Source organism: Paenibacillus sp. NRS-1760, from assembly GCF_050467785.1.
Lineage (GTDB): Bacteria > Bacillota > Bacilli > Paenibacillales > Paenibacillaceae > Pristimantibacillus.
On record NZ_JBITPK010000009.1, the window covers coordinates 1 to 230,686 of the forward strand.

193 protein-coding genes, 4 tRNA genes, 1 pseudogene and 1 riboswitch (1 of these 199 cut by a window edge) are annotated in these 230,686 nt (G+C 44.2%); of the genes and pseudogenes, 161 read left to right on the plus strand and 37 right to left on the minus strand.

Translation table 11 applies throughout. The features are described 5' to 3' along the window. The first annotated feature begins 126 nt into the window (after nt 1-126). The 5 genes from ACIFSR_RS09810 (at nt 127) to ACIFSR_RS09830 (ending at nt 1,185) form a co-directional block, all read left to right on the plus strand. Nucleotides 127-203, plus strand: a tRNA-Met gene (locus tag ACIFSR_RS09810). A gap of 40 nt (nt 204-243) precedes the next feature. Further along, nucleotides 244-320, plus strand: a tRNA-Asp gene (locus ACIFSR_RS09815). Between the two features lie 30 nt (nt 321-350). Next, nucleotides 351-425 (plus strand) — tRNA-Gln (locus ACIFSR_RS09820). A 7-nt stretch (nt 426-432) separates the two neighbouring features. Further along, nucleotides 433-507 (plus strand) — tRNA-Gly (locus ACIFSR_RS09825). Between the two features lie 81 nt (nt 508-588). Next, on the plus strand, nt 589-1,185 hold the full coding sequence (locus tag ACIFSR_RS09830) for an AAA family ATPase (RefSeq protein ID WP_339207118.1): 597 nt from the start codon (nt 589-591) through the stop codon (nt 1,183-1,185). Nucleotides 1,186-1,223: 38 nt separating this feature from the next. On the opposite strand, the gene ACIFSR_RS09835 is transcribed toward ACIFSR_RS09830, so the two are convergent. Continuing rightward, nucleotides 1,224-2,606, minus strand: coding sequence for a DUF5808 domain-containing protein (locus ACIFSR_RS09835; RefSeq protein WP_430057108.1), 1,383 nt, complete (start codon nt 2,604-2,606; stop codon nt 1,224-1,226). Between the two features lie 10 nt (nt 2,607-2,616). Continuing rightward, nucleotides 2,617-3,012, minus strand: coding sequence for a GntR family transcriptional regulator (locus ACIFSR_RS09840; protein ID WP_339207122.1), 396 nt, complete (start codon nt 3,010-3,012; stop codon nt 2,617-2,619). A gap of 196 nt (nt 3,013-3,208) precedes the next feature. On the opposite strand from ACIFSR_RS09840, the gene ACIFSR_RS09845 reads away from it, so the two are divergent. From ACIFSR_RS09845 to ACIFSR_RS09895, 11 genes are all read left to right on the plus strand, one after another. Further along, entirely contained in the window at nt 3,209-4,204 is a 996-nt protein-coding gene (locus ACIFSR_RS09845) for a Gfo/Idh/MocA family protein (protein WP_430057112.1), read from the plus strand. A gap of 153 nt (nt 4,205-4,357) precedes the next feature. After that, complete coding sequence (locus tag ACIFSR_RS09850) at nt 4,358-5,122, plus strand: NUDIX domain-containing protein (RefSeq protein ID WP_430057115.1); 765 nt, start codon at nt 4,358-4,360, stop codon at nt 5,120-5,122. A gap of 23 nt (nt 5,123-5,145) precedes the next feature. Then, nucleotides 5,146-5,955, plus strand: coding sequence for a ribose-phosphate pyrophosphokinase (locus tag ACIFSR_RS09855; RefSeq protein ID WP_430057117.1), 810 nt, complete (start codon nt 5,146-5,148; stop codon nt 5,953-5,955). Nucleotide 5,956: 1 nt separating this feature from the next. Next, nucleotides 5,957-7,441 carry a nicotinate phosphoribosyltransferase gene (locus tag ACIFSR_RS09860; RefSeq protein WP_430057119.1) on the plus strand — a complete coding sequence of 495 codons (1,485 nt, stop codon included), beginning with the start codon at nt 5,957-5,959 and terminating at the stop codon, nt 7,439-7,441. Between the two features lie 333 nt (nt 7,442-7,774). Continuing rightward, on the plus strand, nt 7,775-9,193 hold the full coding sequence (locus ACIFSR_RS09865) for an RtcB family protein (RefSeq protein WP_430057122.1): 1,419 nt from the start codon (nt 7,775-7,777) through the stop codon (nt 9,191-9,193). Nucleotides 9,194-9,396: 203 nt separating this feature from the next. Next, a complete protein-coding gene (locus tag ACIFSR_RS09870) occupies nt 9,397-10,242 on the plus strand; it encodes a nucleotidyltransferase domain-containing protein (RefSeq protein WP_430057125.1) in 846 nt (281 codons plus the stop codon). A gap of 40 nt (nt 10,243-10,282) precedes the next feature. Continuing rightward, nucleotides 10,283-11,548 carry a methyltransferase domain-containing protein gene (locus ACIFSR_RS09875; protein ID WP_430057128.1) on the plus strand — a complete coding sequence of 422 codons (1,266 nt, stop codon included), beginning with the start codon at nt 10,283-10,285 and terminating at the stop codon, nt 11,546-11,548. A 5-nt stretch (nt 11,549-11,553) separates the two neighbouring features. Then, nucleotides 11,554-14,139, plus strand: coding sequence for a metallophosphoesterase (locus ACIFSR_RS09880; RefSeq protein WP_430057130.1), 2,586 nt, complete (start codon nt 11,554-11,556; stop codon nt 14,137-14,139). Between the two features lie 116 nt (nt 14,140-14,255). Further along, nucleotides 14,256-14,341, plus strand: a riboswitch (cyclic di-GMP riboswitch). A gap of 84 nt (nt 14,342-14,425) precedes the next feature. Continuing rightward, the gene (locus tag ACIFSR_RS09885) at nt 14,426-17,338 is read left to right on the plus strand and encodes an EAL domain-containing protein (RefSeq protein WP_430057133.1); all 2,913 of its coding nucleotides are present in this window, start codon (nt 14,426-14,428) and stop codon (nt 17,336-17,338) included. Between the two features lie 135 nt (nt 17,339-17,473). Beyond that, the gene (gene speD / locus ACIFSR_RS09890; protein WP_430057136.1) at nt 17,474-18,283 is read left to right on the plus strand and encodes an adenosylmethionine decarboxylase; all 810 of its coding nucleotides are present in this window, start codon (nt 17,474-17,476) and stop codon (nt 18,281-18,283) included. 7 nt (nt 18,284-18,290) lie between these two features. After that, on the plus strand, nt 18,291-19,160 hold the full coding sequence (locus ACIFSR_RS09895; RefSeq protein WP_339207137.1) for an SDR family oxidoreductase: 870 nt from the start codon (nt 18,291-18,293) through the stop codon (nt 19,158-19,160). 8 nt (nt 19,161-19,168) lie between these two features. Here the strand turns inward: ACIFSR_RS09895 and ACIFSR_RS09900 are convergent, their stop codons facing one another. Continuing rightward, nucleotides 19,169-20,053, minus strand: a complete 885-nt coding sequence (locus ACIFSR_RS09900) for an SDR family oxidoreductase (RefSeq protein WP_430057140.1) — start codon at nt 20,051-20,053, stop codon at nt 19,169-19,171. 128 nt (nt 20,054-20,181) lie between these two features. Here ACIFSR_RS09900 and ACIFSR_RS09905 point away from each other — a divergent pair, with 128 nt between their 5' ends. After that, nucleotides 20,182-21,138 carry a helix-turn-helix transcriptional regulator gene (locus ACIFSR_RS09905; protein ID WP_430057143.1) on the plus strand — a complete coding sequence of 319 codons (957 nt, stop codon included), beginning with the start codon at nt 20,182-20,184 and terminating at the stop codon, nt 21,136-21,138. Nucleotides 21,139-21,360: 222 nt separating this feature from the next. Here the strand turns inward: ACIFSR_RS09905 and ACIFSR_RS09910 are convergent, their stop codons facing one another. Further along, on the minus strand, nt 21,361-23,364 hold the full coding sequence (locus tag ACIFSR_RS09910; RefSeq protein WP_430057146.1) for a serine hydrolase: 2,004 nt from the start codon (nt 23,362-23,364) through the stop codon (nt 21,361-21,363). A 244-nt stretch (nt 23,365-23,608) separates the two neighbouring features. Here ACIFSR_RS09910 and ACIFSR_RS09915 point away from each other — a divergent pair, with 244 nt between their 5' ends. Together ACIFSR_RS09915 and ACIFSR_RS09920 are read left to right on the plus strand one after the other, a co-directional pair. Continuing rightward, nucleotides 23,609-24,205 carry a sensor domain-containing protein gene (locus tag ACIFSR_RS09915; RefSeq protein ID WP_339207144.1) on the plus strand — a complete coding sequence of 199 codons (597 nt, stop codon included), beginning with the start codon at nt 23,609-23,611 and terminating at the stop codon, nt 24,203-24,205. Between the two features lie 75 nt (nt 24,206-24,280). Further along, nucleotides 24,281-26,101 carry a response regulator gene (locus tag ACIFSR_RS09920; RefSeq protein ID WP_430057148.1) on the plus strand — a complete coding sequence of 607 codons (1,821 nt, stop codon included), beginning with the start codon at nt 24,281-24,283 and terminating at the stop codon, nt 26,099-26,101. Between the two features lie 521 nt (nt 26,102-26,622). Here ACIFSR_RS09920 and ACIFSR_RS09925 read toward each other — a convergent pair. Together ACIFSR_RS09925 and ACIFSR_RS09930 are read right to left on the minus strand one after the other, a co-directional pair. Then, nucleotides 26,623-27,435, minus strand: coding sequence for an ABC transporter permease subunit (locus ACIFSR_RS09925; protein WP_430057150.1), 813 nt, complete (start codon nt 27,433-27,435; stop codon nt 26,623-26,625). Further along, entirely contained in the window at nt 27,435-28,322 is an 888-nt protein-coding gene (locus ACIFSR_RS09930; RefSeq protein WP_339207147.1) for an ABC transporter ATP-binding protein, read from the minus strand. The genes ACIFSR_RS09925 and ACIFSR_RS09930 overlap by 1 nt, the downstream gene beginning before the upstream one ends. A gap of 156 nt (nt 28,323-28,478) precedes the next feature. Between ACIFSR_RS09930 and ACIFSR_RS09935 the strand changes: the two genes are divergently transcribed. The 7 genes from ACIFSR_RS09935 to ACIFSR_RS09965 all read left to right on the plus strand — a co-directional run bounded on the left by ACIFSR_RS09935 (nt 28,479) and on the right by ACIFSR_RS09965 (nt 36,389). Then, complete coding sequence (locus tag ACIFSR_RS09935) at nt 28,479-29,084, plus strand: TetR/AcrR family transcriptional regulator (RefSeq protein ID WP_339207148.1); 606 nt, start codon at nt 28,479-28,481, stop codon at nt 29,082-29,084. A gap of 96 nt (nt 29,085-29,180) precedes the next feature. Then, the gene (locus ACIFSR_RS09940) at nt 29,181-30,413 is read left to right on the plus strand and encodes an aminopeptidase (RefSeq protein ID WP_339207151.1); all 1,233 of its coding nucleotides are present in this window, start codon (nt 29,181-29,183) and stop codon (nt 30,411-30,413) included. Nucleotides 30,414-30,659: 246 nt separating this feature from the next. Beyond that, nucleotides 30,660-31,715 carry a fatty acid desaturase gene (locus tag ACIFSR_RS09945; RefSeq protein WP_339207152.1) on the plus strand — a complete coding sequence of 352 codons (1,056 nt, stop codon included), beginning with the start codon at nt 30,660-30,662 and terminating at the stop codon, nt 31,713-31,715. A 155-nt stretch (nt 31,716-31,870) separates the two neighbouring features. Beyond that, on the plus strand, nt 31,871-32,989 hold the full coding sequence (locus tag ACIFSR_RS09950) for a sensor histidine kinase (protein WP_339207154.1): 1,119 nt from the start codon (nt 31,871-31,873) through the stop codon (nt 32,987-32,989). A 31-nt stretch (nt 32,990-33,020) separates the two neighbouring features. After that, on the plus strand, nt 33,021-33,620 hold the full coding sequence (locus tag ACIFSR_RS09955) for a response regulator transcription factor (protein ID WP_339207155.1): 600 nt from the start codon (nt 33,021-33,023) through the stop codon (nt 33,618-33,620). A gap of 138 nt (nt 33,621-33,758) precedes the next feature. Next, on the plus strand, nt 33,759-35,201 hold the full coding sequence (locus ACIFSR_RS09960; RefSeq protein WP_430057154.1) for a nicotinate phosphoribosyltransferase: 1,443 nt from the start codon (nt 33,759-33,761) through the stop codon (nt 35,199-35,201). A gap of 165 nt (nt 35,202-35,366) precedes the next feature. After that, nucleotides 35,367-36,389 carry an S-layer homology domain-containing protein gene (locus tag ACIFSR_RS09965; protein ID WP_430057156.1) on the plus strand — a complete coding sequence of 341 codons (1,023 nt, stop codon included), beginning with the start codon at nt 35,367-35,369 and terminating at the stop codon, nt 36,387-36,389. Nucleotides 36,390-36,438: 49 nt separating this feature from the next. Here the strand turns inward: ACIFSR_RS09965 and ACIFSR_RS09970 are convergent, their stop codons facing one another. The 3 genes from ACIFSR_RS09970 to ACIFSR_RS09980 form a co-directional block, all read right to left on the minus strand. After that, a complete protein-coding gene (locus ACIFSR_RS09970) occupies nt 36,439-37,317 on the minus strand; it encodes a tetratricopeptide repeat protein (RefSeq protein WP_430057158.1) in 879 nt (292 codons plus the stop codon). A 27-nt stretch (nt 37,318-37,344) separates the two neighbouring features. After that, nucleotides 37,345-38,310, minus strand: coding sequence for an ATP-binding protein (locus tag ACIFSR_RS09975; RefSeq protein WP_339207162.1), 966 nt, complete (start codon nt 38,308-38,310; stop codon nt 37,345-37,347). A gap of 799 nt (nt 38,311-39,109) precedes the next feature. Further along, a complete protein-coding gene (locus tag ACIFSR_RS09980) occupies nt 39,110-39,859 on the minus strand; it encodes a DNA-binding response regulator (protein ID WP_430057160.1) in 750 nt (249 codons plus the stop codon). 294 nt (nt 39,860-40,153) lie between these two features. Here ACIFSR_RS09980 and ACIFSR_RS09985 point away from each other — a divergent pair, with 294 nt between their 5' ends. The 6 genes from ACIFSR_RS09985 (at nt 40,154) to ACIFSR_RS10010 (ending at nt 46,151) form a co-directional block, all read left to right on the plus strand. Next, on the plus strand, nt 40,154-41,065 hold the full coding sequence (locus ACIFSR_RS09985) for a Gfo/Idh/MocA family protein (RefSeq protein WP_430057162.1): 912 nt from the start codon (nt 40,154-40,156) through the stop codon (nt 41,063-41,065). A gap of 14 nt (nt 41,066-41,079) precedes the next feature. Further along, nucleotides 41,080-41,874, plus strand: a complete 795-nt coding sequence (locus tag ACIFSR_RS09990; RefSeq protein WP_339207166.1) for an alpha/beta hydrolase — start codon at nt 41,080-41,082, stop codon at nt 41,872-41,874. A 215-nt stretch (nt 41,875-42,089) separates the two neighbouring features. Continuing rightward, nucleotides 42,090-42,458 carry a GntR family transcriptional regulator gene (locus ACIFSR_RS09995; RefSeq protein ID WP_339207167.1) on the plus strand — a complete coding sequence of 123 codons (369 nt, stop codon included), beginning with the start codon at nt 42,090-42,092 and terminating at the stop codon, nt 42,456-42,458. Further along, nucleotides 42,455-43,333 carry an ABC transporter ATP-binding protein gene (locus tag ACIFSR_RS10000; RefSeq protein ID WP_339207169.1) on the plus strand — a complete coding sequence of 293 codons (879 nt, stop codon included), beginning with the start codon at nt 42,455-42,457 and terminating at the stop codon, nt 43,331-43,333. The genes ACIFSR_RS09995 and ACIFSR_RS10000 overlap by 4 nt, the downstream gene beginning before the upstream one ends. Further along, nucleotides 43,333-44,079 (plus strand): hypothetical protein, encoded by a 747-nt coding sequence (locus tag ACIFSR_RS10005; protein WP_339207171.1) that lies wholly within the window; start codon nt 43,333-43,335, stop codon nt 44,077-44,079. The genes ACIFSR_RS10000 and ACIFSR_RS10005 overlap by 1 nt, the downstream gene beginning before the upstream one ends. 152 nt (nt 44,080-44,231) lie before the next feature. After that, the gene (locus tag ACIFSR_RS10010) at nt 44,232-46,151 is read left to right on the plus strand and encodes an ATP-binding protein (RefSeq protein WP_430057166.1); all 1,920 of its coding nucleotides are present in this window, start codon (nt 44,232-44,234) and stop codon (nt 46,149-46,151) included. A 41-nt stretch (nt 46,152-46,192) separates the two neighbouring features. Here the strand turns inward: ACIFSR_RS10010 and ACIFSR_RS10015 are convergent, their stop codons facing one another. Both ACIFSR_RS10015 and ACIFSR_RS10020 read right to left on the minus strand, forming a co-directional pair. Then, on the minus strand, nt 46,193-46,438 hold the full coding sequence (locus ACIFSR_RS10015) for an NHLP leader peptide family RiPP precursor (RefSeq protein ID WP_339207174.1): 246 nt from the start codon (nt 46,436-46,438) through the stop codon (nt 46,193-46,195). A gap of 115 nt (nt 46,439-46,553) precedes the next feature. Next, on the minus strand, nt 46,554-47,486 hold the full coding sequence (locus tag ACIFSR_RS10020) for a hypothetical protein (RefSeq protein WP_430057169.1): 933 nt from the start codon (nt 47,484-47,486) through the stop codon (nt 46,554-46,556). A gap of 373 nt (nt 47,487-47,859) precedes the next feature. Here ACIFSR_RS10020 and ACIFSR_RS10025 point away from each other — a divergent pair, with 373 nt between their 5' ends. The 15 genes from ACIFSR_RS10025 (at nt 47,860) to trhA (ending at nt 64,935) form a co-directional block, all read left to right on the plus strand. Then, nucleotides 47,860-48,429, plus strand: coding sequence for a hypothetical protein (locus tag ACIFSR_RS10025; RefSeq protein ID WP_076269627.1), 570 nt, complete (start codon nt 47,860-47,862; stop codon nt 48,427-48,429). Between the two features lie 85 nt (nt 48,430-48,514). Continuing rightward, on the plus strand, nt 48,515-49,597 hold the full coding sequence (locus ACIFSR_RS10030; RefSeq protein WP_430057171.1) for a Gfo/Idh/MocA family protein: 1,083 nt from the start codon (nt 48,515-48,517) through the stop codon (nt 49,595-49,597). Between the two features lie 239 nt (nt 49,598-49,836). Then, on the plus strand, nt 49,837-51,288 hold the full coding sequence (locus ACIFSR_RS10035; protein ID WP_430057173.1) for a polysaccharide deacetylase family protein: 1,452 nt from the start codon (nt 49,837-49,839) through the stop codon (nt 51,286-51,288). Between the two features lie 27 nt (nt 51,289-51,315). After that, nucleotides 51,316-52,629: a nucleotide sugar dehydrogenase gene (locus ACIFSR_RS10040; RefSeq protein ID WP_339207181.1), complete on the plus strand. Its 1,314-nt coding sequence runs from the start codon at nt 51,316-51,318 to the stop codon at nt 52,627-52,629. Nucleotides 52,630-52,650: 21 nt separating this feature from the next. Further along, a complete protein-coding gene (locus tag ACIFSR_RS10045) occupies nt 52,651-54,522 on the plus strand; it encodes a glycosyltransferase family 2 protein (protein WP_179089864.1) in 1,872 nt (623 codons plus the stop codon). Between the two features lie 38 nt (nt 54,523-54,560). After that, entirely contained in the window at nt 54,561-56,222 is a 1,662-nt protein-coding gene (locus ACIFSR_RS10050) for a polysaccharide deacetylase family protein (RefSeq protein WP_430057175.1), read from the plus strand. A gap of 37 nt (nt 56,223-56,259) precedes the next feature. Beyond that, the gene (locus ACIFSR_RS10055) at nt 56,260-57,354 is read left to right on the plus strand and encodes a glycosyl hydrolase family 18 protein (protein ID WP_430057176.1); all 1,095 of its coding nucleotides are present in this window, start codon (nt 56,260-56,262) and stop codon (nt 57,352-57,354) included. Between the two features lie 139 nt (nt 57,355-57,493). Beyond that, nucleotides 57,494-58,357 (plus strand): iron uptake system protein EfeO, encoded by an 864-nt coding sequence (efeO, locus tag ACIFSR_RS10060; RefSeq protein WP_430057374.1) that lies wholly within the window; start codon nt 57,494-57,496, stop codon nt 58,355-58,357. 4 nt (nt 58,358-58,361) lie between these two features. Then, nucleotides 58,362-59,669 (plus strand): iron uptake transporter deferrochelatase/peroxidase subunit, encoded by a 1,308-nt coding sequence (gene efeB / locus ACIFSR_RS10065; protein ID WP_430057177.1) that lies wholly within the window; start codon nt 58,362-58,364, stop codon nt 59,667-59,669. A gap of 66 nt (nt 59,670-59,735) precedes the next feature. Beyond that, on the plus strand, nt 59,736-61,547 hold the full coding sequence (locus tag ACIFSR_RS10070) for an FTR1 family iron permease (protein WP_430057179.1): 1,812 nt from the start codon (nt 59,736-59,738) through the stop codon (nt 61,545-61,547). A gap of 186 nt (nt 61,548-61,733) precedes the next feature. Further along, a complete protein-coding gene (locus tag ACIFSR_RS10075; protein WP_430057181.1) occupies nt 61,734-62,063 on the plus strand; it encodes a LapA family protein in 330 nt (109 codons plus the stop codon). Between the two features lie 27 nt (nt 62,064-62,090). Continuing rightward, complete coding sequence (locus ACIFSR_RS10080; protein ID WP_339207193.1) at nt 62,091-63,008, plus strand: TRM11 family SAM-dependent methyltransferase; 918 nt, start codon at nt 62,091-62,093, stop codon at nt 63,006-63,008. A 32-nt stretch (nt 63,009-63,040) separates the two neighbouring features. Then, the gene (locus ACIFSR_RS10085; protein ID WP_179089865.1) at nt 63,041-63,244 is read left to right on the plus strand and encodes a hypothetical protein; all 204 of its coding nucleotides are present in this window, start codon (nt 63,041-63,043) and stop codon (nt 63,242-63,244) included. Between the two features lie 274 nt (nt 63,245-63,518). Then, entirely contained in the window at nt 63,519-64,214 is a 696-nt protein-coding gene (locus ACIFSR_RS10090; protein ID WP_339207195.1) for a lipase family protein, read from the plus strand. A 73-nt stretch (nt 64,215-64,287) separates the two neighbouring features. Beyond that, complete coding sequence (gene trhA / locus ACIFSR_RS10095) at nt 64,288-64,935, plus strand: PAQR family membrane homeostasis protein TrhA (RefSeq protein ID WP_076269640.1); 648 nt, start codon at nt 64,288-64,290, stop codon at nt 64,933-64,935. 100 nt (nt 64,936-65,035) lie between these two features. Here the strand turns inward: trhA and ACIFSR_RS10100 are convergent, their stop codons facing one another. Then, a complete protein-coding gene (locus ACIFSR_RS10100; protein WP_430057183.1) occupies nt 65,036-65,851 on the minus strand; it encodes a lipase family protein in 816 nt (271 codons plus the stop codon). A gap of 150 nt (nt 65,852-66,001) precedes the next feature. Here ACIFSR_RS10100 and ACIFSR_RS10105 point away from each other — a divergent pair, with 150 nt between their 5' ends. Next, nucleotides 66,002-66,970 (plus strand): Gfo/Idh/MocA family protein, encoded by a 969-nt coding sequence (locus ACIFSR_RS10105; RefSeq protein ID WP_339207198.1) that lies wholly within the window; start codon nt 66,002-66,004, stop codon nt 66,968-66,970. Between the two features lie 72 nt (nt 66,971-67,042). On the opposite strand, the gene ACIFSR_RS10110 is transcribed toward ACIFSR_RS10105, so the two are convergent. Further along, nucleotides 67,043-68,233: a magnesium transporter CorA family protein gene (locus tag ACIFSR_RS10110; RefSeq protein ID WP_430057185.1), complete on the minus strand. Its 1,191-nt coding sequence runs from the start codon at nt 68,231-68,233 to the stop codon at nt 67,043-67,045. A gap of 193 nt (nt 68,234-68,426) precedes the next feature. On the opposite strand from ACIFSR_RS10110, the gene ACIFSR_RS10115 reads away from it, so the two are divergent. Continuing rightward, a complete protein-coding gene (locus ACIFSR_RS10115; protein ID WP_076269644.1) occupies nt 68,427-68,981 on the plus strand; it encodes a general stress protein in 555 nt (184 codons plus the stop codon). 149 nt (nt 68,982-69,130) lie between these two features. Here the strand turns inward: ACIFSR_RS10115 and ACIFSR_RS10120 are convergent, their stop codons facing one another. Both ACIFSR_RS10120 and ACIFSR_RS10125 read right to left on the minus strand, forming a co-directional pair. Continuing rightward, entirely contained in the window at nt 69,131-70,360 is a 1,230-nt protein-coding gene (locus ACIFSR_RS10120; protein ID WP_430057187.1) for an NAD(P)/FAD-dependent oxidoreductase, read from the minus strand. A 101-nt stretch (nt 70,361-70,461) separates the two neighbouring features. Continuing rightward, nucleotides 70,462-71,331 carry an AraC family ligand binding domain-containing protein gene (locus ACIFSR_RS10125; RefSeq protein WP_430057189.1) on the minus strand — a complete coding sequence of 290 codons (870 nt, stop codon included), beginning with the start codon at nt 71,329-71,331 and terminating at the stop codon, nt 70,462-70,464. A gap of 205 nt (nt 71,332-71,536) precedes the next feature. Between ACIFSR_RS10125 and ACIFSR_RS10130 the strand changes: the two genes are divergently transcribed. From ACIFSR_RS10130 to ACIFSR_RS10145, 4 genes are all read left to right on the plus strand, one after another. Further along, a complete protein-coding gene (locus tag ACIFSR_RS10130; RefSeq protein ID WP_430057190.1) occupies nt 71,537-72,709 on the plus strand; it encodes a galactokinase in 1,173 nt (390 codons plus the stop codon). Between the two features lie 43 nt (nt 72,710-72,752). Further along, nucleotides 72,753-73,739, plus strand: coding sequence for a UDP-glucose 4-epimerase GalE (gene galE / locus ACIFSR_RS10135; RefSeq protein ID WP_339207206.1), 987 nt, complete (start codon nt 72,753-72,755; stop codon nt 73,737-73,739). A 33-nt stretch (nt 73,740-73,772) separates the two neighbouring features. Further along, nucleotides 73,773-75,362: a UDP-glucose--hexose-1-phosphate uridylyltransferase gene (locus tag ACIFSR_RS10140; RefSeq protein ID WP_430057192.1), complete on the plus strand. Its 1,590-nt coding sequence runs from the start codon at nt 73,773-73,775 to the stop codon at nt 75,360-75,362. Nucleotides 75,363-75,583: 221 nt separating this feature from the next. Continuing rightward, a complete protein-coding gene (locus ACIFSR_RS10145; protein WP_076269650.1) occupies nt 75,584-76,036 on the plus strand; it encodes a hypothetical protein in 453 nt (150 codons plus the stop codon). Nucleotides 76,037-76,151: 115 nt separating this feature from the next. On the opposite strand, the gene ACIFSR_RS10150 is transcribed toward ACIFSR_RS10145, so the two are convergent. Next, nucleotides 76,152-76,379, minus strand: a complete 228-nt coding sequence (locus ACIFSR_RS10150) for a DUF1128 domain-containing protein (protein WP_076269651.1) — start codon at nt 76,377-76,379, stop codon at nt 76,152-76,154. A 110-nt stretch (nt 76,380-76,489) separates the two neighbouring features. Between ACIFSR_RS10150 and yyaC the strand changes: the two genes are divergently transcribed. The 20 genes from yyaC (at nt 76,490) to ACIFSR_RS10250 (ending at nt 97,403) form a co-directional block, all read left to right on the plus strand. Further along, nucleotides 76,490-77,110: a spore protease YyaC gene (gene yyaC / locus ACIFSR_RS10155; RefSeq protein ID WP_430057194.1), complete on the plus strand. Its 621-nt coding sequence runs from the start codon at nt 76,490-76,492 to the stop codon at nt 77,108-77,110. A gap of 14 nt (nt 77,111-77,124) precedes the next feature. Further along, nucleotides 77,125-77,988 (plus strand): alpha/beta fold hydrolase, encoded by an 864-nt coding sequence (locus tag ACIFSR_RS10160; protein WP_339207211.1) that lies wholly within the window; start codon nt 77,125-77,127, stop codon nt 77,986-77,988. A 21-nt stretch (nt 77,989-78,009) separates the two neighbouring features. Then, entirely contained in the window at nt 78,010-78,672 is a 663-nt protein-coding gene (locus ACIFSR_RS10165) for a DUF6483 family protein (RefSeq protein ID WP_430057196.1), read from the plus strand. Between the two features lie 53 nt (nt 78,673-78,725). Beyond that, complete coding sequence (locus tag ACIFSR_RS10170; RefSeq protein ID WP_430057197.1) at nt 78,726-79,913, plus strand: class I SAM-dependent methyltransferase; 1,188 nt, start codon at nt 78,726-78,728, stop codon at nt 79,911-79,913. Nucleotides 79,914-80,037: 124 nt separating this feature from the next. Beyond that, nucleotides 80,038-81,714 carry a histidine kinase N-terminal 7TM domain-containing diguanylate cyclase gene (locus tag ACIFSR_RS10175; protein WP_339209513.1) on the plus strand — a complete coding sequence of 559 codons (1,677 nt, stop codon included), beginning with the start codon at nt 80,038-80,040 and terminating at the stop codon, nt 81,712-81,714. A gap of 121 nt (nt 81,715-81,835) precedes the next feature. After that, the gene (locus ACIFSR_RS10180; protein WP_076269655.1) at nt 81,836-82,918 is read left to right on the plus strand and encodes an HD-GYP domain-containing protein; all 1,083 of its coding nucleotides are present in this window, start codon (nt 81,836-81,838) and stop codon (nt 82,916-82,918) included. A gap of 201 nt (nt 82,919-83,119) precedes the next feature. After that, entirely contained in the window at nt 83,120-83,989 is an 870-nt protein-coding gene (locus ACIFSR_RS10185) for a YitT family protein (protein WP_076269656.1), read from the plus strand. Nucleotides 83,990-84,063: 74 nt separating this feature from the next. Beyond that, nucleotides 84,064-85,167: a thiamine-phosphate kinase gene (thiL, locus tag ACIFSR_RS10190; protein WP_430057376.1), complete on the plus strand. Its 1,104-nt coding sequence runs from the start codon at nt 84,064-84,066 to the stop codon at nt 85,165-85,167. A 13-nt stretch (nt 85,168-85,180) separates the two neighbouring features. Then, entirely contained in the window at nt 85,181-85,669 is a 489-nt protein-coding gene (tsaE, locus tag ACIFSR_RS10195; RefSeq protein WP_339207219.1) for a tRNA (adenosine(37)-N6)-threonylcarbamoyltransferase complex ATPase subunit type 1 TsaE, read from the plus strand. Then, nucleotides 85,666-86,484: a tRNA (adenosine(37)-N6)-threonylcarbamoyltransferase complex dimerization subunit type 1 TsaB gene (gene tsaB, locus ACIFSR_RS10200; protein ID WP_430057200.1), complete on the plus strand. Its 819-nt coding sequence runs from the start codon at nt 85,666-85,668 to the stop codon at nt 86,482-86,484. The genes tsaE and tsaB overlap by 4 nt, the downstream gene beginning before the upstream one ends. Continuing rightward, complete coding sequence (gene rimI, locus ACIFSR_RS10205) at nt 86,481-86,969, plus strand: ribosomal protein S18-alanine N-acetyltransferase (RefSeq protein WP_339207222.1); 489 nt, start codon at nt 86,481-86,483, stop codon at nt 86,967-86,969. The genes tsaB and rimI overlap by 4 nt, the downstream gene beginning before the upstream one ends. A 38-nt stretch (nt 86,970-87,007) precedes the next feature. Continuing rightward, nucleotides 87,008-88,051: a tRNA (adenosine(37)-N6)-threonylcarbamoyltransferase complex transferase subunit TsaD gene (gene tsaD / locus ACIFSR_RS10210; RefSeq protein WP_430057378.1), complete on the plus strand. Its 1,044-nt coding sequence runs from the start codon at nt 87,008-87,010 to the stop codon at nt 88,049-88,051. A gap of 963 nt (nt 88,052-89,014) precedes the next feature. Then, entirely contained in the window at nt 89,015-90,580 is a 1,566-nt protein-coding gene (locus tag ACIFSR_RS10215) for a 2-isopropylmalate synthase (protein WP_430057202.1), read from the plus strand. A gap of 104 nt (nt 90,581-90,684) precedes the next feature. Further along, nucleotides 90,685-91,497, plus strand: coding sequence for a class I SAM-dependent methyltransferase (locus ACIFSR_RS10220; RefSeq protein ID WP_430057204.1), 813 nt, complete (start codon nt 90,685-90,687; stop codon nt 91,495-91,497). 536 nt (nt 91,498-92,033) lie between these two features. Continuing rightward, entirely contained in the window at nt 92,034-92,777 is a 744-nt protein-coding gene (locus tag ACIFSR_RS10225) for an ABC transporter ATP-binding protein (protein ID WP_076269663.1), read from the plus strand. 63 nt (nt 92,778-92,840) lie between these two features. After that, nucleotides 92,841-93,068, plus strand: a complete 228-nt coding sequence (locus ACIFSR_RS10230) for a hypothetical protein (RefSeq protein ID WP_076269664.1) — start codon at nt 92,841-92,843, stop codon at nt 93,066-93,068. Nucleotides 93,069-93,116: 48 nt separating this feature from the next. Beyond that, on the plus strand, nt 93,117-94,046 hold the full coding sequence (locus ACIFSR_RS10235) for a polyprenyl synthetase family protein (protein WP_430057206.1): 930 nt from the start codon (nt 93,117-93,119) through the stop codon (nt 94,044-94,046). Nucleotides 94,047-94,175: 129 nt separating this feature from the next. After that, nucleotides 94,176-94,346: a competence pheromone ComX gene (locus tag ACIFSR_RS10240; RefSeq protein ID WP_339207229.1), complete on the plus strand. Its 171-nt coding sequence runs from the start codon at nt 94,176-94,178 to the stop codon at nt 94,344-94,346. Nucleotides 94,347-94,378: 32 nt separating this feature from the next. Next, a complete protein-coding gene (locus ACIFSR_RS10245) occupies nt 94,379-96,775 on the plus strand; it encodes an ATP-binding protein (protein WP_339207230.1) in 2,397 nt (798 codons plus the stop codon). Then, nucleotides 96,753-97,403, plus strand: a complete 651-nt coding sequence (locus ACIFSR_RS10250) for a response regulator (protein ID WP_430057207.1) — start codon at nt 96,753-96,755, stop codon at nt 97,401-97,403. Before ACIFSR_RS10245 ends, ACIFSR_RS10250 begins: the two co-directional genes overlap by 23 nt. 112 nt (nt 97,404-97,515) lie before the next feature. Here the strand turns inward: ACIFSR_RS10250 and ACIFSR_RS10255 are convergent, their stop codons facing one another. After that, on the minus strand, nt 97,516-99,450 hold the full coding sequence (locus ACIFSR_RS10255; protein ID WP_339207234.1) for an ABC-F family ATP-binding cassette domain-containing protein: 1,935 nt from the start codon (nt 99,448-99,450) through the stop codon (nt 97,516-97,518). Between the two features lie 154 nt (nt 99,451-99,604). Between ACIFSR_RS10255 and ACIFSR_RS10260 the strand changes: the two genes are divergently transcribed. The 14 genes from ACIFSR_RS10260 (at nt 99,605) to ACIFSR_RS10325 (ending at nt 113,215) form a co-directional block, all read left to right on the plus strand. Further along, on the plus strand, nt 99,605-100,204 hold the full coding sequence (locus ACIFSR_RS10260) for a 5-formyltetrahydrofolate cyclo-ligase (RefSeq protein ID WP_430057208.1): 600 nt from the start codon (nt 99,605-99,607) through the stop codon (nt 100,202-100,204). Nucleotides 100,205-100,286: 82 nt separating this feature from the next. Beyond that, nucleotides 100,287-100,766: a cyclic pyranopterin monophosphate synthase MoaC gene (gene moaC, locus ACIFSR_RS10265; protein ID WP_430057210.1), complete on the plus strand. Its 480-nt coding sequence runs from the start codon at nt 100,287-100,289 to the stop codon at nt 100,764-100,766. Nucleotides 100,767-100,793: 27 nt separating this feature from the next. Continuing rightward, nucleotides 100,794-101,288 (plus strand): MogA/MoaB family molybdenum cofactor biosynthesis protein, encoded by a 495-nt coding sequence (locus ACIFSR_RS10270; RefSeq protein WP_054026672.1) that lies wholly within the window; start codon nt 100,794-100,796, stop codon nt 101,286-101,288. Beyond that, nucleotides 101,285-102,340, plus strand: coding sequence for a molybdopterin-binding protein (locus ACIFSR_RS10275; RefSeq protein WP_430057212.1), 1,056 nt, complete (start codon nt 101,285-101,287; stop codon nt 102,338-102,340). The genes ACIFSR_RS10270 and ACIFSR_RS10275 overlap by 4 nt, the downstream gene beginning before the upstream one ends. A gap of 54 nt (nt 102,341-102,394) precedes the next feature. Next, entirely contained in the window at nt 102,395-102,640 is a 246-nt protein-coding gene (gene tatA / locus ACIFSR_RS10280) for a twin-arginine translocase TatA/TatE family subunit (RefSeq protein WP_339207243.1), read from the plus strand. A 128-nt stretch (nt 102,641-102,768) separates the two neighbouring features. Beyond that, a complete protein-coding gene (tatC, locus tag ACIFSR_RS10285; protein WP_076269790.1) occupies nt 102,769-103,521 on the plus strand; it encodes a twin-arginine translocase subunit TatC in 753 nt (250 codons plus the stop codon). A gap of 203 nt (nt 103,522-103,724) precedes the next feature. Continuing rightward, on the plus strand, nt 103,725-104,891 hold the full coding sequence (locus ACIFSR_RS10290; RefSeq protein ID WP_339207245.1) for a YhgE/Pip domain-containing protein: 1,167 nt from the start codon (nt 103,725-103,727) through the stop codon (nt 104,889-104,891). Between the two features lie 69 nt (nt 104,892-104,960). After that, on the plus strand, nt 104,961-105,554 hold the full coding sequence (locus ACIFSR_RS10295) for a TetR/AcrR family transcriptional regulator (protein ID WP_339207246.1): 594 nt from the start codon (nt 104,961-104,963) through the stop codon (nt 105,552-105,554). Nucleotides 105,555-105,742: 188 nt separating this feature from the next. Further along, on the plus strand, nt 105,743-107,578 hold the full coding sequence (locus ACIFSR_RS10300; RefSeq protein ID WP_430057213.1) for a hypothetical protein: 1,836 nt from the start codon (nt 105,743-105,745) through the stop codon (nt 107,576-107,578). Between the two features lie 32 nt (nt 107,579-107,610). Next, the gene (locus ACIFSR_RS10305; protein WP_430057215.1) at nt 107,611-108,741 is read left to right on the plus strand and encodes a glycoside hydrolase family 88 protein; all 1,131 of its coding nucleotides are present in this window, start codon (nt 107,611-107,613) and stop codon (nt 108,739-108,741) included. A gap of 16 nt (nt 108,742-108,757) precedes the next feature. Continuing rightward, nucleotides 108,758-109,975, plus strand: a complete 1,218-nt coding sequence (locus ACIFSR_RS10310) for a DUF2264 domain-containing protein (RefSeq protein ID WP_430057216.1) — start codon at nt 108,758-108,760, stop codon at nt 109,973-109,975. Between the two features lie 313 nt (nt 109,976-110,288). Further along, the gene (groES, locus tag ACIFSR_RS10315) at nt 110,289-110,570 is read left to right on the plus strand and encodes a co-chaperone GroES (RefSeq protein ID WP_054026679.1); all 282 of its coding nucleotides are present in this window, start codon (nt 110,289-110,291) and stop codon (nt 110,568-110,570) included. 78 nt (nt 110,571-110,648) lie between these two features. Then, complete coding sequence (groL, locus tag ACIFSR_RS10320; RefSeq protein WP_076269676.1) at nt 110,649-112,283, plus strand: chaperonin GroEL; 1,635 nt, start codon at nt 110,649-110,651, stop codon at nt 112,281-112,283. 317 nt (nt 112,284-112,600) lie between these two features. Beyond that, the gene (locus ACIFSR_RS10325) at nt 112,601-113,215 is read left to right on the plus strand and encodes an undecaprenyl-diphosphatase (protein ID WP_430057218.1); all 615 of its coding nucleotides are present in this window, start codon (nt 112,601-112,603) and stop codon (nt 113,213-113,215) included. 178 nt (nt 113,216-113,393) lie between these two features. On the opposite strand, the gene ACIFSR_RS10330 is transcribed toward ACIFSR_RS10325, so the two are convergent. After that, entirely contained in the window at nt 113,394-114,371 is a 978-nt protein-coding gene (locus tag ACIFSR_RS10330; protein WP_430057220.1) for a tRNA dihydrouridine synthase, read from the minus strand. A 209-nt stretch (nt 114,372-114,580) separates the two neighbouring features. On the opposite strand from ACIFSR_RS10330, the gene ACIFSR_RS10335 reads away from it, so the two are divergent. Further along, nucleotides 114,581-115,024, plus strand: a complete 444-nt coding sequence (locus ACIFSR_RS10335) for a hypothetical protein (RefSeq protein ID WP_430057222.1) — start codon at nt 114,581-114,583, stop codon at nt 115,022-115,024. 330 nt (nt 115,025-115,354) lie between these two features. Here ACIFSR_RS10335 and ACIFSR_RS10340 read toward each other — a convergent pair whose 3' ends face one another. Beyond that, a complete protein-coding gene (locus ACIFSR_RS10340; protein ID WP_430057224.1) occupies nt 115,355-116,212 on the minus strand; it encodes an AraC family transcriptional regulator in 858 nt (285 codons plus the stop codon). Nucleotides 116,213-116,369: 157 nt separating this feature from the next. Between ACIFSR_RS10340 and ACIFSR_RS10345 the strand changes: the two genes are divergently transcribed. The 10 genes from ACIFSR_RS10345 to ACIFSR_RS10390 all read left to right on the plus strand — a co-directional run bounded on the left by ACIFSR_RS10345 (nt 116,370) and on the right by ACIFSR_RS10390 (nt 133,057). Beyond that, nucleotides 116,370-117,329, plus strand: a complete 960-nt coding sequence (locus tag ACIFSR_RS10345) for an acetylxylan esterase (protein ID WP_430057225.1) — start codon at nt 116,370-116,372, stop codon at nt 117,327-117,329. Between the two features lie 52 nt (nt 117,330-117,381). Next, complete coding sequence (locus ACIFSR_RS10350) at nt 117,382-118,230, plus strand: sugar phosphate isomerase/epimerase family protein (protein WP_430057227.1); 849 nt, start codon at nt 117,382-117,384, stop codon at nt 118,228-118,230. A 93-nt stretch (nt 118,231-118,323) separates the two neighbouring features. Then, nucleotides 118,324-120,096 (plus strand): sensor histidine kinase, encoded by a 1,773-nt coding sequence (locus ACIFSR_RS10355; protein WP_430057228.1) that lies wholly within the window; start codon nt 118,324-118,326, stop codon nt 120,094-120,096. Next, complete coding sequence (locus ACIFSR_RS10360; RefSeq protein WP_430057229.1) at nt 120,089-121,528, plus strand: response regulator transcription factor; 1,440 nt, start codon at nt 120,089-120,091, stop codon at nt 121,526-121,528. Before ACIFSR_RS10355 ends, ACIFSR_RS10360 begins: the two co-directional genes overlap by 8 nt. A 257-nt stretch (nt 121,529-121,785) precedes the next feature. Continuing rightward, nucleotides 121,786-122,736 carry an ABC transporter permease gene (locus ACIFSR_RS10365; protein ID WP_430057231.1) on the plus strand — a complete coding sequence of 317 codons (951 nt, stop codon included), beginning with the start codon at nt 121,786-121,788 and terminating at the stop codon, nt 122,734-122,736. Between the two features lie 26 nt (nt 122,737-122,762). Beyond that, nucleotides 122,763-123,656 carry a carbohydrate ABC transporter permease gene (locus ACIFSR_RS10370; protein ID WP_430057233.1) on the plus strand — a complete coding sequence of 298 codons (894 nt, stop codon included), beginning with the start codon at nt 122,763-122,765 and terminating at the stop codon, nt 123,654-123,656. Between the two features lie 64 nt (nt 123,657-123,720). Then, nucleotides 123,721-125,352, plus strand: coding sequence for an extracellular solute-binding protein (locus ACIFSR_RS10375; RefSeq protein WP_430057235.1), 1,632 nt, complete (start codon nt 123,721-123,723; stop codon nt 125,350-125,352). Between the two features lie 116 nt (nt 125,353-125,468). After that, nucleotides 125,469-126,494, plus strand: a complete 1,026-nt coding sequence (locus ACIFSR_RS10380; protein ID WP_430057236.1) for a zinc-binding dehydrogenase — start codon at nt 125,469-125,471, stop codon at nt 126,492-126,494. A gap of 38 nt (nt 126,495-126,532) precedes the next feature. Further along, the gene (locus ACIFSR_RS10385) at nt 126,533-127,594 is read left to right on the plus strand and encodes a Gfo/Idh/MocA family protein (RefSeq protein WP_430057238.1); all 1,062 of its coding nucleotides are present in this window, start codon (nt 126,533-126,535) and stop codon (nt 127,592-127,594) included. Between the two features lie 78 nt (nt 127,595-127,672). Further along, the gene (locus tag ACIFSR_RS10390) at nt 127,673-133,057 is read left to right on the plus strand and encodes an S-layer homology domain-containing protein (RefSeq protein ID WP_430057239.1); all 5,385 of its coding nucleotides are present in this window, start codon (nt 127,673-127,675) and stop codon (nt 133,055-133,057) included. 80 nt (nt 133,058-133,137) lie between these two features. Here the strand turns inward: ACIFSR_RS10390 and ACIFSR_RS10395 are convergent. Continuing rightward, nucleotides 133,138-134,281, minus strand: a pseudogene (locus ACIFSR_RS10395) (IS3 family transposase). A 537-nt stretch (nt 134,282-134,818) separates the two neighbouring features. On the opposite strand from ACIFSR_RS10395, the gene ACIFSR_RS10400 reads away from it, so the two are divergent. From ACIFSR_RS10400 to ACIFSR_RS10415, 4 genes are all read left to right on the plus strand, one after another. Continuing rightward, the gene (locus tag ACIFSR_RS10400) at nt 134,819-135,016 is read left to right on the plus strand and encodes a hypothetical protein (RefSeq protein WP_430057241.1); all 198 of its coding nucleotides are present in this window, start codon (nt 134,819-134,821) and stop codon (nt 135,014-135,016) included. After that, nucleotides 135,013-136,206 (plus strand): winged helix-turn-helix domain-containing protein, encoded by a 1,194-nt coding sequence (locus ACIFSR_RS10405; protein ID WP_430057243.1) that lies wholly within the window; start codon nt 135,013-135,015, stop codon nt 136,204-136,206. The genes ACIFSR_RS10400 and ACIFSR_RS10405 overlap by 4 nt, the downstream gene beginning before the upstream one ends. 1,858 nt (nt 136,207-138,064) lie before the next feature. Beyond that, nucleotides 138,065-139,150, plus strand: coding sequence for a ribosome small subunit-dependent GTPase A (gene rsgA, locus ACIFSR_RS10410; protein WP_430057244.1), 1,086 nt, complete (start codon nt 138,065-138,067; stop codon nt 139,148-139,150). Nucleotides 139,151-139,413: 263 nt separating this feature from the next. After that, a complete protein-coding gene (locus tag ACIFSR_RS10415) occupies nt 139,414-140,868 on the plus strand; it encodes a DHA2 family efflux MFS transporter permease subunit (protein ID WP_339209518.1) in 1,455 nt (484 codons plus the stop codon). Between the two features lie 106 nt (nt 140,869-140,974). Here ACIFSR_RS10415 and ACIFSR_RS10420 read toward each other — a convergent pair whose 3' ends face one another. Next, nucleotides 140,975-141,883, minus strand: a complete 909-nt coding sequence (locus ACIFSR_RS10420) for a DMT family transporter (protein ID WP_430057246.1) — start codon at nt 141,881-141,883, stop codon at nt 140,975-140,977. A 151-nt stretch (nt 141,884-142,034) separates the two neighbouring features. Here ACIFSR_RS10420 and ACIFSR_RS10425 point away from each other — a divergent pair, with 151 nt between their 5' ends. Beyond that, on the plus strand, nt 142,035-143,447 hold the full coding sequence (locus tag ACIFSR_RS10425; protein ID WP_430057247.1) for a PLP-dependent aminotransferase family protein: 1,413 nt from the start codon (nt 142,035-142,037) through the stop codon (nt 143,445-143,447). Between the two features lie 89 nt (nt 143,448-143,536). After that, nucleotides 143,537-145,855: a glycoside hydrolase gene (locus ACIFSR_RS10430; RefSeq protein WP_430057249.1), complete on the plus strand. Its 2,319-nt coding sequence runs from the start codon at nt 143,537-143,539 to the stop codon at nt 145,853-145,855. A 14-nt stretch (nt 145,856-145,869) separates the two neighbouring features. On the opposite strand, the gene ACIFSR_RS10435 is transcribed toward ACIFSR_RS10430, so the two are convergent. After that, nucleotides 145,870-146,595 (minus strand): hypothetical protein, encoded by a 726-nt coding sequence (locus tag ACIFSR_RS10435; RefSeq protein ID WP_430057251.1) that lies wholly within the window; start codon nt 146,593-146,595, stop codon nt 145,870-145,872. A 533-nt stretch (nt 146,596-147,128) separates the two neighbouring features. Between ACIFSR_RS10435 and ACIFSR_RS10440 the strand changes: the two genes are divergently transcribed. Genes ACIFSR_RS10440 through ACIFSR_RS10450 form a run of 3 tightly spaced genes read left to right on the plus strand, consistent with a single transcriptional unit; the run spans nt 147,129 to nt 149,419 of the window. Beyond that, nucleotides 147,129-147,992, plus strand: a complete 864-nt coding sequence (locus ACIFSR_RS10440; protein WP_430057380.1) for a multicopper oxidase domain-containing protein — start codon at nt 147,129-147,131, stop codon at nt 147,990-147,992. A gap of 18 nt (nt 147,993-148,010) precedes the next feature. Continuing rightward, a complete protein-coding gene (locus ACIFSR_RS10445) occupies nt 148,011-149,210 on the plus strand; it encodes a ZIP family metal transporter (RefSeq protein WP_430057253.1) in 1,200 nt (399 codons plus the stop codon). Nucleotides 149,211-149,236: 26 nt separating this feature from the next. After that, the gene (locus ACIFSR_RS10450) at nt 149,237-149,419 is read left to right on the plus strand and encodes a twin-arginine translocase TatA/TatE family subunit (protein WP_430057255.1); all 183 of its coding nucleotides are present in this window, start codon (nt 149,237-149,239) and stop codon (nt 149,417-149,419) included. Nucleotides 149,420-149,479: 60 nt separating this feature from the next. Here ACIFSR_RS10450 and ACIFSR_RS10455 read toward each other — a convergent pair whose 3' ends face one another. Further along, nucleotides 149,480-151,612: a heavy metal translocating P-type ATPase gene (locus ACIFSR_RS10455; RefSeq protein ID WP_430057256.1), complete on the minus strand. Its 2,133-nt coding sequence runs from the start codon at nt 151,610-151,612 to the stop codon at nt 149,480-149,482. Nucleotides 151,613-152,017: 405 nt separating this feature from the next. Between ACIFSR_RS10455 and ACIFSR_RS10460 the strand changes: the two genes are divergently transcribed. The 7 genes from ACIFSR_RS10460 (at nt 152,018) to ACIFSR_RS10490 (ending at nt 163,920) form a co-directional block, all read left to right on the plus strand. Further along, nucleotides 152,018-154,210, plus strand: a complete 2,193-nt coding sequence (locus ACIFSR_RS10460; protein WP_430057258.1) for a family 2 glycosyl transferase — start codon at nt 152,018-152,020, stop codon at nt 154,208-154,210. A gap of 25 nt (nt 154,211-154,235) precedes the next feature. Next, the gene (locus tag ACIFSR_RS10465) at nt 154,236-157,394 is read left to right on the plus strand and encodes a hypothetical protein (RefSeq protein ID WP_430057259.1); all 3,159 of its coding nucleotides are present in this window, start codon (nt 154,236-154,238) and stop codon (nt 157,392-157,394) included. Further along, nucleotides 157,391-158,440 (plus strand): HEAT repeat domain-containing protein, encoded by a 1,050-nt coding sequence (locus ACIFSR_RS10470; RefSeq protein ID WP_430057260.1) that lies wholly within the window; start codon nt 157,391-157,393, stop codon nt 158,438-158,440. The genes ACIFSR_RS10465 and ACIFSR_RS10470 overlap by 4 nt, the downstream gene beginning before the upstream one ends. 36 nt (nt 158,441-158,476) lie before the next feature. Then, nucleotides 158,477-159,907: a glycosyltransferase family 2 protein gene (locus ACIFSR_RS10475; RefSeq protein ID WP_430057262.1), complete on the plus strand. Its 1,431-nt coding sequence runs from the start codon at nt 158,477-158,479 to the stop codon at nt 159,905-159,907. A gap of 501 nt (nt 159,908-160,408) precedes the next feature. Beyond that, nucleotides 160,409-161,338, plus strand: coding sequence for an ABC transporter permease (locus ACIFSR_RS10480; RefSeq protein ID WP_430057381.1), 930 nt, complete (start codon nt 160,409-160,411; stop codon nt 161,336-161,338). Between the two features lie 18 nt (nt 161,339-161,356). Next, nucleotides 161,357-162,265, plus strand: coding sequence for a carbohydrate ABC transporter permease (locus ACIFSR_RS10485; RefSeq protein ID WP_430057264.1), 909 nt, complete (start codon nt 161,357-161,359; stop codon nt 162,263-162,265). Nucleotides 162,266-162,306: 41 nt separating this feature from the next. Further along, nucleotides 162,307-163,920 (plus strand): extracellular solute-binding protein, encoded by a 1,614-nt coding sequence (locus tag ACIFSR_RS10490; protein WP_339207296.1) that lies wholly within the window; start codon nt 162,307-162,309, stop codon nt 163,918-163,920. Between the two features lie 84 nt (nt 163,921-164,004). Here ACIFSR_RS10490 and ACIFSR_RS10495 read toward each other — a convergent pair whose 3' ends face one another. Further along, entirely contained in the window at nt 164,005-166,305 is a 2,301-nt protein-coding gene (locus tag ACIFSR_RS10495; RefSeq protein ID WP_430057265.1) for a helix-turn-helix domain-containing protein, read from the minus strand. A gap of 135 nt (nt 166,306-166,440) precedes the next feature. Here ACIFSR_RS10495 and ACIFSR_RS10500 point away from each other — a divergent pair, with 135 nt between their 5' ends. The 6 genes from ACIFSR_RS10500 to ACIFSR_RS10525 are packed head-to-tail and all read left to right on the plus strand — an operon-like array spanning nt 166,441 to nt 174,810. Continuing rightward, nucleotides 166,441-167,826, plus strand: a complete 1,386-nt coding sequence (locus tag ACIFSR_RS10500; RefSeq protein WP_339207298.1) for an alpha-L-fucosidase — start codon at nt 166,441-166,443, stop codon at nt 167,824-167,826. 19 nt (nt 167,827-167,845) lie between these two features. Continuing rightward, a complete protein-coding gene (locus ACIFSR_RS10505) occupies nt 167,846-169,132 on the plus strand; it encodes an alpha-L-fucosidase (RefSeq protein ID WP_430057267.1) in 1,287 nt (428 codons plus the stop codon). A 33-nt stretch (nt 169,133-169,165) separates the two neighbouring features. After that, complete coding sequence (locus ACIFSR_RS10510) at nt 169,166-170,044, plus strand: sugar phosphate isomerase/epimerase family protein (RefSeq protein ID WP_339207303.1); 879 nt, start codon at nt 169,166-169,168, stop codon at nt 170,042-170,044. A 51-nt stretch (nt 170,045-170,095) separates the two neighbouring features. Beyond that, nucleotides 170,096-171,121 (plus strand): carbohydrate-binding family 9-like protein, encoded by a 1,026-nt coding sequence (locus tag ACIFSR_RS10515; RefSeq protein WP_430057268.1) that lies wholly within the window; start codon nt 170,096-170,098, stop codon nt 171,119-171,121. 6 nt (nt 171,122-171,127) lie between these two features. Beyond that, entirely contained in the window at nt 171,128-173,773 is a 2,646-nt protein-coding gene (locus ACIFSR_RS10520) for a transglutaminase domain-containing protein (protein WP_430057270.1), read from the plus strand. Next, complete coding sequence (locus ACIFSR_RS10525) at nt 173,773-174,810, plus strand: glycoside hydrolase family 18 protein (protein WP_430057272.1); 1,038 nt, start codon at nt 173,773-173,775, stop codon at nt 174,808-174,810. Before ACIFSR_RS10520 ends, ACIFSR_RS10525 begins: the two co-directional genes overlap by 1 nt. A gap of 523 nt (nt 174,811-175,333) precedes the next feature. On the opposite strand, the gene ACIFSR_RS10530 is transcribed toward ACIFSR_RS10525, so the two are convergent. The 4 genes from ACIFSR_RS10530 to ACIFSR_RS10545 form a co-directional block, all read right to left on the minus strand. Next, nucleotides 175,334-176,239 carry a DNA ligase gene (locus ACIFSR_RS10530; protein WP_430057274.1) on the minus strand — a complete coding sequence of 302 codons (906 nt, stop codon included), beginning with the start codon at nt 176,237-176,239 and terminating at the stop codon, nt 175,334-175,336. Beyond that, nucleotides 176,239-177,072 carry a Ku protein gene (locus ACIFSR_RS10535; protein ID WP_430057276.1) on the minus strand — a complete coding sequence of 278 codons (834 nt, stop codon included), beginning with the start codon at nt 177,070-177,072 and terminating at the stop codon, nt 176,239-176,241. The genes ACIFSR_RS10530 and ACIFSR_RS10535 overlap by 1 nt, the downstream gene beginning before the upstream one ends. A 144-nt stretch (nt 177,073-177,216) precedes the next feature. Further along, nucleotides 177,217-177,525, minus strand: a complete 309-nt coding sequence (locus tag ACIFSR_RS10540; RefSeq protein ID WP_339207312.1) for a hypothetical protein — start codon at nt 177,523-177,525, stop codon at nt 177,217-177,219. A gap of 150 nt (nt 177,526-177,675) precedes the next feature. Then, nucleotides 177,676-177,918: a hypothetical protein gene (locus tag ACIFSR_RS10545; protein WP_339207313.1), complete on the minus strand. Its 243-nt coding sequence runs from the start codon at nt 177,916-177,918 to the stop codon at nt 177,676-177,678. Nucleotides 177,919-178,024: 106 nt separating this feature from the next. Between ACIFSR_RS10545 and ACIFSR_RS10550 the strand changes: the two genes are divergently transcribed. The 10 genes from ACIFSR_RS10550 to ACIFSR_RS10595 all read left to right on the plus strand — a co-directional run bounded on the left by ACIFSR_RS10550 (nt 178,025) and on the right by ACIFSR_RS10595 (nt 194,281). Then, nucleotides 178,025-179,944 (plus strand): sensor histidine kinase, encoded by a 1,920-nt coding sequence (locus ACIFSR_RS10550; protein ID WP_430057279.1) that lies wholly within the window; start codon nt 178,025-178,027, stop codon nt 179,942-179,944. Continuing rightward, nucleotides 179,937-181,457, plus strand: a complete 1,521-nt coding sequence (locus ACIFSR_RS10555; RefSeq protein ID WP_430057280.1) for a response regulator — start codon at nt 179,937-179,939, stop codon at nt 181,455-181,457. Before ACIFSR_RS10550 ends, ACIFSR_RS10555 begins: the two co-directional genes overlap by 8 nt. A 195-nt stretch (nt 181,458-181,652) precedes the next feature. Further along, complete coding sequence (locus ACIFSR_RS10560; RefSeq protein WP_076269713.1) at nt 181,653-183,119, plus strand: ABC transporter substrate-binding protein; 1,467 nt, start codon at nt 181,653-181,655, stop codon at nt 183,117-183,119. Nucleotides 183,120-183,199: 80 nt separating this feature from the next. Beyond that, a complete protein-coding gene (locus ACIFSR_RS10565) occupies nt 183,200-184,138 on the plus strand; it encodes an ABC transporter permease (RefSeq protein WP_179089866.1) in 939 nt (312 codons plus the stop codon). A gap of 50 nt (nt 184,139-184,188) precedes the next feature. Beyond that, nucleotides 184,189-185,103, plus strand: coding sequence for a carbohydrate ABC transporter permease (locus ACIFSR_RS10570; protein ID WP_076269714.1), 915 nt, complete (start codon nt 184,189-184,191; stop codon nt 185,101-185,103). A 32-nt stretch (nt 185,104-185,135) separates the two neighbouring features. Beyond that, nucleotides 185,136-186,455: a glycoside hydrolase family 125 protein gene (locus tag ACIFSR_RS10575; protein WP_430057281.1), complete on the plus strand. Its 1,320-nt coding sequence runs from the start codon at nt 185,136-185,138 to the stop codon at nt 186,453-186,455. Beyond that, on the plus strand, nt 186,452-189,583 hold the full coding sequence (locus ACIFSR_RS10580) for a beta-galactosidase (protein WP_430057283.1): 3,132 nt from the start codon (nt 186,452-186,454) through the stop codon (nt 189,581-189,583). Before ACIFSR_RS10575 ends, ACIFSR_RS10580 begins: the two co-directional genes overlap by 4 nt. A gap of 20 nt (nt 189,584-189,603) precedes the next feature. Then, complete coding sequence (locus ACIFSR_RS10585) at nt 189,604-192,342, plus strand: alpha-mannosidase (RefSeq protein ID WP_430057383.1); 2,739 nt, start codon at nt 189,604-189,606, stop codon at nt 192,340-192,342. Between the two features lie 251 nt (nt 192,343-192,593). Next, nucleotides 192,594-192,833 carry a YolD-like family protein gene (locus ACIFSR_RS10590; RefSeq protein ID WP_076269718.1) on the plus strand — a complete coding sequence of 80 codons (240 nt, stop codon included), beginning with the start codon at nt 192,594-192,596 and terminating at the stop codon, nt 192,831-192,833. A gap of 215 nt (nt 192,834-193,048) precedes the next feature. Beyond that, on the plus strand, nt 193,049-194,281 hold the full coding sequence (locus ACIFSR_RS10595) for an aminopeptidase (protein WP_339207321.1): 1,233 nt from the start codon (nt 193,049-193,051) through the stop codon (nt 194,279-194,281). A gap of 252 nt (nt 194,282-194,533) precedes the next feature. Here ACIFSR_RS10595 and ACIFSR_RS10600 read toward each other — a convergent pair whose 3' ends face one another. Both ACIFSR_RS10600 and ACIFSR_RS10605 read right to left on the minus strand, forming a co-directional pair. Further along, nucleotides 194,534-194,944: an ImmA/IrrE family metallo-endopeptidase gene (locus ACIFSR_RS10600; RefSeq protein WP_054026730.1), complete on the minus strand. Its 411-nt coding sequence runs from the start codon at nt 194,942-194,944 to the stop codon at nt 194,534-194,536. An 8-nt stretch (nt 194,945-194,952) separates the two neighbouring features. Continuing rightward, nucleotides 194,953-195,378 (minus strand): helix-turn-helix domain-containing protein, encoded by a 426-nt coding sequence (locus tag ACIFSR_RS10605; protein WP_076269721.1) that lies wholly within the window; start codon nt 195,376-195,378, stop codon nt 194,953-194,955. A gap of 256 nt (nt 195,379-195,634) precedes the next feature. On the opposite strand from ACIFSR_RS10605, the gene ACIFSR_RS10610 reads away from it, so the two are divergent. The 21 genes from ACIFSR_RS10610 to ACIFSR_RS10710 all read left to right on the plus strand — a co-directional run bounded on the left by ACIFSR_RS10610 (nt 195,635) and on the right by ACIFSR_RS10710 (nt 211,557). Beyond that, on the plus strand, nt 195,635-196,255 hold the full coding sequence (locus ACIFSR_RS10610) for an ECF-type sigma factor (protein ID WP_430057285.1): 621 nt from the start codon (nt 195,635-195,637) through the stop codon (nt 196,253-196,255). Nucleotides 196,256-196,433: 178 nt separating this feature from the next. Then, nucleotides 196,434-196,622 carry a hypothetical protein gene (locus ACIFSR_RS10615; RefSeq protein ID WP_339207325.1) on the plus strand — a complete coding sequence of 63 codons (189 nt, stop codon included), beginning with the start codon at nt 196,434-196,436 and terminating at the stop codon, nt 196,620-196,622. Nucleotides 196,623-196,625: 3 nt separating this feature from the next. Continuing rightward, on the plus strand, nt 196,626-197,942 hold the full coding sequence (locus ACIFSR_RS10620) for a phage tail sheath family protein (RefSeq protein ID WP_430057287.1): 1,317 nt from the start codon (nt 196,626-196,628) through the stop codon (nt 197,940-197,942). A 1-nt stretch (nt 197,943) separates the two neighbouring features. After that, the gene (locus ACIFSR_RS10625; protein ID WP_076269725.1) at nt 197,944-198,402 is read left to right on the plus strand and encodes a phage tail tube protein; all 459 of its coding nucleotides are present in this window, start codon (nt 197,944-197,946) and stop codon (nt 198,400-198,402) included. Nucleotides 198,403-198,434: 32 nt separating this feature from the next. After that, nucleotides 198,435-198,857 (plus strand): phage tail assembly chaperone, encoded by a 423-nt coding sequence (locus ACIFSR_RS10630; RefSeq protein ID WP_339207329.1) that lies wholly within the window; start codon nt 198,435-198,437, stop codon nt 198,855-198,857. A 229-nt stretch (nt 198,858-199,086) separates the two neighbouring features. Continuing rightward, complete coding sequence (locus ACIFSR_RS10635) at nt 199,087-201,231, plus strand: hypothetical protein (protein ID WP_430057289.1); 2,145 nt, start codon at nt 199,087-199,089, stop codon at nt 201,229-201,231. After that, on the plus strand, nt 201,228-201,893 hold the full coding sequence (locus ACIFSR_RS10640; RefSeq protein ID WP_430057291.1) for a LysM peptidoglycan-binding domain-containing protein: 666 nt from the start codon (nt 201,228-201,230) through the stop codon (nt 201,891-201,893). The genes ACIFSR_RS10635 and ACIFSR_RS10640 overlap by 4 nt, the downstream gene beginning before the upstream one ends. A 4-nt stretch (nt 201,894-201,897) precedes the next feature. After that, complete coding sequence (locus tag ACIFSR_RS10645) at nt 201,898-202,866, plus strand: XkdQ/YqbQ family protein (protein ID WP_430057293.1); 969 nt, start codon at nt 201,898-201,900, stop codon at nt 202,864-202,866. Beyond that, entirely contained in the window at nt 202,866-203,168 is a 303-nt protein-coding gene (locus ACIFSR_RS10650) for a DUF2577 domain-containing protein (protein WP_339207336.1), read from the plus strand. The genes ACIFSR_RS10645 and ACIFSR_RS10650 overlap by 1 nt, the downstream gene beginning before the upstream one ends. Continuing rightward, a complete protein-coding gene (locus tag ACIFSR_RS10655; protein ID WP_076269731.1) occupies nt 203,165-203,566 on the plus strand; it encodes a DUF2634 domain-containing protein in 402 nt (133 codons plus the stop codon). Before ACIFSR_RS10650 ends, ACIFSR_RS10655 begins: the two co-directional genes overlap by 4 nt. Further along, nucleotides 203,559-204,596 carry a baseplate J/gp47 family protein gene (locus tag ACIFSR_RS10660; RefSeq protein ID WP_430057295.1) on the plus strand — a complete coding sequence of 346 codons (1,038 nt, stop codon included), beginning with the start codon at nt 203,559-203,561 and terminating at the stop codon, nt 204,594-204,596. Before ACIFSR_RS10655 ends, ACIFSR_RS10660 begins: the two co-directional genes overlap by 8 nt. A gap of 3 nt (nt 204,597-204,599) precedes the next feature. Beyond that, nucleotides 204,600-205,013: a phosphoglucomutase gene (locus ACIFSR_RS10665; RefSeq protein WP_339207340.1), complete on the plus strand. Its 414-nt coding sequence runs from the start codon at nt 204,600-204,602 to the stop codon at nt 205,011-205,013. Beyond that, on the plus strand, nt 205,014-206,036 hold the full coding sequence (locus tag ACIFSR_RS10670) for a DUF2793 domain-containing protein (protein WP_430057297.1): 1,023 nt from the start codon (nt 205,014-205,016) through the stop codon (nt 206,034-206,036). It abuts the gene before it with no gap. A 12-nt stretch (nt 206,037-206,048) separates the two neighbouring features. Continuing rightward, entirely contained in the window at nt 206,049-206,543 is a 495-nt protein-coding gene (locus ACIFSR_RS10675) for a tail fiber protein (RefSeq protein ID WP_430057299.1), read from the plus strand. A gap of 3 nt (nt 206,544-206,546) precedes the next feature. Continuing rightward, the gene (locus ACIFSR_RS10680) at nt 206,547-207,164 is read left to right on the plus strand and encodes a putative phage tail protein (RefSeq protein ID WP_430057301.1); all 618 of its coding nucleotides are present in this window, start codon (nt 206,547-206,549) and stop codon (nt 207,162-207,164) included. Between the two features lie 4 nt (nt 207,165-207,168). Continuing rightward, on the plus strand, nt 207,169-208,908 hold the full coding sequence (locus ACIFSR_RS10685; protein ID WP_430057303.1) for a pyocin knob domain-containing protein: 1,740 nt from the start codon (nt 207,169-207,171) through the stop codon (nt 208,906-208,908). Nucleotides 208,909-208,920: 12 nt separating this feature from the next. Next, the gene (locus tag ACIFSR_RS10690; RefSeq protein ID WP_430057304.1) at nt 208,921-209,295 is read left to right on the plus strand and encodes a hypothetical protein; all 375 of its coding nucleotides are present in this window, start codon (nt 208,921-208,923) and stop codon (nt 209,293-209,295) included. Further along, nucleotides 209,292-209,435, plus strand: a complete 144-nt coding sequence (locus ACIFSR_RS10695; protein ID WP_430057305.1) for a CD1375 family protein — start codon at nt 209,292-209,294, stop codon at nt 209,433-209,435. The genes ACIFSR_RS10690 and ACIFSR_RS10695 overlap by 4 nt, the downstream gene beginning before the upstream one ends. Nucleotides 209,436-209,491: 56 nt before the next feature. Continuing rightward, the gene (locus ACIFSR_RS10700) at nt 209,492-209,629 is read left to right on the plus strand and encodes a CD1375 family protein (protein WP_430057306.1); all 138 of its coding nucleotides are present in this window, start codon (nt 209,492-209,494) and stop codon (nt 209,627-209,629) included. A 703-nt stretch (nt 209,630-210,332) separates the two neighbouring features. Continuing rightward, nucleotides 210,333-210,878, plus strand: coding sequence for a phage holin family protein (locus ACIFSR_RS10705; protein WP_430057308.1), 546 nt, complete (start codon nt 210,333-210,335; stop codon nt 210,876-210,878). Then, a complete protein-coding gene (locus ACIFSR_RS10710; protein ID WP_430057310.1) occupies nt 210,871-211,557 on the plus strand; it encodes a peptidoglycan recognition protein family protein in 687 nt (228 codons plus the stop codon). The genes ACIFSR_RS10705 and ACIFSR_RS10710 overlap by 8 nt, the downstream gene beginning before the upstream one ends. 40 nt (nt 211,558-211,597) lie before the next feature. Here ACIFSR_RS10710 and ACIFSR_RS10715 read toward each other — a convergent pair whose 3' ends face one another. Then, on the minus strand, nt 211,598-211,975 hold the full coding sequence (locus ACIFSR_RS10715; RefSeq protein WP_339207353.1) for a PH domain-containing protein: 378 nt from the start codon (nt 211,973-211,975) through the stop codon (nt 211,598-211,600). A 180-nt stretch (nt 211,976-212,155) separates the two neighbouring features. Between ACIFSR_RS10715 and ACIFSR_RS10720 the strand changes: the two genes are divergently transcribed. Continuing rightward, entirely contained in the window at nt 212,156-212,317 is a 162-nt protein-coding gene (locus tag ACIFSR_RS10720; RefSeq protein WP_179089868.1) for a sporulation protein YjcZ, read from the plus strand. Between the two features lie 138 nt (nt 212,318-212,455). Here ACIFSR_RS10720 and ACIFSR_RS10725 read toward each other — a convergent pair whose 3' ends face one another. After that, nucleotides 212,456-215,701 carry a LamG-like jellyroll fold domain-containing protein gene (locus ACIFSR_RS10725; protein ID WP_430057312.1) on the minus strand — a complete coding sequence of 1,082 codons (3,246 nt, stop codon included), beginning with the start codon at nt 215,699-215,701 and terminating at the stop codon, nt 212,456-212,458. Between the two features lie 297 nt (nt 215,702-215,998). After that, nucleotides 215,999-216,784: an HAD family hydrolase gene (locus ACIFSR_RS10730; protein WP_430057314.1), complete on the minus strand. Its 786-nt coding sequence runs from the start codon at nt 216,782-216,784 to the stop codon at nt 215,999-216,001. Between the two features lie 260 nt (nt 216,785-217,044). Between ACIFSR_RS10730 and ACIFSR_RS10735 the strand changes: the two genes are divergently transcribed. From ACIFSR_RS10735 to ACIFSR_RS10775, 9 genes are all read left to right on the plus strand, one after another. After that, nucleotides 217,045-218,112 carry an ABC transporter ATP-binding protein gene (locus ACIFSR_RS10735; RefSeq protein WP_430057315.1) on the plus strand — a complete coding sequence of 356 codons (1,068 nt, stop codon included), beginning with the start codon at nt 217,045-217,047 and terminating at the stop codon, nt 218,110-218,112. Between the two features lie 3 nt (nt 218,113-218,115). Further along, nucleotides 218,116-219,852: a putative 2-aminoethylphosphonate ABC transporter permease subunit gene (locus ACIFSR_RS10740; protein ID WP_430057317.1), complete on the plus strand. Its 1,737-nt coding sequence runs from the start codon at nt 218,116-218,118 to the stop codon at nt 219,850-219,852. 63 nt (nt 219,853-219,915) lie between these two features. Then, nucleotides 219,916-220,713: a phosphonoacetaldehyde hydrolase gene (gene phnX / locus ACIFSR_RS10745; protein ID WP_430057318.1), complete on the plus strand. Its 798-nt coding sequence runs from the start codon at nt 219,916-219,918 to the stop codon at nt 220,711-220,713. Further along, entirely contained in the window at nt 220,710-221,852 is a 1,143-nt protein-coding gene (gene phnW / locus ACIFSR_RS10750) for a 2-aminoethylphosphonate--pyruvate transaminase (RefSeq protein WP_430057320.1), read from the plus strand. Before phnX ends, phnW begins: the two co-directional genes overlap by 4 nt. Nucleotides 221,853-221,865: 13 nt before the next feature. Next, the gene (locus ACIFSR_RS10755) at nt 221,866-223,053 is read left to right on the plus strand and encodes a saccharopine dehydrogenase family protein (protein WP_430057321.1); all 1,188 of its coding nucleotides are present in this window, start codon (nt 221,866-221,868) and stop codon (nt 223,051-223,053) included. A gap of 55 nt (nt 223,054-223,108) precedes the next feature. Next, nucleotides 223,109-223,894 carry a DeoR/GlpR family DNA-binding transcription regulator gene (locus tag ACIFSR_RS10760; RefSeq protein ID WP_339207366.1) on the plus strand — a complete coding sequence of 262 codons (786 nt, stop codon included), beginning with the start codon at nt 223,109-223,111 and terminating at the stop codon, nt 223,892-223,894. Nucleotides 223,895-224,103: 209 nt separating this feature from the next. Then, nucleotides 224,104-225,216, plus strand: a complete 1,113-nt coding sequence (locus ACIFSR_RS10765; protein WP_430057322.1) for a putative 2-aminoethylphosphonate ABC transporter substrate-binding protein — start codon at nt 224,104-224,106, stop codon at nt 225,214-225,216. A 112-nt stretch (nt 225,217-225,328) separates the two neighbouring features. Beyond that, nucleotides 225,329-226,390, plus strand: coding sequence for an S-layer homology domain-containing protein (locus tag ACIFSR_RS10770; RefSeq protein ID WP_430057323.1), 1,062 nt, complete (start codon nt 225,329-225,331; stop codon nt 226,388-226,390). 150 nt (nt 226,391-226,540) lie between these two features. After that, the gene (locus ACIFSR_RS10775; protein WP_179089870.1) at nt 226,541-226,708 is read left to right on the plus strand and encodes a hypothetical protein; all 168 of its coding nucleotides are present in this window, start codon (nt 226,541-226,543) and stop codon (nt 226,706-226,708) included. 102 nt (nt 226,709-226,810) lie between these two features. Here the strand turns inward: ACIFSR_RS10775 and ACIFSR_RS10780 are convergent, their stop codons facing one another. The 4 genes in view from ACIFSR_RS10780 to ACIFSR_RS10795 are tightly spaced (at most 43 nt apart) and all read right to left on the minus strand, a layout consistent with a single transcriptional unit that may run on beyond the window. Next, entirely contained in the window at nt 226,811-227,275 is a 465-nt protein-coding gene (locus ACIFSR_RS10780) for a RidA family protein (RefSeq protein ID WP_339207370.1), read from the minus strand. 43 nt (nt 227,276-227,318) lie between these two features. Then, nucleotides 227,319-228,923, minus strand: coding sequence for an N-acyl-D-amino-acid deacylase family protein (locus ACIFSR_RS10785; protein WP_339207371.1), 1,605 nt, complete (start codon nt 228,921-228,923; stop codon nt 227,319-227,321). Between the two features lie 22 nt (nt 228,924-228,945). Continuing rightward, nucleotides 228,946-230,085 (minus strand): alanine racemase, encoded by a 1,140-nt coding sequence (locus ACIFSR_RS10790; protein ID WP_430057325.1) that lies wholly within the window; start codon nt 230,083-230,085, stop codon nt 228,946-228,948. Beyond that, nucleotides 230,082-230,686, minus strand: the 3' portion of a protein-coding gene (locus ACIFSR_RS10795) for a helix-turn-helix transcriptional regulator (RefSeq protein WP_076269800.1). 55 nt of this gene lie beyond the right edge of the window; only the last 605 of its 660 coding nucleotides appear in the window; its start codon lies beyond the right edge, outside the window — the gene reads right to left on this strand; the stop codon is at nt 230,082-230,084. The genes ACIFSR_RS10790 and ACIFSR_RS10795 overlap by 4 nt, the downstream gene beginning before the upstream one ends.

The following is a 230,686-nucleotide window of genomic DNA, read 5'->3' on the forward strand; positions in this document are numbered from 1 at the left end:
ACATCCAGTAGACAGCAGCATTAAGGCTTCAGCAAGCCTACCTTTCGTATCCAGTTTTCAGGGCGCAACTTGCTAATGCGTGCATTAGTGATCGTTCTGTAAATGAATAGCTTTAGTAGTAAATGACGCGGGGTGGAGCAGCCCGGTAGCTCGTCGGGCTCATAACCCGAAGGCCGCAGGTTCAAATCCTGCCCCCGCAACCAAACCAAGGTTTCACTTTCGGATTTATCCGAGCTTACATACGGAGCTGTGGTGTAGTGGCCCAACATGCCTGCCTGTCACGCAGGAGACCGCGGGTTCGAATCCCGTCAGCTCCGCCACTTTTACAAGAAGAGTAACAAAATATATGTTGGGGATTAGCCAAGCGGTAAGGCAACGGACTTTGACTCCGTCATTCTCAGGTTCGATCCCTGAATCCCCAGCCATTTATATGCGGAAGTGGCTCAGCGGTAGAGCATCGCCTTGCCAAGGCGAGGGTCGCGGGTTCGATTCCCGTCTTCCGCTCCAATTTTACACATCCAAAACATCTTGCAATGCAGGGTGTTTTTTTGTTATGAATAAGACATTAATAATGATGAGGGGTTCGCGATGCGCAAATTAGTATTTTTTGTAGGCGGTGCAGGAGCAGGCAAGACGACATTAGCGAAAGCGCTGGCGAAGAGGCGCAGTGTGGCCATTATTGATATGGATACGGTGCTTAGGCCGGCAGCCGTTGCGCTTATGACGCTTGCAGGACTTGATCCGAATGACCGAGATTCAAGTTTCTATAAGAAACTGTGCCGCGATTTAGGCTATCGCATTACGATGGATGCTGCACTTGAGAATATTGCTAATGACGGCGATATATTTGTAATCGGGCCCTTCACGAAAGAAACAGAGACCCCTGACTGGATTGAGCAGGAGCTCTTCGCAATCGGGGCCTCTTTATCAGACGTTGAGGTAAAGGTCGTATTCGTTTATCTCCGTGACGACAAGGTGCATTATGAACGAATTGTGCAAAGGGGATCTATACTCGATCAGTATAAGCTGGACAACTGGAGCGAGTTTAGTCCATCTTTAGTGAGGAGAGAGCTGAAATGGAACATTCCAGCATCCTCAGTGCTTTATTTTGACAACTCCACGCCTCTGAACGAGCAGTCTTTAGCATCTCTGGATCAATTTGTGTATGGTGGAGACGCGTTCTAACAGCACGAACATAACAACAGTTGAGTACCGTATGAGCATTAAAGCTTACTAGCCGTTAGTTGTTCGAAAAGCTCCTTCGTTCTGGCGGCGTCTTTCTCATTAAAAATAACGGTTAAGCCGTCAAGCTGCATGGTAATGTACGGCGGTGAGTTTTTAAATACATATAGCTTGGCAGCACCCAGCTTCTCTAAGGAAAAGTTGCCACGGGCATATTCCGCTGTCGCTGTGCCATTTGTTCTAAATCCGCTTGGGAGCGTCTCTTCAAGCGTAATTCCCTTAACGTCACTTAAATTAAAGCTGTAATCATATAAAGGGTAATCGATGGACACGATGCCGTCCTCTTTAATAGTTAGAGTAGGAGCCGTATTGTCAGATTGCACAATAAAAGCAGTCAAAGGAATGACGATTACAAGGACAAGCACGATGCCGCCGTATTGAATCCATTTTCCTGCCCGGGTTGCCATATTGACCGTTGTTCCAATCCCAACACGTTTAGGAACCATGATCGTTTGATCATCCGGGTTGTAGTAAGTAGAGCCATTAATCCAGTAGTGGTCGTCATCGGCTACAATACTTTGGCCGTCTGTTTCGGCAAGGCTTTCTTCAACCGCCTGTATCTTGTTATGTACAAAAAAGATGCTGCACAGCGGCAAGAGGGATACCATGACAATACCAATCATCCACTGCGTAAAGCTCAGCGAGCTCCCCTGTGTTAAAATCATATAGGCAACAAAAGCATTAATGCTCTCAAAAACAGCAAGGCTAGGCCAAAGCATGGACCAATAACGACGTGCTGCGCGGTTAATAGCGGCGTTGATGTCGTGGTTTTTGCTGTATACCTTCGTCTTCATTTTGCCAAAGGCAGTGTAAATGACGAATAAGATCGCTGTCATCGCGAGTGAGGCAATGCCGGTCATTTTTAAGAGAACGTCGCTTTTAAACAAGGAAACAATAATAGGGACGACAGATAAAAGTGCGGGAATTAGGAACCAATAGGGAGAAACAAGCATCGATTTTTTGAGCTGCGTTACTTTGGTATCGATACGGATCACTCGTTTTTCTCCGACAAACCATTGTTTATCCCGTTTGAGCGCAGCGGCTTTATGATGGATTTTGTTGAAAGGAAGCTTGGATGTATACAAAAAAATTGCAAACCAAAGCAGCATGTAAGTAAAGGCTAACGAAAAGTATTTATCGAGCAGGAAAAAAGGCACTAAAGTTATTAACGTAATGCCAGCATACACAAAATATGATTTTTTATATTTTTCTTGAAGCTGCTTCATTTCTGCATCCTCGAAGGCATGTGCAGGAAACGTAACGCCAAACAATATATGATTGCTTGGTACGGCTTGCTTCAAAAACATAACAAGAATAGTGATGTAGGCAATAGCTGCTGGAACGATTAAAATAATATTGTTCATGAAAGGTCTCCTATTCTGGCAGGGGATGATTTTTGCTCATTGCGGCTTTAAAGATGTTCGAGCAAATGTGCATAAATTGTTCTTGCTCGATACCTTTAAGACTAGCCTCAGAAATAACAAGCTTTAATTCATACTCCAACTTTTGGCTAAAATCAGCTTGCTTGCTCCATTCGGTGCGTACCTTGGCCCCATGACGGCGATCAATAGATATGTATCCCTCGTTTTTGAGAAGGGCATAGGCTTTGTTCACGGTCATGGCATTTACCCCTAAATCATCAGCGAGCTGTCTTACCGTTGGCAATTTCTCCCCATAATTGAGTCCGCCTACGCCAATTCCGATGACAATTTGGTTGCGGAGCTGGACGTAGATCGGTATATCACTGTTGTAGTCGAGCGTCATAATCATCGGATCACCCCTAGCAATAAAGTATCATTTGTATTAGAGATGTTAATACAGATTATACAAAATGTCAAAATGCAGCTGAATCATTTGGACAGGCAGTCCTTGGCATGGCTATAATAAACAGAAGAAGATTTTCCACATTTCATAAAAATATAACAAGCGATTAGCCAATAAATCTATTTTTCAAGGAGAGACGATTATGATCAGATTCGGCGTTATCGGTACAAACTGGATTACGGAGTCATTTATTTCTGCGGCGAGCGAGGTTGAAGATTTCAAACTAGCTGCTGTCTATTCGCGTTCGATAGAAACAGCGAGTACATTTGCGGAGAAACATAGTATTGCTGCTACATTTACGGATATCGAAGAGATGGCGGCAAGTGGACAAATTGATGCGGTATACATTGCTAGTCCAAACTCATTTCATGCCGCTCATGCGATTGCTTGTATGAAGCATGGCATTCATGTGCTCTGCGAGAAGCCGATCGCTTCGAATGCGCATGAGCTGCGCCAGATGATTGCGGCTGCGAAGGAAAACGGCGTGCTGCTCATGGAGGCGTTAAAGTCGACGATGCTGCCAGGGTTTAAGGCTGTTCAAGACAACATCGACAAGCTTGGAACGATACGGCGTTATTTTGCGAGCTATTGCCAGTATTCGTCTAGGTACGATGCCTATAAGGCGGGTACGGTGCTTAATGCTTTTAACCCTGTATTCTCAAACGGGGCGCTTATGGATCTTGGCATTTATTGCGTCTACCCGCTTGTAGCCTTATTTGGCAAGCCGGATGTGATTAAAGCGACTGGTGTCATGCTGGATTCTGGCGTGGATGGGGAAGGAAGCATCGTTCTTCAGTATGAGAGCATGGATGCGGTCATCATGTATTCCAAAATTACACATTCATCGCTGCCATCGGAGATTCAAGGGGAGAACGGCAGCATCGTAATCGACAAGATTAGTGAAATAGGGAAGGTTGAAATCCAATACCGCAACGGAACAAGCGAAGATATTTCGCAGCCTTCAAATAGCAAGTCGATGTACTATGAAGCGAAGGAATTTATCGAGCTGATTAAAGCTGGCCGTACGGAGTCATCCATTAACACGTTTGCAAATTCACTCGTTACGCTGGAGATTATGGATGAGGCAAGAAAGCAGATTGGACTCGTCTACCCTGCCGATGCTATAGAAACGAAATAATATAACAGGAGCGGCGTGCAGCCGCTTCTTTTTTTATATACTTATCCGTGACTAATTGCCTATTTTTCACAGCAGCCGTTGACAAAGGAATTCAATAATGTCATTATGATAATATCAAATTGAATAAATGATATGGATCGGAGTGCAGCAGCAATGGTCGAAAATGAATCCAATTACGCAGCAGATCATTACCGATCACCTGATGGCGCTCCAGCAGATATCGTCATCTTTACGATCGTAACGACTGAAAGGCAAACGCCTAAGAAGGCGCTGCCTACGAGGGAGCTGCAGGTGCTGCTGATTAAGCGGAATATATGGCCCTTCGAAGGGCAGTGGGCGCTGCCAGGCGGCTTTACGATGGAAAATGAGACGGTATATGACTGTGCTATACGCGAGCTGCAAGAAGAGACAGCGGTTGAGGACGTGCATATTGAATATTTTAACGTGTATAGCACGCCTGGCCGTGATCCAAGGGGCTGGATTATCTCGCATGCTTTTCTAGCGCTCGTTAATGAATGTACACTTGAACAAAGGGTTGCGGCTGTAGATGCATCGGATGTGCAATTGTTTACAGTCGAAGAAGCGCTTCAAATGGATTTGGCGTTTGACCATAAGCAAATCTTGACCGACGCGCTGCAAGAGATTCGCAAGAAAATGCTGACTACGAAGATAGCGAAGGAGTTTCTGCCAGAGGAGTTTACGCTAAGTGAGCTTTATCAGGTAATAAAAACGGTTGTTCCTGACTTTGAGGAGAAAAATTTCATTCGCAAATTGACGTCAACGAAAAGCCGCAGCACGATTATTGAAGAGGCGACGGATACAAATGGAAATCCGAAGCAATCCAATCAATATTCGCAGCGAGCAGCGCAGTTGTACCTTTTTACAAAGGAAGAGCCAAGATTGTCTATTTATAGCTGAACGCTTACGAGGAGAGTGATGTCATGCTGAAGTTTAATGGAGTAGAGCTTGGGTTAAAACAGTTTCCAAATGGGGAGACGCTCATAAACGGCGATGAAATTCTTACGCATATGGCGGAATTCAATACGATCGTATGGAAATATGAGAATGATGGCGATCTGGTTAAGCTAATGTTCATCAAGAGCTACCTGGATGATCGACGCGTTAAATGTACGTTGACCATCTATTATTTGCCTTACAGCCGAATGGATCGAGTCGAAGGTACTTCTGCCTTTACGTTAAAATATACAGCTGCCTTTATCAATAACATGAACTTTGAATCGGTAACGATTATCGAGCCGCATTCCGATGTATCGCTGGCGCTGATCGATCGCAGTATCGGCAAATATCCAACGATTCAGCTGCTTGAGCAAGTCGCGAACGAAGTAGGTTTTGATTCGGAGAAGGACTATCTTTTTTTCCCAGATGCAGGAGCGCAGAAACGTTACAGTAAGGTTCAAGGCTACCAGCAGCTGGTAGGCTACAAAGCGAGAGATTTTCAGACCGGCCAAATCAAGAGTCTGGATGTCGTTGGACATACCCCGAGTGAGGGCTTTAAGGCTATCATTGTTGATGATCTTTGTTCGTATGGCGGCACGTTTATGCTTAGCGCAGAGAAGCTGAAGGTACTTGGAGCCACACATATTTATTTGCTGGTAGGGCACTGCGAGCATTCGATCTATAAAGGGAAAATATTAGAAACTGATCTTATTGATAAGGTGTATACGACCGATACCATACTTCATCAAGCAGAGCATGACAAAATTCACGTATTCGCAATGGGAGGCCTATAAGATGACGCAAACATTCGTTTATCCAGCTACGCTGCTATGTGACTTTTACAAGGTGAGCCATAAAAATCAGTATCCAAAAGGAACGGAGCTCGTTTATTCGACGTGGACCGCTCGCACAAGCCGACTAGATGATATTAACGAGGTTGTCGCTTTTGGCTTCCAATCGTTTATCAAACAATATCTCATCGATTATTTTAATGAGCACTTCTTTGCAAGAACAAAGGCAGAGGTAGCGCATGAGTACAAGAGGCTCATTCAATATGCGCTTGGAGAAGCGAATCCCGATGCATCGCATATTGAGGAGCTGCACGATCTTGGATATTTGCCGATCAAGATTAAGGCGATTAAAGAAGGTGCATTAGTACCGATAAGAGTACCAATGCTGACTATTGAGAACACGAAGCCTGAATTTTTCTGGCTGACGAACTATTTGGAGACGTTGATGTCGTGCCAGCTGTGGATGCCGGCTACGAGCGCTACGCTAGCTTTTGAATATCGCAAAATTTTAGAAGCCTATGCGCTACAGACAAGCGGCGATACAGCAGGCGTACCGTTCCAAGGTCATGATTTCTCGATGCGCGGCATGGGTGCGCTTGAATCGGCGCTCGGCAGCAGCGCAGGCCATCTCCTATCGTTCACGGGAACAGATACAATACCAGCGATATTGTATTTGGAAAACTATTATAATGCGAATATAGAAAAGGAATTGGTGGGTACGTCGATTCCGGCAACCGAGCATAGCGTTATGTGCGCGCACGGACGCGATGAGATGGCATCGTACCGCTATTTGATCAAAGAGGTATACCCAAATGGCTTTGTCTCGATCGTATCGGATACTTGGGATTTATGGAGTGTGCTGGACGTGGTCATTCGCGGCTTGAAGGATGACATTATGAGCAGGGACGGCAAGGTAGTCATTCGTCCCGACAGCGGAGATCCGGTCAAAATCATTTGCGGCGACCCGGATGGAGAGAGTGAATTCGAGCGCAAAGGCGTTATTGAAATACTCTGGGATATTTTTGGCGGCACGGTTACGGAGAAGGGGTATAAGCAGCTAGATAGCCACATTGGGGCAATCTATGGGGATGCGATTACGATTTCGCGCTGCAAGGAAATTTGCGAGAAGCTGGCAGCAAAAGGTTTTGCATCGACGAATATGGTGTACGGTATCGGTTCGTTTACTTACCAGTACAACACGCGGGATACATTCGGCTTCGCATTAAAATCGACGTTTACGATTGTGAATGGCGAGGAGCGCAAAATCTATAAGGATCCCAAAACAGATAATGGCGTGAAGAAGTCGCAGACAGGTCTTGTCCTCGTTACGGAGCAGGATGGGACATTTGCCTATACTGACAATCTTAGCGCAGAGGAATATGAAGCTCGTAAAGCAGAGGATCAGCTGGAAGTAGTGTTTGAAGATGGGAAGCTAGTTCGCGATTTGACGCTGGCTGAAGTACGCGCAAACTTATTGGCTCATTTATAAGTTATTTATCCGTGAAAATAAGATGCTCCCTCGAGCATCTTATTTTTGGTTTATTATAAATGTGTTGACAGAAGTTGGGTGATCAGATTATTATGATGTAAATCAAATGAAAGGAGGTCGATGACAATGTTCGGACTAAATTTAGAACGTAATCATGCAACTAAATATAGCAAGTCCATTTCATCGGCCTCTACGGGGCCTGTGACTATTTTCTAAAATCTTGTATGCTGCAAGCTGCAACGATTGGGAAATAAAGGCGCAAGATTAAGCCATGGACTTTTTGGGGTCCATGGCTTTTTTGTGTTCATTTGAATTTTGAGGAGATTATCGGATATGAAAGAAACGTATTATCAGCAAGTTAAGCTGCCTTCGGGGCAGGTGCATGTTTATGCAGGACCAGAGCTATTCGCGTCCTTGGATTATAAAGTGTTTGAAATGGCGAACAACAACTTACAAATACCGAATCAAGTATATATGAGCTATACGCCTGATGTGCATGTTGGCGTGGGAACCTGTATCGGTACAACAGCGGTATGGAATACGAGTGATGGCTACGTATCTCCTTCCATCGTAGGCAGCGATATCGGATGCGGAATGCGCGTACAGCTAACAAATCTGCATAAGGATGATTTGAAGGAAGTGAAGCTGCGGCGCAAGCTGGTTAAGGCTATTGAGAAATATATGCCAGTCGAGGAGCATGCAAGAGGTTACTTCTCAGATATTAGACTTGAGAATATCGTGAAGAAGGGCTTGCATGGCTTGCCAAAAAAATATATTCCAGATGCCTACACGCCGCGCAAAGCTACCTCTTTAACCCATGTGGAGAGCAGCCGCTTTGATTTTGACGAAGAGGTGCTGGATAAGTTTCCGAAAGTTGTCTGGCATCGCGCGCATCGCCAGCTCGGCACACTTGGCGGCGGCAATCATTTTGTAGAAATTCAAGCGATTGAAATTGCTGAGGAAAACAGAGAAATTGCCGAAGCATGGGGGCTGTTCGACGGCCAAGTGGTCATTATGATTCATTCCGGCTCGAGGGCTTGGGGCGGCGCGGTCAGTCAATATTGCAGCACGGACATTGCCAAAATGATGCGTCAGGAAGGCATAGGCACCGCGGATCCTAAGCTGCTATATGCGCCGTTATCCCATCCGCTTGGTCAAACGTATGTCAACCTCATGTACTCGGCCTTAAATTATGCGGTCGTGAATCGTCACCTGATTGCATACGCTGCCTTGGAGGCGGGCAAGGATGTGTTCGGCTCCAAATTCGAGCTGCGCACGCTGTATGATCTCATGCATAACTACGCATGGGAGGAAGAACAGGATGAGCAATCCTATTTCATTCATCGCAAGGGTGCAACAAGAGCGCTGCCGGCAGGACATCCGGATAACCCTGAGCCATATCGGAGCACGGGGCATCCGGCGCTTATACCAGGATCGATGGGCACTGCCTCGTATATTATGGTCGGAAGTGCTGCAGGGAAAGCGAATCATTATTCCATCTGTCATGGCGCAGGACGAATCAGGTCACGGAACGCAACGAAGCAGCTCGTATCGGTAGAAGAGGTCGCTATTGCAATGCGTGTAGGCACGGATGATGAAATCGTCGTAAACCAGCGCTCTATGGAGTCGCTGGTCGATGAATCACCGCAGGCATACAAGGATGTAGATCAAATCATTGAGAGTGTAGTCGGAGCGGGGCTTGCGCAGGTCGTAGCGAAATGCAAACCGTTAGCTGCTGTCAAAGGAACGTAAATAAAGGAAAAGAAGGGGGACGAGGAGAATGTTTAACCAATATCTAGAAGCACAGTTAGTTAACGTAAATGATGAACGGAACAATTCTTTTAATCGAAGCAAAGAGAATAGCTCCACTCCTCGGACCCGTTGTTTGGTATTTGAAGGGAAGCGTGTACTGACCTCGTGTTAGCTGCATTGCTGACTGTTCTTTTTCCTAGACTATGGACGATCTTGTCCATGGTCTTTTTTTTTGCAAGAAGAAGCTGAGTAAAGGAGTGTCTAGAATGACCAACATACATGAAAATATTTTGCTGGAACTGGGTAAAATCGAACGGGAGGAACAGGTTCGCATCGTTTACGCGTGCGAATCAGGAAGCAGGGCGTGGGGGTTTCCTTCTAAGGACAGTGATTACGACGTTCGATTTATTTACGTCAGGCCGGTGGAATGGTATTTATCGATATTTGACAAAAGAGATGTAATAGAACGCCCTATAAGTGATCTTCTTGATATAAACGGCTGGGATTTGCGCAAAGCGCTTAATCTGTTTCGCAAGTCGAATCCGCCGCTGCTCGAATGGCTGCAATCACCGATTCCATACTTTACGAAATACTCAGTAGCCAAACAAATCCGAAGCGTCTCTCCGTTATCTTTCTCGCCGAAGTCATGCATGTACCATTATCTCCATATGGCTAAAGGGAACTACCGAGAGTATCTGCAAGGCGAGCAAGTGAAAATAAAAAAGTATTTTTATGTGTTAAGGCCGATTCTTGCTTGCGGCTGGATTGCGAAGTACAACTCGATGCCTCCAATCGAATTTGATCGTTTAGTAGAGGCGCTTATTCCTGAGCAGAGCGAGCTAAGGGCTACGGTTGAACAATTGCTGCGCAGGAAAAAAGCGGGTGACGAGCTCGATTATGAGCCTAGGCTGCAAGTTATTAATTCCTATTTGGAGGAGCGAATGGTTCATTTTGAACAAATCGCATTGGCAATGGGTCAAGGGGGAACTGCGCAGGACAATCAGCTTGATGACTTGTTCCGCAGAGCATTACAAGAGGTTTGGGATTAAATAGTGTTGCTTTTAATTGATAAGTAAGGGGAAGTTAAGGATGGCTATCGTGCAAGTGAAATCGACGAACCCAAGCTTTTCGTTCGTCATTAGAAAAAATCCGGGGTCAGGCATGCTGCTGCGCGCTGTTCGCAAAGGAATGGCCTACGGCTGGTATACCGATGAAGCAACCTTCAACGTTTATTTTAAGGATGCTGACAATGAGGTTTCATACAAGCAGCATAGGCAGGACCAATTTGAGTACCTCAATGTATCGCGATATAATACGCCGCTCTTTGTACTGGGAGCGATTAATGAATTTTTTGCAGCGCCGCTTAAAGCGCAGCATTCGAGTGACACGGAGCAATACGAGCATACCTTCCATATCAATATGATTCATATTGAGCTCTTGCGTTATATTCATTTTTTTGAGAAGCATCTTACCGACTATACATTTGAAGCTGTACACCTGGCGCATAAGAGCTATTCGCTTACCATTAAGACGCATAAATCGTTATATGAGCTTATGCATGTCGTTAGTGTGCTTTGTCTCTTCCTTTCGATGTTCAGCGACGAATACATCGATATTTCTGATGATGTGTTGATTAAATATGTGAAGAGTATCCAAATTATCGACGCACCCTTTTATATACGAAGCTTGTTTGCCCGCAATTTTCTAGCTTCAAGAGACCGGTTCAAGAAATATAAAGAAGAGCTGGAGAAAACAGATCGTTATGCGGTTCAATTGGCCTTCGGCGGGACGGCTCAGCAGCGGAGAAGCTATATCGGAAGCGTGCTTCCGTTCAATAAGGCCATTCTCGACGTTGGCTGTGGAGAAGGTTTCTATGCGATTCCATTTGCATCCAAGATTGAAGATAGCTACTACGCGGTTGATATCCATGAGCCGCTGCTAGAGGTGGTAGAGCGAAAGGCGAAAGCAAAGGAACTGGACAACATCGCTAGCTTTCCTTCCATTGAACATTTTCTAGAGGCTTATAACGGCGAGCAGGTGGATGTCATTTTGACCGAGGTTATTGAGCATATGAGTCTAAATGAGGCAGCTGTTCTGATACGGCAAATATGCGAACATGTTGATTTTGATTATTTTGTGCTGACAACACCTAATGCAGAGTTTAATGCTTATTATGAGCTGGAAGACTTCCGGCATGATGACCATAAATGGGAGCTTGGACAAGCTGAATTTCAAGAGTGGCTGCTCGAAACGATTAAAGATCAATCCGTGGAAAGCCAATTTGTCGCAATCGGCGACGGAGTGAATGGTATACAAACGACGCAGGGTGCGATTTTGCGGAAGAGGAGAGAGTAGCGTCAATGGAAATGAGAACGAGAGTCCATACGATTTTTATGCTGATTGGCACGACGGAATGCGGGAAAACAACCTTTGCAAACGAAGTGCTGATGCCGCAGCTGCGATTTAGGGATGACAGCAAGGGCATGAATGCGAACGTGCAATATATTTCATCCGATAGCATTAGACAAGAGCTTCTAGGCTCTGATTATGATAAATATGATCAAATCATGCTTGAAGCGAGCGATCAGGCTTTCCGCCTTTTGTTCGAGAAGCTGCGGCTGGTCACTACTTTCCCCATCAATGCGGAATTTGTTGTCGTGGATACAACAGGTTTGTCGGAGGATTTCCGGGCGAGAGTGAGGGAGGTTGCAAAGGGAAATAACTACAACCTTGAAGTCGTGCTGTTTGATTACAAGAAGCGGGATGATTATTATTCATCGGAGCGTTCAAAGAAACTGATAACGAGCCACATTAATCGTTTGCGCAAGGACGTGCTTGGTTCGCTCTCGAGGGAGAAATATAGCAAAGTTCATAAAGTGCGGGCTAAAGATTTTTATTCCCCTATGGATAAGGTTGCGAATCCGGATTATAAGATTATAATCGAGGATGCTGCTGAGTATTTGGATGTTTTTTTACCGCTGGACCAGAAGACGATAATCGTCGGTGACGTTCACGAATGTGTGGATGAGCTGAAGGCTTTGCTCGTTAGCCATGGGTTTCAACTAGAGGGCAATGTATTGGTTGAGACAGGAAAGGTCAGAGGTACAAAAGTATTGCTCGTTGGAGATTGGATCGATAAGGGAAGCCGCACTAAGGAAATCATTGATTTCCTATATACGAATCAGGATAAGTTTTTGTTTGTGCTTGGCAATCATGAAAACTTCGTCCATAAATATATGCGTGGTGAAATCAAAGGTGTGGAAGACGAGCTGCTGCATGCCTACTTCGATTCGACTGAGGTGCTGAGAGGCGATGCTGAGCTGCTTCAGAAGTTTAATCATCTCGTATCGCTGTCGAAGCCTTTCTACAGAATGGTAGGAAAAGCAGGACCATCCTATTATGTGACTCACGCGCCATGCGAGAACAAATATATTGGCAAGCTGGATGTGAATTCGGTCCGTCATCAGCGTAATTTTAGACTCGACCGATCGGCGCCGATTGAAGCACAGCTTGCGTTTCTGAAGCGGGATGCAGCAGGAAACCAGCCGTATCATGTTTTTGGACATGTGGCTGCTAAACAAGCATTTCGGATCAGAAATAAAATCCATTTGGATTCAGGCGCAGTTCACGGCAATCTGCTAACCTCGGTTTCTCTGTCGATGAAGCCGACTTTCAAATCACAGAAATCGTCAATAGCCGGCATGGAAGGCGAGCTTCCTGCTCTCTTCAAAGAGGAACGCAAAGTATCGGTGCAGGAGCTGGATGATGATGAAGCCCGCAGATTGCAGTATTGCTCGCGCAATAAAATTAACTTTATTTCAGGAACCATGTCTCCTGCAGATAAGGATGAAGCGGCGGGTGAGCTGGAATCGCTGAGGAAAGGGCTGAACTATTTTGTGGAGCGCGGTGTTAAAGAGGTCGTGCTGCAGCCCAAATACATGGGATCACGCTGCAATGTTTATTTGCATGCAGATATCGAGCAATGTTTTGCAGTGAGCCGCAATGGATACAAAATAAATAAGGTTGACCTGACCACTGTTTATGAGCGACTGCTGCAAAGATTCGGGAGCTACATGAAGGAAAACGATATATCGATGCTCCTGCTGGATGGCGAGCTTTTGCCATGGGAGGCGCTGGGAGAAGGTCTCATCGAAAAGCAGTTTAAGCCTATTGAGAAGGGGCTTGAGACAGAGCTTGCTTTCCTGAAGGCGAATGGATTCGAGGAAGCGTTCGGAAAGCTTGCGCATGATTTCAAGGAAAGTGGTTTTGAAAAGGATCAGTTTCACCTTAGCAAAGGGGCTATTAATGAGAAATATGGCCTAGCCGTCTATCAAAATTTTAAGCATGTTCATTCTATTCTTGAGAAAAATAGGCCAATTGACGAGCATATCAAAGCATATGAAACGTATAAGAGGCAGCTGGAGCTGTATGCCGAGGCAGGGGAGCTTGAATACAAGCCTTTTTCGCTGCTCAAAATCGTATACGTGGACGGAAGCGAGCAGCTGCCAGCGTGGAAAACCTCTGAGATGTATCGATTCCTCTCTGACGATCCATTCATCACGCTTGTGCTGTCTGATGCGGAAAGCTATGAGCTTGCAGAAAAATATTTTTACACGCTTACGGTAGACAATCATATGGAAGGTGTCGTGATTAAGCCCGAGGTGCCTCAGCCGTACACGGTTCCCTATATGAAAGTGCGTAATAAGGAATACATGTCTATTATTTACGGTTATGATTATAGATTTCCGCACAAGTACAATAAGCTCATCAAGCAAAAAAATATTACGCAAAAGCTTCGTACATCATTTAACGAGTACCGGCTAGGACAGCATATGCTGGCGATTCCTTTTGCTGAAATTGCCCCGGAAAACAATGGATATCAAGCGGCTGTTGCGAATCTTTTGTTTGAGGTTGCCAAAGAGAAGGAAATCGATCCTAGATTGTAAAACATCAATATACCAAACCTCCCATAATGGGAGGTTTTTCTACATCATTCGACCTATTATGAAATTGGTTATGGTATATATCGGAATAATATGGAATACTGGTATATGTAAAAAGTCCTAGTAAAAAGCAAAGTTGTCGAAAGACAATGACGCAAAGCCAACAGGCCTAAAGGAAATTTCCAAAGGTGGCTGGGTTGCCAAAAGGATGAGTGATAACATACCTATATCCTCTCCTTAAAAACTTCAGGTTACCGCCTACGTTATGAATAAGAGGGGATATTTAGCAATGAAACAAATGATTAAACGTTTTAATGGCAATGTTAATGTTGGTAGTTTTAATATTGTTCAAAAGCTATCTAATTTAGGTTACTGGGAGTTTGACCATATTCGCAGAGAAGCATCCTGGTCGAATCAAATGTTCGAAATATATGGTATGAAATCTGATTTCTCGATGACGATTGAACAATTTTTTGAGTTCGTGCATCCCGAAGATCGTGAGCGCGTTAATGAGCAGTTCCACCTTGCAATTGAATCAAAAAAGGAAAGCGTTTCCGAGTACAGAATCGTTCGTCAGAGCGGTGAAGTTAGATATGTGGTGGAAAACATTACTTTCATACGGAATGCCGAAAACGAGATATTGTTGACGATAGGCATGATTCAGGATGTAACGGAAAATAAAAAAATACAGCATCGCCTCACAATCGAAGAGCAGCTTTATAAATCGATATTTGAAAACAACCCTGACGCGGTCTTTTCTTTAGACGCACAAGGGCGTTTTTTGTCATGCAATTCAGTGCTTGAGCAACTTTTTGGATATACGAAAGAGGAAATTATAAATGATAGTTTTCATAAATTTGTAGATGCCGCAGCGCTGGATAAAACGATTCAATATTTTGAGCAAACGCTCAAGACGCGGAACCCTCAAAACTATGATACGACAGGCATTACGAGAACAGGGCAAACGGTCGAATTTAATGTGACCAATATTCCAATCATTATTAATAAAAAGCTTATCGGTGTCTACGGCATTGCCAAGGATATTACGCAGCAAAAAATGATTGAGCAATCGTTGACTGAGACCGAATTAAAATACCGCAGTATTGTCGAGCAATCCATTGTCGGTATTTTTGTCGCGCAAAAAAACAACTTCGTTTATTCAAACGATCAGCTCAATAAAATGTTTGGTTATGACTCCTTGATCGGTATGGATATTATTCAGACGATCCATCCGTCAGACCGTGAAGCCGTCGTTAATCAACTAACGAAGGTACAGGAGGGGCAGTCTTTATCTAATTTCTGCCACAGAGCCATTAAACAAGATGGGACGATTATTCATTGCGAAGTGCACTATAATCAAGTGTCAAATATGGGAGAGCAGGCAATCGTTGGAGTAGTCCTTGATATTACGGATCGGAGCAAGGCTGAGGAATTAAATCAATATTTGGCTTACCACGATTATTTAACGGAGATGCCAAATCGCAGAATGTTTGAAGACCAGCTAGATAAGCAGCTAAGGGTAAGCGAGTATTTTAAGCAGAGGCTGGCGATCGTGCTGATTGACGTGGATCGTTTCAAATATGTAAATGATACGCTGGGGCATCCAATTGGGGATGAGCTGCTGAAACAAATCGCCTTTCGATTGATGAGCAATTTACGTGATGGCCAAACCGTATTCAGACTTGGCGGAGACGAATTTGCAATTATTATAGCTGATGTAAAGCAGCTAAACGAAATCAAGGATATGGCAGCTACTATTATTAAGCTTATCAATGAGCAATTTTTGATAGAAGGATATGAGCTGAATGTAACCGCAAGTATTGGAATCAGTCAATCGCCTGGCGATGGGAGCTCGGTGGAGCAGTTGATGAAAAATGCAAATGCGGCTCTTTATCATGCGAAGTCCAGAGGCAGCAACCAATCACAGTGCTATTCCGCTTCTTTAAATGTGCAATCATTCAAATTGTTTTCACTCAGCAATGATTTGCGTAAAGCGCAGGAAAGAGGAGAGCTGTTCCTTCATTATATGCCTCGCGTACATTCGCAAACGATGGAAATTGTTGGCGTTGAGGCGCTGCTGCGCTGGAATCATCCGGATTGGGGATTGGTTGCTCCGTCTGAATTCATACCGATCGCAGAGGAAACGGGGCTTATTGTATCGATAGGAGAATGGGTGCTTCGCGAAGCCTGTATGCAGCATAAACGGTGGCAGAGCTTAGGCCTGCCTTCGGTTACGCTGTCGGTTAACTTTTCGGTGCAGCAGCTTCTTCAGCAAAATATATTGCATACCATCGATCAGATCATCGAGGAGACAGGAATTTCCCAAGATCGATTGGAAATTGAAATAACGGAAAGCTCCTTTATTAGCAATGAGAATGCGGTGACTGAATTGCTGCTGGAGCTGAAGAAAAGAAAAATCAAAGTATCGCTTGATGATTTTGGAACCGGCTATTCCTCTCTTTATTTATTGAAGCGCTTGGCACTCGATACGATCAAAATTGATCGGTCATTTATCGAGGAGTTGATGACGGATCGTAGAAATAAAAGCATTATTGAATGCATTATTCAATTGGCTGGCGAACTTGGCATGCAGGTAGTGGCTGAAGGCGTTGAAACGAAGGAGCAGTTCAACTATTTACGCGATCAGCGATGCGATGAAATCCAAGGTTATTATTTCAGTCGTCCTGTAGAGCCGGACAGCATCGTACAGCTATTGAGCCGAAGATCTTGTAAAGAGCCTGCTTTATTTATGCCTAGTAAAGAAGTGCTCGTTAATAGGAGAAAAAGCTTTCGAATCGATTTGAAGCATTGTCTATTGGCAGAGATGACCATTACGATGTTCAAAGGAAGCAGTGTGAAGCTTGGGAGTACAGAGGTGTTTGTTCGAAACATCGGGCCAGGTGGGCTCCGGTTTATAGTCGGTGTGAAGCTGCCCGTTAACAGCGATATCCTCTTGATGTTTAAGACGAAAATTCTTAATCAAATGTATGTGCTATTCGGATTTATCGTCTGGTACAATGAACTGGGCAAAGACATTTATGAATATGGTGTGCAATTTCAATTAAAAGAAAAGCAGCAGGATGAGCTCGTCAATACGCTTAATTTCCTAGCCATTAAGCAGCGTGATGGGATGCTTCCTCAAACACAGGTGTATGTAGGAGATCCGATACTCCGGATTAAGGAATTGAAAAAACATAATTAAAAATGAGATGGAAAAAGCATTTTACATTCGGTAAAACCGGGGGCGTGAAATGCTTTTTTTGTGCAACATAAAAGTTTTGCCGCATCGGTCTTTGGGTAAAAGGAAATAGTAATTATTGAAAAGGAGGATGTGCGCTTGAAACTTACACCGGAACAAAGAATTCAGCTGCATGGCTTTAATAATTTAACGAAGTCACTCAGCTTCAATATGTATGATGTGTGTTATACGAGAACGAAAGAAGAGCGTAAAGCATATATCGCCTATATAGACGAACAATATAATTCGGATAGGCTGACGAATATTTTGGAAACAGTATCGGATATTATTGGAGCGCATGTGCTTAATATTGCAAAGCAGGATTATGAGCCGCAGGGTGCCAGCGTTACTTTGCTCGTATCTGAAGGGCCGGTAATTGGCGGACCCAATGAGTCGTTTGAAGAATCGCCGGGTCCCTTGCCTGATTCCGTAGTGATGCATTTGGATAAAAGCCATATAACGGTTCATACGTATCCGGAGTATCACCCGAACGAAGGGATAAGCACGTTCCGCGCAGATATTGATGTATCGACCTGCGGCGAGATCTCACCGCTTAAAGCGCTGAACTATCTGATCCATTCATTTGATACCGATATTATGACGCTGGATTATCGTGTGAGAGGTTTCACGCGCGACATTAATGGTTATAAACTTTTTATTGATCATGATATTAACTCGATTCAGAACTACATACCGAAGAAGGAAACTCTTTTGTATGACATGATCGACGTTAATATTTATCAAGAAAATGTGTTTCATACCAAATGCAAGCTGAAGCAATTTGATTTGAACAACTATTTGTTCGGCTATACGAAGGATTCGTTGTCAACCATAGAGCAAGAGGAAATTACGAGAAGATTAAAGACCGAGATGGATGAAATCTTTTATGGAAAAAATATAAGGAGCTGATTTTCTCATGTCTAAATCGTCATCACAAAAAAATATTAACCCGCCGCAGCACCAAAACCGTCAACCGGGTATTGAATCCGAGATGAAGCCGCTGCCGATTTTTGAATCGGATTCATATAAAGCGGCAGGCAAGCTGAAAGGGAAGACAGCTATTATTACGGGTGGAGATAGCGGCATTGGCCGCGCGGTAGCCGTTGCTTTTGCCAAAGAGGGCGCGGATTTAGCGATCGTATATTTGAATGAGCATGACGATGCAGAGAAGACGAAGGAAGTTGTAGAGAAAGCTGGCGTGAAATGCTTGCTTATAGCTGGCGACGTCGGCGAAGAGGATTTTTGCAAAAGTGTCATCGAGCAGACGATTAAGGAGTATGGGAAGCTGGATATTTTGGTGAATAACGCGGCAGAGCAGCATGTGCAGCAGAAGCTTGAGGATATTACGTCGGATCAGCTGGTGGCTACGTTCCGAACGAATGTGTTCAGCATGTTCTATTTGACGATCGTCGCTTTGCCGCACTTGAAGGCATCCAGCTCCATCATCAATACGGCGTCTATAACGGCATACAAAGGCAATCCGACGTTAATTGATTACTCCGCTACAAAAGGAGCAATCGTTTCCTTTACGCGCGCATTATCAGTGAATTTGGCTGAGCAAGGTATTCGCGTTAACGGTGTAGCTCCCGGACCGATCTGGACGCCGCTTATTCCAGCGACATTCGATGAACAGTCCGTAGCCACTTTTGGCTCAGATACACCGATGAAACGACCAGGACAGCCGCATGAGTTAGCAGCTGCCTACGTCTACCTAGCTTGTGATGATTCCAGTTATATGTCAGGCCAAATGCTGCATATTAACGGCGGAGAAGTTGTAAACGGGTAAAGTAGGTATTACAAGAAACCATGCAGCTTCGCATAATTTCCCCAGTGCGGCTGTCTGCCATCGACGTCGGTTATGCCGAACTCATCAGACAGCTGCCAGCTCGGGAATACTTGTCCGGATCTTTCAAGCAAATCGCTGCTTGCTGCAAGAGCTGCGATTCCACGTCCGACAAAATATGGCGTTTCCGATTGGCTGAAATGCTCGGCGTCTGGCTTGCCGCCATGCACAGCATCAAGCCACGTTTCTTCCGTTACTTCAAAATGCTCCAGCATTTCCTCGGAGCGAAGGAAGCCGGGAGTTACAGCAACAGCCGTTACATCATGGGGCTTAAGGTCAGCTGCCATTGCCGCGGCAAGATGAATAGGTGAAATTTTGGCCAAGCTATAAAACAAACTTCCGCGATAACGGTAATCGATTCCGTCAGTGACTTCAATGATTAGTCCCTTTCTCCGTTTCACCAGCAATGGAGCACCATAATGACTCGTAATGAGATGAGCTTTTACGGCACGCTCTTGCATTAACAGGCCCTTGCTTAACGAATGCTCCCAAAACGGCTTTCCCCATTCCGTTAATTTTTCTCCTCCCCAAATGTTATTGACCAGCACATCCAGTTGTCCATTTTGCTCCTTGTTGATTTTCTCGAACAAAGCCTGAACGTCCGCTTCAACTGTATGGTCCACTCTAACCGGGATGCCCACGCCTCCTCGTGCAGTGACCAATTCGGCTGTTTCTTCAATCGTTTCCGCTCTGTTCAAATCGGAGGCTTGGCCGCGAATGCTTCTTCCTGTGCAGTAAACGGTGGCTCCTGCTTCTCCAAGACTTACTGCAATACCGCGTCCAGCTCCTCGTGTAGCTCCAGCAACGACTGCGATTTTTCCCTCTAATGGTTTCATTGTATCTCTCCATTCCGATTTGTATGGTTTACTCTTTGTCAGTTTAACAAACGATATACGACAGCTACTGTCATATATTCATGCTACAATGAAAAAAACGAATTAGAGCGGAACAGGAGGCCTAGCATATGAGAGCGGGAAGGTTAATTGCCATCCTATTATTGATGCAAAACAGCGGGAAATTGACGTCAAAAGAACTTGCGGAAAAGCTGGAGGTATCCGAGCGTACCATCATTCGTGATATGGAGTCGCTTAGTGAAGCGGGCATTCCGGTTTATGCGGAGAGGGGAGTGCACGGAGGATGGGTTTTATCCGAGGGGTATCGAACTAATCTAACGGGTATGCATGCGGATGAATTAGTGTCTGTTATCGTTGGCAGTCCATCTTCTTTGCTGAGCGATCTAGGAATTGCGAGTCATTATGAAGCGGCTGTTCAAAAAATACTGGCTGCCTCTCCTGCTGAAGTGAGCAAAGGGGCAGCTCTTATGAAGCAAAAGATTCATATTGATGGAGCGGGTTGGCATCAGATGGAAGAGTTAATGCCATTCTTGTCGATTGTGCAGGAAGCCGTTTGGGAAGAACGATTATTGAAGATTCGCTATCATCGCGAGGACGGTATCGCCGAGCGAATCATCTCTCCGCTTGGACTCGTTGCTAAGCGCAACGTTTGGTATTTGATTGGCGAAGTGAACGGGGAGAAACGGACCTACCGAATCTCAAGATTATTGGATGCCCTTATGCTGGAGGAGCGGTTCGAGCGCCCAGCAGACTTTGATCTGGCTCAGTACTGGGAACAGTCCATGGGTGAATTTAAGCAGAGACTGCCGCAATATCCTGCTGTTATTACCTTTCATGATACGGTGCTCTCTCGGCTATCCAAAGAACGATATGTGAAAATCGTAAAAAGCAGCCCTTCACTGAAAACGAGTTGGTCATCGGCGCGAGTTGAATTTCAAGGATTGGAATCGGCGTGCGAAATTATTTTAAGTTATGGTTCACGAATAGAAGCGGTTGAGCCTGCAGAGCTGCGGCAAAAAGTGATAGCAGAGGCAAAAGCTATTTATGCTTTATATGGCGATTTGTAAAAAAAAGAGGATGCTCGAAGTGATCTGGACCAGATATTGCTGATCCACGAGCGATAACGAATGGCGATTCTTTTATGCTGGTCCGATGTCGTTGAGTTCTATGCGGGTGAAGTATATGAATGAGAAATAGAGCAGGTGGGAATAAAAAGAGATAATTACTACTCCGTATGGATCACAGAGGAATCATCTCCTTTTCGCTATTATTATCGTTACATTTGTTTCTTAAGGTGTACGTGGCAGAGCATAATATCCAAATGCAAGATCAAGTAAGGCACTTGCTTCTTGGCGAAGCAGTGGTTTTTGCGAACGGAAGTCAACTGAACCGTCCTCGTTTACTTTTGTATCGGGATCTGCAATGCCTTGGGAAATAAGTGCTTTAATTCCTTCAACAGCCCATGGAGCAGTGTCGTCAGTAAGCTTAATGTCTCGCTCAAGCTTAGCTTGTTTTAAATTTTGAATCATAGTTGCAGCTGTTTGTCTTGTAATGACTGCATTTCTATCAACATCAGGAATACCAGTTATCATTTGCTTCTTGTGACCTTCAATCATATCAGGAAAACTATGCCAGCCATGAGCAATCATAAGGACGTCCATAAACTCGCCTTGTGTCATTGTGCCTCTTGGCTCAAAGTTATTGCCCTCTTTGGCAAATAGGACATCACGCGCATGTAAATTGTTAATGTACGACGAATATGCACTATCATTAGGGACATCATTGAATGCTGGCTTAATATGAACCTTACGCGCATCAGAACCAAAATCAAGACCATTGGGATTTGTATAATAAAAATATTCAATCTGACCCTGATGATCTTTTTTGAAAGCTAATTTGTTGCCTGCTTCATCTTCAAACAACAGTGGGTGAATCATTTTTAACGTGTGTTTGCCACTGGTTCCTGTCTCCATAATGAGGTTGCCATCCCCGTAAGTGAAGTTGGAATTCAAGAAAAAGAATCTTGTGTTCAAATAAGAGCCAACATATTGCTCCGCATCCTTCTCGCTTAGTGGAATGTACTTCGGTTGTTCTACTTCTCTCTCGTCAGGGAAATACTGATCCATAAATGCTTCATATACCTCTAAGCTCATCATCGTATCATTATTATAGGACATGTAGAAGGAAACGTTTTTCTCCGGCAACAGCACAATCAAGGACTGATGACCAGGCAGGTTCCCGCCTTTCAGTACAACATGGTGGCCATTCATAATATCATTGCGATAACCCTCAAACCCGCCAACTGTAGTCATTGGAATTGATTTGTCTGCAAATACTGCGTAGGTTTGCATCTGTTCCGCAGTTTTTTCATTAATGATCTTCTTGCCGTTAACTATTCCCTCCTGCTGAAACATGATCAAATATTTTGCCATATCTTCACCCGTTGACAAAATACTGCCATGTGGGCCATCGGTCGGTGCATGTCCAGATACTGGATGAGGTTTGCCATCCGGTCCATAATGCGTGGCCATTCTACCCAGCAACTCGGGCGTAAATCGAGAGCTTGTAGAATTCATCCCTAACGGTTTAAACACATTATCTTCCATATACTGCGGGTATGATTTACCGCTTACGTTTTGAATCGCATAGCCAGCCAATAAAAAAGCAAAATTGTCATACGTATAAGCTTCGCCAGGTTTTCGAACAACTGTAGGCATATTTTCTGTCATAAAGTCCTTCATCGGAATATCTTGATCGACATATTTAGGGTCTAAAAAGAGGGATTTATCCGGGTAATCAAATCCTGCTGTATAAGTCAACAAATTGTATAACGTAAGCGGAGTATTTGTTTTGTTAGGTACTTTCATTCCCCCGAGATAGTCTTGAATATCTCGATCTAGCTCCATTTTCCCACCTTCTACGAGTTGCAGTGCAGCTAAAGCAGTAAATGTTTTTGAAACAGATGCGATTTGAAACACAGTATCTTTATCTACAGCAATTTCCTTTTCTTTGTCTGCAAAGCCATATCCTTTATTGACGAGCACTTTACCATCTTGAACAACGACAAAATTGGATCCATTCACGTTGTATTTCTCCATCATATTTTCAAATACAGGATCAATAAAGTCCTCAATTTCTTGTGGGTTTAACTTAATATTTGTGCTGACCTCATTCGATATCTGAGATGCGACTGGACTAGTATCTCGATTGGAAACGGGCGCCGTGCAGGCTGTAAATATAGTTGTAAATGAAAGTAAAGCGACGATACTGTCCTTGCGAAATTTGTTATTCACTATTCATTCTCCTTATGTGTTTGTAGTTGGCTAGCGTACAAGTCAAACGGATAACACTGCTTCACGAGTATCACAAAAAGAGTGTCATTCTAACAAGTTACCTTATGTCATCCCTTTCGTTTCCTTGCTTAAGATAAACAATGTTACATGTCATATGACGTTTTGACACTAGGAATAGAGAGGGTTTGACGTTTAAACTGCAGAGGATATAAGGGCATTACAAAACTCTGGAGGTGCATTTCTTTTGAAAAAGCTATTGTTAAACAACCTGCAAAATGTAATCTTTTTGTTCTTTACTTTTATTTCAGGTCTATTTTATTTTTGCTTCTATTTAGTGACTCTAACATTTGGATTAGGTATGTCGTTCACGGTAATTGGGATACCGATATTAACGTTTGTTATGCGTTCAGCACGGAAGTTCGTCCGATATGAACGTACACAAACCAAAATTTATACTGATCTAACAATAGAGTTGGAAGATGTGGAACTACTAGTGGAAGGATCGTTATGGGTTCAAGCTAAGCGAGAGCTTCTAGATCAACGCAACTGGAATGCTATTTTTTGGTTAATGCTAAAGCTGGTCGTAGGCTGGATAAGTCTTTTTTGCGCTGTCATATTATATATTGTGCCGCTTGCCTTTATTGCAGCGCCTTTACTTGTTCCATTCGTGAATATTCAAATAATGTTTATGACGATTGATACGTTGGAACATTCTTTAATCATTATGTTAGCAGGTATTGTACTTATCTTTTTTGGCGCGTGGTTAGGAAAAGGTATCACGCAAGCAATTGGAGGATATACACGATACATGGTTAGGGCGATATCTGGCGATTCTGCGTAAACAGGATGCGTCAGGAGAGTGAATACTCTATACTATTATGTATAATAAGGATGAAGTTTAGGTGAGGTGCTACACATGTTTGATGTAGTCAAACAATGGTTTTGGTATGATTGGATATTGCTTCTATTTCGGATTTTGGCTAGTGTTTCTGTCATGTCCGCAATGGTAGATGAGCAAGCTCAATTAACGATACCGATTTGGGGAATGATAATTTGGCAGATTATCTCATTTTCTATCCCGTGGCTTAGTTTGCTGTTTAACTATAACTATTATCTTGTATCTGAAATGGTACTTTCTGGAGGTATAAGTTTATATTTAAGTATGATCTTCCCTGAAGCTTATACGACTTTTTTGATTCCTGCCTTTATGATCGCAGCCAACAGCGCAAAACAATCTTATCGATGGTCGGCCCCAATTACGGTTCTCGCTATTCCACTTGTCATTAATGCGGCTGCCGCGCACCATGTGTTATTGGATTTGATTATAGATATAGGACTTGCTTATACAATTGGGTTTGCTTTTCATCTACTTGTTGTCAATCATCGGCAGAATGGAATTATTCGTAATCAAAATGCAGTACTAGAGCAGTATATATCTCAAATTGAAAAAGTAACCATAAGCGAAGAACGCAGCCGTCTTATGAAAGACTTGCACGATACGTTAGGCCATTCCTATGCGTCTATCATTATGGGTTTAGAGACGCTTCGAACGGAACTTATGACTAGTGAGGGTCAAACAAAGCTAGAGGCTTTGTTGCGCTTAGCACGCAAAAGTATGGATGAAGGCAGAGGGTTTGTACATCAACTAGAAACACCGCATGATCGATTAACATTGGTTGAAGCTTTGAAGGGACTTGTAGATGAATTTCAATTCAATTCTGACGTTGTCGTCCGTTTTCGAACATTGGGGGAAGAAACAACGATAACTAAACTAGCTCATACTACTCTTTATCGTTGCTTACAAGAATCTTTAACAAACGCTGTACGACATGGTCAAGCTACAGAGCTTGTTGTCCTTCTTCAATTTGAGGAGCAACAAACAAGGCTTGAAGTTCAAGATAACGGTCTTGGGACAGCGGTGTTACAGGATGGATTCGGACTGAGGGCGATGAAAGAACGTGCAAGCAATCTTCAAGGTCAAGTGTCAATCTATTCTGAAGTTGGTGAAGGCACAGTTGTTACGTGTACGTTACCAAGGCAAACGGCACAGCCAAACGAGATGATACGATTGTTAGTAGTTGATGACCAACCTTTCATAAGAGAAAGTCTAAAAACGTTGTTAGAAGGTCAGCGTGATTTGCTTGTCGTTGGAATGGCTGAAGATGGGGTAAAGGCTACAGAATATTGCGAGCAGTTACAGCCGCATGTCGTTCTAATGGATTTGGATATGCCGAATAGAGACGGAATAGAAGCAACTAAGTTGATCAAACAGAATTGGCCAGCTGTCCGCGTTCTTATTCTTACTACTTTTCAGGATAAGGAAAAAGCAAAGGAAGTGCTGAGAAGTGGTGCAGATGGATATTTATTAAAGTCTATGGAGCCACGCGAGCTAGCTGAAACGATACGTCTCGTCTATCGTGGAGGAACGATTATTGCTCCATTTATATCTAATCAATTGTTTGGCGAGTCAGAAGTGATGCTTGAGGAAAGGGGTAGTTCAATCACCGAGCATGATAGTAAGGTTGTAATGGAATCATACGACCTAACAGCCAGAGAACTTGAAATATTACAGCTAGTTGCACAAGGACTTCGTTACAAAACGATAGCTTCAAAACTCTATTTATCCGACGGGACAGTACGCAACTATGCTTCTTCCGCATACCTTAAGTTGGATGTACGTAATCGTGAAGAGGCCGTTCAAAAGGTAGTTGCAGCTGGTTTTCTAAAAGTGAATTGAATGGTTGTTGGTATTTAATAACGGGATCTAATACTAGGGTTAAAAAAGAAGATGGTCGATAAATAGGCGATCTCTGTGCGTCCGTATGGAAGATAGGTGATTTCGGTAAGTAAAACAAGCCCTGGAACACCCTGCTTGAAATCCCTTTGGAGTTTGTTAGGGAAGGTTCGGTGTTCGAGTTTGGCTTTGCCCATGACTTCATCTTGCTTTAGTTCCCTTTTTAGAGGACGTCGAGAACTCTCTTTACGAGAGTCGGCCAATCCAATAATCCCAGCGTTTCATAGGCTTTCTTCCAACAGTTAGCACATTGCTCTACACGTTTTATTCCAATTACCTCTACATTAAATCCGTTTGTCTCAAAGATTTCTCGTTCTTACTCACGAAATCCCTCCGTTACTTACTCCAGTATACAAAAAGGTACCCACAGCCTGAACACCTTTTTTAAAAGTATCCAGTCTATAGGTACCAGTTTAAAGTCGGGCTTCCTCTTTTTTTTGCTTGTATCAATACTTAATGAGGCATTACAATGGCAAATCTCGTTTGCTGAATGTGATGATGCCTGCCATAAAGCCAGCAAGACCGATCAAAAAGAGAATGACCGAGGCTAGTATCGGGTTACCGCCGCCGCTCGCGAGTTCACTCGGCCTATATAATGAAAAGAGGGAGACGAAACGGAGCCATTCTATATTCTCGCTGATTTTGCCGAGCATATCGAATCCGAACATGCCAAACGTAATAACCCCCGAGATGCCTAGTGCTTTCTTCTCGTCGCTGGAGAGAGCAGAAATGAAGAAGGAAATGCCGCCTATTGCGAAGAACAGCATCCATGCGATGACATTCAATAAAATGAAGCGGGAACCGTCAAATTCGTATCGATCACCGATAAACAAGGCATAGCCAATAAAACCAGCAGCTGTCGTAACGATCATAATCAGCAGCAGTCCAGCGACGAGTACACTTGCTTGCGTTGCGGCGATACGCTGTCGAGATGTCGGTGTGGACAGCAGATAAGCCATGGAGCCTTGATCCACCAGCCTTGCCATTAGGCCCGTAGACAGCATGATGCTGAATATAGAGAGCAGAAGAGGCAAAATGAGTCCGTAATACTCTCCAGAGATGAAGGCCTCCATGCTCCCGAAGCCGGCTTGAACGCCAAAAGCATTGACGATTCCCTCGGGCAGAGCCGACATAAGCTCGTTAAGTGCTCCTGTGTTTTGCGCGATGCCGGGATACAGCCAGAACATGAGCAAAATGTAGAAGGCCGAGCCGAAGGCGTAGTTGCTTATTCCTTTAAGATTGATCTTCATCATTTGTTTGAAAAGGGGAGCGTTCATCAGGCGAGCTCCTTCCGGTCATAATAGTGCATGAATACGTCCTCAAGATTTTGTGCGGTGATATCGAGACTGCGAATAGGGTATTTGGCCGTCTCTCGAATCAGCTCGTTATAATTGCCCTGCACGGCGACTGTGACCCGTCTGCCATCGTGTGATTCGATAGGCACTGTGCCCGATAACACGAACAGATGAGCATCTGTGGCTTGCTCGAAAACAATCTCAACCAGCTTGCGCTGCATGGACTGAAGCTCATGTATGTTTTTGACGGTCATCACTTTCCCGTCCTTTATTATGGCGGCGCGGTCGCAGGTTCGCTCGATTTCGGTAAAGCTATGGGAAGACATCAGAAAGGTCGTTCCTTTCGCCTTCTCTTCGAGAACAAGCTCAATAAATGTCTGTTGCATGAGAGGATCGAGACCGGAGGTAGGTTCATCGAGAATGATTAATTCGGGATCATGCATGAATGCGGCGACAATTCCGACTTTTTGCTTCATGCCTTTGGACATCTTCCGAATCGGCGTGTTGACGTCGAATTGCAGCCGTTCGATTAGGCTCCGGCGTTTGGCTGAGCTGTCCACTCTCTGCATAGAGGAGAGAAATTCAAGGAAAGCTTTTCCTGTCATTCCTTCGATAAAAGCGATTTCCCCAGGCAAATAGCCAACAAACTTCTGCACCGTTCCTTGTTTCGCCCAGGTATCGAGTCCCTTTATGGATACGCGTCCATGATCCGGCTTCATAAAACCCATAATGTGACGAATAGTCGTCGATTTGCCTGCACCATTAGGGCCCAAAAAACCGAACACTTCACCTTTGTTTACCGTGAATGACACATCTGTAATGCCGCGGCCATTCCGAAAAAGCTTAGTCAGCCCCTCAACGATTAACATATACCGCTGCACCCCGCATTTGTAATTATGAAATTATTTTATTATTTGATTTCATTATTTATGATAATTTCGTTAGGGTTAGAAGTCAATGGGTTATGAAATATAGATGTGCTATAATTTCATTGAATTAAAATAGACTTGATTGCAGGAGGCAGTATGAACGGTTTCGAGAGAAGGAAGGAATTAATCAAGGAGAAGATTAAGAAGACGGTTTTAGACATGCTCAAGACGTGGGAGCCAAAAAAAATACGAATCGCCGATATTGCAGCGGAAGCTGAAGTATCTCAAGTGACGATTTACAATTATTTCGGCAGTAAGGAAGCACTGCTTAGCGAGGTGTTCAAACAATTTATTGATAAGAGCATTACCGATTTTGAAACATTCATTCAAGGTGATCACTCCTTAAAGGAGATCATTCAATATATCGTTTTTGTAGATAAGGAAGCTTATCGCGCCTTTACTCCTGAATTTTTCACACAGTTCCTGATTGATGACGAAACGAATCAATATATTGAAGAGCTTTATCGAACAAAGGGAATGCCGCTCGTCGTACAATTTGTAGAAGAAGGGAAAAGGAAGGGCGAGATCTCGAAGAAGGTTTCGACTCCGACCATTATCGCTTATATCAATATGCTAAAAGCGCAATCCCACATGTTCCTTGATTTGGCGCAGCAAAGCGAACAAGTAGACGATTTTCTTGATGAGTTTATTCATCTCTTCTTTTATGGTATTTGCAGCTCTGAACCAGAGTCTAATTCGTAGGTCCATGTTATTTGACTATGGGCTTGTATATTCGATACAATTTAGGCTGCAGCATGTTTGTACATAGAGGTATGAATGAAGGGAGAATACGAGATCATGAGTGGATTTGAACATCATTTAGATACGTATGCAGAGTTGATTGTAAAAATTGGAGTGAACGTACAGCAGGGCCAAGAGGTATTCGTTACAGGAGCTGTCGATCAAGCAGCACTCGTTAGACTTGTAGCCGGCAAAGCCTATGAAGCAGGCGCGAGCAACGTCCATGTGGAATGGACTGACGATTCATTGTCCAGATTAAAATATGAGCAAGCAGCAGACGAAGTATTTGCGCGTTACCCCGAATGGGAAACGGCAAAACGCAACTCCTTTGTGGAACGCGGAGCAGCATTTATCTCAATCGTTTCATCAAGCCCAGATTTGCTGAAAGGCATCGATTCAGGACGTATTTCCAGCTTCCAGAAGGCATCTGGCCAAGGCTTGCAGGAGTTCCGCAGAGCTATTCAATCGGATAAGGTGAGCTGGACAGTAGTTGCTGCAGCGAGCAAGCAATGGGCAGCGAAGGTATTCCCGGATGCAGGGGAAGAGGAAGCGGCCCAAAAGCTGTGGACAGCTATTTTTGAATCGGTTCGTTTGCATGCTGAGAACCCTGTCAAAGCGTGGGAAGAGCATAATGCGAACCTTCACAGCAAGGGCGAGACGCTCAACCAGAACCGTTTTCACAAATTGCATTATACGGCTCCTGGCACGGATCTTACGATTGAATTGCCAGAGAAGCATATTTGGGTCGCTGCAGGCAGCACGAACATTAACAACATTCCTTTCATGGCGAATATGCCGACCGAGGAAGTGTTTACAGTTCCGCTAAAAACAGGCGCAAACGGTTATGTATCCAGCACGAAGCCGTTAAGCTATGGCGGCAACATTATCGATCGTTTCAAGCTGACGTTTGAAGCCGGACGTATTGTGAAGGTAGAGGCTGAAGAAGGGCAAGACATCTTGCAGAAGCTCGTAGACATTGATGATGGCGCGCATTACCTAGGCGAGGTTGCGCTCGTTCCGCATGAGTCACCGATTTCACAGTCCAACATCTTGTTCTATAATACGTTGTTTGATGAGAATGCATCTAATCACCTGGCAATCGGCAGCGGTTATGCTTTCAATATTGAGGGCGGCAAGTCGATGTCACCAGAAGAGCTTGCTGAGAATGGCGTAAATGCCAGCATCACGCATAATGATTTTATGATCGGCTCAGCTGAAATGGATATCGATGGCATCACGAAGGATGGAAAGGTTGTCCCTATTTTCCGTAAAGGAAATTGGGCTATTTAATTAGGGTTAGCAAATAAAGAGCTATCTGGGAAGAAGCGAATGCTTCTTCCCGGGTAGCTTCTTTCTGTTTTATGGGTTCTTTTACATAAATAAGACAACTTCCCAGATGGCTATATGACAAATGTCATGCCATCGTATTGACGTTTATGACTACAATGACCTGACAGTTTTCTTTACAATAAAGTTAGAATACTGCGTTAGACGTCCGGGATACTCTCCAAGCGTCATATTGAGGAGGAAAATGCGATGACAGAGCTTAAACATGCTCACTTGAAAAAAGAAGTTGCCCCATTTGAGAAAACGGATTTAAAGTCGAGTATCAGACAGCTTATTAACACCTTAGTGCCACTCGTTCTGCTCTGGTATGCCTCTTACTATAGTCTTTCCATATCGTACTGGCTTACTGCTCCGTTGGTGCTGCTTACTTCTGGTTTCGTCATTCGTACATTCATCATCTTTCATGACTGTTGTCACGGATCGTTTTTCAAAAGCAAAAAAGCAAACGATATCATAGGTACAATTACAGGCGTCATTACGCTTGTCCCTTATAGACAGTGGAAAAATTCACATTCTATCCATCACGCAACAAGCAGCAACCTCGATAAACGGGGCGTTGGCGATTTGTGGATTTTAACAGTGGAAGAATACGCAGCAGCGCCGCTTATGCGCCGGTTTGCATATCGTATGTATCGTCATCCGCTAGTTATGTTTGGACTTGGTCCAATCGGTGTTTTCCTTATTCAATACCGCTTTAATATTAAAGGTGCTAGACGCAAGGAACGGATGAACACTTATTTAACAAATGCTTTGATCGTAGGCTCTTACGCGCTGCTTATCTGGGCAATCGGTTGGCAAGCATTCCTGCTTGTTCAAGGTCCTGTGTTTTTTGTATCGGGTCTGCTCGGCATATGGTTGTTTTATGTACAGCATCAATTTGAGGATTCTTATTTTGAGAATGAAGACGAGTGGAGTTATGTGAAAGCTGCCGTTGACGGAAGTTCTTACTACAAGCTGCCTAAAGTGCTGCAATGGATTACAGGCAACATCGGCTTCCACCACGTTCATCATTTGAGCCCAAAGGTTCCGAACTATAACTTGGAAAAAGCGCATAATGCAACGCCGCCGCTTCACAAAGCGACGACGATTACGATCAGCGAAAGCTTAGAATCGCTCCAGTTCCGTCTTTGGGATGAATCAGACAAAAAATTTGTCAGCTTCAAAGGGATCAAGCATCGTCTTCGTAAAGCAAAAGCATCATCTGAGAAAATAAAAGCGACACAAGCAAGCTTGAAATTTAAATAACTCCATTTAAACATACACCAGAAGCCATGCCCTTACAGGCTGGCTTCTAGTGCATACAGCATCAAGGAAAATAAATACTTGAAATGTTGTATATGCTAAAATGATTATAAAATAATCATCACCATCGTATGGCATGGGATAAAGGATGGACGACCATGAACAAGTGGTATCAGATTTTTCAGAAAAACACAGGTCTAAGCCCATATGTGTGGGTCGTCTTCTGTATTTTGCCTTTTTATTTTATTTTTCGTTCGTCTTCCCCTTATGAAGCCGTATCCGGTATCATCATGATTATTTTGTTTTTTATTTGTTACCGGCTATCGTTTGTGTCTAAGGGCTGGCTAGTGTATTTCTGGACCAGTGTGCAAATTATTATATCGATTGCGATGACCTTATTGTTCAGTTATGTTTATTTTTCGATATTTCTAGCTTTTTTTATCGGACATATTCAGAATCGAGCTGGATTTTTTACTTTGTATACGATTCATATTGTCAGTACGTTCGTAACGGTCAATTACGGATTTGCTACACAGAACACGTTGTTTTTTACACAGTTTCCGTTCATACTCATCAGTCTCATCGTCGTTATTCTGCTTCCCTTCAACACGTACAACAAAAACAAGCAGGGGCAGCTCGAAGGGCAGCTTGAGGACGCGAATAAGCGGATATCGGAACTTGTAAAGCTTGAGGAGAGGCAGCGAATCGCACGTGATTTGCATGATACGCTGGGACAGAAGCTGTCGCTAATCGGTTTGAAGAGCGACCTCGCCGGCAAGCTGATGGTCAAGAACCCAGCGCAAGCCCAAGCGGAAATCAATGATGTTCGCCAGACGGCGAGAACCGCGCTTAAAGAAGTGCGGGAAATGGTTACGCAGATGCGCGGGACGAGAATTGAGGATGAAATGTTTCGGGTAAAGCAGATTTTGAAGGCTGCCGAAATTGAATTCGAGCTCGTGGGAGAATTGAAGCTTGGTACTGCGAATTTGCTCACTGAAAATGTTCTCAGCATGTGTTTGAAGGAAGCGGTAACGAATGTTGTCAAGCACAGCGGAGCAACGACGTGCACCGTAACGATTCAATCATCGCGTACAGAGCTGTTGCTGAAGGTGCAGGACAATGGTGTAGGAATTCCTGAGGAAGCTAGAAACTATGGAGGCCATGGTCTTCAAGGCATGAAGGAGCGTCTTGAGTTCGTGAATGGAAGCCTAGATATCATTTCGAATGATGGAGCGACGCTCATTATTAAAGTGCCAAACGTTATTAAACAAATGTAATGATTAGCTGAAAAGGGGATTGAGGGATAATATGATCAGAATCGTCATTGCCGAGGATCAGCGCATGCTGCTGGGCGCCCTCGCTTCCTTGCTTGACTTGGAAGAGGATATGAAGGTCGTCGGAAGAGCAAGCAATGGAGAACATGCCATAAGTCTTGTGCATGAGCACAAGCCTGATATTTGTATTATGGATATAGAAATGCCGGCCAAGACTGGGCTTGATGCTGCTGAGGAGCTGAAGGGACAGGGCTGCAAAGTCATTATTTTGACGACATTTGCAAGATCCGGTTACTTTGAGCGTGCTCTCAAAGCGGGAGTTAGCGGCTATTTGCTCAAGGACAGCCCAAGCGAGGAGCTTGCAAATTCGATTCGCAGCGTGATGGCTGGACGACGGATCTTCGCATCGGAGCTTGTAGATGAGGCATACGGACAAGAAAATCCGTTAACAGAGCGTGAGAAGGAAGTGCTTGTGCTCGTAGCAGACGGGAAAAACACGAAGGAAATTGCAAGCGAGCTGTTTATTACGACAGGTACCGTTCGCAACTATATATCTGTCATTCTTGATAAGCTTGACGTCAGCAACCGCATCGAGGCAATTACTCGGTTTAAAGAAAAGGGCTGGTTCAAATAATGTACCAGTACAAGAGCACCGAAGTGAAAATATGATGCGTTATTGAGCGGAGTTATTCGATCTCAACGGCGCTTTTTTTGTTTACAAGAGTTAAAGGAACGGGTATTGGAGAGAGTACTAGGGAAGGGAGTTAATGGGATGAGTTATACAAATTTGACACTTCATACAGATAAGTACCAAATAAATATGATGTACGCGCATTGGCAGCAAGGAAGCAAAGATGAGAGGGTTGTATTCGAGGCGTATTTCCGAAAGCTTCCCTTTAATAATGGCTTTGCTGTATTCGCAGGTTTGGAGAGAATTGTGGAATACATTCAATCTCTTCATTTCGGAGAAGAGGAAATTACATATTTGCGTACGCAAGAAGAGAACTACAAAGAGGAGTTTCTTGATGAGCTGCGCAGCTTCCGGTTTACAGGCAATATTTATTCGGTAGAGGAAGGAACGCTCGTTTTTGCGAATGAACCATTGTTCTGCGTTGAGGCACGCGTATTTGAAGCACAGCTCATAGAAACGGCTATCCTCAATATGATGAACTATCAGACGTTGATCGCGACGAAGGCTGCTCGAATTAAGCAGGTTGCTCCAGATGACGTATTGCTTGAGTTCGGAACGAGGCGTGCGCAAGAGGCAGATGCAGCGGTTTGGGGAGCAAGAGCTACTTATATTGCGGGCTTCCATGCGACGTCTAATATGAGGGCTGGCATGCTGTTTGGCATTCCTGCCAAAGGCACGCATGCCCATTCTTGGGTGCAGGGGCATGATACGGAGGAGGAAGCATTTCGAGCTTATGCGGAATCGCTGCCTGACTATGTAACTCTGCTGGTAGATACGTACAACACGCTCAAAAGCGGAGTTCCCAACGCGATTAAGATCGCCCATATGCTAGAGAGCCAGGGTAAACGAATGAATGCGATCCGCCTTGATAGCGGCGATTTAGCGTATTTATCACAAATGGCGCGGAAAATGCTCGATGAAGCTGGCCTGCCTTATGTGAATATCGTTGCCTCCAGTGACTTGGACGAAGCTATTATTTCTAACCTAAAGTCGCAAGGCGCAAAGATTGATGTATGGGGTATCGGTACGAAGCTGATTACCGCAGCGGATCAGCCTTCACTCGGGGGTGTGTACAAGCTTGTTGCGCGTGAGAAAAACGGCAGTTACGAGCCGGTTATCAAAATTTCAGCTAATCCAGAGAAGATATCGACACCGGGTTTCAAGCAGCTTTACCGAATCATTAACACATCAACTGGAAAAGCAGAAGCAGATTATATTACGCTGAGAGATGAGCAGCATGTAAACAGGGGAGAGCGAATTAAACTGTTTGACCCAGTTCATTCTTATATCCATAAATTTATTACTCATTATGAGGCGATAACATTATTAAAGCCGATTTTTGTAGATGGCGAATTAGTATATGATATGCCGAGCTTAGATCAAATTCGAAGCTATCATAAGGGACAATTTGAACTATTTTGGCCGCAATATTTGCGTAAGCTCAATGCGGAAGCGTACCGCGTTAATTTAAGTGAAGCGACGTGGGAGCTAAAGCGGAAATTGATACAGAAGCACCAACAATAGCAACAGTATGAATGAAGGACATTTGCCGCACTGTAAGTGCACAAATGTCTTTTGCTATTTATTGTATAGGTTTTATAAGCAGCGGTTTTGTCGAAAATGAAGGGAAATCCACTGGTATTGTTGAATTAATAGCAGATACATTTCATTAAACATGGAGGTACTGGTATGAAAAGAAGGGGAAAAGCTGTTTTGATATGGCTGACAATCTGCTTAATGACGTTTTCATTCGTAATGCCAGCTGCTGCAGCTGAGATTTCGAAGGATAAGTATACATATTCGATTTCGAAGAAATCGGGCGAAGTGAAAGAGACGCTAACGTTCAACGATCTAGGAGATGTATATAAGGATGTTACAATTACTTCGATACTCGTTCCAGAAAAAGCAGTTCTTAACTATACAGCAAAGGTTGATACTAGCGTTGTTGTATTTGGTTATAGCTTGGTAAATGGTGTTTTGGTTTCGAGTCCAGTACCTTGGACGATAAACGGCAAGAAGGAGCTCGTAAATGCTTTACCCGCTAATACGACGGGAACAGTAACCTTTGAGTATGGCGTTCCCTATTATGAATTGTTCATCTTAGATGAGGCAACAGGCGACAGGGCAAGCTACTTCTTTAAGATTGACACGAGTGCAGCAGTAGGCGATCAACCTGATGCTTGGGCAAAGATAGAGGTAGATGAAGCGATATCAGCCGGGCTCATTCCAGCGGAGCTGCAAAACAACTACAAGAAGCTAATCACACGTGCAGATTTCGCGAAAATTATTATTAGACTGCTTGAAGTGGAGAAAAGCCAAACGATTGATGAAATTTTAGCAGAAAAACAAGTTGTCCTGAGCGATAATCCATTTACGGATACGAAGGTTAAAGAAGTAGTAGCTGCTTATTTGATGGGTATCGTCAAAGGTAAAGGAAATGGGAAGTTTGATCCAAGCGGAAGCATCACGAGGCAAGAAGCAGCGGTCATGCTTACGAACACAGCAAAGGTGCTTGGCTATAAGGTTCCAGCTGACGCTTCGGCATTTGCAGACAACAGCATCATAGCAAGCTGGGCTAAGCCGAGCGTTGATTTTGTGTCGATGCATGATGTCATGAAAGGCATTGGAAACAATAAATTCAGCCCAAAAGGCACGTATACGCGTCAACAAGCTTATATAACGATTATGCGGCTGGATATTGTGCTTAAATAATATAGGCATGGCATCGATTTGAGTGAAAAAGAAGGTGAGCACAGGCTGCTCACCTTCTTCGTTTCCAGCCAAACACTTTTACATGGACGAGCAGCCTTGTAATCCAGTGCGTCGCGACATAAAGAATAATAAATAATATAACGAGCGGCTTAAAGACAATCCAAATCACAATCCAAATGAGAAGAACCTGCCAGGGCTTTAGCTTTTTCAAGAGATTTCCCGGCAAAAGCATGATACGATAAAATTTATAATTTTTTTGCAATCCTTCGAGAAACTCCTGACGAATTTGTTTGTCTTCAGGATCTAATCTAATCGCGTTCTTGAGCATGAGCAGATAATCATTGTAATCGTTCCGTCTTTCTGCTGACCATGCCAAATATAAGTAAACCATATCAGACTCGACATCAAGCCGCAAAGCTTGATTAGCCAGCATTTTTGATTCGGCAAAATGATTCAACAACGCTTCGTTATAGCTTAAATTAGCGAGATACAATGAATTTTCAGGAGAGATTTCAAGTCCTTTCAATAGCAAATCCCGGGCTTCTTCATACCTTCTCGTTTTATTGTATATGTTAGCCAGCAAGAAATAATAATGTGGTTCATAAGGATCAATTCGCTGTCCTTCGGCAATCGATTCCAAGGCTGCTTTCCAATTTTCCATCGAATAAAAAGCATTGCTGCGAACAAACCAGGCTAATTCATTTTCCGGGTCACGTTGAAGCGATTGTTCGGTCCAGTGAAGGGCTTGATCCAGATTATCCATGTATAGACTAACTTGCCCGAACAGTGCATAGGCATAGGGGTCCTCTGGAGTATCCTGAATTAGCGCAAGCGCCTCAACAGAAGCTTCCTTAAACTTTTTCCAACCCATGAGCTGTTGTATTCGCTCGTATCGTTTACTGGTCATTTCTTCTTCTATTTCCATCATAACTATGTCTACCTCGCTATATCGGATTTATTTCAAACCGCTTTGTTTCATATAATCGAGAACGATTTGATAGTCCTGATTAATATCGCTGAACGTAGCATAGTTTTTGGCTGTGGCAAACCAATCGAGAGTGGTCGCCTTTCGGTTTTTCGCAGCTTTTTTCAAATCGTCCTGAGATATGGGCTGAATTTCTCCAATATCGAGTGTACGCTCCAGTGCGCTCTCAACGGCATCCTTCACGATTTGCTCCAGATCCGCTCCTGAGAAATGTTTGGTCTCCTTCGAGATTTTATTTAAATCAAGCGAGGAAAGCGGCTTTCCAGCTAGCTTTAGCTGCAGGATGGTTGTACGCTCCGATTCTTCAGGCGGCGGTACAAAAATCATATGATTAAATCTTCCGGGTCTGCGCAGCGCGGAGTCAAGGTACCAAGGCGTATTCGTCGCACCGATGACAAATACTTGATCATTGTACGTACGAAGTCCATCAAGCTCCATCAGAAGCTGATTGACGAGTATGCGGTCATGATGTTGACGCATCTGATTGCGGCTGCCGCCCATCGCGTCAAGCTCATCAATAAAGATGACGCATGGTTTATTTTCCCGAGCCTTCTCAAAAATGTCATGCAAATTGTTTTCGCTTTGACCGACGTACATGCCTAGAATAGCTTGCAGCTCAATGTGCATGAAATTAGCATCTATTTCTCCAGCAACCGCTCGCGCAAGAAAGGTTTTGCCGCAGCCTGGAGGCCCGTAGAGCAGAAGGCTGCCGCCCGCTTCTTTGCCGTAGGCTGCAAACAGCTCAGGCTGCTTCAATGGCAATATGAAATTCATGCGTATTTTTTTCTTAACATCCTCAAGCCCGCCTACGTCCGCAAAGGTTTCATCAGGCTTTTCGGATTCAACTAAATCTTTACCGTTATTATCAAATCGAAGCACCTTCAGCTTACTGCGGCGTCGATCAGCAAGATCATCACGGTCGTTATGATCGGACATGGTCATCATCCTTTTTTAAAACAAATTTGCTACTAGTGTACCAAATTTTGAGAGTTTACAGTGTGTTTTTATATAGAAATGTAATAGAGTAGCATTTCTCTTGTGAATTTTATGGATTCAACTTCCAATACACCTCAAATGGACAATGCTGTTGGGAATAGCTCTAGAAATTAGCCCTATTTCCGCCAAGCAGAGCAAATTCGCACTAATAGAACTAAAAACTAGCCTAATTTTCATAACTTGTTCTCCAATATGCTTCAAATGCACGAAGTCGTTGGGAATAGCACTAGAAATTAGCACTATTTCCGCCAAACTAACCAAATTCGCACAAATAGAACTAAAAACTAGTCTAATTTTCATAACTAGTCCTCCAATATGCCTCAAATGGACAATGGTGTTGGGAATAGCACTAGAAATTAGTTCTATTTCCGCTAAACTGACCAAATTCGCAAAAATAGAACTAAAAACTAGTCTAATTTTCATAACTTGTTCGCCAATATGCTTCAAATGCACGAAGTCGTTGGGAATAGCACTAGAAATTAGCTCTATTTCCGCCAAACCGACCGAACTCGCAAAAATAGAACTAAAAACTAGCCTAATTTTCAATACTTATCCTCGAATATGCCTTAAATGGACAATGCTGTTGGGAATAGCTCTAGAAATTAGCACTATTTCCGCCAAGCAGAGCAAATTCGCACTAATAGAACTAAAAACTAGCCTAATTTTCATAACTAGTCCTCCAATATGCCTCAAATGCACAATTGTTAGTAGTGAGCTAATGTGTTTATTATTTCTAGGTTTATATAATCAATTGAGCAACTTTCGACGATATGCGGTAGGTGCGTATGCGTTTATGCCCAGATGCTTGCTCGAGCAGTCCTTGCTGCAGCAGATGCTGCAAGTATTTACGTGCTGTGCAGTGGCTGACACCTAGAAGATGCTGCGCTTCCTTGGGAGTAAAGGTTGATCCCCGCTCACGTTGCTGTCCCCATCTTAGGAATTCTCGATAGGATGCAGGTAACGGTAGAGCCAACTTTTCGGAGCTTCCGAGACCATACAATTTTCCGAGCAACTGTTGAAGAAACTGCTGGCATTGTCTAGGCCGCTCACCGATGTCGTCATAGGAGAAACGCACTACAATCCAGTTATCCAGCACAAGCTGGTTTTGGCGAAAGCGATCATCTGAAAATTTTCGTCGAGACGCTTGTTTGTGATGCGGCCCGTATCCGTCAATTTCGATAGAAATTCGATATGGTGGTCGAACATAAGCAAAGTCGAGAAAGCGGCTGCCATCGCGATAATCATTGATCTCATATTCAGGATGCAAATAGTCAAAGCTCCCGAGTACAGGCCACCATATATGAATTGCAAATAGCTGCTCACCATGATCATCGCGCTCTTCTAATCGGCGTCTGCGTTCACTCTTAGTTTTGCGCAGTTCAGAATGCATCGCAATCCACATCGTGTATGCTTGTTTCACTGTGTCCAAATGAACCAATCCACCTTCATTCCCACTAACAGATACAAAACGATTCACCATACGTAACATCCCACCCCATCCTCATAAAATAAAAAAACACCGCCCGACCACGAACAAATGTCCGAAGTACGAGCGGTGTGCTTCACCTAAATTAATTGTAATCGAGCAGCGTTCAACTGTCACTAGACTTAAACAATCTATTCGGATGAGTAGCTGGATTTATTTATCAGGTACTATAATTTTCGTATTCAAATGCCAGCCCACGCAAATAAGTGTATAGTTTAAGGAGCGAGTTAAATGGTTTATTGCTAATAGCTTGATGTAATCCTGTTAATAATGAAACTTATGAAGAGGTGGTTGAAAATGACCAAACCGCGTATTGGTATGGTTGGACTTGGAGGAATTGCACAAAAGGCCTATCTTCCTATATTATCGAAAGCTATAGACTGGAATTTTGTTGGTGCTTTTTCACCTAATGCAGAGAAGCGTGCAGTAATTTGCGAGCAGTACCGAATTTCATCCTATGGAAGCTTACTCGAGCTGGCTGACCGCTGCGATGCTGTTTTTGTACATAGCGCTACTGATACTCATTATGAAGTAGTGTCAACTCTGCTCAAACAGGGTAAGGATGTATATGTGGATAAACCGCTGGCAGCTACTTTGCATCAGGCAGAGCAGCTTGCGGAGCTCGCAGAAAAGTTAGGCAGGAAGCTGATGGTTGGCTTTAACCGTCGTTTTTCCCCTTTATACATAGAAGCAAAGGACCGAATGACGGATACGGCATGGATTCGGATGGAGAAACATCGGACGAATTCAGTTGGTCCGCAATCCGCAGATTTTACGATGCTGGACGATTATTTGCATGTAGTTGATACAGCACGCTGGCTTGCAGATGGGAAGGCGACTGTGATTGACGGCGTCGTTAATGTTAACGAGCATAATCAGCTGCTTTATACACAGCATCACTACAGTACACTCGGCGGTTACACGTTATCGACTGCGATGCACCGACACGCAGGAACGAACTTGGAGCAGCTCGAAATTGTATCGTCAGGCGAAATTATTCGTGTGAAAAATATGAGTTTGCTCGAAGTAGAGCGTGACGATACAGTAACACAAACGTTGCCGCCATCTTGGCAAACGACTCTGAAACAACGAGGTTTTGAGGATGCTGTTCTTCACTTCATTCAATGTATCGTACAAGATAAGAGTCCAAGCGTGAATGGTGAAGAAGCTCTGGAATCACAAAAGCTGCTAATGAAGATGCTGGAATAAAGGGAGTGCACGAAATGAGTCACGATTCACAGGCATTGGCAAAACCGAAGCAAGCGCGAAAAAAGAGGGTACTTATTTGGACGTTAGCCATTGTTTTGGTATTACTATTGTCGCTGGCTGTCGCGTATCAAATGATGGTTTATTCACCATCTGCTGAGGCTAAAGCTGCGATGAAGAGCGATGAACAAGTTGCGGTCAGCATTGGACAAGCAGGCTATCGCTTTGAACCGACCGCTGGAGCAGCTGGGATTGTTCAGCCTAATGTTATTTTTTATCCAGGTGGATTAGTAGATCCAAAAAGCTATGCACCTTTAGCTCACAAGCTCGCTGACGCAGGCCACCGTGTATACATTGCAAGTATGCCGCTTAATCTTGCTTTAATGGGGCAAAACAAAGCGGATGATTTTATTGCTGAGCATCCAGAGGAAAGTTACGTTATAGGCGGCCACTCGCTTGGCGGTGTTTTTGCTTCACGATATGCTGCGGAGCATTTGAATCAAATTGAGGGTATCTTTTTCCTTGCGGCCTATGCAGAAAAAGCTGGAACTCTTGAAGATGCTAAACTGCCAGTATTGCAAGTCACTGCGTCTAATGATGGCGTGTTGGATTGGGAGGCATGGGGCAAAGGAAAACGGTATATGCCTAGCTCAACGCAGTATGTCACGATTGAAGGAGGGAATCATGGTCAATTTGGTTCCTATGGCACGCAAAAAGGGGATCGACCAGCAAGCATTAAGCCGGAGGAGCAGCTGGAGCAAGTAAGCAATGAGCTGATCGGATGGATGAAGGGAATTCAAGCAACCAAATAACGGACTGTCCAGTTACTCGGACAAACGTACTGCTTATCATAAGAGGACAAGAAGCTGTCTCACGGTTAATAACCAGAGGCAGTTTTTTTGTTTTCAACGTTTAGCCTCAAAGATCTGTATAACATGCTGTAATGAAATAGGCTTGACATTTATTGGTCACGGTTGTATGGTTAGTTACATAAGTAATGAACCATGTAACCTGAAGGGGTGATGACGTGTTTGATGATCGAAGTCCCATTTACCAACAAATAGCAGACAAAATTAAAGACGACATCATAAGCGGCATTTTGCAAGAAGATGAGCAGGTCATGTCAACAAACCAATATGCTGCATTTTATCGTATAAACCCTGCTACAGCAGCGAAAGGCTTTCATTTATTGACGGAGGAAGGCATTTTGTATAAGAAAAGAGGAATCGGCATGTTTGTAAATGGCGAAGCTAGGCAATTGCTGCTGGCACAGCGCAGAGATCGTTTTTTCGAAGAGGTCGTCGATCAAATGCTTGTGGAAGCTGAGAAAATTGGTGTCCCTCTTGCAGATATCATTGGTCGCATCGAACAAGTGAAAGGGAGGACTGACGTATGACGCTAGGTATCGAAGTGAATCAATTGGGGCAGCGTTATGGATCATTTTCAGCGCTACACAACATTTCGTTCAAGCTCGAGGGTGGCAAAATATACGGTTTGCTCGGTAGAAATGGTTCTGGAAAAACCAGTCTATTATCGATCATAGCCTCCTATCGACAGCAATCAGATGGTGAAATAACGATAGATGGTGAAGCGCCATTCGAAAATGCACGCATCATGGAGCAAGTATGCTTTATCCAAGAAAGCGGCCATATGCCGGACACTTTATACGTTCGTGATGTATTAAAGCTTTCGGCTAGCTGCTGGCCCAATTGGGATGCAAACTATGCGGATCGACTCATTCGTCACTATGAGCTCCCGATTAAGAAGCGTATATCTACCCTTTCGAGAGGAATGAAGTCAGCGCTTGGCGTGACGATTGGCCTTGCTAGCCGCGCACCGGTTACGATTTTTGATGAGGCTTATCTTGGCATGGATGCTCCGTCCCGCTATACCTTTTATGAAGAGCTGCTTAATGATTATATGGAAACGCCTCGTACTTTCATTTTATCTACGCATTTAATTGAGGAAGTAGGCAATTTGTTTGAAGAGGTGCTTATTTTGGATAAAGGTCGCCTAATCATGCATGAGGAAACAGATGCGCTGCGGGCGCGCGGCTCATCTATAACTGGACCGTGTGAAAGCGTGGATCGTTTTGCAGAAGGTTTGCCGGTGCTTGGGGAGCAGAAGCTTGGTAAAACGAAGTCAGTTACTGTGTTCGGAGAGCTCACTGATGTGAAGCGCAAGCAAGCATTAGCAGCAGGGCTTGAGCTTGGTCCTGTATCACTGCAAGATTTATTCGTTCATTTGACGAAGAAAAGAGGGGATGAATAATGAGCAGCAAGAGAAAACATCCCGTGCTTAATGTTGCACAGCATATGATGTACACCTTTCGTTGGACGATCTTTTTTTATTGGGTCATATTTATTCTGATCTATATTGGTATAGGCATTTTAACAAATGCTGAGTCTATAGTAGGACCTGATTTTGAAGGGCAAGAGGTTTGGGAAAGCACGACCATATCGCCGAGAGTATTTCTGCTTGTCATTGGCATACTGCTGACCCCTGCATCGCTCGCAAGCTTTGTTTCCAGTGGAGTAACGAGAAAGCACTTTATTGGAGGTGTGAGTTTAGTACTAGTCCTATTTTCAGCCATATTCGCCCTTATATTAACGATAGGGTATCCCGTCGAGCAATTCATTTATGACAAAAACAATTGGACACTAGAGCTGAACAATCCGCATTTGTTTTCATCTTCTTTAGAGCTCGGCTGGATCTTTTTTGAATATTTCTGTTTGTTCTTTGCCTACTTTGGCAGCGGCTGGCTCATTGGCTCCGGATTTTATCGATTTAATTGGAAGATAGGCGTACTAATTTCAGTTGCTGCGCTGCTGCCAATGATGGCGATGGAGGCTGTTCTATCGTCAGACTGGATAGGCAATCTATTGCAAACGGTATTAGAGGTAGAACGAGCATCGCTAGCAGCAGTCATTATTCTTGCCTTTGCTGTCATGCTGTGTATTGTAGCCTTGAATTTTATGATGCTTCGCCGTGTATCAATAAGAAAAAAGTTATTTTAATCCAATTATTCAAGCCGTTCCCAAAGATCGTAACGATTTTTGGAAACGGCTTTATTTATTTTGTCAACAACCAAATTTTTGAAGGAGGCTTATCGAACATTGTCGAAATATAGTATGATATGAGCATTAACATTATCGAGTTTTTGAGGTGTATGATGAAAGTACTACGTAAATTTTTGTTGATCTTCGTGTTTTTGCTCTGTATTGTTACTCCTTTTTTTGCTACGGCTTCTTATGCTATTACTTTCCAAGCATTAACGAATGAACCAAATATAAGGATAACAGAATGGGAAATGATCTGGGAGGAGAATCCATCTGGAATTTCGAATCATAGTGAATTTCTGGAGAAAAAAGGCGCTTGGATGCCGTTTACCTACGGCGATCCATTACCTACTAAGCCTGCTAATATTACATCGGCATGGTTGAGATTTAAACTACCTGAATTTTACTTTTCAAGACCCGCTCTAATGATTAGCAGTCTTACTGCGAAGGATGTAATGATTTTTATTGATAATGAGCTCGTATATAAGTCTGATCGTAATTATCCATATAATAGGAATGAGATTTTATTATCTTTAAGCTCGTATGAATCTAATAAAATGGTATACGTCTTTCTTCATACAGATGCAGACTGGCTAGGATTAAAGAAGCAAATCTTAGTTGGCGAGAATCAAACGCTCAGTAAAGATTTTTTGAAGCACGATATGCTGGATGTTGTTTTGGGAGCAGCCCTTTTGTTCGTTTCATTGGCTATGTTTCTTATTATTATTTTTTTGAGAAAACCATATTTAGCTGGATGGAGTTCTCTGTGCGTAGTTATTTTATCAATCGGTTTAATGATTCTCTCATATTCACCTTATCTACATACTATATACGGGGAGTATGGATTTTATATTTACTATTTATTCGATTTAGCATCAAGCCTATTGATGCCTGCTATTTATTTCTTTTTCGAAAAGATTTTTGGAAGAGGACCTTTCGGGTTAATATTATTGTTTAGAAGGCTTCAGGTTATTATTTTATTTATAACAGTTATATTATTGCTGGCTTCTTTTATATCAGTTGAGATCAAAACTATGTACACTATGGTTACTATTGTATCTTTCGGTGGCTCAATAATAATTGGGAATTTGCTTCTCGTCGGCTTGCTTATAAATTATTGTTTTCAAGGAAATAAAGAAGCCATTGTTTTAACGACTGGCTTCGGTATCTTCTCAGCAGTCGGGGTATCCGAAGTTATTTGGTATTTTATCAAGGGTATGAGCTATGATTTGTTTTTCTGGAAATGGGGCATTCTTAGTTTTATTGCTGCACTTGTTGTGATTCTTGCAAGGAGAATTTTAGAAAACTACGAACAGGTTGTTAAATATTCAAAACAACTTGAAGTGTTTAACAATGATCTTCAACGGTCTGAAAAAATGGAAATCATTAGTCAGTTAGCAGCTTCAGTAGCTCATGAGGTTAGAAACCCGTTGCAGGTGACGAGAGGTTTTTTACAACTTCTTCGTGAGAAAACTACGAACGATAAGGAACAAAGCTTTATGGTACTTGCAATAGATGAATTAGATCGCGCATCAGAGATCATAACTGATTTTCTTACGTTCGCCAAACCACAGCTTGAACAAACAACGCTTTTAAATATTTCAGAGGAGCTTCAACAAATTGAAGGTATACTGGTTCCTCTTGCTACAATGCAAGGTGGAGTAATCAATGTTGAGTTGGCAAATGACTTATTTGTAAGAGGTAATTCATCAAAATTTAAGCAAGCTCTAATAAATATTATTAAAAATAGTATTGAAGCACTGGACAAAGAAGGTGTTATATTAATTAGAGCTTATATGGATAATTCTAATAATGTCGTTATTTGTATAAAAGACAACGGTGAGGGAATGAATGAGGCTGATCTCGCAAGATTAGGAGAGCCGTATTATTCGAAGAAATCAAAAGGAACTGGTTTAGGGCTGATGGTTACTTTCCGAATTATAGAGGTAATGCAAGGGAAGCTTGAGTTCTTTAGTAAGAAAGGTTTAGGAACCGAAGCAATAATTCATATCCCATCTGCAGAAAAATAGCGCTGGTTGCTTTTAAAACCAGCGCTTTTTTTTATTTTTATTTATTGCCACATAGCGCCTTGTGCTTGGATCGCTTCTTCTTTAATTGTTGTTGGGTTTTCTGGAATTACCAAGTAGTATTTATTCGCCGATTCTTCAACAACCTCTACTTCGATTGTATCCGGAACATCGATTCCGAAAGCTTCTTTTATTGCTTCTTTCGGATTGGCGATAAGTTGTTTCTTGAATTCGGCATCTTCCCAAGCTTTTTGAATGATTTGTTCTTTTAACGATTGTACATTGGACACAATAATCACCCTTCCGAATATGTATAAGTTTACCATACTCAGTCTATCATGCCCGTTCGACAAATTCTATATGAATTTTCAATTATTCGACAATTAATAGATTATATAGTACCTATTAAACTGAAATTTTAGACAAAAAGTAGTTAAATCCGCCTTCCATCAGCAACTTTTTGTTTGATTCTATCGTCTCATGGGTATGGTTCAAATGTTTTAGTATAAAAGTATGGAATGCGACTAGCTCACTAGATCCTGCTTCCAATTCGATTAGTCGTTTTTCATTATCAATTGCAAGCTGAACATAAGGTCCGAGGCATCCTCGAATAAAGATTTCATTTTCAACCTTTTGTTCAGTTAATGCTTCTTCCGCAGTTCTATTTGCGGCGATCATCGCAAGCAGGCCATTATAGCTGCCTTCAGCCAGATCTTCTTTCCAATCCTGATAGTCGTCAGACATCTGAAGCGACATCAGCACAATATCGATGGCAAGCTCCATTTTCTCAATGAGCTCTGGGCGTCCTGCTAACAACAGCGCGCCAGTGCTTGCGATTTTGACGGGACCTGCTTTGCCAGCTGTGCGGATAGGGTCGTTTATAAAGTAATCATCGCGATCCTCGTTGGTTACACTCTCGGCCCAGTTCGTTACATAATGGTCGTAATACGCCCAAAATGGTGAAGCTGAAGGGAACAGCTCACGGAATACACGGAACATTTCGAGCATGAGCAGGTTTCCAAGAGCAAGCTGTTCCTTCCAATTGGATGCCGGCTTGCTGTCCATCACGTCATCCTGAATAAAAAAATAAAGCATTCCATATACATTAGCTAATGCAAGCGCTTCGCATTGCGAATCATTAATTCCGCTCGGCTCTTTCATCCAGAAGGGGAGAAGGCTGCATATGTAATCCTTATTGCTGTCATGCTTCACAGGATTGAACTTATGCGCATAGGCCAGACCAAGGCTGCCGAGCGGTGCAGGGAAAGCAGCAATACGTTCTTCGGCTTTGGCATAAACAAGTTCCAGCTGTGTGGTATAGCGAGTAAACCATTCCATTTAAATGTCCTCCGCTGCAATAGAATGTAAGCCAAACGACCATACTAAATAAAGATTTGATGCATATAAATAGTATATGAACGGTGTCAATCTTTTCCTACTATATCATTTTTGGAAAAAGAAAATCTTAACATATTTTTAAGCTTGAGGAAGAAAAAACGAAGTCTGTATTGAGTAAAAGCAGAAAATCCAGTAAAATGGATTAAGGTTATAAAAATAGGTGAAGTTAGTAGATGATCCTCTGTCACGCTATGCTTACAGAACTGGACTTAGGTCGGGGATGAATCTATTACCTGAGCAGGTTTAGAATTTAGTTCTCCTGCATTAAAGTTAATACCTAGATGAGAGTTCTTTAATGTGGAGGTAGTATGGCATGAATAGAGATGTTGAAATTTATGTTCTCTTAACGAATACGGGAACCTTATTTTCCAAGACAATTAGATGGTACACTAAAAATATGCTGAATCACGCTTCAATCGCATTTGACAGAGACTTGAATGAGGTTTATAGCTTTGGCAGAAAAAATCCGAACAACCCATTTTTTGCGGGATTTGTGAAAGAGGATGTACGAGGCGAGTTTTTTGAGAACTCAACCTGCGCTTTGTATAGATGCACGATTAGTCATTGTGCCTATATAAACATACGAAATCAAATTCATTACATGGAGAAAAACCGCGATCAGTATAAATACAATTTGCTTGGCATGTTAGGCATCATGCTTAATATTGAGATGAAACGAGAGTACGCATACTTTTGCTCACAGTTTGTAGCCTCTGTTTTTGAGGAGAGCGGCGTAAATCTTGTTAATAAACCTTCCTTGTTCGTAACACCTGCTGATTTGGAGAATACAACGCTGCTGGAGCTCGTTTACCATGGTAAGCTGCAAGCTTATACAGGTGTTCAAGAGGAAATAAAGGCAACTGGAACCTTCCGCACTGCGTAAAGAAGATCTCACGTGTTGAGATCTTTTTCTTTTTTATAATGATCATTATGACGAAAACGGATTACATCCAGGAGGCTGGTTCACGATGTCTATTATTAGCTTTGGAATAGTTGGCGGAGGCTGGCGCGCAGAGTTTTACATACGTATCGCCAAAGCATTGCCGGAGAAATTCAACATTCATACGATACTTGTTCGTGACGAGGAGAAGGGGCGGCTGCTAGAGGCAAAATGGGGCATTCGTACGGTTCGCAATATGGATCAGTTTACGGCTGAGTCCAAGCAATTCAGCTTCGCTGTCGTATCTGTCCCGCGAACAGCGGCTCCGGCTATTATCCAAGAGCTAGCTGAACGGCAAATTCCAGTGCTGGCAGAGACGCCTCCGGCTGCTGATTTGGAAGCACTAACCGACCTGTATCAATCGCTGCCTAAGGATGCAATGGTACAAGTAGCCGAACAGTATTTATTTCAGCCGATGCATGCGGCTCGTATTCAGATTGCCCGCTCCGGGAAGCTGGGTGAAGTATCGCAAGCACAGGTATCTGCTGCCCATGACTATCACGGAATTAGCTTAATTAGACAGCTTCTTGGCGTCGGCTTCGAGCATGCCAGCATCATCGGACAGACCTTTGAATCGAAGATCATGCAAGGGCCGAGCAGACAAGGTGATCCGCTTGAAGAACGAATGGTTCAATCTGTGCAGCGAATTGCAACGCTCCGATTTGGCGACAAGCTGGCTGTATATGATTTTACGGGAGATCAATACTTCTCTTGGATACGGCGCAGCCGCATGCTCGTAAGAGGCAGTAAAGGTGAGCTAGTAGACTCAGAAGTCAGTTATTTAAAAGATTACGCCACGCCCATTCATACGGAGCTTCGCAGAGTCGATACTGGCCAGCATGGGAATTTGGAAGGGTATTATCATCGCGGGGTTATTGCGGATGGCGAATGGCTTTACCAGAATCCAGTTGCTCCCGCTAGGCTTAGTGATGACGAAATCGCAATCGCGACTTGTTTGCTGCGAATGGGGCTGCTCGCTTCCGGTAAAGGAGCTTCCTTCTATAGCCTGGCAGAAGCAGCACAGGATCACTATTTGGCGCTCCTTATGGGAGAAGCAATGGCTTCGGGACAAACGGTGCATACCGAGAAACAAGTTTGGATGCCAGAATAGTCATAATGACCAATTAGGACAATTAGCACTAAACAAAATTGGTACCAATTACATGCAGGTGTAAGTCTTCGGCTGTGCTAAAATTGTACGATAAGTAGAAGACTCGTAGTCACTATTTTTGTGATAGAGTCTTTTTTTGTTTTAAATATTCGGAATTTTCTGGAAATTATTATTTTTTTCTTGGAAAAACATATTCGATTTCTTAATTAATGGGTAATCAAGTTATAAAGGAGAAACAGATGCCATTTTTAACGAATAAAATAAAGAATCCTGTCATTTTATTGCTGATGTTCGTGTTGCTGGCTCTTTCGGTTACAGGGTGCGCTTTGTTTACAAGCAGCGGCAATTTGGGCGAAGAGAATAAACCAATAGAGACGGAAAAGCCTGTCGTGCCTGTAAATGGTGAAAAGAGTAAAGTGATTCCATTTGTCTATACGACCAATAAGGAATTGTCTCTTACTTTTAATGGTATGGGTGATGAGAGTCTGATGACTAAGCTGCTCGATGAACTTGATCGCTACGATATTAAGGCGACCTTCTTTTTGCCGGGCATGAGGGTGGCTGAAGAGCCGGGAATCGCCAAGGAGATTTTGGCCAGAGGTCATGGCATTGAGAACAACACGCTTAGTCGGCTCGATCTAACTCATTTAAGCTATGAGCAAGTGTTTAAAGAGATCAATGTCAGCAATGAAGTGATCGAGAGGGAGCTAGGAGTAAAGCCTCAATATATGCGGACGAGATCCGGCGATTACAATGATACCGTTCAGCTGGCGGCAGCGCAGAGTGGGCTTACGGCTGTTGTATCTTACAGTCTTAATTTGCATGAATGGCAGCAGGAATCGGAGCAAGAGAAAGCGGACTATATTCGAAAATATGTAACTCGGGGCGGCATTATTGCCTTGGATACGGAGCTGGATGGACAGGTTCTTGAATCGATACCGCTTATTGCGAAGGCAGCGGCCGAGGTTGGCTACAAGCTCGTTCCGCTTAAAGAGCTGGTAAGCAGTGGTCAAGAGAGAAAACCGCTTGAACAAATACCGGGATTTGATGCTGCTCGAAAAAATTTAAACGACAAACAATCGAGCTTCAAGCTTATTTATAACTGGGAAAATAAAAAGAAGGTTGTGTCACTTACCTTTGATGATTGGGGTACCGACTACACGATTACAAAGCTGCTTGATATTTTGGAAAAGCATGACGTGAAGGCTACTTTCTTCTTGCGTGCCAACGGAGTAGAGAAAAATCCGAATTTAGCTAAGGCGATAGCGGAAGCCGGACATGATGTTGCTAATCACACATACAGTCATCCTGTCATAACCAAGTTAACGCCTGAGCAATTGCAGGAGGAAGTCGTCAAGGCTCATCAAGTAATAACCGAAGCCATTCAGCAGCAGCCTACCATGTTATTTAGACCCCCGACGGGTGAAATTGATGATGAACGGGCGAGAATCGTAGCTGCAACAGGCTACACCTCCATTGCGATGTATGACGTAACGGTGTTCGACTGGGACTCTGCCAATGACGCCGATCATATCGTGAAGGGTGTTCTAGATCAAACGGTTGATGGAAGTGTTATTCTTCTTCACATGCTGGATAACATTCATACGATTGAGGCGCTGCCAGATGTTATTGAGAAGCTGAAAAGCGAGGGTTATACATTCGTTCCCATGTCGCAAATGTCTCTAAAATAACTTTTTCTTACTAGATGGAGATGACATATGACGTTATACGAGGAAATCGTTACAAGGCAGAAGAAAATAGCGGTCATTGGATTAGGTTATGTCGGATTGCCGATTGCAGTAGCTTTTGCGAAAAAAGTGGACGTAATCGGCTTTGATGTCAATAAAGATAAGATTGCACAATATTGCAGCGGGATCGATACAACCGGCGATATAGGCAGTGATGTGCTCAAAAATACCGAAGCGCAGTTTACTTCAGATCTGAATGAGCTTAAAGATGTTTTTTTCTTCATTGTGGCAGTGCCTACACCGATTCAAAGCGGTAATATACCGGATTTGAATTATGTGAAGAGTGCGTGTCAAATGGTGGGCAGGAAGCTCAAGCATGGCGCAATGGTTGTGTTTGAATCAACCGTCTATCCGGGGGTGACGGAGGAAATATGTATTCCGATTTTGGAGACAGAGTCGGGTCTTGTTTGCGGCGTCGATTTCAAGGTAGGTTATTCGCCTGAACGAATCAATCCCGGTGACAAGGTTCATCGACTAGAGAACATTACGAAGATTGTGTCCGGTATGGACGAGGAAACGCTGGAAACTGTCGCCAGTATATACGAGTTGATTATTGAAGCAGGCGTATTTCGGGCGGAGAGCATCAAGGTAGCTGAGGCTGCAAAAGTCATTGAAAACGCACAGCGAGATGTAAATATTGCTTTTATGAATGAGTTGTCCATGCTGTTTAACGGTATGGGCATTGATACAAAAGCTGTACTTCAAGCCGCAGGCACCAAATGGAATTTTCTTAACTTTAGCCCTGGGCTGGTTGGTGGTCATTGCATCGGAATTGATCCTTATTATTTGACCTATAAGGCGGAGGATACCGGCTATCATTCCAAAATTATTTTAGCGGGACGCCAAATTAACGATGGGATGGGCAAGTATGTCGCTCAGCAAATCATTAAGAGGCTTGTTAAGCAGAAGGTAAATATAAATACAGCCAAAATAGGCTTTCTTGGCTTTTCTTATAAAGAGGACAGCTCCGATATTCGCAATACGAAGGTGACAGACATTATCGAAGAGCTTCAAGAGTACGGGATAACAACACTTGTGGCAGATCCAAATGTGGACAAGCAGCAGGTTTATGGTGAGTATGGCATCGTGCTATGCGACATTGAGGAATTAAGCGGGTTGAATGTTGTTATTGTAGCGGTTCCCCATAGTCAAATTATGAAGATGCATGTTGAGGATTTTGACAAGCTGTATGACGACAATAAAACGAAGTTTTTGGTTGATATAAAAGGCGTATTTGATAAGCGGTTATTCGAGCATAACGGATACGACTATTGGAGCCTATAGTGCCGGATTGGAGACAGCAGCGTGTTTAGACGACAGAAAAAAAAGCCGATAGAAGTGCTGACTGTTCCAAGAGCGGACAGACGCACCCTTTGGAGCGTTCCCGATCCGGAACATTTGCGGCAAAAGGTTGATCGAAGAGGTTATGCCGAAGGTCAAAGCAAGGACGGCCGTGATGATGCGGCAGCGATGCATAAGCTGCGTGAGCTTAGCCTGAGATATGAGGCTAGCTTTGACGTGCGGCTGCTTCGCAATGGCCGGAGGAAGAAGCAGGCAATAAAGGGAAAAGCGGTAGACATTTCTTCTACAGGCATTTTGATTGAACTGGACGCATCCGTAATTGGCGATTCGTTCATGGAGGGGGCAAAGTATAAGCTGAGCTTCGAAATCCCACCTGGGACGATGCCTGAAGGTTATGAGTCTGCCGTGAAAATAGAAGCTGTTATCAAAAGAACATTTACGCGAGATAGCGAAGAGGGAGCGAAGCAGCTTATCGCTTTCCAATTTGAGCGGCCTTTATCCACGTATCTTCAGAAGAAGCGTTGGGGTTATTCTGTCTATGCGGCGAGCACCCTGCTGTTTGTAGCCGTTGGTATTATTATGCTTATGCGTGTGGAAAGCATCATTTATTTTAAATATAATTTCATCTTGTATTTATACAGTATTACGGCAGCGGCTTTCTTGCTCACTCGTTACTTCTTCGGCGCGCTGCACCGCGATGTGCCGGTTAATCCGCATTATACGCCAGGCGTATCGATTATAATTCCTTGCTTTAATGAAGAGGAATGGATTCATCGAACGATTTTGAGCTGCATGAATCAAGATTATCCGATCGACAAGCTGGAAGTGATTGTCGTAGATGATCGCTCTAAGGATCGTTCTGTGGAGCAAATTCAGAAGGTTATCGACCTTGTTCACAAAGAGGCGCAGAGGTATGAAACGAAGGATCGTCTGAAATTGCATGTATTGTCCGAAAATGGGGGCAAACGCGTAGCGCTTGTAAAGGGCGTGGAGATGGCAAAGCATCGTTTGGTCGTATTTGTGGACTCTGACAGCTTTCTAGAGCCAACGGCGATTAGAAATCTCGTACAGCCCTTTCAGGACCCGCGAATGGGCGGTGTCGCTGGACGCACGGATGTGGAAAATAAATATACGAACACAGTTACTAAGCTGCAGACGGTTCGTTACTATATTGCATTCCGAATTATGAAGGCAGCTGAATCTTGGTTTGACAGCGTAACCTGCTTATCTGGGCCACTCTCTTGCTACCGGAAGGATTTAATTTTGAAGCATAAGGATGCTTGGCTGACGCAAAAGTTTTTGGGGCAGCCAGCGACCTTTGGCGATGACCGCAGCATGACTAATTTTATTTTGAAAACACATCGTACCGGCTATCAGGATACAGCAATTTGCTCCACAATCGTCCCCTCAGAGATGAACGTGTTCTTAAAGCAGCAAATGCGCTGGAAACGTTCATGGCTGCGTGAATCGCTGCGAGCAGGGGGCTTTATTTGGCGGAAGGAGCCGTTTATGGCTTTGTTCTTCTACATTGGGCTTATTGTTCCTATTGCAGCGCCGATTGTGGTTTTATACAACTTGGTTTATGTACCGATCATGTATCGGATCTTCCCAAGCACCTTCCTGATGGGACTGCTGTTAATGGCGCTGTTGATGAGCTTTGCCCACTTGTTGTTTCGTAAGAGCAAGCTTTGGGTTTTTGGATTCGTATTTTGTATCTTCTACGAGTTTGTGCTGCTGTGGCAAATGCCTGTTGCTTGGGTGACCTTCTGGAAATCAACCTGGGGGACAAGAGAAACGCCGCAGGACATTGAAGCTAGAAATAAGAAAGCAGCGAGAAAGAACAAAAACAACAAGAATATGGACATGCCGCTTTAAAGCGGCCATGGTCTATTTCCTAGATAAGGATGACCGCTATGAATAAGTGGTATACGAATGGAGTTTTCGATTATAAGCGGAAAAACAAAAAAAAGGTGATCAGAACGACCGTACAGATGATCATCTTGCTTGTTTTGGGCTTCATTCTTTTCCATGCTGTATTTGATATCAAGCAATATGCGGAGCCGGATAAGGCGCAGTGGACCAATCAAGACGGGTTTATTGCGCTGTCTTATTTTGGCGTAGCAAGAAACGGCACATCGGAGCTGATTTCCAAAAAACGGCTGGATCAGCAGTTGAAAGCACTGCACGATCAAGGTTATGTAACCATTTCGCAGCAGGATGTTATGGACTATTACAAGCTTGGAAAACCTTTGCCGCCTAAAGCGCTGTTTCTATCCTTCGAGGATGGACGAAACGATTCCAGTTTATTTGCTCAGCCTTTGCTGGAGAAATACAATTATAAAGCGACCATTTTGTCCTATGCGAATAAGGTTGGGAGCAATGAATCCAAATTCCTTCAGCCTAAGGACATGCTCAGTATGATGAAAAACGGCTATTGGGAGCTTGGAAGCAACGGCTACCGCTTGTCTTATATTAATATTTTTGACAAGGAAGGCAAGCTCATTGGTGTGAAGGAAGAGAATGAGTTTAAAGATCGGGCTAACACGAGTTACTACACTCACTATCTGATGGACTTTATCCGGGATGAGAGCCTTGTGCCTGCGGAGCATCGAGATGAAATGGAAGCGCGCATCAATGCAGACTACAAGTCGATGAAAGAAATTTACAACAAGACGCTTGGCTTTGTTCCTAACGTGTATATGATTATGCACGCCAACATTTTGTACAATGGCATGAACCGGCTTGTTGAGAATGTGAACGACCAAAATATTAAAGCGATGTTCGGCATGCATTTTAACCGTGAAGGACTTTCCTTGAATAAAAGCAGTGACAGCCTTTATAATTTAACAAGGGTGCAGCCTGCTTCCTATTGGTATACGAATCATTTGCTTATGAAAATTAGTAAGGATACCGGTCAGAAGGTCAGCTTTATTGCAGGGGATGAGCGGAGATCGTCAAAGTGGCAGCTTATCAGCGGTGCGGCTGAGTTTACGGATAACCGGATTGCTTTGACCTCTGTTCCAGCAGGAAGCGGCATGCTTTTGTTGAAAGATATTCAAGCTGCCGACGTAAAACTTACTGCGGAGCTTGGCGGTCATGCAGTCGGCAGCCAATCGATTTATGTTCGCTACGATCAGAATACGGATTCATTTGTTCGAGTGTCGATCGAAGATAATTCGGTTATTGTGGAGCAAAAGGCACCCGGAGGCAAGGTTGAACGGCTGCTAGCAAGCAAGCTTGGGGACAAGGCGGCAGAACGTGCGAAGCAGCTTGAAGTTAGCTTATCGGGCGATCAATTAACGGTGATTGTAGATGATGTACAGCTCTCTTTGCAGCAAATTAGCAGCTCGATCGTCGGCGGAAATATTGCGCTTGCTTCCAAAGCAAGCCTTAACAACGAAAAAGATGATATTTACGACGCTGTTTTTGATAATATAAAAGTAACGACCGTCAATGAGGACGGTACAGAGCATGAGTCATTATACAAGAACGGTTATGTTGGGATTGAGGGGTTAATCAGTAGAGTGAAGAACGCGATTAATGCATCATTCGACTGGGCGATCGATACGTTTTAGCTTAATCAGAACCTAATAATTCGAGGAGTTTGAATCAATGCGGAAACGAAAAGGTCTTATTGCAGCATGTTTGCTTGTGGTGCTTGTAGGCGCAGTAATGTATTTTTCCAATCTTACAAATCGCGCAAAGAAAGCGGAGCAGTCGTCTATTGAAGACGTACAGCAGGCTGCAGCCAACGTACTGCCTGAATTGTCAGCTTGGATTGTGGACTGGCAGTGGAAGCAGGGAATTGAGGACCTGAGTATTATTAAAGGTGAATTAACAAGCTTGCAGTTGTTTGCGGCTTATTTTGATTATAAGGATAGTCTTTATTTTACGGATAAGTTCCAGCAGGCGTTGCCTGAAATCATGAAGATTTATAAGAAGAACGAACAGATGCAGCTCTATCTGACGGTAGTAAATGACCAGTTTAAAGAAAATGGCGAGTCTGTTCAGAAGGATTCGAGTTTAATTACGCGGCTAGTAGAGACGGAAAAAAGTCGCAAAAAACATGTAGATGAATTGATTGCAGCCGTTGATCAATTTGGGTTGAACGGAATTGAGATCGATTATGAGCGAGTCGAGGAAGAGGATTGGGAACGGATGCTGCTTTTTTACTCGGAGCTTTATACTCGTTTGCAGAAAAGCGGGAAGTCTCTTCGAATCATTTTGGAACCAAGAGCTCCTATTGAACAATTAAAGCTTCCGGAAGGCCCGGAATATGTCATGATGGCTTATAACCTATATGGCTCACACAGCGAACCAGGACCAAAAGCGGATGAAGCTTTTATTGAACAATTGGCAACCAGAATGGAGGTACTGCCTGGCAGTCCGTATATGGCTTTCTCGGTTGGCGGGTTCGATTGGCATGAGGATGGCAAGGTTGAAGCTTTGACTGAGGAGCGAGCGGGGCTGCTGCTAAAGCAAACAGGCAGTAAAGCGCAGCGCGATCAAGCGAGCGGCAGCATGTTTTTTGAATATACAGATGCTGAGGCCAACAATATGAAGCATACCGTGTGGTATGCAGATGAAGTGACATTATCTCGTTGGATAAATACTGCAAAAGCGAATGGAATTAGCAAGGCGGCGATTTGGAGATTAGGCGAAATAGAGATGGAATCTCTGACTAATTTGAAGCTGTATATGCAATAAAATAAGGAATAACAAAGTGCTTCCGAAGCTTATGAGAATAGCTGCGGAAGCACTTTTCTTTAGTACTGAAATATTCCATTGACAATGATTATCAATAGCGAATATACTTCATTTTAGGACAAAAACAGAGTGGGGAGCAATTTTAATGAAGTATAAATTAATGACTTTTTTACTGGCTTGTACGGTAGTATTTACAGGCTGCGGCTCAAATGATGCAGTTAAGAATGAGCCTAAACAAGCAGAAGGCAATTCCGCAAGCGGTGCTGTCGTCTCGGACGAGGTTTGGGCACCTATTCTGGAGAGCTATCGTCAGTTTACTATTGAGCAAGCCGATACTTTCATATTAGAAACAGAGAAGTTTGTAACAGCTGTGAAGAGCGGGGATGTTGAGGCGGCGAAAAAGCTGTATGCGCCGACACGCATGTACTTTGAACGTATTGAGCCAATAGCTGAAGCGATTGGCGACCTCGATCCAAATATTGATGCGCGTGAGAATGACGTGGAAGACAAGGACTGGCGCGGATTCCACCGCATTGAGCAGTCGCTGTGGGAGAAGAACTCAACAGAGGGTATGGGTGAGTATGCAGACCGCTTGCTGGAGGATGTAAAGCTGCTTCGCGCTTTGATGGAGACTGTTGAGGTTGAGCCAAGTTTGCTTGTAACGGGAGCGGTAGAGCTGCTTAATGAGGTATCCGCTTCGAAGGTGACGGGCGAGGAAGAACGTTATTCACACACGGATCTGTACGACTTTGCAGCTAACGTGGAAGGTGCAGACAAAATCTATCAGCTGGTTAAGGCTGAATTGAACAAAAAGGATGCTGCGCTGGATGAGCAAATCGGCAAAGGATTTGCTGATCTTGAGCAAGCCTTGTCAGCTTACAAATCAGGTGATGGCTATGTTTCCTATCTAGATTTGAAAGAGGAAGATACAAAGAAGCTAAGCCAGCTGATTGATGCGCTTGCCGAGCCGCTTTCTCAAATGGGTACAATATTGGAGGCTTAACAACATGACGGAACCTTTTAATTCCAATCAAAATGAGGGCAAGCCCAACATAGATGCTAAAAAAATCAGCCGTAGAGACCTACTACGGCTGGCAGGTGTTGGCGGAGCTGGACTGCTGCTCGGAGCAGCTGGTGTTGGAGGCTTGTTCCAAACGCAGGAACGCAGCGCGGCTAAGCCCGCTTCCAAGGCAGTCAAAGCAGATAAAGACCAAATTGTCAGCTTTTATGGCAAGCATCAGGCTGGAATCACGACGCCGGCACAAGACTTTATTTTATTCGCTGCCTTTGATTTAACGGCGAGTACACTGGATGAGGTGCGTAAGTTATTTCAAGCATGGACGAGTGCAGCAGCATCCATGACAAACGGTGAAATGCTCGGCAAAACTAACGATAATTTAAATCTTCCTCCATCAGATACGGGTGAAGCAGAAGGTCTGCTGCCATCTCGTACTACGATTACTTTCGGTGTGGGTTCGTCATTTTTTGATGCAAGATATGGATTAGCGAGCAAAAGGCCAGCTGCTCTTGCTGATATGCCTGCTTTTGGCGGTGATGAGCTGCGAGAGGAATGGTCAGGCGGTGATATTGGCGTTCAAGTGAATGCTAATGATATGCAAATTGCATTCCATGCGATCCGCAATCTAGCTCGTATAGCTAGAGGGAAAGCGGTGCTCCGCTGGACGCAGGAAGGGTTCCAGCGTACAAGCGGTGCTGATCCAGCGAATGCTACGCCTCGCAACCTGATGGGCTTTAGGGATGGAACAGGCAATCCAGACGTTAACGATGATGGGGAAATGAACAAGGTCGTGTGGGCAGCCGCAGCTGATGGCACGCCGTGGATGGATAAGGGCAGCTATATGGTCGTAAGGCGTATTCGCATGCGCATTGAGGTATGGGATCGTTCGACGCTCGGGGATCAGGAGTCAACCTTTGGCCGCCACCGAGACAGCGGTGCCCCGCTTGGCGGAGCGCATGAGTTCGACAAGCTTGATTTGGAGAAGAAGGACGAGAAGGGCAAACCGGTGCTTCCGATGAATTCGCATGTGCGTCTAGCTCATGGCGATGGATCGGTAAAAATATTGCGCCGCTCCTACTCGTATTCAAGTGGAATGGATCACAAAACCGGGCAGCTGGATGCGGGCTTGTTGTTTATTTGTTATAACCGCGACTCACGGAAACAATTTATTCCGATGCAGACTAAGCTTGGGCAAAGCGACCTAATGAATGAGTATGTCGTTCATACGGGCAGTGCGATGTTTGCTTGTTTTCCAGGTGTTCGTGAAGGCGGATATATCGGAGAAACGTTATTTTAAATCATGATGTTGCTCGGTTAGTGCTTTGTAGAAAATAGCTCTTGATGATGAAAGGGGCGGACGTCTATGTTCGCACAAAATGGCGGAATGAAACAGTGGGGTATGCGTTTCATTTCTTTTTTTGTACTGATGATATTGATGTTAGGGAGCAGCGGATTATATACGTTTGCTGAAGGTGCGCAATCCACCGAGCTTGATCGTTTGCTTCCGCTCGTTGGCGGTGCTCTTGTTGAAGCAGGTCAAGGAAAATGGAAGGAAGCGGCAGCTCATATTGATGATGCTTCGGCTAAGTGGAAGCAGCTTGAGCCTGCGGCAACGAAGGAATCGGCAGCGGTGGATTCTGCGCTTGCGGGAGCTATAAAAGCTTTAGCAGCGCCGGAAAGCGATGCTGATGCTGCCAAAGCTACGTTATCCCTACTAGCGAAGGCACTTAATAAATACGTGAAGAGCGTTCAAGACGCACCGGCGACTCAGCTAACTGGTCAAGATGCGGCTGTCAGCATACTTCCTTTGGCAGAGAAGCTGCTTGCAAGCATTCAAGCAGGCGACTTGGACAAGGCATATGCTGGATATCGTGAAATGAATAATAGTTGGCTTAAGGTTGAGCCTGCTATTCGAGCGGATCATTTCAACGTTTACAGCGGCTTGGAAACGAAGATGAGCATGCTTCGCATTGCTGTTCAAGCTGATCCTCCGAGAACCGAACAAGCGAAAACAGAAGCGTTGGCACTCATTCAGCTTATAAAGGATTATCGCGATGGGAAAATAGCGACTGTGGCTAAGGAGTCGGGCATAACGGTAGCCGATGCTGTGGACATCCTAAATCAGGCGTTAAATGATGTCCAGCAAGGGCATTATCCAGAAGCGGCTGGACAGATGGAAGCTTTTATCGTGCAGTGGCCTGCGATTGAGGGTGTGGTTGCCCTGCGTTCGGCTGCTATCTATAGCAGTATGGAGATTGGAATGGCTGAGGCGGGCGGGTATTTGCTCTCCGATCCTCCAGCGGCAGATAAGGCGGAGCAGCTTATAGCCCAGATGCTGGGGCAGCTAGAGCCAATGATGCAGGATACCCGTTACACCGCTTGGGATGCGGGGATGATATTGCTGCGCGAAGGTCTTGAAGCCATTCTTGTATTATCTGCTTTACTTGCGTACTTGCAGCGTACCGGCAATCAAGATAAGCGCAAATGGGTATGGTCTGGCGTATGGGTTGGACTTCTGCTTAGCGGTATTATGGCTGTTGTTCTAACGTATGCCATTGCTCAGGTCGCAGCTGGAAGTGCGCGTGAGTCGATTGAAGGCATTGCTGGCTTACTATCCGTTATTCTAATGATTACAGTTGGCAATTGGCTGCACAATAAGTCTAATATGAACAATTGGAATCAATACATCGACAAACAAATGGGCAGTGCGCTCGCAAGAGGAAGCCTATGGTCACTATTTGCAGTTTCGGGTCTAGCGATCTTCCGCGAAGGTGCGGAGACGACGATTTTTTATGTCGGGATAGCGCCGTCTATCGATCCGCTGCAGTTGGCTCTCGGATTTGGTGTTACTTTCATCTTGCTGATTGCACTTGGCTTTGCGATTATTAAATTTAGCGCGAAGCTTCCCATACGGCCATTTTTCCTTGTTGCATCCGCATTAATCTATTATCTCGTTGTTCGCTTCCTTGGCGAGAGCATACATTCCTTGCAGGTATCAGGGTGGGTTCCGTCACATACTGCTTCAGGCGTACCGACTATAGGGGCGTTAGGCGTATATCCGACTTGGGAAACTACACTGCCTCAGCTTGCGGTGCTAGTGTATATTATCGTAAAGATAAGTATAACGCAGCTGCGCAAAGCGGCATCACCCGGTAAAGCAGCAGAAGCCAAATAACGATGTAATGGAGCTGTTCCAAGAGCAGATATAATCTGTTTTTGGGGCAGCTCATTTTTTATTAATGCTTCATTATTATAAAATTGTGGTTAAGTTTAGTATGTAAGGAAAAGTAATTACTCATAGCTTGCCAATAGGCGAATGGATTAGGTTTGTGGTATGATTTTTGAAAAGGGAGGAATCGGTATGAAAGGTCCGGGAATTCTTATTTCCGCATTAGTATTCGCGCTTCTTATCGCGATATTTGCGGTTATCAATATCGATTCGGTACATGTAAACTTTTTGTTTACGAAGGCAACCCTTCCGCTCATTCTCGTCATATTGGGATCGACGCTGCTTGGCGGCTTAACCGTAGGCCTGCTGGGGATGATTCGTCAGATTCGCTTGCAGCGAACCGTCAAATCATTAGAGAAGCAGCTTGCTGAATTTACAACCGAAGCGGAACTTCTTGGTTTATCCAAGGCAACGGTCCGCACGGAGCCGAGCGAAGAGGCGGCTGTTTCACAAAAGGAATAATATAGTTATCAGATCGTGAGGCCATTAATGTTTATTTATACGTATGCATGCCATGAGGATGAAGCGGCATTGTGTGAGCTGGAGCTGCAAGTCTTATTCGGCGAGAAGCCCAAACAAGGCGTTGTCAGAAGTCAGCATAAGCTATCGGTTGATCGCAGCCCTTTCGTAAAACGGCGTATAGCCGTCATGCTGGAAGCTAACAGTATGGAAGAACTGATCGTTATGCTTCCGTCAATTGAGCTGGGTGGGAAAACATTCAAGGTTGTTTATACGCAAGGCGATGAAGCCTTCACCTTCGATGAGCAAAGACAGCTCGAGAGAGCTGCTGGTGCGGTTATTCATGGCAAGGCCGATATGCGCAAAGCGGAGCAGCTGTTTGGTTTAATGAAGCTTTATGGTCGCTGGTACTTTGGACCGCTGGAAGAGAACGGAGCTGTATGGCTGAGGCATCAGAATAAGCCGCAAAATTATTCCACTGCACTGCCAACAAGAGCAGCTCGTGCGATCGTGAATCTTGCGGCTGGGCAAGCAGCAGAACAGCTTAAGCTTATTGATCCGTGCTGTGGAATGGGAACCGTTCTGATTGAAGGCATGTCAATGGGAATCGACATTGAGGGGTTGGATCTCAATCCGCTTGCCGTGCGAGGCGCGCGCGTAAATCTTGCTCATTTTGGTTATCCAGACCGAGTAAGACTTGGCGATATGCGGCTTCTCGAAGGACATTACGATGCTGCCATTGTAGATATGCCATACAATTTGTGCTCTGTCTTGCCAGAAAGCGAGCAGCTTGTTATGCTTGAGAGTGTAAGAAGGTGGGCGAAGCGAGCGGTTATTGTCACAACTGATCCAATGATGAGGCAGTTAGAGCTGGCATCTTGGAGGATCATAAAAACCACAACCCTGAGTAAAGCCTCTTTTACCAGATATATAAGTGTAGTAGAATAAGAATTATGTAGCGCATGAAACGAGGTGAACCTATGTCTACAATCGAACAAAACGAATCCCAAGAGGAGCCTAAGAAGCTGACTCAAGCGGAGAAAGCGAAGCAATTGCTCGCTCAGAAGAAACAAGCGAAAGCTGGAGGAGCTCCAGGCCAATCGCATCTTTCTACGGGGACGCAGGCACTGAAGAGCCAGAACACGAAGAAAGTTAACAATCAGCGTAAAAAAATGGGTGTATAGCTGTCGGTTCCAACTTTTTTTTGAAATGCAGCAATAGCAACAATGAAGGACGCCAGCTGGTAACAGCTAGGCGTTTTTCTTATATAATAATATAAGAAGCAGGTTAGTCAGCGTGGAGGTTCACGGGGTTCTTGCCTAAATTTACTGAAATAACAACAAAAGGAAAGAATGAATCAATCGACTATCCCGCATAATGAATATACACGGATGAATTAGAAAAAATAATAAAACATGAAAATGAATAACGTTTAAGTTAATTACGGAGGGATTCGTTATGACGGCGACCAAACCATCACGAATGAGTATTTATTTGCTTGCCGGTGTCGCAACATCCAATAGCATATTTACGGAATGCAAGGTTAAGCTGGAACAAATGTTTCAATCCGATGGTGTCGATCCAGCTATCCACGTCATATTTCCTTATGGCGATGCCAGTCGCAGCTTGGTTAGACAAGTGCTAGAGGTGAAAAGCGACTTGTCCAACCGTTTAACGGCTGGTCGGATCGGCGGACAACATGCACTGGAGAAAATCAAACAAACGATGAGCAGCGAGCGTTTATTGCTGATTGGACACAGCGGCGGCGGTGCCGCTGCTTATCAAGCGGCAAAAATGCTTTATGAGCAGGATCAAATCGAGGATTTTCGAATTGTGCAAATTGGTTCACCAAGAACGCCGATCGAGCCAAAGCTTCAGGAGCGCGTTAGTTATTTTCATTCCATCGACAGCTTAGGCAAACTTAATGACCCGATTAGCCGAATTGGTACTTGGGGCGGATGGAGCATAAGCAAATATGCGATGCCAAGGTGGAATCGCATGAAGTACGCGCCAGGCTATGTTGAAGGAATTCCTACTGTGGGCGGGCATGCGGATTATTTTCGCCATACGGAGGATTTTAGCGACCAAGAGGCCGTTTGCAATCTAGATAAAACAGTGGACCGCGTGCGGGGTTGGTTGAAAGGGTGGGTCTGATCCTATACACTAAGGTGAGAGTAAGCAGCAGCTTCTAGAGTGAGATGCTTATGACTTAGGAGGTGAAGGACCCATGGCCAATACACATACGTACACAAAGAAAGAAGAAATTGCGAATGCCGTCACACATGGGATTGGGGCTGCACTCAGCATTGCGGCACTCGTCGTGTTGATCGTATTCGCGGCAACGAAGGGAACGGCCTTTCATGTTGTCAGCTTTACTATATATGGATCAGCCATGTTGCTGCTTTATGCAGCCTCTACGCTCGTGCACAGCTTCCCTGAGGGAAAAGCGAAGCGGGTATTTGAATCACTTGATCATTCGTTTATTTACGTCTTTATAGCAGGAACTTATACGCCGATATTGTTCCATATCGTGCAAGGTACGCTTGGCTGGGTACTATTTGGGATCGTTTGGGGAGCGGCATTAATCGGTGTAGCGTTTAAAGCTTTTTTTGCATCACGATTTTTATTCACATCAACGATCATTTATATCGCAATGGGATGGATTATCGTATTTGCTTGGAAGCCGCTTACAACGCATCTAGCTCCAGGAGGGGTGCAGCTGCTCGTAACAGGGGGATTGCTGTACACATTCGGAACGATATTTTATATGTGGCGTGCCTTTCCTTACCATCACGCCGTATGGCATTTGTTTGTACTTGGCGGTTCAATTGTCCATTTCTTCGCTATACTGCTATATGTTCTCCCAGCGAAATGACAAAGATTATTTGGACATAGAGAAGCAAAACTTACTCGCATGAAGCAAGCTGTGCGGGAGATGAGATTTGCTTTTTTTGTTTTTTTGTAGCAGCTCGGAATTAAACTTCAATTGCTGGGCACCAGCCTGGCGGCTCCGCGCAAATGGCCAAGGCAAAGGCAGGATCTTCTTGGGCAAGATCAGCGAAGTAGTTTGATAATATATGGTTTCCTGAGACAGAGCCCATACGGAACGAACGTTTCACCTCACCCTTTGCGTGCATATAGTAGTAAGTTTGTTTAGTCTTTGGCGATTGGTAAACGAGCGTAGGCAGATGGGGGACGATATCAAATTCGTTTTGAAAACGCCAATGGGTACCAATGGATGCGTTGTAGCTGCCTGCAAACTTGGGATCACCGACTCGAGGTGCTCCATACGTATATATAATGGGATCAGTAAAAGCAGTGTTGTTCGCGAGATCGAGAGCAGCAAGGGTTGCAAGTGCACCCCCAAGGCTGTGTCCTGTTATAAACAGCGGTCTGCCCTGTGGAAGCTGATTTATGATTTCAATGATTTGAGTACGTGCTGACATATAGATGTCGGTAAACCCCTTGTGCGTTAGACCGGCATTTTTGACTGGGCGGTAAGTCGTTTGCTGGGCAATGAAATCAGATACCCAATCCACTGCAGAGTTGCTGCCGCGAAAAGCGAGCACGGATGCACGTTCAGATGTTAAAACAAAACCGAATCGTTCATCGCTGTCGTCATATGCTCTAGCCGTAAATTCACTTACTAAGCTGTAGGTTCTAGGTACAAGAAATAATCCGTCCTTGTTGTTGTATTGCATGTACGTTTGTCCGCAAACCGCAGCCAAAAATAGAGCTGTTCGAAAATCGAGATCATGCGTGGCTAACGTGCCTCTCGTATTTGCTGTCATACCATCCCTCCGCTCATACAACTCCGGTTCTCCCGATGTTTGTAATATATGATCAGCCCTGCAGATGGGTACCAGCGGAAAAAAATGGACTTCTTAAGGCAGCTCCAAGTATAATCGGGGAATAACGCGATTATGAAAGGGGATTCATAAATGACTCTTCAAATAGGTATTGCAGGTACAGGATGGTTTGGCATGATGCATGCGGAGAAGCTCGCTAAGCTTGCCGGCATCAAGGTAACTGCTTTCTTAGCAACTAGCCAGCAAAAAGCAGATGCAGCAGCACAGCGCTTTGAGGGTGCACGCGGTTATGATTCTATACATCGCATGCTTGATGATCGTAAGCTTGATGCGGTATATATTTGTGTACCGCCATTTGCGCATGGAGAGATTGAATCTGCATTGCTTGAAAGAAGCATTCCCTTTCTTGTAGAGAAGCCGCTTGGAGTAGACGAGCAGCTGCCGTCTGAGATTTTGAAAGGAATCGAAGAGAAAAAGCTGATTACATCGGCTGGCTATCATTTCCGTTATATGGATGGAACCGACCGTGCAAGAGAGCTGCTGCGCGAGCGCACAACATTAATGGCGCTTGGCTATTGGATGGGCTCCATGCCGGGGGTAAGCTGGTGGCGCAAGATGGAAGGATCAGGCGGTCAATTCGTAGAGCAGACAACACATATTGTGGATCTGCTAAGGTATACGGTTGGTGAGGTAAGTGAGGTTTACGCAGCTTATGGCAATCGATATATGAGCGGTGTTGAAGAAGGTGTAACGGTTTCTGATGTAGGCACAGTTACGCTGAAGCTAGTGGGTGGTGCAGTTGCTACAATTAGCAATACTTGCGCTATCCCAGCTGGAGATCGTTCCGGCCTACATATTTATACGAACAAAGGCGTGCTGGAGCTTGGCCATAGCGGATTGATTGACACGGAGGCTGGCCGCAGAACAGAGTATGCTAACCAAACGGATCCCTATGAGCTGGAAAATGAGGCTTTTCTTCATGCGATCCGAACCGGGGATGTTTCCCGCATTCGCTCCAGTTATGCGGATGCAGTAAGAACACATCAAGTGACAATTGCTGCTAATGAATCTGCTCGTACTGGATTGCCAGTTAAGCTTTAGAATATGATTTAAAAAAACCGTCCATGAAGGTCATTGACCCTAGTGGACGGTTTTATTATGGGCTGACTATCATTATTGGCTTCGTTTTCTTTGGGAACGCGTTTGAGCTTGAGGGGGTTCACTTGAAGCATTCGCAGAGGTTTTCTGCGAACGGCTGCTCTTCGAACGCTTGGAACGTTTTGCCTGAGAGGAAGAATCAGTAGTAACAATCTCCTTCGGATTGCGTCCATTTAACAAGTCGCCAGTCCAGCCTTTCTTCCAAAGCCATAAATACATGAAAATCGTAACGAATAAAATAAATACGTTCATCGCTGTAAAGCTCCACTTATTATCTTTAAATGGCAGGATCTCGAAGTTAACGCCCCATATACCGCCTATAATCGTAGCAGGCAGGAACAAGACAGTAAATATCGTGAGCGTCTTCATAATATCGTTGCCGCGAAAGTTGGAAATGGCATCGTCCATTGAGATCAAGGTATCTATTTCCAGTGCGTAATGCTTCAGAAGCGCTTCGATTCTCTCCAGCTTATGCGTAATGCGCTTAAAGCTGTCCGTCTCAGTGAGTTCATCCATGAAAGCTTCCTGTGCAGCACTATGTACTTCTCTAATCGGAATAAAAAGATGACTCCAATGAAGCAAATCGTAACGCCTCTCAAAAATAGTATCGATAAGGCCGGTACGATTCTCATTGCGCATCGTCGTTTCAAGCTCTCCGAGTCTTTTTTCAAAACCATCAAGACCAGCATGGAACGTTTCCAAAATAATGCTCAGCATAATAAATAACGCTTCAGGAGCTGATTCGCAGCTCTCGAACTTTAGGTTATGGTCAATGGACTGAAGCCGGAGCGGAATGCGCATGTCATCATGCATCGTCAGCAGCCGGTCTTCTGTCAGCCAGAAGTGAAAAGGTTGAATATCCGATTGGTCGTCCGACACTTGGAACATAACAGTGCCATATAGCAGCTTCTGCGAATGCGTCGCAACGCCAACGGATATATTGTTTGTTCTTCTGCCTGCGCATTCATCAATCCATGACGCACATTCCGGAAATAGCTGCTTGAGCTCATCTCTCTGCTGCTGAGCCGCTTCCTGTTCCTGTTTGGTAATGGCTTTAATGGTCTTTTGTCCTTCGCTTGAAGAAACGGTTTGCCTTTGTGCACCTTTCCTGCTGGGCAAGGGCTCATTCCTTACGGTTTGCTGCCTCGCTTGCTGCAGTACATGCCATTCCCATCCTGCGGGATAGCGAAGCATCCGATGAATCATCGCTCTGCCTCCTGCTTGTCCGATTTTCCAATATCTATTCCTCCATCATACCGCGAACTTCAATGATGCACAACCTGATCATTTGATAACACGAAACCTTCGTTATTTCATGTCAAATTTCAACACAATACGACTTAATCCGCCATAAGAAGGGCATACCAAGATTAGTATGCAATACAAGGAGGATAAGGCAATGGCAAAAAAAATAGGCATATTTGAAACGGAGCAGCAAGTCATAACGGCTATTGAACAGCTGGAGCAAGCGGGCTTCGTTCAAGGCGAGCTAAAAGTCATAGCAAAAGATTCTGAGCATTCTAGGCGAGTAGAAGCAGAGAGCGATGTCCATGTGGACGAGCTTAGAGAGCTCGAAGATATGCCTGACCGTCAAGGTTTGGGTAGTCTTGGCATGGCTGCTGCTGCTGGGTTTGCAGGAGCTGGCATGAATGCTGTTTATGGCATGACAGGTTACGGGACAGCGCCTTATGCTGCCGGAGGTTTTCCTTTTGCAGCGGCAATTCTGCTTGGCGATGACGATCACAGTGGAACGCTGCAGTCGCTTGGTCTTGAAAATGAAGAGGTTCGATTGTGCAGTGATGCTCTGCAAAGCGGTTCATTAATCGTTATTGTTGAAACTCTGGAAAGCAAATCGTTGTTTGACAAGGATGGCGGTCCGGATTTGTCACGGCTGGGGGCGGCAGAAGCTGTTTTTCGCGCCTGCAATGCCTCCAGCGTTATTGCTGGCGAATAGCTGCTGGTAACATCAGAAAGATTATATAGAGAAGTCTCACATTTCGTGCAGAAGCCATTTTTGCCGATAGGTGAGGCTTTTTAATTATGTATATAAGCCGTCCGACGGACGGCAGCCGCAATGAAAAGTTGTATCATTTATGTTGTTGATTATACATTTGCTAAGGATTTGCGATCCAGCTTTACGATTTCAGTTAAGGGATGCTCTTCGCCGATAATAAGATCACGCAGCAAATGGGATGCAAGCATGCTGTATACGGTACCGTTGCCGCCATAACCTAAGCAATAATAAACATTTTTCCAAGAGGGATCAGCACCTATAAAGGGCAAGCCGTCACGCGATTCGCCGAAGGTGGCGCACCATTCATAGGCAATGGGAGCCTGCAGCTCGGGAAATAAAGCCTTTAGCTGGCTGTGCAGCTTATCGCTGTGTTTCCTAAGTTCTTTATCGCTGTGAGTGGGCTTTTCAGTATGCTCATCCAAGCCGCCGACAACGACGCGGCCGTCAATAGTCGTTCGCATATACAAATAGGGACGGGCAGTTTCCCATACGAGAAAGCGTTCATGCCAGCTTTGAAGACTTGGCTGAACTTCAGTGACAAGTACAAAGGAGCGATTCAACTCTGCTTTGATCAGCTTGCCGCGAAGCTCTTCAGGTTCATACCCTACAGCATAAACAACATGCTCTGCTTCAATCTCATAACCGTCAGCGGTTTTTAGAAGATGGAGGCCGCTTGGCAGCGTTTTATGTGCTACGACATCGGTTTGCTCATAAATCTCAAGCCCAGCTTCAGCAGCATCGTTTGCTACACCATTTACGAACTGATAAGGATTTACCTCTGCGTCGCCGTGTGCAACGATCGCACCTGGCTTCTGAAACGGAAAATGTTTGGCGATGTCGCTCGGGGACCAGAATTCGACTTCAAGTCCACAAGCCTTTAAAGCCTCATATTCCCTTTTGAGTTTTGGAAGCTCCTGCTCCGAAGAGGCATAATACAGGCTGTTTCTTCTAATCAATCCTACATCGACAGAAAGGGAGTCAGCTGTTTTTTCAAGCATTTGGACTGCATCTCTGCACGCTTTATAGAAGATTTGGGCATCCCGCTCCCCGATTTGATCGATGAGATCACAAAGCATAATATCGTTGCAAAATTGCAGGAGGCCTGTATTTGCTGAGGTGCTTCCGCCGGCTACCTGTCCCCGTTCAAGCATAATGGTGGAAAGGCCGCTTTTATTGAATACAGAAGAACAGATCGTACCTGACATCCCGCCGCCTATAACAGCCACTTGTGTTTTTTTGTTTTGCCGCAAGGGCGCATACACCTTGGGATTGTTTAATGTAACCGGCCAATATAAGTTACCGGTGTGCAGCTCTTTCATAGATCATCACTCCCTATGATAGTATTACCCGAATTTACGAATATGAAGCGATCGGGAGCTGATACTAACAAGAGGAGGGATATTCAGCTAAACGGCGCTGCTTAGTCGCCTAAATTCCGCATCGCCATGCGGTATGCTGTAGGAGATTGGCCATGAAGCCGACGGAATTGTTTGGAGAAGTACAGAGCATCCTGTAGACCGACTGATGCGGAAATTTGTTCGATGGTCAGCTCTGGCCGTTCCCTCAGCATGCGGCGTGCTTTATCGATTCGGAGCTTGAGCAGGAAAGTAACGGGAGATACGCCAATGCGCTGCTTGAACAAACGGGACAAGTACGCTCTATTATAGCCAAGCGATTCCGCCATTTGTTCAATGGAGACCGGATGGGCATACTGCGTTGATAAGTAATGGATGACTTGTTGAAGCAAATGATCGCCTTCTGCTTGGGAGGTACGGATTTCATTGCCGTTCTGGGTATTGAGCGCGCTTTTGTACTCGGCAAGGAGCAAATGCAAATACCCTACGGCCCTCATATCAGACGCAGCGCCTCCCCGCCGAAAGGTATCATAGATTTGACGAAACAATGCAGCGGCTCGCCGCTTATCTGGCGTGAACACTACCTGCTGCTCTGCTGTTAAGCCAGCGGTTGCAACGAGATCGGCGGACAATGTTCCATGAAATGCGACCCAGCGATATTTCCATGGCGTGTCACCGTCAGATTCATAACTGATTAATTGTTCCGGCTCAATTAAGAACGTATGCCCTGCACGAAGCTCATGCTTAACCTCATCACAAATAAAGATGCCCTTTCCTTCCAGTACGATGTGCATCAAATAGAAATCATAAACCTTGGGACCAAGCCGGTGGTACGGCTTCGTTTGGCTCTCGCCAGCAAACAATACATTGAGTGGGGAGTTTTTGCCATCACTGATAACGGGATTGGAGGCTACGGTATACATATCCTGCTGCATTTTACTTTACACCTGCTTTACAGTGGAATGCGAAGATGAACAATTGTAGAGTTTATACTATCATAGCATGTCCGATGTTTATGCGAGAAGTCACATTAATCCATATAAAAAGCACTTGCCGCCATTTAGTTTTACTGCTGCTTCCCGTATACTAAAGTTGTTATCCAAACATACAAAATCGATATAAAAAGGAACGTGATAGCAAATGGCAAACATTGAAGCGCTAACACAGCAGTTCATACAACAATTCGGCGGAGACGTAAGCGACATCGCTGTATTCCATGCTCCAGGCCGCGTAAACTTGATCGGTGAGCATACAGATTACAACGGCGGCTACGTATTCCCAGCTGCACTTACTTTCGGAACGACGCTTCTTATCCGCAAACGCCCAGATCATCAGCTTGGTCTAGCGACAACAAACTTCCCAGCGTCAAAAAGCTTCTCGCTCGACACGATAGTGTATGACGAGGCTGACGACTGGATGAACTATCCTAAAGGAATTATTCATGAGCTTTTGCAAGCGGGCGTGAAATTCTCCAGCGGCTATGACTTGCTGTATCATGGCGAAATTCCAAATGGTGCTGGACTATCCTCCTCTGCATCCATTGAGGTCGTAACAGCTTTTGCACTGCAAACTCTTGAGGGACTTCCAACTGATAAAGTGAAAATTGCATTGCTGTCACAAAAATCCGAAAACGAGTTTAATGGCGTGCAATGCGGCATCATGGACCAATTCGCGGTAGCAAACGGCAAAAAGGACCATGCCATCCTGCTCATGTGCGATACACTTGAATATGATCTCATTCCATTTGATTCCGGCAGCTATAAGCTGGTTATTGGCAATACGAACAAACGCCGCGGCTTGGTTGACTCCGCTTATAATGAGCGCCGCGCACAATGCGAGCAGGCGGTACAGGATCTTAAAACAGCATTCCCTGAGCTTACGCTTCTTGGACAGATTAATCTGGAGCAATTTAACTCTGCAAAACATCTGATCAAGGATGAAACAGTTCGCAAACGCGCACAGCATGTGGTAGAGGAAATCGACCGTGTACTGCAATCAATCAAAGCATTGAAAGCAAACGACCTTGCGCAGTTTGGACAATTAATGAACGGCTCACACGATTCGCTGCGCGATCTTTACGAAGTAACGGGTGCTGAGCTGGATGCCATGGTTGCGGCTGCTCGCCTCGTACCAGGCGTGCTAGGTTCGCGTATGACGGGTGCAGGCTTCGGCGGATGTACGGTTTCGCTCGTTCACGAAGACAGCGTTGAATCGTTCCAAGCAGAGGTAGGCCGCAAGTATAATGAAGCAACAGGCTTAACTGCTGACTTCTATGTATGCACAATCGGAAATGGCGTAGAGCGCCTAGTATAAATAGCATGATCATGCGACACCAAATGGAGAGGGGAAATGAATCATGGCAGTATTAGTAACTGGAGGGGCTGGCTACATCGGCTCGCATGCAGTAGCGGCATTGCAGGAACGCGGCGAGGAAATCGTTATCGTCGATAACTTGCAGCAGGGTCACCGCAAGGCTTTGCTTGGAGGGAAGCTGTATGAGGGGGATCTTCGCGATGCAGCTTTCATGGATACCGTCTTTAAGGAAAATGAAATCGATGCAGTTATCCACTTTGCAGCGAATTCGCTTGTTGGCGAAAGCATGAAGGACCCAGGCAAATATTATCACAATAACGTGTTTGGTACGCTTTGCCTGCTTGAGAAAATGAATGAATACAATGTTCGTAAAATCGTATTCTCTTCGACAGCTGCTACTTACGGCGAACCGGAGAACGTGCCGATCGACGAGTACGATCGCACGCTTCCGACGAATGCTTATGGCGAGACGAAGCTTGCGATGGAAAAAATGATGAAATGGTTCGATGTTGCTCATAACATCAAATTTGTTTCGCTTCGTTACTTCAATGCGGCGGGCGCTCATGAGAGCGGAAAAATTGGCGAGGACCATAGCCCGGAAACACATTTGATTCCTATCGTGCTCCAAGCAGCGCTTGGTCAACGTCCTCATATTTCGGTATTTGGAGAAGACTATGAGACGCCAGACGGTACGTGTGTCCGTGATTATATTCATGTAAGCGACCTTGCCGATGCCCATGTGCTTGCAGTGGATCGTCTTCGCAGCGGAGCTGAAAGCTCTGTATACAATTTAGGCAACGGAACAGGCTTTTCTGTCAAACAAGTTATTGATATTGCGCGCACAGTGACTGGCAAAGAAATCCCTGCTGTGTTCGAAGCTCGCCGTGCGGGCGACCCTGCTATTCTCGTAGCTTCATCTGATCGTGCTCGCAAGGAGCTGGGCTGGAATCCGAAGCGGGATAAGCTTGAGGACATTATCAAAAGCGCTTGGAGCTGGCATGAAGCGAATCCAAATGGATACAACGACTAGGGTTGACGCTTAAAGGAAAGGAGCTGCATCACCTTGGAAACTAAACAACAAGCAACATCAGCAAACGATGCGCTGGTTCTTATAGAACGCTTGCTGCAATTTGGATTGCAGCGCAATCTGCTGAACGATCAGCTTGATACGCATGCAGCGAGAAACGAACTGCTTGATCTCTTTCACTTTACTGAGCCTTTTGAAGGCCAAGTGACAGAGGAGCGACTCGAAAGCGCAGTACCGCTTCTGGAGCCGCTGCTTGACTATGGTTACGCAATCGGACTCATTCCAGATAATACGACGACATATCGCGATTTGCTTGATGCTCGCATTATGGGCTTCTTGCTGCCGCGTCCTTCTGAAGCCAGCGCTGCATTTCAGCGTTTGGCGAAAGAGCAGGGACTAAAAGCAGCTACGGACGCTTTCTACAACCTGAGCATCGATTCGAACTACATTCGGATGGATCGCATTCGCAAAAACCTTTATTGGCTGCACGAGACAGAATACGGAAATCTTGAGATTACGATTAATCTCTCGAAGCCCGAGAAAGATCCGAAGGAGATTGCGCTGCTCAAAACGATGCCGCAGGCGAAATATCCGAAGTGCTTGCTCTGCGTAGAAAACGTTTGCTATGCTGGCCGTCCTGATCATCCGGCTCGTCAAAACCTGCGTGTCCTGCCGCTCACGCTGCAAGAAGAGCAGTGGTATCTGCAATATTCACCGTATGTTTATTACAATGAGCACAGCATCATTTTCAAAGGCGCACATGAGCCGATGGTTATTTCGCATTCTTCATTCGCGAGACTGCTCGACTTCGTGGAATTGTTTCCGCATTATTTCATCGGCTCGAACGCTGATTTGCCGATAGTCGGCGGATCGATTCTAAGCCATGATCATTTCCAAGGCGGGCGCCATGTGTTTCCGATGGAAGCTGCATCAACAGATACGCTGTTTACTGATCCTAAGCTGCCAGGCTTGCGCTTTGGCATCGTGAACTGGCCGATGTCAGTCGTTCGGGTTAACGGGACGTCCAAAGCGGATGTTCATCGTGCAGCTTGCCATATTCTCGACGAATGGCGTAATTATAGCGATGAGGCTGTAGATGTGCTGGCATTTACGAAGCAGGCCGATGGCACAAATACTCCGCATAACACCATTACGCCTATTGCACGTCTACGGGACAATGGCGAGTATGAGATTGATCTAGTGCTTCGCAACAACCGCACGAGCGAAGAGCATCCGGACGGTATTTTCCATCCGCATCAGCATTTGCATCATGTGAAGAAAGAAAATATCGGCTTGATCGAAGTCATGGGACTTGCAGTACTGCCAGGACGCTTGAAGGATGAACTGGAGCAAATTGCAGTTTATTTATCAGGGGCATCAGCTGCTGTTCCAGAAGAGCTTCATGCGGACTCTCATCCGCTCCATAAGCATGCGGAGTGGCTGCTAGCTCTAATCGGTCGCTTTGGATCTTCAAATACTGCTGAACAAGCGAAAAAAATCGTTGAAGCTGAAACGGGCAGCAAGTTTCTAGAGGTGTTGAAGGACGCAGGCGTATACAAGCGCACAGCTGATGGCGCCGCAGCCTTTGAACGTTTCTTAACATCTATAGGGCTCCAAAGAGCATAAAATAACAAAACCTCTATCCTCGCGGGCCTCTAGCGATTGGATGGAGGTTTTTTGCTATCAAGCTTAAAAATGAAGCAATTTATATAATGTTTTAAAATCATGCATTGTGAAATTATATTAATTTGTAAAGTGACAAAATTTATGGTATTTTTTATAGAATAAACAAACCTTTTTGAATTATATTTTTATTTCTCTATAAACTATTTATCGGAGGGGTCAAGATGTCCGAAAAAATGCTGCCGTTGGACGACTTTTTGCAGCTTAGCACTGATGAGCAAGTGGAAAAATTAAAGCGTTGGAAGATGGATTACACGCTTAAAGACATTCGGGAAGCTTGGAACTTCAAGCATTCCGCGCAATATTATATGCTGCTGAAGAAGCTTCGGATTTACGAAAGAGTTGTTAATAAATCAGATAAGTTTTATCCCGTCCAAGAGCAGCTCATAACGAGAACGAATGCTGGCGGAGAGCGCGGCTGGTCCGGCCAGTCTGCTTTCGCGGAGCGCAAGCTTCCGTCGGATAGCTTCGATTACCATTTAAATACGACGCTAAGCGGACCTGCACTTGCAGACAAGCTGGAGCGAATCGCACATTTTCTAAAAGGCGAGCACAAGGAAGTATCGATAAAGCTGTCTATAGAAGCTGCGGAAATAGAAGTGGAAGAGCTGGAGTAAATACTGAATGAACAATAAAAAGAACCGAGTTCGGCGAAGTTGCCTGGCTCGGTTCTTCTTTTGTAGAAAAATGAAAATAAATGTCTGATACTGGAATATTATGTTTGTAAATAGTTTATTGCAAACGCAGCTTTCCAAGCTCGGAAACGAGCGCTTCTACCTCGCTGATGCTGAATTTCTCTTTTGAAGCGACTACTTCGTACAGATCTTTTATATCCTCATACTTATTGAGATCAAAGTTAGATGCCTGCATCGCTGCAGCGGAAGCCATTTTCAGCTTTGTTTTGATAACTTCAATCATAAACGCTACATTTTCTTGCGTTTGTAAGTTTAAATTCGTCATGGAGTGCCTCCTAAAGTTTTTGCGAGCCGAATTCGGCTGCGGAAATGGGCTTGTTCGAACGTTTTGCAATGCTGCAATTGTAACATGTTTCAAACGAGAATGACCACAAATTGAACAGTATCTTAAAATTGGATACAATTGAACAAGATACGATTTGCAATCGAAGACAGGGCAGGTGCAATACGACGGAACAGCTAACGAGCAGTGAATTGGAGTCCTTTTTTTGTGCCATTGCAAATAAGTATATGAATCGCAGCGGCATTGTATTTGTATGTATAGGAAGTGATCGTTCCACAGGGGACTCTCTTGGTCCATTAGTGGGAACGATGCTTAAGGAGAGAGGTTGGCCGAATGTCATTGGAACATTGGACAAGCCATGTGATGCGCATGCGGTTCAGCAAGCCGCTCAGTCGCTGCATAAAGATGACGTTGTCATTGCCATTGATGCATGCCTTGGCAAACCAACTTCCATCGGCCGTTTTATTTTGCACGAAGGACCGATCGAGCCAGGAAAGGCAATCGGCCGCAGACTTCCAGCAATCGGGCATTATAGTATTGCAGGCGTAGTAAATGCTAACGGACCCAAGGCTTACTGGATGCTGCAAACGACTTCACTTTACCAAGTGATGCGTATGGCAAGCGAGATCGCGTGCGCGGTAGATTCAGCTTGGGGCCAGCATTCGGATAGCTTGTCATATGTTAATCAAGTATTACAAATTCCATCCGTGTAGAGGAGCATGAACAAATGACAAATGAAAATAGCAAAGAAGTATACTCAATCGCACAGCGTAAGCTTTTTTTGAATAACGGATTGGAGCTTGCATATTATGATTCCCATCCGGATGACGGAGGCGCGGCGGATGGCATTAGCGAGGTTGTCGTTTTGCTGCATGGCTACTGCGGAAGCTCTTCCTATTGGGAGCATATCTTGGATGGGCTAGAGCAATCTGTACGTATCATTGCGCCAGACGCACGCGGACATGGAAGAAGCTCTGCGCCAAGTGATGAGGTTTATACGATGGAATTGTATGCGGAGGATATTGCTGAGCTGCTTATCAAGCTGCAAATTCATAATGCAGTATTGCTTGGGCATTCCTTAGGGGGCTATATTACTCTTGCATTCGCTGAAAAATATGCCAAGAAGCTTTCTGGCTTTGGCCTGATCCATTCAACAGCGCTAGCAGATAGTGACGCTGCCAAAGAAAACCGTGATAAAGCAGCAGCGGCTCTCGAGCAAGATGGTGTGAAGACATTCGTAGATGGTCTTATTCCAAAGCTGTTTGCTCCGGGTAATGTGGAGGTTTTGTCCGCTGAGGTTGAGCAAGGAAAGAAAATAGGCTATGGCACATCCCTGCAAGGCGCAATCGGCACAGCAAAAGGAATGAAGGCACGTCCTAACCGGACGCAGGTAATCGAGCAATCTGAGCTGCCTGTACTTCTTGTTGCAGGGGTGTCAGATAAGGTTATTCCAGTGGAGAGTGTTTTTGCAGCATCAAACGGCTGGACCGTGAAAGTGGAGCTTGGCAGCGCAGGTCATATGGGAATGATCGAAGAGCCGAAGCAATTGATCAATGCTATTCTTAGCTTTGTAAAGAATAAGCAGCAGTAGATTGGCGAGAGGGGGAACCAGATGTTTCAGCGCGATTATTTCATGCGAATGATTGAGCAAATGACAGAAGCAGTCGGTCAAATTATGAATTTGAGGCGAGAGCGCAAGCACGAGGAAGCCTTGCTCTATATCGATGAGCTTCTTGATACAAAGTTTAGGCTAAGCAGCAAGCTTATTCGTTCCCTTTCGGATGAAGACTTACTAAAAATGATGACGACGAACGGGATCTTGGAAACGGATCATTTGCAAGCCATCGCTCTTCTGATGAAGCAGGAAGCTGAATTGACTGCCGACTTGGGACGCGAGGATGAGAGCTTCATCGCGTATGTGAAGTCGCTGCATTTGTTTCTAAGATTATCGCTAGTAGATGCGGCGCCAACGATTACCGAGCCCCGCGAACAAATAAAGGAGCTGCTTGAGCGGCTGAAGCCATATGAATTGCCCCTGGCTACGAAACGTTTGTTAATGGAATGGCTTGAAGCAGAAGGGCGTTATGACGCCGTTGAAAATATGATGCATGAGCTGCTTGAGGATAACGCGCTGATGACCGAGGAAGCAGAAGCAGCCTATAGACGAATGTTGCTGCAACCAGACGAGCGGCTTGAAGCGGGAGGGCTGCCGCGCGAGGAGATAGAGCAGGGAATTGAAGACCTTGCCAAGCAGCAAACAGACGATATAGCATAAGCGTACGTATAGTGAGCTTAGCTTCAAAACTGATTTAGGAGTGATTGGACAGCATGATGGAACAATGGCAGCAAGAAATTACGAAATGGATCACTGGCAAAGAGCTGCTGCAGGCTACGCTTAGCCAGCCGAAGCGGAAGGACGGAACCGCAGCGCCTAAAACAATCATTCGTCCCATTGAGATGAAGAGCGGCTTGTTTTATCAATTTGAATATCATTTTGCAAACAAGGTTACGCATGACAATGTTGCTGAGCCGCAAGCGGCTGAGCGAGTCATCGATTTGCTGCAGGAGAACTACCGTCAGGCGCTTGTAAAAACGAACGAGGCTGACGTTCAATTGCTCTTTAGCAAAAAAGGGAAAGCAGCTATTTTAAAGAAACCGCCAACTGGTGATTCGAGCAAAGCGAATTTGCAGCATAATCGGCAGAAACAGCGTATTTTGTCCGAGAATCAAGCAGCCCCTTTTCTTGTTGAGCTTGGCATTATGACGCAGGAAGGGCTTGTCCACGCCAAAAAACAGGATAAATACAGACAAATCAATCGTTTTCTAGAGATGGTAACGGATGTGCTTGCGTATTTGCCAACGGACAGGGAAATTACGATCGTTGATTTTGGCTGCGGCAAATCTTATTTGACGTTTGCGCTTTACCATTTGCTTGCAGTGGAGCAGAAGCGGAATATTAACATTATTGGACTTGACTTGAAAGCCGATGTCATTGCATTCTGTTCGGAGCTTGCGGATAAGTTGGGTTATGACAAGCTTAAGTTTCTCGTAGGTGACATTGCTGAATATGAAGAGCTGCAAGCTGCTGATATGGTTGTCACTCTGCATGCATGCGATACGGCTACGGATGCTGCGCTTGCCAAAGCTGTTAATTGGGGAGCCTCCGTTATTATGTCGGTACCTTGCTGCCAGCATGAGCTGTTCAAGCAGGTAAAGAGTGATGTTCTATCTCCGTTACTTTCTCAAGGCCTGCTGAAGGAGCGTTTTTCCGCACTCGCCACGGATGCCGCAAGAGGAACTTTGCTGGAGGTTTTGGGGTATAAGGTTTCGATGCTGGAATTTGTAGATCCAGAGCATACGCCAAAAAATCTGCTCATTCGCGCGGTCCGTTCAGAGCAGCATGGGCTTTCTATGAAAAAATGGGAAGAGTATGAGCAATTTCGTCAGTTTCTGAACATTTCCCCGTCGCTGGAGCATATGCTTTCCGAACGATGGCCTAATCACATCTCCAAATAATATTGCTAATTGGCGAATGTTACACTTTGAATTTTTTGAGGGTAAGCAATTGTCGATAGTATTAACATTTGCTACAATGGAAGAAGATGGCTATCAAATGAATGGGTGAACCGTATTGGAATGGATGATCTGGCTAGACTTTAGTATGTTTCTAGTGCTGCTCGGCTTGTTTTTCTACGTGTTTGCCTCCAGCAACGTTACGATTTTGCATCGTATGTATTTGACTTTGCATGTCGTTTTTATGTGTTGGACGCTTTTTCAATTTGCGTCTCAGACGACAACTTCTGCGCTCTTTAGACTATTTTACGTTTCCATATCGTATGTAGGGCTTTCTCTGCTTGGAATTGGATGGTTCGTATTCATCGTATATCTCACCGGCCAGTCGTATGTTATACGAAAGAGCCGGTTGTTCATTTTAGCGATGCCCGCGCTTATATCTGTAGCTGTGGTTATCATTAACCCAAATGGCATGTTTCTACGAATTAACGATCAGCTAAGTCCGCTCAAGCAGCTACAGCAAGGGCCGTTGTACTGGATTATGATTACGCAATTAATTGTTTATGTAACCGTTTCTTTTGTTATTATGTTCTACAAGCTGCGCGGCGAAAATTCGGTACGGCAGCGCACATTAATCAAAACTGCAATAAACGGTATGTTTGTACTCGTTTCGTTTGCTATAACAGATTTATTTATCAATGTTCTATTAATTGAAAAAATGAATCAATATATTCCGCTTATTTCAGTAGGAATGGCTGTTGCCGCTGTTTATTTGGTACATGCCATTAGACGGAACAAAGTACTCGATATTATTCAAACCGTACAAAGAGATGTAATGAATACGATGTCGATGGGGATTATCGTGCTCGATGAGAACGATATCATCATTGATGTAAATAAAGTAATAAAGCCGATTCTGAGGCTGCGCATTGGCGACAAGTTTAATTCCGCTCATCTAGGACCGCAATTTAAAGGTGAGGTTACTAGAGATATTGCTGCTTTTTTTGAAGAGCAGAATAAGCGTCCGATGGACAGGCTTGAGATGGAAATTGCAATTCAGCATGACAAGCATAGGCATATTATCGTACAGTCTGCGCCTATATTGAACAATAAGAAGACATTGGTAGGCAGAGTACTGACCTTTCAAGATGTGACGGAGCTTCGCCTGCTAGTCGAAGAAACGAATGTTCAGAACGAGCTGCTCCAGGATCGAAATCGCGATCTGCTTATTATGCAGGACGAGCTGTTTCAAGCGAATAAGAAGCTGGAGCATATGGCGATTACTGACGGTTTGACCGGCTGCTATAATCGGCGTTACTTGCTTCATCAATTGGAGCAAGAAGTGATTGCTAATATTCGTTATGGCATACCCTTCTCTATATTTTTATTTGATCTCGATCATTTTAAATTGATTAATGATAAATATGGCCACTTAATTGGTGATGAGGTGCTTTGCGGTACGGTTGATGCCGTTAGAGGAGTTCTGCGATTTACGGATATATTAGCTCGTTATGGCGGAGAAGAATTTACGGTGTATTTGCCGCATACCAACCGAGACCAAGCTGATCAGATAGCGGAGATTCTTATGGAATCGGTTGAGCAAAATAAAATAAACACGGGAACCTCGGAGGAGCCGGTATCGGTAACGATAAGCATGGGCGTAATCTCTATTGAACATGTTGACCCAACCGATTTAGTAGATCCAAAAGCTTTTTTAAGAGAGTTGCTTGCACAGGCAGATGCCGCATTATATGAGGCCAAGTATAATGGACGTAATCGGATTGTTAAACGAAAATTAGCCTAGCAGCCTGAACAGTATGTTTAGGCTTTTTCGTGTTTGCTGCATAGTCAGTTGGACATAGTTCTGATAAAATGGATTTGATCCGGTTACAATCGCTAAACTATCAAAGGCGGGAACTAATCTAATGAGAAAAACGCAGATTGGAATGGTCAAGCCGGGAGACAAGGTGGCTAAACCCATTTTTCAAGAAAACGGCAACGTGCTTCTAGGAGAAGGGGTTGAATTGAATGATCGTTACATCGATCGATTGCGTAACTTAGGCATCGATTTTCTATTCATAGAGGATGGGTTGACGGAGGATCTGATTCCTGAAGATACGATCCGTGATGAAACGCGTAAGCAAGCGGTCGATACTATTTACAAAACGATGAACTCCTTCAAAGACCAGACCGTAACAAAAGGGCGAACGATCGCACCGGATATGGGCCGCAATTTTCGGGCGGTATTCGGCCAAATTATGCAGGATTTATCCTCAAGACCAAACATGCTGGTTAATTTAACGAGCATTCATGCCATGGAAGGTTATTTATTTCAGCATTCCTTTAACGTGGCTGTGCTTTCAGGCATTATGGGCATGGCAAAGGGCTTTAATCGCAATCAGCTTGAAGAGCTTGGCATTGGCGCGCTGCTCTTCGATATTGGTATGACAAAGGTGCCGCCAAAGCTGCTGGCTCATACTGGCGGTTTATCGCTGGCGGAACGTGAAGTCATCAAAAGCCATGCGAAGGACGGTTTCGATATATTGCGCAAGTATCACGATATATCTATCGTTTCTGCACACTGCGCGCTTCAGCATCATGAACGATTTAACGGATCAGGTTACCCGCGCGGGCTCAAGGAAAGTGAGATTCATATGTACGCTCAAATCGTAGGATTAGCGGACACTTTTGATGCATTAACTTCACCAAGGCCTTATCGCAAACGGTACACGGCAAGCGAAGCGATTGAGTTTTTATTTGCTGCCGGCGGCACTTTTTTTGATCTGGACTTGATTAAGCTGTTCTGTCGTCATATATCAATATATCCAGTTTCGACTTCGCTTTTGCTTAGCACTGGTCAAGTTGGTGTCGTTTCAGAAAATACGGAGCTCGCTGTCCATCGTCCCCGTGTACGAATTATTATGGAGCCAGACGGCACAATGCCGGCATCGCCTTATGAGATTGAGCTCAAGAACGAGCTACATATTACAATCGTAAAGGAGTTGTAATTATTTTTTGTAGGAAATAGGCGCTATCTCTTTCGCGCTTACTTGAATATTAAACATGGATAGAAACCTTCTCTTAGAGGCAAATTGCTGCTAAAGTGGAAGGTTTCTTTTTTTGCAATAATGACAGAGTTGCTTTATATCTGGTACTTTTTAAGGTAAAATAATGAGAAATAGAGCTAATAGGGGGATGTGCGTACATTTATGGGATCATTACAGCACCACAAACTGTCCAAGCTCGAAGTGTTGCGAAGAGTGCTGTTTATTACACTAGGCGCTGCGCTCGTCTCAGTTGGGCTGGAAATCTTTCTAGTACCAAATCATATTATTGATGGTGGTATTGTCGGCATATCGATCATGGCCTCCTATTTAACGAAAGTGCCGCTTGGTCTTTTTCTCTTTCTTCTTAATCTTCCATTTTTGTTTCTTGGTTACAAGCAAATCGGCAAAACCTTTGCAATATCGACGCTGTACGGCGTTTCGGTCATGTCGCTTGGAACGTTTTTGCTTCATCCCGTACCGCCTCTTACGGTAGAGCCTTTTCTAGCTGCTATATTCGGCGGTGTCATTTTGGGCATTGGCGTTGGCATGGTTATTCGCTTTGGCGGATCGCTCGATGGTACCGAAATTGTTGCGATCGTGTTTAATAAGCGTATTCCTCTTTCGGTTGGCGAGACCGTTATGTTTTTCAACTTATTCATTCTCGGCAGTGCAGGCTTCGTGTTTGGCTGGGATCGGGCAATGTATTCGCTTATCGCGTATTATATTGCTTATAAATTGATTGATATTACGATCGAGGGCTTCGATGAATCCAAAGCGGTGTGGATCATTAGCGATGAAGCGAAGGAAATCGGCGCAGCGATTATGAGCCGTTTAGGACGCGGAGTTACTTACCTGCATGGCGAAGGCGGCTTTACTGGCGGCAGCAAACGTGTTATTTTTTGTGTCATTACGCGGCTTGAAGAAGCGAAGATGAAGTCGATTGTTCATGAGCTTGACCCTGTGGCGTTTCTTGCCGTCGGCAATATTCACGATGTGAAGGGCGGACGGTTTAAGAAACGGGATATTCACTAATGATGGTAGTAGTCAGTTTCTAAGAAATGCGAGGCCGATTTGGCTTGCACAGATCGGCCCACTTTTGCTTTGAGATGAAGGAGACCAGCAATTTGGATGAGTTTGCGAGTATTCATCATTGGACGGCAGGCAAGCAAGAAAGTGCTTGGCAGCGCGAGCGCGGCGTGGTTATAGGGATAGGCGATGATACCGCCGTAGTTGATCCCGCTTCTGCTGCGGATGGCATTGCTGCTCCAAAGCGGATGCTGCTGGCCGTCGACACGATGGTGGAGACGGTACACTTCAAGCCGTCGACGATGCGGGACGAGGATGTCGGCTATAAGGCGCTTGCCGCCAACATTAGCGATATTGCCGCGATGGGAGGCGTGCCTTTGCATGCGCTCGTCTCGGTCAGCGTGCCGCCATCGTATACGCCGGAGCGAATGCGGAGGCTGTATGATGGGCTGTACGAGTGCGCCGAGCGCTACGGGGTTGCCATTGTAGGCGGCGATACGACGTCGGCGCCGGAGCATTTGGTTGTCGCTGTAACGGTGGTTGGCACCGTGGAAGCAGGGCGTGAGCTGTGTCGCTCGGGCGCAAAGCCGGGCGATGCTGTGTTTGTGACCGGCGCCGTAGGCATGTCGGCGGCGGGATTGCATGCGCTCCTTGCAGAGGAGGAGCGCGTGGTGCTGCAGCCCGCGGATTTCAGCGCGGGTAGGGAAGGTTTGCTTGTGCAGGCGCATCAGCGGCCAAATCCTTCAGTTCGTGCGGGAAGGCTGCTGCTTGAGCACGGGAGCTGTCGTTCACTTAATGATGTAAGCGACGGCCTCGCGAGCGAAGCATGGGAAATTGCTGAAGCGTCGGGGGTTCGCCTCGTGCTTTATGAGAAGCTTCTGCCAAAGAGCGGCAGCTTGGCTGCTTACGCTTCAAGTGTAGGAATAGATCCGCTGGAATGGATGCTTTATGGCGGAGAAGATTACGTCTTACTAGGCACGATGGCACTAGAGCATGCGGAAGCGATGCGAGCAGCTTTTCATGAAGAAGGTATTCCTTTTTTTATAATTGGGGAAACCGAAATGGGGGAGCCCGCTGTTGAGCTTATTCGACACGATCAAGCTTATATGGAAAAAGAGTCGCTGCCTCATTTGGAGAAGAGAGTTTTGCTTAAGAAACGCGGATATAATCATTTTTTGACATGAACGGGTGAATAGCATGCAACAACAGATAAGCCATGCCACTTGGCTGGCACAATCGGAACAAGACACTGTAACGCTAGCCGAACAGCTTGCAGCTTGGGTAAAACCAGGTACATTGCTTGCATTGGATGGTGATCTGGGCGCGGGAAAAACTAGATTTTCACAAGCTTTTGCAGGTGCAATCGGTGTGAAAGGCATTGTGAATAGTCCGACATTTACAATTATAAAAGAATACGAAGGGAATCAGCTTCCCTTTTATCATATGGATGTTTACAGGCTGTCGCTGGAGGAAGCGGATGAGCTTGGTTTGGATGATTATTTTTATGGCGATGGCATAACGATTGTGGAATGGGCTAGCTTGATCAAGGAGCTGCTGCCAGCTGAGCGGTTGGAGCTGTATATTGAGCATCTTGGCGATGAAGCACGGCGCATACAATTGACCGGCTACGGTGAAATTTACGCAGGCTGGTGTGAAGCTTTAAGCAAGTTAGGAGCAGACAGATGAGTAATGAGCAGAGAAATCAAACGGGACCGATACTCGCTTTAGATACGTCCACGGCGTCGATGGCAGCTGCTATCGTTAGCGGTCATGAGGTGCTTGCGGATATTCAAACGTTAGCGGAAAGAAACCATTCTGTACACGTTGTGACGCATATTCAAGAAATGCTGCGAAAAAGCGGCCTTGCTAATACGGACATCGAGGCGATTGCGGTTGGGAATGGACCAGGATCATATACAGGAATGCGTATTGCGATCTCTGTAGCAAAAACGTTGGCATGGGTATGGAACAAGCCGCTGGTGAGCGTGTCCAGCTTGGAGGCCATAGCATATGGTGCTTGGCATCAGCAGGTGAGCGGAATTGCGGAGCTGGATAAAGCGCGTAATGGCGAGCATTGGGTATTTCCGATTATGGATGCAAGGCGCGGTCAGGTGTATACATCGGCTTTCTCGATGACGGATACATCTGAATGGACTCGCTGGCTGGATGATGGCGTTCGTATTATGAAAGATTTTGTAGATCAGCTTGAGCAGCGATTAGCGAATTTGCCGGCTGGAAGCATAAGGAGCATCTCACTCGTCGGCGACCTGTCGCTTCATGAAGAAAGCGCGATGCACTTGAAGCAGATTGGCGAGGCAGCAGGCGTTATCGTTCAGCTTCAAACCTTTATCCAAGAGGGCAAATGGATAGCAGAGCTTGGCCTCAAAAGACTACAGTCAGGTCTATTAGAAGATCCGCATACTCTTATTCCTAACTACACTCAGCTAACTGAGGCTGAGGTCGTATGGAAGGCAAAGCAGGCAGGTGAAGCTAAGGCATGAAATTAGAAGTGAACAAACTCATTTTTCGAGCGATGACTATGGCAGACATACCCGCTATCGTTGCGATTGAACAGGAAGCCTTTACGAGTCCATGGACTGTGGAAGCATTCACGAATGAGCTCATGAACAACTTATTTGCTCGCTATATGATTATGGAATATGAGGAACAAATAATAGGCTACGGCGGCATGTGGGTTATTATGGACGAAGCACATGTAACGAATATTGCGGTACGCTCAGATTATCGCGGGCAAGGTTTAGGAAACTGCTTGCTTAATGAGCTGCAGCGGACGGCAGTTTTCTTTGGCGCGGTAAAGATGACGCTAGAGGTTCGTCCCTCCAATGAAATTGCGCAAAACCTTTATCGGAAATACGGTTTTGAGCCTGCCGGCATACGCCCGCGGTACTACTCGGACAACAATGAAGACGCGCTTATAATGTGGGCTGAGCTAGACAAAGAGCGGTTGAAGGTAAGGGAGCAATGAATGTGAATCAATCGAAACAGGCAGTGAATGAACAGCCAATGAATGATCTTGTTTTGGCGATTGAAACGAGCTGCGACGAAACGTCAGCGGCGGTTATTCGCGGTGGAAAACATATTTTATCGAATGTCGTGTCCAGCCAAATTGAAATACATGAACGATATGGCGGTGTAGTTCCCGAGATTGCATCGCGTAAACATGTAGAGTCGATTACATTGATAATAGAACAGGCTGTCAAGGAATCAGGGCTGACGCTAAAGGATATGTCAGCTATCGCAGTCACACAAGGTCCCGGTCTTGTAGGGGCTTTGCTCGTAGGTATTGTAGCCGCCAAAAGCCTGTCTATGGCATTAGATATTCCATTGATCGGTACGCATCATATTGCAGGTCATATTTATGCAAATGAGCTCGTTCATGACATTATATATCCATGTATGGCGCTAGTTGTTTCGGGGGGCCATACAGAGTTAGTTCTGTTAAAAAGCGAAGGTGATTTCCAAGTTGTTGGCCGTACTAGGGATGACGCAGTCGGTGAAGCATATGACAAGGTAGCGCGTGCGCTGCACTTGCCTTACCCAGGAGGGCCGCATATCGACAAGCTTGCAGTCGAAGCAGACGAATCGATTACTTTGCCTCGTGCATGGCTGGAACCGGATAGCTATGATTTTAGCTTTAGCGGCTTGAAATCAGCAGTACTAGCGGTTATTAATCAGACGAGAATGAAAGGTTTAGTCCTGAATGAGGCGGCACTTGCTCGCGGATTCCAAGAGTCAGTCACTGAGGTGCTCGTCACAAAAGCTCTGCGCGCAGTCAAACAATATGGCGCAAAGCAGCTGCTGCTTTGTGGCGGCGTGGCAGCGAATAAGGGCTTGAGGGCAGCTTTAAGTGCAAAGTGCACGTCAGAACGTGTGCCTCTGCTCATACCGCCGAATTCGCTGTGTACAGATAATGCTGCAATGATTGGAGCAGCGGCTTATTTGAAGCTAAAACGGTCGCAATTCACAGATCTTGACATGAAAGCTGACCCTGGTTTATCGCTTGAGAGCTGGTCAGTGAGCAATATGCCACATTCGTTGGCTGAATAGGGGCTAATAAAAAATATTTTCAATTGGAATTGACAGACAATTTATTAGAGCATATAATAAGCAACAATACTTCAAACTTCAACTTCATACGTTACAAACGCAAAGAACAGGAATAGTAAAGCTTGTCCGGGAATGTCTGAAACGTCACTATGAATGTGCATCATTCATACGTCGTTATGACACAAGAGAGCTGCGGGATGGTGCAACGCAGTCGAAGGATGCTTGAAACTCGCCTGGGAGCGGAACAGTGGAAACGATGGCAGCATGAGTTCATGCTGATAGCCATGCAGGTACACTGTTACGGTTAACCACCGTAATCGGGTGCATGTGAGTCAACATCCGGAGTTGGCCATATGCTTAAGTTGGGCGTCCCTGCTCGTTTGCGAACGTATGGGTGTCAACAAGGGTGGTACCGCGCGGGTCATAATAACCTGTCGTCTCTTGATTCAAGAGATGACAGGTTTTTCTTGTTGTCTTGAAGTGAAGGATTTAACGATTTAATGAGCAGCAACAATCCATATAGAGTAAAAACGCAATGAACAGGAGCAGTAAAACAGTAGGCTGGCAAAACGAATTTCAAGATATGTTCATCAAAAGCGGATGAACGAATTGAAATCGTACAGAGAGCTGCGGGGTGGTGTGACGCAGTCGAAGCTGAGGTTTGAATCTCGCCTGGGAGCGGAACGTGGGAAGCAAGCTGTCATAAAAGACAGTTTTTGTCTACAACGTTACGGTTAGCCGCCGTCATCGGGCATTTAAGCGGGCTCGGTTCCCGCAGCAAGCTATTCAATATTGCCTTTTTTGCAAGGCAGCATTGTTTTAAGCTTCTGCAGTAAGAATCGGTCAATTAGAGTGGTACCACGGCAGCGTAAGCGCGTCGTCTCTTACAAGGAGACGTCGCGCTTTTTTTTGTACCCAAAAATGAAAAAATACGTCCAAACGAATCCCTAGGAGGAATTAACAATGACAAACGAAATGAAAAAAATCCAAATTTTTGATACAACTCTTCGTGATGGCGAGCAGTCACCAGGTGCTTCAATTGATCCTGAACGTAAAATTATTATTGCACGCCAGCTTGGCAAGCTTGGCATTGATGTTATTGAGCCAGGTTTCCCGGTTTCCAGCCCAGGCGAATTCGCGGCTGTACAGCAAATTTCACGTGAGCTTCAGCATGTAGAGATTGCAGGTTTTGCGAGAGCGGTAAAGGTTGATATTGACGCTGCAGTGAAAGCGACACAGGATGCAGCACGCAGACGCCTTCACTTGTTTATATCCTCCTCCGATATTCATCTTAATCATCAGCTTCGCAAATCTCGAGAAGAGGTCATTAAGATTGCGAGAGATATGGTTGCTTATGGCAAGCAATTCGTAGATGAAATCGAGTTTTCTGCAATGGATTCCACACGATCTGGCAGAGATTTTGTGATTCAGCTCGTTGAGGCGGTTATTGCGGAAGGTGCGACTATCATTAACCTGCCTGATACGCTTGGTTATGCTATGCCAGAGGAAATGAGCGAGCTGTTCCGCGCGGTGCGCAAGCAAGCCAGAGGCGGAGATACGGTGAGATATAGTGCCCATTGTCATAATGACCTAGGCCTTGCTGTAGCTAACAGTATTTCGGCTATTAATGCAGGTGCCACACAAATTGAAGTGACTGTAAACGGGATTGGCGAACGAGCGGGCAACTGCTCTCTAGAAGAGCTGGTTATGGCAATAGAAACGCGCAAGGATGCTATTCAAGCAGAAACAAACATTAAAATTAGCGAAATTTATGAAACCTCTCGTTTGGTTAGTCGCGCTATGCATTTCCCGATTGCTTACAATAAGCCAATCGTTGGCCGCAATGCATTCCAGCATGAATCGGGCATCCATCAAGACGGCTTGCTGAAAAACCGTAACACGTATGAAATTATGGATCCGGAAGCGATGGGTATTTCGCGGAACATGATTATATTAGGCAAACATTCCGGCCGCCATGCGATTAAACATCGCCTTGCTGAGTATGGCATCGATATGACAGAAGTGCAGCTGCAGGATGTGTACGATAAATTCAAGGAAGTCGCTGATGCTCAAAAAATCGTGACAGATGATGAATTGATTCGTATCGCAGGTGAGCTGACACAGACGCAGCCAGATCCATATGTACTGGTTGATCTGCATGTTCACGCTGGTACGCAGCCTTCACGTACAGCGACGGTTACCATCCGTGAGAATGAGTTTGGTGTAGAACAATCTTATATCGCAATGGGAGGCGGCCCTATTGAGGCAGTGATCCATGCCATTCAACAAGCAATTCCAGTAGCAGCGGAGTTCGAGGATTTGGAGCTTCATTCGCTATCAACTGGCGAGGATGCTCACGGTGAAGCGGTCGTCAGCATTATTCATCAACAGAAACGATTCCGCGGTACATCCATTCATAGTGATATTGTGCTTGCAGCCGCTCAAGCTTATGTTTCAGCGTGCAATCAAGCAGTTATGACGACAGGCAGCAGAGTAGTAGAAGTAATCCAAGCTAAAGCTGCCAACTAATTTCCCATAAGGCCAACGGATTGCTTTTCCCATAGTAGAGTGAGTTCTTTCTATTATGGGAATAAGCGCTGCTGTGGGCATAAAACCTCAAGGAGGTATATGTGATGAGTAAAATTATTCAATATTATAATCAGTTTGATGAATGGGGGCGTCTCGATAGAGCGCCCCTTGAGTTTATCGTCAACTGGCATTTTATTCGAAATTACTTGCCTGAGCGTGGACATATTTTGGATAATGGCGCCGGGCCTGGGAAATATGCGATGGAACTAGCTGATAGCGGCTATGATGTCACGTTAACAGATTTGACCCCAAGGCTGGTACAATTAGCCGCTGAGAAGGCAGAGGAGCTTGGGCTTACAGATCGTTTTAAAGGTTTCCACGTTGCAGATGCTAGAAGCTTGAGCTCGTTTGCAGATGAGACTTTTGATGCTTCATTGATGATGGGGCCGCTCTATCATTTACAGAAGGAAGAGGATCGTGAACAGGCGGTTAAGGAGCTATATCGTGTAACACGGAGTGGTGGGTATGTGTTTATCGCCTTTATGACACGTATTAGGCATTTGCTAAATGCTCTTGCTTATCCGCAAAGCTGGAAGCCTCTTGATTCAATGGATGAGATTCAGCAGTTTATGGATTCAGGTGTTTTTAATCATTCAGATGAAGGCAGATTCACGGGAGCCTATTACTACGATATAGATGCGATTAAGCCGTTTATGGAGGTGCAAGGGTTTGAAACGGTCAAGCTGATTGGTTCCTCCAGCGTTGCAGGAGCCCTTACAACGGAGCAGTTCGATTATTGGAGGTCTCAGGGAAACAAACAATTCTCTGATTTCATGCAAATGATTTATGATTCTGCTGAAAATATTCATTTATTAGGTTCAGCTTCACATTTGCTTTACATCGGAATTAGAAAATAGCAATAAAAAATTGCCAAAATTAGTGTTGTGCACAAAGTTATCCACAAAGAGGCTTCATTTTGTGGATAAAAGAGTGAAATGCCCGAAAACACTGGGTTTACGAAAGATCAATATTGTGAACGGAAAGGGGATATTATTTGCGGTGTATAACTGTGGATAATGTGTATAACGTGGATAAAATAAATAAATGTAAGAAATTGTACCTATAAAACGACGGATTCCGCTAAAATGCTACTCTTATACGTAGGTACTATCGACAGAATTAACTAACAATTTATACAGAACTGTTGATATCTCTGTGGATAATGGTGATTGGTTGTTTATAGCAGCTTTTGGAATCATTAGTAAGCTTCCTTTTGTTTTGCGCTAGCATTGCGGTCACGCAAAAAAATTGCGTGAATTACTAGACAGGTTTTCGGTGAAAAAGTTAACGGTATGCGTTATCTTGAAACTATGACGCATACCAAAACATAAATCTCACCTTATAGCTTTTAGTGATAGGCAATGCTTAAGTGTGAATGGAGGTTAACCAAGGAATGGATAAGCAAACGATCATTCAGGTAAGCTCGGTCAGCAAGTACTATGGTGCGAATAAGGCAGTGGATCAGGTTTCCTTCAAAGTAAACGAAGGTGAAATATTCGGTATTATCGGTACGCACGGCGCGGGAAAAACGACGTTGCTAGAGATGCTAATGGGGATTCGTATGCCTGACCAAGGCAGTATACGCATCTATGGACATGATGTGGTGCTGGATGCAGAAAAATTGAAGGAAGACATCGGAATTCATCTGCAAAGCACAACCTTAGTAGATAAAATGAATGTTCGAGAGGCAATGGAGCTTTTCCAAGGTTTTTATAAACGGAAAAATAATTTGGATCACATCATTGAACAGTTTGGGCTTAGTCCATATTCGGATAAACTAGTTAAACGTTTATCAGGCGGTTGGAGACAACGTACGGCACTAGCTATCGCATTGGTGAACGATCCAAAAATCATATTTTTGGATGAACCCACAACAGGACTGGATCCGCAAGCCAAACGTGATTATTGGTCACTGCTGCAGATTCTTAGACAACAAGGGAAAACAATTATTGTCGCTTCTCATGATATGGAGGAAATTCAGCGCAATTGCGATCGTGTATGTGTGATGCGCAAGGGAGAATTCATTACTTGCGATAACCCGTCTACACTTATTGCACAGCTGCCTGGCGGCGGCATGACAATGGAAGCCGTTTATATGCATCACGCAGTTGAGATGAATGGGAGTGTCAGCATATAAGAAAAACAAAAACTAAAAGTATGTTTATTGCACATGTATTCCTCAAGGAGGGCTTTTTAGTAAATGGATCATCGAGATCGCATCGAAAGTCCGTCAGTCGAGCGCAGAAAACTATTGGAGAAGAGAATGGAGATGATTACAAACTTAATCAATCAAATGAATGAGGGGGAGAGTCAGAAGCAAGAAGATCAAAAGCAAAAAAAACAAAAGCGCAGAGACGACTGCAACGGCATAAGGACACTACATCGGTTAGGACGATTTGTAACTGTATTTCAGCGTATGTTTATGTAACGATTTAGTAGTATAATATAATGATCTTGATTTGGCGGAGGATCGATTGTGAACGATTGTATTCCACTCATTGGTCAACACATGCGATTATTGGTTCAGCGTTTCTTTACAGCTGAGCCTCTTGCACGTTATGCAGAGCAGTTTATTGCGGACAAGCTTGAAGAGACGATTCGATTTGGTCAACTGACGGTTATTCATTACCGCATGTTTGGCGGAAAAGGCGAAGACCCCATAAAAGCAGCTGCTGCAGTCGAATTATTTATTTTGGCGTCGGATATATTGGATGATTTGCAGGATCAGGATGTTCCAAGCAAGCCTTGGATGAAAGTCCCAATGCCTATAGCCATTCATGTTGCCTCCTCTCTACTAACTTTGTCGCAGCAAGCAATGTTAAGCAGCACATCTAATCATGAGATTCGATTGGCACTCACAGAAATGATGAATGCGCAGCTTTTGAAGGCCGCAAATGGTCAAATGCTTGATATTATGAATGAAATGAACGACGAGGAATCCTATTTGGATGTCGTAAAACAAAAGTCTGCTACGCTTCTTCAACTAGCGTGTATGGCCGGCGTAATATTGGCTGGTCGCCCTTGGAATGAAACCGTAGCAGAATATGCGCTAGAAATAGGTGTTTCAGCTCAAATTCAAAATGACCTCCGAGATTTGCTGCGATGGGATGAAAAAAGTGATTTTCTTCAACGTAAATGCACCTTGCTTACTCTGTATTTAATAGAAGGAGAAGCAGAAGAGGATCGCTGGATTAAAGAGTATTTTGAGGGTCGGTTAACTTCCGAAGAAATTGCGATGAAAAGAGAGCTTTTTCTTGAAACCTGTGAAAGAACAGGAACTATATTATATGGCTCTGTCATGAGTCGGATGCACTATAATTGCTTTGAGGAATTAGTAGACTCCATACAGGAAATAAGTCCTTGGAAAGCGGAATTTTTGCACATAATAAACTCTAAAAATGCATAACAACAAACCACGCAAAACGTCTTTCGGTAAATACGAATCACTTTTGCGTTTCCTGTCGTATCTATTCCTGTTATAGTAGAAAAGAAGAAAAGATTACTAATATAGTAGTAGAGAAGCGGAGGAGTTAATATGTTAAAAGAAGCTATTCGTCAGTTGGTAAGCAACACTGAAAAAATGTCTATGGCTATGGGTGGACAAATGCAAGTAGCAGGTGTTTCAGTTGCTGAACAACGCGCTCTTCTTGGCGAACTAAAGAACAAAAACGAAAAAAATAGCGGCTACGCATACATGTGGAATTAGCATACTGATTTGTAGGGAAGGAAGAGGAGTGCATGAGACCTAACTTATTTAACCGAATTGTTGCAATCCTCTTCCTGTTTGTCTTGTTAGGTTCTGTTTTATATTTAACCTCGGTAATCGTAAGAATTCCTTCAATCGGTGCTGTACTAGTGGAGGAGCCAGGTAATCGTTATTTTGTTAAGTCGATAGAACCAGCGGGACAAGCGGATGTAAAAGGTATTGAAATAGGCGATCAGATTTTAGAAATAAACGGTGATTCAGTACAGGATTTTGAGTATGTAAAGAAATATAATTCAATTGAATCGGCAGATTACGTTCTTGTTTTACATAAGGATAAAGTTACACAGAAAATTGAGTTTCCCAAGGGGTGGACAGGCGACCATTCGTTATGGGAGCTGCTGATTCAGTTGTATATCCCTGGTGTTTCACTCATTATTTTTTGTGCGTTTTCAGGATTTTTGTATGCAAAACGAAGGAATGATAAGGCTGTAATCATTCTTATTTTGTTTTTTATTTCGATTGGCTTAAGTTACTATAGTTCTGCAGCATCAAGTCGAAGCGATTCTGTTGGGCTTACTATTATTTATTTGGTTCTACCCAACATACCATTGCTGTTTATGAGCTTCATGAACATTTATTTAAAGCGATTCGATGTTCATTTTATTAGTAAATCAATATTGAACACTTTATATGGGATTGTGGGTTTTGTAGGAATCATAAGCTTAATTTATATCTGGACAGATTTAGCGTCAAATAACATCTATACCTATATTCAAATAGCCTATAGCAGTTCTGTGCTGATAGGTAATTTTGTATGCGTTTATATGCTTGTGCGAAAGTTTATAAAGCATCGACGTACAAAGCTGCATTCTCTGTTCACCATTACGTTGATCTCGCATCTAGTTGCTTTTACTCCGTTTGCATTAATGAACTTGCTGCCTCAAATTATTGGCAAGGACCAAGTTTTTCCAGCCGCTTTTACTGCGCTATTCCTATTCTTATTACCTATCGTTTATTTCTATCTGTCTACCTCAAATCAATTATTTGATATTGACTTTATTCTAACTAGATTTAAATATTATACGGCGCTAGCCTTTATTCCAGCTGTCATTGTGGCTGCACTTGTAGCGTTTGTATTACTAGGAGAGAACAATCCGTCATGGTCCGCGTGGTTTGGCGTATTTTTTGTCATTTACATCGGAATGACGTTGTTTTTATATGGGAAGGAACAAATTGATCAAAGGTTCAGACCTAAGCTCTTTAAGGCGATGTATAGTTATCAGGATAGTCTGGATCGTTTCTCGCGAAAAATCGCTAGAGTAATGAAGCAAAGCGATTTGGAAGCTGTGCTTAAACAAGAGATTAGTGATCTGCTGCCAGTTAGTCGGATTACTTTTTTACTTATTGAGCAAACGGAGAATACCGTATACCCGATGGGCGATCATCCTGAGGAACTTATCACTGCCGAGTTTTTGCTCGGAACTGTAAATTCCTTACAGGTGGGCGAGTTAATCGAGCTGCCTTATGGACTCGGTCTCGTAATAGGCAGACAACGGTCTAGGTATCATATTTTGTGGATCGGCATGAAAACCAATCATACGCGCTTTAATTCGGACGAGCTTCGTTGGCTAAAGACGATGTCCAATTATTCCAGCATCGTATTTGAGAATCTATATTTAATTGAAGGTTTAATTGAGGATTTAGAGTCGGAGGTTCGCAAAGAGCATTCAACTTCACCATGGGTGCTGCGCCTTCTTTTCTGTTTGTCTGAGAACGAGAGAAGAAAACTTGCTGCTGACTTGCATGACTCAGCGCTGCAAGATCAGCTGCTTTGGTACCGGAAGCTTGAAGCCATTATGATGGATTATCCGATTTCGAATAGTTTGGGACGCGAGCTGGAGGATATTAAAGAAGGATTACTCGATGTTATCCATCAAATTCGTGAAACTTGTAATGAACTGCGTCCACCGCTTTTGAAGGAGATGGGAGTAGTCGAGGCTGTTGAATCGATTATTGAGCATACTCAAATGCGTGTTAACTTTGCAGTGGATTTTCGCGCAAAATCTTTTAATCGTCCGCTTAACGAGGAACAAATTACGGCGATTTACCGGATCGTACAGGAATTGCTGCGTAATGCGGACAAGCATTCTCAAGCTAAATTAGTTGTTCTTGAGCTTGAGCTGCGCAAAGGAACGATATATTTCCGATATCAAGATGATGGTGTCGGTATGGATGTAAATCAAATGAGTGTTTCTTTTGAACATATGGGCTTGTCAGGCATTAAAGAGCGGGTGACAGGTCTGGAAGGTGACATATCATTTTATTCGGAAAGCGGTAACGGCTTAGAGGTTGTCATCTTGCTGCCAGAGATCATGACAGCCGGTAGATCGGAGAGGGGTATATCGCGTGATTCGTATCTTATTAGTTGATGACCATCCTGCTGTCGGAGAAGGAACCAAAACAATGATTGAGCAAGACAGCGAGATGACGGTTTCGGTCGTTTTGTCCGCCATTGAGGCGCTCGATATTGTACAAATCCAGCAATTTGATCTCATTTTATGTGATTTGAATATGCCAGGCATTAGTGGATTGGAATTAACGAAACGTCTTATTCAACAGGATCCGGAGCGCAAGGTTATTATTTACTCGGGCTATGAGATTGGCTCGCATTTTAACTTGCTGATCGAATCAGGCGTCTCTGGTTTTATTTCCAAGACAGTATCAAGAGAACAGCTTCATAATGCAATTCGATGTGCCATGAGAGGGGACACGGTTATTCCGATCACCCTGTTAAAGCAGCTTAGAAGGCATGAAGTAACGATCGGACGGACAGAAGTAGCTGTTGAAGATGTGTCTATTAATGAGAAGGAACAGACCATATTACATGAAGTAGCTACTGGAATTAGCAATAAAGAATTGGCAGCCATGCTCCATGTTAGCCAGCGGAATGTCGAATATCAGCTGTCGCGTATATTTGATAAACTCAACGTACGGTCCCGCTCAGAAGCAATCAAGGAAGCACAGCGTTTAGGCTTGATCAGCTTAGAACAATACTAGAATTAGGTTAGATAACTTTAGCTTGTTTAGGTGGTTAAGTAGGATAGGAATGAATAAAACCGGCAGCTAAAGGATTATCCTTAAGCTGCCGGTTTTAATTGATTTACGAAACTTACATGTATTGTTCCCATTCCTCATATGCGGTCGATAGTGAGGTTTTAACAGCTTCAATGGCAGCTTGAATTTCTTGAATACGGATGTAATCATTAAAAATCGCAGGATCAGTGAGCTGTAATTCCAAATCGGTTATTTGCTGCTCCAGCGTAGCGATTTCCAGTTCTAATTGTTCAACTTTACGCTGACGTGTACGTTCTTCACGTTTTGCTTGCTTGTCCGCCTCATAAGAGTTGGCAGGTGAAATGTCGGATACGGCTGTTGTTTTTGAGTTTGAAGCCTGTTTTGACAGTGCTTCGAGCCGTGCTTCTTCGATTTCACTTTTTTTCTCTATCATTTCGTCATAATTTCCTAGGAAATGATCAGTACCTGACGACTTTAGTTCGACAATTCGTTCAGCCATCTTGTTTAGGAAGTAACGATCATGCGAAATGAAGAGCAAGGTTCCTTCATAGTCAAGCAATGCAGCTTCAAGAACTTCTTTGCTAAATAGATCGAGATGGTTGGTAGGCTCATCCAAAATAAGGACATTGGCCTCTGCAAGCATAAGCTTCGCTAGAGATACACGTGCCTTCTCACCGCCGCTAAGGGAAGAAATTCGCTTGAGTACGTCTTCGCCGCTAAATAAGAAGTTGCCGAGCACCGTACGAATACGTGCCTCCTCCATATGGGAGTAGCTGCCCCAGACCTCTTCAAGAACCGTATTTTGGCCGTTCAGCCTCGTTTGTTCTTGGTCATAGTAGCCGAGTTTGACGTGAGTTCCAAACTTAATTGTACCTGTTGTTGGTTCATTTTGACCGACAATAACCTTTAGCAGTGTTGATTTCCCAATCCCGTTCGGACCAATTAAGGCAACGGTTTCACCACGAGTGAGCTGGAAGGATACATTTTTAAAGATAGGTGTGTCCTTACCCGGGAAAACAACGGAAACCTCATTAACAGCAAGTACGTCTTTGCCTGTCGAACGCTCGATTTCAAATGTGAAATGAGCTTTTTTTAAATCACCCTGCGGCTTGTCCAGCCGATCCATTTTGTCCAAAGCTTTCCGTCTGCTTTGTGCACGTTTGGTCGTTGAAGCACGAACAATATTTCGTTGGACAAATTGCTCCATACGCGAAATTTCGTCCTGCTGTTTTTCGAATTGACGCATATTGATTTCGTACTCGGCAGCTTTCAGCTCCATATAGCGGCTGTAATTTCCAGTATACCGCTTGGAAGTATGACGCTCGATTTCGATAATGGTTTGAGCAAGAGCATCTAGGAAGTAACGGTCATGGGATACAACTAAGATGGCACCTGAATATCCGCGCAAATAGGACTCTAGCCACGTTAAAGTCTCAATGTCGAGATAGTTGGTAGGCTCATCAAGCATGAGCAGATCTGGTGCCTGAAGCAATATGCGAGCGAGTGCGAGCCGTGTTTTCTGGCCGCCGCTTAATGTTGATATTAAAGTGTCAGCTGGAAATGTTCCGAAACCCATACCGTGAAGAACACTGTTAATGCGCGTGTTGACCTCGAAACCGCCTTGCTCGCGGTACCAATCTGAACGCTTGGCATAACGATCGAGTATGGCTGTATAACGTTTCTCATCCTGATGAAGTTCGGGATCTGCAATTTTCACTTCAAGATCACGAAGCTCTTGCTCTGCTTCAATTAGATGTGAGAAAACGGCAAGCATTTCTTCACCAATCGTTCGATTGGATTGCAATCCGCTATTCTGAGCGAGATAACCAATTTTAGTTTCTTTGGCTTTATGAATAGCGCCAGAATCTGCGGACATTTCGCCTGCAATGATTTTGAGCAGTGTAGACTTGCCTGCACCGTTCACACCTACGAGACCAATACGTTCTCGTTCCAGCACCTGCATCGAAATATTGGATAATACGACATTTACGCCGTAGCTTTTTGTTACGTTAGAAACCTGCAGCAGCATTTTGAAACCTCCAACAAATAAATGGTAAAGAACGAATGCTCATACTACATATTAGTGTACCATAAACGAGCGCTAGCATTGGCGAAAGTTGCACAACAATGTTAAACTACAATTAATGAAAGAAAATGATGGGAACTAGAATAGGTGAATGCTTTTGGTTGAACCAAATCAACGGGGCGATAAGGCTTACATACGAAGTCAGATAACGATAAAACGAAATAAATTACCAGTCGAGCAGCGGCGATTATGGTCAGAAGCAGCTTGCAAGAAAGCGATGGCTTTTATTGAAAGCCATTCGGTCGGCGCGTTTATGGTGTATGTGTCTTTTCGGAGCGAGCTTGATTTGTCGGGTCTTATTGAATGGGGCTGGCGAACAGGGCGAGAAGTCATTGCGCCAAGATGCATCGCAGCAGATCGTTCCATGGAGCTCTATACCTTGCGGAGCTGGGATGATCTGATACCTGGTGCATATGGAATTATGGAGCCGAATCCGAATACAGCGCAGCTTTTTAAGGACAATTGCGAACTGGGTGTTGTGTTTGTGCCGGGACTAGCCTTTGATCTTCAAGGAGGCCGGCTTGGTTATGGAGGCGGTTATTATGACCGATTTGCTGAATCATTTCAAAACAATGCTTCTAAGCCGTACTGGCTTGGAATAGCGTTCGAGACGCAGCTCATTGATAAGGTGCCTCTCGAGGGGCATGATTTGAAAATGGATGGCTTGATTACTGAAAAAAACATGTATTTAGTTTAGAGGAAATGCAGCTGAATGATTGCCAAGCGAGCTATGAACGTTAAAGGCGAACCGTTCATTAGCGCTAGAAGGAGCGTTTGAGGTGGATTTGACACATTTTAACGAGCAGGGCCGGGCGCGAATGGTAGACATCTCTGACAAGGAAGTCACTTCCCGCACGGCAGTCGCTCAAACCAGGATAACGATGAACCGAGATACATTAGAACAAATTAAGGCTGGCAAGATTGGGAAGGGCGATGTACTGGCTGTGGCTCAGGTTGCTGCAGTTATGGCTGCCAAAAAAACGTCAGATTGGATTCCAATGTGCCATCCGCTACCGCTCACAGGCATCAATGTGGTTTTTAGCGATAACGGAACGGATGAGCTTTACATAGAAGGTACAGTAAAGACAACAGGAAAAACCGGCGTGGAAATGGAAGCACTGACAGCCGTGTCTGCCGCAGCTCTAACGGTTTACGACATGTGCAAAGCGCTGCAAAAGGATATGGTTATCGGTCCTACGCAGCTGGTTTCAAAAACGGGCGGAAAAAGCGGCGATTATCGAATTTCGTCAAACCCATGAGCGAAATAGGAATGGGAGGAATGGTAAATGCGGTGGAAAGTAGCAATTTTGACAGCAAGCGATAAAGGATCACGTGGAGAACGTGAGGATACGAGTGCCCAGGTTATCCGTGAATTGGTTGAGGAAGAGCTGGGTGGAGAAATTATTGATTATCGGATTGTACCGGATGAGCAGGATGAGATAATGGCAGCCATCATAGAAATGACAGAGTACTTCCATGCGGATCTTGTGCTTACGACGGGCGGCACAGGTCTTGCAGAGCGCGATGTTACGCCTGAGGCAACGCTCAAGGTTATTGACCGTGCTGTTCCGGGAATTGCGGAAGCGATGCGTATGGGCGCTCTCCAAAAAACAAGAAGAGCAATGCTCTCAAGAGGCGTCTGCGGCATAAGAGGCAGCTCACTAATCGTTAACCTGCCTGGGAGTCCAAAGGGCGTACACGAGAGCTTAATGGCGATCATGGATCAATTGCCGCATGCTCTGGGCATTTTATCCGGAGAACTGGGGGAACATAGCGTATGAGTCAGCAGCAGCATCATGCTAAGAACGGAACAGAGCAGCATGGATCGACGACACTAAGAGAAGTTTCCGTATATGATGCGATCGGACTGCGACTAGCTCATGATTTAACGCGAATTATTCCAGGTCAGTTTAAGGGTCGATTGTTCAAAAGAGGTCATGTCGTGGTAGAAGCGGACATACCTAATCTTCTCGATATTGGCAAGGAGCATATCTATATTATGGAGCTTGGAGAAAACGAGCTTCATGAAGATGATGCAGCCATTCGAATGGCTGAAGCGTTATATGACGAGAAACTCATTCTTTCAGAGCCGCATGAGGGCAAGGTGAGCATTAAAGCAAACCAGCTAGGCCTTGCGGAGATCGATAAGGCGTTAGTTGATGCCATTAATGAGCTAGGTGAAATTGCATTAGCAACGATTAAGGCAAAAACAGTCGTTAAGCCGGGACAAGCGCTGGCTGCAACAAGAGCCATTCCGCTTGTCGTACCCAAATCGAAGGTGGAGACGGTGGAGAGGCTTGCAGCCGAATACCGCGAAGCGAATGGCGGAGCTTCACCGCTGCGCGTTCGCCCTTTCCGTAAATTTCGCGTCGGTTTGTTGACGACGGGCGGCGAAGTTTTTAACGGAAGAATTGAAGATAAATTTGGTTCGGCAGTAAGAAGCAAGCTCGAGGAGCTTGGATCAGAAGTTGCAGAGCAGCGGTTTGCACCCGATGATCGACAAACAATTGTCAAGGAAATACACTATTTGCTTGCACAACGTTATGATATGATACTAGTGACTGGCGGAATGTCGGTAGATCCCGACGATCGCACTCCTGGAGCCATAAAGGAAACAGGTGCGGATATCGTAAGTTATGGAACTCCGATGCTGCCAGGCTCAATGCTGCTTATTGGTTATTTAAACGGAGTGCCGATATTGGGGCTTCCAGGCTGCGTCATGCATGATCCATATACATCATTCGATGTGCTGCTGCCGCGGATTTTAGCGGGAGATACGATTGTTCGTGAAGATATTGTCAGCATGGGATATGGCGGCTTAAATAGCTGTTAAGTATGAGCTGCTTAATAATGATGCTGCTACATAAAATTACGAGGAGGTTGGCAAATGTCAGGAATTGGTGCAACAGGTGTTATACTGCTCGTGTTGGTTGCTTTGCTACTATTTGGACCAAACAAGCTTCCAGAACTTGGACGTGCATTCGGACGGACATTGCGAGAGTTTAAATCCGGAGCAAGAGAGATCATGGATGATGATGATCGTGACCGTGATCGCAAGGACAAAGATTCGAGCCGTGTTGATGTGAGTCGCTCGGAAAATAGTGATAAAGACAATAAGCGGCTGCCGGATTAATCGGGCCCGCTTTTTTCTTGAAAAAAAGTTTACCGCTAGGCGAAGGAGGTATCGTGCAGGTGGGATCGGAAGGAAACAGCAAATCGGAGCATAAATCACGTAAAGCGCTTCTTCGAGAAGAAGGGTTGATGCCGCTATTGGAGCATCTTGGCGAGCTGCGCAAGCGTATCATTTACGTGCTTATTATTTTAACGTTAGGCTTAGTCGTCGGACTTATATTTGCACAGCCTACCTATAACTTTCTAATGAGCCAGAAGCCTGCTAATACAATTTCGTTACATACGTTTTCCCTTTGGGATGGCATTGGCATGTATATGAAATTTGCATTTGTCATTGCTTTAATTATTTCTTTGCCTGTTATTGCATATCAGCTTTGGGCATTCGTAAAGCCGGCTTTGCGCAAGAACGAGCAGCGTTCCACGCTTAAATATGTTCCGTTTGCACTAATCATGTTTTTAATTGGATTGGCGTTTTCTTATTTTGTCGTCTTTCCACTCGCTTTTAATTTCACAAGAACAGTATCACAACATTTAAACCTTGAGGAAACATATGGTATCGCGCAGTATTTTACGTTTATGTTTAATCTGCTCATTCCGATATCGCTATTATTCGAACTGCCGCTAGTCATCATGTTTTTGACAGCTATTCGTTTAGTGAATCCACAGCGGCTGCGCAAAATGCGCCGTCTAGCGTATTTCATCATGGTGCTTATCGGAGTTATGATTACGCCGCCGGATTTCATATCGGACATATTAGTGGCGATCCCATTACTCGTTCTATATGAGATTAGTGTGTTTTTATCAGGCTCGGTACACAAAAAGCAGCTTGCCGCTGATGCAAAATGGGAAGCGGAATATGGCGAGTCAATGTCTGAAGCATAGGAAGAAGAAGGGGAATGTCCTCTTCTTCTTTTTTTTTATATAAGAAGCTTATAAAGGGCTTATAGTTCTCCGTCAAAGCTGCTTTAACATCCAGAGGACGCCGAAGGCGAGTTTGCGTGGTTGACAAAAACATCATTTCCGCATAATATTTAAACAGTTGTTTAAAACAATTGTTTAAATAGAGAAAACGGGAGTGGATCATATTGAAAAATACACTAATTGCTTTTATGAAACGACCAACGACTATTGTTGGTATATTTACGGCAATCATGTTCCAAGTTATTTTTTCGGTCATTTGGATGACAGGTTATAACGGTGTTACTGACCGCGTACAAAATTTGCATATTGCTATTGTCAATGAAGATGAACAGATGGGACAGAAGATTGCTGGCAACCTTGTTCAGAACTTGCCTTTTAACATGAGTGAAATCAGCAGCATTGATGAGGCGAAGCAGCAGCTGAATGAGCGTGAGCTGCAGATGGTCGTATGGATACCGGCGGATTTCTCTCAGAAGGCTTCAGCAGCCGATGGTACAGCCTCCATTCAATATGTAATAAACGAATCAAATCCAGCACTGATTAAAAGTATTATGAGTGGTGCAGCCGGACAAATAACAGCAGAAGTAAATAAGCAGGCCGTATCGGGCGGCATTCAAACCGTACTTGGCAACATGCAGCTGCCAGCAGAGCAAGCTGGAGCAGCGGCACAAGGATTGTCAGAGCGGGTTAAATCTGAAATTCAGTCAACGAACGTGATACAAGGAATGAACAATCAAATGGTTCCGATGATGCTGGTGCTTGCTTCTTATGTTGGCGCGATGATCATGGGTATGAACTTTGAGCAATCTTCCCTTTCACTAGGAGCAACAACAAGCAGATGGAAACGTTTCGGCGCAAGAAGCGTAATTAATGTAGGAGCAGGTGTCATTGTTTCGTTAGTAGGTTCTTCCTTGCTTGCTGCATTTGGCGGTCAGATGGAACAAGGATTCCTTCATATTTGGCTGTTCCAGCTGATGTTCGTATTAACATTTATATTCGTTTCGCAAATGTTTATTTACCTGTTTGGTTTAAGCGGCATGCTGTTCAATATTATTTTATTGTCGGCACAGCTTGTTACCTCTGGTGCGATCGTACCGCGTGAATTGTTATCCGACTTTTACGTCAAGCTTGGTGATATTCTTCCAGCAACGTATGCAGTTGAAGGTACGATGAATATTTTGTTCGGCGGCCCAGCTGCTACAGCTGACTCTTTGTCACTGAGCGTTATTGCTGTCGTTGCCTTTGCAGTTAGCGTAGTTGCGGTTGCGCTGAAGCGCCAAGCCGCTCCTGTAGTGCAGCCTACAGCAGTTATTGCAGGGCAAAAACGATAATTCAAATGCAGTTTGCTGTTGGTTTAGTGTGGTTCAAAATAAAAGATATTGTTTTTATGGGGGCCCGTCATGACAACAGGAGATGCGGATATTAAAATTAGAATATTGTCAGCTGCCAAAAAGCTGTTTGCGGAAAACGGCTTCGATAAAACGACCGTTAGGCAAATATGCGAAGAGGCTGGAGCTAATGTTGCGCTCGTCTCGTATCATTTTGGCGGGAAAGAAAATATGTTCTATGCTTTATTTGATCATTATTTTCCAAACAATCAAATTGCCGAGCTAGACCCCATGCAGATAGATCCGGTAGAGGGTGTTAGACTTATTGTTCGTGAGGTAACTAATTTCCGCTACAGCGACTATCAATTAATTAACATTATTCAGCAAGAAGTTATCATGAACACGGATCGAATTGAGAAGATACGCAAGCATGTGATGCCGATGTGGGGAAAGCTCAGATACTGGCTTAAAGAGGGCAATGAGCAAGGTTTATTTCAATTCAACTCCTTAGATAACACCTTGTTTTCCATTATCGGAACGTTGCTCTTTCATCGGAATAGCCAATATTGGGCTATCTTGCATGAAGAAGAGCGTTCATCACAGGAAGCGATCGTCGAGGATTTAACCTTATTTATTTTGGGTGGATTGTACTATAGAGGCGAATAGCTGAAACCATGAAATACCGTGCGCGAGAAATCGCCGTACGGTATTTTTTTTGTTACAGCCTTCTGCTATTCATAAACTACTGGTACAATTTAGGTGCAACGATTATGAAAGTATCGAGTTTCAAGCATAATGCCCGTTTAGTATAAAGCCAGCAGCTGCGCAGGCAGAATAGGAGCGAGATTATACAAATGAAACGTGACCGGATACAGGAGATTTTGGAGCAGCATAGGAAAAAAGGGCTGACGCTTCTTGCCTCAGGCGGTGAAATCCAGAAGCCCAGTTCGCAACTGTGGAATCAGTCCATTAATGAACAGCTCCTTGAAGAGATTAAAAGGGATGCCGATCGCTTCATACTTACCCCTGATCCTGAGCTCACCTACTCTCTCTTTCGTGTTTATGGAGATACGGGAGAGCGCTTAGCTTATGAACGAGTATATTTTGAGAGGCGAAAAAGATTGAATTCGTATGTCATTATGGCGCTGCAGGAGCCGGAAAATGTAGACTACGAAGTTGCCGCTCTTAATATGATCTGGTCGGTTTGCAATGAGTTTACATGGTGTCTGCCTGCTCATTTTAATGAAGGATCAGACAGGCTGGACATCGATTTATTTTTGGCGGAGACTGGGTTTGCACTGAGTGAGATAAAGTTGTTATTAGGTGACCGCTTGCCGGATTTGCTGCGAAGGCGTATAGAGGCTGAGGTAGAAAATCGCCTATTCCGTCCTTTTTTGGAGCAAGGCCCGTACGGGTGGGAGACAGCGGATCACAATTGGGCGGCTGTATGCGCGGGTTCGGTTGGGGCAGCGGCACTTTATCTCATTGATGATTCGTATAGACTGTCGCAAGTGCTGGAACGTGTGCTTCATTCGCTTGATTGTTATTTGAGTGGATTTGGCGATGACGGCGCGTGTGCGGAAGGTTATTTATATTGGCAGTATGGTTTCGGGTATTATGTATATTTTGCTCAGATGTTAAAAGCGGCAACAAATGGAGAAATCAACTTATTTACTTCGAATAAGGTGAAGGAGATTGCACTTTTTCAGCAGAAATGTTTTACGGGAAACAGCACGGTCGTTAACTTTAGTGATTCACGTCCTGAAAGCGGTATATTCATGGGGCTCAGCTGCTCTCTGCATCAGGAGTTTGCAGAGGTCATTGTACCGGATGCGAGCCTTAGAGCGGAGTATGCTGCTGATCATTGCGGACGCTGGGCGCCGGCGATTCGTAATTTGATGTGGATAAAAGAAGAATGGATGGTGGCGACTGAAAGTAAAACGATCTGGCCTGCCGAGTCCTATTACTTATCTGATGTGCAGTGGCTTCTGTCTAGACATGCAAGCGAGAACGGAGGCAACTACAGCTTTGCGGCAAAAGGGGGCCATAATGAGGAGCCTCATAACCACAATGATGTGGGCCATTTCATCATACATGCTGATGGGCAAGCTTATTTAGCGGATTTGGGCAGCGGAAAATATACGGCGAAATATTTTGGCCCGGAGCGGTATTCGATTTGGTGCAATGGCTCTCAGGGTCATTCGGTTCCTATCATAGACGGCTCTCATCAACAAAATGGGGCTGCGTTTCGAGCAGCAGTTATGGAAGCGTCAACAAATGCGAATATGGATAAGTTTGCGCTGGAAATCAGCTCGGCGTATGGCCATTCCAAGCTGGAGCGATTGGAGCGCCGATTCCTATGGGAAAAGGAAAAGCTGCCACGCCTGACGCTGACGGATACGATTTGGATGATACCAAATGGAGAAGAATCGGATGCTGTGCGGCAAGTTACAGAGCGGTTCATTTCGTTTCTTGTTCCTGAGCTGGCGGAGGAAGGTCGAGTGATTTTAACAGGACAACGCCAATTATTCATTAATTATGATCATCAGGTTTGGAAGCCAGTCGTTACCGCAAGAAGCGATATCGATCATTATGGCGTTGAGCGATACTGGTATACGCTTGATTTTGAATGGAAAGCAGCAGTTGAAGTGCCGTTGATTGCAAATTTTATTTTTCAATTTGAATCATAACTACAATATTCGATGCGAGGAGCGAGTAAGATATGGAGCAGATCAATTGGACAAATGAAGCTTGGGCAAATGTACATGAGAAGGTTACGAGAACTAGCAATCGGATTGGTGCAAGATTTCCGCATGCGAGCGTCGATGGAACGTATGTGCTTGAGGCGCCTCAGTGGTGGACAGCTGGTTTCTGGCCGGGCTTGTTATGGCTGCTGTACCGTGATTCAGAGTCGAAGGACGATCGATATAAAGATATTGCCGAAGCATGCGAGCAGCAATTGGATGAAGTATTGTTCGGATATGATCGCTTGGATCACGACATCGGCTTCATGTGGTCGCTAACGAGTGTAGCCCGCTATAAGCTGCTTGGTGAAGAGCAATCCCGCAGACGAGCGCTGTTAGCGGCTAGTGTACTCAGCGGAAGATTTAATGTAAAAGGAAATTATATTAGAGCTTGGAACCCATGGGGTGAGGGTGATCGCAATGAGGGCTGGGCGATTATTGACTGCATGATGAACCTGCCTTTGCTCTACTGGGCGAGCGAGACAACGGGCGATCCAAGATTTAAGCATTTGGCGATGGAGCATGCGGATACGGTGCTAGAGCATTTTATACGGACGGATGGTTCGGTTAATCATATTGTAGTCTTTGACCCGCATACGGGTGAATTTGTAAGTGTGAACGGCGGACAAGGCTTTGCGCCAAACTCAGCGTGGTCGCGCGGAGCATCGTGGGCGATTTACGGGATGGCGCTCAGCTATCGTTATACGGGCGAGGCTCGGTACTTGGAGGCGGCGAAGCGGGTTGCCCATTTCTTCCTTGCGAACTTGCCTGAGGATTCGGTACCGCATTGGGATTTCCGTCTGCCTTCAGGTGTAGAACGTTATCGCGACACGTCAGCTGGCGCTTGTGCAGCCTGCGGTTTGCTCGAAATCGCAAGCTCAGTTCCTGCGGAAGAATCGGAGCTATATCAAGCGGCTGGCGAGCGAATAATGCGCTCACTCTACGAAAATTACGGCGCTTGGGATGATGAGGCGGAGGAAGGCTTGATTTTGCATGGGACAAGCCATTACCCAGAGCGGAGAAACATTGACGTGCCGCTTATTTATGGCGACTATTTCTTCGTAGAAGGTTTAGCACGATTAAGAGGGGATTCCTCGACGTTCTGGTAGAGGAGAGGTAACGAACATGCAAATCGAAAGTGGATCACAGATAAACGAAATGCTTCCTGTGCGCAAATACTGGCTGGAGCAGATGCTCGCTATTGGCGAACCTGTGCTTAACGCCCTTGCGGAGCGCCGTCTTAAAGAGAAGATGCCTATAGAAATCGCAATAACTGCTGGAGAAGCGGGTGACGAGAAAGCTGCCGCTGAACTTAAAGCTGACCGAGCGAAATTCACGCATTTGGAAGCGTTAGGACGCCTTTTATCCGGTATGGCTCCATGGCTTGAGAATCAGCACATTAATGGACACGAAGAGGAGCTGCGAGTTCGTTATGCCGCGCTTGCTCGTGAAGCAGTGGATGCGGGCACTGATCCAGCATCGCCAGACTATATGAACTTCAGCGATGGTTACCAGCCGATTGTCGACGCTGCTTTTTTGGCGCTTGCGATATTGCGTGCCCCGATAGAGCTTGGTGAAAAGCTGGAGCAGCGTGTGAAAGCAAATGTAATTACGGCGCTGAAGCAAACGAGGTCGAGAAAGCCAGTCTTCTCGAATTGGCTGCTGTTTGCAGCAACGATTGAAGCGGCGCTGCTTAAGCTGGGTGAGCTTGACTGGGACCCGATGCGGATCGATTACGCGTTGAAGCAGCATGAGCAGTGGTATTTGGGTGACGGCGCATATAGTGATGGTCCAGATTTTCACTGGGATTACTATAACAGCTTCGTTATTCAGCCTATGCTGGTCGATGTGCTTGCCGCAGCAGGTGATGAGCACGAGGAATGGCGAGCCATGCAGAGTGCTGTTGCGAGCCGTTCACGGCGTTACGCAGAAGTGCTTGAGCGGCTAATTGGAACGGATGGAACATACCCGCCAATTGGACGTTCACTTGCCTATCGTTTCGGAGCCTTTCAAAGCCTAGCTCAGCATGCTCTAAATGATGATTTGCCTGCGTCCGTCACAGCACCTCAGGTACGCTGTGCGCTAACCGCAGCGATTCGTAGAACGCTTGAAGTGCCTGGCAACTTCACAGCGGATGGATGGCTTACAATCGGCTTCTGCGGACATCAGCGAGATGTTGGCGAGCGATACATATCAACGGGAAGCCTCTATTTATGCGCTGCGGTGTTCTTGCCGCTTGGCCTAGCAAGCGAGCATCCATTTTGGAGTGGAGCGGACGAGGCTTGGACTTCTAAAAAGGCATGGTCAGGACAGGCTTTTGGCATCGATGCGGCTTTGAAGTGAATTTCTACTGATCCTGAGGTCGTTTTAAAAAGAGCAAACGGTCGTATTTCTGTGGGGAAGCGATTTGAGCATTATCGTATTCTCAAGATATAGTTGGCGCATAATAATAGCTTGAGCTAATGACAATGGACGGGCCAATCCGCGTAAAAAAGATTTAGTTCCTTCTGCCTAGTGTAAATAAACGGAAAAATGAAACCAAGCACTTGAAATTAATAACGAAAATGAGTATGATAAAAATAGTTGTTAGCACTTGAAGGTTTCGAGTGCTAACGAGAATATAAGCAGCGACAAATTTTGAAGGAGGCTATTTTCAATGATCAGACCTTTGGGTGAACGCGTATTGATCGAAGCAATCGCGAAAGAAGAAACAACCGCTAGCGGTATCGTATTGCCGGATTCGGCGAAAGAAAAGCCGCAAGAAGGCAAAGTGATTGCAGTTGGAAGCGGCACGCTGAAAGATGGTGTTCGTATTGCTCTTGAAGTTAAAGAAGGCGACCGCGTTCTTTTCTCCAAATATGCAGGCACTGAAATCAAATACGAAGGCAAAGAGTATTTGATTATGAAAGAAAGCGAAATTCACGCGATTTTTGAATAACAACCCGCTTAGGGTCACATAGAAGGCAACACATAAACTAAGCAGTTCTACTTAAACTATTTTGGGAGGTTTCTGTTAATGGCTAAGGAAATTAAATTTAGCGAAGACGCTCGTCGCGCAATGCTGCGCGGTGTTGATGCACTTGCAAATGCAGTTAAAGTAACACTAGGTCCAAAAGGCCGCAACGTGGTACTTGAGAAAAAATTCGGAAGCCCGCTTATCACAAATGATGGTGTTTCCATTGCAAAAGAAATCGAGCTTGAAGATGCTTTTGAAAACATGGGCGCTCAACTTGTTAAAGAAGTAGCTACAAAAACAAATGACGTTGCTGGTGACGGTACAACTACGGCAACTGTTCTTGCACAAGCGATGATTCGCGAAGGCTTGAAAAACGTTACAGCTGGCGCTAACCCTATGGTTATCCGCAAAGGTATCGAGAAAGCTGTTAAAGCTGCTGTTGAAGAGCTTAAAGCAATCTCGAAACCAATCGAAGGCAAACAATCGATCGCACAAGTTGCTTCGATCTCATCTGCTGACGATGAAGTAGGCCAACTTATTGCTGAAGCTATGGAAAAAGTCGGCAACGACGGCGTTATCACTGTAGAAGAGTCGAAAGGCTTTGTTACAGAGCTAGAAGTTGTTGAAGGTATGCAATTTGACCGTGGTTATGTATCTCCATACATGATTACAGACACTGATAAAATGGAAGCTGTCCTAGACAATCCTTACATTCTTATCACTGACAAAAAAATTACGAGCATTCAAGAGATCCTTCCGGTTCTTGAGAAAGTCGTACAATCCGGCAAGCAATTGCTAATCATCGCTGAAGACGTAGAAGGCGAAGCTCAAGCTACTCTAGTAGTGAACAAACTTCGTGGAACATTCACTTGCGTAGCTGTTAAAGCTCCAGGCTTCGGTGACCGTCGTAAAGCTATGCTTCAAGATATCGCTGCTCTAACAGGCGGCCAAGTGATTACAGAAGAGCTAGGCCTTGAGCTTAAATCGACTGGCGTTGAATCACTAGGTTCTGCTCGTCAGATCCGCATCACTAAAGAAACAACAATCATCGTTGACGGCAGCGGCAACTCCGCTGACATCGTTGCTCGCGTGAATCAAATCCGCGCTCAACTGGAAGAAACAACTTCCGACTTTGACCGTGAGAAGCTTCAAGAGCGTCTTGCAAAATTGTCTGGCGGCGTTGCAGTTATCAAAGTTGGCGCAGCTACAGAAACAGAATTGAAAGAGCGCAAACTACGCATCGAAGATGCCCTCAACTCCACTCGTGCAGCGGTTGAAGAAGGTATCGTATCGGGCGGCGGTACTGCCCTCATTAACGTATACAACGCTGTTGCTGCTGTTAAAGCAGAAGGCGACGAGCAAACAGGCGTTAACATCGTTCTTCGTTCCCTTGAAGAGCCGCTTCGCACAATCGCTGCGAACGCTGGTCAAGAAGGTTCGGTTATCGTTGAGCGTCTGAAAAACGAAAAAATCGGCGTAGGCTACAACGCAGCTACTGGAACATGGGTTAACATGTTCGAAGCGGGTATCGTTGACCCTGCTAAAGTAACTCGTTCAGCTCTACAAAACGCAGCTTCCGTTGCAGCTATGTTCTTGACAACTGAAGCAGTTGTTGCTGACAAACCAGAACCTAAAGGTGCTGGCGCTGGTATGCCTGATATGGGCGGTATGGGTGGTATGGGCGGCATGATGTAATAAGGGGGATAAACCCTTATGCATCAAGGGTTTTCGTCAGTGAAAATCCTGTTTATCAATATCTTTATAACTTTGAGACCTTCCAGATTATTCTGGGAGGTCTTTTTGCGTTTGTCGAAAATCAACATGAATAAAGATATCGGAGGAGAGGGAGGTAATCGCTGCCAACGGGGGCATCTGACGATGTGAATATTAAAGCCAATTTACAAAATGACAATAATGTAATATAGGAACGCTTAATTGTTAGGGGAATCGATGGTTGTTTGCCTATCTGTCTTTTAAGATATAAGAAATAAAGGCAGAGGAGGTGGTGTGAAATGAATTTTTTAGAAGAAAATATTAATTTATTTAGAATGGTTAATGACCTAGGTAAACAATATCCTTACTTAAACCCTACAATGGTTTTCATTGCTGAGTTTACGGTATATTTCTTGGTTTTAGGTGTTATCTTCATTTGGTTTACTCGAAATAAACAGAGTAGAATGATGATTGTGTGTGCAACCATTACTTTTGTATTTGCTGAAATTATTGGGAAAATAGCAGGCAAATTTCATTCGAATAATCAACCATTTGCTGAGTTGGCAAATGTTAATAAATTAATTGAAAAAGCCGTTGATAATTCTTTTCCAAGCGATCATACAATATTGTTCTTTTCATTTTGTGTATCCTTTTGGTTATTTAGAAAAGGCTGGTGGTTTTTATGGGTTATACTAGCTTCCCTTGTTGGTATTTCTCGTATTTGGGTCGGTGTCCACTATCCAGCAGATATCCTAGTAGGAGCTATTATAAGCATCATTTCAAGCTCAATTGTTTACCTTGTTGTTCCTAAGTTAAGCTTGATTCAGAAATTGTTAGGGGGTTATGCGAAATGCGAAAAATTGCTTCTATCTCCATTAACTAAATCGAAAGGGAATAGATCAAAGAATTATTAAGAGGAATAAAGCACATAGAAAAAAGATAATAGATCCTGTCGGTTATCAGGCAGAGAAGCCTGTAGCAACAATAGTTTCCCCCAGCAGAAACACCGTTTGACCACATAGTGTAAAAATGAGAGACCCTTCAAGAGTTCATTGAACTTTTGGGAGGTCTCTCATTTTTTTGATAAATACCTTATTCTAATTCTTGGTCTAAAAAAGGTATTACTAAACGACGTACTTCATCTGTTGACGTCGTATCCATCAATTGAGTTCTTAGTTCGCTTGCGCCTCTAAATCCACGAACATAGATTTTGAAAAAGCGAAGAAGTGGTTTAAATGGACGTGGTTCGTTTTCTTTTGAATATTTATCGTGAAGATCTAGCTGTAAAAGTAGTAAGTTGAGAAAATCCTTCGCGCTATGTTCTTTAGGTTCTTTTTCAAAAGCAAATGGATTGGTGAAAATGCCGCGGCCAATCATGACACCATCAACGCCGTATTGTTCCACTAATTTGAGTCCCGTTGCACGGTCAGGAATATCTCCATTAATGGTTAACAACGTATTTGGTGCAATTTCATCGCGTAATTTTTTTATTTCAGGAATGAGCTCCCAGTGCGCCTCTACTTTACTCATCTCTTTTTTTGTACGAAGGTGAATGGAAAGATTCGCAATATCTTGTTTCAATATATGCCCTAACCAATCGCGCCACTCGTCAATTTCAAAGTATCCCAATCTTGTTTTAACACTAACCGGCAATCCACCTGCTTTTGCTGCTTGAATAATTTCGGCTGCAAGTTCAGGATGTTGTATTAGTCCAGAACCCTTTCCATTGGATGCGACGTTTTGGACGGGGCATCCCATGTTTAAATCGATACCACGAAAGCCTAGTTTTTTCATATCAATACTCATCTGTTCAAAAAATGCAGGTTTATTGCCCCAAATATGAGCGACGATCGGTTGCTCATCTTCTGTGAACGTTAACCGACCACGAGTACTGGCTCTTCCTGCAGGGTTACAATAACTATCTGTACTTGTGAATTCTGTGAAAAATACGTCGGGTTTTGCAGCTGTACTAACGACGTGACGAAATACAACATCTGTGACATCTTCCATTGGCGCTAATATAAAAAACGGCTTTGGTAAATCAAGCCAAAAGTTGTGTTCGTTACTCATAATATCTCCTCTTGTTGCAATATATAAAAATCGATAAAAGCCGTAGTAAAGTCTTTTACCCAACATACATAATATCATTTTTTTTCGTTTGATGCACAGAATCGATTGTGTGAAATGCTGTCACCAATTAATATATCGAAGTCAATCTAAGAAGCTGGCTGCAAACGCGACTCGATCACGAAAACACCGTTCGGCGCTATATGGGCATCATGGCGATATACCCAGAACCAAATGTGAGCAAGCGCGACCTGCAGCACCGAATCTCCCCTTATTTGCTGCGCAAGCTAAGCATCTCGGGGCCTGATCATGTGTGGTCGGTTGACATTAGCTTTATCCGAATGAAGCACGGGTGGATGTATCTGTACCATTTTACCAGTCCCAAGTACATCGAACTGCTCCATGAGCATGAGGTATTGATCAGCATGGACGGCAAGGGCCGCGCAACGGATAACATCGCCACTGAGCGATTCTGGCGTAGTCTGAATTACAATGAAATCTACTTTCAGGATTACCAGAGCCCCAGAGAAAACAGGCAGGGGATCGAACGTTATATCCACTTGCACAATCGGTATCTGTCGCATCAATCGCTTCATAACCATACGCCCGAGGCGGTGTATACCCAGGCGCTCTTGCTTCCATCCACAAGTGAATAACCGGGTTTCCCGCGCCTTCGTTTAGGCTTTGTCCTCTATCCGTGGAAATCTCTATGCGGGACTCCTCATTCTTAAGATTTCCATTTCAAGCTTCTTCTCACGCTGAGGCAATGGAACGATAGAACATACCTTGTGTATCTTTTCACACCTTAATAACTGTCTTGACATCTTGTAGTACCATAAAACGAAGGCACGCACCATAAGAGTACGGACAAAAGCAGACGGTTTAATTGAATGTGTCTCTTTATAATAAGAGGCTTCTCAATAGTTCATTTGAACTTAGGGGAAGTCTTTTGTCAGTACGGGGTGTTTCGAAAAACGGCCGATTTATTATGTTTTTGATGAGATCAAATCATATTTATCAAACTGATCATTATACAAGTTTTTAAATTCCAACGGAGTAATCCCTTCTAATCTTTTGAAAACGGTACAAAAGTATCCTGTATTATTGAACCCCACGCTGTTTGCAATATCACTGATATTCAAATCAGGAGATTCATGCATGATTTCTTTTGCCATGTTAATCCTGTATCTATTTAAATATATAAATGGTCGTGTGCTATAAGTTTGCTTAAAGAGTCGGCATAGATGTTGAGGTGTGATGTTCGCTATTTGTGACATTTCATCTAGTGACATTGAATGGTTGTAATTAGTCTTAATAAATTCAATGACTGGCTCAAGTAAAATAGTATTTTGATTTGTTTTTGAATCTTGGTTCATATAGTTTCTTAACTCACAAACAAATTTATAGACGAGAATGGAACAGTTAAGTTTACTATTATAATTTTCAAATATATAACTCGACGAGATACTATTGAGAATTTGATTTATTGTATCCAGGTTAATAGATGAAAATATGCCTATTTTCCCGAATCCAAACTGCTGTAATAGTGGATCAAGCGCATATCCATTAAAAGTAAGCCAATAAGTTTCCCAGGGATCTTCAATCGGATAATAGTCATGTTTGACATTCGGATAAGAGAAAAATCCGGAGTTTTTATCCAGTATGTATTCTTTTCCCTCAACTAACAGTACTCCTTTACCTTTTTGACAGTGAATCCAGTGATAGTCTTGATTGCCCTGAGGTCTGTGAGTTGGGCCCTGATGCTTGTGGTATCCTACTGTCCTCATATAGAAGGGTAACTTCTTTTCCTCTTCAGTAATAGATGGAAATATACTCTTTAGCATAAAAAATAATCATTCCTTATGTTCATATATTTGAAAATGGCTAATATATTAAAATTGAAGTTTACAATATTTATCTATATAATAACGCTAAATTAGTTTGTAATCAATAAATAATGATGTTAATATTTTTAAATTTAATATAGGGAGTGATTGCTAAATGCCAATGGTAGATTTTTCGATTGAACAGTTGAAAGCATACAAAGGAATTAACCCAAGACCAGAGGATTTTGATCGTTTCTGGGAAAGAGCATTAATAGAAATGCGATCAGTAGATTCAAACTTGGAATTAATTCCTAGCAAATTCAGTGTGCCCTTCGCAGATTGTTTTGACCTATATTTTACAGGTGTCAGAGGAGCGCGGATACACGCAAAGTATTTGAGGCCCAAAAATGCAGTTGAACCTCATCCTGCAGTTTTGCAGTTTCATGGGTATTCGAAAAATTCGGGTGACTGGCATGACAAGCTTGATTATGTTGCTTTGGGATATTCTGTCATTGCGATGGATTGTCGCGGCCAAGGAGGCTACTCACAAGATTCTGGAGGAGTGACCGGCTCGACATACAGAGGACATATTATACGTGGATTAGATGATAATGAGGATAATCTACTATTTAGGCATATTTATCTGGATACAGCGCAGATTGCTTCTATTGTTATGGATTTACCTGAGGTGGATGGAAACAGAGTTGGAGCAATGGGAGTTTCTCAAGGGGGGGCATTGTCTTTAGTATGTGGGAGCCTAGAGCCTAAGATTAAGAGGATTGCTCCATTATATCCTTTTCTATGTGATTTTAAGAGAGTATGGGAGATGGATTTACTGAAAGACTCGTATGAAGAACTCAGAACTTATTTCAGACATTTTGATCCCATGCATAAGAATGAAAATGCTACATTCACAAAGCTTGGTTATATTGATGTGCAAAACTTGGTTCAGCGTATAGAAGGAAAAGTAATAATGGGAGTAGGTTTAATGGATACCGAATGTCCTCCGTCAACGCAGTTTGCTGCGTACAACAAAATAAAATCGCAAAAAGATATAGTTATTTATCCGGATTATGGACATGAATCTATACCGGGCTTTGGAGATATAGTGTATGAGTTCATGATCGGACTATAAAGAATGGTATGAATTAATAAATAAATAAATAAATAAACGACATGGAGGCTATATGATGAAAAAGGGTATTAATATGTGGTGTTTCCCTGAGGAATTTCGTGTTGATTATTGCATGAAGGTCGCTAAAGAGGCTGGATTTGATGGTATAGAGCTTAATATGGAAGAAGAAACTAAAGATAGCAGCGATCTAAGACTCACATTAGCTTCTAAGGAGAAGGATATACTTGATATTAAAGAAATGTCTAAGATCTATGAGTTAGAAATGCCAAGCATTTCTACAGCTCTATGCTGGAAAAGCATGCTTTGCAGCGATAATAGTACTACAAGAGAAGAAGGGAAAACAGTCGTCAAAAAGATGATAGATGCAGCTGTCATATTGGGAGCGGATACTGTACTTGTTGTTCCTGGTCGTGTAGATGAACAGATTTCCTATATCGATTGCTATAACAGGTCACTTCAATCTCTCAAAGAACTGGTTCCATATGCGGAGAGCAATAAAGTGAATATTGGAATAGAAAATGTTTGGAATAAATTTTTGATGAGCCCCATTGAAATGCGCAGATTTATCGAAGAAATTGGCAGCCCGAATGTAAAAGCCTATTTTGATGTAGGTAATGTTGTTCAATTTTCTTACCCAGAATATTGGATTGATATTTTAGATGATCTAATTACAAAGGTTCATGTGAAAGATTTTAAAAGGGATACTGGAAATATCACAGGATTCACAAACCTATTAGAAGGCGATACAAGGTGGGACTTCGTAATAAATTCACTTGAAAAAGTAAATTACGATAGTTACTTAACCGCGGAGCTCTCCCCTTATAAACTCAACCCAAATGCCCTAATAAAACAAACATCGATGGCCATGGATTTCATATTAGGGAAAGATACCTTTGAATAATGTTATTTCCAATCGCTTATAATATGATATGATTTCTATTGAATTGGATCTCATGTCATATCATGTTAGGTGGTAGGGGCTATCTTAAAAAAAATGCTTATTAAACATCAATTGATGCTGATTTCTCTATTGGTAATCATGAGTATGGTTTTTATTATTATGTTTACTTATGAGCAAACCTCTAAAATTCTTGTTAATAAAAACAAAGAATATACTTCAGACATCATTTTGCAGCTAAGGGATAGCATGGATTTAAATGGCTCACAAATTAATAAAATCATTACAAGCACTGCGTATGATGGAGTTGTCCAGCAATATCTAACGGAAGATGACTACCTGAAGCGTGTTAATTTATCCGAAAATCTTGATAATCTTTTCAGAAATATAATTCAATTACGAGAAGGGATTCTTGACATTGTTATACTAGGTAAACACGATATTTTTTATTCAATGAGTGGCAGTACTTTTTTTGTTAAACAATATAACGATTTATTCATGTCGTCAAAAAATCCCTATTATACTGGAATCGTCTCACTCAATACTGGAACATATGAAGATAAAAAGTCCATTATTGTTGGCATGGCGGTATACTCGACGAACCCCAACATTGTGGTTGAAAACAATATAGGGACGATTGCAATTATTTTAGATTCAGATATATTCGATTCAAGTATAGAAAAGATTAGAAATGTTTCTAATATGAAGTTTTACCTATTGGATCGAAGCTATAACATTTACCATAGTAATGATACAGAAGAGCAGATTTCCTGGATTAACATACTAAAAAATAATAGTATGCAGCTAAATACTCAGAGCATCGTTACGATTGACGGGGAGAAAAACATTTTACAAAGTGAACCCATTAACAGTATAGAAGGTACGATCGTAAGTATTATGCCAGAGAACAGGTTGCTTGGGGAAATCATTGATCTACGTAAGAAAGTTATGCTCATTTTTTTGATTTCTCTTCTACTCATTGCGATTCCAGCCATATTCACAGTGAATAATATTTTACTTCCAATTAAAAAGTTTCTGATTTTTATTAGTGGTATAAAACTGGGCGAGATTAAAAATTTCGAAAAACGAATCAGTATTGAAGGCTATTCTGAAATGTCTATTTTGGCAAACAAGTTCAATCAAATGCTGGACGAAATTGAAGTGTTAACGCACACGCTAATAGAAACAAACTCTGTCTTGTTTAGAACGGAGCTTGAGAAAAAACAAGCTGAACTAAACTTCTTGGAAAGCCAAATAAATCCTCATTTTTTATATAATACACTGGAATCAATCAAAGCTTTAGCACTCATTAGTGGTACAAAAGAGATTCATGATATGACGAAAGCATTAGGCAGAATACTAAGATATGGAGTTAATGCATCGGATGAAGTAACAGTGATGGAAGAGTTAAATGTGGTGAAGGATTATCTGTATATTCAACAAGTTCGATTTAAGGATAGAATTGACGTGTATTTTGACATTTCACCGTCAACTCTGAAATGTATAGTGCCCAAGATGATACTGCAGCCAGTGGTAGAAAACGCAATTTTCCATGGACTGGAGCCAAGTATGAAGAAGGGGAGCCTATTTGTTTCGAGCGAGATCGTTAGTGAACATACTTTAGTCATTTCTATAAAAGATAACGGGGTTGGAATGAGCAGTGAATTATTAGAAGTGATTAGGAAAAGACTTCTTAATTTTAATAAGGATAACCCGTTGAACGTGAAGGTTGGAATTGGGGTTTCTAATGTAAATAATCGGATCAAGTTAAAATGGGGCAATGATTTTGGCTTAACAATTAGAAGTGAGCAGGATATAGGAACAGAAGCAGTATTAAGAATACCAGTAAGGAGCGATGCTCATGTATAAGGTCGTTATTACTGATGATGAGAGCTTAATTATTGAAAGCTTAAAATTATGTATAGATTGGGAGCAGCAGGGCTTTCAAATTATTGGTCAAGCGTTGAATGGAATAGATGCACTAGAACTAATCTTAGAAGCAGAGCCTGATATTGTTTTTACAGACATTAGAATGCCTGGATTAAACGGACTGGAATTGATGAAGAAGGTATCAAAAACTCACCCACATATTCTTTTTGTTGTCATCAGCGGATACGCAGAGTTTGCCTATGCTCAAAAAGCGTTAAAGCACGGTGCTATTGGTTATTGCCTCAAGCCAATTGAAGAGGATGAAATTATAAATGTACTTCGAAAGGCTGAAGAAATCTTATTAAATGATACCCCGAATAAAAATGAAGATTTACTTGAGCTATTGGCGGACTCCTCTTCAATAGATTCGAAACAAAAATTGAACAGTATTCTAAAGAAGAAAGGCTTTAATATTACAACCAGTAATGGTTTGTACGTCATTGTCTCCATAGGCCAAAAAGGAATAACCATTCCACAAAATATAATGCATGTCATGATAAGGCTTGATTTTAACAAAAAAGTTTATATTTTTGAGCAATTAAATAATGAGAAGTTAATTCACTTCTTTGAATCGCAAATGTCTGAAGAAACAATATCTATAGGAGTTTCATTGGTTAATGAGGTAAGTGAATTGAAACAGGCTATTGTCGGAGCTGCTATAGCTGCCTATCAGTTTTTTATTGTAGGTAGGAAAGGTGTATTTATATCTAAACCGATTGATATTCATCTATTAGACCACGATCTCAAGAAACTGGATAAGGCCATTCAACAAAAAGACATTGCGCTCATAGACGAAAGTTATCTAAGTATTAAAGAGCTTTTTAAAGCAGGAGAGATGAATATCAGGCTTGCATTTAAAGTATATAATACAACAATGGTTTTATTATTTAAGTATTCAGATGATGAGCTTGATACAGATATGGTTGACTATGAACAGCTTGCATATAATTTTGGGAATGTGGAAGAAATGCTTAGCAAGTTGAGGGAGTTGTCAGTAAAGCATTGTAACATATTGAACAACAATATGACTGGGAAAATTGATAATACAATTATTAAGCAAGTTTTAGAATATGTGAATAATAACTTTTATAAAGCAATTACTGTACAAAATCTTTCCGAGATGTTTTTCATCAGTCCCAATTATATAAGTTCACTGTTTAAGAGGGAAGTTGGAGAAAACTTCAAAGAACATCTTGCAAAGATTCGAATTGATTATGCCTGTAAATTACTGGGGAGCCAAGAGTATTCTATTCAACAGGTGGCAGAAAAATCGGGATATAGTGATTATTTCTATTTCTCACGTATCTTTAAAAATATGACAGGAACAACTCCTTCTAAATTCAGATCAGAAAATACTATAAAAAAAACGTAATATAAAGAGAACTGTCGCAATTTTGCGGCAGTTTTTCTTTTTTTTAAATATCTACACTAAAATCTGTTTAATTCTACAGCGCTTACATTTTGTCTTTAAACAAGATGAGATCATAAAAAAACACTCGCTGTTTGTCCATGTATATTCAATGAACTGTGCATAACATTGTCATGATAAAAGTCTTATCATGAAGACAGAGAAGTTCCTTAGAAGTTATAAATGCAACACCAATATTATGCATCTGGGGGTTGATACAATTGAAGTTAAATGTTGCTAGCACAAGTAAGGTAAACAAACTTGAGGGACATCTATTGAAAAGAATACTTAATTATAAGTATTACTATTTGATGTTACTGCCATTGATAGCTTGGTATATAGTCTTCTGTTATATACCGATGTATGGTGTCACGTTATCGTTCAAAACTTACAATTTTAGTGAAGGTATTCTAGGAAGTCCTTGGGTAGGATTGAGGAATTTTGAAGAGCTATTTGTAGATTTAGGGTTTAGAAACGCACTGAAAAATACTTTGATTTTAAGCTTGGGTAAGCTGCTATTTCATTTCCCTGTTCCGTTAATATTAGCCATATTGATAAATGAAATCGGTCGAAGTAAACTTAAAAAGTTTTATCAAACGGTCTTTACTTTTCCACACTTTATATCATGGATTGTTCTCTCCGGTGTAATTTTCAATATTTTTTCACAAAATGGTGTGTTTAATCAACTAATCGATTTGTTTGGATGGGAATCGACATCCGTATTAGTGGAAAAGGAGTATTTCAGACCGCTTATATATATCAGTTATATATGGAAAGAGATGGGCTGGGATTCCATTATCTACTTAGCCGCGTTGGCAGGAATTAACCCGGAATTTTATGAAGCATCAGAAATTGATGGTGCAAACAGGTTTCAAAGGATTCTATATATTACATGGCCATGTCTACGAAGTACAACAGCAATACTACTGATTCTGAGTGTTGGTTCGATTATGAATGGAGTTGGATTTGATCAAATATTCAATCTGTATAGCGCACCTGTGTATGCGGTTGCAGACACCATTGATACGTATATATATCGCTCAACCTTTGGTGTAGGAATGGATTTTGGTTACTCTACAGCGATTGGGTTTGTAAAATCATTAGTAAACTTAGTTTTAATCTGGATTGCGAATGTGGCGATCAAAAGAATGGGTGAAGATGGTCTATTCTAAAGTGATACAGGTGGAGAGGAGATCGTATGAAAAATAGTATGACTAAAAAAAATAAGATGCAGACCTTTGATATTATCAACATAACATTTCTAGCAGTAATATCTATTTTTATGATTTATCCGTTCTATAATGTGATTATTATCTCATTTGCTAAATATGATGACTTGGTACAAGCAGGAATGTACTTAATTCCTAAATCATTTGATCTAGATGCCTATAAAACAGTATTAAGTGATTCCTCTTTCTATAAAGGATTTATCGTTAGTGTATTTATAACGATTGTCGGCACTTCGATCAGTATGATTCTCTCCGTATGCGGGGGGTATGCGTTATCTAAAAAAGATATGCCAGGCAGAAACTTATTTCTATTCATCATTTTGTTTACGATGTTCTTTAGTGGAGGCCTCATCCCTTATTATTTGACCGTGAAGGCTGTTGGCTTGATTGATACGATTTGGGTTATGATCCTGCCTATTGCAGTCAGCACTTGGAATCTAATTATAATAAAAAATTACTTTAACAACTTTCCAGCTAGTCTTGAAGAATCAGCGAGACTTGATGGCGCAAATGATATACAGATCCTTATGAAGATAGTTATTCCCACTTCGATGCCTGTAATCGCAACTTTTTCACTATTCTATGCGGTTGATAGATGGAATGAATGGTGGAATGCTTTGATCTTTGTGAGCGATAAAGATATTCGTCCTCTCCAGATTGTTTTAAGAGAGATCTTAATAAATTATAGTTCTACGATATCAGAGGCTGCCAAGCAGGCATTGCTCACTGGTGATAAGGTTATATTTGCAACCAGCATTCAGATGGCAGCAATTGTAGTAACGATGGTACCTATAATAATCGTTTATCCTTTCTTGCAAAAGTACTTTGTAAAAGGGATTATGATAGGTTCAATCAAGGAGTAGCGATATTTCAGATCGATTATAACAGCATTTGCTGCTATATATAAATATAAGGGAGGATAAAAAAATGGTTACCATACAAAAAAGTCGTCTTTTTAGGATGAATTATGTAGTAGGAATAATGCTAGTGGTGTTTAGTGTTATTGCTGCAGGCTGCAGTAACAATGCTAATGTAGAGGGGAATAAGACAAACGCTAGCACAGAACCAGCTAGTACAGCAACAAGTCAGGAAGAAGATCCCTTTAAAGAGCATATGGAAATTTCAGTAGGTATTTGGGGTATCACTGACGATGCCGTCAATGTCGAGAAAGATGCTTTAGTCGCTGAAATTTCAAAAAAGCTTAATATTACGCTTGTTGCTAAACCGCTTACATTTGATGATTACACTCAAAAAATTTCATTGTGGGTGGCATCAGGACAATTGCCAGATATATTTGCAATCGATGCTGTTGGCAGTATAAACCGAAGCAAATGGATCAATGAAGGTATTGTACGTTCACTGCCAGATGATCTGAGCAAGTATCCAAATTTAGATGAAGTGATGAAAATCGAAGATATAGACGCATTGAAAGTTAATGACAAGCAATACAATGTACCTCGTTTAACTTGGAGTACGTTACAGCATAATGCTAAAGATAGATTTATTATCTATCGTTGGGACTGGGCACAGTCTTTAGGAATTACTAAAGAGCCTGAGACTTACGATGAATTTGCAGCAATGATTAAAGCAATGGTCGAAAAGGATCCTGAAGGTAAAAAAACAACGGGTCTTACTACACGTCAAAAAACATTTTTAGGAGATTTATGGCTTCCATATAATCCGGCTGTAATTTCAGACGGCAGCGGAACTGATTTTAAATGGATTAAGGAAAATGACAAGTTCATACCAGCTCTATTCTCAACTAAAACTTTAGATGGATTGAAAGCTATTAAGGGTATGTTTGAACAAAATATCATTGATAAAGACGTCGCACTACTAAAAACAGGAGAAGGAGATGATAAGTTTTATTCGGGTAGAGCTGCTGCTCTTATAACGAATGGAATAGCGGCAACAAACTTTAATAAAGTCTATCCAGATAAGAAAGCTGAAGAATCTATTAAAATACTAAAACTATGGCCTGATGCGGATGGCGTAAGATATCAGCCGACATTTAAGACATATTGGTCAGAAAGCTATTTCAGTGCCAAAGTTGATGATAAGAAAATGGAGCGAATTATGGCGCTTTATGATTATTTACTCTCGCCTGAAGGAAAAGACCTCTACAGATATGGTATCGAAGACGTGGATTATACGAAAAAGGACGGACAGATCGTTCTTAATGAAGGTGTAGATCTCAATAAAAAATACCCTTCGATTGCTTCTTTGAAAATGTTAGCAAGTTTTGATGGAGATTTTGAGCTTGATCCAAACACGCCACCGAATAGAAATAACCCTACACAGCAACTGTTAATTGATTACGTAAACTGGAGTAAGCAATCTACAAAGATTCCTGAGTTTGATTTTAGATTGTCTTATATGTCTACACCTACTAAAGATAAATTTTCTATAACGGATGTTGACGATCTTATTCAGGTGGTATTGTCCAAAGAGCCAGTGGAAGATGCTTGGAACGAGATAGTGAAGAAATATGAAAATAAAGGCTTAAGTAAAATGATTGAAGAGGTAAATGCAAAAGCTGCTGAACAGGGCATTAAATAATTTGTTCTTTCAAGTCATCAGTACACAAGCACTATAATAAATCGGACAATGGAATGTTGTTTGTAATTATAGTGCTTGTCTGTTTTTATCAATCTAAATAGGAATGGATGATTATAGTGGCAAATGAAATCAAAATTATAGATGTAAAGAAGGTAGCTTTCGTTGAAGTGGCAGAGCCTGAAGTATTGGGAGATGAAGAGGTACTGGTAGAGACGCTTATTTCAGGTTTAAGTGCGGGGACTGAAATGCAGTTTTATCTAGGTATCGCACCATTTTTTAATAAAGAGTTAGACGCGCACAAAAATCTTTTTGTCAAAACGGAAACGGAATCTTATAAATATCCTCTAAGTTATGGTTATGAGAATGTTGGGAAAATAGCAGAGGTCGGTAAAAATGTGACCAACTTAAAAGTGGGAGATGTTGTGGCCTCCTACTTCGGTCATATTTCAAAGTTTAAGACAAAGGCAGAAGGCTTTGTCATTTTACCGGAGAGTATGGATCCACGAAGTGGCGTTTTTTTACCTCTTTTAGGGGTAGCATATAAAAACATACTAAACGCACGCATTATTTTGGGAGAAACGGTTGTCATTTTCGGTGCTGGTATTGTTGGACAATTATTAATACAGCTTGCAAAGCTCTCTGGTGCAGGTAGGGTGATTTCTGTAGATATGTGTGATTATAGACTGGATAGGGCAAAGGAATCAGGTGCTGATATTTGTCTAAATCCAAAGAAAATTGCAGATGTAGCGAACGAAATTCGTTCGCTTACTTCTAATCGTGGAGCAGATGTCGTTTTTGAAGCGACAGGATCTTCCATTGCTTTGCATGAGGCGATAAGAACGGTTTATCGTACAGGAACTGTTTATGCAACATCATTTTATAGAGGTGAAGCAAAGGGACTTTTTCTAGGAGAAGAGTTTCACCATAACGCTGCTCGTATTGTGATGTCAGGCTGCATTCCAAATGAAGTTCGTCCACGATGGGATGAAAAGCGATGGCAGGATGCGTTAGAAACCACACTGCCGTTATTGAAATTGGATCACCTAATTAGCCATGAGTTTGCAGCAACTGATGCACAGCAAGCATATGAGACTGCAGCAGAGAAGCCAGATGAATGTCTTCAAATCATTTTTTCATACTAACTATAAATGAAATTTATGGACTACAGGAGGAAACTGAAATGGCAGAAATAAAAGTGGGAATAGTTGGAACAGGGACGATAAGCAATTATCATGCTAATGCGTACAAAAGCCTGCAAGATGTTAAAATACATGCTGTCTATGACTTGAATATTAAAAGAGCTGAAGACTTTGCACAAAAATTTGCAGTTGAACATGTTTATACGGATTTTGATGCCATGCTCAATGATAAAAGTCTTGATGCTGTAAGCGTATGTGTATGGAACTATGATCATGCATCGGTTGCAATAAAGGCTCTAAAAGCAGGTAAGCATGTACTATGTGAAAAACCTCTTGCTATAAACTTAAAGGAAGCAGAGGAAATTTATCGAGTTGCAAAGGAATGTGGAAAAGTTCTTATGGTTGGATTTGTAAGAAGATTTTTCAAAAACACAATGGTCTTAAAAGAATTTATGGATAGCGGAGACTTCGGGGATATCTATTTCGCTAAAGGTGCTTATATAAGAAGAATTGGAAATCCTGGTGGCTGGTTTGCTGATAAAGGACGTTCTGGAGGGGGGCCATTAATCGATCTTGGCGTACACATTATAGATACTGCAAGATACCTGATGGGTAATCCTGCTGCAGTAACAGTCAGTGGCATGACTTCAGCCGGGATTGGTGCAAGACCTCATATTAAAGGAACTGATAGCTATAAATCTGCAGACTTTAAAGAATTTTGCGATGTAGAGGATTTTTGCGGTGCAATGATCAGGTTTGATAACGGAGCAACATTATGGATAGAAACAAGCTTTAGCCAGCACATTAAAAACGATGCATTAAGCTTTCAGATTTATGGTACAAAATCGGGAGCATCATTGGAGCCTAAGGTTGAAATATACAAAGAGCAGAATGGATATCTAGTAGATATAGCACCTTACTACAACGAGGACCAAGATGCGATTACAGAAGGATTTAAACGAGAGCTTGCTAGCTTTATAGACGTTGTTCAAGGGAAATCGGAATGTGTCAGCCCAGTGGAAGATGGATTAGAGATCATGAGGATAGTCGATGCGATTTATACTTCTGCAAATACGGGACGTGAAGTCTGTATTGAGAGGTAGGATGAGCTTTAGAGTTAAGAAACGAATCCCCTCAATGGGGATTCAATCGTAAATAGACTAATTATACGGAGGTTTGTGATGATTAAACTAAAACGAAATGTCTCTTTTTTGTTATGTTTACTTATTGCCTTTGTGAGCATTTTTTTTAATTCTTCTCCAATGATTTATGCAGAAGACGAATTACCTGAGCCTTCTAAAGCTTCAGAAGCTTTCAGCAGCACGCAAGGTACAGGCGGGTGGAGCTGGAATCGCGTTCTAGCAGGTAGCTATGAAAATAGCGCGTATGAAGATATGGGGATTTTTTCAAATGGATACTGGTGGTACAGTCAGGAAAACGATTGGGCATCAGGACGTATAGGCAGAGGAGAAATGTTTGTTGGTTTTGGCGATTACGATATAGCAATGACTTACACCGCTGAGAGTGCCGGTATTGTAGATATTACAACGGAAGGCAATGGAATTTGGATTTACAATGGTTACTACAGCAGCGATGGTGCCTATTTGGCTATCTATAAAAATGGAGTCCAGGTATGGCCAATGGCCACTACGAATGAGAAATGGCTTATTGAGGTGGATAATCAGATTTCAGATTTTGGAAAAGTAACGGTATCCGTTAAAGATGGTGACAAGCTTCACTTCAGACTTAACAAAAATACCAATAACACGGATGACAACATCGTTTGGAATCCTGTTGTAACGTACACGAGTACCGTCTATAATCCCGAGTTAGATCCCGAAAGTCAAGGCACCATAAATCCGACTTATTCGTTTTATGATGGTTATTCCAATATACAAGGTGGTAGTGGCTGGAGTTATCTTTCATCTCCTATAGGTGGGAAAGTTGTTGCTGAACAAGGGGGCTTTGTAGCTGACTTTTTAGATGGAGTATGGGCTTCAGGCAAAGATAACTGGACAGATGGTGTTATTGGCAAATCATTTATTCAACCAGGTAGGCTTGCAGATGCAATTATTGCGTTTAAGGTACCTGCAACAGGGAATATTTCTTTATCGTTGAGAGGTGGGGAAATAACACTTTCAGACTCTAGATCAGCAAGCGATGCTGGTGACGGTGCTGCTGTAGGTATTTTCAAGAGTAGTGCTGGAGCTATAAGTCAAGTATGGCCAAACTCAGGACTTCAGCCGATTGCAAATGGCGAAACCCTTACGTTTAACCCTATTGCAATGGAAGTAAAAAAGAATGAGTATATTTATTTCCGAGCTAATAAAGGTACTGCTAATAACTACCACGATACAATAAGCTTTCTTCCGATTATTTCATACAATAATATGGACTTAAATGATGGAGGAGTAGAAGAAGTGCCTACGGAAAATGAGAAGTTTGAGCCAAATGCTGGGGTAAATGAAACCTTGCTTGCTGTATCTAAGGATTTTTCGCAAATCGAAAATAAAGGGAATTTTGATTTTTCTAGCTATGTATTGGATCCTGTCCATAATGTTAATGGTACAGTCAGAATTCCACAAGGCATATATAACATTACAAATGAGCCGGATAATGAAGACACCATATTTCTTATGTCAGGACTAAATGATATCGTAATTGATGCTTCCAATGTTAAGTTAGTTTTCAATGAAGATTCAAGGGCTGCTATTGTGTTTGAGAATAGTGAAAATGTAACACTTAAAGGACTTTCCATACAATATACAAGCCATTCAAGTAGTTTTAATAGTTATGTTAGCGCTATCAAAAATTCGGATAGAATCAAGTTTGAAAATGTTTCTATAGTAAATGGAAGAGGGACAGGGGTTAAAGTAGAAGGTGCTTCTGATGATATTCATATGGATAAGTTATTTATTTCACCAGATGCGTTAGGCACATCTTCAAGCGATACTGGAATCCATTTTCATGAAGCGAGTACTCATGTTTCTGTAACTAACAGTGTTTTTGCAGGAAATACAAACAGTGCTATTATTGATCATTCTGAAGATGGAGCGTTGATAGAAAATAATAAATTATCAGTGCAAGCATCCTCAGCAATATTGCTGCAATCATCTGGTGCTATCGTTAAATACAATACCATTGTAGATAGCGAAAAGAGTGGAATAATAGTTGAAGGGGAAGAGTCTCTTAGCAATATATTGATTGCAAAGAATAGCGTTTCAAACACAGGTAGTGGCATAGAGCAAGGCGGAAATGCTTCAATTCTATTGAATAACAATGAAAATACAGTTGTTTTTGGAAACGTATTCGAAAATACTCAGTCGATGCAAGCCATTGCTTTTCATGGTGGGAAGAATGTGACGATAGCAGATAATGAATTTTCGGGATGGAATGGAACACCATTACTGCTTAATGACGTAGCTATTGCACTCGTAAATAACAACTCTAATATTGGTGCTGTATTAAAGACCGGCAGTACTAAACAGGTATATGGAAATGATATTCCAGGTGACGCTAGTGTAAGCGTTGGTGCGGATATGAGTCGACTGCCACAGATAGATAAACAGCGTTTTATAGGAATGGAGAAGCAAACAGGAGTAAATGTCAGTGGTGTTTCTGTACCGCTTCAACAATATATCACAGATGCGTATAATAACGGATTATCCTCTGTCATCATACCGCCAGGTTCCTATACTTTGATAGAATCCGATTGGAGCCACTTGAACTTTAATCGCATGAGAGACTTTACTGTTTATGCTTATGGTGTATTGATGGAGTGTGAAAATTACGTATCCTCAGCCGTTCAGATGTGGAACTCCAGCAACATTGTTCTTAAGGGCATTACAATGGATTACAAGCTAGTAGCAAATACTCAGGGAACGATTATCTCAATAAATGGTACAGACGTTGTTTGGAGAGCAGATGAAGGATATCCTGCAGATCTTACGAACCAGTCCCTTTTTGATAGTAACTCTTGGGCTGAAGTCTTTCATGAGAATAACGATAGAGCCTATTACGATGTAGGATTTAGCGGTAAAATTAAAAACTTGGATGGAACGATTACTCTTAAAGATGCTGTAAACCTTAGTGCTCTAGATCATCCGCTTGTACAACTTACTGATCTTAAAGTTGGAGAAAAGCTGGTATTCAGAGGAAAGCCTGGTCATGTGAATTATATCTACGATAGCAGTGGAATAAAGTATGAAGATGTGACCGTATACGGCGGAAGCGGGTTTGGGTTTATGGAGCTAAATGGTGACGGAGGAACGCAATTGAACCGTTTAGCCTTTACTCCAGGTCCCCCGCCAGTAAAAGGAGGAACAGAAAGGTTAATTTCAACCTGTGATGCTACCCATTCAACGAATATGCGAGTGGGTGTTCAAGTCAGAAATAGCTTGTTTGAAAAAATGACCGATGATGCTGCAAATGTTCATAGTACTTACGGAGAAGTAAGCAGCTTTGATATGGAAACCAAGCAAATGAAATATAAAGGTAAATACGTTGATCCTGTATTCCGAGCGGGTGATCATGTTTTAGTGTATACGCTTGATGGAAAGCTTCTTAGTGATGCGACTGCCGTAAGCGATACTATTGAAACACCTGATGGAAAAATAGTAGAGCTAGATAAAGTATTTAATTTCGTTGAAGGTGAAACAATCGTTCAAAATGCATCTGCAAGCGGCCAAGGGTTTTTATACGACAATTGTGTCGTTATGAATAACCGTTCAAGAGGTTTCTTGATCAAAGCTTCTAATGGGACTATTCGTAATTCTACACTTGATGATAATGGAATGAGTGCCATATTGGTTAAGCCGGAAATATCGGATGGTTGGGGAGAATCGGGGTATTCAAGTGGACTTACGATTGAAAACAATGTGATTAGAAATAGTGGTTTTTATACAGGTTCCGACCTGCACAGCCCAATCAATATTTCTTCTGATCGAGAACCAACTAGTGATCGTGCATACTTGAACCATAAAAATATCGTCATTAGAAATAACGTATTTGAGGATAGATACACAAAATTTGCAATCAATATAAATGGCGTTGAAGATCTGACAATTGAAGGGAATAATTTTGGAAGCAGAATAGAGGAGTATGATGGTTTTACGCCATCACTCATAAATCCTTATTATCCAAATGATAATAGTCCTTCAATAAAGATTGCAGGCGTTTATGATGTCACTATCTCTAACAATATTTATCCTACATTAGTAACATCAAAGATAGAGCTTGATTCTACAGCTGTGAACGTCAATGGCAGCGATCTGGAAAGCAATGAAGTGGAAGAAGGTCCTAGTGATCCGGTAACCATGATGAAAAGCGACACTATTGAGAAAGCCCGATTAAGTTTGAATCATGCAAAGAATGATGAAACAGTCAAAATTATTTTGGGTGATGAGACCGATGTACCTGTGAGCTTATTTGAAACGATAAAAAGCAAAAATTTAACTGCTATTTTCGAAATGGGCGATTTCAATTGGTTGATCAAAGGCGGTTCAATAGGTGAATTCCCAGAAGACAAGATCACCTTTAGTTTGAAGGTAGTAAAAGTTAAAGAAGAGGGTATCTCTACTCTTGCAGAAAATAAAGATATTATGCAGTTGAAATTCTCGCATATTGGAGAGTTTCCATTCATAGCTACTTTAAGTTTTAAGGCAGATACTGAATATAAGGGGAAAAAGTTGTTTTTACATTTTTATAACGAAAGCTTGAATAGACTGGAGTATAGTTTAACTGGAACAGTAAGTGGTGATGGCAATCTAGCATTTATGTTCAATCATGCGTCCACCTATGTACTTTCTCCTGAAATATTCAAAGGATCCTATGTAAACGAAATAGCTGATTTCAGTGAAATCCCCAATATACAAACCTATGTACCTTATTTTATAGAAAATGGGAAGGAGAAAGTGGTGCCTATTAGCACGCTGATAGATAAAGAGATTTCCTTTATTGCTCCCAAAACAGCTAACTACAGCTATAAGGATAATACAGTGAGGTTTGAAGATATCGACTCACACTGGGCTAAATCAGCGATAGAGTTCGTGCTGGCTAGAGATTTGTTTAAAGGGGTGGATGAGGGGCAGTTTTCTCCGAACACTAATATGACGAGAGGTATGCTTGTGACTATTTTTGGTAGGCTTCATGATGTTGATGCTACTAGCATATCAACATTGGGGGATGTATCTGCAGATGCATACTATTCCCCTTATGTGGCTTGGGCAGCTAATAATGGCATTGTTAGTGGATTTGGAAATAACAGTTTTTTGCCGAATAAGGCGATTACACGTCAGGAACTGGCTACTATTTTAGCGAATTATACTAAGTATGCAGAGATTGATAAGATAAGTAAACCAATGTCTGTTAAACCGTTTGCGGATAATGAGGACATTAGCTCTTGGGCAATAGACGCAGTCAAGAGTGTACAGAGATTAGGTATTCTCGAGGGTAATACAACTAACAGGTTTGAGCCACAAGGCACAGCTACTAGAGCTGAGGTGAGCTTGGTTATTAAGAGAATTATAGAAATAATGTTGAAAAATAATAGAACAAACCCCGCTTAATCAAATTGTTTAAAAAGAAGAGGCTTCACATAAGGGGACTGACCCCCATTTATGAGACAGGGATCAAAACACCTTCAAGTTTAAACGGCCAGTCGCCTGTAATCAATCGGCGACTGGTTCTTTAGTTTCGTTTGAATACGAATTGCGTTATAGTAAGTGATGTAGTCTCGAACGGTCTGTTCAACGATTGCAGTCGTTGTATGGGTCAACCCTTCGAGGTAGAACGTTTCAGACTTTAGTGTGGAATGAAACGATTCAATGGGGGCATTATCAGCGGGCGTTCCCTTGCGGGACATGCTCATGGTAATGCCTTTTCCTTTTACAGCTTCCTGATACCCATGGGACGTGTAGACGCTGCCCTGATCGCTATGGAGAATCGCACCAGGCACAGCTGGCAATTGATTGAGTGTATCTAGTACAAAGTCCGTGTCTTGCGTATCGGATAGACTGCTAGCTACGATCTCTCCGTTATATAGATCGAGGATGCTCGATAGGTACATCATTTTTCCGCCGAATGGTAAATACGTAATATCCGTGACGAGTTTATGCATTGGTACTTCAGCTTGAAATTTCCGCTTTAACAGGTACTCAGCTACATAAGCAGGCTGCCCTGTATGCTTTCGTTTCTTGACTCTGACTCGACATTGAAGCTGCTCACATTGCATGATTCGTTGTACGCGCTTGTGATTAATCTTGTACTTTTTTCAAAGCAGTGCTGTAATTTTTCGGTATCCGTAACGGAATTTATGCTCAGTGCAGAGTTCTCGAATCTCTTCAACCATACTGTCCAATGGCCGAGTTTTGTTTTTTGCTCTCCATCGGTAATAGGTAGCACGTGGCACACCCAGCCATGCACAAGCTTTGGTGATCGTAACTTCCCCGTGAATCAACTCAACCCGTTCAACTATGATTTTTGGTGACAACTCCTTTCCATTTTCTTGTACTTTTTAGCACATCTATTTGTTGCTTTAAGAACCGATTCTCCGCCTTTATTTGCTCCAGTTCCGAGGTGAACTCAGGTCCTTTACCGTAGCTGTATTGTTTGCCTACAGGTTGCTCCAAGCAGTTTAACTCGCCCTTGCGGTACCATCGCATCCAGGTTTCCAATTGCGTCTTATTTCGTATGTTCAGCTGCTCCATCACCTCTTTCACTGGAACTCCTGTTATTCTCAATTCAATGGCTTTCATTTTTGTTTCCACTGGGTAACTTACTCTTGTTGCCAACGTAAAAACACCTCCAAGGTTGTCTCCATATCTTACGACATGGTTGCATTTTCTTGAAGGTGTTTTGATTTGTCTCACGTTATGGGGTCAGTCCCTTTACCCAACATACATAATATCATTTTTTTTCGTTTGATGCACAGAATCGATTGTATGAGCGACAGACATATATTTGGTAACGGTCACCTATCACACATCAAAATTGATGTTGTTGCATTTGTATGAAGTGCATCTTCGATCTGCACCATTCTCGCAATAATGATTTGACTAATATAAGAGAACAAACGCTATACGCTTCAAACCGTGCAACCTGTCGACCTGTTCCCGCATACCATGCATGTGGAGTGTCTAATATTGATAATTCTGAAATAATAAATGAGATGTAACAGATTCGCTCAATTACATTGCTTTAATGATTGCTTACACGTAGGACACGGGCAGCAGTTCATTATCTCTTGTTTTTATGCTCAAGACAATGATAAGATATTACGGGAACGTATGTTTGTTTTTGTTAGTGTTCTAACAGATCGGGGGAATAGCGTGGTTGAAATTGTTGAAAAAGAGCAATTTTCGGTAATTGGAAAATTAGGAAAGGGGACTGCTGATGAAGCTCCCCAATGGATACCAGCATTATGGCAACAAGCAAATAGTAACTTTATTGAGATAAGCAACCTCGCCATCCATCATCAGGTGCAAGCAGCTTCCGTTTGTTTCGATAAGGAGCTGATGCGTACATGATTCAATTGACGAACCGCCAGGCTCGGCAGTTTCTGTTATTGAAGCATGGGCTGTTGGGCGAATATCAATTTGCTGGAAAGCAGGGAGTATTGGATTTTGTGCGGCAGGTCGGTTGTATTCAATACGATCCCATCGATGTTTGCGGAAAAAACGCCGAACTGGTGTTGCAGTCGCGTATCAGAGGATTTACCAAGAGCATGCTCGACGAGTTACTGTATAAAGGTAGATTCCTGGTAGATTATCCCGACAAAAATTTGGCTATTATTCCTGTCGAGAACTGGCCGTACTTTGAGCGGTACAGGCAGGCTGCAAGGCAACATGCTAAGCGTTACCCCGAAATGGAAGCGTTGGTAGAACAAGTTCTGGCTCACATCCAAAATCACGGTGCGCTAAGTTCGAATGATCTAAAATTGGAAGGAAATTTCACTTGGCAATCGGTCATCCACTGGAGCAGCGGAAACAATTCATCCCGGTCGGTTCTGGAGCAGATGTACTCGACAGGCGATTTGATTATCCATCACAAAAAAGGAACGCGTAAATATTACGATATCGCCGGTAAGTACATACAGCCAAATCTGCTGAATGCGCCGGAGCCGTTGAAGGGCGAGCTTGAGCATTATAAGTGGCGGGTACTGCGTCGAATCGGAGCTGTTGGTCTTTTATGGAATCGCGCATCCGATGCCTGGCTGAACATATGGGGATTGAAAGCGGAGCAGCGCAACGAGGTTTTCCGCCAGCTGCTGCACGAAGCTCGCATTGTTGCTGTTGCCGTGGAACAAATGAAGGATACACTGTACTGCTGTGCGGAGGATTTACCGCTTATTGCAGCCGTCCTGCAAAATCCGACGCCGAAATTGCGCTGCGAGCTGATTGCCCCACTAGATAATTTCATATGGGACAGAAAACTGATCAAAGAATTATTTGGGTTCGATTACACTTGGGAGATTTATACGCCTGCAATCAAACGGAAATTCGGCTATTATGTGCTGCCTCTATTATACGGAGAAAGCCTCATCGGACGAGCCGAGGTAATCGCGGAGCGAAAAGCCGGGACGCTTGTTGTTAAAAATGTATGGTACGAGAACGGCATAAAGCCAACAAAGCAATTGCGAACAGCCTTAAATAATTGTTTCCAAAATTTCGCATTATTCAACGGATGCAAGACGATTTCGACAGAGTATTTGAACTGATATTTTCAGTTCCCTGGTACCATTTGCCGACGAGTTTCCGCGTAATACGAAGTTGAGAAGATTGTGGAATCAAAGGATAGCACAATTAAATTATATTATCGTTTTGCAGGTAAGTCAGAAATTCTCGAACGGCTCGCTTGATGGTCATTCATGTAAAGTTATGCCGACCGTTTGGCGGTTTTATATCTGGGAAATTGTGCAACGCTCTGCAGTCTTTACATGTTGAGTATGTGGCTTGGTTGGAACTGGAAACGTAGATCTACAATATAGTCTATTGAAGAGAGGGAGGTTAGACTCCCCTCGCCCCCATGTGAGAAGCACGTCAATCAAGGGACATCCTAGATTCATATGTTCCCGCATGTGGGCATGTAGAAGTTGTTTGTTCCTTAATTTATAAGAATTTCGAGTCAGTGAATAGGGTAGTTGGGGACGTAAATATATTTTTACGTCCTTATTTTGTTATCCAATTGATTGGAAGTCGTTAATCTTTTTTGTTTTACATGCTTTAGTGCTGTGATTGAAAAAGTAGTACCGTTCTTTGCTAGCTTATAGCTTATAGGATTTAATGAATTGAAATGTATATTCGATATAAGTGTTTTTAAAGTTAAGTGACTCGAATAACATTCCCGAAAAAAATCATTCTAATAATAATGAAATCATAAAAACTAACCCTGTATCAATTGTTAATGAAGTCTCTATAATATCTAATTAGGGCGTGTCTGAAAACCCGTTCAGTGGCACCTTTCACCGCCTTTTCGCTCCCTGCTTCGTTCCATTTGCTTTACGTACCCTGGTACGCCTTCACACACGCGCCTTGCATGGAACGAAAATTTAAAAAAATTTGCTTTCCTCAGAGTTCTCAGACACGCCCTAGTAGAAAGATAGAAAACTTATGATATGACCTATAATACAAAGAGAACTCACCTTATATCATGGGCGGCATGATGAAAGGCTCTCAAGCCTTTCAACGTGAACTCAGTTTGTGACGATGTGACTGTTACAAATAAAGTGAAAATGGAGCTGTTCCAAAAGTAGATTTATCTACGATTGGAGCAACTCCTGTTTTTTTGATGATGCTTAGGCAGTACGATGTCTTCTCCTTATCAAACCTATCGCTTACGAACCCAGCAGGTCTTATTTGTACCATTTATAATGAATTAAAATTGTAACGAACCCCAGAATCGTTAATCCGAGCAAAGTAGCTCACGACACCCTGTAAATAATGATATAACATTAATCAGATTCGTTAAAATGAAAAAAAAGCAGTTTTCTGCATAATAAGCATTATAGGGTTCGTTAGAGTAATGATTACGGAATGTTATGCACTGTCGGCTAGACCAATAATAGATTATACAAGTCAAAAGCATACCCTCTTAACTTATAACTGAATCGTTCACCTCAACATTGATTTTTGAAAGTATAGTTAAACGTAACATTTCAAAATCAATATTTTGAAAATTGGACATAACGTTACTTACTGAATAGTCCCTGCCCAAAATTCGGTTTGTAATTTCCCGAAATGAACGACTTCCTCGCTCGCTAGCCCACATTCCTAGTTTATTAACTCCACTTTCGGAAAAGCACTCTATGCTGTATATATCGTTCATTAGAGTTTTTGTTATTTCGCAATGTTTCGTTTTCATGCTACAATAATGGAGAAATTTAGTTGCAAGCTAGCTAAGCTGGCTTGAGGGGAGAGATGAAAATGGAGAAATTAACTATTATTGAAGGTGCGGCAGTCGGGGTCACAGGAATCCTCCTTTCAAGCGAACAATAATTTCGTTTCCCAAATGAGGATTCAACTGTGACTGGTTTTGGCGTTAGCCATATGAATAACCAATTACAGGGGGAATCCGCAGTGAATCAACAAACAACGAATATGGTATTACAATCATTAGGTTGGAATGAGTATTTTTCTAAACATTTTGCCGCTTATGCCAAACAAGGGTACAGTGCTGGGCGAATTATATTGGAGCATAAAAACATGTACCGTCTATTGAGTGAGCATGGCGAGCTCATGGGCGAAGTAACGGGTAAGCTGCGTTTTGAAGCAACAGGTCGAGAGGATTTTCCAGCAGTCGGTGACTGGGTAGTTATAAAACCGAGGCTGGAGGAACAGAAAGCTTCGATTCATGCGCTGCTGCCACGAAAGAGCAAATTTTCCCGTAAAGTGGCTGGAGACACGGTAGAAGAACAGATTGTAGCCGCTAACGTTGATACTGTTTTTTTAGTGAATGCCTTAAATAATGACTTTAATATACGCAGGATGGAACGTTATTTGATCCTCGCATGGGAAAGCGGCGCTGCGCCGGTCATCGTGCTGAGCAAAGCAGATTTATGCGACGATTTGGATGCACGCATCGCAGAGGTAGAATCCATTGCGATTGCTGTCCCTATTCATGTAGTCAGTGCCTCGCAAGGAGAAGGGCTAGATCAGCTCGCACCATATTTGGGTATAGGCAATACGATTGCGCTGATAGGTTCTTCGGGCGTAGGTAAGTCTACACTGATTAACAAATTGAGCGGTGTTGATCTGCAACGAGTCAATGATGTGCGTGGCGGGGATGATCGCGGTCGTCATACGACGACGCATCGCGAGCTTGTTCAATTACCGAGTGGAGCACTGATGATTGATACACCTGGTATGAGGGAGCTTCAGCTATGGGAGGCCGATGAGGGGTTCCGTGGTGCATTTGATGACGTAGATTCAATTGCAAATACTTGCCGATTCAATGACTGCAAGCATGAGCAAGAGCCCGGCTGTTCTGTCCGAAAGGCCATAGCAGATGGATCTTTGGAGCAAGCTCGTTTTGAAAGCTATCTCAAACTCCAACGTGAGCTGGCGTATCTAGCACGTAAGGAAGATGCGCGATTGGCAGCCTCTGAAAAAGCAAAATGGAAAAAGATTAGCACAGATATGAAACAAAGAAAAGTAAAAAGATAAGTTATGCGACAGAGCCTTTGAAAGATTAGGGCTCTTTTTTTATGCCTTCAGCATAGATGCTAACTTGAGGGATCAAGCTGTGAAGTTTTGCAATATGCGACGGAATTCATGAAGCAAAGAAGTTGAATGTTCATTTCGTTAGTGTCATAATTTAGGTTATTGACAATGAGGACAAATGTTCGGTATATTTTGTAAGTAATGCGGACAATTGTCCGAAAAGAGAAGAGAAAATAGGAGGAGGAGTATTCTTGAACGGCCCTACTATGGAGGTTAATTCTAACCTGGATTTGAGCAAAATCAAGAAAGGACCGATCGTTGCCGCACTCATTATTGGCGCATTTGTATCGATTCTGAATGAAACCTTGCTGAACATTGCTTTCCCAGAGCTCATGAGATATTTCAGCATCACGGAAACGACTGTACAATGGCTGGCTACAGCCTATATGCTCGTAGTCGGTATTCTTGTCCCTATAACAGCACTTTTGCAACAATGGTTTAGCACACGTCAAATGTTTCTCGGGGCAATGATTTTATTCCTTGCGGGTACGGTGATATGTGCGACAGCACCAATATTTGAGTTTCTGCTTGTTGGACGTGTTGTTCAAGCTTTGGGAACAGGATTAATGATACCTGTATTGATGAATACGATTCTTATCATTTTCCCTCCAGAGAAGAGGGGCGGCGCAATGGGATTGATCGGTCTGGTCATGATGTCCGCTCCGGCTATTGGGCCTACATTATCTGGTCTTATCGTTGACTCGCTTAACTGGAGATGGCTCTTCTATCTGGTCATTCCTTTGGCGGTCGTTTCTATCGTTTATGCAGCAATTTATTTGAAAAATGTAAGTGAATTGACAAAACCAAAGGTCGACATTATTTCCATCCTGCTCTCCTCCATCGGTTTTGGGGGCATCGTCTATGGCTTTAGCAGCGCAGGAGAAGGCTCGTGGTCAGATCCTAAGGTTGTCTGGTGCCTGATTGTAGGCGGAATCAGCTTAATTTCATTTGTATGGCGTCAACTTGCGGTGAAGGAACCGATGCTCGATATGCGTGTTTTCCGTTACCCCATGTTTTCGCTCGTTACGGTGCTAATGCTTGTACTTATGATGGCTATGTTCTCTACAATGATCATGCTTCCGTTATTTTTGCAAAATGTCATGATGCTTACTGCACTTAGCGCTGGTCTTGTTATGATGCCCGGCAGTATCTTGAATGGTATAATGGCACCGGTCTCCGGTATATTGTTTGACAAATTTGGACCAAGGGTGCTCGTTATACCTGGTCTTATCTTAATGAGTGTATCCATCTGGCTGTTTTCTGGAATTGATGCAGCATGGACGAGCGGATATGTTGTATTCCTACATATCTTGATGATGATTGGTATCTCACTAGTGATGATGCCAGCGCAGACGACAGGGCTTAATCAGCTGCCGCGCAGATTGTACGCGCATGGTACGGCGGTTATGAGCACGCTACAGCAAGTGGCAGGTGCGGTTGGTGTAGCATTGTTCGTCAGCATTATGTCGTCCGGCATGAGAGATTATATGTCTACATCCCCGGATCCGACCAACCCTGCTGAAGGAATACCTGCAATGGTAGCTGGTCTTCACAGTGCGTTTATCGTCGGCGGAATTCTCTCTGTCCTCGCAATTCTTATCGGTCTCTTCATTCGCAAAACGAAGGCACCTCAAGAGGATGAGCAGAAGCAGGCTGCTTAATCAGATTTGTTCGAGTAACTTGGACAAAATACATCTTACTAAAAATTAAAGGCAGCCAATAAGTTCAATGAACTTATTGGCTGCCTTTTTTAATCTTTTAAACACTCTACTCCTTCAATCTTCGCTTAACAATTAACTGTCTGAGTGCACCTGCATTTACAAGGACGGTTCCACCAATAATCGTAATGATACCAAGCAGTGTAATCCAAGAGATTGTCTCATCATAAAATAGTACGCCGACTCCTACAGCAATCGGAGGAGAGATATAGAGCCATGTAGATGGGAAAACGGGATTCGTCTTTGCTACGAGCCAGTAGAATAAGGTATGCCCAACCATGGAACCAATCACAATCAGATAAATTAATGAGCCTGCTGTCTGTAGTGATGCAAAGGATTCAAGGTGCACCTCTTCGGTGAACACAGATAAAATGAACATCATCGCACCGCCAACCATCATTTGTGCCGCGTTCATGGCTATCGGTGAAACATCGGACATGCGGTTGATTACTTTTTTGGAATATAGCGTTCCTGTTGCATAGCAGCATTCTCCTATCAGTATGGCCCCGCAGCCGACAAGCCACAATGGTGAGACATCCACCGAAAGATTGGGCAAAACTAACAGCAGCACGCCGAAGCAGCCAATAATGCAGCCGTATAGCGAGTGTTTGGGAGATTTTTGCCGAAGAATAGCCGTTTGCAGCAGTAAAATCATGATGGGTCCCGTAGCCGATAACACAGCCGCGAGTCCAGAAGATACATATTGCTCCGCCCAGTACAGCGTAGAGAAGGTTCCAAACGTCAGCGTAGCCCCAGTGAACAGCATCTCTTTGCGCAGCAGCAGGGAGAAGCTAGCCTTGCGTTTCCAAACCATCCAAAGAAACAGAATAGCGCCAGCCAGAAAAAAGCGAAGCCCTGCCGAGAAGAAAGGGGGAGCACCGGCGTCTACTCCGATTTTAATTGCCAGAAAGGTTGTGCCAAATATAAGACATACGAGCGCATAAGCCAAAAAAATCATGTTCATTTCCCCTTTAGATGTCGGATCGAGATTGTATTTTGTTAATCATATAGGGAGCAAGGCAGAACAGATTGTATGGAACAGAACAGATGGATAAATATATCGTGTACAATAATGGAAATAGGTAGCCGCGAAGAGGTGTTATGAGCAGATGAAAAAAGAATCGGGAGCGCAGCAAGCCCATCCGTTATTCCGGCAGGTGTATGATTATATCTTGAACCGTGTAGAGCGAGGGGAATGGAAAGCCCATCAAAAATTACCGTCGATACGATTGCTTGCTGAAGAAATCAATGTGCATAGGCTCACGGTATTTAAAGCCTATAGATTGCTGGCTGAGGACGGCAAAGTGTATGTAAAAGACAAATCGGGATATTACGTATCGGAGGACGATGCTTTTTCTGAAAGGTTGGAAGAGAGCGCCGTTGTTACCTCTTATGCAGTGAATAACTCGCTATCTGATATTCACCGAATTCCAGCTAAGTATCAGTTCTCTCAAGCGCTGATTGATCCTAATTTGCTGCCGAATTTGTTCTTATCGGACTATGTGAAAAAAGTGTTTGATCTCTATCCTAAGGTTATGGGGACTTATGCCAGTGTTCAGGGCGATGAAGAGCTTCGCGAGTCGATGAGCCAGCATTTCAGAGAGCATCATCGATTACAGCTGTCATCGGAGGAATTGTTAATCACATCAGGTGCTCAGCAGGCCATTAATTTGATTGCCCAGATTATGCTTGGGCCGATGGATGCGGTGTTGATTGAGCGACCGACCTACGGCGTAGCGATGGATATTTTTCGCAGGCAAGGCGCGCGGCTTATTCCTGTTGCGATTACACCGGAAGGTTATGACTTGGCAGAAGTAGAAGCCTTGATGCGCAAGCATAAGCCACGTATGTTCTATATGAATCCAACCCACCAAAATCCGACCGGTTATACTGTTCCAGCTTGGCAGCGCAAATTGCTGGTGGAATTGGCAGAGCGTTACCGCTGCCTTATCGTGGAGGATGATCCATTCCGAGATATGTATTTTGTTGAGCCGCCCCCGCTTCCCTTATTCGCTTATGACACGGAGGGCTGGGTCATCTATATTAGCAGCTTCAGCAAATATATTGCGCCCGGTCTGCGGATTTGTGCTGCAGCCTGCCGCTATCCATTCATGGAGCAGTTAATCAAAGCCAAGGCGCTTGCGGATAACGGGACTCCGCAGCTTAATCAGAAAATATTTTTGCATTATTTCGCCTCACCGAGGCTGCAGCAGCATGTGGAAAAGCTTCGTATTGCGCTGCAGGTTCATAAAGAGATTATGGAAGAGGAGCTTGCCATAGCAGGTTGGGAATGGACGGCACCACAGGGCGGGCTTAATTTATGGGTTAAACTGCCAAGCGGTATATCAGGAGAAGCTCTTCTGAAAAAAAGCAGGGAGCAATCCATTTCCTTCGTTCCCGGAGAAATATTTGACCCGCTCGGCGAGCTGAAAGCATGGATTCGGCTTAGTTATTCTTTTGCGAGTGAGGCATTATTGCGGGAAGGAATGCAGCGCTTAACGGCTTTATCGCGGAATTTATGATTGGAAAAAATAGATTTAGCTGCTTGAACATATTTTTTGTAACATTGGCGTAACACCCCTGATGTAGTCTGATTCAGGAGGTGCGAGACATGAAAAAAATAATAGCCATCATCATGCTGGCTGCAATCACAGCAAGTGTTCTTGCGGGGTGCAAGGACGACAATAATACGCGAGGCGGAGAAGTAAATGCACAAATAGAAGATGTGGATTTTAGCTTTAACGTAGATCCAGAAACCTTCGCGCTTGAGATCGAGTCGGGTGGAATGACTGAAAAAGCATCGGAACCACTGGACAAAATGAAAGTTTCAAATGTAAAAAACAGCGGAGACCAAATTAGCTGGACCTATCCAGAGAAACAAATGGACGTTGAAATTGAAAAAAAGGCGAGATATGTAGATGTAACGATCAAATCCAGCAAGGCGGAGGAAAATAGCTTTGCATGGCCAATCGTAACGGGTGATGGGTATATGCTTCCATTAAACCAAGGAAAGTATATTCCAAGCGATGATCAGACGTGGAAAGAGTATTTGAGCGAACAAGAAATGAAGGTCATTGAGTCTTTTTCGATGCCATTTTTTGCAGCTGATAAAAGCGAATATTCATTGATGTACATTATTAAAAATGCATATAACAATGAAATTGTTTTTAATACCGATAACGCTATCCAGTTTACTTTTCATCATGATTTTCCAGTAATTAACAAACAAAAGGAATACGGTTTTAGGATTTATGTAACGAAAAAAAATCCAACAGCTGTCGCAAAAACGTATAAAGATTATTTGATTGAACAGGGTGAATTCAAAAGCTTGGCGGATAAAGCTAAAGAAAATAGCAATATCGAAAAGCTTTACGGAGCGCCGCATGCTTATTTTTGGGACAGAACGGTCATTTCAGAAGAAAATATACAATGGGCAAAGCTGAGGAGCAATCTTCCCGAAAAACTGAGATTATGGATTCAGGAGCTATTAAAAACGAAAGTGGAAGATGGAGCAGAGCTTTCATCCGCCTTTGACGATTTAAATCGTTTAGACTATGTAGACAAATACACGATAAACAGAATAGTAAAAAGTTTAAGTGCGGTCATGCAGCTAAAAGAATTTTATGATTCCAAAATATTTACTGACTTAGATGAGGAAACTCAGCGATTATTAAGCAGCGGTATAGAAAAATTGAACACTGTTGAATTAATTGACCTGAATAAACTTTTGTTAAAAAGCGTGCTTGGCGCTGCAGTTGATCCCATTGAGAAGTGGGCAGATGCCAATACGATTGATGTCATAAAGGATATGAAGCAGTCTGGGCTCGACAATATGTGGATTGGTTTGGATGATTGGCAGGAAGGGTTTATTAAACCTGCGTTTGTCAAAGAGGCAGAAAGTCTTGGTTATTTAATTGGCACCTATGACTCGTATCATTCAATCCATGAACCAGGAAAAGAGAAATGGACGACGGCTAAGTTTAAGGATACTTCCCTTTACGAGCATGCGACGGTGACCGATAAGAATGGGAAAAAAATTGTAGGATTCCAAGGAGAAGGCAGAAAGCTCAACCCAACGCTTGCCTTGCCTAGTGTCGAAGAAAGAGTAACATCGATTTTCAATACAGGTTTAGCTTTTAACTCATGGTTTCTAGATACGGATGGTACTGGAGAAATCTTCGATGACTATTCACCAGAGCATGTCACTACGGAAGAAGAAGATATTCAGGCTAGAATAAAGCGAATGGCGTATTTGCAAAAAGAATGGAAGCTGGTCGTTGGAACAGAGGGTGGCAACGATTTTGCTAACCAAACGGTTGCTTTTGCGCATGGAATAGAGACGCCATCATTCTCATGGATGGATAAGGATATGAGCACAAATAAAGAAAGCGAATATTATGTAGGAAGATATTATTCGAGCAACGGCGGGGTTCCCGAACTATTTGCTAAGCAAATACCGTTAAAGGACAAGTACAAGAAGCTGTTTTTGGATTCTAGCTATACGATTCCATTGTACAAGTTAGTTTACAACAATTCAGTAATCACGACATATTGGTGGGGCTGGGGAACTTTAAAAATAGAAGATGAAATTTCGAATCGAATGCTGTATGAAATTCTTTATAATGTGCCTCCGTTATATCATCTAGATAAACATGAGTGGGAAAAACATAAGGAAACCATAGTGAATCACTCTAAGGTATGGTCAAGCTTTAGTAAAAAAGCGATAAAAGAAGAAATGACGGATTATAAGGTTCTAACAGAGGACAAACTCGTTCAGATGACGGAATATGGTAAAGCGTTGAAAGTAGTGGCTAACTTCTCGGAAGCTTCTTTTAACTTTCAAGGCGAGGTCATACCAGCGAAATCAGCGCTAATCCTTGATGGAAATGATAAAACGATCTACACACCGAAAGAGCCCACAATGAAATAAAAAAGTAAGGGGCTCTAATTTTTAGCTTTATTTATAGAGATTTCAACGAATTTTGTTTTCTTTTCAGTTGAAGTATACCAGTGTTTCACGGCTTCATAATCTGATGATGCTAAATCAGCCGACTCGATCATAAACCGATCTTTCTCGATCCATTGATAGTCGAGTATAGGCCAGATTGGAGTAGACATGTATTCGTTCGATAACGCTGTAGATTCAAAAGGTATTTTTTCCATAGATAATAAATCAACAGCGATCAGCGTATGACGAACAATTTCTCCGCCTTCGCTATAACCGTATCGTAACAGCAGCTCTGTTTTACCCGGAGATAGTTGATAGTCTTGAAAAATGCCGTCACCCAAAGCGAGACTTGTAATTGTGGAGTTGCTTTCCTTCACTAAAATGGTTGAACATTGCTTATTTCCACAACTGTACTTTAACAATATGAAATGTTCTTGAGTGGAGAGAGTGAGCGCTTCTGAGTGGGTCCGCTCGATTTCGGTCTTGCTATCCTCTTGCGATTGTAAATATTGCTTATACGGAGGAATATAGTTAATCTTTAGCTTTAAGTTTTCTCCATTTTCGTCTTTGACTATGAGTGTATCAGATGAATTCGCGGATGGTTTCTGTTCGATGGAAATGGACTTTTTTAATGGATCAGCTTGAAGGCTTTTTATGATAAATAACACAGCTGTTGCGATTATCAAAAGAATAAGAAGAGGTAGAAGTACTTTTTTTCTCATCTAGTTTTGTCTCCACTTTAATTAATAATGAACTACAATTCCAAACGAAGATTTTTGCTCGTATGTTGCAGGCTACTGTGATTCATATTCTTCTGCGAAATAGGAGAGAGAGGTTTCCCGTGAGTTTATCGAACTCGAGGGAAGCCTTTTTTTCAATGATGCAGTATGCTCCCGAGCATATACAAGCTTCATAAAAAACACTTTACAACATGCCTAGGTTAGCATATATTTTACTCATACCAAAAAAGTTTCCTAAGGTAAACTAATTGTCCTTAAGTGAAATAAATTTTTTTTATTAATAATTTTGCACTGGGGCAAAATTAATCCCTTATATTAACATGGAGGTGAATCGAATGGTATTTGATCCAAATCGGCAGTTCTCAAGACGAAACATCCTTAAGGTCGGAGCTGCCGGCGTACTAGGTGTGATCGGAGGCAGTTTCTTAAATACAAGTGCATTATTTGGCAGGTCTGCTCATGCGATGGGGAAGGAAGAAATGCATCATACGCTCAAAGACCAGATGAAACAAGGGATGGCGCATGGTTATGATCCGGGAACTGATTCAACGCCGGGGCTTGAAGCGGCAGTTAAAGCATTAACGGCTTTTGATTATGGGGTCGTTAGTACTTCTCCAGATGGCAGGACGATTAGAGAATACGATATACAGGCATGGGATGCTGAGGTGGAAATAGCGAAGGGCATTAAATTTCCAGGATGGACATTCAACGGCACGATTCCAGGGCCGACACTTCGTTGTACGGAGGGGGATATCGTACGAGTCAAGTTCGGGAACGGGTCCGCGCACCCGCATTCCATACATTTTCACGGTATTCATCCAACCCACATGGATGGTTTAGAGCCTATTTCGACGGGCAGTGAATTTGTGTATGAATTTGAAGCCAAGCCAGCAGGGCTGCAGCCCTATCACTGTCATGTTCCTCCGCTGATTAGACATATTCACAAGGGCCTATATGGTCACTTCATTATTGATCCTAAGAAACCAAGGAAACCTGCAAAAGAGCTAAATATGGTCATGAATGGCTTTGATCTGGACTTAGATGGCGAGAACGAGGTTTACACGGTCAATGGCTACGCATTTGCGTACCAATCTAGACCGATTAAGGTGAAAACGGGTGAGCTGGTTCGTATTTATTTAAGTAATTTAACGGAATTTGATCCGATTAACTCCTTTCACTTGCATGCTAATTTCTTTCACTATTATGCCACCGGCGCTGACCCAGATGCGAGGCCGCAATATACAGATACGATTATGCAGTGCCAAGGGGAGAGAGGCATCATTGAAGTTACGTTTCCCGCTCCTGGAAAATATATGTTCCATGCTCATCAAAGTGAGTTTACGGAGCTCGGCTGGATGGGATTTTTTGAAGTCGGTTAAGTAGAGGGGGTGTGCGATGTGCAAAGTGAAATAATAAATAAAAAGCTGGGTAAAAAAACAGTCTTGCTGCTTGGCATAATGCCCTTGCTGCTGCTGGCTGGCTTGATTTCTGTTATCGCTTCATGGGGTACAGGTGTAGAAGAACAGCAAGCGGCCCCGATTGAAGTGCTCAATTTTGAACGTATTATTTTGACGGAGGATGGATTTGAGGTTCGTATACTTAATTCTGGGCCAAAGGAGCTGACGGTTGCTCAAGTTGTTGTCGATGATTCTTTTTGGAATGCTTCCTACGCACCTAGTCCTACGCTTGAGAGATTCGGCAGCTCGACGATCTATATTCCTTATCCTTGGGTGGAGGGAGATCCTCATCAAATTAAGCTTATCACCTCTAACGGACTAATATTTACAGGGGATGTACTTGCTGCAATGAAAACGCCAACTGCCGATACCAATCGATTTCTGCAATATTCACTAATAGGTTTTTATGTCGGTGTCGTTCCAGTTGGACTCGGATTGCTATGGTATCCTTTTATGCGTCGCTTCTCAAGCAAAGGCATTCAGGCGGTATTGGCTTTTACAGTTGGACTTTTATTTTTTCTTGCTGTGGATACCATACAAGAAGGATTAGAGCTTGGTGCGGAAGCACCCGGCGTATTTCAAGGCACAGGCCTAGTCTGGTTCGGTGCGGCATTAAGCTTCTTATTCCTCATAGCCATTGATCAGACGAAATCCAAAAAAGCAATCCAGCATAATGATCCTGGCAAGCAGGTATCCTTCAAAATCGCGAGTGGAATAGGTCTCCATAATCTCGGTGAAGGGCTTGCGATAGGTGCTGCTTTTGCCGCGGGTGAGGCTGCGCTTGGATCCTTCCTTATTATTGGGTTTACGCTTCATAACATTACTGAAGGGATTGGCATAGCGGCGCCGCTTTTAAAAGCAAAACCAACGTACAAGACTTTCCTCGCATTAGCACTCTTAGGCGGCGGTCCTGCTATTATCGGAACGTGGATCGGTGGATTTGTATTTAATCAAACGCTGGCGGCCTTATTCTTCGGTATTGGCGCAGGGGCCATTATACAAGTTATTTATGTCATTTTTAAAATGATTGTTAGGGATGCAAGGGCTGCAGAAGCACCTGCCGTTTCGTGGCTCAATTTCTCAGGTTTAACACTTGGCATTTTGTTGATGTATGTAACAGCTTTGTTAGTTAACTTCTAGAACCAAACGGGAATGGGGAGTTCAGAATGCCGAATATAGGTGTTGCAGGAATTGTATTGCTTGTGATTTTAGGCTTGCTGCTGTTTGGACCATCCAAGCTGCCTCAGCTTGGGCGAGCGATTGGAACGACACTGTCAGAATTCAAAAAAGGGGCAAAAGGACTGATAGACCAGGATGAAAAACCAGATCAGCCGAAGGAGCGCGAATGATCAAACAAGCGAAGAGCCGTCAGCATAATGCTAACGGCTCTTGTTTATTTGCTTATGAATTTAATCTGCACGCTTCTTTCCTTCAATTAATATGGTCAAGCTGACAAGCGTAACAAATATAGTCGCTCCCATATCAGAGAGAATCGCAATCCATAAGGTAAGCCAGCCGGGAATGGTAAGCAATAATGCGATTATTTTCAGTCCGAGCGAGACGCAAATGTTAAAGCGGATGACGCGATTGACCTTTTTGGCAATGGAAACGGCTTCGGGCAGCTTCCCCAAGTGATCCTGCATCAGGACGATATCGGCTGTTTCAATCGCACTGTCTGTTCCTTTGCCCATCGCAATGCCGAGCTGCGCAGAGGCTAGAGCAGGAGCGTCATTAATACCGTCACCTATCATCGCGACATGGTGGCTTGCTGAAAGCTCTTTAATCTTCTTCACTTTATCTTCCGGCAGAAGATTGCCGTAAAACTCGGACACTCCGACGGCGGAAGCGACTTTCTCCGCTGTCTTCTGATGATCCCCGGTTAGCATAATGGTACGCTTAATGCCCAGCTTGTGTAAGGATGCGATTACAGATCGGCTTTCCTCGCGAATTTCGTCTGAAATGCCAAACATACCGAGTACTTGCTGATCGTCTGCCACCAATACTAGAGTAAGACCGTCATTTTTTAATTGTTCAATGCGATTTTGGATAGGATCCGGAATCGTAATATGCTCAATGCTTTTTTCATTTCCAAGCCAGTAAGCAAGGCCGTTAACCTTCGCTTTAATTCCCCGACCTGATATCGTTTGAATTTCATCCGGTTCTGGTATTGTCATATTTCTGCTCGCTATTTCCTTCATAATCGCTTTCGCCAGCGGGTGGGAGGACGATTTCTCGATAGCTCCAGCTGCTTGGAAAAACCTTTCTTCATCATACGCTTCCAATTTGGCAACATGCGGTTCGCCTTTTGTTAACGTACCTGTTTTGTCAAAAGCAAGCGTATCGATCTTGCCAAGCTGTTCTAGAAATACGCCGCCTTTGACGAGTACGCCGTTCCGAGCATTTCTTGTAATGCCTGAAACAATGGCAATTGGTGAAGAAAGAATTAATGCGCAAGGGCAGCCTACAATTAATACGGATAATCCTTGATAAAGCCATGTAATCCAGTCTCCCTGAAAGAGGAGCGGAGGAATAAGGGCAACAAGTGCAGCAACAATCATAATGAGCGGCGTATAATATTTAGCGAATTTATTAATGAAAAGCTCCGTTGGCGTTTTTGTTTCCTGTGCTTCTTGCACGAGATGAAGAATTTTTGCCAAGGAGGAATCCTTGTATGCTTTATCAATTCGAACGAGAAGCAGCCCTTCATTGTTAATGCTTCCGCCGTAAACGGGTTCTCCAGCTTCCTTCTCAACCGGCAGTGATTCACCTGTGATAGCCGCTTCATTCACCGAGCTTTTTCCTTCAGAGACGATGCCGTCCGAAGGAATTTTTTCGCCTGGCTTAATTTTTACAAGATCGCCGATTTGAAGAGAAGCAATCGGAACGATAATCTCTTGGCCATTTTCTACTTTTAAAGCTTCCTTAGGCGCAACTTGAAATAAAGCTTCCATGGAGCGGCGCGCCTTTTCCATGCCATAACCTTCAAGCAGCTCATTTAGTCCAAACAAGATGGCAACGAGAGTAGCTTCCTTCCATTCACCAATGGATACAGCTCCGATTAACGCAATTGTCATTAAGGTATCGATATTAAACTTCATTTTAATTAAATTTTTAAGTCCGCGGAAAAATGTGGTGTAGCCACTTATTATCGTTGCGGTCAAATATAATAGAATGACTGCTTGTTTGTCGAGCACGCCATCAAGGAATAATGCGGCAACATAGATGATGCCCGATACGATGAGCAATTTGAGCATATTTGAATGGCCTTCGGAATGACTGTGATCATGATCATGATCATGTCCAGCATGACTATGAGAACTATGATCGTGTCCTGTATTCGCTTCCGAGCTTGCTTCGATATAGGCATTGTCTGACTTTAAAATTTTCTTAACTGCAGCCATGGAAATTTGCGGATCAACCGTTAATTTTCCTGAGTTGTAGCTGAGCTTTGCATCCGAGCCATGCTCCAATTGTTTAATCTCTTCCTCCATTCGGAGGGCACAGCCACCACAAGAGAGTCCCTTTATTCGATACTCATTCATAAGACATCCTTCTTCCAGTTGAATATATGAATACTTGTTCATATAATATGCAATTCCAACATTTATGTCAAACGTATTTTCTCCATTCCGCTATAAATTCATGTAAACACCATTCGGTTTGTTAGAAACTGTGCACATCTGAAACGTCATAAATTCAAGTAGACAAGGAATGGTAAGCTTTGCGGAGTTTGAATATGCGAAATAATGTATGGCGTACGGTGTGAAGGAATAGATGCTCGAGCCTGTCGTAAAAAAGGACATTCATGAACTGCTGGATATAGTATGGTCAAATTGAGAATGATTGGATTTCAAGCCTTTTAAATTTTTAATTGGATATATTTGAGGTATACCTCCGAATAGACAGTGAAACAAATCTATACTTATAATGTTTTCGGGGGGCTTAAAATGAAAATTTCGAGCAAGAACTATATGTATGGTTCAATTATTATCATTATTTTAATCGCTATAGCCTATTCAAGCATATTTATTTTGAAAAATAAAATAAATGCAACAGATCATAGCAACCCCACATCACCAATGGCATCGGAGTATGTAAGCAAGGTGGATGGAAACTCTTTTAATGTTTTGGAAAATGGACAATGGACGAAAACATTTATTAAAGGTGTGAACCTTGGAGCTGGAAAACCAGGCGCTTTTCCCGGCGAGGTTGCCATTACATACGATGAATACTATAGATGGCTTGGCTATATTTCGGATATGAATGCAAACACGATCAGAGTGTACACGATACAGCGGCCGCAGTTTTATAATGCCTTATTTGATTTTAATCAAAATGCAGTGAAAAATGGCAAGAAGCCTATTTATGTGTTTCATGGCGTTTGGGTTAATGAGAGCGATATAGCAACAATCGATGATGCTTTTGGCAGCAATGACAAGATTCTAAATGATATGAATGCTACGGTAAAAGATACGATTAATATTTTGCATGGCAATCATTATTTGCCAGTAAATAAAGGCCATGCGGACGGCAATTATACCTCGGATGTTTCGAAGTATGTCATCGGATGGATTGTTGGTATTGAATGGGAGCCTTCGCTTGTCGTCAGCACGAATGAAAATAACGCAAAGCGCAGCCATTATGATGGCAAATACCTTTATACCGTAGGTGCATCTCCGTTTGAGACCTTTCTCACTGAAGTAGGAGATAAGCTGATTGATTATGAAATGACAACCTATAACATGCAAAGCCCGGTTGCCTTTTCCAATTGGGTAACGACAGATCCGCTAAAGCATCCTAACGAGCCTTATAAAAATGAAGACCTTGTAGAAGTAAACGTCGAGCATATTAAATGGCATGACAGCTATAAAGCCGGCATGTTTGCCTCTTATCATGTGTACCCCTATTACCCCGATACGTTTAGCTATCAGACCGAATATATTCAATTTAAAGATGCCGAGGGCAAACCAAATCCTTATTTGGCTTATTTAGAGGAAGTTAAGAAGTTCCATTCCATGCCTGTTCTTATTTCGGAATTTGGCATTCCAGCCTCACGCGGCAAGGCGCATGAAAACAAAATTACAGGCTTTAACCAGGGCTTTATAGATGAACAAACGCAAGGCGATATGCTGATGAAAATGATGAAGGATATTCACGCTGCTAATTTAGCAGGGGGATTGGTTTTTTCGTGGCAGGATGAGTGGTTTAAGCGAACATGGAACAACAATGATTTGGATTTGCCTGATTCAAGGCCATACTGGCTTAATGCTCAAACGAATGAGCAGCATTTTGGTTTATTAGCGCTTGATCCTGGCAACGACAAAAGCATCAGTTATATCGACGGTTCGTTCGATGATTGGGCAAATGATACTCCCCTGTATGCTGACGATCATACCAAGCTATACGTAAAAAGTGATGAGGGATATGTCTATCTCATGATTGATGCTGAAAATTATGATTTTAATAAGGATACGTTGATCATACCGATCGATACGATAAAGGAACAAGGGAACACAAGCTTCTCACAGCTTGGCTCCACATTTAGCAAGGATGCAGACTTTGTAGTGAAAATTCATGGACCAACGGACTCACATGTATTAGTAGATGCCTATTACGATAACTACTATTTTAGATATGCGGTTCAAACGAGCCTCATCGACAAGACCCCAGCCTTTCATCATAAGAACACTGGTATTTTTAACCCCATCAGGCTTAGTTTAAATAAAAGCTACGTAGTTCCGCAGCTGAACACGATCGTTCCTTTTGCAGGATATGAGACGGGGCTGCTCCAATACGGAATAGGTAATCCGGATAACCCCGATTTTAATTCATTAAGTGATTTTTATTATAAAGATGGAAAAGTGGAAATGAGAATTCCGTGGCAGCTGCTGAATGTGATGGATCCTTCCCATAAATATGTCATTGATGATATGTATGCTCGTGGAAAAATATCAAAGCTGAAGGAAGATGGAATGAGCTTTGGCATACAGCATATCAAGATGGGCAGCACGCCTGAAACGACGCAGCAGCCTATAGCAATGGAGGAATATAGCTGGAAGGAATGGGAGCAGCCGACATTTCATGAACGATTGAAGCCTTCCTATTACATTTTGCAAAAGGGATTTCAAACGATGAATTAATTCATATATAAAATGAGGAATACAAATGAAAAAAAGAAATATTAAAGCTCGCTATTTCATTTTTATAGCTTTATTAATTGGTGTATCGATTCCTTTCATCGTTTGGCTGCTTACACCAAGCAAAAACCTTGATGTCGTTGTCATTAATAAAACCTTTCCGACTCAAGCATCTGAAACGAGCGGCATAAGGGAGCTGGATTACAGCAAGCAGCGCGGGTTGTTTTGGATTATGAATCATCTGCTCATAAATAACCCCGCGACGAATAAAGCGTATGACGCCACGAAGGACTATTATGGAAATTTCCTATCTGATGGGAAATTAAAGGCTGTTCCTTTTGATAAACGAGCTAATGTGCCAGATGTGATCTATATTTCGGATGCGTACGGCACTGGCAATTCAAAGGTGAATGGTGTGGAACCAAAAGGGGTTTCAGGTCTGACGATGGATGAGGTTAGTTTAATAGCTACCAGCTATGCTAAAGGGACAACGGTTATTGGCGAATACAATATTGCAGGCGAGCCTACTGGACCAAACGTATCCAAGGAGCTTGAAGCTATTTTTAACGTCGGCTTTAAGGGGTGGGCAGGCAAGTTTTTCTCGGAATTATCGTCGGCAGAAGATGTACCGAATTGGATAAGAGCAACCTATGAGCAGCAATACGGGAAAAAGTGGAGCTTAACGGGAGCGGGAATCGTTATTGCGGGCAACAATAGAATCATCATATTGGAGCGCGGCAAAGATTTTACAGGACAATCGATCAGCCTGTTCATGACTGAGGATCATGCTGGCAGCTATCATACGGACACGATTGATTACTATAACTGGTTTGAAATCATTGAGCCTGCAGACGATAAGTTGGTAATCGCATGGTATGACTTAAACGCTACGGAAGCAGGTCAGGAGCAATTGAAGGTCTTAGGGCTGAATACTAGATTCCCAGCAATCATTGCAAATAAATCCGGCAAGAAGAGCTCCTATTATTTTGCCGGTGATTTTAGTGATTATAAGGAGCCGGAGAAGATTAAACGGTTTTGGGGTGCTTCAACTCTATACAAAATATTCAGTGTAAACAGCGAAGGGGATCATTCGTATTTTTATTGGCATTTTTATGTGCCGCTTATGTCCAAGCTGTTGAAGGAAACAAAACCATTAGATGAAAGCACTACATTTCAGGCGAAAGCAGAGACAGCTTCAAATGGTACACAGCTCGTATCCAAAATAGTCGACAATACATTTTCCGTTTATGAAAACGGAGCTTGGAAGAGCATGTTTGTAAAAGGGATGAATATTGGCACAGCAATACCAGGTATTCCTGAAGGAAGCTTCCCGGAGGATACGGCTATTTATTCAGAGTGGCTTGAGAAGATTGGTCAAATGAACGCCAATACAATACGAGTATACACGTTGATGCCGTCAGGCTTTTATCGAGCGCTTGATATTTACAATACGAATCATCAAGATAAACCGCTGTATTTGCTTCAAAATATATCGCCGAGCAGTGAGCCGCCATCAGGCGACTTACTGAATCAAGAGTACAATGCAGCCTACAAACAAGCGATTCAAGATACCATTAACGCAGTTCATGGGAATGCCAAGTTAAAAACAAAAGAGGGGATGAACTCTGATCTTTACATGAATGATGTGTCAGGCTATATCCTTGGTTTTTTAGTTGACCCAGGATTAACCCCTCAAAAGGTAAAGGCAACGGATCAAGCACATCCCTCTTACAACTATAATGGGGACTATGTTTCATCAGGTTTAGACGCATCGCCTACCGAGTCGTGGCTTGCTTCCCTATCGGATCGTATCTTTCAATATGAGCAAAGTAATTACGACATGCAGCATCCAGCAGCGATTACCAGCATTCCAGAGCTAGACATTCTCGAACATGCTGCATCAAATCCAGAGACGCTCGATGACGCGGTTTCAGTGGATATTAATCATATTGTTATTTCTAGCAAAGTGATCAGCGGATTTTTTGGCGCGTACAATGTTTTTCCCGATCATCCGGCATTTATAGCTGGGGAAACGAAGGAAGCAAAACCTGACTATGCAGGTTATAAGCAGTATTTGGATCGTTTTATGAGCACTCAAAAAAAGTATCCCGTACTTATTAGCGAATTTGGATTGTCTACAAGCCTAGGTTCATCGCAAATATCCGCTTCTGGCCATAAGGACGGTCAAAACAGCGAGGCTGAGCAAGGAGAAGGCATCGTTGCGATGATGAATATGATAAAGGACAGCGGCAGTATGGGCGGGCTTGTTTACGAATGGGCGGATCAATGGGGAAAAAGCAGCCGGTTTACCTCTTCCCTGATGATCCCTTATGAGCACGGAAGCCTCTGGCACAATGTAATAGATCCTGCTCAGCGATATGGTATTTTAGCGATAGAATCACCTACGCCGACGGAGTATGCCATGACCTTGCGGGGAATAGATCCTCTGCGTACCATTTCTTATGCTGCTAACGAATCTTATTTCTATATAACAGCCGAATTCAGTGAACTGCCGAATTTCGATCAGAAGAACATTATGATCTATTTGGACACCGTTGACAGAAAAAATGGCGAATATATGCTGGCCCCTGATGTGAATGAAAACTGGTCTGGTGCAGAGTTTAATGTCAGCATTCAAAATACGAAGCAAGCCGAATTACTCGTAATCCCGCAATATAATGCGAGCAAAGGCAGTTATTACACTTCCGTATCGTCTAACGGCATTTATGAGAAAATGATGCGGCAGCTCTCAAAAGCATACCAAACGCCTGAAGGCAAAACGATTCCCTCTGCTTATGAGGATGGATCAACCTTGAATGCAGGCAGCTTTGACAACAGCAGCAGCCATTTTTATTTTGAGGGCAATACGCTGTATCTTAGAATTCCATGGGCGAGCTTGAACTTTACTGACCCGTCTAGCTTGCTCGTATTCGATGATGAGAAGAAACAAGGGGCATTCGAGAACATAAGAGACGGCGTTGCTGTTCGAATGACGGATGGCATAGTCGCTTCACTCGTTATTATGGATAAAAAAACGCAGAAGGTCGATTATCAGTTTCCCGAGAGCGTTACGTCGTCCGGCTACCGAACCTTTACATGGAATACATGGACGAAACCCGAATACGTATCTCGCAATAAGAAAAGCTACGACATGCTTAAACAACTTTTTGCGCAGGAGGATATATGACAAAAGAAGCATTATATTTGCTGCTCATTTCATCAGCGTTATTTTCATTTTTTTTCATATCGATTATCGTCATTTGGTTTTTTCGTTACTTTAGCGAGTCCGCGACTAACCAATTGAAGAAGCAGCTGGAAGAAGTATTCACATCCTATTTTTACACTGAAAATAAAAATAAACGAACGATCGTGCAAAAACTGAACAAAATCGTCGGAAAAAGTGCTAGAAAAAAAGAGCTGTTCATTAATATCGTCATTAATCACAATGCTGATTTTATCCATACCCATCATGATCAGTTGATGAACATATACGAATTAACAGGAACGAAAGCTTTTCTGCTCAAAAGACTGCAATCAAACAGCGTTCATATTCAGTCCTTAGCCTGTCGGCATCTAGGGGAATTGCAGCTAAGAGATACAATGGCATCTATCCTTACGCTTATTTCAAGCAAAAATAATGATGTGATTTATAATATGATGCTGGCTCTTGCGAAGCTTGGTGATTTGGAGGGGCTAGTTCATGTTCTAACCTATGACTCCCAAAATATGAACTTGTCTCATAGAGCTATTATTGAAATTATTTCTGCTTTTGACGGCTCAAAGGAAGAGCTCTTTCGACAAACTATCGATAGAAGTGATGACTATATGAAGGGCATTTTAATCAAAGCTGTTGCGGATTACAGTATTGAAGGCTTAAGCGAGCATTATATTAAATATTTGAATAGTGAGGATAAGAACCTTAGAATCGCATCGATAAGAGCGCTGAGCGAGCTGAATAATTCGGATTATGAAGCATCTATGCTTACCAAGCTTGATGATCATGATTGGGAGGTTAGAGCAGCTGCTGCTAAGGGCCTTGAGAAGATTGGGACCAAAAATAGTTTAGCGGATTTAGGGAAAACAACAGGCGACAGCGTGTGGTGGGTAAGACATCATGCCGCCAGTGCACTTGTTCTCATTCCTGGAGGTATTGCTTACGCATCAAGGATCATCGATGGAGACGATAAATTTGCTCGGGATGCCGTGATTAGTGTGATCGAAATGACTTCCTAATGACAACTTAGAAAAACGAGGATGGTTTTTAACAACATGTATATTCTCAGAATGTTTATTATTTATTTCAGCGAGTTTTGTATGCTGTATACGATTGGAATAAACATCTTTTATAATGGGCAAATGCTGATCGCTTCGCTAGATATGTTTAGTTATTTACGGAAATTGAAAGCCTCGGATTATAAAAGATACATTGATTCAAAAAATATGATTCCGATTTCTATCATTGTCCCTGCGTACAACGAAGAGAAAACGATCGTTGATAATATTAAATCGCTGCTCGCTCTAAATTATTTTGAGTATGAGATTATTATTGTGAATGACGGCTCCACCGATTTCACAAAAGAAAAGATCATAAACGAGTTCAATTTAAAAAAGGTAAACCAGCCCATTATGCAGAGCTTGCCTACGAATGAAGTAGCTGGCATTTACCGAAGCAATCAATACGAGCGATTAATATTTGTAGATAAATTAAACGGCGGCAAAGCGGACGCCCTTAATGCGGGCATTAATGTCTCTGTCTATCCTATTTTTGCATGCATCGATGCCGATTCCATCTTGGAAAATGATGCCCTTATCAAGCTCACGATGTTATTTGTGGAAAATCCCGAAACGATTGCTGTTGGAGGGATCGTCAGAATTGCCAACGGCTCGATCATTAAAGACGGCAAGCTTATGGAGATGAATATTCCGAAAAGCAATATGGCGAAATTTCAGATTATTGAGTATTTCCGAGCTTTTTTGACTGGCCGTACGAGCTTCAGCAAGCTTAATTCCATACTCATTATTTCCGGTGCATTCGGTGCGTTTAATAAGAGGGTCGTTATTGAGTGCGGCGGGTACAAAGTGAATACAATCGGTGAAGACATGGATATTATCGTTAGGCTTCATAAGGCGATGAAAGACCAGAAGAGAAAGTACAAAATACAATTTCTAGCGGACCCGATTTGCTGGACTCAAGCTCCAGAAACAATGAAGGATCTAAGAAGCCAGCGGAGAAGATGGCAAATTGGTCTTTTTGATACGCTGATAAGCTATAGGAGAATGCTTTTTAATCCGAAATACGGCAAGATTGGCATGGTGACACTGCCTTATTATTGGATCTTCGAATTAATCGGGCCAATTGTTGAGGCACTCGGCTATATCTTTATCCCACTTGCCTATTTATTTGGCTTGCTTGCGTTTGACAGCTTTATTACTTTTTTTGTTATCGCGTTTTTACTCGGCACTACCTTATCAATGGGCAGCATCTTACTCGAGCAAATTACATTTCGCAAATACAGCTCGCTTAAAGAAACTTTGCTGCTTGTGCTGTTCGGCGTGTTGGAAAACCTAGGTTATCGTCAGCTTACTGTTCTGTTCCGTGTGGAAGGTATTTTTAATTTTAGAAGAGGCCGTCATTCATGGGGAGCAATGAACAGAAAGAAATTTGTTTCAAGCAATGAGAAAAAAGATAACGATAAGTGATGCTGAAATGGCAATGGAAGAGTAGCTGCGTGCAGATGCGGATACTCTTTTTTTTTGCAATTGAACGATAGGAAATACTCTAAATAGGCAACCGCAATATGAAAAAGGATCAATTGGCTTAGAAACAATGAAAACGCATACATGTCATTCTTGAATAGACCACTCTCTGAGTGGGTTTGGGGTTGTATTGGGGGCAAAAATCGATTGGTAAATCTTGCGGTTGCCGATAAATAGGCGATTTATCAACAAAAATGACACATTTGAGAAGTTATCTGAATAGTCGCAGTAGTTCGCGAATTGATGTTTCCTCATAAATATAAAGCGCTATCATTCGATACGGGAAATGACATATTTACGAGAATTGTTATGTTCCGTATTGTTGTGAATGTAAGCGATAGCATTTCCGAAATTCCTGTCGCCAATCACCAAACAAAAGCAATTATAACGAAACGGGAAAGGAGTGATTTTATGCAGGAAGCAAGTCCAATGAACGCACCAAATATGCTTCCGGAACCGACGAAAGAGAAGAGCAGAATGTGGAAAAGACTCCTTCAAAATTGGGAATTGTATCTATTCATTGCACCCGCATTTTTCTACTTTCTAATCTTCTCTTACGGTCCGATGTACGGCATACAAATCGCATTTAAAAACTTCATACCAACGAAAGGGATTTTCGGAAGCCCTTGGGTCGGTTTCGACCATTTTGTCCGATTTTTTCATTCTTATTACTTTTGGGACTTGATATGGAACACGTTAAGTATTAGCCTGTATGAACTCGCTATTGGGTTTCCGATACCGATTATACTGGCGCTTGCCTTCAATGAGCTGAAGGGTGGTTCCTTCAAGAAGATGGCTCAGACCGTCACTTATGCGCCGCATTTCATATCAGTCGTTGTTATGGCAGGCATGATCATTACGTTCTTGTCGCCTTCATCGGGAATAGTGACACATCTTATTGAGTGGCTTGGATTTGATGCTCCAGATTTCTTGACAGACCCGAAGTGGTTTAAGACGATGTACGTATTCTCTGGTGTTTGGCAAAGCGCAGGATGGGGAACAATTATATATTTGGCTGCGCTTTCAGGAGTAGACCCGGGTCTGCATGAGGCAGCCATTATAGACGGAGCTTCACGCTTCCAACGAGTGCTTCATATTAACATTCCGACGATTGTCCCTACAATGACCATTCTTTTAATTCTGAACATGGGAAGCTTGCTTGGGGTTGGATTTGAGAAAATATTGCTGCTCCAAAACTCGCTTAACATGGGGGCATCCGATGTCATTTCAACCTTCGTATACCGATCAGGGCTTGTCGATGCCCAGTATAGCTTCTCGACGGCGATCGGACTGTTCAATTCCGTCATTAACGCCATTATTTTAGTGCTAGTAAATCAGATCGTAAGACGCACCAACGAAAACAGCCTGTGGTAGAAGAAGGAGGTATGACCGATGGTTTCCGCCGTTAAAGAGTCCGGAAGGGATAAAGTGTTTCTAATATGCAATTATATTTATGTATTTCTCGCTTTTATTGTGGTCGCTTATCCTGTCATTTATATGATTAGCGCTTCGATAAGCGATCCGAAATTGGTGGGTTCCGGCGAGATGTGGCTGTGGCCAAAAGGCATTACGTTTGAAGGTTATCAGAGGGTGTTCCAAAACTCCAGCATATGGTCAGGTTACGGCAACACCATTCTTTATACGGTAGTAGGCACGTCGATCAATTTATTCGTTACGCTGCCTGCTGCCTACGCTCTAAGCCGCAAAGACTTTATGGGACGCAACTTTTTTATGGGGATGTTCCTCGTCACGATGTTTTTTGGGGGAGGGCTCGTACCAAGTTACTTGCTCATCAAGGAACTCGGTATGGTGAATACGATTTGGGCAATCGTAATTCCTTCGGCTGCTTCAATCTGGAACATCATTGTAGCGCGCACGTTTTTCCAGTCCTCTATACCAAAAGAACTGCAAGAGGCTGCCCAAATTGACGGGTGCACCAACCTGCGGCTGTTCGTCAAAATCATTTTGCCGCTGTCAATGCCAATCATCGCCGTTATGGCTTTGTTCTATGGTGTTGGCAACTGGAACAGCTACTTCTCGGCACTCATCTATTTGAATGATGCTGCAAAATATCCTTTGCAGCTCGTACTGCGGCAAATTCTTGTGTTGCAGGAGATGTCGGCTCAGGGCGGCGGTGCAATGGATGCTTCTACGGCGTCGGCTCTCAACAGTAAGGCTGAGATTGCTGCGCTGGTCAAATACGCGGTTATTATCGTAGCGACAGCACCGATTATCGCCGTTTATCCATTTCTTCAGCGTTACTTTGTGCAAGGTGTCATGATTGGTTCCGTTAAGGGCTGATTTTGCTCATAAATAATTTGAAAAAAGGGAGAGGGTTTAGGATGAAAAAGCTAAAAAAAGCATCATCTTTGTTACTCAGCATTACGCTGCTTGCCTCTGTATTAGCGGCATGCGGTTCACCGAACGAGGGTAAATCAAATAACGGCAGTACGGGTTCCAAAGGGTCAACGTCCGTTGAAGCTTCAGGGGTAAGCAAAGACGGATTCCCGATTGTTAAAGAACCGATTACGCTGAAGATGATGTCACAGGATGTTGGCGTTGCGGATTGGAACCAAATGCCTGTGCTTCAAGAGATGGAGAAGCTGACAGGCATTAAGCTGCAGTTCCAGAATGCCCCGCTTGATAGCTTTGCGACCAAGAAAAACCTAGTATTTGCGAGCGGCGACTTGCCGGATATGTTTTATGCAGCGGATCTTAAGCCGGCAGAGCAAGTAACTTATGGTACACAAGGCGTTCTTATTCCTCTTGAAAAATATATTGATGAAGGTTATGCGCCTAATATCAAAAAGATTTTTGATGAGCATCCGGAAATTCGGAAGTCCTTTACAACACCAGACGGCCATATTTATGCGCTGCCTAATATTGATCTAGCTGCTGTGTGGTACCGCAGCCCTATGTGGTACAACGGCAAGTTTTTGAAAGCGCTTGGCGTTACGGAATTGCCTAAGACGACGGACGAGCTGTATGCCTTTCTGAAGCGTGTTAAGGAAGAAGATTTAAATGGAAACGGGAAAAAGGATGAAATTCCGTTAACTTCCGTTAAGCTGGACGATTTGCGTATGTATTTCCTAGGCTTCTGGGGCATTTATGATGAGGTCATTTATGCAGATAAGGATGGCAAAGTGCACTATACGCCTCAAGAAGAAGGATACAAAGGCTACTTAACGTTCCTAAACCGTCTATGGAAGGAAGAGCTGCTTGATCACGAGACCTTCTCGCAAACAAGCGAGCAGAAGAAGGCTAAAGGGGAAAACAATCAAATTGCTATATTCAATGATTACTTCCCTTACTTTACGTTAGGCGGCGAGCCAAGCGGAGACAATCCATTGATGACGCCTGTGAAAAGTGAAATTGCGGATTCCCCAGTCTATGGCAAGCATCCTGGCATATCGGCAAACGGTACTTTTGCCATTACAAGCAGCAATCCATCTCCAGAAGCAACGATGCGCTGGGTAGATTATCTATACAGCTATGAAGGCGCTACATTGTTCAATCAAGGTCCAGAGGATCTTCTATGGAAATATAAAGATAAAGAAAAACATGAGAAGGAATGGCTTCCTGTTCCGGGCGGCGGCGACCGTGAAGAGTACCGCGGCAAACTAACACCAAACTACGGAATTCTTACGCCAGGTATGAACTCTGGTGAGCTTGCGATCGGACTTCGCAGCGAATTCGACTTATGGATCGATAAGGAAAATGCAGAGAAGCTGACGCCAATCGCCAAATCGCCTTACCCTAATGTTTATTTGACCAACGAAGAGCAAAACGAGGCTTCTGCTTTGTTATCTGATCTGAACACGTATGTTCAACAGATGGAAGCCAAGTTCGTAACAGGTCAAGAGTCGATGGCCAATTGGGATAAGTATATTGAGCAAATTAAAAAAATGGGCGGAAATCGAATCGCTGAGCTTTACCAAAGCGCATACGACAGATAATTGACAGATAAATAAACGAACAAGAGCATGAACCCAGAAACAGCAAAAACCCGGTCATGCGAAATGCTGACCGGGTTTTGTTTATTATTCATCGTCTGAATCGGATAGTAATTGCGCCTGTTCGTTCTCCCAGAATTGCTTGCGATATTGACCAGGCGTATAGCCGGTTTCTTTCTTGAATTTGCGTATAAAGTTAGGCGTATCCAAATAGCCGACTTGAATAATGATGTCCTTTAGCGGTGCGTTTGTCGTTTTCAGATGATGCATAACCTCTTCCATTCTTTTTTGCCAAATGTATTGGATGAAGTTAAGGCCCATCTTTTCCTTGAATGAACGGCTCACATGTGATGGCGAGATTGCATACTCATATGCAATCGTTTCTAGACTGAGCGTATGATCTCTAAAATGCTCATCAATGTAGGAGACAATCCGATCAATCTGTGATTGCTCCTCCTTCTGATTGTTGCGCTCCACTTGATTGCAGATTCGGGAGGCGAGATTCAGAAAGCCGGTCTCGATTTCATCCAAGGAATGGCTGTAAATCATATTAGGAGCCATGTCTTGAATCACATTTTGAATGCCAAGCTCGGATGCGGTTTTTAGCATCGTATTCAAAATGTCAAAGCATATACAGCGTTTGAGCAGGGCAGACAGCTCGGATGATTGCAGGCTTCGGATCGATGGGCTGATCATTTGCGCAGCTACATCATAGCTTCCTTGCTTCAAGCTTTGAGAAAGCTTGAGCAGCGAATTATTCGGTATCCAGAAGGTATGATCCGGTGTATCTTGCAGCTTCTCGAAATAGGTGATCGTGCCATGACCGCTTGTCGCTTGCAGCTCAAAAGCAGAGCAAGCTTCAATAAAGGACTGATTCAGCTGGTCAGGGCTTGAATAGCAGGTTCCAACGCCAATCGTAGGCGTAACATCAAACGTCTCTAGTATCGTGCAGAGCACCGCTTCAGCAATGTGGCGCACAGGAACCAATTCCTGCTCGGCTTGATCCCTATTAAAGCTGATAATGAGTGCAAGCTGATCCAGCTGAGGGAGCTCTACGCCATAGGCATGAGCAGCCAGCTCCGGGAATTCGATTTGGGAGAGCAGTTCTATCATTTCTTGCCGCTCCTGTCGTTCCTCTTGCGTATCTTCGATTTCATCCCATCCAATCACCATAACAAAGTGATGAGATTGGTCGAAATGAAGGTCGAAGGCTTCTTGCAGCTCTGGTGAAAGACTTTGCGCATTCCCATATTTCAGGAGCATGGACAAAAAGTGATTGCGAGCGTATGGCTCTTGAAGGTCAACTCGCGAGCTGTATTGCTGCAGCGCTGTTCGTATCCGGTCAAGCTCGTTCCCGTTTTCGGTTGATTGATCAGCGGAATGCTTCGGCTTGGATTTGGAATTTGCGAACTCTACAAGCGTAGAGATCGGCAGGTATTGCATTCTAGCAAGCACGAGGGCAATCGCCGCTCCAACGACCACAACGATGATAAACAGCATAACGATGAAGCTGCGGACATGCACTACGCTGCTAAGAAACTGGGAACTTGGCATGACGGTCACATAAGTCCAGCCATTATTTTCCGATTTTACGGATACGATGGAATGCGGCTTGCCATTTAAGGTTTTATCGTGAATGCCTGGCGCGAGACTATATAGAGACTGCGCCTCTGCATTTGTTAAGGCCTCGCCCTGGCGATTGTCTACTAGAATTTGACCTTTGTTGTCCAAAATATAAGTCAAGCCTTGATAATTGCCTAGAATCGAATCAATTAAACTCGTAAGCTCTGATTCTTTAATTAGATACATAATCGTTCCATGTGGATTAGGGTTGTACGGCGTAATGGGAACAAGATAAGCGAGCATCGAATCCTGCAAATTAGCGCTTAGGACTACGGTGTCAGCTGGACGCATCGTTGGATATTTAACCGTATTCAAATCTTGAAAAATAGTGTCTTTGTTCCAATTGTGAAAGGTAAAGGTGTTTGCGAATACATCCATGCTCGATAGACCTTTCGCGGAATAAATATTTGCATCCTTGTGAAAATACAAGAACATCTCGCTAATGATAGAGCTGGTCGCTTTGTATTGATCCAGTGCTTGTATCGCTTCACCGCTGTAATAAGAATCGTGAACCCGAAACGGAGTCAGCCTCTTGTCATACGAGACGCGTGAAGCAATTTCACTTAGCTCCTTCATCCGGCCGTCAACAATAACTTTGGCTTGCGTGAGCTGGCCGAGGCGAGATTGCTCAATTTCAGTACGTAGATTGGACACTGCGTTTTGATAGATAAATATCGTCATAAGTACTAATGGGATAAGCAAAATAAACAAGTAGGACCAGATGTATTTTAAAAACAGTTTGGATTTGAAGTAGTTTCGTTTCATATCGTCTGCCCCCTATGATCGATCAATCCTTTTCGTCGCTACTAATCATAGCAACAAATTTACAATTTGGACATAGAGCAGAAGAAGGCAATGAACGTACCGCTTAAAAAAGTCCTACTATACTTGGAGGTAACCATGAGCGAAATAAAGACGACAGAAGAAATAGAGCAAGTTGTTGAGCAGGGTGTCCACAATTATAGCAGTGAAGAGCAATGGGTGAAGCCAGAGGACCCGCTTCTGCAGGAGCGGCTGGAATGGTTCAAGGATCAGAAGCTGGGCCTTATGATGCACTGGGGGCCTTATTCACAGTTAGGTGTAGTTGAATCATGGGCGCTTAGTGACAAGGATGAGGAATGGTCACGCGATGGCATCGATTGGAATGTAGACGCAGAGGAATTGAAGCGGCAGTATTTTGGGCTAAACAAAACCTTTAACCCGCTTCGCTTTCAGCCTGAGCTATGGGCAGATCTTGCTGCGGAGAATGGCTTTAAGTATTTAAATTTTACAACCAAGCATCATGATGGCTTCTGCATGTGGGATACCCATACGACGGATTACCGGATTACGAGCCCAGATTGTCCCTTCCATTCGCACAAGTACGCCGATATTTGCAAGCAGCTGTTTGATGCTTTCCGCGCTAAGGGCTTAGCTATATCTGCATACTTCTCGAAGGCAGATTGGCATACGCCATATTACTGGGCGCCAGGCATGGAGCGTGGGTCGTTTACCGCGCGCGGACCTTCCTATGACCCGAAGCAACATCCACATTTGTGGGAGCAATTCGTTCAGTTCACCCATGCGCAAATTATGGAGTTGATGACGAAATATGGCCGCATCGATATGTTATGGCTCGATGCAGGTTGGGTTAACGATTACCGCGATCAAAACATCCGATTAGGCGAGGTGGTTGAGAAGGCGCGGGAAATTCAGCCTTGGCTGCTCTCGGCTGACCGCACGGTCGGCGGCCCTTATGAAAATGTCATAACACCAGAGCAGACATTGCCTGAGCGTCCGCTTAACGTGCCGTGGGAGAGCTGTATTACGATGGGCACTTCCTTCTCCTTCCGTTATGAGGACAATTACAAGACGGTTCGACAGCTAATCCATCTGCTCGTTGAAATCGTTGCGAAAGGCGGAAACCTAGCATTGAATGTTGGTCCGCAGCCTGACGGCAGGTTGTCGACTACAGCCATTAGCCGAATCAAAGGGATGGGCGATTGGTTGAAGGTTTATGGTGAGGCAATCTATGGAACACGAATTTGCGAGCCTTTTTCTGCTGACAATTGCCACTTTACGAGAAAAGGAGATACGGTTTATGCCTTTTATTTGTACAAGGATGAAAAAGAAGCTGTGAAAGAGGAATTATACCTCCCTATACAGAAGTCTTTCAGCCAGATTGATCTCGTAGGTGGACAAGACCATTTGCAGTACAGCCAAGCAGAAAACGGCATTATTGTCCGTTTGCCAGTGAATGAATACTCAGAACAAGCACCAATCGCGCATGTGTTTCGGATTCGTTAATCGAGAGGGGTAGTCTGCTATGCAGCAATGGTTTAAGGAAGCAAAGCTAGGTATTTTTATTCATTATGGTATTTATGCAGTAGATGGAGTCTCGGAGTCATGGTCGTTCTATAACGGAAGAATGAGCTATGACGATTATATGAAACAATTGGACGGCTTTACGGCTTCGAAGTTCGATGCGGACAAATGGGCTGATTTAATTGAGCAATCGGGAGCGAAGTACGCAGTGCTTACGACCAAGCACCACGACGGCGTAGCATTGTTTGATACACAGTACAGCGACCTTAGCGTTGTGAAGAAAACGCCGGCAAAGCGGGATCTGATCAAGGAATATGCGGAAGCCGTCACGAAAAGAGGGATTCGACTTGGGATGTATTATTCACTTATCGACTGGTCGCATCCCGATTATCCATCCGTGTTTGAAGGTGGCAAGGTGCCGGATGACTTGTCTAAGGTTAACAAATTTTCGAGCCCGATAGATGGTGTTCAGGATGAAGAAAAATGGAATGCTTTCCTGAAGTTTAACAATGATCAGCTGCGGGAGGTTTTAACGAACTATGGGAAGGTTGATCTTCTTTGGTTCGACGGCGATTGGGAACGCAGCGCTGAGCAGTGGAATTTGCCCGAATTCAAGCAATATCTGCAATCGTTTAACCCAGACATTATTATCAACTCGCGCCTGCAAGGTTACGGGGATTACAAGACGCCGGAGCAAGGGATTCCGATAACGCGGCCGGAGGGGCCTTGGGAGTTTTGCACAACCATTAATAGTTCGTGGGGGTATGTGCCGACGGACGATAAATATAAATCATTAAATCAAATCATTCGAATGTTCTGTGATTGCATTACCTTGGGCGGCAACATGCTGCTTGATATCGGGCCGATGGAGGATGGAACGATAGATAAACGACAAGAGGATATTTTGCTGGGATTAGGCGAATGGATTCGAACGCACGAAGAAGCGGTATTTGGGACAGACGAAGGCATTATGACCCGCTATTATTTGGGCGGCAGCACCATATCCAAAGATAAAAAGTCACTGTATCTGTTTGTGTATGATGATCCGAAAGAGAATGTATGCCTAAAGGGATTATGCAACAAGATCAAAAAGATTACGGTGCTGCATTCCGGCAAAGAGCTTACGCATGAAATTCATGGCGGGGTGCCGTGGTTCAATATTCCGGGGACGACATGGATTCATCTGACAGCGGAAGACACTCACAAGCAAGTGACCGTGCTTAAGCTGGAATTTGATGAGGAGCTTGATATGTATGGTGGTTCAGGCGCAGTTGTAACGCATAACTAATCAAGTGATCTGTCTACTTAGGAGGAAGAAACGATGAAAATTGGATTAAGTTCTTACAGCTTGCTAAGCGCCATAAAATCGGGAGAGATGAGCATTCTTGATGCCATCTCTTGGATAGCCGATAACGGCGGCGAGCATATGGAGATTGTTCCATATGGCTATACGCTCGTTGACAACCCTGAGCTGGCGGATGCTGTACGCGAGAAAGCAAAGGAGGTTGGCATTGCCCTCTCCAACTATTCGATGCCGGCGAACTTCGTGCAAGATACGGAGCAATTGTTTGAAGAGGAAGTCGCGCGGGTCAAGCTGCATGTTGATCTTGTGCATCGACTCGGCATGAATCATATGCGGCATGATGTAACCGCCTTCACCATTCCGCAGGAGAAGATGACGATACGGTGGTTCGAGGAGAACCTGCATCTCATGGTGAAGGGCAGCCAGCTCATCGCGGACTATGCCGCGCAATACGGCATTACAACGACGATAGAGAATCATGGCTTCAGCGTACAGTCCAGCGACCGGGTTCAACGTGTTCTTCATGCGGTAGACCGGCCGAACTTTAAGACGACACTCGATATCGGCAACTTTATGTGCGTGGATGAGAATTCGATCATCGGCGTTAAGAAAAACTTGCCTTATGCATCACTTATCCATTTCAAAGATTTCTACTTCCGTCCATATGATCAGCATCCGGGTGACGGTGATTGGTTTTTGACCTCGAACGGTAACTACCTGCGCGGTGCGATTGTAGGTCAAGGGGATATTGAGATCCGTAAAATCGTGAAGCTTATTAAGGAATCGGGTTACGATGGTTATATGACGATCGAATTCGAAGGCATGGAGGAGTGCAAATCCGCCTCCCGCATTGCGATGGACAACCTGCGCCGCTTCTGGCATGAATGTGTACTTTAAGCGAGCTTCATCATTTTCAAAGATTCATAGCAATTCAAACGGAGGGATAACATGAATTTAAGCGGATTGCAGGAGCCGAACATCGAATATGCACCCAAACATTATGTATGTCGCCGCGCGGCGGAGCCGCTCATTCTTGACGGGCGAGTAGATAAGCCGTTCTGGTCAGCAGCGGACTGGACAGACGATTTTGTCGATATCGAAGGCGATCTTCGGCCAAAACCTGCGAAGCAGACCCGCGTGAAAATGCTGTGGGATGACGACTATTTCTATTTTGCGGCAGAATTGATTGAAGACGAGATTTGGGCGACATTGACGGAGCGGGATTCGGTCATTTTTTATGATAATGATTTTGAAATATTTATTGATCCCGATGGCGACAGCCACAATTATTATGAGTTTGAAATTAACGCGCTGAACACCGTGTGGGATCTGCTGCTGGTTAAGCCATACCGCGACGGCGGTCCGCCGATTAACGGCTGGGACATTAGCGGGCTTCAGACAGCTGTACATATTGATGGCGAGCTGAATCGGCCGGAAGCAGCGAATCGGAAGTGGAGCGTTGAGGTAGCGATGCCTTGGAGAAGCTTGCGCGAATGCGCGCCTGAAGGCAGAGCGCCAGTAAATGGCGAGTTTTGGCGCTTCAATTTCTCCCGCGTTGAATGGCGCGTTGAAGTGAAGGATGGCGAATACCGCAAGATCATCAATCCGGATACGGGCAAATCCTATCCAGAGGACAACTGGGTTTGGTCTCCGATGGGACTTATTAATATGCATTATCCTGAGCTATGGGGTTATGTCATGTTTGCAGGGGAAGATGGCCCGGATTCGTTTGAACAGCCGCCGGATGAACGCATAAAGTGGGAGCTGCGCAAGCTCTATTATCGTGAGCGCAATTACTTCGCAAGTCACGGTGAATTTACTGCGGATGCGGAATCGTTGATGCATGGCGGAGAGCAGTGGAGCATATTGCCTGCCATTGAGACGACCCGCTCCATGTTCCAAATCACAACGCCGTCTAGCGATGGGAAGTCGAGCTTCTGCATTAGGCAAGACGGAAAGCTATGGAAGGAGTGAGTTCGCATGACATTGCAAACCTCTGTATTCTCATTAGAGCAAGCGTCGATGGAGCTGATTGAACGCAAGTTTCGTGAGAAGCAGCTGCTCGCTAAGGCGAGAGAGCATGAGCTGTTTGATATTTTTCAGCAGCCGCTAACGGATGAAGAGACATGGGCGCTCAAATATTTGTACGCCTATATGCCTGTAAACGATATGGCTGATTATGACGGTACGTTATTTCTAAGCCATGTGCGGCAGACGCTGGACATTCGGGGAAAAGTGCCTTGGGGGAAACGGGTGCCGGATCATCTCTTCCTGCATTTTGTGTTGCCCTACCGTGTGAACACGGAGAACATCGAGGATTCACGCGGTATCTTGTACAGTGAACTGGCGGAGCGTACCGCGCATTTGTCGATGGAGGATGCGATTCTGGAGACGAACTACTGGTGCCATGAGAAGGCAAACTACATTGGCAGCGATCTGCGGACGATCTCGCCGCTTACGATGATTCGAAATGCTCGAGGCCGGTGTGGTGAGGAATCGACACTTGCTGTTGCAGCGCTTCGGAGCATTGGCATTCCTGCTCGCCAAGTGTATACCCCGCGCTGGGCGCATTGTGACGATAACCATGCTTGGGTAGAAGCTTGGGCTGACGGGCAGTGGCACTATATCGGCGCTTGCGAGCCGGAAGCTCGCCTTGATCAAGGCTGGTTCACTCCTCCAGCCCGGCGGGCAATGCTGATCAATACTCGGGTATTCGCAAATTACCCGGGCCCTGAGGATATCACGCTTGCGGATAATTGGTTTACAGAAATTAATTTGCTTGAGGGTTATGCGCCTACTCGAAGCATTACTGTCACTGTGAAGGATGAGCTGAATGAACCGGTCAGCGGCGCGAATGTTTATTTTGAGCTCTACAATATGGCTGAATTTTATCCGATTGCTGAGCTGAAGACAAACGAGCTGGGTGAGGCTGCGTTTAAGACAGGCTACGGAGATCTGTTGATTCGTGCTGTGATGGATGGCAAGTGGGGAGAAAAGAAGATTACAGTTCGTGATCGTGTGCGCTTCGATATTGTTCTGGATCAAGTGCAGCAGCCCGAAGGGATAACTGACTTTGATATGGTTCCGCCTCCTGAACGTAATGGCAAAGCTCTTGATGTGCTTTCTGAGGAGAAGGTTCAGCGGCATAATAGCCGTCTGGAAGAAGGAACGGGCATCCGAAGCAGCTATGAACAAACATTTCTAAGCGAAGCGCAGGCGTCGGATATTGCCGAGGCTGCTGGTCTTCCGCAGGAGCGGGTGTGGGATGTACTGCGCAAGGCACGGGGAAATAGCCGCGAGATCGCAGCCTTCTTGCAGGAACGCTCCGCTGAATTTGGAGAATGGCCGCTTAAGCTGCTGGAGAGCTTGAACGAGAAGGATCTTTCCGATTCGTTCCGCAAGGATCTTGACGATCATCTCATCGGTTCGCTGTCACAGCGCGGCGAGCTTCCCGAAGACATCTTCTTGCGGTACATCCTTTGTCCGCGAGTGTTATATGAAATGATCGTGCCTTATAAGCATTTTTTCCAAGAGGTGTTCACTGAAGCACAAGTAGCATTGTTCCGGCAAAATGCTGCTGAGCTTGTACGCCATCTGGAGTCAGAGTGGTCGTTGTGGGAGGACCTTCCCAATCTGAAGGGCAGAGGCAACCCAGTTGGTACCTTTAAGATCAAGAAAGGGGATCAGGCTTCTCTCGATATTATGTTTGTGGCGATCTGCCGCAGCATAGGCATTCCAGCACGCTTGCATCCGAGTGAGCAGAAGCCGCAATACATGGCGATGGCTAACGGTGGCTGGCAGGATGCGTTATTTGCAAATCGAGCGATGCAGCAATTGGAGCAGAAGGAAAACGGCAAGCTGCGACTTCTTAAAGATAACGAGTCATCCGATGAAGCTCCGGCAGCTTCGTACTCTGAGAACTTCACGTTCGCCCGGCTGGAGAACGGCATATATAAAACGTTGGTCTACCCTAATGGGAAATCTGATGTATACGATGAGCCGTTCGAACTTGCGCAAGGCAGCTATCGATTGACCACAGGTATTCGGCTAAAAGATGGCACCGCATGCGTTCGCTTTTCCTATTTCGAGCTGGGTGCAGGAGAACAATTGGATATTCCGCTGACTTTCCGAAGTGCGAAGCAAGGTATTCCAGTACTTGGGAAGCTGAACAGAAACGATACGTTTACGATGCTCGATGGTTCAGACCGATCGATTGGTGAGCTTATCGGCATGAATGGGGCAATTGTTGCTTGGCTGGAGCCAGAACGTGAGCCTACCAAACATTTATTCCGTGAACTTAGCGAACTTGCTGAGCCGTTGACCGAACTTGGAGCGCCGATTGTGCTTGTCGTAGGTGATTCCGAATGGACGGCATCTTTTGATCCTTCTCGTTATAAGGGGTTGCCTTCGCGTACCGTGTTTGTTCGTGATTCCACTTACGCGTCTTTGCCGGACTTTATAGCAGTGCCGCCAGCTAGCGAAGCGGGTTTCCCGCATCTGCTCGTACTGGATAGCCAAGATCAAATTCGTTATACAGCATCAGGATACAAGATCGGTACGGGAAAAGAAGCATTGCAGATTCTCACTAGCATATGGCAGCAGCCAACGAAACGGAGTGATACGTAATGGCAAGTCGAAAATATATTGTGGCGGGTTATGCATCAGATTCGAAGCTTCCAGACATGACGCGGGAAGATTTAACGAAGCTCACCCATTTGAATGTGGCATTTGGCCATGTGCGCAATGATGAAATTATTACAGAGCATTTGAAAAATATTGATGTTCTTCGCAGGATTAAACACGAGCATCCAGAGCTGACTATTCTATTGTCTGTCGGCGGATGGAGCGCAGGCGGGTTTTCTGAAGCAGCATCTACCGCTGAAGGGAGGAGTCGCTTCGCAGATTCGGCAGTTCGTGTATTAATGAGCTATCCATTCGATGGAGTCGATCTCGACTGGGAGTATCCTTGTTATGGTGAAGCGGGCATAGCGTCGAGTCCAGATGATAAGACCAATTTCACTCTGCTGCTCAAAACCATCCGCGAAGCTTTGGACGAGAAGGGCGCAAGTGACGGGAAACATTATCTGCTTACGATTGCGGCAGGCGCGGACCAATATTACGTAGACGGTACGGAAATGGATCAAGTCCAGCAATACTTGGATTTTGTTCAGCTGATGACCTACGATATGCGCGGTGGATTTCAAATTTTAACGGGGCATCATACGAATCTGTATACTCCAACCGGAGATTTATTCCGCATCAGTACGGATGCATCCGTTAATTTGTTCATCCGAGCAGGCGTGCCGAAGGAGAAGATTGTGATAGGCGCGGCGTTTTATACTCGGGTTTGGCATAACGTTCCTAATCGCGCCAATGGGCTTCATCAAATGGCGGGCAGCACAGGCGGATATGGACCGGATTTCACCAAGCTTGCAGCGGAATACATCAATAAAAACAATTATGTTCGATATTGGGACGACGAAGCGAAGGCGCCATACCTCTACGACGGAAGCAGCTTTATCTCTTACGACGACGAACAATCGCTGCATCATAAATGTGAGTATGTGAAAGCAAGTGAGCTTGGCGGCGTAATGTTCTGGGAATACAGCTGCGATGAAACGCACCGTTTGCTCCACGCGATATATGAAGGGCTTAAGGAGTAGCTGGATTGGGAAGTTGCTTTGTGGTATCGGTGCGGCTCTGAAGCACAAGAGGAAGTCAGTTTTTCAAAATAAGCCTACTTTCTAGTCCTATATTCTGCGAAAACTCATGTTTGTTGAAAATAGGTATAGATTCTAGCGCTATTTTTACTGAATCGGTGCATAGTGGGGCATTTGGCGTGTTGTGAGTAGAAATAAGACTAATTTCTAATCCTATTTCCGCGAAAAGTGCATGTTTGTTGAAAATAGGTCTAGATTTTATCGCTATTTTTACTGAATCGACGTATAGTCGGGCATTTGGCGAGTTATGAGTTGATATAAGACTAATTTCTAGTCCTATTTCCGCGAAAAGCTCATGTTTGTTGAAAATAGGTCTAGATTCTAGCGCTATTTTTACTGAATCGACGCATAGTGGGGTATTTGTCGGGTTGTGGGCGGAAAAGTGTAAGAGGAGGTTGTCCCGCAAGTAGTATGATCTTGTGGGGCAACCTCCTCTTTAATAGTCCGATCAAACTTTTCATCAGCGCTAAACCTCGCCGTCTCCTGCACCGAACCCCAGCAGTTTCGGCTGGCGAAGCAGGCCGCTATCCGTAAACTCGAGTGCGGTCACCCTGCATGGGAAATGTACGGCAAGCCAGACTACGTCGGATTTCTTCATGCCTTGCGAAAGCGACGGGAAGGGGCAATCTCCCGGGTGGTCATGCATGAACTGGAGCAGCAATTTTTTGGAGGCGTTATCTAGTCCAGAGACATGCCCAATATATTTATTCTCATATTGCAGCACGAGGCTCGACACGAGGCCATCCCTTAATTTTACCCCAACAACGTCCGCGACGATTCGTACTTCCTTCCGTTTCTTGAACCAATCTTTATGGCCTTTGCCCTCGCTGTAAGGACTATCCAGACGCTTCGATATGAGCCCTTCCCACTCCCGCTCGATAAGCCATTCCCATAAGGACTGACCATCATCAAACAAGTCGGTGACGAACAAGCGCGGCGATTTTTCAGGAAACTTGGCAGCAAGCCGGCTATAACGATCACGGAAGGGAAGGCTGCGCAAATCTTCACCGTTATCATTGAGCATATCAAACATGACGAATAAGAGATCATCTTTGCCTGACCTTTTCTGTACGCCTAGGCGGCTGCGCTGAAAGTTTGGACGAGTACCGTCAAAATAGACGATTTCACCATCAAGGATGCAAGGCCCAACACGCAGCGGCGACAAGAGAGCTACAATTTCAGGGAAAGTGGTATTTCGCGGCTCTACTCGTTTGGAAAATAGTTCAACACCGCCGCTGCCATCTAATCGAGCGAGCGTTCGAACGCCATCCCATTTGATTTGATATCCCCACTCCGAGCCCGTAGGGATATCGGCCGAAGTAACTGGCGCCATGGGCACCTTCGGCAGAGGAAGCAAAGACATCGTGTTCATTATCCAGCATCCTTCGTTTTTCTAGTGGTGCTCTTCCGTTTCTTTGGAGCAGCAGGTGGCGTTTTGGCCGCTTCAAGGGAAGCTTGCAGCGCAGCCATCAAGTCAATGACATTCGTCCGTCCAACAGCCGGAGCTGAGACCATATCAACGCTTTCGCCCGCCATTTTATGCTGAATAGCTTCAAGCATGGCAGCCCGGTAATCATCGGTATATTTTTCAGGATGAAACGGTTCAGACAGCTGCTCAATGAGCTGTTTTGCCATTTGCAGTTCCTTTTCATTGACATTAGCCAGCCCAGGCAGGTTAGGCACTTCTGCTAGCGGCCGAATTTCATCTGGATAATGCATCGTCTCCATGCATAAGCAGTTTCCGACAACGCGAATCGCCGCCAAGCTGCTTTTGCTGCGGATCGATATTTTGGCGATGCCGATTTTACCTGTTTGCTTGATCGCTTCAAGCAGCAGCGTATAAGCTCCAGCCCCTGACATGTCGGGAGAGAGGTAATAAGCTTTTTGATAATAGAGAGGATCGATATCCGTTAAATCGACAAAGTCGAGAATTTGAATAACCCGTGCAGATTCAGGCTTTAGCGCTTCAAGCTCCTCTTCATTAAAGAGGACAAACTTGTCCTTCTCGTATTCAAAACCTTTAGCGATATCCTCTGGTTTAACGGCTTCATCGCAGTGAGGACAAGTCTTCACATAGGAAATAGGCATGCCACAAACCTTATGTATTTGGCGGAAATGAATATCCTTATCTTCTGTTGCTGTAAACATTTTTACAGGCACATGAACCAATCCAAAGCTAATCGCACCTTTCCAAACTGTATGCATACAATCCCCGCCCTGCTTTTTTTCCATAGGATGCGCGCGTTTGGTTAAAGTATACGAGGAATGGACAATCTCACCATATCAAGCCGATAACAAAAAGACCCTTCGCAAGCTCATTTGAACTTGTGAAAGGTCTCTATGCTAACGTTATTTATCGCTTTTTTGCTCGTTTTTGGCAAGCTGCTGCCGAAGCTCTGCATTTTTTGCAGCTAATTGTTTCGTTAAAGCAGCCTGCGAAGCATCAATTCTGGCTACCTCTTCGTTTAATTTCGTAATTTGAGTCATCTTGCTGCTAAGGTCGGTGGGGGAAGAGCTCATTTTGATGTTTTTTTGCAGTTGTTTTATTTTAGAGAGAGCTTTCTCTTTTTTGCTTTTATCGTTGCTGGTTTGCTTCTGCATGTCAGCGATTTCTCTTTTTAAGCGGCTGATAATGGATGTAGTGAAGCTAATGGACATAAGGGCACCTCATAATCGTATAGTGTTGCATCGCCCCATTTTACTATAAATCGCTCGTTTAAGCGAGAAAGAAAGACCCGGAAGAATGCCACCAAAATAAGGTGCTCTCCCGGGTCTCCGTTCATGCAAACGGTTTAGGCTGCTGTTAGTTTATTGATTGAGCTCTTGTTTGTGTTCCTGACTGTCCATGCTGTTCACGCTGTTCATGCTTTTCTTGCGAACGGTCGGTCTAATAAATCGTCCAAGAAGCATAAATAATGGCGAGGTTTCGAGTTCGACAAGATTGAGCATCTCCGCCCAGTTAAAGATGACCAGAAACGGCAGTAATCCAATGGCCAGTATGCCGAATATCAGTCCGACGGAAACATTTCGAAGCATTTTACCAATTGTCATGCTCTCATCTCCAATCTTGCGGATTCTCTCACCTTTACATTATACGCCCCTTCCGAGGCGCCATTCAACCGTACCCTTCAATTGCCGATTATTAAGGAGCATACTTGTGCCAGCAAATCATACTGAAGTATTATTAAACCTTGTACCCCATATCGTGAACTCCGATCAACCTATAGAGCAGCGATCATTCACGGGAAAGGAGCTTATTTTGAAGGTAAAAAGCTTGTACCACAACTATGTCAAAAATAATCTTTTCATGAAAATGATTTTGTTGTTTGCATTGATCACAACAGTGACGATCGTAACCTTTTCGTATTTTATGTTTAATGTCATGTCAGAGTCGATCGTACGCAATGAGCTTGAAAATCAGAAAAAAGCGATTGATAGCGTGAATAGCTACATGGCTCGTAAATTTGAATCGGTGGAGTCCATTATGCTTGATGTGTATCGGAATGAAGCCTTATCCCTTCATCTTACTTACTTTCTTCAAAATCCGTTCGAGGATTACATCAATTATCAATTGGATCAATATGCCTCTTCTATTAATATCGACATGCCGAAGGGGCTGGATTATTTTGAAAATAAGGTTGAAAATGATGCCGATATCGAGAACCTGCTGCTGTACAGCTCGGAAAGGCAGTTTTTGTACGCATACAAGCAGGGGCATGTAACGAAGTTAATATCTACAAATGCCGCACATTCCTATATCCCGGATGCCATGGCGATGGAAGCAAGTAAAGTAACGCTGCCGAATGCATGGGTACGAACGGCAATTGGACAGCAGGATCCAAAGCTATTCGCGATACGTGTCCCCATTACGGACAAAAATACGCTAAAAAACCTAGGACAGCTGCTCGTTTATTTCAACTCAGAACGGATTCAAAAAGCACTTGAGAGCTATAAAGAGCAATTAAAGGGCTATATTCTTGTCCTCGGACCAACAGGGGAAGTGCTCTTCGATTCCTCAGACAACTTTTATGGCAAACGCTACCCTTATATCGATAAAATTGATTCCTTGAATGACACTGTGATGCTTGAGCAGGAATCTTATGTCAAGATGTTCACGCAAACCGAAGCGGGTTATACCGTAGTTGGTGTAGCGCCGAAGGCGGAGGTGGCTGCTGCCTATCAAGGCCTGAAGCACACGATTACTTTGATTAGTATCATTTGTATCATTATGGTGCTGCTGGTTCCGACCTTGGTTGTTATCAATTTCGCGAAAAGAACGAATAAAATAATACGATTTATGCGCAAAGTGGAGAACGGCGACTTGTCCGCACGCATCCAAGACGAGAAAGAGGACGAGCTTGGGCAAATTTCCAGAAGCTTTAACGATATGCTCGGCGAGCTGACAAAACATATCGACCGCGTCTATAAAGCGGAGATTAAACAAAAGCATACAGAGCTTGCTGCACTGCAGGCTAGAGTGAATCCACACTTTTTGTACAATACGCTCGAAGTGATTCGGATGCGGGCCGTATCGCAAGGAGCGAAGGACGTAGGCGAAATGATATACAGCTTATCGGTGTTATTCAAAAGCTTCGTTCAGCCCAAAGGCGAAAACACGCTCAAGGATGAGCTAGAGACTTCGCGCCTCTATTTGGAGCTGTTTCGGATTCGTTATAAGGACAAGCTGTCTTACGAAATTCATTGCGATCAGAGCTTGGCTAGCAAAAATATAATGCGAATGGCGCTGCAGCCGATCATTGAAAATTACGTTGTGCATGGTCTAGAAGCGCGCAGGCCGGATAACCAAGTGAAAATAAATGTTCGGCAGATAGAGGATCGCATACAAATTCAAGTCGAGGATAATGGCAGAGGTATAGCGCCTGGGCGACTCGCGTCCATTCGTGAGTCGATGGACATGCTGGAGGAAAGCGGCGATTCTTTTGGTCTTCGCAGTGTGCATGAGAGACTGAAGCTGCTGTACGGAACGGAATATGGTGTTGAAATTAACAGCACGCCAGGCGTCGGAACGATCGTAACGATTGAATTCCCAGTGCTAGAGGAGGCGCAGCATGTATAGAGTATTTCTTGTAGATGACGAGCCGTTTATTATAGAAGGCTTGTACGACATTATTGATTGGGCGGCGTTTGGCCTTGAAATCGTCGGTTCAGCGGAAAATGGCCAGGATGCGCTTGAAGCGTTGAAGGAGTCATCGGCTGATATTTTGCTTACGGATATTTCAATGCCTGTGATGGACGGCTTAACTTTGATTCGTGAAGCAAGGCAATTCCGGCCGGATTTGAAGGTCATTATTTTGAGCGGCTTCAACGAATTTGACTATATCAAGTCAGGGCTTAAGCTTGGTGTGGAAAATTATTTGCTTAAACCGATTAATATTGACGAGCTGCAGGAGACGCTGGCTAATACAATCGACAAATTGAACACAACAAGACCAGACCGATTATTTAGTGATTATGATATTCGCATTCTTAGGGATAATATATTGTATCGGTGGCTGACTGGACGCATTGCGCCAAATGAGCTGATCGAACGTACCGATATGCTTGAAATCCGGCTGGATGCTCCTTATCTTGTGACTGCGATTATTCGTACTGAAAGTCAGTTCGAGCCGTCCTATGAAGCCGTACAGCGGCTTGCCATGGAAGATCCGTCGATGCTGCCGTTTGTGGACATTGATGGCGACTTGGTTATCGTGTTTATGCTGGAGGACAAGGAGCTGGGTAAGGAAAAGGCGATGACCATGCTTGAAAATATGCAGAAGCGGTTCGCTCCGAGCCCGATGCGTATTTCGCTTGGCAGTGTGGAGGCGGTAGGCGAGGGTGCGCCGCAGAGCTACGCGCATGCGAAGAAAGCGCAGGAATATTTCTTATTATCCGACGAGCCGGCTATTTTGGACTATAGCTTGTTATCGGAGAAGAACAGCATTGAGAATGTAACGTCGCAGCCGCTGAATTGGTCCTTATTCTCGAAGCTGATTAAGGCGAAAGATCTAGAGCAGCTTTATGCGGCAATCGATGCTGAATTTGAGCATTATCAGACGCTGGACGGCGTTACGCCGGAATATATTCAAAGTATGGCCATTGAGATGATGATACGGTTCAAAATGGAGCTCAAAGAAATTAAGCAGGCAGATCAGCCTGAGCTGTTCAAAGCAGGTTTCACGCAAATCATGCAAGCCGAGACGATTGAAGGGCTCTCCTCCGTCGTCAAAGAAGCAGCTACCTTGACGGTGGATTCGCTTATGCGTGATGTGAAAAGCCCGATCATTCAGCTGCTGCTCGGATATGTGCATGAGAACTATGCACAGGCGCTGTCGCTCAAATCGCTCAGCCAGCAATACAATATCCATCCTGTTTATCTCGGACATCTGTTTCAGAAGGAGACAAATGAAACCTTTACCGAGTACATAAACAAATATCGAATAGGCAAGGCTAAGGAAATGTTGAAGGAGACGAATCTGAAGGTGCAGGAAATTGCGCTTCAGGTCGGCTACTGGGAAACTGGATATTTTTACAAGCAATTTAAGAAATATGTTGGCATTTCGCCGACTGATTACAAAGGACTACTCTAATGCAAGATGGAGTTGTCCTTTCTTTCTTTAATTTGTACACCATACCTTTAATTTGTTCCCTATTTGAAAACCGTTACATCCGTTATTTTTAAGTTAGCCCTAAAACGCATCGCGAATTAAGGTCAGAGCAATAAAGTAAGCGTATGCTTACGCAATTGAATTGTGCTTCGTAACTAGACATAGGGAGGACTTACAATGATTAGAAACAAAAAGAGATTTATGCCGGCGCTTGCGCTGATGCTGGTCATGTCAATCGTGCTTAGCGCGTGCGGCGGAAGCAAAAACGAAGGTGAAGGCACTGCCGAGAAACCAGTAGAACTGCTCTGGTACACAATTGGTACGCCTCAAAAAGATGTGGACAAGGTTATGCAGGAAGTAAGCAAATATACAGCAGAAAAAATTGGTGTTACGGTTAAAATGAGCATGATCGACTGGGGCGATTACTCACAGAAGCTGCAAGTTATGACGGCTTCCGGTGAAGCAGTAGACATTATGTTTACGTCTTCATGGGCGTTTGACTACGTGCAGAACGCAAGAAAAGGCGCATTCATGCAAATCGATGATTTGTTGAAATCGCACGGTCAAGGCATCGTCGATACACTTGATCCTGCCTTCCTTGAAGGTTCCAAAATTGACGGCCACAACTATGGTATCCCTGCTAACAAAGAGCTGCCAGCACAAGAAGTATGGCGCTTTAACAAGCAGTATGTAGACAAGTACAAAATCGATATTTCAAAAGTAAACACACTTGAGAGCCTTGAGCCATTGCTCAAAACGATCAAAGAAAACGAACAAGGCGTATATCCTTTCGCGGTTGATAAAAACCAAATGCCTTACGTGCCATATGACTATGTAATCGAGAAGCTTCCAATGGCTGTTTCCCTCGATACAAAGGATTACAAATTGGTTAACGTTCTAGATACACCAGAAATGAAACAAGCTTTGACTACAATGCACAAATATTATAAAGCTGGCTACATTCCAACTGAAGCAGCAACAATGGATTCGATGACAGATGTTCAAACAACTGGCAAATGGTTCTCAGACCGTGCGACAACTCAGCCTTTCGCTGACAACCTATGGTCTGCAAGCTATGGCTACCCAGTAGTTTCAACTCCTGCAAGCAAAGCGCTTATTTATAACTGGTCTGTTATGGGCTCGATGCAAGCTATTTCGGCTAACTCGAAATATCCGGAAAAAGCAATGGAATTCCTAAACTTGCTGAACACAGATCCTGTGCTTCGCAACATGATTGATTCCGGTATCGAAAACGTTCACTACAAGAAAACAGGCGACAATGTTATGGAAAACCTTGATGAGTCAAAAAACTATGACATGCCAACATTCTCACTCGGTAACGTAATGCTTACGTACTTGAATACAACAGATCCTACGAACAAGTGGGAAGAGTTCAAGAAGTTTAACGATGCAGGAACACCAGCACCTCTTCTTGGCTTCAACTTCGATCCGTCGAAAGTAACGACTGAAATTGCTTCCGTACAAAACGTAAGAGAAGAGTTCTGGGCACCGCTTATGACAGGAACAGTTGATCCTGAGACTTACATCAAACGTGCAAATGAGAAATTTAAAGCAGCTGGACTTGATAAAATCATGGCTGAAGCACAACGTCAGCTTGACGAATGGAAAGCGGCGAACAAGTAAACATGCGGGAGGTATGAAGCGAATGCACGGCATTCGTTTCATACCTTTGCTTATTAATCTGACAACTGAGAGGTGATCACGTGGGAGCCATAGGACGGTTTTTTAAAGATATTAATAAAAATAAAGCGATGTTGATTATGGTGCTGCCAGCAACAATCTGGTTCATCTTCTTCTCTTACTTGCCGATGGCCGGTATGGTTATTGCGTTTAAGGAGTACAGATACAGCCGGGATGGATTTCTTGCCAGCATTATCGAGAGCAAGTGGGTAGGCCTGCAAAACTTCAAATTTCTATTCAGTACCAATGATGCTTACATCATTACACGCAATACCGTCGTTTATAACATCTTCTTTATCGTGCTTGGTCTAGTCATTGCCGTTGCAATGGCGATTATGCTGGCTGAGATTACGAACAAGAAATTAGCAAAAGTATATCAAACAGGTATGTTTCTTCCATACTTCTTATCATGGGTAATTGTTGGTTATTTCGTATTCAGCTTCCTGAGCTTGGATAAGGGCGTTGTGAACCAAGTGTTCAACTGGTTCGGCATCGATCCGATAAACTGGTACTCTGATCCAACCTATTGGCCGATTATTATCGTCGTCGTATTTCTTTGGAAATCAGTCGGCTACAACAGTGTCATCTATTTGGCAGCCATCATGGGTATTGATAAATCCCTTTATGAAGCGGCAATGATCGATGGCGCAAATAAATGGCAGCAAATTCGCAGCATTACGATCCCGATGCTTACACCGCTCATTACAATATTGACGCTGCTTGCAATCGGTAAAATCTTCTATGCGGATTTCGGACTGTTCTATCAAGTGCCAAGGGACTCTGGAACACTCTACAGCGTAACGAATGTTATCGATACTTATGTGTATCGCGGCTTGAAATCAACTGGTGAAATCGGTATGAGTACAGCAGCAGGTTTGTATCAGTCGATCATTGGATTTGTACTCGTTATTACATCGAACGGAATTGTTCGTAAATTCAACAAAGACAATGCTTTGTTCTAGTCTAAAGGCTTTACTGCTGGAACAAGCATTGCGCAGGGAGGAAAACCGCTATGTCCGCTCAAACGAAAACCCGCGACTTTCATAGGTTGACGCCCATTTGGAATATAGGATTCCATTCCGTGGCTGGTATTTTTGCATTGTTATGTGTATTTCCTTTTCTATTCGTCACCATCATTTCGTTTACGGATGAGGCGACGCTAGCTAAAAACGGCTATTCGCTTTTTCCTGAAAAATGGAGCTTTGAGGCTTACAGCTATTTATTTAAAGCGGGGGATCAACTGCTTCGCTCTTATGGGGTAACGATAGCTGTTACCGTTATTGGTACTGTCATTGGTGTTGTATGTACAGCGCTTTTTGCTTACGCAATCTCACGTAAAAGCTTTAAATATCGCGGTTTCTTCGCATTTTTCGCCTTTTTTACGATGCTATTTAACGGTGGTCTCGTGCCGTCTTATATTGTTGTTACACAGCTGCTTGGACTTAAAGACTCCATTTGGGCGCTTATTTTACCGCTTGCGGTCAACGCTTTCTACATTATGATCCTAAGGACATTCTTCTCGACCATGGTGCCAGATGCTATTATAGAATCAGGCAAAATCGATGGTGCGGGAGAATTTGGAACCTTCTTCAAGTTGGTGCTGCCTTTGTCGCTTCCAGGGCTTGCAACCATCGCTTTGTTCAGTACACTAGGCTATTGGAATGATTGGTTTAACGCCTTGCTGTACATTAACACGCCGAATTTAGTGCCGCTTCAGTCGATGCTGATGCGGATCGAGAATAGTATGCAATTCATTATGCAAAACTCGCAAAATGCATCGCTCAGCACCGGTTTGCTGCAGTCGATGCCGCAGGATACTTCGCGTATGGCGATGGTGGTGCTTGCAACAGGCCCAATCGTATTCGCTTATCCTTTCTTCCAAAGATATTTCATTCAAGGCTTGACGGTTGGTGCTGTTAAGGAATAATTACGAATCATATTTCTAAAGGAGCAAATACGATGGAGCAATTTAGATTACCGAAAATTCCGATGCCTGAGCTAACGCTGCCGCAGGCGATTCAAGACGTGCTGAAGGAAGCGGAGCAGAAGCTGGCACATCGCCCGAAGCTGCTTCAATTGTTCAAAAATTGCTTTCCGAATACGCTGGAAACAACGACAAAGCTGATGGACGATGGCACGACATTTGTAATCACTGGCGATATCCCTGCGATGTGGCTTCGTGATTCCGTCGAGCAAGTGATGCACTACGTTCCATTCGCGAAACATGATAAAGATTTGCAAAGAATTCTTAGTGGTTTGATTAAACGCCATATTTCCTATATTCAAATCGACCCTTATGCGAATGCGTTCAATGAGTCCGCTAATGATTGGCACTGGAATACTACGGATGAAACGGATATGTCTCCATGGGTATGGGAGCGCAAGTTCGAGCTTGACTCCATTTGTTTCTCTATGCGCCTCGCGCATGCTTACTGGAAAGAAACGGAGCTGACGGATATTTTCGATTCCGGCTTCAAAGCTGCGATGCGCCGCATCGTAGAGCTGTGGAAGACAGAGCAGCGCCATTTTGAACAATCGCCTTATCGTTTTACTCGTGATAATGGTATTCCAACTGATTCACTTCGCAATTCTGGTCTAGGCATGCCTGTAAACTATACGGGTATGATTTGGTCAGGCTTCCGTCCAAGCGATGATGCATGTGATTTCCATTACAACATCCCGGATAACATGTTTGCGGTTGTTACGCTTCGTCAAATGGAGGAAATAGCGGAATGGGTATTCCGTGACATGGATTTCCTGAAAGAATTGAAAAAGCTAGAAGAGGATGTCAACCATGGCATTCAGCTTTACGGTATTTATCAGCATCCGGAATTCGGACCTATTTATGCTTATGAAACGGATGGTTTCGGCAACTTCTGCCTGATGGATGATGCAGGAACTCCGGGCTTGATCTCGATCCCTTACCTTGGTTATGTGGATGCAGAAGACCCGATTTATGTGAATACAAGAAAATTTGCTCTAAGCAAACATAATCCTTTCTACTATGAAGGAACGGCAGCAAAAGGTATCGGCAGCCCGCATACGCCTCCAGGCTACATCTGGCATATGGCATTGTCGATGCAAGGCATTACAGCTACTAGCAGCGAAGAAAAGCTAGATTTGATTGCGATGCTGGAAGCGACTGACGCGGACACAGGCTATATGCACGAAGGTTTCCATGCGGACGATCCAACGGTGTTCACGCGCAAATGGTTCGCTTGGTCGAACAGTCTTTTCTCACAGCTTGTCTATCAAGCGATGAAGGATGAGATTCTATGAGCATGATTATTTTCTATGATCCATCGTTCCCAATCGATTCTCGCATAAGCTCGGATGCGGAAGGACAGCTTCTGCAAATCGGCAGCGTCGTTCGCGCGAATAATCTTGGAGCGGCACTCGCTGCTGCAGATGGCGGAAGCTTTATAAATATGCATGCACCGTATTTCCCTAAGCAAGCATGGTCTGAAATTTTAGCCTACTTAAAGCGCGGTGGAGGTTTAATAAGTATCGGCGGCGTTCCATTCAAAAAACCAGTTTCAAAAAACGAAGCTGGCGTTTGGGAGCCGGAATCTGAGCAAACCGCCTATCACCGCGAGCTTCATATTCATGAGGCATTGCCTGTAGATGCAGCACCGATCATGAGTTTGCGTGCGATGGAAGATCTTCCGCTGTTGCAAGGCAAAGAGTCCTTGTTTGAGGTTTCAAGCACTTGGAATCTAGTGCCGCATGTAACCAAAACGAGTGATTTGCCGCATCAGATGGGTTCTGCTGGACCGATGGATGCACAATTGTACCCGCTTCTAAAAGGTGTTTCAGCAGAAGGAAGAGAAGTTGCAGCACCTGTCGTACTATGGGAGAACACAAAGGGAATGTTCGCAGGCGCGCGCTGGTTGTTCGTAAATCAGCCGTTATCGGAGCTATTCTGGCAAAGCGGAGGAGCGGACGAGCTTCGTCGCTGGTCGGAATTCTGCTCAGCAGGCGTAACAGAGCTGTGGCTGAAACCTAATTATGCGTCCTTCGAGCTGGATGAGCGTGCGATGCTGACGCTGCAAGTACAGAAGCTTAGCCGTTCTGCTGCTGCGACAGATTTGCCTTCTGTAAGCTGGAGCTTTTCGATTACGATCCAGCATGAAAGCAAGCCAGATGAGCGGTGGACGAGCAGCATCAATGCGGAAGCAGCGAGCAAACAGCTTATCGTTCGTATTCCCGTTCCTCTAGCAATCGTTAGCGGTTACTATAAGGTGGACTGTATCGCGGAGTCAACGGATGGAGAAGTACGCATTCTTCGCCAAGGCTTCTGGGGTTTTGATGCTGAGCTGCTTGCAGAGGGAACTCCGGTTACGAGCGAACGCGATTATTTCGTAAAAGACGGCAGACCGATGCCGGTTGTCGGCATGACCTACATGACATCGGATGTTGCGCGCAAGTTTTTATTTTTGCCAAATGCATCGGTATGGGACCGTGATATGGCTCAGATGCGCAAAGCGGGCATCAACTGGATTAGAACCGGCATATGGACGGCTTATCGCAATATAATGCAGGTTGATGGCCATGCATCGGAAGAGGCGCTTCGCTCCATTGATGCGTTTCTGCTTACAGCCAAACGCCATGATTTGCAGGTAACCTTTACTTTCTTCTCATTCACTCCGGAAACTTGGGAAGGCCAAAATCCTTATCTCGATCCGCGGAGTTTAGAAGCACAGAAACGGTTTATCCGCTCGATCATTTCGCGCCACAAACAATCGAAGCATGTCGATTGGGATTTAATTAACGAGCCGTCAATGTTTGATCCTCCTCGTATTTTTTCTGATGGACCAAGATCAGCACGCGATCCATTCGAGCAGGCGGCTTATGCAGCTTGGCTTAAGGAACGCCACGAATCTGTGGAAAAGCTGCAGAAGCTATGGAATATGACGCCAGAGCAGCTGCCGAGCTTTGAAGCGGTGAAAGTGCCCGAGCCAGAGGAAATCAACTTTGACGTTCAAGATATGCATCAAGGCAAGAAGGGTACTCGCTGGCTTGATTATGTATTGTTCTCCATGGATATGCATAATCGCTGGGCACAGGAGCTATACCAGGCCATTAAAGAAGAATGCCCAGATCATATGGTTACAGTCGGACAGGATGAAGCGCTTGGCGCGCAGAGGCCTTCACCATTCTTCTATGGCGAGGCTGTCGATTATACAACCGTGCATTCTTGGTGGTTGAATGATCATTTGGTTTGGGACAGTATTTTTGCTAAGACGGCAGACAAGCCGAATTTGGTGCAGGAAACGGGCATTATGTACGTGGAAACACCAGAAGGACGCGCGAAACGTTCGGAAGCAGAACTACGCGATATTCTTGAGCGCAAATATGCCTATGCTTTTGCAACAGGTGGCGCAGGTGCGGTGCAATGGATTTGGAATACGAATTTCTATATGGACAATGCGAATGAATCGCACATTGGCGCACTTCGTGCAGATGGCACGGAGAAGCCTGAGGCAAATGTATCTTATGATTTCGGACGCTTCATGGGTGAAATCAGAGATTTGTTCAGAGGGCGGGAGCTTGAGGATACCGCAGTTGTTTTCCCTTATTCCAATGATTTTTCCAATCGCAAGCTGGCGTTTGATGCAACAACAAAAGCAACGCGAGTGCTGGCTTATGAGCTGAACAAGCCATTCCGCGGCGCTTCGGAATATCACCTGGACGAGCTGGAAGCAAATCCGGTTAAGCTCGTTATTGTACCAAGTGCTCATAATATTGAAGACGCTGCAATGAACCAGCTGCTTAGCTACGTTGAACGTACAGGAGCAACGTTGCTGCTGACGGGTCCAACAAGCCTTGATGCATACTGGCGTCAAGTCGATCGTCATGCTGAGTTGTTTGGATCAAGAGAGCTTGTCAATGTACGCCGCGAAGAACTGCTTCGCATCGGTGATCGTTTGCTGCCTGTTTCTTATGGCAATCGGAGAATTGCTCAGGTATGGAAGGAATCGCAAAAAGGAACTTCTGCAGCTGAAGTCGATCAGCTTATCGAGCTATCGCACGGCAAAGGAAACATCCTTTGGTGTCCGCTGCCAGTAGAGCTGAATGATCGCATTGAGCCGATCTCAGCCATTTATGAGTTTGCGCTCACCTATGCAGGCTGCAGCGTGGAGCTGGATTGGATTAAAGGCGGACAACTGCCAGGTGTATATGGTCGTAAACTGTCCTTCCAAGACGGCGCGTTATTCACATTCGTATCCGAGTTCAGCTTGAATGTCGATATTGAGGTGAAAGACCCTTTAACCGGCGTTTCCTACGCTTTTACGCTGGAGAAGGAACGGTCTGTACTCTTTGCAGTGGATAAAAACGGTCAGCTGCTGTCCGTTTACCGGCCTGATCAGGTAAATGTGAATGTAATTCCTGCAAACAACGATTAACAAGAAGAGGTGTTCTAGTGATGAAAGACAAACGAACAGCCCATATCATCTCGCATACCCACTGGGATCGGGAATGGTATTTGCCATATGAGAAGCACCATGTATTGCTAGTAAAATTGATGGATACGCTGCTTCATACACTTGATACGGATCCGGACTTCAAAAGCTTTTATTTGGACGGCCAAACGATCATTTTGGAAGATTATTTGCAGGTTCGCCCCGAGAATCGTGAGCGCCTAGAACGTTATATTAAAGAAGGCCGTATTCCGATCGGGCCTTGGTATATTTTGCAGGATGCCTTCCTGACAAGCAGTGAAGCGAATCTTCGCAATTTGCAAATCGGGCATCAGGATGCGAGCCGTTATGGAACGATTGCAAAAGTTGGATATTTTCCAGATACGTTCGGAAATATCGGTCAAGCCCCGCAAATTTTGCGTCAAGCCGGCATCGATAATGCGGTATTTGGCAGAGGCGTGAAGCCAACGGGCTTTAACAATACAGTAGCAGATTCCGATTATGAATCATCCTTCTCTGAGCTGATTTGGGAAGGGCCAGACGGCTCGCAAGTGCTGGGCGTATTGTTCGCCAACTGGTACTGCAACGGCATGGAAGTGCCTACAGATGAAGCAAGCGCCAAGGAATATTGGGAGCGCAAGCTGGCTGAGGCAGAGAAGTATGCTGCTACAGGCCAATTGCTGTTCATGAACGGATGCGACCATCAGCCGATTCAGCAGGATCTGTCTGCTGCGCTGAAAACAGCAAGAGAGCTTTTCCCTGATACAGAATTCATTCATTCGAATTTCCAAGATTATTTGGCGTCGGTGAATGCTTCGCTTACACGCGAGCTGTCTGTCGTGAAAGGCGAGCTTCGCAGCCAACGTACAGACGGCTGGTCAACGCTTGTGAATACAGCTTCCGCACGTGTTTACTTGAAGCAAATGAATCAGCTTGGTCAGGCCATGCTGGAGAAGGTAGCGGAGCCGCTTGCTGCGCTTGCTTATTCACTTGGTCACGAATACCCGCATCACTTGTTTACTTACGCTTGGAAAACACTGATGCAGAACCATCCGCATGATAGCATTTGCGGCTGCAGCGTGGACGAGGTTCACCGTGAGATGGTGACTCGCTTCGATAAGAGCCGTCATATTGCGGAAGCGATTATTGACGATAGCAAAGTGATAATTGCCGATGCGGTTGACACTTCCATATTTGAACAATATGGCGAAGATGCATTGCCGTTTGTTGTGTATAATACAACGGGCTGGGATCGCAGCGGAGTAGTAGAGGTTGAGCTGGACATCGCTCGCATTTACTTCCGTGATGGTTTGTCGCTGGATGAGATGAACAAGAAAATGTATGCTGTCGATGTAACGGGCAGAACGCTTGTTAATTCAAGCGGCGAAGCCATTGCGCATACAGCTTCTGATATGGGACTTCAATTCGGTTATGATCTGCCAGATGACAAGTTCCGTCAGCCATATATGAGCCGAAAAGTGAAGCTGACATTCGAAGCAGCGGAAGTTGCTGCGCTAGGCTTGGCAGCTTATGGCTATGTTCGAAATGCGAAAGCAGAATTGCAGCCATCACAATCGATGGTTGCTTGCGAGCATGCGCTTGAGAATGAATGGCTTCGAATTGATATCGCGCAGGACGGATCGTTTAACTTGACCGATAAACGCAGCGGTCAAATCTATCGCGAGCTTGGCGTGTATGAGAATACTGGCGATATCGGCAACGAATATATGTATAAGCAGCCAACCGGCGAGCAAACTTTGACAACGAAGGGTGTACCTGCAAGCATTCGTCTAATCGAGAATACGGCATACCGTGCGGCATTCGAGATCGTTCATGAATGGGCTGTTCCTGCTTCAGCAGAACCATACTTCGAAGTTGAGAAGCAAGAGGCTGTTTATTTCCCTGAGCGGAAGTCACAACGTACAGAAACGACAGTTCCTCTTACAATCAGGACTGAAATTGCAATAAGCCGCAAAGGCGAAGGGGTAGAATGGAAATCCTCCTTCAACAACCAAGCGAAGGATCACCGGGTTCGCGTATTGTTCCCAACAGATTTGGAAACAGCGGTTCATCAAGCGGACTCCATCTTTGAGGTTGCAACGCGTGATAACGAGCCGGCAGCAGAGTGGATCAATCCTAGCAACGCACAGCATCAGCAGGCGTTTGTTGATGTGAGCGGCGAGCAAGCTGGTTTGACGGTTGCCAACCTTGGCCTGAATGAATACGAAGTATTGCGCGATGGACGTAACTCCATTGCGATTACATTGCTTCGTGCAGTTGCTGAGCTTGGTGATTGGGGCGTATTCCCTACACCAGAAGCACAATGCTTGGGTGAGCAAAGCTTCAGCTTGACGATCCTTCCACATAACGGCGACGGAGTTGCATCCGGTGCATATGCGGCGGCATATCAGTTCCAAGTGCCGTGGACAGTTAGCCAGACAGGCGTACATGCCGGCAAGCTTGCTCCAAATGGCGCTTTATTCGCTTGGGACGGCAGTGGACTAGCGTTCTCCTCCATGAAGGTGAATGAGCAATCTGGCGATTTCATGCTTAGATGGTTTAATATGAAGCCTTCTGAAACGGCGCTTAAGCTGTCAGAAGCAGCAGCTGTATCACTTGAACAAGCTTATAAAAGTAATGTGCTTGAGCATGAAGTCGAAAATCTTGCTGTAGATGGACAATCGCTGCTTGAAGTATCGGTTGGTCCTTGTGAGATTTTGACCATTGGGATTAAGCATTCATAAATAGTAACGAAGCCCTCTGCTATGGACTGCCATACGGAGGGCTTCTTTTTATGAATAGAAAGGCATAGGCTATTATCTCGCATTCCAATAATTGTTGCTGAAACTCTCGCAATATCGCTAACAGAGACAGTTGCGGCATGCTATAATAGATATATTCGCGTAACTTAGATCGATAGGAACAGGGTCTCCTCGAGCGGAGGGGCCTTTTTTTATTGAAAATACGGGTACATACCTAGCAGGAGGGGAACAAGGTGGCAAAAGGACCAAAGAGGCCTACTAGAGATGAATTTGAGCTGGAAGAGCTGGGCGAGCGGCTGGTTGAAGCAAAGCAAGAAGGCACAGAGCTGCTTCTTACGATATGGGCAGCAGAGCAAGTTAGAGGCGTCATTACGGTGCTCGATTCAAGAACAAAAAAGGTTCATGTGGAATACATGGGCAGCGTAACAAAGGTTCCTTTTATGGATATTATGAAGGTGGAAAGCCCTTATTAATATCATAACCGGGCAGCAATAACATATGAGCTTTCTATAAAAGGTTTCCCTCGTTCATTCGTTGAGCGTTGGGGGCCTTTTTTTAAGCTGGAATATTGCCTAGATGGATATGTTCGAGCCTGCATTGTTTGAGCAATTGTCCTTGGAGGATTATAATAGAAGAAGGTTATGGACGATGCAACAAATGAACTGATTATGAAGGAGGATTTACATACATGTATCCAACACCGCAACAATTAGAAAATTACGCAGAGCTGGTCGTTAAGGTTGGCGTCAACGTGCAGCAGGGACAAACGGTTGTTGTCATGGCACCAATTACAGCAGCTCCACTCGTACGGCTTATTGCATCAGAGGCTTATAAGACAGGCGCAAAAAATGTCCATGTGGAATATAACGATGAGGAGCTTTCCCGCATCAAATACAAGCAGGCGCCTGAAGAGGCTTTCTCGGAGTATCCGATGTGGCGTGCCAAAGCTTGGGAAGAGTTTGTGGAAAATGGCGCAGCGTTCATCACCATCTACTCTCCGAACCCAGACTTGCTTAACGATGTAGATGCGAAGCGCGTTGCAACAGCATCAAAAACAGCTTCAACTGCGCTTAGCGGCTATCGCGGTTCACTAATGAATCATACGAATGCTTGGTCGCTTGTATCCTATGCTACTCCGGAATGGGCAGCTAAAGTATTTCCGAATCTCTCGCAAGAAGAAGCGGTGCAGAAGCTTTGGGAACGCATTGTTGACGCTACTCGGATTGGCTTGGAAGATCCTGTTCAAGCGTGGAAAGCGCATAATGCCAAGCTGCTTCAGATGGTTGAGCTGCTGAATGGCAAGCGCTACAAGCAGCTTCAATATGAAGCGCCAGGCACGAATCTGACGATAGACCTGCCGGATGGACATATTTGGTTAGGCGGCTCCAAAGCAAATGCTAAGGGCGTTTACTTTAATCCGAATATGCCAACGGAAGAAGTATTCACTATGCCAAATAAGGATGGTGTGAACGGAACGGTTCGCAGCACCAAGCCTTTGAATTACAACGGTCAAGTCATTAATGGCTTCAGTTTGACCTTTAAGGATGGCAAAGTAGTCGATCATTCCGCTGAGCAGGGATATGAGGCGCTCACTAATTTGCTTAACACGGATGAAGGGGCAAGGCATCTCGGTGAAGTAGCGCTAGTGCCGCATGATTCACCGATTTCGAACTCCAATGTCACGTTTTTCAATACACTGTATGATGAGAACGCGTCCTGTCATCTTGCACTGGGTCAAGCGTACCCGGTCAATATCCAAGGCGGTACAAAAATGTCAGCTGAGGAGCTTCTCGCTCATGGCGCAAACAGAAGCCTTACGCATGAAGACTTCATGATCGGCTCGGCTGATATGAATATTGATGGTGTGACGCAGGATGGCACTCGCGAACCTATCTTCCGCAACGGCAATTGGGCGATTTAATTCGTCTGATCTTGAAAAGTATAAAAAAAGGCTCCTATTCCGCAGTATTGGCTGTGGTATAGGAGCTTTTTGTGTTTATTGGTGCATTTGGGAGTTCGTATGTGATTTTACGGCTGTATTCACGATATTAACAGGAGTATTTCCAGTTAAATGCGGTAAATACGTCAATTTCAGCTGGATTAGCGGGAGCTTTTCCTGTAAGCGTGAATTTGCACAGCAGCATCCTCTTCGAATAACGTAGAATACAGCTAATTAAAAATAAAACTTCTGCATTTCCGCAGGCACGCCATTTCTTCTAAGCAGCTCTTCAAGCGTCTCGCTGGGAGCAGGAGAATCGCCTGCTGTCAGCAGCCTTACGGCAAACTTGCTAGCTTGTCGCTCATATTTTCCAACATTAAAAAACGATTGCTCATCCAGCCAAAAACGGTTGAAGCCAGGATGCAAGCGGTCATGCCCGAGCTCATGCGCGCATACGAAGCGGCGCCAATTATCCGGAAGCGAATCGTGAATGACAATAAACCGGCGGCGCAGTTTTTTGAAATAGAGACCACGCGTGCCTTCTCCGAGGTCGGCGTAACGGATATGAATGCCAAGGCCCTCAGCGATGATGAATGGATCGTTAGTCTTATATTTTCGAATGAGCTTCAAAATCATTTTATCCATAGCAACACCTACCCTTTGGCATCATCAGGAGCATCGTTAGTCGGCTCGGTCTTTTTTTTGTGCTTATTCATATGCTTAGCTTCCCAGAACAACCCTGTAAGCACATCCATGACGCGCTGACGATCGGTAGCACTTAGCGGCACGCCGTCAAACATAATTTCCCCGTCTTCCTCAAGCAGCTTTTTAAAGTCGCGCTTATCTTTATACGTAGCCCACTCAGGTATAGTTGCCGAGGCTGCATCGCGGCCAAGCAAATAATCGGTTGTTGTCAGTAAGATATCCGCCATTTTTTGCAAATCCTCACTTGTTGGTGTTACCCGATCATTCTCGATATGACCAAAGTTAGAGCGGCCCATCTCGAGTTTTGCGGCGACATCCTGCTGCGTTAATCCGCGCTCAACCCTCAATTGTTTAATTCGTGCACCCAATGACATTATAAATACCCTCCGTTTTTGAATATTTGGTATTTTAAATACTTGACGGTAATTAAAATACCAAATACAATGAGATTCATCAGACGAACACTTAAAGAAATGTATTAGTAGATCATAGTCGCTATTTTAACTACTTAAAAGTAAGTATATTTTTGATTAGGAGTATTGTCAATACCGGAGAAGCCGCTATATTTTTTTGTTGTGAACGGTATTTTAAATACTCAATATTCATTAAAACCTAGGGGAGGTTATTTAAATGAATGCAGAACAACTGGTGATTGATCAATTACATGCGTATAAACGGCTAAAAGCGAGAAAGAAACAGCTGGAGGGTACCTCGGTAGGACCAGGCATGCGGCTTAGTGCAGTATCTGAGGATGATCATTTGCAGGAGCTTCATCGGCAGCTGCGCAAGCTGCCTTCCTATATGTACTTGGATGAGCAGGATCAGCGTATCGAAGCAGCGGCGCATGCGAATTTATCGAAATATCCTATTGGAACGAAAGCGCAGCTAAAAGAAGTAAAGAAAAGCCGCTCAACAGCAAGTCCGGCGGATGAAAAGCTGCTGCGAGAGCTGGAGAAAAAGATTGAGAAGGTGCTTGAAGCGCGAGAAGGCTCGGGCGGCTTTGAAGGCTATATGGGCGTCATCGATAAAATAAGCGAGCTTCAGGATATAGAGAAGCAGCTGCAATCAATCGATCAAGCGCTTGAAGCGTTAGAAGCATATGCGCCCGATTACGCTCGGCTGCTGAAGCTTCGTTTTATAGAAGGAAAGCCTACAGAGTTTGTTGCTTCGGAGCTGGGTATCGTTGATCGTACGTTCCGAAGATGGAAGCAAAAGGCGCTTCAAGAAGTTGTCCGCTTTCTGTCCGCCTAATGTCCGTTTTCGCTCAAATAACCGTGATATTATGATATTGTACCAAAGATCATAAACGGGGACGAGCGGTGGACGACACCGAGCGTCCCTTTTGTTTTATCCAGATGAGGAGGTGGCCCAGATGTGAACGCGGGTGGGTGAAATGGTGCAAATCGTAAGAGGGCGGAGGCAGAACAAAATGAACAAAAGCAGATTGCAGGAAGCTGAGCTGGAACCAAGGTTCAGCAAGGAGCAGCTAAAGTCGGCTAGACGGTATACGCCTTCCCAGAAGGATATACTATCCGCCGTGTTGTTGGAGCAAGAAACGTATACTCACGAACAAGCGTTATCGATGATAACAGCCTATTTGAAAAAGGAGGTCATGTAGAACATGGCAGGAGGAACTTATACATCACAAAATAAGGTGCGCCCCGGCGTTTACATTAACCTGGTTGGCGAGAAGAAAACGGTGGGCAGCATGGGAGAGCGCGGAACGGTGTCCGTACCGCTAAACCTTAACTGGGGGCAGTCGAAGGCCGTTATTGCGATCAACGCTAGCGATGATCTGCGAAGCTTGCTTGGTTATGATCTAAGTGCGCCTGAGCTATTGCTGGTACGCGAAGCATTCAAGAAAGCAAAAACGCTGCTCTTATACCGACTAAACGAAGGAACAAAAGCGACGGCTGTCGCTGGCAGCCTAACGCTTACAGCCAAATTCGGCGGTGTTCGAGGCAATGACATCACCGTTGCGGTCAAACAAAATGTTGACGATGAAGCACGATTTGATGTCATCACTTTTGTAGCTAAAGAGGCAGTTGACTCACAAACAGCAGCGAATATCGCAGAGCTGAAATCGAATGCCTTTGTAAGCTTCGGCGGTACAGGAGCATTGTCGTTAGCAGCAGGCGTTCCACTTGTTGGCGGCTCCAATGGTACCGTAACGAATCAAGACCATACCGACTATTTGGCGCAAATTGAGCTGAATGATTTTAATACCATTGCGCTAGTATCCGCTGACTTGTCCTTAAAATCGGTATACGCTGCTTTTGCCCGCCGTCTGCGCGAGGAAGAAGGCCGCAAAATTCAGGTCGTGCTGGCGAATTATCCGTCTGCTGATTCTGAAGGGGTCATCAGCGTCAAAAATGGCGTCAAGCTGCTGGATGGAACGGTTCTTGACGCACAGAAAGCAACGGTTTGGGTTGCAGCGGCAACTGCCGGAGCGCCGATGAACAAATCTCTGACCTATGAAGCCTATGAGGAAGCTGCTGATGCGGACATTCGTTATACGAATTCGCAAACGGTAGAGGCGCTGCAAGCTGGTGAGTTTCTGTTCACGGTAAGCGGCGGCAGAGTCATTATTGAACAGGATATTAATACATTTACCGGGTACTCGCCAGAGAAAGGCAAAGCCTTCTCCAAAAATCGAGTCATTCGTGTGCTGGACGGCATTGCGAACGATTTTAAACATATTTTCGAGTCGTTTTATATTGGGAAAGTTGATAATAACGCAGATGGCAGAAGCCTGTTCCGCAACGAGTGCTTGAAATATTTGAACAATCTTCAGTCGCTCAATGCTATTCAAAACTTTGATGCCCAAGCCGATTTATCGGTTGCAGCTGGTGTCGATACGGACAGCATTATTATTGAGGCTCATATCCAACCGGTTGATAGCATAGAAAAAGTATATATGAAAGTGACGGTGAAGTAATATGGCATTTTTGAACGCAGGAGATACGATTTCGGGCCGCGAAGGACGGGCTTATACCATTATTAATGGTTTGCAGGAAGAGATGTTTTATATCAAGACGCTGGAGGCAAGCATTGAGAAGCAAAAAGCGGAGATCAAGACGCTTGGCCACCGCGGTTTGCAGCATAAAGCGACGGGATGGTCGGGTACAGGCACGATGACCATCTATTATGTAACGTCAAAATTCCGCCAGATGATGCTGGATTATGTGAATACCGGCGTGGATGCTTATTTTGATATTTCCATTATTAATGAAGATCCGTCCTCGGCTACGGGCAAGCAGACGGTTTTCCTTCATAAGGTGAATCTGAATAAGGTCATTATCGGTAAGCTGGATACGGAAAGCGAGGCTCTTGAAGAAGAGCTGGAATTCACTTTTGAAGGATTGGATATTGCGGAGCAATTTTCAGCTCTTTCTTAAGGCGAAATTAAAAATGATGGAGGCAAGAGACAATGAGTGATTTAAGTGTATTTTTTGCACAAAATGCGGCTGTGGAGACAACGCAGCCGTTTATCGTATCGGATCGGTTTAAGGATGCAGAAGGGCAGGCTGTCGCTTGGGAGCTGCGCAGCATGACGGAAGCGGAAAACGAGGAGTGCCGCAAGTCATCTACCCGCAAGGTAAAGGGGAAAAATGGCGCATTCACTCCAGAAACCAATACAGACGAGTATTTGGCTAAGCTTGTTGTCAGCAGCATTCAATTCCCGAACCTAAAGGATGCAGATTTGCAAAAATCGTACGGCATCATCGGTGCTGAGAACCTTTTGCGCAAAATGCTTCTCCCTGGCGAATATGCCTCACTCGTACAACGGGTGCAGGAAATCAACGGCTTTAACCAAAGCCTAAACGATTTGGCAGATGAAGTAAAAAACTAATAAAAGAGGGCGACGGAGAAGCGAATTACGCTTATTACGCCCTCCACGAGCTTCGTATACTTCCGCATGAGCTCATGACCATGACTCGGCGGGAGAAAGCGGCGATCTATGCCATGATCGACGTTCGTATCGAGAACGAGAAGAAACAGCGCGCCAAAGCAAAACGAAAATAAGGACGGGCCGCGCTCCCATGAGGGAGCGCTTTTGCCCGTGTGAAGGGGGTGGAAGGATGGCGAGTAATTTAATGACCGTTAATAGCTCTATAAAAGTTATTAATAACATGACCAATTACTTGAAGAAATCGTTGCTGACACTTAATAAATTCGACAAACAATTGAATAAAAGTGTTAACTCCTCAAAAGCAATGAACAGAACTAGAGAGCAAGTATTAAAAGTGAATTCCGCTTTTACTAGCATGAACTCAATACTAACTAGCAATATAGATAGGTTTCAAGATCTTGAAAAACATCTAGATAGCTTATCTAATAAAATTCGTACAGTTATACAAATCCAAAGTGAACCTAAATCTAATACATTAGGAAGTGAAAAGCCAGCATTCATGAGTATGATGTTGGCTAGAATGTCTGCGATTGAAGGAAAAACGAATGATGCTTCTAAATTTTCTGCGACAGCTCCGTCTAGCCCGCAAGTTTCAGCTGGAACAGGCAGTTCCTTGGCTAATGCAGGGAAAGATATACTCGGTAGACTAACAGGACAGTTGAATAGTTTATACGACAAACCTTTTAAAACGATCTTGCAAATGTCCATTGAGGGAGCTTTAAATGAAGATGTGATCAAAAGCATTATTACTAATAAAATGGGAAATGGTGCGGAAGTTGAAGCTCTTTTTGCAAGTATTAAGAGTAATGCTGTAAATTATGGCATGGATCAAGGAGGAGCAGTCCGAGGTGTAATGTCAATGAGATCTATGACTGAAAATCATGATCAGCTTGATAAATTATCTGAACTATCGCTTCGTATGGCCGCACTTGATCCTGGAGGAAGAGGGACAGAATATGCTGCTAATGCCGTAAAATCAGCATATATGGGAGACACGAGTACATTAACAAAACAGTTTAATGTAAAACAATCCACCATTGATTCAACGGATTTAAAGACTTCAGCATCCCCAGAAAAAATGGATGGTTTCATCGCAGCATTTGATGAAATTCTAGAACAATCGGCAATGGGTGAAGAGGCAATTAATAGAATGCTTTCGAGTCCCGCTAAGCAAGCAGAAATATTAAGCCAAAATATTAACGCCGCATTCGCGGGTGCGGGAACAGGAGCAATAACTTTACTCGTTCCAATGTTACAGCAGTTAAATGCTGCATTTAAATCAGAAGGGTTTCTGATCTTCTTTGAGGCAGTGAGTATTGGATTGGCAGCACTTGCCCAAGGGTTGATTGTTGTCATGCAAATTGCTGGTGGTTTAGGGGATTTGTTAGTTGCTTCACTACCAGTTGTAGGTCCAATCGTGCTAGGGATAGTTGCAGCTTTTTGGGCGTATAATGCGGTACTTAAAGCAGTTTCTATTGCAACAGCTATTTATAGTGGATTAATGACGGCCTATAGATTCATAGTTATGGTAGCAACAGTAGTGCAGCTCGGATTATCAGCAGCTATGTGGGCTAATCCGATATCTGTAATTATTGGATTGGTTGTTGGTTTAATCGTTGCTTTCCTAGGCCTAATAGTAGCTTTAAAACCTGTTCGAGACTTTGTTGCAGATGTTTTTCGTACGCTCGGAGATGTGATGGCAAAAGCTGTTGGGTTTTATATTGATTTATGGACAGGTTTTATTAACGGGTTCATTGAGATCATCAACCTATTTTTAGAAGGTGTTGATCAGGTTGTTGGCACTATCGGAAAATTTGTTGGGATTGAAGTAGGTGTTAAACTACAACTTGACAGTGTAGACAGCAGCAAGTTTAAGACGGGTATTCAGGATGGTATTAAAAACACATTTAATGCAGTAGGAGATTTTACAGAAAACTTTGATGTGGATTTTATTAAGAAATCCGTTGGTCTAGATAATTTAACGAAAATGGCTGGGGACAAAGATAAAATGACCGCATCTAAGGACTCTACAGCGTTTACGATTCCTGATGTTGGGACTGCTTCGAACATCGACCGAGTCGGCGAAGTTGGAAAAATCAACGATAGCGTCGAGATTTCCAGCGAGGATTTGAAGACGATGCGGGAGCTTGCGGAGATGAAGAACATTCAGAACTTCGTGTCGCTGCAGCCGACGGTCAGCGTGCAAACTGGTGATATTAACAATGGCTATGATATCGATACGATTATCGGGCGTATCGAGCGTTCATTGAACGATGAAATTGCCTCATCTGCGGAAGGGGTGTACAACAGATGATTTCAAATGCGCATTATGATTATGAAATCTGGCTTAGTTACAATGATCAAAAGCAGGGCTTCCAGCTCCCGGTCAATCCTCCAGAAATTAAAATTAATGATGGTGCTGGGGGCAAGACCTACGAGGTGTCCGGTTTAGGCGAAATCAATCTCATTCAAAGCTCGAAGCTCACGACAATCTCCTTTGAAAGCTTTTTCCCAAAGACGAACTATCCTTTTGTCGTCAGCAAAACATGGATAGACCCTGCTTTTTATGTCACGGTTATCCTCGATTGGATGGAGAAAAAGTGGCCGATCCGTTTTGTTTATACCGGGGCAACCTTCGATATTAATTTGGCGATGAGCATTGAAAAATTCGAGTGGAAGGAAGCGGCGGGCTCTGGGGATATCGAGTACAGTATTTCACTGAAAGAATTTGCTTTTTATGGTGCTAGGCCCGTAGTGATTAAAAAGGGAGCGGCAAGCGTGAAGCCCAACTCAAGGCCATCGGATAAGCAAGCTCCAAGCACCTATAAGCTGGTTGCAGGGGATACGCTTATTAAGGTAGCTCGCGTTCAGCTTCACAAAGAAGAGCGTTGGCGGGAAATTCAGAAGCTGAACGGCATTAAGGATGCACAGCTCAAAAAGCTGCCCATCGGGATGACGCTAAAGCTGCCGAGGTGATCATATGCTGGAAATATTAATTGATAACCGTAATGGTAAAATATGGAATATTACAAGTCTTGTTCCCTCGCTCACCTACAAGACGAAACGAATTGGAGCGGCGTCTAGTTTGGATATGACGGTGCTTAAAGGAAGTCCATTTCAAAGCGCTTCATTTGAGGTGAACAATGGCGATGTCATTCGTGTCCGCAAAGATAATATCAATGTATTTTACGGATATGTATTTGAAGTGAGTACCGGTATGGATGAGAGAATCTCGATAAAAGCCTATGATCAGATTCGCTATTTATTAAGCAATTATTTTTATAAATTTCAAGGGGTTACCGCCTCTCAAATTGTAAAGAAAATTGCCGATGATTTTGGCTTGGAGACAGGCGTGCTCGTGGATACCAAGTACAAAATCCCATCCTTGCTGGAGGATAATAAAAAGCTGCTTGATATTATTTGTAAGGCACTTGATCTAACACTCATTCATTCAGGCGGAAATTTTATTCTTTTGGATGATTTCGGAAAGCTTTCCTTGCGCAATGTGGAGGAGATGAAGGTTGATTTTGTAATTGGCGATTACAGCCTTATGTTTGATTATGGAATGAAGCGATCGATTGACGGCGATACCTATAACCACATTATTATTTATGAGGATAATAAAGAAGCAGGCATACGTAAGCATCATCCCAAGAAGGATGACGCCTCAATCTCGAAATGGGGACGGCTTCTGCTTTATCAGCAGGCGGATGAGAAAATGAATGTGGCACAAATAAATGAACAGCTTAGTCAACTGATGAAGCTGAAAAATCGTGAGCAAAAGAGCATCAGTATTGATGCCATTGGTGATTTGCGAGTTAGAGCGGGATGTTATGTACCCGTAGTAATTGATGAGCTCGGCATTCACCAATATTTTCTCGTAGATGAATGCTCGCATAAATTCGAAGCGGACTCGCATACGATGAAGCTGGAATTGAGGGTGATTTAATGGCATTATTGGAGTCGATCAAGAAAGCGGGAGCCGCAGCCTACGCTGCAGGGAATCCGCTAGCCGTCATGGTAGGAAAAGTCATTCAAATCAATCCTCTGGAAGTAAACGTTGATCAACGTTTTACTTTATCAGAGGATTTTTTAATTATACCGGAAAGCCTCGTTAAGTATGAAGTTGAGCTGCAAACATCTGAGAAGCTGGTCATCCGCACAGGCTTGGAAGCGGGAGATGCGGTGTTAATGCTCCGCGTACAAGGCGGTCAACAATTTGTAGTACTCGATAAGGTGGCTAAGCCATGATTCCACAGGGAGCAAATGTTGCGGAGGTAACGACGGTAGAGGAGCTCGAAACGAGCGAGACCTATAAGCTTGATTTAGCAAGCAAACGGATCATAGGCAGGACTGACGGGTTAGAAGCGGTCAAGCAGGCTGTATTCAAAATATTGCAAACGGAGCGATACCGCTATTTTTGCTACAGCACCAATTATGGTACCGAGCTGGAAAGCTTACTTGGAGGATCGCCATCTTATGTTCAATCAGAGCTAAAGCGCAGCATTCAAGAGGCGCTTATGCAAGATGAGCGGGTGAGTGATGTCATTGATTTTCAGTATGAGATGAAGGATGAAGCTATCGTTGTCCAGTTTACTGTCGTAACGGAGTTTGGAAGCTTTGGAGAGGAGGTAAGCCAAAATGTATGAAAACATGACCTTTAGCTATTTGCTCCAGCGAATGCTGGATCGTGTACAAGGGAATGTAGATAAGCGGGAAGGCAGCATTATTTATGATGCGCTGGCACCGGCGGCTGCAGAGCTTTCTGAGCTTTATGCTCAGCTGGACGTCAATATTGATTTAGCTTTTGCAGATACATCGAGCGGGGAATATTTGTCTAGGCGTACAGCTGATTTTGGCGTCAATAGGCAAGCAGCTACGAGAGCGAAGCGGCTCGGTAAATTTTATGGCTCCAGCAGAGCGGCAATGGACGTGCCGATTGGAAGCCGTTTTTCGGCTGATTCGGTTAATTACATTGTAAGAGAGAGATTGGAAGCCGGCTCTTTTGTTCTTGAAAGTGAAACAGAGGGAGCAGCTGGCAATCAGCAGTTTGGCGATATGCTGCCTATCGATTATATTAGCTCGCTTGCTCGTGCAGAGCTAGTCGATGTGCTGGTGCCAGGTGAGGACGAGGAGTCGGATACACAGCTGCGCAGCCGTTTTTTTGCCGAGGTTCAAAATCCAGGGACGAGCGGCAATGTATCAGATTATATGAGATGGGCGTTGTCGGTTCCCGGTGTTGGTGGAGCAAGAGTGATGCCCTTATGGGATGGTCCGGGGACCGTGAAGGTTGTTATCGTCAATTCGGATAAGCAGCCAGCGAGCGAGGTGCTGCAGCATGCGGTGCTTGATTTTATCAATGAGAACAGGCCAATCGGTGCAGAGGTTTCAATCGTTTCGGCTTCGAGTGTGCCTATTCGCATCAAGGCTAAGGTTACACTTGCAGCAGGATATACGATTCAGCTTGTGAGCGCGGCTTTTGCTAAAGCAGTCACTGCTTATTTAGATGAAACGGCGTTCCGCATTAATTATGTGAGTATCGCTAAGCTCGGCACTTTGCTCTTAGCAGTACCCGGGGTCTTAGACTACGATCGACTTTTACTGAATGGCGGAAGCGATAATATCGGACTTGAGATTGACGAAGTACCTATTGCGGGGCTTGTTGAATTGGAGGTGTAGCCTATGCGATATCCTGCGGAGGTAGATCAATTTACGGTGAAGCTGAACAAAAAGGAAGGCAGCGAGCTGTACGTTATAGAAGAGCAGCTTGCCGTTCTTGGAGGGGTATTTGAGGGAGACCTTGCACATGATGACATACGCAAGGACAGCATTCAGGTCTATACAGGACCCGGCTTATCGGGTGAGAAGATACAGAATTATTTTCTGACTGTACCGGCTGAGACGCCTTGGAGGCTCCGAATTAAGCTTTTTGCGCAAGCTGAAGCTGTTTTTGTTACCTACGAAACACCAGGCGATCGGGTGGAAGCAGCAGATATTAATGATTTGCAGGTGAGTATTTCTGCAACGCAATTAGAAGTGGAAAGATACAAGAAAAGCGGAAGTATCGATGGCGGATCATTTTTGAGGAGGAATTAAATGTCGCAGACGATTCAGATCAAGCGTGGAACAAAAGCAGAGCTAACTGCATTCGGTGCTTTATTGGCTGGCGAAATGGGATTTTGCACAGATACGAAGGAAGTTTATGTCGGTGATGGGACAACAAATAGCATGGTAGGACGCGCGTTATCCGGCACAGAAGCTGCTAGACCAGCTGCAGCAGCCATGGGTAGGTTGTATTACGTGAGCAGCGGTACAAACAATGGATATTTGTATGCTGATGACGGTACCGCATGGAGAAGAATCAATGCGCAGAAGCTTACCGATTTGACAGGTACGCTGGATGACATTTCAGAAGGTGCCACCTATGCAAAGGTGCTAAAAGCTAACGTTACCAGCGGCAATGTAAACAAGGTGTCCGACGGTGTGAACGTGAAAACAGCAGCTGAGATTAAGACGCACCTGGACGATCCAACCAAGCACAGGCTTATTAATGATGCGGGTTTAGCGATCACCGATTTGTGGTCAGCGCAAAAGATTAGAAATGAAATTGAGCTGGCGAAGCATAACATCGAGCCGCAAGCTTCGGTTAAGGATAAGGACTTAGTGACCCCGCCAGCTTCGCCTGTCTTAGCGGATCGTTACTTGATTCCTGCAGGCGCAACGGGCGTGTGGGCTTCACAAGTCAACAAAATTGCCGAGTGGAACGGTATAGCTTGGGATTTATACACGCCGCAAGTAGGATGGACATGCTACATCGATGATGAGCAGAAGATTTTTAGCTGGAACGGTACCGCATGGGTACGAACTGGCGGTGCGCTTCAGACGATTACAGCTGGCAGCGGTCTTACTGGCGGAGGGCAGGCCGATACCGTCACCCTTAGCGTTGGAGCGGGGAACGGGATTGCGGTTGCAGGTGCAGCAGTTAGCGCAAAAGCTGGCAAAGGTGTGCTCGTTAATGCGACAGGCATAGAAGCGAATATTGATGCAGACAGCATCGTGTATGATGCTGCGAACGGAAATCGCTTAAGGGTTGCCATCATTGATGGCGGTACGTTCTAAGGAGGCGAGCAGATGCCAAGAAAAGTACTCATTCAATTGAGGCGAGGTTTGGAAACGAGCATTGGGCTGCTTGAAGTCGGTGAACTAGGGTACTGCACAGATACCCAGAAGCTGTACATTGGTACTGCGGACGGGAACATTGTGCTTGCTGCAGCGCAGGCGACGGGCGATATGCTGAAAAGCATTTACGATACGAACAACAATGGAAAGATCGATAGTGCGGAAGCAGCGGATAGCGCGCCTTGGGCAGGTATTAGCGGCAAACCTGTAAGTTTTGCCCCGGCTGCGCATGCTCACGCGGCTGCAGATATTACCTCAGGTACCGTTGCCGTGGCCAGATTGCCTGCTGCGTCGGTAACTGCTGCTGGCGTTGTTCAATTAAACAATGCGGTTAACAGCACGAGTGTTGTACAAGCGGCGACGGCCAATGCGGTGAAACTCGCTTATGATCTAGCCAGCGGAAAGCTTGGACCGGGAGTAACCTGGAATCAGCTAAAGGGGGTGTAGGTATTGTCCTATAGTCTAGCTTTATTTGGCGAACAGACGTATGGGGAAGATCGGGACGACGGGGAGGAGGCTCTCCATACGGAAATAGATCTCATGAAATATTTGCCTCCCTATTATTATGAAGTCGTTGAAATGCTAGCAATTCAATCAAAGCTTGGCGGCGAACTAGGGGAGCAGGCTGAGGCGATTGAAACGGCATTAGACCAATATTTTGTACATTCGGCTACATGGGGACTGACGCGCTGGGAAAATGTGCTTGGACTGAAAAGCGACTCCTCTTTACCGGATGCTCGACGACGCGAGAGTATTTTTGCCAAGCTGCGCGGAGCTGGTACGACGACTAAAGTTAAAATTATCCAAACGGCTATCGCTTTCTCTGGCGGTGAGGTGAATGTAGTTGAATATCCGGCAGAGAGCCGTTTCGAGGTCGTATTTGTCGGGACGAAGGGGATTCCGCCCAATATGGCTGGCTTTATTCAAATGCTAGAGGATATTAAGCCGGCTCATTTAGCTTTTGCATTGAAATACACCTATACGGTGTGGAATCAGATAGGAACGATGACATGGAAGCAAGCGCGAGGCAAGACATGGAGTGAATTAAGAGTTTACGAGGGAGTGTGAAAATATGCAAACAACAGGGAATTTAGGATTGAAAAAACCGGAAGGAACAGATGTTGTCGATATTGCGGATTTGAATGGGAATGCGGATATTTTGGATACCGCGGTTAGCAATAAGGTAGATAAAGTGGCTGGGAAGCAGCTATCTACAGAGGACTATACGACAGCAGAGAAAACGAAGCTGGCAGGCGTTGCTGCTGGGGCCAATGCATATGTGCATCCAGCTAATCACCCTGCATCGGTTATTACTCAGGATGCTAGCAATCGATTTGTGACTGACGCTGAGAAATCGGCTTGGAACGCTAAGGCGAGTACGGCTGTAGCTACCACTTCCGCAGCTGGTCTTCAGTCTGCGGCTGATAAGGTGAAGCTGGATGGGATTGCGGCGGGGGCGAATAATTATACGCATCCAGTTAATCATCCACCGTCTGTTATTACTCAGGATGCCGCTAACCGCTTTGTCACTGACGCTGAAAAGGTAGCCTGGAATGCTTCTCAAGCAGCGACGATCACACAAGCTAAAGCTGCCGTAAACATGAACACATTGAATGGTAACGGAATGTATTTTGTTAGTACTCCAACTAACGCGCCAGCAGGAGTTACCTATGGTTTGGTACACGTAATAGCTGAAAGTGCAACAGCTTGTATGCAAACTTTGTACGAGTCAGGATCGAATAGAATCTTTACTCGTAGACAAACGAATAGCAGCACATGGACAGCTTGGTCACGAATAACTAACGACATAATAATACTAGCTGCTAACACAAGCCTAAACACCATATCAGCTTCTGGAGATTACTATTCATACCCAAGCGGTAGCGTAAATGCACCAACAGCTTCTGACTTATATATGATAATCCACATTCAATCAACAGACGAAGGTTATGCGCAGCAAACCGCTTACAGCCTAGGTAGTAACAGGGTTTATGTTCGTAATAAGATCAACGGTACTTGGTTTAGCTGGATACAGACTAGCAACGATACAATATTATTAACATCAGGCACTAATCTGAACACAGCCATCTTTACAGGTAAGTATTACGGCACGAATCTTGTTAACTCCCCTGGGGGCGGATCAGGTCATTGGTTTATAGACGTGATAATTGAACATGCAACATCTTTAACGCAAACTGCCTATGCACAAGATGGTAACAGAGTATTCACAAGACGATGCGTTACAGGTTCATGGACAGCATGGTCTCAGTTGAGTAACGACATGTACAACTATACAACATCTGGCACAGAGATAAACTTCATGCAAACAGACGGCTGGTATCATGTGCCAGCTGGGCTTAACGCTCCAACTCTTGGGCAGAACTACTTCATACATGTAAGCAAGTATCCAGCAGGGAATTGGTGTGTACAGAATGCATACCACGTAGATACTTGGAAGACTTATACAAGGCGTATGGTTAACGGCGTGTGGACAGCGTGGGCAGAGTTATACACTTCCGAGGTTAAACCTTATACATCTGGAGCTTACACGGGAAATGGAGCTGATCTTCGGGATATCGCGTTGCCTTTTACTCCTAGTGCGTTACTTGTATTACCAGCAACATATACAAATGGAACAACATCGTTTGGTCTTTATACTGCAGGTCTAGCTGTTTCAGGTTCGAATGTATCTGTCGGATTTTTTAATGGTCTTACTATTGGAGTTAATAAATTTACGGTAGCATCACAATCAAGCTTTACCGACACCACAAACAAAAGCAATGTTATTTACAATTACATTGCTTTTAGATAAGGGGGATGAAAAATGATCGTATTTAATGATGGTTTGGGAACGTATGAAACGGGGGACTGGCTAACAGTCAAAACGTATCCTGATCGCGAATGTTACGAAGTTGAAGAAGGCTCGGAGCTGGCAATGAAAATAGTTTCTTTATATCCGTTCTACACTATGGAAATCATTGATGGAGTTTTAGTCGACGTTACCCCGCGCGAGAAGACACAGGAAGAGATCGACAAGGAGAATACGCCGCCGCCTAAGACTGTGGATCAATTACGGATTGAGCAGCTTGAGAATGAGTTGGCATTAAGTAAGAAATCTAATCTCGATACTATGGATGCAGTATTTGATATTTATCTCATGGTTCTTGATTTACAGGCTGTTGGGGGTGAACAACCATGATAATAGATAAACGCATGATCATACTATTAGTACATCTAATTCAATCTAGGCGCCGTACAATTGATGAGGTGCCGGAGCATTTAAGGGTTACGGTTCAAGCCGAAATTAACGCAGATCAGCAGCCGGAGGCGGTTGTATGATACTGCGTTTTTTGTTGTGGCTTGTATATAAATTTGCATATAAAGGGGGTGATTTTGTGCCACTTGTAACAATTACCGTTAGTCATATTATTGCTGGACGTCGCACATTTACCCAAGTACCTGCAGCTATTCTGAGTGACGTTGAAGCTGATTTGTTCTCTTTAGGGTTTGGCACAGACGGTAAGTTGCTTTAAGTATGAACATGGCTCCGCTTAGGCGGGGCTTTTTGTTTACAAAGAGATAGTGATAATAGGGGGATAAACAGGCATGTATAAATAATGGTTTGCAGTAGAGGTAACGGACGGTAAAGCAATAGCGGCAGGGATTGGAGCGGTATTGGCACCGTGGGTATCGTTGATTTATGGAGATAGCCGCTTAATACCGATTGCACTTATAATTATCGTCATAGGTTTGGATTGGGTCACAGGTACTTCGGCTGCTTAAAAAGATTTGACGTTTTTGAGTGAGTACGGGTTAAGGCAAGGTTTGCCGCGAACATTGTAAGAATGGAACAGAACTCGATTATTGTAGAGTAGAATAATGGAAATCTACTAGGAATACCAGTTGGGGAATCAAAGCCGCCGTAATTGAGGTATCAACAAGCAAGTGCTAAAACCTCACTTGTAGTGGTGCCTAAGTTAAACAAACGTTTTGTGAAAAATTTAGAGATGATATGGATACGCATGATCAAAATGTAGTTGATACGTTACTTCTGACAGCATCTGACGTCAAGGTGTATTAGAAGAGGCGGATTGGTTGCAAATCTGCGCTACTGCATCGAAAATGAAATTGACTTATACAACTATACTGCAATCGGCAGCTAAAGGTCTTCAACACTATAATTTTATTAAATAAGAAAATATTTAAAAATAACTATCAACCAGAAAGGAGCTTCCCATGTACAAACAAATCCTATCCCAATATCTCTCAGAAGGAAAGCTCACCGCAGCCGCGGTGGGCGCTTTTTTTGCCCCTATGATTGATTCTATCTATGGAGGAGGTCGATTAATTCCAATTGCGCTTCTAATAGCAGTTATCGTGCTGGATTGGATAACAGGTATTGCCGCTTCACATAAAGACAAGACATACTCCTCCGAGTATGGGATGTTTGGAGTACTTCGTACCCTTTTTCTTTTGGCATTACCCGTCTTAGCCAAGCTGCTGGACTCTATGCTCAGCATGCCGGGGCTGTTCTTTTACGCCATTACGCTAGGCATCATTTATCACACATGGCAGTCTTTGACCGCCAACGCCTATAGAGCGGGCTGGGAGAAGTGGATTCCTAAATCGGTCATCGAGCATATTGATAGTGAGCTGAAAGCGAAGGTAGAGCGAGCGACAAAGCGAGGCAGCAGCCCAGATATAATTAACGATTCTGATCAATCTGATCTATCCATTGATAACGAATCTACTACGAATAAAAGGAAGTCGAACAATGGCTAATTATACAATCAACCACATCCCCCCATCCACCTCCAACAATCGCCGCCCAGGCCATTTGCTTCTGCCGCAATCGATTACAATCCACAACACCGGCAACCCTACCAGCTCAGCGAGAAACGAAAGGGCGTGGCTCACGAACCCGACTAATAATCGCACCGCATCCTATCATCTTGTTGTGGACGAGCATGAGGTTATTGAGTGTTTGCCGCTGAATGAGAATGCGTGGCATGCGGGTGATGGAAGCGGCGCTTCAAGCGGGAATCGAACATCGATAAGCATTGAGATTTGCGAGAGTGGAGACTACGAACAAACACTATCCAATACTTGCGAATTAGCAGCAAAGCTGCTCAAGCAATATGGCTGGGGAATTGATCGCCTGCGTCGCCATTACGATTGGAGCGGGAAAACTTGTCCAAGATTGATGTACGATAATGGCAAGTGGACAGGATGGGACCATTTCAAACAGAAGGTACTGGAGAAAATAAAACGGCCAACCGACAATCGAAAATCAGATCTTAATCTATCAGAAGCAGAACAAAGGCTTTTAATTAACACCCTCGGACAATTTACGGATCAAAAGCTTCTACAAGACACCAAATGGAGGGAGAAAGCGGAGCAAGGTACGTTAACGCTCTCGGAGCTGGCATGGCTGAATACAATGATCCTCTCGCGAAAATAAATGAACCCCGCCGACCTCTAAGGTCTGCGGGGTTTATCATTTATTTTAAGACATATTCAGCTAAAACCTTCTGGAGATCGTAGATGTTCAGGTTTTTGTTGAATGTTTTTTGGATGGGCGTGACGCTGCCTGATATCCAAATCTTCAGCTCGGCATCCAGATCATAGTTTCCGGCTGTTTCGATGCTGAAATGAGTAATGCTTTTGTAAGGATAAGAATGGAAATCGATTTTTTTGCCGGTTATTCCTTGTTTATCAATGATGATGAGGCGTTTGTTCGTAAAAATGAACATGTCGCGAATCAGCTTGTACGCTCTTTCTACATTCTCCGATCTACTGAGCAAGTTGCCAAATTCCCTTTGCGCCTCATCAGGATTTACTTCAGAGGCGTTCCCCATTAATGCGTCCAAAAAGCCCATTTTAACACCATCCCTCTAATTCCATATGTACCTAAAAAAAGGTTCCTTCGTTTACTTTATGCGCAGACAAGCAATAATAGATGGCTTTTTTAGGCATCTGCTCATTTCCTTCAAAAGCCCATACACTTTTGCCCCAGAATCATAGGATACTGTGTAAGTTAACAAAAAGGAGATGAACAAATGAGCTATGGAGTAGCAGGTGCTAATGTAGGTCCTGGAAACTGCGCACCTTACCCAGTTGCAGGAGTAGGCGTAGGCTGCGGCGGTGGCGGATTCTCAAGTATTGGATTTATTCTTGTCCTTTTTATCCTTCTTGTCATCATTTCTCGTTCTTGGCTGTAAGCAATAATTAAGCCAAAGCGTAAACGCAAGGCTTTCCAAACGCTTTCTAACTAAATGAAAGTATAATAACATCCCCATAGGCCTGAGCCATGGGGATGTTATAGTTTATCATATGGGACAAGTTGCTAATGATACTTATTATTCTACAATGGAGCGAGCGACGAGAATAAGATCTAATAGATCGATGACACCGTCTTTGTTAACGTCAGCTTGTTTAATTAGTTCCCAATCCGCTGAGCCTTCGCGTTTGCCGTAATGAATAACGACGAGGGCCAAATCCGAAATGCTAACTTTGCCATCTTGGTTTTGATCGGCAGGGTTTGTCGTTTCTTTTGGCGTTACTTGGATATTCAAGGTGTATGGAGCAGCATTAACTTCAGCTTCGCCGTTTGAAATTAAGATCGAATCCGCAGTCACTTTACCTGTAGTAACCGTTTGTGTTTCGTTTGCTTTAAAAGTAAGCTCCACAACCTGTTTACTGCCGGTAACCGCATTTTCTACCCCTTCACTAGCAAGAATGAGTCGGATTTTGCCTTTCTCATCATGGATGGTATTCACAATTTGAACCTTTTCAAGAAGTGAACGGCTAGCTACATATTCAAATGCATTCGGGTCATAGTTAAATGAGATATCTTGTGCATAGACGTTGTCCGAAACATCATTCAAGCCTAGCTTAATCGTAAAGGTTGAACCGGATACGACAGACGTTTTTCCTTCCAATACAGCAGTTGGACCGGATGTTTCTGTCCCTTCTTCTTTAACGGAAGCGGTGAAGTTAGGCAATGACTCTTTTCCTTGTCCACTTGCGATCATCGCTTGATGAAGCACCGCAGATGCACCGTTATTTTGGGACTGCGTTACTAACCGTACAATAGGCTGATCCGGCGAGATGGCGGAATCTGCTGTGAGGACGATTCTTGTTTTTCCATTGGCACTTTCATTTCGTAATACGGTAACACCAGCTTGAAGCGGCTTAATCGATTGGACCGTTAGATCGCCAGTCTCTAATTCGATATCCAAGGCTTTAGCATCAGTGTTCAGATGACTAACGGCGAGCTCATAACCTTTTAATTGTTTAGAAGTGGTGTCAACAATTTTGGTTAACTGAAGATTCGGAGCATCCGGTTTGTTCTGATCCTTCTGAGGGACGAACATGCCATCAATCGTCTTGGAATCGCCAATCGGTGAATCGACCTCCAGTGCAGCTAATATCGTTGCAGCGATATCCTTCGTTGTTCCTCCTTGCAAAAGCTTCTCCTTGCCTACATCCGTTGCAATTGTTCTTCCGTTTGCTGCGATAAATACCGTTTTGGCAAGCGGCGAATCTTGTCCATGGGCAGTAGCGCTGCCGAGCGTATGGTCTGCGTTTTCTGTGCCGCCGCCATGATCGGCTGTCATTAGAATAAGCGTATCGTCCAGCAGGTTTTTGCTGCCGAGCGAGTCATAGATCGTTTTTACAAGGTTATCTGTTTCCATGAGTTTTGCGTAATAATCCTTCGTATAGAAACCGAGCGAGTGTCCGACACCGTCCACATCATCCAATTGGAAGAAAATAAGGGATGCATCGTATGCTCTGCCGTCTGCCGCATATTTTGCAAAAGCATTGACGTTTGCTTTATCGCCCGCAGAATATCCTTCGGCACCAAGGGACGGTTCAATATGTCCATTAATGATGTTGGACCAAGTTGTAAAGGCAGCGAGCTTAGTCTCCGGGAATTGTTCGCGCAATTTTTTGAAGACGGACGGGTAAGGCGATGTTTCACTATAGGTATTATTTGCGCTAATCGTATTGTCAATTTGATGCTTGCTGTAATCCATACCATTTAACATGGCACCCCAGTTAGGAGATGAAACCGTAGGCAGCGTCGTTGTGACGGAATAACTAGCAGCACCTTTCTCGATAATACCGCGCAGTGCGGGCAGATTTAATCGGTCGCCTACCGTTTCCTTCACAGAGCTTGGCGTTTCCCAGTATGGCGCATCCTTCGATACCGACATGCCGGCACCGTCAATGCCGATAACGACAACTCGTTTGTAAGGCATATATTTTACTTTATCAGCAATATTGGATAGTTCTTGAACGGACTTCCCTTGAGCCAAGGCAACATCACCAATCGTAATATGACTGTCTTTGTTAATATCCTCAGATGCTTTTGTATTAATCTGAACAGTTTGCGCAGGCGTGTTCAACGTTTCCTTCACATATTTATTACCGCCTACGAAAAACTCAGCAGAGGTCACTTGAATCGTGCCTTGTCCACTTGCATCCTTCGCAAAAAAGTAAACATCAGACAGTGTAGATGACGCGAATTCTAAAGGGTTGGTTTTGTTATATACACTTCCAGCTGGTAGCTCCAGCTTAACGATGCCTGGTGTTGAAGTGTCTACTTTCGTTGCTTTCGTTGCACGTGAGAATGTGAATTTGCTGCTGTCATAGGCAATTTCTACGCTCGCGCTGTCGATCGCGGTTGTCATGGAAGGGGTGCGCAGGTCGAGCATCTGCCTAAATTCTGTGCCAGGAGCTGTGGCTGTTGCACCTACGAATTTTAGCGTGCCATTGAATTTATCGCTGACTACTATGGGCGGAGCACTATTGAAAATTTCTGTAACCTCTTCAGGGGTGATCGCACGATTCAAAATGAGAACCTCATCGAGCTGCGCTTCCAAAGCTGCAGAATATTTGCCAGTGCCATCATTGCCGAGCATTGTGGATAGACCAGAATCGATCGTTCCTGTGCGACCAGTAATGCTAATGGCGCTTGCGATATTATTGAATTTGGTCCCGTTTGAAGTAGAGACTGCAACAGGCACGCCATCTTTATAAAAATCTACGCGTCCGACGGTACGGTCATGCGAGATGACGATATGGTGCCAGCTCCCATTAGCGACGTTTGGAATATCAGCATCTATACGTGTTCCGCCTGCCGTGTTGAAATTCCATCTTAGCCTTTTATCGGATTGAAGAGAAAGGTTGTAGCCAACATTAGCACCGCTGTTCCAGTCTTTGTTGGATAGAATGGAAGGATCGGAATCTACGCCGGAGGACTTCACCCAGAAGGAGAAGCTGAAGCTTTTATCGACTCCGAATTGGAGCTGTGATGGCTTGCCTAGATTTACGTATTGTTTATTGGCACTAGTTGAACTTAAAGAAAGGGCTTGTCCGATTCTTCCGGGAACGTAAGTTGGAGTGCCGACGATGTCAGCCGAGAGATTGTTTGTGGAACTATCAGCGGCATTGTTCTCAAAGCTGAACTTTGCATGCAGGTCGGCATTCACAACAGCTGCAAAAGCGGTTTGGCTGAGCGGAACAAATCCTCCTGATGCGGTAATTAATGTAACGGCAGCAAGCGTGGATACAAATGCTTTTTTTATCGTCTTATTCATGAATAATAACCTCCAATTTTTCGAATAGGTGTCTCGTGAAATCGATTAGGGGACAGTAGATTTACTTTTATGGCATAGGGGCCATAATCCAACATCCTTCCCACACATAGATTAAAAACAAAACAAATAATGTCATTAAATAATGTGATTAATTGTTTTTGTGTGTTTTTGATTCTTCTTTATCATAAGGTTGTGTTGTTAAACAGGTGTAATCGCAATATGAAGAAATTACTAAAAAGAGGCTCCACCTCGTCGAAACGACAAGGTGGAGCCTCTTTTTATAGTATTAAAAACAACTTATAGAGGAAGCAGCGCTTCAATATCTCTCAAGGATTGTATTTCAAAAGTTGGACGTGCGGCACCTTCTGGCAGCTGCTGTCTCGATCGATTTAGCCAGGCGCTTGCTATACCGGTTCGGCTCGCCCCCAAAATGTCGGTAAACAAATTATCTCCTACCATTAGACATTGCTCAGGTTTTAGCCCCGCGAGATTCATCGTGTGCTCGAAAATTTGCGGAGCCGGCTTGCCGCAGCCGACTTCTCCCGAAATAACGATATGGGGAAAATAATCGGATAATCCGTTGATGCCATAGAGCTTCTCTTTCTGTAAATCAGGTGTTCCATTGGTCAGCAGCATAAGCGTGTATTTTGCAGATAATGCTTCGAGCACCTCAAATGTTTCTTCATATACATAAGGGCGCTTGCGCCGCTCGGCTGGAAACTGTTCAGCAAGCTTGACTGCAAGGTCTTCATCGTGGATGCCGAGCTTTTGTAGTCCTCTCTCCCAAACGTTTTTACGGAAAGCAGGTGCTGCCTCTTTCATTAATTGCAGCTCTGCTGCTTCTCCATCATCAAACCGGGCCCACATCGCTTCCATCGCAGTTACTTCAATATTCGCTAAGTAAGCGTAACATTCCAATTCACGAAAAACAGAATGAGCAGATTGAATGATAGATTGCTTTAAAAGTCCTATTTGTAAACCCAATGCTTGCTCGGCTGCTTCGCATGTTGCTTCGAGTGCCTCGTCTGTACTTTTCTCATCCCAAATCAGCGTGTTGTCTAAATCGAAAATAATCGTTGTCATAAGTGTTGAACCCGTCCTTTTTTTAGTTTGTTGTCTTTGCTAAAGAAATGAAAAAAAGGTTGTTGCACATAAAATACAGCATTCGGATCTTTAAAACAACTTAAAACCATAATAAAAGCAATTAAACACACAATCTTTACTTGTGTTTGACACTCACTTAACAAATCTATTTTAAACTGCTAATAGATCAACGATGCAAATGCTTTAACTTCATAATACCGTTCTTGAACGATTATTACGAGAACACAAGGAGAATGAGAATGAAAAATGAAGGATTAGCGATTAATGGTATTCGCAAGGCATTTGGCAGCTTTCAAGCACTCCATGATGTCAGCGTTCATATTCCGAAAGGGAAATTCACATGTCTGCTCGGCCCAAGCGGCTGCGGCAAGACGACATTGCTGCGTATTATCGCAGGTCTTGAACAGACTGATGCCGGCACCGTTATCCTTGATGGAAATGATATTACGACGCAGCATACATCCAAACGCAACTTTGGCATCGTTTTTCAATCGTATGCGCTATTTCCAAATCTAAGTGTGAGCGACAACATTGGCTACGGTCTCAAAGGGAAGCAGCCGAAGCGTCAAATTGAAGAACGTGTGAAAGAGATGCTGGAGCTCATTGGACTGACTGAGGTGAGGGATCGGTATCCAGCACAGCTCTCCGGAGGCCAGCAGCAGCGGGTGGCGCTCGCAAGAGCAATCGCCTTATCGCCTGATATTTTATTGCTGGATGAGCCGCTTTCTGCGCTTGATGCGAAGGTGCGGGAGAAGCTGCGCGAACAGCTATGCGAGCTGCAAGAGCGGCTTGGCATTACGACGGTTATGGTTACCCATGACCAAGAAGAAGCGCTGACGATGGCGGATCAGATTGTCGTCATGGATCAAGGACGGGTTGTCCAAATTGGCACGCCGCAAGAGGTATATGACAAGCCGAATACGCCTTTTGTCGCTGATTTCATTGGAGCTATTAATTTTTTCCCTGTAGGAACAGAAAGATGGATGGGGGCAAGCCCAAATGATTTGTTAGCTATAAGGCCGGAACATATCCAGATTGATGAGGAAAAGCATACGGGCGGCCTATCTAATGATAGCGGAATTAGCGGTTTTGTTCAGCATGTGGAGTTTCGTGGCGCATTCTATCGTGTAAGCTTGCAGCTTGCGAATGAACACGGGAAGCACTCAGACATAAGCGTAACGGTGGATATATCGGCGCAAATAGCTAATCGATTTGAATGGTCGCGCAATAAGCTATTTCATCTTCAAATGCCGCAAGAGCGTATGCTTCATTATCCTGCGGCAATCGCTGGGAACGTGGGGAGGTAGAGAATGAAAGGGAAAATAGATCAAGCTCTGCCCTCGCAGTGGGTGAGAAAAAGCAATCAAAAGTTACGGGAGAGCAATGGCGTTATTAAGCTCCTGCTAGTGCTAGTCCTGCTCACACTTATTACTGTTATTGTCCTGCCGCTGTTCGCGATGTTTAAGCAGGCGTTCATGGATTCAGATAGAAATCTGGTTGGCTTCACTCATTTTTCATCGTATCTGCAGTCAAGATCACTCATTCAATCGATGCTGAACACGATTACCGTATCCACAGCTACAACCGCGATTGCTGTGCCGCTTGCCTTTGGGCTGGCGTTCGTATTGACTCGCACAAATATTAAAGGCAAGTCCTTCTTCAAAGCTCTTGCCATGCTGCCCTTATTCGCACCAACCATGATGCACGGGCTCGCGCTTACTTATTTATTTGGTCATCAAGGTCTTATCTCTACGGGGTTGTTCGGACTGCTGCCGTTTGAGTGGCGAATTCCGCTCTATGGAAAAGTAGGCATCATCATTTCTGAGGTCATTTATACGTTTCCGCAGGCGTTTCTTATTTTGTGCGCGGGGCTTGCCGTCAGCGATTATCGCTTATATGAGGCAGCCGAGTCGATGGGCGCGAGCAGCTTGCGAAAAATGTTTACCGTAACGCTGCCGTCTGTAAAATATGCGCTGCTCAGCGCAGTCGTCATTTGTTTTACGCTCAGCTTCACCGATTTTGGAGCACCGAAGGTCGTAGGCGGACAGTATAACGTGCTGGCCACTGATATTTTTAAACAGGTTGTCGGCCAGCAAAATATGTCTATGGGAGCTGTAGTCGGCATCGTCCTGACCATTCCCGCCATTCTCGCGTTTATCGTGGATCGAATCGTCACGCGGAAGCAGCAGGCGTACGTCACATCAAAGTCTGTTCCTTATTCCGTGAAGAACAATCGGCTGCGCAATGTTTGGGCGTATACGTATGCGATTGTTTTATCAGCCATGATATTGCTGTTAATGGGAGCTGTTCTGCTTGCTTCTCTCGTGAAGAAGTGGCCGTATGACATGTCACTAACGTGGAGCAACTTCGACTTCTCCAATGCAGCGGCAGGTGGCTTCGATCCGTTCTGGAACAGCATTGAGATGGCCGCTTGGACAGCGGTAATCGGAACGATCATTACGTTTTTGTTTGCTTATTTGATCGAAAATGGACGTGTCTATCGTCCGATCCGGCAAGCTGCTTATTTCTTGTCAATTTTGCCACTGGCGCTTCCAGGGCTGGTCATCGGATTATCTTTTATTTATTTCTTTAATCATCCGTCCAACCCGTTTCACTTTATTTATGGAACGATGATCATTCTTGTTTTGGCTAATGTTGTGCATTTTTACTCCGTTCCATTCATGACGGCGACCGCAACTTTAAAAATGCTGGACAAGGAGTTCGACAATGTCTCGGAGTCCATGAATGTCTCGAAGCTGCGGACATTTTATCGCATTACGGTGCCATTGTCCTTGCCGGCCATATTAGAAATGGCAGTTTACTTTTTCGTAAATGCAATGGTGACGGTATCTGCACTGGTCTTTCTGTATGCATCGGACTTGCGAATTGCCTCGGTTTCCATCGTCAGCATGGACGATGCGGGCGATACGGCAGCGGCGGCAGCGATGTCTGTGCTCGTTGTGCTCCTCAATGTTGTCGTTCGCTTTCTATATGAAGCGGGCACCGCAAGGCTGAGACGCAAAATGTCAGCTTGGCAGAAGCGATAAGGCGAAGCCAAAAACAATTTTTCAAAAAAACAAATACACATTATACGATGGAGGTTTTTACTCATGATTAAAACAGTCATATTGGATTGGGCAGGTACAGTGGTTGATTATGGAAGCTTTGCTCCGGTTGAAGCGTTTCGCCGCTTATTCGAAGAAAGAGGCATTGAGGCGTCGTTCAAAGCGATTCGGAAGCCGATGGGTCGCATGAAAAAGGATCATTTGCGCGATATTTGTTCCGATCCTGATGTGTCTGCTGCATGGCAAGCGAAGTTTGGCAGCAAGCCAAATGAAAATGATATTGATGAAATGTATGAAAAGTTTGAACCGATGTTGTTCTCCATTCTTCATCAATATGCAACACCAGTGCCCGGAGCGCTTGCCCTTATTGAGAGACTTCGCGAGCAGGGCATCAAGATTGGAACGACGACAGGTTATACGCGTCCCATGATGGACATTATTGCGCCGGAAGCTGCGAAGCAAGGATATTCGCCAGATAGTACTGTAACGCCAGATGAAGCAGCCGAAGGCCGTCCGCATCCATGGATGATTTTCCGCAATGCGGAGCTGCTCGGTACGTATCCGATGAGCCATATCGTCAAATGCGGCGATACGGAAGCGGATATGAGAGAAGGTAGAAATGCAGGTGCATGGTCGGTAGGCGTTATTTTCGGCGGGAATGAAGTGGGTTTGACACAAGCGGAAACGGAAGCCCTGTCTGAGGGCGAGAAGGAGAAGCTGTTTGTTGAAGTTTCGGATCGCTTGATGCAAGCGGGAGCACATTTTATCATTCGTGAGATTGGCGAGCTGGATGGCGTTATTTCACACATCAACGAAAGACTGCAAGCGGGGGATCGTCCATGAAATCACATAATGATGCATTATTGCTAACAGAAAATCCATATTTACTTCTTACGCCAGGACCGCTAACGACGACTCGAACCGTGAAGGAAGCGATGATGAAGGATTGGTGTACGTGGGATGATCAATACAATCAGCTGGTATCTTCGATAAGAGATCGGCTCGTGAAGCTTGCTGCACAAGCGGCGGCAGAAGACTATACTGCTATATTGATGCAGGGCAGCGGGACGTTTAGCGTGGAAGCCACAATAGGCACGGCGATGCCGAAGCAAGGCGGTAAATTGGCTATTGCCGTTAATGGAGCTTACGGCGAGCGAATGGTTCAAATTGCCGACGTGCTTGGTATTTCAGTTACGCCAATCCGTTTTGACGAGCGCAGCCCTATTGATCCGGAAGTCATCGAGAAAGCACTTAAGGATGATCCGCAGATTACACATGTTGCCATTGTACATTGCGAAACGACAACAGGCATCCTTAACCCTTTGAATGAAATAGCTCAAGTTGTTAAGCGCCATAATGTCACGTTTATTGTTGACGCTATGAGCAGCTTTGGAGGTGTAGCTATGGACATAGATGAGCTGGGCATTGATTTCCTCATTAGCAGCAGCAACAAATGTATCCAAGGGGTACCGGGTTTTGGTTTTGTAGTTGCCCGCCGTGATGCCATTGCCAAATGCAAGGGCCATGCGCGCTCTTTATCGCTTGATTTGTATGATCAATGGGACATGATGGAGCGCTCGAATAGCAAATGGCGTTATACCTCGCCGACACATGTTGTTCGCGCATTCGACCAGGCGCTGAAGGAGCTGGAGCTTGAAGGCGGAATCGCGGCTCGTGAAGCTCGATACAGCAGCAATCAACAAGTAATAACTGAGGGGATGGAGGCTGCTGGTTTCAGTGCGCTGCTTCCTCGTGAGTGGCAATCTCCTATTATTACGGCATTTCGTTACCCAAGCGCTAACTTTTCATTTGAATCATTTTACGGAAGCTTAAAGAAGGAAGGTTTTGTTCTGTATCCAGGGAAGCTGACCTCGGAGCCGACTTTCCGAATTGGCAGCATTGGTGATGTTAATCCAGCAGATATGGCACGATTGGTTCATGTGATCAAAAGCATTTATTCATCCTTTGACAAGGAACAGTAGGAGAGTGAAGACGATGAAAGTATTCTGTCTTGGCGGTGCAGGTCGAATTTGTATGGAAGCGGTGCTGGATCTTGTTCAGTACTCCTCATTTGAGGTCATTACGATCGGTGATTTCAATCTGGAAGCGGCGCAGCAGCTTGCTGCCTCACTGAATGATAATCGTGTCAATGCAGTCAGAGTGAATGTGCATGATCATGCGGCAACGGTAGAACAGCTTCGCGGCTATGATATTGTAATGGATGGAACTACGATTACATTAAACGGCTTGTCCACGGCATGTATTGCAGAGGCTGGCTGCCACGGTATTAATTTGAACGGCTTTGGCGAAGAAGATGCAAGTCACGATGTATTTGTCCGCAACGGAAAAATGTGTTTACCTGGCTTCGGGATGACGCCCGGTGTAACGCAAATGATGGCGATGCATGCTGCTAATCAGTTGAAGGAAGTGCATGAGGTACGGGTTAGTCATGGCTCATACCGGCCGATTGCATTCTCCAAATCAATAGCGGAAACGACGGTTTATGAGTATGATCCGAAGCTGCCGGGACGCGTAGTTTATGAGAAGGGGCAATTCATTCAGGTGGAGCCGTTTGCTCGTCCACGTGAAATTGAGCTGCCAGAGCCGTACGGCAAATCGATTCAATACATTATTCCGCACGCAGAGACACGAACGCTGGCAAAAGCGCTTGAGAGCAAGGATGTTCAGTTAATTGAAGTACGCGGTACATGGCCTCAGCAAAATATGAGACTCGTCCGTGCGTTATATGACTATGGGTTTATGCGCAACGATCGTATAAACATTGCAGGCCAGGAAATTGGCATTATGGATGCGATTGGGCAATACTTATTCGAATCGCAGGAAGGCCATGAAACGGAATTATACGGTTATTCTCTTCATATTGAAGTAACAGGGATATCGGCACAGACTGGCGAAGCTTGCAAACATACACTTACCCATACACATCCTGCATCGGATGGTTCAGTAGAAGGCTGGGAGAAACTCCGTGCGTACACTAGAAACGTCGGCATTCCACTTGCGATAGCGACGGAGCTTATTGCGAGCGGTCAGACGTTATGCAAAGATCAAACAGGAATCATAACACCGGAAGAAGCTTTTGAACCGAGCATTATATTTGAGCAGCTAAGCAAGCGCGGCATTCTCATTCATGAAAAGATTGAGAGTTTAGTTGAAGTAGGCTAGAATACGATTAATAATAAAAACAGTAGACTAAGCTGAAGACGAAGGGGAAATAGAGATGTCGCTAGCCGGAGAAGAGCGGAAGCAGATCATCATTAATATGCTGCAGCTAAAAGGAAAGGTTCGAACGCCGGAGCTTGTGCAGGCGCTTGATGTATCATCGGAAACGATCCGCCGTTATTTGGAGGAGCTGGAGGATGAGCTTAAGCTCAAGCGAGTATACGGCGGCGCCGTTAAGATTAATGTGGAGCGGGAAGAGCCCGCTTATGTTCGGCGTGAGGTGCAGCAGGCTGAAGAGAAAAGAAGGATCGGACGAGCTGCCTCCTCTCTCATTCAGGATAAAGACGTCGTTGTCATCGACGATGGAACAACGACGCTGCAAATGATCGATTCACTTGCTTACAAAAAACAACTTACCGTTCTTGTTACATCCGTTTATACCTTAAACTTGCTGATTGGCTACAAAAATCGCAATATATTTGATGGTGAAATCGTGCTTATTGGCGGTCGCATTAACCCGAAGCATTACCGGACATCCGGTACGCTTGCGATGGAGTTTATGTCCAGTTTTAATGTGGATAAGGCTTTTATCGTTGCTGACGGTTTACAGATTGATAGCGGTGTGACAAGCTACGAGGATGAGCGCGGCGTGTTGGCTAGAACTTTTATGAAACAAGCCAAGCAAACGATCGTGTTAGCTGATTATACGAAGATTGGGACGAACCATTTTTATAAGATTGCCGATTTTAAAGAGATTGATATGATTATTAGCGATGTAGCGCCTCCACAGGCTTGGCGTTCCAAGCTTGATGATCAGGATGTGCACTGGATTGTAGCAGAATAGCTGTTTATGGCAAAGGAATCTTTGAGTCTAATAAGACTTGGAGGTTCTTTTTTTTTTACCAACCAAATGCAAATTACTCAAAGGAAAAACACATCTAATTAGCGGAAATCAAAAACAAAACAATTTATTTACTTGTATTTTACAGTGCGTTAAACAAACAAGCATATAGTAGGAATAGAGAAGAAGAACAAACAAAGGGAGAGAAAAAAATGAAAAGAAGCTGGTTTCTGCTTGTGAGCATGATAGTTATTGTTACGGCATTATCCGCATGCGGAGGTAACGGAGGATCGAGCAGTAAAGGAAATAACAAAATGGGCAATACTTCTGAAGCAACAGAATCAACAGAATCGTCGCTTGATACGGATAGCAAAGAACTTACCGTATACACTGCGCTTGAGGATGATCTTATTAAAGAGTATTTGAAAACTTTTTATGAAAAATACCCAGACATCAAATTGAATATCGTTCGTGATTCAACAGGTATCATTACGGCTAAGCTGCTTGCTGAGAAGGATAATCCGCAAGCGGATGTCGTGTGGGGCGTTGCAGCAACAAGCTTGCTAGTACTGGATCAAAACAGCATGCTGGAGCCTTATTCTCCTGCTGGCGTAGATCGGATTCTTGCTGAGTTTAAAGATACTAGAAGTCCGGAGCATTGGGTAGGCATTGATGCATGGGAGACTGCTTTTATTGCTAATACGGTTGAGCTGGAGAAAAAAGGTTTGGCAGTTCCGAAGACATACGAGGATCTGCTTAAGCCAGAATATAAAGGTCTAATCACGATGCCTAACCCTGCATCATCTGGTACGGGTTTCCTCACGGTATCGGGCTTGGCGCAGCTGCTTGGAGCAGATAAAGCATGGGAATACATGGACAAACTGCATGAGAACATTGGCATCTACACACACTCAGGTTCGAAGCCGGCAAAAATGGCTGGTACTGGCGAATATCCAATCGGGATCTCCTTCGGATACCGCGGTATTAAAGAAAAAAGCGGCGGATCGCCAGTTGAAGTAGTGTTCCCGGCAGAAGGCTCAGGCTGGGATGTCGAGGCAAATGCAATGATTAAGAAATCGAAAATGAAAAAAGCAGCACAGACGTTTTTGGACTGGGCAATTACAGACGATGCAATGGCTGAATATAGCAAAAACTATCCGATCGTAGCTGTGAAGAGTGACACTAGCGTCATTCCAGAAGGTTATACTAAAAACCCGATTGAGCAATTAATCAAATACGATCTGCAAGAAGCGGCTAAACAAAGAGACACTATTTTAAAAGAGTGGAGCAACCGCTACGACAGCAAGAGCGAGCCGAAATCATAATAGTTGTATAAAGAAAAAGGCTGACAAGCGCTAGTTAAGCTGCTGTCAGCCTTTTCACTAGCACGCTCCCTATTGAACATAACGAAAAACACGATTTGGAAGGAGAATGGACATGTTGTTGAGAGTGAAAAAAATAGCAATTTTGTTAATAGTGATGACGTTGTTTTCTGGCGTCTCTACGCTAACGGGCATTGGCCGCTCAGCCTTGCTGCCTGCTGCATATGCTGCGGCTGCAACGTTGTCGCTTACCGTCAATCAGAAAAATGCGGCAGTCGGACAGCCAGTTGAGGTCGTTGTAAAAGGGGAGCAATTAAATGATTTATATGGCTTCGAGATTAAACTGAAGTACAACACAGCAAAGCTTAAATTCAAACAGGCGACAGCAGCGTGGAAAGGAATGCCTATTTCACCGATTGATAAAGATGGGGTTATAACATTCGCTCATACGAAGATTGGGAAGGATAGCGGAGTGAGCGGATCGGCAGCTATTGCGACGTTTACTTTTGAGGGAGTTGCGAGTGGAAAGGCGAGCGTTGAGCTGGTAGAAGCGAAGCTGGTCGATAGCCAGGTCAAGGCGGTTCAGCTGAAAAATGCGGCGAAGCTGGCTTTGCTCTTAAGTTCTTCGACGCCAGTATCCTTCAGTGATATAAAAGGCCACTGGGCTGAGGCAAATATTACAAGAGCGGCTTCGCTTGGCATCGTAACAGGCTTTGAGAACGGTGCTTTTCAACCTAATGGCTGGGTAACGCGTTCGCAATTTGTTGCTATGATCGGCCGTGCATTCGAGTTGAATGCTAAGCAAGCGAAGGAAGTTAATTTTAAAGACAAGGGACAGTTTCCAGCTTGGGCAGAGGCTTTAATAGCGGAGGCTGTGAATGCTGAGGTAATTAGCGGTTATGACGATGGTACTTTCCGGCCAAACCGCCATATTTCAAGAGCGGAAATGGTGGCAATGACGATGCGTACATCTGGTTTTCCGCTCGACGAGAACCCGTCAATTCGTTTTGCGGATGCCTCGCAAATACCAGCTTGGGCTAAGCCGGCTGTAGCGGCTGCTGTTTCTCGCAATCTGCTTAAGGGGAGAAGCGGCAATCGCTTTGAACCGCAGGCAAAGGCTACTCGTGCAGAAGCATTGACGTTTATTTTGACGCTCATCGATAGCCAGAATAAATAGACTTGTTCACCCAGAGCAGAGGCGTTTAGCCATTTCAAGAAAGTGTGGGCGGGCATAAAAAATGAGCAGGAGCACATTTTACGAAATAGCCTATACCTTTTTTACTAAAAATCATAGGATACTGTACCTTAGTAAAAAGGAGATGAACAAATGGGCTATGGAGTAGCAGGGGTTGGCGCAGGAAATTGCGGACCTTCTTATCCAGTTGCAGGTGTTAGCAATTGTGGAACTGGAGTTGGCGGCTGGGGAACTGGTATCGGTATTATATTGGTACTCTTCATTTTGCTTGTTATTATTTCCCGCGCTGTATGCTGGTAATCAACAAAGCTTGCTTGTAAATCGGAATCAATGCGTTTTCCACTAATTGAAATAGTATTAAACCCCCAAGTGCCTGAGCCTTGGGGGTTTTGCCTGTTCATGCTATTCGCGAACCTCTGCGATGAGCTCGATTTCAACTGGCGTATGGAATGGAAGGTCGCTTGTACCAATCGCGGACCTTGCATGGCGTCCATTTTCTCCGAATACTTCAATGAGCAGATCCGATGCGCCGTTCAGCACATAAGGCTGATCGCCGAAACCGGGAGCGCTGTTGATGAAACCAAGAATTTTTACGATTTTTACGACACGGTCAAGGTCGCCTAGGTGAGTTTTCATCGCCGCAAGCAGGTTGATAACGACTTGGCGCGCTGCTTCTTGACCTTGCTCGATCGTTAGATCAGAGCCGATTTTACCTTCATACATGAGAACACCATCGATACGGCAGTCGAAGCCGGAAGTATAGATGAGATTGCCCGTTTGGTTGACCGGAATGTAGGAGAACTTAGGCTTAGTCGTTTCAGGCAAAACAATTCCTAGCTCAGCAAGACGTTTTTCAATAATAGACATTATAAAACAGCTCCTTGTTTATCAATTGTGTATTGCGGGTTAACTAATGCGTGCAGCAGTGCTGCGCGCGAATAAGATTACCTTCGCGCTTATGCGTGTGTTCACCATGTGAAAGCGTGAGCTGGCCGGCAACGATAACATGCGAGATGCCGGACGGATATTGACGCGGGTCCTCGAACGTAGCTGTGTCTTGGATGACAGCTGGGTCGAATACCGTGATGTCAGCAGCATATCCTGGCACAAGCAGTCCTCTTTTGCCAAGTTTAAAGCGCTGTACGGGAAATGAGGTTAGCTTGCGAACCGCCTGCTCAAGCGACAGTACCTTATCTTCACGCACATATTTGGCAAAAACGCGTGGAAAGGTGCCGTACGTGCGCGGATGAGGCTTGCCGATCTCGCAGTTCAAGCTGTCGGATGCAATCAATGATTTCTCATAACCGATGACCTGCTTCACATCGTCGTCGGACATATGGAAGTAGACAATCGCGATTTGACCATTCTCCTCAAGCAGAAGATCCATCATGCAATCGACGGGATGTTCTCCGCGAAGCTCGGCAACCTCGGCGATTGATTTGCCTTCGAGTGCCTTGTTCGCTTCGGTCTGAATCGAAGAAATAATGATGCTGGACCAGCCAGTTGAACATACAAGATTATCCCAAGTGTCCTGCTCGCGGCTTAGCTCTTCTTTGATCCGCAGGCGGAGCGCCTTATCGCGGAACGCTTCAAGTGTTGCATGAATGCCGCCCTCTAGCACCCAAGGAGGGAGGACGGTTGTTAAGGTGGTGGAGCCTGCCGCGTAGGGATAAACATCAACTGTGACGTCCATACCGCGTGCTCTTGCCGCTTCTACAAGCTCCAGCGCATCAAGCGCTTTACCCCAATTGGCGCGGCCTGCTGCTTTCAAATGACTGATATGCAGCGAGATGCCGACTCGTTCAGCGATCCATATGACCTCTGCAACGGACGGCAGCAAGTTATTGCCCTCACCGCGAATATGTGTGGAGAGCAAACCGTTGTATTTAGGCAAAACGCTGCAAAGCTCAACCAGCTCTTCGCGTGAAGTATAGCTGCCAGGTGCATACAATAGGCCAATTGATAATCCGATTGCGCCTGCTCGCAGCCCTTCTTCAAGCAGTGTCTTCATCCGCTCGATTTCGTCTTTCGTCGCAGGACGGTTCTCGAAGCCCATGACTGCGATACGAAGTGCACCGTGTGCTACATAGGTGGCGATGTGCTCCGAAGGATTGGATTTGCTGACAAAATCCATATATTGACCAACCGTTTCCCACGGCCACTCCCAGCTTGTACTCCCAAGTACGGGCTGCACATACGACTGCAGCAGTGCGCCTTTACTCCGAATAAATGGAGCAGGAGCGAGGCCGCAGTTGCCGACAACCTCAGTTGTTACCCCTTGCTGCAGCTTAATTTCACTGTAAGGATGATCAATAATCATCAGATCCGAGTGGCAATGCCCATCGATGAAGCCAGGAGAAATTACTTTGCGTCCCACATCAATGATTTGGCTAGCCTCTTGATCAATTTGGCCAATAGAAACAATGATGCCATCTTTGACTCCAACATCGCCGCCGTACCAAGGATTGCCGCTGCCATCGACGATTTTGCCGTTTTTCAAAATAAGATCGAGCATGTTATAAGCCTCCTCCTTCTCGTTATTCGAGCATTCCACGAGCCGCTACAGTCGTTTTGTGAAGCTGCCCAGTGGAATCCTTGATGTAGACAAAGCTGTGCAAATTAACGGTGCTGCAAATATGATTGGGGATGATACGCACCAAGTCGCCAACCTGATAGTTGGAACCCGGCTGTACACGAATCATGCCGTGCTCCTCATTCATTCGCTCCAAAATCGCTTCAGGATCTCCGATGATATGGCCGAAGCCCTTAAGGAATAAAGGTGAATTGCCCGGTTGTACGTCCGTTGCGAATGTTTTGCTGCCGCCGTCAATGATGATTAAATCTTCATAGGGCCTGCTGACAATAGTAGCCAGCACCACGCCGGCACAATCTTCAAGCGCACATGTTCCGAAAGCTGCCTGCATCCGGTCTTGATAAATGTAAGTTCCGGGACGAACTTCAGTGATGCCGTCAACTTCAGCAGCGAACAGCGCAGTAGGCGAAGAGCCTACACTTACATCCTCAATGGCGATGCCTGCGCTCCGTAGAGCTGCAGCAGCCTCAACCATCAAGCGACCCTCTTCATGGCCGGCTGCTTGCAAATCGAGCGTCGATGCTCCGCTGACCATAGCCCCTCGATAGGTGAAAATACCGCTAAGCTTTATGCCGTCAAGATCATTGATTTGCTTCGCAAGCTCCACGGCTTTGTCGATCGCAACTCCTGTACGGCGAAGTCCCGTTTCCAGTTCAAGGCGTACTTCCAGCACTGCGCCTTCACGCACGGCTGTCTCAGAAATGCGCTTCGCACCCTCTAAGCTATCGACTCCGATAATTAAACGAACGCCGGATAGACTGAGCCGAGCAGCACGCTCAAGCTTGGATTTGGCCACTAACGGATAAGCGACAAAAATATCACGAATGCCGCCGCTTGCCATGATCTCCGCTTCGGAAATTTTGGCTACGGTGATGCCGATGGCACCAGCTGAGAGCTGCCTTGATGCCATTTCCGGCAGCTTATGTGTTTTGGCATGGGGACGAAGCTTTACGCCACGTTTCGCGATAGCTTCTGCCATTGCAGCAATGTTGTTGTCGACAGCATCACTGTCGATGACAACGCATGGTGTTTCTAGCTTAAGCAAGGCTTCCTCATCTTTGCGTACGTTCAATATCTCGCTCATTCGCTTGCTCCTTCATCGCTATCTACGCCTTTGGATTCTTCCAAATAGCTGTATAACGTAAATTTTGAAATGCTCAAATAGCTGCAAACCTTCTCGCCTGACTTTTTAATGAGAAAAGCACCCTTTTGATCAAGCAATTGAATGATTTTAATTTTATCTTCTTTGGTCATGGCAGCTGGCGGCTTGCCAATCGTGACCTGCGCTTCCTGTATGAGCGTATCGAGCAGGTCGTTCACGTTGCTGACAAACGATTCCCGAACCGGCTGTAGTCCGCTCGCTGTCAGCGATTGAAGCGTTTTCTCAGCAACCATCAAATCGGTAATGTCAAAGTTGATGCAGAGCGCTCCAATGATGGTGCCGGCGTTATTTTTTACATACATGGAGGTCGAACGGAGAATACGTCCATCCTTCGTCTGGGTAACATAATTATGGCGGTTATCACCCTCGGAGGTGCCTCTCATAATTTCCAGTCCAAGATTCGTGCCAGGATCTCCTACATTTCTTCCGGTGACGTGGCCGTTCTCGATGACAACAATGGTGCTGTCTACGGGCTTTGACCAGTCATGCACAACGACCTCGCAATTGTCTCCAAACTGCGCGG

Coding starts and splice junctions, on each gene's coding strand:
- ACIFSR_RS10555 (WP_430057280.1), top strand. CDS start 179,937: ATGTATAGAGTATTTCTTGTAGATGACGAGCCGTTTATTATAGAAGGC.
- ACIFSR_RS09980 (WP_430057160.1), bottom strand. CDS start 39,859: ATGTTACGTATGGTGAATCGTTTTGTATCTGTTAGTGGGAATGAAGGT.
- ACIFSR_RS10660 (WP_430057295.1), top strand. CDS start 203,559: ATGTATGAAAACATGACCTTTAGCTATTTGCTCCAGCGAATGCTGGAT.
- ACIFSR_RS09955 (WP_339207155.1), top strand. CDS start 33,021: ATGATCAGAATCGTCATTGCCGAGGATCAGCGCATGCTGCTGGGCGCC.
- ACIFSR_RS10385 (WP_430057238.1), top strand. CDS start 126,533: ATGGCAGAAATAAAAGTGGGAATAGTTGGAACAGGGACGATAAGCAAT.
- ACIFSR_RS10025 (WP_076269627.1), top strand. CDS start 47,860: ATGAATAGAGATGTTGAAATTTATGTTCTCTTAACGAATACGGGAACC.
- ACIFSR_RS09935 (WP_339207148.1), top strand. CDS start 28,479: ATGAACGGTTTCGAGAGAAGGAAGGAATTAATCAAGGAGAAGATTAAG.
- phnX (WP_430057318.1), top strand. CDS start 219,916: ATGATTAAAACAGTCATATTGGATTGGGCAGGTACAGTGGTTGATTAT.
- ACIFSR_RS10005 (WP_339207171.1), top strand. CDS start 43,333: ATGAGCAGCAAGAGAAAACATCCCGTGCTTAATGTTGCACAGCATATG.
- ACIFSR_RS10775 (WP_179089870.1), top strand. CDS start 226,541: ATGGGCTATGGAGTAGCAGGGGTTGGCGCAGGAAATTGCGGACCTTCT.
- ACIFSR_RS10080 (WP_339207193.1), top strand. CDS start 62,091: ATGTTTATTTATACGTATGCATGCCATGAGGATGAAGCGGCATTGTGT.
- ACIFSR_RS10390 (WP_430057239.1), top strand. CDS start 127,673: ATGATTAAACTAAAACGAAATGTCTCTTTTTTGTTATGTTTACTTATT.
- ACIFSR_RS10125 (WP_430057189.1), bottom strand. CDS start 71,331: ATGCAGCAGGATATGTATACCGTAGCCTCCAATCCCGTTATCAGTGAT.
- ACIFSR_RS10615 (WP_339207325.1), top strand. CDS start 196,434: ATGAACAAAAGCAGATTGCAGGAAGCTGAGCTGGAACCAAGGTTCAGC.
- ACIFSR_RS10030 (WP_430057171.1), top strand. CDS start 48,515: ATGTCTATTATTAGCTTTGGAATAGTTGGCGGAGGCTGGCGCGCAGAG.
- ACIFSR_RS10450 (WP_430057255.1), top strand. CDS start 149,237: ATGCCGAATATAGGTGTTGCAGGAATTGTATTGCTTGTGATTTTAGGC.
- ACIFSR_RS10545 (WP_339207313.1), bottom strand. CDS start 177,918: ATGACAATTGGTAAAATGCTTCGAAATGTTTCCGTCGGACTGATATTC.
- ACIFSR_RS10075 (WP_430057181.1), top strand. CDS start 61,734: ATGAAAGGTCCGGGAATTCTTATTTCCGCATTAGTATTCGCGCTTCTT.
- tsaE (WP_339207219.1), top strand. CDS start 85,181: ATGCAACAACAGATAAGCCATGCCACTTGGCTGGCACAATCGGAACAA.
- ACIFSR_RS09835 (WP_430057108.1), bottom strand. CDS start 2,606: ATGAACAATATTATTTTAATCGTTCCAGCAGCTATTGCCTACATCACT.
- ACIFSR_RS09990 (WP_339207166.1), top strand. CDS start 41,080: ATGAGTCACGATTCACAGGCATTGGCAAAACCGAAGCAAGCGCGAAAA.
- ACIFSR_RS10755 (WP_430057321.1), top strand. CDS start 221,866: ATGAAAGTATTCTGTCTTGGCGGTGCAGGTCGAATTTGTATGGAAGCG.
- ACIFSR_RS09960 (WP_430057154.1), top strand. CDS start 33,759: ATGAGTTATACAAATTTGACACTTCATACAGATAAGTACCAAATAAAT.
- ACIFSR_RS10020 (WP_430057169.1), bottom strand. CDS start 47,486: ATGGAATGGTTTACTCGCTATACCACACAGCTGGAACTTGTTTATGCC.
- tsaD (WP_430057378.1), top strand. CDS start 87,008: ATGAATGATCTTGTTTTGGCGATTGAAACGAGCTGCGACGAAACGTCA.
- galE (WP_339207206.1), top strand. CDS start 72,753: ATGGCAGTATTAGTAACTGGAGGGGCTGGCTACATCGGCTCGCATGCA.
- ACIFSR_RS10625 (WP_076269725.1), top strand. CDS start 197,944: ATGGCATTTTTGAACGCAGGAGATACGATTTCGGGCCGCGAAGGACGG.
- ACIFSR_RS10655 (WP_076269731.1), top strand. CDS start 203,165: ATGATTCCACAGGGAGCAAATGTTGCGGAGGTAACGACGGTAGAGGAG.
- ACIFSR_RS10370 (WP_430057233.1), top strand. CDS start 122,763: ATGAAAAATAGTATGACTAAAAAAAATAAGATGCAGACCTTTGATATT.
- ACIFSR_RS09840 (WP_339207122.1), bottom strand. CDS start 3,012: ATGATTATGACGCTCGACTACAACAGTGATATACCGATCTACGTCCAG.
- ACIFSR_RS10220 (WP_430057204.1), top strand. CDS start 90,685: ATGAGTAAAATTATTCAATATTATAATCAGTTTGATGAATGGGGGCGT.
- ACIFSR_RS10780 (WP_339207370.1), bottom strand. CDS start 227,275: ATGTCTATTATTGAAAAACGTCTTGCTGAGCTAGGAATTGTTTTGCCT.
- ACIFSR_RS09940 (WP_339207151.1), top strand. CDS start 29,181: ATGAGTGGATTTGAACATCATTTAGATACGTATGCAGAGTTGATTGTA.
- ACIFSR_RS10150 (WP_076269651.1), bottom strand. CDS start 76,379: ATGACGAATTTAAACTTACAAACGCAAGAAAATGTAGCGTTTATGATT.
- ACIFSR_RS09925 (WP_430057150.1), bottom strand. CDS start 27,435: ATGAACGCTCCCCTTTTCAAACAAATGATGAAGATCAATCTTAAAGGA.
- ACIFSR_RS10160 (WP_339207211.1), top strand. CDS start 77,125: ATGACAAATGAAAATAGCAAAGAAGTATACTCAATCGCACAGCGTAAG.
- ACIFSR_RS10490 (WP_339207296.1), top strand. CDS start 162,307: ATGAAAAAGCTAAAAAAAGCATCATCTTTGTTACTCAGCATTACGCTG.
- ACIFSR_RS10685 (WP_430057303.1), top strand. CDS start 207,169: ATGCAAACAACAGGGAATTTAGGATTGAAAAAACCGGAAGGAACAGAT.
- ACIFSR_RS10415 (WP_339209518.1), top strand. CDS start 139,414: ATGGAGGTTAATTCTAACCTGGATTTGAGCAAAATCAAGAAAGGACCG.
- ACIFSR_RS10540 (WP_339207312.1), bottom strand. CDS start 177,525: ATGTCCATTAGCTTCACTACATCCATTATCAGCCGCTTAAAAAGAGAA.
- ACIFSR_RS10500 (WP_339207298.1), top strand. CDS start 166,441: ATGAGCGAAATAAAGACGACAGAAGAAATAGAGCAAGTTGTTGAGCAG.
- ACIFSR_RS09900 (WP_430057140.1), bottom strand. CDS start 20,053: ATGAAACCATTAGAGGGAAAAATCGCAGTCGTTGCTGGAGCTACACGA.
- ACIFSR_RS10435 (WP_430057251.1), bottom strand. CDS start 146,595: ATGAGAAAAAAAGTACTTCTACCTCTTCTTATTCTTTTGATAATCGCA.
- ACIFSR_RS10055 (WP_430057176.1), top strand. CDS start 56,260: ATGCGGAAACGAAAAGGTCTTATTGCAGCATGTTTGCTTGTGGTGCTT.
- ACIFSR_RS10720 (WP_179089868.1), top strand. CDS start 212,156: ATGAGCTATGGAGTAGCAGGTGCTAATGTAGGTCCTGGAAACTGCGCA.
- ACIFSR_RS09830 (WP_339207118.1), top strand. CDS start 589: ATGCGCAAATTAGTATTTTTTGTAGGCGGTGCAGGAGCAGGCAAGACG.
- ACIFSR_RS10455 (WP_430057256.1), bottom strand. CDS start 151,612: ATGAATGAGTATCGAATAAAGGGACTCTCTTGTGGTGGCTGTGCCCTC.
- ACIFSR_RS10710 (WP_430057310.1), top strand. CDS start 210,871: ATGGCTAATTATACAATCAACCACATCCCCCCATCCACCTCCAACAAT.
- ACIFSR_RS09985 (WP_430057162.1), top strand. CDS start 40,154: ATGACCAAACCGCGTATTGGTATGGTTGGACTTGGAGGAATTGCACAA.
- ACIFSR_RS10225 (WP_076269663.1), top strand. CDS start 92,034: ATGGATAAGCAAACGATCATTCAGGTAAGCTCGGTCAGCAAGTACTAT.
- ACIFSR_RS09870 (WP_430057125.1), top strand. CDS start 9,397: ATGGACGATCTTGTCCATGGTCTTTTTTTTTGCAAGAAGAAGCTGAGT.
- ACIFSR_RS10610 (WP_430057285.1), top strand. CDS start 195,635: ATGAATGCAGAACAACTGGTGATTGATCAATTACATGCGTATAAACGG.
- ACIFSR_RS10105 (WP_339207198.1), top strand. CDS start 66,002: ATGACTCTTCAAATAGGTATTGCAGGTACAGGATGGTTTGGCATGATG.
- ACIFSR_RS10170 (WP_430057197.1), top strand. CDS start 78,726: ATGATGGAACAATGGCAGCAAGAAATTACGAAATGGATCACTGGCAAA.
- ACIFSR_RS10650 (WP_339207336.1), top strand. CDS start 202,866: ATGGCATTATTGGAGTCGATCAAGAAAGCGGGAGCCGCAGCCTACGCT.
- ACIFSR_RS10185 (WP_076269656.1), top strand. CDS start 83,120: ATGGGATCATTACAGCACCACAAACTGTCCAAGCTCGAAGTGTTGCGA.
- ACIFSR_RS09965 (WP_430057156.1), top strand. CDS start 35,367: ATGAAAAGAAGGGGAAAAGCTGTTTTGATATGGCTGACAATCTGCTTA.
- ACIFSR_RS10475 (WP_430057262.1), top strand. CDS start 158,477: ATGTATATTCTCAGAATGTTTATTATTTATTTCAGCGAGTTTTGTATG.
- ACIFSR_RS10470 (WP_430057260.1), top strand. CDS start 157,391: ATGACAAAAGAAGCATTATATTTGCTGCTCATTTCATCAGCGTTATTT.
- groL (WP_076269676.1), top strand. CDS start 110,649: ATGGCTAAGGAAATTAAATTTAGCGAAGACGCTCGTCGCGCAATGCTG.
- ACIFSR_RS10785 (WP_339207371.1), bottom strand. CDS start 228,923: ATGCTCGATCTTATTTTGAAAAACGGCAAAATCGTCGATGGCAGCGGC.
- ACIFSR_RS10145 (WP_076269650.1), top strand. CDS start 75,584: ATGTCCGAAAAAATGCTGCCGTTGGACGACTTTTTGCAGCTTAGCACT.
- ACIFSR_RS10715 (WP_339207353.1), bottom strand. CDS start 211,975: ATGGGCTTTTTGGACGCATTAATGGGGAACGCCTCTGAAGTAAATCCT.
- ACIFSR_RS10255 (WP_339207234.1), bottom strand. CDS start 99,450: ATGCTGCTGCAGGTTTCTAACGTAACAAAAAGCTACGGCGTAAATGTC.
- ACIFSR_RS10165 (WP_430057196.1), top strand. CDS start 78,010: ATGTTTCAGCGCGATTATTTCATGCGAATGATTGAGCAAATGACAGAA.
- ACIFSR_RS09855 (WP_430057117.1), top strand. CDS start 5,146: ATGCTGAAGTTTAATGGAGTAGAGCTTGGGTTAAAACAGTTTCCAAAT.
- ACIFSR_RS10525 (WP_430057272.1), top strand. CDS start 173,773: ATGGCAAGTCGAAAATATATTGTGGCGGGTTATGCATCAGATTCGAAG.
- ACIFSR_RS10725 (WP_430057312.1), bottom strand. CDS start 215,701: ATGAATAAGACGATAAAAAAAGCATTTGTATCCACGCTTGCTGCCGTT.
- ACIFSR_RS10535 (WP_430057276.1), bottom strand. CDS start 177,072: ATGCATACAGTTTGGAAAGGTGCGATTAGCTTTGGATTGGTTCATGTG.
- ACIFSR_RS10665 (WP_339207340.1), top strand. CDS start 204,600: ATGCGATATCCTGCGGAGGTAGATCAATTTACGGTGAAGCTGAACAAA.
- ACIFSR_RS10245 (WP_339207230.1), top strand. CDS start 94,379: ATGAGACCTAACTTATTTAACCGAATTGTTGCAATCCTCTTCCTGTTT.
- ACIFSR_RS09885 (WP_430057133.1), top strand. CDS start 14,426: ATGAAACAAATGATTAAACGTTTTAATGGCAATGTTAATGTTGGTAGT.
- ACIFSR_RS10765 (WP_430057322.1), top strand. CDS start 224,104: ATGAAAAGAAGCTGGTTTCTGCTTGTGAGCATGATAGTTATTGTTACG.
- ACIFSR_RS10330 (WP_430057220.1), bottom strand. CDS start 114,371: ATGAGTAACGAACACAACTTTTGGCTTGATTTACCAAAGCCGTTTTTT.
- ACIFSR_RS10100 (WP_430057183.1), bottom strand. CDS start 65,851: ATGACAGCAAATACGAGAGGCACGTTAGCCACGCATGATCTCGATTTT.
- ACIFSR_RS10705 (WP_430057308.1), top strand. CDS start 210,333: ATGTACAAACAAATCCTATCCCAATATCTCTCAGAAGGAAAGCTCACC.
- thiL (WP_430057376.1), top strand. CDS start 84,064: ATGAAGGAGACCAGCAATTTGGATGAGTTTGCGAGTATTCATCATTGG.
- ACIFSR_RS10585 (WP_430057383.1), top strand. CDS start 189,604: ATGAAAGACAAACGAACAGCCCATATCATCTCGCATACCCACTGGGAT.
- ACIFSR_RS10605 (WP_076269721.1), bottom strand. CDS start 195,378: ATGTCATTGGGTGCACGAATTAAACAATTGAGGGTTGAGCGCGGATTA.
- ACIFSR_RS10690 (WP_430057304.1), top strand. CDS start 208,921: ATGATCGTATTTAATGATGGTTTGGGAACGTATGAAACGGGGGACTGG.
- ACIFSR_RS10480 (WP_430057381.1), top strand. CDS start 160,409: ATGCTTCCGGAACCGACGAAAGAGAAGAGCAGAATGTGGAAAAGACTC.
- ACIFSR_RS10090 (WP_339207195.1), top strand. CDS start 63,519: ATGACGGCGACCAAACCATCACGAATGAGTATTTATTTGCTTGCCGGT.
- ACIFSR_RS10035 (WP_430057173.1), top strand. CDS start 49,837: ATGCCATTTTTAACGAATAAAATAAAGAATCCTGTCATTTTATTGCTG.
- ACIFSR_RS10300 (WP_430057213.1), top strand. CDS start 105,743: ATGAAACGTGACCGGATACAGGAGATTTTGGAGCAGCATAGGAAAAAA.
- ACIFSR_RS10425 (WP_430057247.1), top strand. CDS start 142,035: ATGAAAAAAGAATCGGGAGCGCAGCAAGCCCATCCGTTATTCCGGCAG.
- ACIFSR_RS10460 (WP_430057258.1), top strand. CDS start 152,018: ATGAAAATTTCGAGCAAGAACTATATGTATGGTTCAATTATTATCATT.
- ACIFSR_RS10510 (WP_339207303.1), top strand. CDS start 169,166: ATGAAAATTGGATTAAGTTCTTACAGCTTGCTAAGCGCCATAAAATCG.
- ACIFSR_RS10310 (WP_430057216.1), top strand. CDS start 108,758: ATGCAAATCGAAAGTGGATCACAGATAAACGAAATGCTTCCTGTGCGC.
- ACIFSR_RS09845 (WP_430057112.1), top strand. CDS start 3,209: ATGATCAGATTCGGCGTTATCGGTACAAACTGGATTACGGAGTCATTT.
- ACIFSR_RS10580 (WP_430057283.1), top strand. CDS start 186,452: ATGAGCATGATTATTTTCTATGATCCATCGTTCCCAATCGATTCTCGC.
- ACIFSR_RS10635 (WP_430057289.1), top strand. CDS start 199,087: ATGGCGAGTAATTTAATGACCGTTAATAGCTCTATAAAAGTTATTAAT.
- ACIFSR_RS10335 (WP_430057222.1), top strand. CDS start 114,581: ATGGCGATATACCCAGAACCAAATGTGAGCAAGCGCGACCTGCAGCAC.
- ACIFSR_RS10180 (WP_076269655.1), top strand. CDS start 81,836: ATGAGAAAAACGCAGATTGGAATGGTCAAGCCGGGAGACAAGGTGGCT.
- ACIFSR_RS10465 (WP_430057259.1), top strand. CDS start 154,236: ATGAAAAAAAGAAATATTAAAGCTCGCTATTTCATTTTTATAGCTTTA.
- ACIFSR_RS10645 (WP_430057293.1), top strand. CDS start 201,898: ATGCTGGAAATATTAATTGATAACCGTAATGGTAAAATATGGAATATT.
- ACIFSR_RS09975 (WP_339207162.1), bottom strand. CDS start 38,310: ATGTCCGATCATAACGACCGTGATGATCTTGCTGATCGACGCCGCAGT.
- ACIFSR_RS10560 (WP_076269713.1), top strand. CDS start 181,653: ATGATTAGAAACAAAAAGAGATTTATGCCGGCGCTTGCGCTGATGCTG.
- ACIFSR_RS10375 (WP_430057235.1), top strand. CDS start 123,721: ATGGTTACCATACAAAAAAGTCGTCTTTTTAGGATGAATTATGTAGTA.
- rimI (WP_339207222.1), top strand. CDS start 86,481: ATGAAATTAGAAGTGAACAAACTCATTTTTCGAGCGATGACTATGGCA.
- ACIFSR_RS10215 (WP_430057202.1), top strand. CDS start 89,015: ATGACAAACGAAATGAAAAAAATCCAAATTTTTGATACAACTCTTCGT.
- ACIFSR_RS10495 (WP_430057265.1), bottom strand. CDS start 166,305: ATGAAACGAAACTACTTCAAATCCAAACTGTTTTTAAAATACATCTGG.
- ACIFSR_RS09860 (WP_430057119.1), top strand. CDS start 5,957: ATGACGCAAACATTCGTTTATCCAGCTACGCTGCTATGTGACTTTTAC.
- ACIFSR_RS10530 (WP_430057274.1), bottom strand. CDS start 176,239: ATGAACACGATGTCTTTGCTTCCTCTGCCGAAGGTGCCCATGGCGCCA.
- ACIFSR_RS10770 (WP_430057323.1), top strand. CDS start 225,329: ATGTTGTTGAGAGTGAAAAAAATAGCAATTTTGTTAATAGTGATGACG.
- ACIFSR_RS09895 (WP_339207137.1), top strand. CDS start 18,291: ATGTCTAAATCGTCATCACAAAAAAATATTAACCCGCCGCAGCACCAA.
- tatC (WP_076269790.1), top strand. CDS start 102,769: ATGCCGCTATTGGAGCATCTTGGCGAGCTGCGCAAGCGTATCATTTAC.
- ACIFSR_RS09945 (WP_339207152.1), top strand. CDS start 30,660: ATGACAGAGCTTAAACATGCTCACTTGAAAAAAGAAGTTGCCCCATTT.
- ACIFSR_RS10735 (WP_430057315.1), top strand. CDS start 217,045: ATGAAAAATGAAGGATTAGCGATTAATGGTATTCGCAAGGCATTTGGC.
- ACIFSR_RS10675 (WP_430057299.1), top strand. CDS start 206,049: ATGCCAAGAAAAGTACTCATTCAATTGAGGCGAGGTTTGGAAACGAGC.
- phnW (WP_430057320.1), top strand. CDS start 220,710: ATGAAATCACATAATGATGCATTATTGCTAACAGAAAATCCATATTTA.
- ACIFSR_RS10430 (WP_430057249.1), top strand. CDS start 143,537: ATGAAAAAAATAATAGCCATCATCATGCTGGCTGCAATCACAGCAAGT.
- ACIFSR_RS10070 (WP_430057179.1), top strand. CDS start 59,736: ATGTTCGCACAAAATGGCGGAATGAAACAGTGGGGTATGCGTTTCATT.
- ACIFSR_RS09880 (WP_430057130.1), top strand. CDS start 11,554: ATGGAAATGAGAACGAGAGTCCATACGATTTTTATGCTGATTGGCACG.
- ACIFSR_RS10040 (WP_339207181.1), top strand. CDS start 51,316: ATGACGTTATACGAGGAAATCGTTACAAGGCAGAAGAAAATAGCGGTC.
- ACIFSR_RS10120 (WP_430057187.1), bottom strand. CDS start 70,360: ATGAAAGAGCTGCACACCGGTAACTTATATTGGCCGGTTACATTAAAC.
- ACIFSR_RS10340 (WP_430057224.1), bottom strand. CDS start 116,212: ATGCTAAAGAGTATATTTCCATCTATTACTGAAGAGGAAAAGAAGTTA.
- efeB (WP_430057177.1), top strand. CDS start 58,362: ATGACGGAACCTTTTAATTCCAATCAAAATGAGGGCAAGCCCAACATA.
- ACIFSR_RS10640 (WP_430057291.1), top strand. CDS start 201,228: ATGATTTCAAATGCGCATTATGATTATGAAATCTGGCTTAGTTACAAT.
- ACIFSR_RS10570 (WP_076269714.1), top strand. CDS start 184,189: ATGTCCGCTCAAACGAAAACCCGCGACTTTCATAGGTTGACGCCCATT.
- ACIFSR_RS09950 (WP_339207154.1), top strand. CDS start 31,871: ATGAACAAGTGGTATCAGATTTTTCAGAAAAACACAGGTCTAAGCCCA.
- ACIFSR_RS10345 (WP_430057225.1), top strand. CDS start 116,370: ATGCCAATGGTAGATTTTTCGATTGAACAGTTGAAAGCATACAAAGGA.
- ACIFSR_RS10600 (WP_054026730.1), bottom strand. CDS start 194,944: ATGGATAAAATGATTTTGAAGCTCATTCGAAAATATAAGACTAACGAT.
- ACIFSR_RS10230 (WP_076269664.1), top strand. CDS start 92,841: ATGGATCATCGAGATCGCATCGAAAGTCCGTCAGTCGAGCGCAGAAAA.
- ACIFSR_RS10355 (WP_430057228.1), top strand. CDS start 118,324: ATGCTTATTAAACATCAATTGATGCTGATTTCTCTATTGGTAATCATG.
- ACIFSR_RS10440 (WP_430057380.1), top strand. CDS start 147,129: ATGGCGCATGGTTATGATCCGGGAACTGATTCAACGCCGGGGCTTGAA.
- ACIFSR_RS10085 (WP_179089865.1), top strand. CDS start 63,041: ATGTCTACAATCGAACAAAACGAATCCCAAGAGGAGCCTAAGAAGCTG.
- ACIFSR_RS09850 (WP_430057115.1), top strand. CDS start 4,358: ATGGTCGAAAATGAATCCAATTACGCAGCAGATCATTACCGATCACCT.
- ACIFSR_RS09970 (WP_430057158.1), bottom strand. CDS start 37,317: ATGATGGAAATAGAAGAAGAAATGACCAGTAAACGATACGAGCGAATA.
- ACIFSR_RS10360 (WP_430057229.1), top strand. CDS start 120,089: ATGTATAAGGTCGTTATTACTGATGATGAGAGCTTAATTATTGAAAGC.
- ACIFSR_RS09930 (WP_339207147.1), bottom strand. CDS start 28,322: ATGTTAATCGTTGAGGGGCTGACTAAGCTTTTTCGGAATGGCCGCGGC.
- ACIFSR_RS09875 (WP_430057128.1), top strand. CDS start 10,283: ATGGCTATCGTGCAAGTGAAATCGACGAACCCAAGCTTTTCGTTCGTC.
- ACIFSR_RS10275 (WP_430057212.1), top strand. CDS start 101,285: ATGAGTCAGCAGCAGCATCATGCTAAGAACGGAACAGAGCAGCATGGA.
- ACIFSR_RS10350 (WP_430057227.1), top strand. CDS start 117,382: ATGATGAAAAAGGGTATTAATATGTGGTGTTTCCCTGAGGAATTTCGT.
- ACIFSR_RS10420 (WP_430057246.1), bottom strand. CDS start 141,883: ATGATTTTTTTGGCTTATGCGCTCGTATGTCTTATATTTGGCACAACC.
- ACIFSR_RS10295 (WP_339207246.1), top strand. CDS start 104,961: ATGACAACAGGAGATGCGGATATTAAAATTAGAATATTGTCAGCTGCC.
- ACIFSR_RS10240 (WP_339207229.1), top strand. CDS start 94,176: ATGTTAAAAGAAGCTATTCGTCAGTTGGTAAGCAACACTGAAAAAATG.
- tsaB (WP_430057200.1), top strand. CDS start 85,666: ATGAGTAATGAGCAGAGAAATCAAACGGGACCGATACTCGCTTTAGAT.
- ACIFSR_RS10575 (WP_430057281.1), top strand. CDS start 185,136: ATGGAGCAATTTAGATTACCGAAAATTCCGATGCCTGAGCTAACGCTG.
- ACIFSR_RS10595 (WP_339207321.1), top strand. CDS start 193,049: ATGTATCCAACACCGCAACAATTAGAAAATTACGCAGAGCTGGTCGTT.
- ACIFSR_RS10305 (WP_430057215.1), top strand. CDS start 107,611: ATGGAGCAGATCAATTGGACAAATGAAGCTTGGGCAAATGTACATGAG.
- ACIFSR_RS09905 (WP_430057143.1), top strand. CDS start 20,182: ATGAGAGCGGGAAGGTTAATTGCCATCCTATTATTGATGCAAAACAGC.
- ACIFSR_RS10325 (WP_430057218.1), top strand. CDS start 112,601: ATGAATTTTTTAGAAGAAAATATTAATTTATTTAGAATGGTTAATGAC.
- ACIFSR_RS10000 (WP_339207169.1), top strand. CDS start 42,455: ATGACGCTAGGTATCGAAGTGAATCAATTGGGGCAGCGTTATGGATCA.
- ACIFSR_RS10740 (WP_430057317.1), top strand. CDS start 218,116: ATGAAAGGGAAAATAGATCAAGCTCTGCCCTCGCAGTGGGTGAGAAAA.
- ACIFSR_RS10010 (WP_430057166.1), top strand. CDS start 44,232: ATGATGAAAGTACTACGTAAATTTTTGTTGATCTTCGTGTTTTTGCTC.
- ACIFSR_RS10630 (WP_339207329.1), top strand. CDS start 198,435: ATGAGTGATTTAAGTGTATTTTTTGCACAAAATGCGGCTGTGGAGACA.
- ACIFSR_RS10620 (WP_430057287.1), top strand. CDS start 196,626: ATGGCAGGAGGAACTTATACATCACAAAATAAGGTGCGCCCCGGCGTT.
- ACIFSR_RS09865 (WP_430057122.1), top strand. CDS start 7,775: ATGAAAGAAACGTATTATCAGCAAGTTAAGCTGCCTTCGGGGCAGGTG.
- ACIFSR_RS10115 (WP_076269644.1), top strand. CDS start 68,427: ATGGCAAAAAAAATAGGCATATTTGAAACGGAGCAGCAAGTCATAACG.
- groES (WP_054026679.1), top strand. CDS start 110,289: ATGATCAGACCTTTGGGTGAACGCGTATTGATCGAAGCAATCGCGAAA.
- tatA (WP_339207243.1), top strand. CDS start 102,395: ATGTCAGGAATTGGTGCAACAGGTGTTATACTGCTCGTGTTGGTTGCT.
- ACIFSR_RS10695 (WP_430057305.1), top strand. CDS start 209,292: ATGATAATAGATAAACGCATGATCATACTATTAGTACATCTAATTCAA.
- ACIFSR_RS10670 (WP_430057297.1), top strand. CDS start 205,014: ATGTCGCAGACGATTCAGATCAAGCGTGGAACAAAAGCAGAGCTAACT.
- ACIFSR_RS10790 (WP_430057325.1), bottom strand. CDS start 230,085: ATGAGCGAGATATTGAACGTACGCAAAGATGAGGAAGCCTTGCTTAAG.
- ACIFSR_RS10520 (WP_430057270.1), top strand. CDS start 171,128: ATGACATTGCAAACCTCTGTATTCTCATTAGAGCAAGCGTCGATGGAG.
- ACIFSR_RS10485 (WP_430057264.1), top strand. CDS start 161,357: ATGGTTTCCGCCGTTAAAGAGTCCGGAAGGGATAAAGTGTTTCTAATA.
- ACIFSR_RS10110 (WP_430057185.1), bottom strand. CDS start 68,233: ATGATTCATCGGATGCTTCGCTATCCCGCAGGATGGGAATGGCATGTA.
- ACIFSR_RS10050 (WP_430057175.1), top strand. CDS start 54,561: ATGAATAAGTGGTATACGAATGGAGTTTTCGATTATAAGCGGAAAAAC.
- ACIFSR_RS10505 (WP_430057267.1), top strand. CDS start 167,846: ATGCAGCAATGGTTTAAGGAAGCAAAGCTAGGTATTTTTATTCATTAT.
- trhA (WP_076269640.1), top strand. CDS start 64,288: ATGGCCAATACACATACGTACACAAAGAAAGAAGAAATTGCGAATGCC.
- ACIFSR_RS10405 (WP_430057243.1), top strand. CDS start 135,013: ATGATTCAATTGACGAACCGCCAGGCTCGGCAGTTTCTGTTATTGAAG.
- ACIFSR_RS10760 (WP_339207366.1), top strand. CDS start 223,109: ATGTCGCTAGCCGGAGAAGAGCGGAAGCAGATCATCATTAATATGCTG.
- ACIFSR_RS10515 (WP_430057268.1), top strand. CDS start 170,096: ATGAATTTAAGCGGATTGCAGGAGCCGAACATCGAATATGCACCCAAA.
- ACIFSR_RS10730 (WP_430057314.1), bottom strand. CDS start 216,784: ATGACAACGATTATTTTCGATTTAGACAACACGCTGATTTGGGATGAG.
- ACIFSR_RS10175 (WP_339209513.1), top strand. CDS start 80,038: ATGATCTGGCTAGACTTTAGTATGTTTCTAGTGCTGCTCGGCTTGTTT.
- ACIFSR_RS10130 (WP_430057190.1), top strand. CDS start 71,537: ATGGCAAACATTGAAGCGCTAACACAGCAGTTCATACAACAATTCGGC.
- ACIFSR_RS09920 (WP_430057148.1), top strand. CDS start 24,281: ATGTTTGATGTAGTCAAACAATGGTTTTGGTATGATTGGATATTGCTT.
- ACIFSR_RS10270 (WP_054026672.1), top strand. CDS start 100,794: ATGCGGTGGAAAGTAGCAATTTTGACAGCAAGCGATAAAGGATCACGT.